At 34.3% G+C, this 230,686-nt stretch carries 236 protein-coding genes, 8 tRNA genes, 1 other RNA gene and 6 pseudogenes (2 of these 251 cut by a window edge); 143 read left to right on the forward strand and 108 right to left on the reverse strand.

Annotation, left to right across the window (positions count from 1 at the left end):
• The 3 genes in view from R2I74_RS06555 to R2I74_RS06565 are tightly spaced (at most 38 nt apart) and all read left to right on the forward strand, a layout consistent with a single transcriptional unit that may run on beyond the window.
• Positions 1 to 755 carry the 3' portion of a DUF7146 domain-containing protein gene (locus R2I74_RS06555; RefSeq protein ID WP_316354697.1) on the forward strand. The gene continues 151 nt to the left of window position 1, outside the view, so only the last 755 of its 906 coding nucleotides appear in the window; its start codon lies beyond the left edge, outside the window; its stop codon occupies positions 753 to 755.
• A gap of 38 nt (positions 756 to 793) precedes the next feature.
• Positions 794 to 1,147, forward strand: a complete 354-nt coding sequence (locus R2I74_RS06560) for an IS630 transposase-related protein (protein WP_316353116.1) — start codon at positions 794 to 796, stop codon at positions 1,145 to 1,147.
• Position 1,148: 1 nt separating this feature from the next.
• Positions 1,149 to 1,619, forward strand: coding sequence for an IS630 family transposase (locus tag R2I74_RS06565; RefSeq protein ID WP_316355238.1), 471 nt, complete (start codon positions 1,149 to 1,151; stop codon positions 1,617 to 1,619).
• Positions 1,620 to 1,624: 5 nt separating this feature from the next.
• Here the strand turns inward: R2I74_RS06565 and R2I74_RS06570 are convergent, their stop codons facing one another.
• The 4 genes from R2I74_RS06570 to R2I74_RS06585 all read right to left on the reverse strand — a co-directional run bounded on the left by R2I74_RS06570 (position 1,625) and on the right by R2I74_RS06585 (position 7,292).
• Positions 1,625 to 3,880, reverse strand: a complete 2,256-nt coding sequence (locus R2I74_RS06570) for a type I restriction endonuclease subunit R (protein WP_316354698.1) — start codon at positions 3,878 to 3,880, stop codon at positions 1,625 to 1,627.
• Positions 3,881 to 3,917: 37 nt separating this feature from the next.
• Positions 3,918 to 5,054 (reverse strand): restriction endonuclease subunit S, encoded by a 1,137-nt coding sequence (locus R2I74_RS06575; RefSeq protein ID WP_316354699.1) that lies wholly within the window; start codon positions 5,052 to 5,054, stop codon positions 3,918 to 3,920.
• 62 nt (positions 5,055 to 5,116) lie between these two features.
• The gene (gene fic, locus R2I74_RS06580; RefSeq protein ID WP_316354700.1) at positions 5,117 to 5,722 is read right to left on the reverse strand and encodes a protein adenylyltransferase Fic; all 606 of its coding nucleotides are present in this window, start codon (positions 5,720 to 5,722) and stop codon (positions 5,117 to 5,119) included.
• Position 5,723: 1 nt separating this feature from the next.
• Positions 5,724 to 7,292 carry a type I restriction-modification system subunit M gene (locus R2I74_RS06585; protein ID WP_316354703.1) on the reverse strand — a complete coding sequence of 523 codons (1,569 nt, stop codon included), beginning with the start codon at positions 7,290 to 7,292 and terminating at the stop codon, positions 5,724 to 5,726.
• A gap of 88 nt (positions 7,293 to 7,380) precedes the next feature.
• On the opposite strand from R2I74_RS06585, the gene R2I74_RS06590 reads away from it, so the two are divergent.
• Positions 7,381 to 10,161 carry a sodium:solute symporter family transporter gene (locus R2I74_RS06590; RefSeq protein WP_316354705.1) on the forward strand — a complete coding sequence of 927 codons (2,781 nt, stop codon included), beginning with the start codon at positions 7,381 to 7,383 and terminating at the stop codon, positions 10,159 to 10,161.
• A gap of 2 nt (positions 10,162 to 10,163) precedes the next feature.
• Here R2I74_RS06590 and R2I74_RS06595 read toward each other — a convergent pair whose 3' ends face one another.
• From R2I74_RS06595 to R2I74_RS06620, 6 genes are all read right to left on the reverse strand, one after another.
• Positions 10,164 to 10,994, reverse strand: coding sequence for a hypothetical protein (locus R2I74_RS06595; RefSeq protein WP_316354707.1), 831 nt, complete (start codon positions 10,992 to 10,994; stop codon positions 10,164 to 10,166).
• 135 nt (positions 10,995 to 11,129) lie between these two features.
• Positions 11,130 to 11,393 carry a hypothetical protein gene (locus R2I74_RS06600; protein WP_316354709.1) on the reverse strand — a complete coding sequence of 88 codons (264 nt, stop codon included), beginning with the start codon at positions 11,391 to 11,393 and terminating at the stop codon, positions 11,130 to 11,132.
• 7 nt (positions 11,394 to 11,400) lie between these two features.
• Positions 11,401 to 12,705, reverse strand: a complete 1,305-nt coding sequence (locus tag R2I74_RS06605; protein WP_316354710.1) for a YfjI family protein — start codon at positions 12,703 to 12,705, stop codon at positions 11,401 to 11,403.
• Positions 12,699 to 13,259: an IS630 family transposase gene (locus tag R2I74_RS06610; RefSeq protein WP_316353004.1), complete on the reverse strand. Its 561-nt coding sequence runs from the start codon at positions 13,257 to 13,259 to the stop codon at positions 12,699 to 12,701. The genes R2I74_RS06605 and R2I74_RS06610 overlap by 7 nt, the downstream gene beginning before the upstream one ends.
• Positions 13,253 to 13,738, reverse strand: a complete 486-nt coding sequence (locus tag R2I74_RS06615) for a helix-turn-helix domain-containing protein (RefSeq protein ID WP_316353080.1) — start codon at positions 13,736 to 13,738, stop codon at positions 13,253 to 13,255. The genes R2I74_RS06610 and R2I74_RS06615 overlap by 7 nt, the downstream gene beginning before the upstream one ends.
• A 46-nt stretch (positions 13,739 to 13,784) precedes the next feature.
• The gene (locus R2I74_RS06620; RefSeq protein ID WP_316354711.1) at positions 13,785 to 14,048 is read right to left on the reverse strand and encodes a hypothetical protein; all 264 of its coding nucleotides are present in this window, start codon (positions 14,046 to 14,048) and stop codon (positions 13,785 to 13,787) included.
• 63 nt (positions 14,049 to 14,111) lie between these two features.
• Between R2I74_RS06620 and R2I74_RS06625 the strand changes: the two genes are divergently transcribed.
• The 5 genes from R2I74_RS06625 to R2I74_RS06645 all read left to right on the forward strand — a co-directional run bounded on the left by R2I74_RS06625 (position 14,112) and on the right by R2I74_RS06645 (position 17,164).
• Positions 14,112 to 14,941, forward strand: a protein-coding gene (locus tag R2I74_RS06625) for an IS5 family transposase (RefSeq protein ID WP_316353078.1) whose coding sequence is annotated in 2 segments (ribosomal slippage) — positions 14,112 to 14,502 and positions 14,502 to 14,941 — 831 coding nt in all. Because the reading frame shifts where the segments join, the coding sequence is not laid out codon by codon here.
• Positions 14,942 to 15,071: 130 nt separating this feature from the next.
• Positions 15,072 to 15,425, forward strand: a complete 354-nt coding sequence (locus R2I74_RS06630) for an IS630 transposase-related protein (protein ID WP_316353116.1) — start codon at positions 15,072 to 15,074, stop codon at positions 15,423 to 15,425.
• Position 15,426: 1 nt separating this feature from the next.
• A complete protein-coding gene (locus tag R2I74_RS06635) occupies positions 15,427 to 15,897 on the forward strand; it encodes an IS630 family transposase (RefSeq protein WP_316355238.1) in 471 nt (156 codons plus the stop codon).
• 75 nt (positions 15,898 to 15,972) lie between these two features.
• Positions 15,973 to 16,920, forward strand: coding sequence for a COG2958 family protein (locus R2I74_RS06640; protein WP_316354712.1), 948 nt, complete (start codon positions 15,973 to 15,975; stop codon positions 16,918 to 16,920).
• Positions 16,913 to 17,164 carry a hypothetical protein gene (locus tag R2I74_RS06645; RefSeq protein ID WP_316354714.1) on the forward strand — a complete coding sequence of 84 codons (252 nt, stop codon included), beginning with the start codon at positions 16,913 to 16,915 and terminating at the stop codon, positions 17,162 to 17,164. The genes R2I74_RS06640 and R2I74_RS06645 overlap by 8 nt, the downstream gene beginning before the upstream one ends.
• Before the next feature lie 375 nt (positions 17,165 to 17,539).
• Here R2I74_RS06645 and R2I74_RS06650 read toward each other — a convergent pair.
• The 3 genes from R2I74_RS06650 to R2I74_RS06660 all read right to left on the reverse strand — a co-directional run bounded on the left by R2I74_RS06650 (position 17,540) and on the right by R2I74_RS06660 (position 20,108).
• Positions 17,540 to 17,616 (reverse strand) — tRNA-Asp (locus tag R2I74_RS06650).
• Between the two features lie 128 nt (positions 17,617 to 17,744).
• The gene (gene mdh, locus R2I74_RS06655; protein WP_316354716.1) at positions 17,745 to 18,692 is read right to left on the reverse strand and encodes a malate dehydrogenase; all 948 of its coding nucleotides are present in this window, start codon (positions 18,690 to 18,692) and stop codon (positions 17,745 to 17,747) included.
• Between the two features lie 141 nt (positions 18,693 to 18,833).
• Positions 18,834 to 20,108 (reverse strand): DNA recombination protein RmuC, encoded by a 1,275-nt coding sequence (locus R2I74_RS06660; protein WP_316354718.1) that lies wholly within the window; start codon positions 20,106 to 20,108, stop codon positions 18,834 to 18,836.
• Between the two features lie 86 nt (positions 20,109 to 20,194).
• On the opposite strand from R2I74_RS06660, the gene dut reads away from it, so the two are divergent.
• Positions 20,195 to 20,644 (forward strand): dUTP diphosphatase, encoded by a 450-nt coding sequence (gene dut, locus R2I74_RS06665; protein WP_316354720.1) that lies wholly within the window; start codon positions 20,195 to 20,197, stop codon positions 20,642 to 20,644.
• A 145-nt stretch (positions 20,645 to 20,789) separates the two neighbouring features.
• Positions 20,790 to 21,869, forward strand: coding sequence for a hypothetical protein (locus R2I74_RS06670; RefSeq protein ID WP_316354722.1), 1,080 nt, complete (start codon positions 20,790 to 20,792; stop codon positions 21,867 to 21,869).
• 386 nt (positions 21,870 to 22,255) lie between these two features.
• Here the strand turns inward: R2I74_RS06670 and R2I74_RS06675 are convergent, their stop codons facing one another.
• The gene (locus tag R2I74_RS06675) at positions 22,256 to 24,151 is read right to left on the reverse strand and encodes a heme lyase CcmF/NrfE family subunit (protein ID WP_316354724.1); all 1,896 of its coding nucleotides are present in this window, start codon (positions 24,149 to 24,151) and stop codon (positions 22,256 to 22,258) included.
• Complete coding sequence (locus R2I74_RS06680; protein ID WP_316354726.1) at positions 24,144 to 25,418, reverse strand: HlyC/CorC family transporter; 1,275 nt, start codon at positions 25,416 to 25,418, stop codon at positions 24,144 to 24,146. Before R2I74_RS06680 ends, R2I74_RS06675 begins: the two co-directional genes overlap by 8 nt.
• A gap of 208 nt (positions 25,419 to 25,626) precedes the next feature.
• Here R2I74_RS06680 and lnt point away from each other — a divergent pair, with 208 nt between their 5' ends.
• From lnt to R2I74_RS06700, 4 genes are all read left to right on the forward strand, one after another.
• Entirely contained in the window at positions 25,627 to 27,141 is a 1,515-nt protein-coding gene (gene lnt / locus R2I74_RS06685) for an apolipoprotein N-acyltransferase (RefSeq protein ID WP_316355341.1), read from the forward strand.
• A gap of 74 nt (positions 27,142 to 27,215) precedes the next feature.
• Positions 27,216 to 27,635, forward strand: a complete 420-nt coding sequence (locus R2I74_RS06690; protein WP_316354728.1) for a helix-turn-helix domain-containing protein — start codon at positions 27,216 to 27,218, stop codon at positions 27,633 to 27,635.
• Positions 27,636 to 28,259: 624 nt separating this feature from the next.
• A complete protein-coding gene (locus tag R2I74_RS06695) occupies positions 28,260 to 29,507 on the forward strand; it encodes an MFS transporter (protein WP_316354730.1) in 1,248 nt (415 codons plus the stop codon).
• A 227-nt stretch (positions 29,508 to 29,734) separates the two neighbouring features.
• On the forward strand, positions 29,735 to 30,622 hold the full coding sequence (locus R2I74_RS06700) for a DsbA family protein (protein WP_316354732.1): 888 nt from the start codon (positions 29,735 to 29,737) through the stop codon (positions 30,620 to 30,622).
• A gap of 146 nt (positions 30,623 to 30,768) precedes the next feature.
• On the opposite strand, the gene R2I74_RS06705 is transcribed toward R2I74_RS06700, so the two are convergent.
• On the reverse strand, positions 30,769 to 32,787 hold the full coding sequence (locus R2I74_RS06705) for a ComEC/Rec2 family competence protein (RefSeq protein WP_316354734.1): 2,019 nt from the start codon (positions 32,785 to 32,787) through the stop codon (positions 30,769 to 30,771).
• Between the two features lie 401 nt (positions 32,788 to 33,188).
• Between R2I74_RS06705 and R2I74_RS06710 the strand changes: the two genes are divergently transcribed.
• On the forward strand, positions 33,189 to 33,365 hold the full coding sequence (locus tag R2I74_RS06710; protein ID WP_316354735.1) for a hypothetical protein: 177 nt from the start codon (positions 33,189 to 33,191) through the stop codon (positions 33,363 to 33,365).
• 433 nt (positions 33,366 to 33,798) lie between these two features.
• Here the strand turns inward: R2I74_RS06710 and R2I74_RS06715 are convergent, their stop codons facing one another.
• Positions 33,799 to 34,533, reverse strand: coding sequence for a lysophospholipid acyltransferase family protein (locus tag R2I74_RS06715; RefSeq protein WP_316354737.1), 735 nt, complete (start codon positions 34,531 to 34,533; stop codon positions 33,799 to 33,801).
• 170 nt (positions 34,534 to 34,703) lie between these two features.
• Here R2I74_RS06715 and trpS point away from each other — a divergent pair, with 170 nt between their 5' ends.
• Positions 34,704 to 35,693 (forward strand): tryptophan--tRNA ligase, encoded by a 990-nt coding sequence (trpS, locus tag R2I74_RS06720; protein ID WP_316354739.1) that lies wholly within the window; start codon positions 34,704 to 34,706, stop codon positions 35,691 to 35,693.
• 272 nt (positions 35,694 to 35,965) lie between these two features.
• Here the strand turns inward: trpS and R2I74_RS06725 are convergent, their stop codons facing one another.
• Complete coding sequence (locus R2I74_RS06725) at positions 35,966 to 37,105, reverse strand: cation:dicarboxylate symporter family transporter (RefSeq protein WP_316354740.1); 1,140 nt, start codon at positions 37,103 to 37,105, stop codon at positions 35,966 to 35,968.
• 195 nt (positions 37,106 to 37,300) lie between these two features.
• Here R2I74_RS06725 and R2I74_RS06730 point away from each other — a divergent pair, with 195 nt between their 5' ends.
• Positions 37,301 to 38,227, forward strand: a complete 927-nt coding sequence (locus R2I74_RS06730) for a tyrosine recombinase XerC (RefSeq protein WP_316354742.1) — start codon at positions 37,301 to 37,303, stop codon at positions 38,225 to 38,227.
• Between the two features lie 290 nt (positions 38,228 to 38,517).
• Here the strand turns inward: R2I74_RS06730 and R2I74_RS06735 are convergent, their stop codons facing one another.
• The 3 genes from R2I74_RS06735 to secF form a co-directional block, all read right to left on the reverse strand.
• Positions 38,518 to 38,997, reverse strand: coding sequence for a Na+/H+ antiporter subunit E (locus R2I74_RS06735; protein WP_316354744.1), 480 nt, complete (start codon positions 38,995 to 38,997; stop codon positions 38,518 to 38,520).
• A gap of 129 nt (positions 38,998 to 39,126) precedes the next feature.
• The gene (locus tag R2I74_RS06740; protein WP_316354746.1) at positions 39,127 to 40,689 is read right to left on the reverse strand and encodes a DHA2 family efflux MFS transporter permease subunit; all 1,563 of its coding nucleotides are present in this window, start codon (positions 40,687 to 40,689) and stop codon (positions 39,127 to 39,129) included.
• A 107-nt stretch (positions 40,690 to 40,796) separates the two neighbouring features.
• Positions 40,797 to 41,723 (reverse strand): protein translocase subunit SecF, encoded by a 927-nt coding sequence (gene secF / locus R2I74_RS06745; RefSeq protein ID WP_316354748.1) that lies wholly within the window; start codon positions 41,721 to 41,723, stop codon positions 40,797 to 40,799.
• Positions 41,724 to 42,093: 370 nt separating this feature from the next.
• On the opposite strand from secF, the gene R2I74_RS06750 reads away from it, so the two are divergent.
• The 11 genes from R2I74_RS06750 to R2I74_RS06800 all read left to right on the forward strand — a co-directional run bounded on the left by R2I74_RS06750 (position 42,094) and on the right by R2I74_RS06800 (position 52,113).
• Positions 42,094 to 42,624 carry a c-type cytochrome gene (locus R2I74_RS06750; RefSeq protein WP_316354750.1) on the forward strand — a complete coding sequence of 177 codons (531 nt, stop codon included), beginning with the start codon at positions 42,094 to 42,096 and terminating at the stop codon, positions 42,622 to 42,624.
• Between the two features lie 2 nt (positions 42,625 to 42,626).
• Positions 42,627 to 43,112: an NfeD family protein gene (locus R2I74_RS06755; RefSeq protein ID WP_316354752.1), complete on the forward strand. Its 486-nt coding sequence runs from the start codon at positions 42,627 to 42,629 to the stop codon at positions 43,110 to 43,112.
• Positions 43,113 to 43,349: 237 nt separating this feature from the next.
• Positions 43,350 to 44,270 (forward strand): SPFH domain-containing protein, encoded by a 921-nt coding sequence (locus R2I74_RS06760; protein WP_316354754.1) that lies wholly within the window; start codon positions 43,350 to 43,352, stop codon positions 44,268 to 44,270.
• A gap of 293 nt (positions 44,271 to 44,563) precedes the next feature.
• Complete coding sequence (locus R2I74_RS06765; RefSeq protein ID WP_316354756.1) at positions 44,564 to 45,931, forward strand: cbb3-type cytochrome c oxidase subunit I; 1,368 nt, start codon at positions 44,564 to 44,566, stop codon at positions 45,929 to 45,931.
• Between the two features lies 1 nt (position 45,932).
• A complete protein-coding gene (folE, locus tag R2I74_RS06770) occupies positions 45,933 to 46,514 on the forward strand; it encodes a GTP cyclohydrolase I FolE (protein WP_316354758.1) in 582 nt (193 codons plus the stop codon).
• Positions 46,515 to 46,739: 225 nt separating this feature from the next.
• Positions 46,740 to 48,041 carry a proline--tRNA ligase gene (gene proS, locus R2I74_RS06775; protein WP_316354761.1) on the forward strand — a complete coding sequence of 434 codons (1,302 nt, stop codon included), beginning with the start codon at positions 46,740 to 46,742 and terminating at the stop codon, positions 48,039 to 48,041.
• Positions 48,031 to 49,275: a lipoprotein-releasing ABC transporter permease subunit gene (locus R2I74_RS06780; RefSeq protein ID WP_316354763.1), complete on the forward strand. Its 1,245-nt coding sequence runs from the start codon at positions 48,031 to 48,033 to the stop codon at positions 49,273 to 49,275. Before proS ends, R2I74_RS06780 begins: the two co-directional genes overlap by 11 nt.
• A complete protein-coding gene (locus R2I74_RS06785; RefSeq protein ID WP_316354766.1) occupies positions 49,268 to 49,966 on the forward strand; it encodes an ABC transporter ATP-binding protein in 699 nt (232 codons plus the stop codon). The genes R2I74_RS06780 and R2I74_RS06785 overlap by 8 nt, the downstream gene beginning before the upstream one ends.
• A 98-nt stretch (positions 49,967 to 50,064) precedes the next feature.
• Positions 50,065 to 50,766, forward strand: coding sequence for a metal ABC transporter ATP-binding protein (locus tag R2I74_RS06790; RefSeq protein WP_316355343.1), 702 nt, complete (start codon positions 50,065 to 50,067; stop codon positions 50,764 to 50,766).
• Between the two features lie 138 nt (positions 50,767 to 50,904).
• Positions 50,905 to 51,684 (forward strand): metal ABC transporter permease, encoded by a 780-nt coding sequence (locus R2I74_RS06795; RefSeq protein WP_316354768.1) that lies wholly within the window; start codon positions 50,905 to 50,907, stop codon positions 51,682 to 51,684.
• 69 nt (positions 51,685 to 51,753) lie between these two features.
• A complete protein-coding gene (locus R2I74_RS06800; protein WP_316354771.1) occupies positions 51,754 to 52,113 on the forward strand; it encodes a hypothetical protein in 360 nt (119 codons plus the stop codon).
• Positions 52,114 to 52,220: 107 nt separating this feature from the next.
• On the opposite strand, the gene R2I74_RS06805 is transcribed toward R2I74_RS06800, so the two are convergent.
• The 11 genes from R2I74_RS06805 to R2I74_RS06855 all read right to left on the reverse strand — a co-directional run bounded on the left by R2I74_RS06805 (position 52,221) and on the right by R2I74_RS06855 (position 62,211).
• On the reverse strand, positions 52,221 to 53,966 hold the full coding sequence (locus R2I74_RS06805) for a glycosyltransferase (protein WP_316354773.1): 1,746 nt from the start codon (positions 53,964 to 53,966) through the stop codon (positions 52,221 to 52,223).
• Between the two features lie 6 nt (positions 53,967 to 53,972).
• Positions 53,973 to 54,770: an enoyl-ACP reductase FabI gene (locus R2I74_RS06810; protein WP_316354775.1), complete on the reverse strand. Its 798-nt coding sequence runs from the start codon at positions 54,768 to 54,770 to the stop codon at positions 53,973 to 53,975.
• Positions 54,771 to 54,938: 168 nt separating this feature from the next.
• Entirely contained in the window at positions 54,939 to 55,640 is a 702-nt protein-coding gene (locus R2I74_RS06815; protein WP_316354777.1) for a hypothetical protein, read from the reverse strand.
• A gap of 24 nt (positions 55,641 to 55,664) precedes the next feature.
• A protein-coding gene (locus tag R2I74_RS06820) for an IS5 family transposase (protein ID WP_316353078.1) occupies positions 55,665 to 56,494 on the reverse strand; the annotation gives its coding sequence in 2 pieces (ribosomal slippage) (positions 55,665 to 56,104 and positions 56,104 to 56,494; 831 coding nt in all).
• Positions 56,495 to 56,554: 60 nt separating this feature from the next.
• Positions 56,555 to 57,364 carry a hypothetical protein gene (locus R2I74_RS06825; protein ID WP_316354780.1) on the reverse strand — a complete coding sequence of 270 codons (810 nt, stop codon included), beginning with the start codon at positions 57,362 to 57,364 and terminating at the stop codon, positions 56,555 to 56,557.
• A gap of 117 nt (positions 57,365 to 57,481) precedes the next feature.
• Positions 57,482 to 58,339, reverse strand: coding sequence for an LpxI family protein (locus R2I74_RS06830; protein WP_316354783.1), 858 nt, complete (start codon positions 58,337 to 58,339; stop codon positions 57,482 to 57,484).
• A gap of 365 nt (positions 58,340 to 58,704) precedes the next feature.
• Complete coding sequence (gene lpxA, locus R2I74_RS06835) at positions 58,705 to 59,493, reverse strand: acyl-ACP--UDP-N-acetylglucosamine O-acyltransferase (RefSeq protein WP_316354785.1); 789 nt, start codon at positions 59,491 to 59,493, stop codon at positions 58,705 to 58,707.
• 130 nt (positions 59,494 to 59,623) lie between these two features.
• Positions 59,624 to 60,067, reverse strand: a complete 444-nt coding sequence (gene fabZ, locus R2I74_RS06840; RefSeq protein ID WP_316354789.1) for a 3-hydroxyacyl-ACP dehydratase FabZ — start codon at positions 60,065 to 60,067, stop codon at positions 59,624 to 59,626.
• The gene (gene lpxD, locus R2I74_RS06845) at positions 60,057 to 61,103 is read right to left on the reverse strand and encodes a UDP-3-O-(3-hydroxymyristoyl)glucosamine N-acyltransferase (protein WP_316354792.1); all 1,047 of its coding nucleotides are present in this window, start codon (positions 61,101 to 61,103) and stop codon (positions 60,057 to 60,059) included. Before lpxD ends, fabZ begins: the two co-directional genes overlap by 11 nt.
• Positions 61,104 to 61,157: 54 nt before the next feature.
• Positions 61,158 to 61,730 carry an RDD family protein gene (locus R2I74_RS06850; RefSeq protein WP_316354794.1) on the reverse strand — a complete coding sequence of 191 codons (573 nt, stop codon included), beginning with the start codon at positions 61,728 to 61,730 and terminating at the stop codon, positions 61,158 to 61,160.
• Positions 61,731 to 61,740: 10 nt separating this feature from the next.
• Positions 61,741 to 62,211 carry an RT0821/Lpp0805 family surface protein gene (locus R2I74_RS06855; RefSeq protein ID WP_316354799.1) on the reverse strand — a complete coding sequence of 157 codons (471 nt, stop codon included), beginning with the start codon at positions 62,209 to 62,211 and terminating at the stop codon, positions 61,741 to 61,743.
• A gap of 121 nt (positions 62,212 to 62,332) precedes the next feature.
• On the opposite strand from R2I74_RS06855, the gene R2I74_RS06860 reads away from it, so the two are divergent.
• The 6 genes from R2I74_RS06860 to R2I74_RS06885 all read left to right on the forward strand — a co-directional run bounded on the left by R2I74_RS06860 (position 62,333) and on the right by R2I74_RS06885 (position 67,906).
• A complete protein-coding gene (locus R2I74_RS06860) occupies positions 62,333 to 63,238 on the forward strand; it encodes a cation diffusion facilitator family transporter (RefSeq protein ID WP_316354802.1) in 906 nt (301 codons plus the stop codon).
• Between the two features lie 10 nt (positions 63,239 to 63,248).
• A complete protein-coding gene (locus tag R2I74_RS06865) occupies positions 63,249 to 63,695 on the forward strand; it encodes a nucleoside deaminase (protein WP_316354804.1) in 447 nt (148 codons plus the stop codon).
• 47 nt (positions 63,696 to 63,742) lie between these two features.
• On the forward strand, positions 63,743 to 64,615 hold the full coding sequence (gene motA, locus R2I74_RS06870) for a flagellar motor stator protein MotA (protein ID WP_316354807.1): 873 nt from the start codon (positions 63,743 to 63,745) through the stop codon (positions 64,613 to 64,615).
• Positions 64,616 to 64,617: 2 nt separating this feature from the next.
• Positions 64,618 to 65,520, forward strand: a complete 903-nt coding sequence (locus tag R2I74_RS06875) for a flagellar motor protein MotB (protein ID WP_316354810.1) — start codon at positions 64,618 to 64,620, stop codon at positions 65,518 to 65,520.
• A 392-nt stretch (positions 65,521 to 65,912) separates the two neighbouring features.
• Entirely contained in the window at positions 65,913 to 66,671 is a 759-nt protein-coding gene (locus R2I74_RS06880) for a flagellar biosynthetic protein FliR (RefSeq protein WP_316354812.1), read from the forward strand.
• A 68-nt stretch (positions 66,672 to 66,739) separates the two neighbouring features.
• Positions 66,740 to 67,906, forward strand: coding sequence for a mannose-1-phosphate guanylyltransferase (locus tag R2I74_RS06885; protein WP_316354816.1), 1,167 nt, complete (start codon positions 66,740 to 66,742; stop codon positions 67,904 to 67,906).
• A 110-nt stretch (positions 67,907 to 68,016) separates the two neighbouring features.
• Here R2I74_RS06885 and glmS read toward each other — a convergent pair whose 3' ends face one another.
• Complete coding sequence (gene glmS, locus R2I74_RS06890; RefSeq protein WP_316354820.1) at positions 68,017 to 69,831, reverse strand: glutamine--fructose-6-phosphate transaminase (isomerizing); 1,815 nt, start codon at positions 69,829 to 69,831, stop codon at positions 68,017 to 68,019.
• A 2-nt stretch (positions 69,832 to 69,833) separates the two neighbouring features.
• Positions 69,834 to 70,820 (reverse strand): DapH/DapD/GlmU-related protein, encoded by a 987-nt coding sequence (locus R2I74_RS06895; protein ID WP_316354823.1) that lies wholly within the window; start codon positions 70,818 to 70,820, stop codon positions 69,834 to 69,836.
• Positions 70,821 to 70,881: 61 nt separating this feature from the next.
• Between R2I74_RS06895 and glmM the strand changes: the two genes are divergently transcribed.
• Positions 70,882 to 72,264 carry a phosphoglucosamine mutase gene (gene glmM / locus R2I74_RS06900; protein ID WP_316354826.1) on the forward strand — a complete coding sequence of 461 codons (1,383 nt, stop codon included), beginning with the start codon at positions 70,882 to 70,884 and terminating at the stop codon, positions 72,262 to 72,264.
• 27 nt (positions 72,265 to 72,291) lie between these two features.
• Here glmM and R2I74_RS06905 read toward each other — a convergent pair whose 3' ends face one another.
• The 3 genes from R2I74_RS06905 to R2I74_RS06915 all read right to left on the reverse strand — a co-directional run bounded on the left by R2I74_RS06905 (position 72,292) and on the right by R2I74_RS06915 (position 74,428).
• Entirely contained in the window at positions 72,292 to 73,089 is a 798-nt protein-coding gene (locus R2I74_RS06905; protein WP_316354830.1) for a mechanosensitive ion channel family protein, read from the reverse strand.
• Between the two features lie 180 nt (positions 73,090 to 73,269).
• A protein-coding gene (locus tag R2I74_RS06910) for an IS5 family transposase (RefSeq protein WP_316353078.1) occupies positions 73,270 to 74,099 on the reverse strand; the annotation gives its coding sequence in 2 pieces (ribosomal slippage) (positions 73,270 to 73,709 and positions 73,709 to 74,099; 831 coding nt in all).
• A 164-nt stretch (positions 74,100 to 74,263) separates the two neighbouring features.
• The gene (locus R2I74_RS06915) at positions 74,264 to 74,428 is read right to left on the reverse strand and encodes a hypothetical protein (protein WP_316354833.1); all 165 of its coding nucleotides are present in this window, start codon (positions 74,426 to 74,428) and stop codon (positions 74,264 to 74,266) included.
• A gap of 213 nt (positions 74,429 to 74,641) precedes the next feature.
• On the opposite strand from R2I74_RS06915, the gene R2I74_RS06920 reads away from it, so the two are divergent.
• The 6 genes from R2I74_RS06920 to R2I74_RS06945 all read left to right on the forward strand — a co-directional run bounded on the left by R2I74_RS06920 (position 74,642) and on the right by R2I74_RS06945 (position 80,810).
• Positions 74,642 to 74,715 (forward strand) — tRNA-Met (locus R2I74_RS06920).
• A 39-nt stretch (positions 74,716 to 74,754) separates the two neighbouring features.
• Positions 74,755 to 75,843 (forward strand): LptF/LptG family permease, encoded by a 1,089-nt coding sequence (locus tag R2I74_RS06925; RefSeq protein ID WP_316354836.1) that lies wholly within the window; start codon positions 74,755 to 74,757, stop codon positions 75,841 to 75,843.
• Positions 75,844 to 76,142: 299 nt separating this feature from the next.
• Positions 76,143 to 77,183, forward strand: a complete 1,041-nt coding sequence (locus R2I74_RS06930) for a rod shape-determining protein (protein WP_316354838.1) — start codon at positions 76,143 to 76,145, stop codon at positions 77,181 to 77,183.
• 3 nt (positions 77,184 to 77,186) lie between these two features.
• Entirely contained in the window at positions 77,187 to 78,086 is a 900-nt protein-coding gene (gene mreC, locus R2I74_RS06935; protein WP_316354840.1) for a rod shape-determining protein MreC, read from the forward strand.
• A gap of 191 nt (positions 78,087 to 78,277) precedes the next feature.
• Positions 78,278 to 80,320, forward strand: a complete 2,043-nt coding sequence (locus R2I74_RS06940) for a protein kinase domain-containing protein (RefSeq protein WP_316354843.1) — start codon at positions 78,278 to 78,280, stop codon at positions 80,318 to 80,320.
• Between the two features lie 10 nt (positions 80,321 to 80,330).
• On the forward strand, positions 80,331 to 80,810 hold the full coding sequence (locus R2I74_RS06945; protein ID WP_316354845.1) for a hypothetical protein: 480 nt from the start codon (positions 80,331 to 80,333) through the stop codon (positions 80,808 to 80,810).
• A 79-nt stretch (positions 80,811 to 80,889) separates the two neighbouring features.
• Here the strand turns inward: R2I74_RS06945 and R2I74_RS06950 are convergent, their stop codons facing one another.
• Complete coding sequence (locus tag R2I74_RS06950) at positions 80,890 to 81,663, reverse strand: alpha/beta hydrolase (protein ID WP_316354847.1); 774 nt, start codon at positions 81,661 to 81,663, stop codon at positions 80,890 to 80,892.
• A 19-nt stretch (positions 81,664 to 81,682) separates the two neighbouring features.
• On the opposite strand from R2I74_RS06950, the gene R2I74_RS06955 reads away from it, so the two are divergent.
• The 4 genes from R2I74_RS06955 to R2I74_RS06970 all read left to right on the forward strand — a co-directional run bounded on the left by R2I74_RS06955 (position 81,683) and on the right by R2I74_RS06970 (position 86,139).
• Entirely contained in the window at positions 81,683 to 82,861 is a 1,179-nt protein-coding gene (locus R2I74_RS06955; protein ID WP_316354850.1) for a glycosyltransferase family 4 protein, read from the forward strand.
• A 215-nt stretch (positions 82,862 to 83,076) separates the two neighbouring features.
• Positions 83,077 to 83,859: a glycosyltransferase family 2 protein gene (locus R2I74_RS06960; protein ID WP_316355345.1), complete on the forward strand. Its 783-nt coding sequence runs from the start codon at positions 83,077 to 83,079 to the stop codon at positions 83,857 to 83,859.
• Positions 83,860 to 83,972: 113 nt separating this feature from the next.
• Positions 83,973 to 84,860: an FAD-dependent thymidylate synthase gene (thyX, locus tag R2I74_RS06965; protein ID WP_316355347.1), complete on the forward strand. Its 888-nt coding sequence runs from the start codon at positions 83,973 to 83,975 to the stop codon at positions 84,858 to 84,860.
• Between the two features lie 13 nt (positions 84,861 to 84,873).
• Entirely contained in the window at positions 84,874 to 86,139 is a 1,266-nt protein-coding gene (locus tag R2I74_RS06970) for an MFS transporter (protein ID WP_316354853.1), read from the forward strand.
• Positions 86,140 to 86,306: 167 nt separating this feature from the next.
• Here the strand turns inward: R2I74_RS06970 and priA are convergent, their stop codons facing one another.
• Positions 86,307 to 88,259: a replication restart helicase PriA gene (priA, locus tag R2I74_RS06975; RefSeq protein ID WP_316354855.1), complete on the reverse strand. Its 1,953-nt coding sequence runs from the start codon at positions 88,257 to 88,259 to the stop codon at positions 86,307 to 86,309.
• Between the two features lie 249 nt (positions 88,260 to 88,508).
• On the opposite strand from priA, the gene R2I74_RS06980 reads away from it, so the two are divergent.
• The 5 genes from R2I74_RS06980 (at position 88,509) to R2I74_RS07000 (ending at position 94,161) form a co-directional block, all read left to right on the forward strand.
• The gene (locus R2I74_RS06980; RefSeq protein ID WP_316354856.1) at positions 88,509 to 89,861 is read left to right on the forward strand and encodes a sensor histidine kinase; all 1,353 of its coding nucleotides are present in this window, start codon (positions 88,509 to 88,511) and stop codon (positions 89,859 to 89,861) included.
• Between the two features lie 11 nt (positions 89,862 to 89,872).
• Positions 89,873 to 90,298 carry a response regulator gene (locus R2I74_RS06985; RefSeq protein WP_316354859.1) on the forward strand — a complete coding sequence of 142 codons (426 nt, stop codon included), beginning with the start codon at positions 89,873 to 89,875 and terminating at the stop codon, positions 90,296 to 90,298.
• Between the two features lie 101 nt (positions 90,299 to 90,399).
• Positions 90,400 to 90,488 (forward strand) — tRNA-Ser (locus tag R2I74_RS06990).
• A gap of 237 nt (positions 90,489 to 90,725) precedes the next feature.
• Positions 90,726 to 91,592 (forward strand): aminoglycoside phosphotransferase family protein, encoded by an 867-nt coding sequence (locus tag R2I74_RS06995; protein ID WP_316354861.1) that lies wholly within the window; start codon positions 90,726 to 90,728, stop codon positions 91,590 to 91,592.
• Between the two features lie 646 nt (positions 91,593 to 92,238).
• On the forward strand, positions 92,239 to 94,161 hold the full coding sequence (locus R2I74_RS07000; RefSeq protein WP_316354863.1) for a hypothetical protein: 1,923 nt from the start codon (positions 92,239 to 92,241) through the stop codon (positions 94,159 to 94,161).
• 313 nt (positions 94,162 to 94,474) lie between these two features.
• Here the strand turns inward: R2I74_RS07000 and ccmE are convergent, their stop codons facing one another.
• From ccmE to R2I74_RS07025, 5 genes are all read right to left on the reverse strand, one after another.
• On the reverse strand, positions 94,475 to 94,885 hold the full coding sequence (ccmE, locus tag R2I74_RS07005; RefSeq protein ID WP_316354866.1) for a cytochrome c maturation protein CcmE: 411 nt from the start codon (positions 94,883 to 94,885) through the stop codon (positions 94,475 to 94,477).
• Between the two features lie 561 nt (positions 94,886 to 95,446).
• Positions 95,447 to 96,238, reverse strand: a complete 792-nt coding sequence (locus R2I74_RS07010) for a MotE family protein (RefSeq protein ID WP_316354869.1) — start codon at positions 96,236 to 96,238, stop codon at positions 95,447 to 95,449.
• A complete protein-coding gene (locus tag R2I74_RS07015; protein ID WP_316354870.1) occupies positions 96,235 to 96,843 on the reverse strand; it encodes a DUF6468 domain-containing protein in 609 nt (202 codons plus the stop codon). The genes R2I74_RS07010 and R2I74_RS07015 overlap by 4 nt, the downstream gene beginning before the upstream one ends.
• Positions 96,844 to 96,848: 5 nt before the next feature.
• On the reverse strand, positions 96,849 to 97,811 hold the full coding sequence (locus tag R2I74_RS07020) for a FliM/FliN family flagellar motor switch protein (protein ID WP_316354873.1): 963 nt from the start codon (positions 97,809 to 97,811) through the stop codon (positions 96,849 to 96,851).
• Between the two features lie 231 nt (positions 97,812 to 98,042).
• Positions 98,043 to 98,600: a flagellar basal body-associated FliL family protein gene (locus R2I74_RS07025; protein ID WP_316354876.1), complete on the reverse strand. Its 558-nt coding sequence runs from the start codon at positions 98,598 to 98,600 to the stop codon at positions 98,043 to 98,045.
• A 138-nt stretch (positions 98,601 to 98,738) separates the two neighbouring features.
• On the opposite strand from R2I74_RS07025, the gene R2I74_RS07030 reads away from it, so the two are divergent.
• The 6 genes from R2I74_RS07030 to R2I74_RS07055 all read left to right on the forward strand — a co-directional run bounded on the left by R2I74_RS07030 (position 98,739) and on the right by R2I74_RS07055 (position 103,997).
• Positions 98,739 to 99,548 (forward strand): flagellar hook-basal body complex protein, encoded by an 810-nt coding sequence (locus tag R2I74_RS07030; RefSeq protein ID WP_316354879.1) that lies wholly within the window; start codon positions 98,739 to 98,741, stop codon positions 99,546 to 99,548.
• Between the two features lie 175 nt (positions 99,549 to 99,723).
• On the forward strand, positions 99,724 to 100,173 hold the full coding sequence (locus R2I74_RS07035) for a hypothetical protein (protein WP_316354881.1): 450 nt from the start codon (positions 99,724 to 99,726) through the stop codon (positions 100,171 to 100,173).
• A 373-nt stretch (positions 100,174 to 100,546) separates the two neighbouring features.
• Positions 100,547 to 101,347, forward strand: a complete 801-nt coding sequence (locus R2I74_RS07040; RefSeq protein ID WP_316354883.1) for a flagellar hook-basal body protein — start codon at positions 100,547 to 100,549, stop codon at positions 101,345 to 101,347.
• Positions 101,348 to 101,613: 266 nt separating this feature from the next.
• Positions 101,614 to 102,351: a flagellar basal body P-ring formation chaperone FlgA gene (gene flgA / locus R2I74_RS07045; protein WP_316354885.1), complete on the forward strand. Its 738-nt coding sequence runs from the start codon at positions 101,614 to 101,616 to the stop codon at positions 102,349 to 102,351.
• A gap of 327 nt (positions 102,352 to 102,678) precedes the next feature.
• Positions 102,679 to 103,506: a flagellar basal body L-ring protein FlgH gene (gene flgH, locus R2I74_RS07050; RefSeq protein WP_316354887.1), complete on the forward strand. Its 828-nt coding sequence runs from the start codon at positions 102,679 to 102,681 to the stop codon at positions 103,504 to 103,506.
• Between the two features lie 41 nt (positions 103,507 to 103,547).
• Positions 103,548 to 103,997: a PPC domain-containing DNA-binding protein gene (locus R2I74_RS07055; protein ID WP_316354889.1), complete on the forward strand. Its 450-nt coding sequence runs from the start codon at positions 103,548 to 103,550 to the stop codon at positions 103,995 to 103,997.
• Positions 103,998 to 104,243: 246 nt separating this feature from the next.
• Here R2I74_RS07055 and R2I74_RS07060 read toward each other — a convergent pair whose 3' ends face one another.
• The 5 genes from R2I74_RS07060 to R2I74_RS07080 all read right to left on the reverse strand — a co-directional run bounded on the left by R2I74_RS07060 (position 104,244) and on the right by R2I74_RS07080 (position 109,611).
• A complete protein-coding gene (locus R2I74_RS07060) occupies positions 104,244 to 104,891 on the reverse strand; it encodes a lysophospholipid acyltransferase family protein (RefSeq protein ID WP_316354892.1) in 648 nt (215 codons plus the stop codon).
• Positions 104,888 to 106,090: a pyridoxal phosphate-dependent aminotransferase gene (locus R2I74_RS07065; RefSeq protein ID WP_316354894.1), complete on the reverse strand. Its 1,203-nt coding sequence runs from the start codon at positions 106,088 to 106,090 to the stop codon at positions 104,888 to 104,890. Before R2I74_RS07065 ends, R2I74_RS07060 begins: the two co-directional genes overlap by 4 nt.
• Before the next feature lie 604 nt (positions 106,091 to 106,694).
• Positions 106,695 to 108,347, reverse strand: a complete 1,653-nt coding sequence (gene groL, locus R2I74_RS07070; RefSeq protein ID WP_316354897.1) for a chaperonin GroEL — start codon at positions 108,345 to 108,347, stop codon at positions 106,695 to 106,697.
• Between the two features lie 22 nt (positions 108,348 to 108,369).
• The gene (gene groES, locus R2I74_RS07075) at positions 108,370 to 108,657 is read right to left on the reverse strand and encodes a co-chaperone GroES (RefSeq protein WP_316354899.1); all 288 of its coding nucleotides are present in this window, start codon (positions 108,655 to 108,657) and stop codon (positions 108,370 to 108,372) included.
• A 78-nt stretch (positions 108,658 to 108,735) separates the two neighbouring features.
• A complete protein-coding gene (locus tag R2I74_RS07080) occupies positions 108,736 to 109,611 on the reverse strand; it encodes a glycosyltransferase family 2 protein (protein WP_316354901.1) in 876 nt (291 codons plus the stop codon).
• Positions 109,612 to 109,635: 24 nt separating this feature from the next.
• On the opposite strand from R2I74_RS07080, the gene R2I74_RS07085 reads away from it, so the two are divergent.
• Both R2I74_RS07085 and R2I74_RS07090 read left to right on the forward strand, forming a co-directional pair.
• The gene (locus tag R2I74_RS07085; protein ID WP_316354903.1) at positions 109,636 to 110,118 is read left to right on the forward strand and encodes a DNA polymerase III subunit chi; all 483 of its coding nucleotides are present in this window, start codon (positions 109,636 to 109,638) and stop codon (positions 110,116 to 110,118) included.
• A gap of 163 nt (positions 110,119 to 110,281) precedes the next feature.
• Positions 110,282 to 110,497, forward strand: coding sequence for a cold-shock protein (locus R2I74_RS07090; protein ID WP_316354905.1), 216 nt, complete (start codon positions 110,282 to 110,284; stop codon positions 110,495 to 110,497).
• A 628-nt stretch (positions 110,498 to 111,125) separates the two neighbouring features.
• On the opposite strand, the gene R2I74_RS07095 is transcribed toward R2I74_RS07090, so the two are convergent.
• Positions 111,126 to 112,328, reverse strand: a complete 1,203-nt coding sequence (locus tag R2I74_RS07095; RefSeq protein WP_316354909.1) for a BaiN/RdsA family NAD(P)/FAD-dependent oxidoreductase — start codon at positions 112,326 to 112,328, stop codon at positions 111,126 to 111,128.
• Positions 112,329 to 112,525: 197 nt separating this feature from the next.
• Between R2I74_RS07095 and R2I74_RS07100 the strand changes: the two genes are divergently transcribed.
• Positions 112,526 to 113,227, forward strand: a complete 702-nt coding sequence (locus R2I74_RS07100) for an NADPH-dependent FMN reductase (RefSeq protein ID WP_316354912.1) — start codon at positions 112,526 to 112,528, stop codon at positions 113,225 to 113,227.
• Positions 113,228 to 113,248: 21 nt separating this feature from the next.
• Here the strand turns inward: R2I74_RS07100 and R2I74_RS08235 are convergent, their stop codons facing one another.
• Positions 113,249 to 113,569 carry a SemiSWEET transporter gene (locus R2I74_RS08235; protein WP_394355833.1) on the reverse strand — a complete coding sequence of 107 codons (321 nt, stop codon included), beginning with the start codon at positions 113,567 to 113,569 and terminating at the stop codon, positions 113,249 to 113,251.
• Positions 113,535 to 114,364, reverse strand: a protein-coding gene (locus R2I74_RS07105) for an IS5 family transposase (RefSeq protein WP_316354915.1) whose coding sequence is annotated in 2 segments (ribosomal slippage) — positions 113,535 to 113,974 and positions 113,974 to 114,364 — 831 coding nt in all. Because the reading frame shifts where the segments join, the coding sequence is not laid out codon by codon here. The genes R2I74_RS08235 and R2I74_RS07105 overlap by 35 nt, the downstream gene beginning before the upstream one ends.
• 338 nt (positions 114,365 to 114,702) lie before the next feature.
• On the opposite strand from R2I74_RS07105, the gene ffs reads away from it, so the two are divergent.
• The 12 genes and pseudogenes from ffs to R2I74_RS07165 all read left to right on the forward strand — a co-directional run bounded on the left by ffs (position 114,703) and on the right by R2I74_RS07165 (position 123,752).
• An RNA gene (gene ffs, locus R2I74_RS07110) (signal recognition particle sRNA small type) lies at positions 114,703 to 114,795 on the forward strand.
• 8 nt (positions 114,796 to 114,803) lie between these two features.
• Entirely contained in the window at positions 114,804 to 115,973 is a 1,170-nt protein-coding gene (gene dnaX / locus R2I74_RS07115; RefSeq protein WP_316354918.1) for a DNA polymerase III subunit gamma/tau, read from the forward strand.
• Positions 115,974 to 116,007: 34 nt separating this feature from the next.
• The gene (locus R2I74_RS07120; protein WP_316354919.1) at positions 116,008 to 116,472 is read left to right on the forward strand and encodes a palindromic element RPE1 domain-containing protein; all 465 of its coding nucleotides are present in this window, start codon (positions 116,008 to 116,010) and stop codon (positions 116,470 to 116,472) included.
• Between the two features lie 17 nt (positions 116,473 to 116,489).
• Entirely contained in the window at positions 116,490 to 116,813 is a 324-nt protein-coding gene (locus tag R2I74_RS07125) for a YbaB/EbfC family nucleoid-associated protein (RefSeq protein WP_316354921.1), read from the forward strand.
• A 21-nt stretch (positions 116,814 to 116,834) separates the two neighbouring features.
• Positions 116,835 to 116,918: pseudogene (locus R2I74_RS07130) on the forward strand (recombination mediator RecR); the annotation flags it as partial.
• A 55-nt stretch (positions 116,919 to 116,973) separates the two neighbouring features.
• Positions 116,974 to 117,327: an IS630 transposase-related protein gene (locus R2I74_RS07135; RefSeq protein ID WP_316353116.1), complete on the forward strand. Its 354-nt coding sequence runs from the start codon at positions 116,974 to 116,976 to the stop codon at positions 117,325 to 117,327.
• A 1-nt stretch (position 117,328) separates the two neighbouring features.
• Positions 117,329 to 117,799, forward strand: coding sequence for an IS630 family transposase (locus R2I74_RS07140; RefSeq protein WP_316355238.1), 471 nt, complete (start codon positions 117,329 to 117,331; stop codon positions 117,797 to 117,799).
• A 21-nt stretch (positions 117,800 to 117,820) separates the two neighbouring features.
• A pseudogene (locus tag R2I74_RS07145) lies at positions 117,821 to 118,339 on the forward strand (recombination mediator RecR); the annotation flags it as partial.
• A gap of 100 nt (positions 118,340 to 118,439) precedes the next feature.
• Positions 118,440 to 119,087 carry a histidine phosphotransferase family protein gene (locus tag R2I74_RS07150; protein WP_316354924.1) on the forward strand — a complete coding sequence of 216 codons (648 nt, stop codon included), beginning with the start codon at positions 118,440 to 118,442 and terminating at the stop codon, positions 119,085 to 119,087.
• A gap of 1 nt (position 119,088) precedes the next feature.
• The gene (gene fumC / locus R2I74_RS07155; RefSeq protein WP_316354926.1) at positions 119,089 to 120,471 is read left to right on the forward strand and encodes a class II fumarate hydratase; all 1,383 of its coding nucleotides are present in this window, start codon (positions 119,089 to 119,091) and stop codon (positions 120,469 to 120,471) included.
• 193 nt (positions 120,472 to 120,664) lie between these two features.
• Entirely contained in the window at positions 120,665 to 123,403 is a 2,739-nt protein-coding gene (locus R2I74_RS07160) for an AsmA family protein (protein WP_316354930.1), read from the forward strand.
• Positions 123,404 to 123,437: 34 nt separating this feature from the next.
• Complete coding sequence (locus R2I74_RS07165; RefSeq protein WP_316354931.1) at positions 123,438 to 123,752, forward strand: (2Fe-2S) ferredoxin domain-containing protein; 315 nt, start codon at positions 123,438 to 123,440, stop codon at positions 123,750 to 123,752.
• 308 nt (positions 123,753 to 124,060) lie between these two features.
• Here R2I74_RS07165 and R2I74_RS07170 read toward each other — a convergent pair whose 3' ends face one another.
• The 6 genes from R2I74_RS07170 to R2I74_RS07195 all read right to left on the reverse strand — a co-directional run bounded on the left by R2I74_RS07170 (position 124,061) and on the right by R2I74_RS07195 (position 131,251).
• Entirely contained in the window at positions 124,061 to 125,581 is a 1,521-nt protein-coding gene (locus tag R2I74_RS07170; RefSeq protein ID WP_316354933.1) for an HlyD family type I secretion periplasmic adaptor subunit, read from the reverse strand.
• A gap of 30 nt (positions 125,582 to 125,611) precedes the next feature.
• On the reverse strand, positions 125,612 to 127,381 hold the full coding sequence (locus R2I74_RS07175; RefSeq protein WP_316354934.1) for a type I secretion system permease/ATPase: 1,770 nt from the start codon (positions 127,379 to 127,381) through the stop codon (positions 125,612 to 125,614).
• A gap of 313 nt (positions 127,382 to 127,694) precedes the next feature.
• Positions 127,695 to 128,861, reverse strand: a complete 1,167-nt coding sequence (locus R2I74_RS07180) for a hypothetical protein (RefSeq protein ID WP_316354936.1) — start codon at positions 128,859 to 128,861, stop codon at positions 127,695 to 127,697.
• Positions 128,858 to 129,874, reverse strand: a complete 1,017-nt coding sequence (gene asd, locus R2I74_RS07185; RefSeq protein WP_316354938.1) for an aspartate-semialdehyde dehydrogenase — start codon at positions 129,872 to 129,874, stop codon at positions 128,858 to 128,860. Before asd ends, R2I74_RS07180 begins: the two co-directional genes overlap by 4 nt.
• A 2-nt stretch (positions 129,875 to 129,876) precedes the next feature.
• Complete coding sequence (locus R2I74_RS07190; RefSeq protein ID WP_316354939.1) at positions 129,877 to 130,242, reverse strand: HIT domain-containing protein; 366 nt, start codon at positions 130,240 to 130,242, stop codon at positions 129,877 to 129,879.
• A gap of 247 nt (positions 130,243 to 130,489) precedes the next feature.
• Positions 130,490 to 131,251, reverse strand: coding sequence for a M15 family metallopeptidase (locus tag R2I74_RS07195; protein WP_316354941.1), 762 nt, complete (start codon positions 131,249 to 131,251; stop codon positions 130,490 to 130,492).
• A gap of 190 nt (positions 131,252 to 131,441) precedes the next feature.
• Between R2I74_RS07195 and R2I74_RS07200 the strand changes: the two genes are divergently transcribed.
• The 5 genes from R2I74_RS07200 (at position 131,442) to R2I74_RS07220 (ending at position 137,498) form a co-directional block, all read left to right on the forward strand.
• The gene (locus R2I74_RS07200) at positions 131,442 to 132,053 is read left to right on the forward strand and encodes a peroxiredoxin (RefSeq protein ID WP_316354943.1); all 612 of its coding nucleotides are present in this window, start codon (positions 131,442 to 131,444) and stop codon (positions 132,051 to 132,053) included.
• Between the two features lie 250 nt (positions 132,054 to 132,303).
• A complete protein-coding gene (dprA, locus tag R2I74_RS07205) occupies positions 132,304 to 133,461 on the forward strand; it encodes a DNA-processing protein DprA (RefSeq protein WP_316354944.1) in 1,158 nt (385 codons plus the stop codon).
• Between the two features lies 1 nt (position 133,462).
• Complete coding sequence (topA, locus tag R2I74_RS07210) at positions 133,463 to 135,820, forward strand: type I DNA topoisomerase (RefSeq protein WP_316354945.1); 2,358 nt, start codon at positions 133,463 to 133,465, stop codon at positions 135,818 to 135,820.
• Positions 135,817 to 136,575, forward strand: coding sequence for a LicD family protein (locus R2I74_RS07215; protein WP_316354947.1), 759 nt, complete (start codon positions 135,817 to 135,819; stop codon positions 136,573 to 136,575). The genes topA and R2I74_RS07215 overlap by 4 nt, the downstream gene beginning before the upstream one ends.
• A gap of 98 nt (positions 136,576 to 136,673) precedes the next feature.
• Positions 136,674 to 137,498 carry a M23 family metallopeptidase gene (locus R2I74_RS07220; protein WP_316354949.1) on the forward strand — a complete coding sequence of 275 codons (825 nt, stop codon included), beginning with the start codon at positions 136,674 to 136,676 and terminating at the stop codon, positions 137,496 to 137,498.
• A gap of 6 nt (positions 137,499 to 137,504) precedes the next feature.
• On the opposite strand, the gene R2I74_RS07225 is transcribed toward R2I74_RS07220, so the two are convergent.
• The 9 genes from R2I74_RS07225 to R2I74_RS07265 all read right to left on the reverse strand — a co-directional run bounded on the left by R2I74_RS07225 (position 137,505) and on the right by R2I74_RS07265 (position 141,641).
• Positions 137,505 to 138,074, reverse strand: a complete 570-nt coding sequence (locus R2I74_RS07225; RefSeq protein WP_316354951.1) for an OmpH/Skp family outer membrane protein — start codon at positions 138,072 to 138,074, stop codon at positions 137,505 to 137,507.
• A gap of 38 nt (positions 138,075 to 138,112) precedes the next feature.
• The gene (locus R2I74_RS07230; protein ID WP_316354953.1) at positions 138,113 to 138,535 is read right to left on the reverse strand and encodes a flagellar hook-basal body complex protein FliE; all 423 of its coding nucleotides are present in this window, start codon (positions 138,533 to 138,535) and stop codon (positions 138,113 to 138,115) included.
• Positions 138,536 to 139,000, reverse strand: a complete 465-nt coding sequence (gene flgC, locus R2I74_RS07235; RefSeq protein WP_316354954.1) for a flagellar basal body rod protein FlgC — start codon at positions 138,998 to 139,000, stop codon at positions 138,536 to 138,538.
• Entirely contained in the window at positions 139,000 to 139,518 is a 519-nt protein-coding gene (flgB, locus tag R2I74_RS07240; protein WP_316354955.1) for a flagellar basal body rod protein FlgB, read from the reverse strand. Before flgB ends, flgC begins: the two co-directional genes overlap by 1 nt.
• Before the next feature lie 248 nt (positions 139,519 to 139,766).
• Positions 139,767 to 139,841, reverse strand: a tRNA-Gln gene (locus R2I74_RS07245).
• Between the two features lie 129 nt (positions 139,842 to 139,970).
• Entirely contained in the window at positions 139,971 to 140,738 is a 768-nt protein-coding gene (fliP, locus tag R2I74_RS07250; protein ID WP_316354957.1) for a flagellar type III secretion system pore protein FliP, read from the reverse strand.
• The gene (locus tag R2I74_RS07255; RefSeq protein WP_316354959.1) at positions 140,722 to 140,985 is read right to left on the reverse strand and encodes a hypothetical protein; all 264 of its coding nucleotides are present in this window, start codon (positions 140,983 to 140,985) and stop codon (positions 140,722 to 140,724) included. Before R2I74_RS07255 ends, fliP begins: the two co-directional genes overlap by 17 nt.
• 2 nt (positions 140,986 to 140,987) lie before the next feature.
• A complete protein-coding gene (locus R2I74_RS07260) occupies positions 140,988 to 141,290 on the reverse strand; it encodes a hypothetical protein (RefSeq protein WP_316354962.1) in 303 nt (100 codons plus the stop codon).
• 54 nt (positions 141,291 to 141,344) lie between these two features.
• Entirely contained in the window at positions 141,345 to 141,641 is a 297-nt protein-coding gene (locus R2I74_RS07265; protein WP_316354964.1) for an EscU/YscU/HrcU family type III secretion system export apparatus switch protein, read from the reverse strand.
• A 51-nt stretch (positions 141,642 to 141,692) separates the two neighbouring features.
• On the opposite strand from R2I74_RS07265, the gene R2I74_RS07270 reads away from it, so the two are divergent.
• Together R2I74_RS07270 and R2I74_RS07275 are read left to right on the forward strand one after the other, a co-directional pair.
• Complete coding sequence (locus R2I74_RS07270) at positions 141,693 to 142,298, forward strand: phosphatidylglycerophosphatase A family protein (RefSeq protein WP_316355349.1); 606 nt, start codon at positions 141,693 to 141,695, stop codon at positions 142,296 to 142,298.
• A 64-nt stretch (positions 142,299 to 142,362) separates the two neighbouring features.
• Positions 142,363 to 143,706, forward strand: a complete 1,344-nt coding sequence (locus R2I74_RS07275; RefSeq protein WP_316354967.1) for a class I SAM-dependent methyltransferase — start codon at positions 142,363 to 142,365, stop codon at positions 143,704 to 143,706.
• A 52-nt stretch (positions 143,707 to 143,758) separates the two neighbouring features.
• Here the strand turns inward: R2I74_RS07275 and R2I74_RS07280 are convergent, their stop codons facing one another.
• Positions 143,759 to 146,299 (reverse strand): valine--tRNA ligase, encoded by a 2,541-nt coding sequence (locus R2I74_RS07280; protein WP_316355351.1) that lies wholly within the window; start codon positions 146,297 to 146,299, stop codon positions 143,759 to 143,761.
• Between the two features lie 58 nt (positions 146,300 to 146,357).
• Here R2I74_RS07280 and ubiA point away from each other — a divergent pair, with 58 nt between their 5' ends.
• The 3 genes from ubiA (at position 146,358) to R2I74_RS07295 (ending at position 149,201) form a co-directional block, all read left to right on the forward strand.
• Positions 146,358 to 147,212 carry a 4-hydroxybenzoate octaprenyltransferase gene (gene ubiA / locus R2I74_RS07285; protein ID WP_458693312.1) on the forward strand — a complete coding sequence of 285 codons (855 nt, stop codon included), beginning with the start codon at positions 146,358 to 146,360 and terminating at the stop codon, positions 147,210 to 147,212.
• 119 nt (positions 147,213 to 147,331) lie between these two features.
• On the forward strand, positions 147,332 to 148,069 hold the full coding sequence (locus tag R2I74_RS07290) for a Bax inhibitor-1/YccA family protein (RefSeq protein WP_316354970.1): 738 nt from the start codon (positions 147,332 to 147,334) through the stop codon (positions 148,067 to 148,069).
• A gap of 346 nt (positions 148,070 to 148,415) precedes the next feature.
• Positions 148,416 to 149,201, forward strand: coding sequence for a competence/damage-inducible protein A (locus R2I74_RS07295; RefSeq protein ID WP_316354972.1), 786 nt, complete (start codon positions 148,416 to 148,418; stop codon positions 149,199 to 149,201).
• Positions 149,202 to 149,327: 126 nt separating this feature from the next.
• Here R2I74_RS07295 and R2I74_RS07300 read toward each other — a convergent pair whose 3' ends face one another.
• From R2I74_RS07300 to rlmB, 5 genes are all read right to left on the reverse strand, one after another.
• Positions 149,328 to 151,235, reverse strand: a complete 1,908-nt coding sequence (locus R2I74_RS07300) for a M24 family metallopeptidase (RefSeq protein WP_316354974.1) — start codon at positions 151,233 to 151,235, stop codon at positions 149,328 to 149,330.
• Positions 151,214 to 153,415: an NAD-dependent DNA ligase LigA gene (ligA, locus tag R2I74_RS07305; protein ID WP_394355834.1), complete on the reverse strand. Its 2,202-nt coding sequence runs from the start codon at positions 153,413 to 153,415 to the stop codon at positions 151,214 to 151,216. Before ligA ends, R2I74_RS07300 begins: the two co-directional genes overlap by 22 nt.
• A gap of 10 nt (positions 153,416 to 153,425) precedes the next feature.
• Positions 153,426 to 153,722, reverse strand: a complete 297-nt coding sequence (locus R2I74_RS07315) for a type II toxin-antitoxin system RelE family toxin (protein ID WP_316354976.1) — start codon at positions 153,720 to 153,722, stop codon at positions 153,426 to 153,428.
• A complete protein-coding gene (locus R2I74_RS07320) occupies positions 153,712 to 153,960 on the reverse strand; it encodes a type II toxin-antitoxin system Phd/YefM family antitoxin (RefSeq protein ID WP_316354978.1) in 249 nt (82 codons plus the stop codon). The genes R2I74_RS07315 and R2I74_RS07320 overlap by 11 nt, the downstream gene beginning before the upstream one ends.
• A 67-nt stretch (positions 153,961 to 154,027) precedes the next feature.
• Positions 154,028 to 154,756, reverse strand: coding sequence for a 23S rRNA (guanosine(2251)-2'-O)-methyltransferase RlmB (rlmB, locus tag R2I74_RS07325; RefSeq protein ID WP_316354980.1), 729 nt, complete (start codon positions 154,754 to 154,756; stop codon positions 154,028 to 154,030).
• Between the two features lie 199 nt (positions 154,757 to 154,955).
• Here rlmB and R2I74_RS07330 point away from each other — a divergent pair.
• The 31 genes from R2I74_RS07330 to rpsT all read left to right on the forward strand — a co-directional run bounded on the left by R2I74_RS07330 (position 154,956) and on the right by rpsT (position 171,173).
• Positions 154,956 to 155,041 (forward strand) — tRNA-Tyr (locus tag R2I74_RS07330).
• Positions 155,042 to 155,376: 335 nt separating this feature from the next.
• Positions 155,377 to 155,450: transfer RNA gene (locus tag R2I74_RS07335), tRNA-Gly, on the forward strand.
• Between the two features lie 98 nt (positions 155,451 to 155,548).
• Positions 155,549 to 156,733, forward strand: a complete 1,185-nt coding sequence (tuf, locus tag R2I74_RS07340) for an elongation factor Tu (RefSeq protein WP_316354982.1) — start codon at positions 155,549 to 155,551, stop codon at positions 156,731 to 156,733.
• A gap of 102 nt (positions 156,734 to 156,835) precedes the next feature.
• Positions 156,836 to 157,159 carry a 30S ribosomal protein S10 gene (gene rpsJ, locus R2I74_RS07345; protein ID WP_316354984.1) on the forward strand — a complete coding sequence of 108 codons (324 nt, stop codon included), beginning with the start codon at positions 156,836 to 156,838 and terminating at the stop codon, positions 157,157 to 157,159.
• A complete protein-coding gene (gene rplC / locus R2I74_RS07350) occupies positions 157,156 to 157,803 on the forward strand; it encodes a 50S ribosomal protein L3 (RefSeq protein WP_316354986.1) in 648 nt (215 codons plus the stop codon). Before rpsJ ends, rplC begins: the two co-directional genes overlap by 4 nt.
• A 12-nt stretch (positions 157,804 to 157,815) precedes the next feature.
• A complete protein-coding gene (rplD, locus tag R2I74_RS07355; protein ID WP_316354988.1) occupies positions 157,816 to 158,436 on the forward strand; it encodes a 50S ribosomal protein L4 in 621 nt (206 codons plus the stop codon).
• Entirely contained in the window at positions 158,436 to 158,729 is a 294-nt protein-coding gene (locus R2I74_RS07360; protein WP_316354989.1) for a 50S ribosomal protein L23, read from the forward strand. The genes rplD and R2I74_RS07360 overlap by 1 nt, the downstream gene beginning before the upstream one ends.
• On the forward strand, positions 158,730 to 159,554 hold the full coding sequence (gene rplB / locus R2I74_RS07365; RefSeq protein ID WP_316354991.1) for a 50S ribosomal protein L2: 825 nt from the start codon (positions 158,730 to 158,732) through the stop codon (positions 159,552 to 159,554).
• A gap of 6 nt (positions 159,555 to 159,560) precedes the next feature.
• On the forward strand, positions 159,561 to 159,839 hold the full coding sequence (gene rpsS / locus R2I74_RS07370; protein WP_316354993.1) for a 30S ribosomal protein S19: 279 nt from the start codon (positions 159,561 to 159,563) through the stop codon (positions 159,837 to 159,839).
• Between the two features lie 4 nt (positions 159,840 to 159,843).
• A complete protein-coding gene (gene rplV, locus R2I74_RS07375; protein ID WP_316354995.1) occupies positions 159,844 to 160,203 on the forward strand; it encodes a 50S ribosomal protein L22 in 360 nt (119 codons plus the stop codon).
• A 2-nt stretch (positions 160,204 to 160,205) separates the two neighbouring features.
• Positions 160,206 to 160,859, forward strand: coding sequence for a 30S ribosomal protein S3 (rpsC, locus tag R2I74_RS07380; RefSeq protein WP_316354997.1), 654 nt, complete (start codon positions 160,206 to 160,208; stop codon positions 160,857 to 160,859).
• 14 nt (positions 160,860 to 160,873) lie between these two features.
• Positions 160,874 to 161,284, forward strand: a complete 411-nt coding sequence (rplP, locus tag R2I74_RS07385; protein WP_316354999.1) for a 50S ribosomal protein L16 — start codon at positions 160,874 to 160,876, stop codon at positions 161,282 to 161,284.
• Entirely contained in the window at positions 161,277 to 161,486 is a 210-nt protein-coding gene (gene rpmC, locus R2I74_RS07390; RefSeq protein WP_316355001.1) for a 50S ribosomal protein L29, read from the forward strand. The genes rplP and rpmC overlap by 8 nt, the downstream gene beginning before the upstream one ends.
• Positions 161,487 to 161,492: 6 nt before the next feature.
• Complete coding sequence (gene rpsQ / locus R2I74_RS07395; protein WP_316355003.1) at positions 161,493 to 161,717, forward strand: 30S ribosomal protein S17; 225 nt, start codon at positions 161,493 to 161,495, stop codon at positions 161,715 to 161,717.
• A gap of 162 nt (positions 161,718 to 161,879) precedes the next feature.
• Entirely contained in the window at positions 161,880 to 162,245 is a 366-nt protein-coding gene (gene rplN / locus R2I74_RS07400; RefSeq protein WP_316355004.1) for a 50S ribosomal protein L14, read from the forward strand.
• 2 nt (positions 162,246 to 162,247) lie between these two features.
• The gene (gene rplX / locus R2I74_RS07405; protein ID WP_316355005.1) at positions 162,248 to 162,577 is read left to right on the forward strand and encodes a 50S ribosomal protein L24; all 330 of its coding nucleotides are present in this window, start codon (positions 162,248 to 162,250) and stop codon (positions 162,575 to 162,577) included.
• A gap of 4 nt (positions 162,578 to 162,581) precedes the next feature.
• Entirely contained in the window at positions 162,582 to 163,121 is a 540-nt protein-coding gene (rplE, locus tag R2I74_RS07410) for a 50S ribosomal protein L5 (RefSeq protein WP_394355862.1), read from the forward strand.
• Between the two features lie 182 nt (positions 163,122 to 163,303).
• On the forward strand, positions 163,304 to 163,609 hold the full coding sequence (gene rpsN / locus R2I74_RS07415; protein WP_316355009.1) for a 30S ribosomal protein S14: 306 nt from the start codon (positions 163,304 to 163,306) through the stop codon (positions 163,607 to 163,609).
• Between the two features lie 16 nt (positions 163,610 to 163,625).
• Positions 163,626 to 164,024 carry a 30S ribosomal protein S8 gene (gene rpsH, locus R2I74_RS07420; RefSeq protein ID WP_316355012.1) on the forward strand — a complete coding sequence of 133 codons (399 nt, stop codon included), beginning with the start codon at positions 163,626 to 163,628 and terminating at the stop codon, positions 164,022 to 164,024.
• A gap of 11 nt (positions 164,025 to 164,035) precedes the next feature.
• Complete coding sequence (gene rplF / locus R2I74_RS07425) at positions 164,036 to 164,569, forward strand: 50S ribosomal protein L6 (protein WP_316355014.1); 534 nt, start codon at positions 164,036 to 164,038, stop codon at positions 164,567 to 164,569.
• A 16-nt stretch (positions 164,570 to 164,585) separates the two neighbouring features.
• Complete coding sequence (gene rplR / locus R2I74_RS07430; protein ID WP_316355016.1) at positions 164,586 to 164,942, forward strand: 50S ribosomal protein L18; 357 nt, start codon at positions 164,586 to 164,588, stop codon at positions 164,940 to 164,942.
• Between the two features lie 13 nt (positions 164,943 to 164,955).
• Positions 164,956 to 165,489, forward strand: coding sequence for a 30S ribosomal protein S5 (gene rpsE, locus R2I74_RS07435; protein ID WP_316355018.1), 534 nt, complete (start codon positions 164,956 to 164,958; stop codon positions 165,487 to 165,489).
• 17 nt (positions 165,490 to 165,506) lie between these two features.
• Positions 165,507 to 165,701: a 50S ribosomal protein L30 gene (gene rpmD / locus R2I74_RS07440; RefSeq protein ID WP_316355020.1), complete on the forward strand. Its 195-nt coding sequence runs from the start codon at positions 165,507 to 165,509 to the stop codon at positions 165,699 to 165,701.
• Between the two features lie 11 nt (positions 165,702 to 165,712).
• A complete protein-coding gene (gene rplO, locus R2I74_RS07445; protein ID WP_316355353.1) occupies positions 165,713 to 166,165 on the forward strand; it encodes a 50S ribosomal protein L15 in 453 nt (150 codons plus the stop codon).
• A gap of 139 nt (positions 166,166 to 166,304) precedes the next feature.
• Positions 166,305 to 167,603, forward strand: coding sequence for a preprotein translocase subunit SecY (gene secY / locus R2I74_RS07450; protein ID WP_316355022.1), 1,299 nt, complete (start codon positions 166,305 to 166,307; stop codon positions 167,601 to 167,603).
• Positions 167,603 to 168,229, forward strand: coding sequence for an adenylate kinase (locus tag R2I74_RS07455; protein ID WP_316355024.1), 627 nt, complete (start codon positions 167,603 to 167,605; stop codon positions 168,227 to 168,229). The genes secY and R2I74_RS07455 overlap by 1 nt, the downstream gene beginning before the upstream one ends.
• Positions 168,230 to 168,301: 72 nt before the next feature.
• Positions 168,302 to 168,679 carry a 30S ribosomal protein S13 gene (gene rpsM, locus R2I74_RS07460; RefSeq protein ID WP_316355026.1) on the forward strand — a complete coding sequence of 126 codons (378 nt, stop codon included), beginning with the start codon at positions 168,302 to 168,304 and terminating at the stop codon, positions 168,677 to 168,679.
• 96 nt (positions 168,680 to 168,775) lie between these two features.
• On the forward strand, positions 168,776 to 169,162 hold the full coding sequence (rpsK, locus tag R2I74_RS07465) for a 30S ribosomal protein S11 (RefSeq protein WP_316355027.1): 387 nt from the start codon (positions 168,776 to 168,778) through the stop codon (positions 169,160 to 169,162).
• Positions 169,163 to 169,180: 18 nt separating this feature from the next.
• Complete coding sequence (locus R2I74_RS07470; RefSeq protein ID WP_316355030.1) at positions 169,181 to 170,188, forward strand: DNA-directed RNA polymerase subunit alpha; 1,008 nt, start codon at positions 169,181 to 169,183, stop codon at positions 170,186 to 170,188.
• Positions 170,189 to 170,237: 49 nt separating this feature from the next.
• Complete coding sequence (rplQ, locus tag R2I74_RS07475; protein ID WP_316355032.1) at positions 170,238 to 170,657, forward strand: 50S ribosomal protein L17; 420 nt, start codon at positions 170,238 to 170,240, stop codon at positions 170,655 to 170,657.
• 252 nt (positions 170,658 to 170,909) lie between these two features.
• On the forward strand, positions 170,910 to 171,173 hold the full coding sequence (gene rpsT, locus R2I74_RS07480) for a 30S ribosomal protein S20 (RefSeq protein WP_316355035.1): 264 nt from the start codon (positions 170,910 to 170,912) through the stop codon (positions 171,171 to 171,173).
• Between the two features lie 268 nt (positions 171,174 to 171,441).
• Here rpsT and R2I74_RS07485 read toward each other — a convergent pair.
• The 9 genes and pseudogenes from R2I74_RS07485 to R2I74_RS07525 all read right to left on the reverse strand — a co-directional run.
• Positions 171,442 to 171,731: pseudogene (locus R2I74_RS07485) on the reverse strand (transposase); the annotation flags it as partial.
• Positions 171,732 to 172,635: 904 nt separating this feature from the next.
• A tRNA-His gene (locus R2I74_RS07490) sits at positions 172,636 to 172,712 on the reverse strand.
• A 340-nt stretch (positions 172,713 to 173,052) separates the two neighbouring features.
• The gene (locus R2I74_RS07495) at positions 173,053 to 173,865 is read right to left on the reverse strand and encodes a DsbA family protein (RefSeq protein WP_316355036.1); all 813 of its coding nucleotides are present in this window, start codon (positions 173,863 to 173,865) and stop codon (positions 173,053 to 173,055) included.
• A gap of 236 nt (positions 173,866 to 174,101) precedes the next feature.
• A tRNA-Pro gene (locus tag R2I74_RS07500) sits at positions 174,102 to 174,176 on the reverse strand.
• 389 nt (positions 174,177 to 174,565) lie between these two features.
• Positions 174,566 to 175,480, reverse strand: coding sequence for a hypothetical protein (locus R2I74_RS07505; RefSeq protein WP_316355037.1), 915 nt, complete (start codon positions 175,478 to 175,480; stop codon positions 174,566 to 174,568).
• A 276-nt stretch (positions 175,481 to 175,756) separates the two neighbouring features.
• Positions 175,757 to 176,482 carry a hypothetical protein gene (locus R2I74_RS07510; RefSeq protein WP_316355039.1) on the reverse strand — a complete coding sequence of 242 codons (726 nt, stop codon included), beginning with the start codon at positions 176,480 to 176,482 and terminating at the stop codon, positions 175,757 to 175,759.
• Between the two features lie 256 nt (positions 176,483 to 176,738).
• On the reverse strand, positions 176,739 to 178,112 hold the full coding sequence (locus R2I74_RS07515) for an O-antigen ligase family protein (protein ID WP_316355041.1): 1,374 nt from the start codon (positions 178,110 to 178,112) through the stop codon (positions 176,739 to 176,741).
• Entirely contained in the window at positions 178,103 to 178,675 is a 573-nt protein-coding gene (locus tag R2I74_RS07520) for a DUF2155 domain-containing protein (RefSeq protein WP_316355043.1), read from the reverse strand. The genes R2I74_RS07515 and R2I74_RS07520 overlap by 10 nt, the downstream gene beginning before the upstream one ends.
• Positions 178,676 to 179,040: 365 nt before the next feature.
• Positions 179,041 to 180,318: a porin gene (locus tag R2I74_RS07525; protein WP_316355044.1), complete on the reverse strand. Its 1,278-nt coding sequence runs from the start codon at positions 180,316 to 180,318 to the stop codon at positions 179,041 to 179,043.
• A gap of 312 nt (positions 180,319 to 180,630) precedes the next feature.
• Here R2I74_RS07525 and dcd point away from each other — a divergent pair, with 312 nt between their 5' ends.
• The 4 genes from dcd (at position 180,631) to ctrA (ending at position 183,882) form a co-directional block, all read left to right on the forward strand.
• Positions 180,631 to 181,197 (forward strand): dCTP deaminase, encoded by a 567-nt coding sequence (dcd, locus tag R2I74_RS07530; protein ID WP_316355046.1) that lies wholly within the window; start codon positions 180,631 to 180,633, stop codon positions 181,195 to 181,197.
• Between the two features lie 22 nt (positions 181,198 to 181,219).
• A complete protein-coding gene (gene secB, locus R2I74_RS07535; protein WP_316355047.1) occupies positions 181,220 to 181,663 on the forward strand; it encodes a protein-export chaperone SecB in 444 nt (147 codons plus the stop codon).
• A 125-nt stretch (positions 181,664 to 181,788) separates the two neighbouring features.
• Positions 181,789 to 182,994 carry a porin gene (locus tag R2I74_RS07540; RefSeq protein ID WP_316355049.1) on the forward strand — a complete coding sequence of 402 codons (1,206 nt, stop codon included), beginning with the start codon at positions 181,789 to 181,791 and terminating at the stop codon, positions 182,992 to 182,994.
• Between the two features lie 150 nt (positions 182,995 to 183,144).
• Positions 183,145 to 183,882 carry a response regulator transcription factor CtrA gene (gene ctrA, locus R2I74_RS07545; RefSeq protein ID WP_316355051.1) on the forward strand — a complete coding sequence of 246 codons (738 nt, stop codon included), beginning with the start codon at positions 183,145 to 183,147 and terminating at the stop codon, positions 183,880 to 183,882.
• A gap of 336 nt (positions 183,883 to 184,218) precedes the next feature.
• Here ctrA and R2I74_RS07550 read toward each other — a convergent pair whose 3' ends face one another.
• From R2I74_RS07550 to murD, 7 genes are all read right to left on the reverse strand, one after another.
• On the reverse strand, positions 184,219 to 184,707 hold the full coding sequence (locus R2I74_RS07550) for an SH3 domain-containing protein (protein WP_316355052.1): 489 nt from the start codon (positions 184,705 to 184,707) through the stop codon (positions 184,219 to 184,221).
• Positions 184,700 to 186,430 (reverse strand): monovalent cation:proton antiporter-2 (CPA2) family protein, encoded by a 1,731-nt coding sequence (locus tag R2I74_RS07555; RefSeq protein ID WP_316355054.1) that lies wholly within the window; start codon positions 186,428 to 186,430, stop codon positions 184,700 to 184,702. Before R2I74_RS07555 ends, R2I74_RS07550 begins: the two co-directional genes overlap by 8 nt.
• 115 nt (positions 186,431 to 186,545) lie before the next feature.
• Entirely contained in the window at positions 186,546 to 187,205 is a 660-nt protein-coding gene (locus R2I74_RS07560; RefSeq protein WP_316355056.1) for an HdaA/DnaA family protein, read from the reverse strand.
• Between the two features lie 859 nt (positions 187,206 to 188,064).
• Entirely contained in the window at positions 188,065 to 188,829 is a 765-nt protein-coding gene (locus tag R2I74_RS07565) for a hypothetical protein (RefSeq protein ID WP_316355057.1), read from the reverse strand.
• 106 nt (positions 188,830 to 188,935) lie between these two features.
• Entirely contained in the window at positions 188,936 to 190,015 is a 1,080-nt protein-coding gene (gene murG / locus R2I74_RS07570; protein WP_316355059.1) for an undecaprenyldiphospho-muramoylpentapeptide beta-N-acetylglucosaminyltransferase, read from the reverse strand.
• 162 nt (positions 190,016 to 190,177) lie between these two features.
• Positions 190,178 to 191,308, reverse strand: coding sequence for a putative lipid II flippase FtsW (gene ftsW, locus R2I74_RS07575; RefSeq protein ID WP_316355061.1), 1,131 nt, complete (start codon positions 191,306 to 191,308; stop codon positions 190,178 to 190,180).
• Positions 191,289 to 192,848, reverse strand: coding sequence for a UDP-N-acetylmuramoyl-L-alanine--D-glutamate ligase (murD, locus tag R2I74_RS07580; protein ID WP_316355063.1), 1,560 nt, complete (start codon positions 192,846 to 192,848; stop codon positions 191,289 to 191,291). Before murD ends, ftsW begins: the two co-directional genes overlap by 20 nt.
• Before the next feature lie 58 nt (positions 192,849 to 192,906).
• Between murD and lipB the strand changes: the two genes are divergently transcribed.
• Complete coding sequence (gene lipB / locus R2I74_RS07585) at positions 192,907 to 193,533, forward strand: lipoyl(octanoyl) transferase LipB (RefSeq protein ID WP_316355354.1); 627 nt, start codon at positions 192,907 to 192,909, stop codon at positions 193,531 to 193,533.
• 269 nt (positions 193,534 to 193,802) lie between these two features.
• Here the strand turns inward: lipB and R2I74_RS07590 are convergent, their stop codons facing one another.
• Entirely contained in the window at positions 193,803 to 194,321 is a 519-nt protein-coding gene (locus R2I74_RS07590) for a tetratricopeptide repeat protein (RefSeq protein WP_316355065.1), read from the reverse strand.
• 83 nt (positions 194,322 to 194,404) lie between these two features.
• Between R2I74_RS07590 and R2I74_RS07595 the strand changes: the two genes are divergently transcribed.
• Positions 194,405 to 194,671, forward strand: a complete 267-nt coding sequence (locus R2I74_RS07595) for a transposase family protein (RefSeq protein ID WP_394355836.1) — start codon at positions 194,405 to 194,407, stop codon at positions 194,669 to 194,671.
• Here the strand turns inward: R2I74_RS07595 and R2I74_RS07600 are convergent.
• Entirely contained in the window at positions 194,642 to 195,646 is a 1,005-nt protein-coding gene (locus R2I74_RS07600) for an IS701 family transposase (RefSeq protein WP_316353273.1), read from the reverse strand. The two genes, R2I74_RS07595 and R2I74_RS07600, sit on opposite strands and share 30 nt — an antisense overlap.
• An 84-nt stretch (positions 195,647 to 195,730) precedes the next feature.
• Between R2I74_RS07600 and R2I74_RS07605 the strand changes: the two are divergent.
• Positions 195,731 to 196,332, forward strand: a pseudogene (locus R2I74_RS07605) (IS5 family transposase); the annotation flags it as partial.
• Here the strand turns inward: R2I74_RS07605 and R2I74_RS07610 are convergent.
• The 4 genes and pseudogenes from R2I74_RS07610 to R2I74_RS07625 form a co-directional block, all read right to left on the reverse strand.
• Entirely contained in the window at positions 196,289 to 196,786 is a 498-nt protein-coding gene (locus tag R2I74_RS07610) for a tetratricopeptide repeat protein (RefSeq protein ID WP_316355067.1), read from the reverse strand. The pseudogene R2I74_RS07605 and the gene R2I74_RS07610 overlap by 44 nt on opposite strands.
• Positions 196,783 to 197,612, reverse strand: a pseudogene (locus R2I74_RS07615) (IS5 family transposase). Before R2I74_RS07615 ends, R2I74_RS07610 begins: the two are co-directional and overlap by 4 nt.
• Entirely contained in the window at positions 197,602 to 197,838 is a 237-nt protein-coding gene (locus tag R2I74_RS07620; RefSeq protein WP_316355071.1) for a hypothetical protein, read from the reverse strand. The pseudogene R2I74_RS07615 and the gene R2I74_RS07620 overlap by 11 nt, the downstream one beginning before the upstream one ends.
• Positions 197,839 to 198,091: 253 nt before the next feature.
• Positions 198,092 to 198,235, reverse strand: a complete 144-nt coding sequence (locus R2I74_RS07625; protein ID WP_316355074.1) for a hypothetical protein — start codon at positions 198,233 to 198,235, stop codon at positions 198,092 to 198,094.
• Positions 198,236 to 198,414: 179 nt separating this feature from the next.
• On the opposite strand from R2I74_RS07625, the gene R2I74_RS07630 reads away from it, so the two are divergent.
• A complete protein-coding gene (locus R2I74_RS07630) occupies positions 198,415 to 198,900 on the forward strand; it encodes a helix-turn-helix domain-containing protein (RefSeq protein ID WP_316353080.1) in 486 nt (161 codons plus the stop codon).
• On the forward strand, positions 198,894 to 199,454 hold the full coding sequence (locus R2I74_RS07635; RefSeq protein WP_316353004.1) for an IS630 family transposase: 561 nt from the start codon (positions 198,894 to 198,896) through the stop codon (positions 199,452 to 199,454). The genes R2I74_RS07630 and R2I74_RS07635 overlap by 7 nt, the downstream gene beginning before the upstream one ends.
• Here the strand turns inward: R2I74_RS07635 and R2I74_RS07640 are convergent.
• A complete protein-coding gene (locus R2I74_RS07640; RefSeq protein WP_316355076.1) occupies positions 199,420 to 200,352 on the reverse strand; it encodes an IS91 family transposase in 933 nt (310 codons plus the stop codon). The two genes, R2I74_RS07635 and R2I74_RS07640, sit on opposite strands and share 35 nt — an antisense overlap.
• A gap of 546 nt (positions 200,353 to 200,898) precedes the next feature.
• On the opposite strand from R2I74_RS07640, the gene rpsB reads away from it, so the two are divergent.
• From rpsB to R2I74_RS07670, 7 genes and pseudogenes are all read left to right on the forward strand, one after another.
• The gene (gene rpsB / locus R2I74_RS07645; RefSeq protein WP_316355078.1) at positions 200,899 to 201,777 is read left to right on the forward strand and encodes a 30S ribosomal protein S2; all 879 of its coding nucleotides are present in this window, start codon (positions 200,899 to 200,901) and stop codon (positions 201,775 to 201,777) included.
• A gap of 11 nt (positions 201,778 to 201,788) precedes the next feature.
• Positions 201,789 to 201,898, forward strand: a pseudogene (locus tag R2I74_RS08240) (DNA-3-methyladenine glycosylase); the annotation flags it as partial.
• Between the two features lie 33 nt (positions 201,899 to 201,931).
• On the forward strand, positions 201,932 to 202,846 hold the full coding sequence (gene tsf / locus R2I74_RS07650) for a translation elongation factor Ts (protein ID WP_316355080.1): 915 nt from the start codon (positions 201,932 to 201,934) through the stop codon (positions 202,844 to 202,846).
• A 367-nt stretch (positions 202,847 to 203,213) separates the two neighbouring features.
• Complete coding sequence (locus R2I74_RS07655) at positions 203,214 to 203,537, forward strand: hypothetical protein (protein WP_316355081.1); 324 nt, start codon at positions 203,214 to 203,216, stop codon at positions 203,535 to 203,537.
• Positions 203,538 to 203,694: 157 nt separating this feature from the next.
• Complete coding sequence (locus R2I74_RS07660; RefSeq protein ID WP_316355083.1) at positions 203,695 to 203,946, forward strand: BufA1 family periplasmic bufferin-type metallophore; 252 nt, start codon at positions 203,695 to 203,697, stop codon at positions 203,944 to 203,946.
• Between the two features lie 18 nt (positions 203,947 to 203,964).
• The gene (gene bufB / locus R2I74_RS07665; RefSeq protein ID WP_316355085.1) at positions 203,965 to 204,795 is read left to right on the forward strand and encodes an MNIO family bufferin maturase; all 831 of its coding nucleotides are present in this window, start codon (positions 203,965 to 203,967) and stop codon (positions 204,793 to 204,795) included.
• Complete coding sequence (locus R2I74_RS07670; protein ID WP_316355087.1) at positions 204,785 to 205,522, forward strand: HvfC/BufC family peptide modification chaperone; 738 nt, start codon at positions 204,785 to 204,787, stop codon at positions 205,520 to 205,522. The genes bufB and R2I74_RS07670 overlap by 11 nt, the downstream gene beginning before the upstream one ends.
• Here R2I74_RS07670 and tatA read toward each other — a convergent pair whose 3' ends face one another.
• Positions 205,523 to 205,690, reverse strand: a complete 168-nt coding sequence (gene tatA / locus R2I74_RS07675; RefSeq protein ID WP_316355088.1) for a twin-arginine translocase TatA/TatE family subunit — start codon at positions 205,688 to 205,690, stop codon at positions 205,523 to 205,525. It abuts the gene before it with no gap.
• A 378-nt stretch (positions 205,691 to 206,068) separates the two neighbouring features.
• Here tatA and R2I74_RS07680 point away from each other — a divergent pair, with 378 nt between their 5' ends.
• The 6 genes from R2I74_RS07680 (at position 206,069) to virB9 (ending at position 211,663) form a co-directional block, all read left to right on the forward strand.
• Positions 206,069 to 207,379 (forward strand): APC family permease, encoded by a 1,311-nt coding sequence (locus R2I74_RS07680; protein WP_316355089.1) that lies wholly within the window; start codon positions 206,069 to 206,071, stop codon positions 207,377 to 207,379.
• Between the two features lie 63 nt (positions 207,380 to 207,442).
• A complete protein-coding gene (gene trhO / locus R2I74_RS07685; protein WP_316355090.1) occupies positions 207,443 to 208,204 on the forward strand; it encodes an oxygen-dependent tRNA uridine(34) hydroxylase TrhO in 762 nt (253 codons plus the stop codon).
• Positions 208,194 to 208,838, forward strand: a complete 645-nt coding sequence (locus tag R2I74_RS07690) for a winged helix-turn-helix domain-containing protein (protein WP_316355092.1) — start codon at positions 208,194 to 208,196, stop codon at positions 208,836 to 208,838. The genes trhO and R2I74_RS07690 overlap by 11 nt, the downstream gene beginning before the upstream one ends.
• A 23-nt stretch (positions 208,839 to 208,861) precedes the next feature.
• Positions 208,862 to 209,581 carry a ComF family protein gene (locus R2I74_RS07695; protein ID WP_316355094.1) on the forward strand — a complete coding sequence of 240 codons (720 nt, stop codon included), beginning with the start codon at positions 208,862 to 208,864 and terminating at the stop codon, positions 209,579 to 209,581.
• A 549-nt stretch (positions 209,582 to 210,130) separates the two neighbouring features.
• Entirely contained in the window at positions 210,131 to 210,841 is a 711-nt protein-coding gene (locus R2I74_RS07700; protein WP_316355096.1) for a VirB8/TrbF family protein, read from the forward strand.
• 105 nt (positions 210,842 to 210,946) lie between these two features.
• Positions 210,947 to 211,663 (forward strand): P-type conjugative transfer protein VirB9, encoded by a 717-nt coding sequence (virB9, locus tag R2I74_RS07705; RefSeq protein WP_394355863.1) that lies wholly within the window; start codon positions 210,947 to 210,949, stop codon positions 211,661 to 211,663.
• 265 nt (positions 211,664 to 211,928) lie between these two features.
• On the opposite strand, the gene rpoN is transcribed toward virB9, so the two are convergent.
• Complete coding sequence (gene rpoN / locus R2I74_RS07710; RefSeq protein WP_316355098.1) at positions 211,929 to 213,275, reverse strand: RNA polymerase factor sigma-54; 1,347 nt, start codon at positions 213,273 to 213,275, stop codon at positions 211,929 to 211,931.
• Between the two features lie 75 nt (positions 213,276 to 213,350).
• On the opposite strand from rpoN, the gene R2I74_RS07715 reads away from it, so the two are divergent.
• The 5 genes from R2I74_RS07715 (at position 213,351) to R2I74_RS07735 (ending at position 217,887) form a co-directional block, all read left to right on the forward strand.
• On the forward strand, positions 213,351 to 215,150 hold the full coding sequence (locus R2I74_RS07715) for an ABC-F family ATP-binding cassette domain-containing protein (protein WP_316355099.1): 1,800 nt from the start codon (positions 213,351 to 213,353) through the stop codon (positions 215,148 to 215,150).
• A gap of 97 nt (positions 215,151 to 215,247) precedes the next feature.
• Entirely contained in the window at positions 215,248 to 216,273 is a 1,026-nt protein-coding gene (locus tag R2I74_RS07720) for a hypothetical protein (RefSeq protein ID WP_316355101.1), read from the forward strand.
• An 18-nt stretch (positions 216,274 to 216,291) separates the two neighbouring features.
• On the forward strand, positions 216,292 to 216,819 hold the full coding sequence (locus R2I74_RS07725) for a hypothetical protein (protein WP_316355102.1): 528 nt from the start codon (positions 216,292 to 216,294) through the stop codon (positions 216,817 to 216,819).
• 460 nt (positions 216,820 to 217,279) lie between these two features.
• A complete protein-coding gene (locus tag R2I74_RS07730; RefSeq protein WP_316355104.1) occupies positions 217,280 to 217,591 on the forward strand; it encodes a hypothetical protein in 312 nt (103 codons plus the stop codon).
• A gap of 32 nt (positions 217,592 to 217,623) precedes the next feature.
• Positions 217,624 to 217,887: a hypothetical protein gene (locus R2I74_RS07735; RefSeq protein ID WP_316355106.1), complete on the forward strand. Its 264-nt coding sequence runs from the start codon at positions 217,624 to 217,626 to the stop codon at positions 217,885 to 217,887.
• 535 nt (positions 217,888 to 218,422) lie between these two features.
• Here the strand turns inward: R2I74_RS07735 and R2I74_RS07740 are convergent.
• From R2I74_RS07740 to R2I74_RS07755, 4 genes are all read right to left on the reverse strand, one after another.
• On the reverse strand, positions 218,423 to 219,037 hold the full coding sequence (locus R2I74_RS07740; protein WP_316355108.1) for a hypothetical protein: 615 nt from the start codon (positions 219,035 to 219,037) through the stop codon (positions 218,423 to 218,425).
• Between the two features lie 77 nt (positions 219,038 to 219,114).
• A complete protein-coding gene (locus tag R2I74_RS07745) occupies positions 219,115 to 221,493 on the reverse strand; it encodes an ankyrin repeat domain-containing protein (protein WP_316355110.1) in 2,379 nt (792 codons plus the stop codon).
• An 88-nt stretch (positions 221,494 to 221,581) separates the two neighbouring features.
• The gene (locus tag R2I74_RS07750; protein WP_316355112.1) at positions 221,582 to 222,004 is read right to left on the reverse strand and encodes a DUF2497 domain-containing protein; all 423 of its coding nucleotides are present in this window, start codon (positions 222,002 to 222,004) and stop codon (positions 221,582 to 221,584) included.
• A 1-nt stretch (position 222,005) separates the two neighbouring features.
• Positions 222,006 to 223,376 (reverse strand): TolC family protein, encoded by a 1,371-nt coding sequence (locus R2I74_RS07755; RefSeq protein WP_316355114.1) that lies wholly within the window; start codon positions 223,374 to 223,376, stop codon positions 222,006 to 222,008.
• 296 nt (positions 223,377 to 223,672) lie between these two features.
• On the opposite strand from R2I74_RS07755, the gene R2I74_RS07760 reads away from it, so the two are divergent.
• Positions 223,673 to 224,608: a hypothetical protein gene (locus tag R2I74_RS07760; RefSeq protein ID WP_316355116.1), complete on the forward strand. Its 936-nt coding sequence runs from the start codon at positions 223,673 to 223,675 to the stop codon at positions 224,606 to 224,608.
• Positions 224,609 to 224,627: 19 nt separating this feature from the next.
• Here R2I74_RS07760 and R2I74_RS07765 read toward each other — a convergent pair whose 3' ends face one another.
• Both R2I74_RS07765 and R2I74_RS07770 read right to left on the reverse strand, forming a co-directional pair.
• Positions 224,628 to 225,161, reverse strand: coding sequence for an IS630 family transposase (locus tag R2I74_RS07765; RefSeq protein ID WP_316355231.1), 534 nt, complete (start codon positions 225,159 to 225,161; stop codon positions 224,628 to 224,630).
• Entirely contained in the window at positions 225,100 to 225,453 is a 354-nt protein-coding gene (locus R2I74_RS07770) for an IS630 transposase-related protein (protein WP_316353116.1), read from the reverse strand. The genes R2I74_RS07765 and R2I74_RS07770 overlap by 62 nt, the downstream gene beginning before the upstream one ends.
• 87 nt (positions 225,454 to 225,540) lie before the next feature.
• Here R2I74_RS07770 and R2I74_RS07775 point away from each other — a divergent pair, with 87 nt between their 5' ends.
• Complete coding sequence (locus R2I74_RS07775) at positions 225,541 to 225,882, forward strand: hypothetical protein (RefSeq protein WP_316355117.1); 342 nt, start codon at positions 225,541 to 225,543, stop codon at positions 225,880 to 225,882.
• 142 nt (positions 225,883 to 226,024) lie between these two features.
• Here the strand turns inward: R2I74_RS07775 and R2I74_RS07780 are convergent, their stop codons facing one another.
• Both R2I74_RS07780 and R2I74_RS07785 read right to left on the reverse strand, forming a co-directional pair.
• A complete protein-coding gene (locus R2I74_RS07780) occupies positions 226,025 to 226,807 on the reverse strand; it encodes an NAD kinase (protein ID WP_316355118.1) in 783 nt (260 codons plus the stop codon).
• A complete protein-coding gene (locus R2I74_RS07785; protein ID WP_316355119.1) occupies positions 226,783 to 227,466 on the reverse strand; it encodes a phosphatase PAP2 family protein in 684 nt (227 codons plus the stop codon). The genes R2I74_RS07780 and R2I74_RS07785 overlap by 25 nt, the downstream gene beginning before the upstream one ends.
• A gap of 79 nt (positions 227,467 to 227,545) precedes the next feature.
• Here R2I74_RS07785 and R2I74_RS07790 point away from each other — a divergent pair, with 79 nt between their 5' ends.
• Positions 227,546 to 229,219, forward strand: a complete 1,674-nt coding sequence (locus R2I74_RS07790; protein WP_316355120.1) for a ribonuclease J — start codon at positions 227,546 to 227,548, stop codon at positions 229,217 to 229,219.
• Between the two features lie 178 nt (positions 229,220 to 229,397).
• Here R2I74_RS07790 and R2I74_RS07795 read toward each other — a convergent pair whose 3' ends face one another.
• Positions 229,398 to 229,886 carry a methylated-DNA--[protein]-cysteine S-methyltransferase gene (locus R2I74_RS07795; protein WP_316355356.1) on the reverse strand — a complete coding sequence of 163 codons (489 nt, stop codon included), beginning with the start codon at positions 229,884 to 229,886 and terminating at the stop codon, positions 229,398 to 229,400.
• A gap of 646 nt (positions 229,887 to 230,532) precedes the next feature.
• Positions 230,533 to 230,686, reverse strand: the 3' portion of a protein-coding gene (locus R2I74_RS08245; RefSeq protein ID WP_394355837.1) for a transposase. It continues 35 nt past the right edge of the window; 154 of the gene's 189 nt are visible here — the last part of the coding sequence; its start codon lies beyond the right edge, outside the window — the gene reads right to left on this strand; its stop codon occupies positions 230,533 to 230,535.

Below are 230,686 nucleotides of genomic sequence, written 5' to 3' on the forward strand. Positions count from 1 at the left end.
ATCTTACTACAGGACAATTTTATGATTTTGTAACAGGTGATAAAGGAAGTGATATTATATCGCTATATGCTTATCTTAAGGGCTGTTCACAGTATCAAGCAGCTTATGAATTATTAGGAAAAAGTATAAATTTAAAAATCGATAATTTGAGCCACATCCCACCTAAAGCACCTAAATCACCTAAAGTTAATGTAGAAGAATATATTAAGAAGATTTGGTCTGAAACTTGGAGTAGCAGATGCTCTTTAGTTGAAAAATACTTGAAAACTCGAGGTGTAGAAATTGACAGTATACTGCCGTCAATTCGATATCACGGCAACTTATACCATAGTTCATTAAAAAAATGTTTTCCTGCTATGGTAGCGGCAATAACTAGATATGGAAGCGATAAAATCATGGGTCTTCATCGCACTTACCTAAAAGGTGACGGTACTGATAAAGCAGATATATATCCTAATAAAATGATGCTAGGACAAATGAAAGGCGGTGCAGTAATGCTTGCATCTGCTGATTATAAATTAGTAATTACTGAGGGAATAGAAACCGCTTTAAGCGTATATGTGGCAACAGGATTTGCTACATGGGCTAGTTTATCCGCATCAGGAATGATAAATATACAAGTGCCGCCTGTAGATATTACTCGAAAAATTATTATTGCAGCAGATGCCGATGCAGCTGGAATTGAATCGGCAAACAAACTTGCAATTAGACTTTTGGATGAAGGTTATAAAGTTAGTATAGCTAAACCTCTATAAAACGGTTATAATCAAAGGGTATAATTAAAATAATTGTTATGACATATTCGATAGATTTTAGAAAGAAAGTACTGGCTATCAAAGAAAAAGAGAAGATGAGTTTTGAATCAATATCAAAACGTTTTGGAGTAGGAAAAAACACGGTATTTGTATGGACTAAAAAAATATCTCCTCTAAAGAATAGGAATAGAGCTTCGAAAAAAATACCGATTGATAAATTGAGAGAAGACGTGGTGCAATATAGTGACGCGTATCAATATGAAAGAGCTGAGCGGTTAGGAGTGAGTAAATCTGGAATACAAAAAGCATTAAAGAAGTTGAACATTACGTATAAAAAAAGCTTTAAAACATCCGAAGGCAAAAGAAGAAGAGAGGTTAGAATTTCAGAATAAGATAAAAAAGTACGAGGCAGAGGAAAAAGTTATTGTCTTTACCGATGAGAGCGGGTTTGTCCATAGCGCGCCTAGAACTCACGGATATTCGGCAAAAGGCAAGAGGTGTTATGGTGTTCATGATTGGCATCCGTCAAAAAGAACTAATGTTATAGGGGCATTAGTAGGTAAATCGCTGCTAACCGTGTCAATTTTTGACGGCAATGTTAATACAGTTATTTTTAACAGCTGGGTAGAACAAGATTTAATACCGAAATTACCTAATAATTCCGTGGTTGTGACAGACAATGCAAGTTTCCATAAAAGTCCGTATTTAAAAACTATGATAGAAAAAGCTGGTCATATATTGGAGTACTTACCGCCTTATTCTCCTGATTTGAATCCTATTGAACCAAAATGGGCTCAAGCTAAATCTAGAAGAAGGAAATATCGCTGTGACGTAGACACTCTGTTTGAAAAGTACATGTTATAACCGTTTTATAGGGGTTTAGCTATATAGCCACGTTGGTGATTTCCGTCCTTATCCCAGCCGTTGTAATAGTCACTATAAGACTTTAAGAGGACGATACCACTGGCTTCCTTGTTACCAAAAATTGAAAGCGCATCGTTGGTGGCCTGTTCCAAATCGCGAAAGCAGACGATGTTACCGAATGTTTTGACAGAGTTCAGGATTCGGTTGGTACGCGAGAATGCCTGCAAAAGTCCGTGATGTCGTAAATTATTGTCTACCCATAGAGTATTAAGGGTCGTAGCATCAAATCCCGTCAGAAACATGTTTACAACAATCAGCAGATCGACTTGGCGGTTCTTTACCCGCTGTGATAAGTCTTTGTAGTAATTTTCGAACTTGTCAGAGCTTGTATCGTAGCTGGTTCCGAAATCCTTATTATAGTCTGAGATCGCCTGATCCAGAAAATCACGGGAAGATTTATCCAACCCGCTGGTGTCAAAATCCTCATCAGGCAGGATACCGTCATCACCTTCAGCTTCATTTGCACCGAAGCTATAGATAATTGCAATTTTTAATTCCGATTTACTTGATTTAAACTCTGCGTAGTATTTTTTTGCAACCTCAATAGAGCTAACGGCAAAGATAGAATTGAATCCGTAGAGGCGTTTACCTTTCAGCGTGTAACGCTCGTTTCTCTTTGTCTTCTGGTCGAAGTGTTCAAGGATATAATCAGTGACCTGCGTAATACGCTTATGCGAGTTAGCAGCAGCTTCAATATCTATGGCGTGGACTTTCTTATCCTTGACATCACTCTTCATCTTCAGGGTGTTGATATAATCAATCCTGAATGGTAGAACGTTTTCATCGTTGATTGCATCCACAATCGTGTAGGCGTGGAGTTTTTGTCCGAAAGCCTGCTGCGTTGTTTTAAGGTGAGGATTGCCACCAGAAGAAGAATTCGCTGCAAAGATAGGTGTACCTGTGAACCCAAAGATATGATAATTATTAAATGCTTTGGTGATTTTCGTATGCATCTCACCAAACTGAGAGCGGTGGCATTCATCGAAAATCAATACGATATGACCATCAAAGACACTATGCCTATTGTTGCCAGCAATAAACTTAGCCAGCTTCTGAATGGTCGTGATGATTATTTTAGCGTGTCTATCACTAAGCTGTCTTGCCAAAATCGCCGTGCTTGTATTGGAATTGGCTGATCCTTTCTCAAACTTGTCGTATTCCTTCATCGTTTGATAGTCGAGGTCTTTGCGATCCACGACGAAGATCACCTTGGTAATGAAGTCAAGGCGACTCGCAAGCTGCGCGGTTTTAAAGCTGGTCAACGTTTTACCGCTGCCCGTCGTATGCCAAATATATCCGCCCGCATCAATCGTTCCAAGTTGCCTATGGTTTGTTGCCATAGCGATTTTGTTCAGTATGCGCTCTGCTGCCGCAATTTGATAAGGGCGCATCACTAAAAGCAATTTATCGGTGGTGAAAACACAATAACGGGTCAAAACCGAGAGCAAGGAATGCTTTGAGAAGAAGGTTTTGGCAAAATCCACAAGATCGGAAATGCGCTTGTTTGTGGCATCCGTCCACCAGCTGGTGAATTCAAAGCTGTTGCTGGTTTTTTTACCTGAAGTTTTTCCTGCCCGTTCTTTCAAGTGTGCGTTGCGGGTTGTGTTTGAATAGTATTTTGTGTGCGTCCCGTTGGAGATAACAAACAATTGCACATACTCAAAAAGCCCACTTTCAGCCCAGAAACTATCACGCTGATAACGGTTGATCTGGTTGAAAGCTTCGCGGATGGCAGCGCCACGCCGTTTGAGTTCAACATGAATTAGCGGCAGTCCATTAACGAGGACGGTTACGTCATAACGATTTTTGCGTGCACCCTCGGTCTCGAACTGATTGATAACCTGCAATGAATTGTTGTGGATGTTATCCTTATCGAAAATGCGGATATTTTTGGTCGCACCATCATCGCGCTTGAGGCTATAAATGTAATCCTCATGCACCTTGGTAGTTTTCTCTTCAATGGTATCATTCTTGTTGGCAAGATAGTTGTTAAGGATTTGACTCCATTCAGAATCAGTAAACACTACATTATTCAGGTGTGAAATATGATTGCGTAGATTCACCACCAGATCGTTGTTGTTCCGAATGGTCAGATATTCATAACCATTCGTCTGTAAAATGCGGATGAATTCGACCTCAAGCTCGTTTTCCGACTGATACTTAGGATCGCCGTGGTCAATCGGAACATATTCTGCAACCACCGTGCTGTTGGATTTTCGGCAATGGTATTATAACTGGTCATCGAGCAGCCTCCTGGAATGTCAGCAGCCTGTTTCGATAATGCTCGTATTGTTTATGGCGAGCCGAAATCTCGGCTGGTAATCCTACTGATATGTCACTCACCAACGTATCGAACTTATCAAGGATGGATACAATACGCTCTTGCTCCTCCATCGGTGGAACAGGGATTAAAAATTTTTTCATGCTATCCCCACTGACCCGTTTTACCTTTGTGCCAGAAATATGACGTTTTTTCTGTTTCTGGAACTGCTCTGTTTGAAAGAAATATGCAGCGTATTTAGGATGAAGAGAATGCCGATAGATATAGGCATCGCCACTGATGGCAATTTCGTCCTTGCCCAGCCATGCTAATGCTTTGCAGACATCTTCATCATTTTCACTTGTCGTTGCAATGATAAGGTCTCCTGTATGCGCTTTACGCATTTTTTTGGCCAAAGATTCTGACACAAAAGATTTGGTCTTATCCGCAAAAGTTCCGTAGTAGGTATAGATTTGCCCATAGTGAATGCAGCCAACACCAATGTCGGTAAAATCTTTCTTCTGTAATCCATTTCCGCGCACGAATGTTCCTATTTCACTCATCGTCTTCCAGCTTGCCACCTCCGTATCATCGTTAAAGCTCAATAGCTTATTACGATAATAGCTATATTGCTTGCGACGGGCTTCCAGCTCTGTGAAAACATCTAGCACTTTCACAATCTCTTGCTGGATAGAAAGTGGGGGGATGGGGATTTTGATTTCTTTCAATACAGACCAATGTCTATTATATCCACGACTAGAAATCTTAAGGTTGGATATAGAGTAGTAAAGATATTTTGGTAACAATTCTTTAACGGCACAAAGAATTTTTATTCCATCAGCACCTTGTGCGAATGAGAAATTAATAAATTTAGTTATGCAGGTGTGTTCGCCAAATACTACATACTCTCCATCAGGAACTAATAGAACATCATCATTAGTATATCCTGCAATAAATTCCTGTGATTGGTCGATAATTGCATACAATCCATTCTGTGTATAATCCTCACGCTTAATTTTCTTTGGCGCATTTATAACGTTTGTTATTTCATATACTTTCTTAAACTCAACCCCTTCTGGACACAACTTTGCAATCATGTCATCAATTCTACTCATGCATGCATGCCTCCCTTTTTCATGGTCGCTTTCATTGCGTTGCTGAGTGGGGTGGTTATTCATTACAAATCCTCGGTATTAAATTCGCTATAACCCTCATAATAATAGCTAACATCAATGCCCTTCATGAAGGTTTTGCGGTCATGTATCTTATCGGTTAGGGCACCCCCCAGAAGTTGCTTGATTTCGATGTCCTTCACCACGCTGCGTTCCATGGCGGATAGGTACGCTTCCTTATCCACCAGATTCCAATCAATCACTTTTTGGATATTCGCTTTCAGTATGACATCGAGCCAGATGCGTGTTGCACGTCCGTTGCCTTCCCTGAAGGGGTGAGCGATGTTCATCTCAACATATTTTTCAATAATCTCATCAAAGTTGCCTTGCGCCATTACGTCGATATATTCCAATGATTGCTTCAAATACATCAGCGGCACAAAACGGAAATTGCCCTTAGCTATATTCACCTCACGGATTTTACCCGCAAAATCATAAATATCTTCAAACAAAATTCTATGAATATGTGCCAAACCTGCAAATGTTCCAACCTCAATTTTGTTGATTTCCTCCGTATCAAAAAGCTGCTTGGCTTTTTGCTTGCTGATTTTTTCCTCGGATCGAGAAAGCTCAATCTGGTTTGTTATGTTTAATTTATTTTCTAATACCATGTTATAACCCCTCTAAATCTGCTACAATCGCATCAATCTGCTTGCGTAATTCGGCTTGGTGTTTGACAATCTGTGCGATGTGGGCATTCAGCTCCGTTATATCCACAATCTCGCGCGTGTCCTTTAGCACCACATATGTGCCGGTACTGATATTGTAGTCGTTCTTTGCAACCTCGGCATGATCTACAAGGCGCGAGAAATATTCTTGGGTTTCCCTACCCACGTAGCAGTCCAGAATTCTTTTTGCATTTGCACTCGTCAGCTTGTTTTTGGCTGATCCACGCACAAATTCAGCACTTGCATCAACAAACAACGTCTTGTTATCAGTCTTATTCTTCTTCTTCAACACCAGAATGCAGGTGGCGATTGTCGTTCCAAAAAATAGGTCAGGTGGTAGCTGGATAACTGCATCAACGAAGTTGTTATCGATTAGATATTGCCTAATTTTTTGTTCCGCTCCGCCGCGATACATCACACCAGGGAAACAAACAATGGCTGCCGTGCCATTTGTGGCAAGCCATGAAAGTGCGTGCATGACAAAAGCCAAATCCGCCTTGGACTTTGGGGCAAGTATGCCAGCAGGTGTAAAACGCTCGTCATTAATCAGAATCGGATTTGCATCGCCATCCCATTTGATGGAATAAGGTGGATTGGAAACGATGGCTTCAAATGGCTCATCGTCCCAATGCTTGGCTTCAGTCAGTGTGTTACCATGCGCAATATCAAACTGCTCATAGTTGATATCGTGCAGGAACATATTAATGCGGCAAAGGTTATAAGTCGTGATGTTGATTTCTTGCCCGTAAAAACCGTTGCGAACATTTTCTTTGCCCAGAACCTTGGCAAATTTGAGAAGGAGTGAACCAGAGCCACATGCGGGATCATAGACCTTGTTGACTTCTGTTTTTCCTACGACCGTGATTCGTGCAAGCAACTCGGAAACCTCTTGGGGTGTAAAGAATTCACCGCCTGATTTACCTGCATTGGCGGCATACATGGTCATGAGGTATTCATAGGCATCCCCGAAGAGATCAATAGAGTTATCGCCATAGTTGCCGAGGTTCAAATTGCCGATGGCATTTATCAATTTGACCAGTATCTCATTACGTTTGCTAACCGTTGAACCTAGTTTATTGCTGTTAACATCGATGTCATCAAACAGCCCGCGCATATCGTTCTCACTGTCCGTACCTTTGGCCGATGCCTCAATGTTCTTAAAGACCTTTTCAAGCGTTTCGTTCAGGTTGGTGTCAAAGGCAGCTTGCTTGCGGATGTTATCAAACAACTCGCTTGGATGAATAAAGAAGCCCTTTTCTTCAAGAATGAGCTCACGGCCATGCTCGGCTTCGTCATCTTTAAGTTTGGCATAGCTGAAATTTTTTTCTCCAGCTTCGAGCTGCTTTTCATTAATATAGGAGGTAAGATTTTCGGAGATAAAGCGATAGAACAGCATTCCAAGAACATACTGCTTGAAGTCCCAACCATCCACACTACCACGCAAATCGTTTGCAATTCTCCAAATTGTAGAATGTAGTGCTGCACGTTCCTGTTCTTTCTTTATATCAGTCATTTTCTTCTTAAGATGATAAATTATCTATTGAATTACTATAATACTTTGTTTAACCTAAAGTAGAATAATATAAATAAACATAAGTAAAATGTTATACAACATAGATATAATAATTATCGTATCTTTTTTAGCAATTAATTTATTAGTCGGTTTATATTCAGGTAAAAGTATCAAGACAATAAAGCAATATGCTGTAGGTAATAGAAATTTTAGTACGGCAACTATTGCTGCAACTATTATTGCTACATGGATTGGTGGCGGTTTTTTCTACAGCGCAATATCAGAGACCTATAAAGAAGGATTATGGCATCTAATAGCACGATTTGGTGATGTACTAACCTTATTAATAGTTGGTTATGTCATAGCTCCTAGAGTAAGTGGATTCTTGGGTAAAATTTCTGTTGCAGAAATTATGGGAGACTTGTACGGCAAGAATATTAGGTTTATCACAGCCGTTGCTTCAATTTTATTATCAATAGGCTATGTTGCCGTACAAATTAAAGTTTTGGTAGATTTATTTTATCATTTTTTTGGCTTTTCCAGTATTTACGCAGTACTAGCTGCAAGTATAGTAATTACTACTTACTCTACAGTAGGAGGGATTAGAGCTATTACCTTTACCGATGTAATTCAATTTTTAACTTTTGGTGTATTTGTCCCACTCTTTGCCATATTTGTTTGGAGCTTATTTGATAATCCACCAGGGACAATCATGAACGCTACTAAAAGTAATCCTTTATTTTGTGCAACTACAGTATTCAATTTTTATAACCCAAAACTCTATTCTTTTTTTATCTTATTCCTATACTACACTATACCTGGTTTAGATCCAGCTACTGTCCAAAGAATCTTGATGGCAAAGAACATTGCTCAGGTTCGTAAATCTTTTTCATTAGCAGCATTATTTTGTCTATTTATCGGAGCAACAGGGTGCTTTATCGGTATAACCATACTTGCGCATAATCCAAATCTAAATTCCGATACTCTGGTAACATATGTGATAGATAACTATTCTTATCCAGGGTTAAAGGGGCTAACTTTAATTGGCATTATGGCAATGATCATGTCCAGTGCTGATTCTTACATCAATTCAGCAGCAGTGATCTTTGCTCATGATTTAATAAAACCATCAAAAAACACTCTACACTTATCTCGTATTTTCTCAATATTTGTTGGAATATCGGCAACTATTTTAGCATTATCTGCAAATAACCTATATGACTTATTGTTGCTGGCTGGAAATTTTTATACCCCTGTAATTACTATGCCATTGTTATTAGCTATCTTTGGCTTTCGTAGTACTCCAAAAGTAGCTTTAACTGCTATTATTGTAGGAATTTCAACAGTAATAATCTGGAGGATATTCATCCAACAAACAACAGGAATTGATAGTATTATTCCGGGAACTATTGCTAATTTAGCTACTATGTTGTTGATGCATTATTTATTAAATGAATCTGGTGGATGGGTAAATGCTAAAGATAATGATAATTTAAAAGAAATTGCACCAAAACGTCAGCAAGGAATTAAATATTTTTTTACTAATTTACCTACAAAAATTACTAATTTCAGTTTGATAAAATATAGTAAATTAAATCCTCTAAAAATAGAGATGGTTTATGTTTATGCTGTTTTTAGCGTAATCTCAGCAACAATAATTACTCTCTCCATTGATAGAACAGTATATTATCACTATTTCCGCTTAATCAATATTTTGTTAGGTGCTGTATTATTTATAGCTACTAGTCTTATTTGCTTAAAATTATGGTCAAGTAATTTTAAAAGAAAATATTTAGGAATTATATGGTTAATATCTATATTTATTGTTTCGTCATTTATAAGTAGTTTTCTAGTTTTAATAAGTAACTTTAATCATATATCATTGGTTGTTCTAATTTTGAACTTAACTATTATTGGTATGTTACTTAGATGGCAATCTACATTAATAATCATCGCTTCAGGCATAATTTTATCTATTATTCTTTACCAACAATATATAGGAATACTGCATCTTTCTACAGAACTAGAGGACTTAAGATTAAAGATGGTCTATATACTATTTATGATTAGCAGTATATTAATTGCTTTCTTTAAACCTAAACAAGCGCAACAAGAACTTACAGAAGAAAAAGTAGAGCATTTAGGTATTCATATACACGACAGAGAAAAAGAGCTGGAGAAATCACAGGGGCTAAAATATGAATTTCTCCGTAACTTAGAACATGAAGCACGTACACCTATTGTTGGTATTACAAGTATGGGGCAAGTTTTGTGGGATAATTATGATAAATTTACTGAAGAGCAAAGACGTGAAGCTACTCATGAAATAGCAAAAAGTTCTCAGAGGTTAGAAACTCTTATTAACAATATGATTGACGTATCTAAACTTTCGAGTCTCAACTATGTATTAAATAAAAAGCAGGTGGATTTAAGTGATTTAATATATAAACGCCTAGATTATTGCAAAAAACTATATTTGGAAGATAAGGACTTAGAATTTTTCTGTGATATAGAAGATGATGTATTGGTAAGTTGTGATGAACATTACATTACTTCAACTCTAGACAATTTAATTGTTAATGCGATTTCTTATAGTAAAAATGGTAGAATCACAATCAAATTTAATAAGAATAATGATTTTGTTACTTTTAAAATTACCGATGAAGGAATAGCTATACCGCAAAAAGAACTATATTCTATTTTCGAAGCTTTTAAAGTTAGTTCTAGGACTAAAACACCCGCTGGGGGTAGGGGCATAGGTCTCGCTCTTTGCAAGGGGGCTGTAGAGGCTCATAAAGGGCAAATATGGTGTAAAAGCAATGGTAAGAAAGGATCTACCTTTGCTTTTACTCTGCCGATAAACAGCTAATTTTACAAAACGGATTTTTCAAGATTTTTTACCTCTCTTACTTCTTGTAACTTAATAAGCATAGCAAGAGTCTTTTCAAATTTTCTGTCTAAATGACTCTCGTATCTAGAGTATTTATCAAGTTCTTTATCTGTTAAAAAAGACTTGCCTAAAATTTGCTGTTTAATTTTAGATCTATTTTCAAGCTCATAGATACGTTTTTCATAATACTTTTTAGCGTCTTTTGTCCAAGATAATAATCCTTCTGCCGTAGATGAAGAAATATCGTTCTCCTCATCATTAAGCCAATCATTTTTCCAGTTGGTCTGATCTTCTTCGTGTAGAGCGGATAATCCATTTTCATAAGAGTTTGTTTCTTTTAAAATCCGTATTGCTACTAGGCAATGTTCAAAACATTCCTTAGCTATTCTTAATTCATCTTCAGTTTCATTTTCACTAGATAATATCGCTTCTTTTATATTAAAGTTTTCTATTTCATACGATCTTGCCAGCAAAGCATCTTTTGCAGAATCATTACTACCAAAACTATCTCTTCCTACATTTCTACTTAACGATGATTGTAAACTACTCATCTCAGCATACTTAAGACGCATTTTACGCCATATAATTCCTGCCAATTCTTCAACTAAATGCTCTTCAGTTGTACTATTAGGATTATATTCTCTAACCAAAGAACTAAGAAGAGAATCATAATCCTCTCTATTTTCCCAGTGCATTACAGTGTATTTTGAAAGTATACCGTGTTTTAAGGCATTGTATTTTGAAGCATCATAACCAAACACTGTTAACACAGCATTGTTGTCTTCAACAAAATTTATATTTTTTGCTAACATATAACTAATTATTATTTTTTTAATTTAGCTAGGATTTTACAATAAAAGCCTTTAATTCGTCTATCCTTATTTGTTTATTACAAAATAATTTCAGTATTTCTTTTGAATACTTATTCTACCTTTAACCAATCAATCTTAGGTGCTTTTTGTTAATTCATTCTTTTTTAATAGGATATCTCGTAAAGTTAAAAATTCAGCTTCATTACGAGATAACTTCCCTTCAAATTCTATGATAGCAGCACGCTCTTCTACTAGAATTTTATCATCATAATTTAACTCATCGCAATATTTTTCAAAATTTAGCACTTCTCCACCTAAAGTGTCTAAAGTACCTAAAGTTTGTAATATCAAATATTTATTTTCAAATTGCTTAAAGTTAAATTTAGGAAATATATTCATAAAATTATTAATTCTTTATGATTTTAAACGCATTTTTTCTCATTTTTCCCTTTATTAATGTTGGTTCGTCTTGCTTTTTAAGCCAGCCATGATCTATTAATATAGTAACAATTTTTGATGCCGTTGCTTTTGTAGAAATTGCATTTAAGCCTCTTTGATATATATCCGGTAGCGATATATAATCCTCATCCCATTTATTATGCAGCCAATCAAGAAGCTTTTCAGCAAGTATTATATCTGGATCAATTACCCCATTGTTAAATAACCTTAGTGCTTCTTCTCCGTAGTATGACGCAATTTCAATTCCCATTTTTATGTATTGATAATCTAATTGTTTAACCTCTATATTGTCTATTGCAGCAAATGTAGCAGCTATTCTATACGCATGCTCTGGTAGCTTATTTGCAAAACCTTTAATAGACTCAAGAGACTTACTGGGAGCAAGCTCTTTTTCTATATGATCGGAAAACTCATTATAGGCATTTAATGCCTGACCTTCCATATTGATTATTCTTGGATTTAATTCGTTAGTACAACCATCTTTAATTGGCAAAGGTAATCTAAATATTTTATCAATTATTTGATTAAATGTAGTTAAGGCTTCAACGCTCTCAGATTTTACCTCGTGTTGAAATCTAGTACCTATTGTGGTTAGTGGATAACTAATTAGTAGCCTAGAACACAAACCTTGGTCTTTTAATGCTATATCGGATAAAAAATTTGTACCGATATTTGGTTGCACCATTAAGTGCATACTTAATCTTTTACCTGCTAATATAATAGTGCCGTCACCGCCTCTTACTCTTTTTATCGGTTCACCATCCCACATCTCGGATAACGCAGCGGCGGTACGAATTTTATTATCCGCACTCATACCGTAACCACCAACAAACTGTCCGCCTTCCGAGGAAAAAATACCGAGACTCGGTCTGCTTGTTATCATTAATTTACATAACCCTTCAAACGTAGGATCAGGACATACAATTAATGGAACAAGCGGTGATACTGGTTTTGCTCCAAGTGCATCTAATTTGCTTTTTATTATATCTCTAGAACCGTTTGTACTTTTTTGCTCCCTAAGAATTAGCTCATATTCTCTTTTCCATGTCGTACAATCGTTTTCCCAGGCTTGTAGATCTACGCTGTTTTCTTTCCTAAGTTCCTCTTCATAATCTCTAACTGTCTTCAACATGACATTATCGCAACTAGTTTTTCTTTCGCCGCTTTCCGCAATAGTTAGAAAAAAGCATGAAATAGGCTTTATCTCTCCAAAAGGCATCATTATATTCATACCGATTGCAATAATTAACACGGTGTATTTATCCAGTCTCTATACATAATTGATTTTACTAAATCTACATTCTGAGCAAGTTGATTCCAAGCGTAACAAGCCATAGTGACAATATCTTCATATGCACCGTAACATTGGTTAGACAAGAAATGATTTTTGATCCACTCCCAAACTTGTTCCATTGCATTAAGTTCTGGTGCATAAGGCGGAAGCGGTATCAAAGTGATATTGCTTGGAACAGTTAGTTTTTTGGCTGTGTGCCAACCTGCATTATCCATTAGTAAAGCTATATGTCGGTTGCTTTGAGTAGTGAGAGAAAGGTCTTCTAAGAATTTATTCATTGCCCGTGTGTTGGCATATGGTAAAATTAATGCAAAAGATTCTCCCGTATCATGGCAAGCAGCTCCGTAAATGTATGTTGAAATGAATTGCTGTTGCCGAACTTTACGGGGTCTAGTGCCGCGTTTAGCCCATATACGAGTTAAGCTACCTTGTTGCCCAACTCGAGTTTCATCCTGAGACCATATATCAACGTTACATCTATCGATATTTTTTGGTAATAATTCTGTTAACATGTCTGGGAAGTTTTTTTATATGTATTTTGAGTCTCTTGATTTGACTTTGGATGCATTGAACGAGAAGTAATCCAGCTAAAACCAAGGCGATGCATAGTATTGTAGACTGTTTTTAAAGCGCATTTAGCGCCATATTCCTCAAGCAACATGTTATGTAGCTCCTTTGCGGTTATATACCCGCCAGTTTCACTTTCACTGAGCATATTGATTTTATCAAAAAGAGCAGATTCTTGTAGAGTGTTAATCTTCCTAGGAGCGCCGCTTCTTTGTGATTCAAATAAACCTTCAAAACCATGATTTCTAAATCTTCTGAGCCATGATTGCACGGTTTTCCAGTGCAACTTCACTATTGCAGATATGGCTTTAAAAGATTTGCCTAATTGAAGGTGATACATCGCCAATAAACGTATGCGATTCCGACCATGCGGCTCATGTTTCATCATTTTTATAAAATCATGATCATGAAAACCTAGCGGCAATATTAACTTAGCTATTTGAGTACCTTTTATCCGTTAAAAATCCATTTTAGGCCACCGCGTTAATTATTGCAATTGGTATCACATGACCTTGCACGCTAAGATTTACTACAGCAAGAACCGATTGCGCACATAGTGCAATAGGCGCTTGTATTTTGTCATGTAGAGCAAGGACAGTGTTTTTTAACATCGGAGGCAATGAATCTATAGGAAATTCAGTCGGCGGCTGCAACGGTTTTCTAAGAGGTTCTGGTAATTCCTTGTCAATTACAGTTGCATTTGCTATACTGTCTTTTACCTGTTGTACAGTCATTAGACCTCTTTCGAAACTGGACTAAATATGCTATAAAGTCGAATTTACTTAATTTAGAACTATATGAGATATAAAAATTTAAGCATTTTATCGGAAGAGCATTTTAGAAGATTAACTGGGGTAAGAAATAGTACATTCGAAAAGATGGTAGGGATTTTAAAGACAGAGAAACAAATAAATAGGAGGTACCAAGGTGGCAGAAGAGCTAGTCTTAGTATGGAAGACAGCCTATTAATGACACTTGAATATTTAAGGGAATACCGTACCTATTTTCATATAGCTAAGAATTATGGGGTTAGCGAAAGCAGTGCATTTAAAACAATTCGTTTTGTTGAAGACACTCTAATAAAACATCCGGATTTTGCTCTTCCAGGTAAGAAGGCTCTAGTTAAAAGCGGTATGGAGTATGAATTAGTTTTAATAGATGCTACAGAAAGCCCTATAGAGCGACCCCAAAAAAACAGAAATACTATTACTCAGGTAAAAAGAAAAGACATACGTTAAAGACTCAAATAGTAGTAGATAAGAAAAGCAAACGAGTCATATGCACTTCTTTTTCCAATGGTAAGCGTCATGATTTTAAATTATTTAAAGAATCAAGAACCCATATACTGCCTGAGGTTAAAGTGATTACTGATACTGGTTATCAAGGCTTACAGAAGATTCATACAAATTCTGAGCTACCAAAGAAAAAGAGTAAAAAGAATGCTTTAACCAAAGAAGATAAGAAAAATAATAGAAGTTTAGCAAGTGACAGAGTATTAAATGAAAATGTTATAGGTATGTTAAAGCGTTTTAAAATAATTGCTGATAAATATCGAAATAGACGCAAAAGATTTGGTCTTAGGTTCAATTTAATTGCTGGTTTATATAATTGGGATCTTGGTAAATGAGTTTCGAAAGAGGTCTATTATTGCACCTCCTTCAATAAGTCGTTAAAATCAGTGTCTTGAGAAGGCATTGCAATATAGCTAAACCTCTATAAAACGGTTATAATCAAAGGGTATAATTAAAATAATTGTTATGACATATTCGATAGATTTTAGAAAGAAAGTACTGGCTATCAAAGAAAAAGAGAAGATGAGTTTTGAATCAATATCAAAACGTTTTGGAGTAGGAAAAAACACGGTATTTGTATGGACTAAAAAAATATCTCCTCTAAAGAATAGGAATAGAGCTTCGAAAAAAATACCGATTGATAAATTGAGAGAAGACGTGGTGCAATATAGTGACGCGTATCAATATGAAAGAGCTGAGCGGTTAGGAGTGAGTAAATCTGGAATACAAAAAGCATTAAAGAAGTTGAACATTACGTATAAAAAAAGCTTTAAAACATCCGAAGGCAAAAGAAGAAGAGAGGTTAGAATTTCAGAATAAGATAAAAAAGTACGAGGCAGAGGAAAAAGTTATTGTCTTTACCGATGAGAGCGGGTTTGTCCATAGCGCGCCTAGAACTCACGGATATTCGGCAAAAGGCAAGAGGTGTTATGGTGTTCATGATTGGCATCCGTCAAAAAGAACTAATGTTATAGGGGCATTAGTAGGTAAATCGCTGCTAACCGTGTCAATTTTTGACGGCAATGTTAATACAGTTATTTTTAACAGCTGGGTAGAACAAGATTTAATACCGAAATTACCTAATAATTCCGTGGTTGTGACAGACAATGCAAGTTTCCATAAAAGTCCGTATTTAAAAACTATGATAGAAAAAGCTGGTCATATATTGGAGTACTTACCGCCTTATTCTCCTGATTTGAATCCTATTGAACCAAAATGGGCTCAAGCTAAATCTAGAAGAAGGAAATATCGCTGTGACGTAGACACTCTGTTTGAAAAGTACATGTTATAACCGTTTTATAGGGGTTTAGCTATAGCCAAAACACTTCAAGATTTATAGCTGAATCATAGGCAAGTAGGATTAAATATGTCACTTAACTTAGTAAAAATTGTAGCAGATTATCTACAGGCGAATCCTGAACAAAAATTTACTTCCCGTGAAATTGCTGAATGGGTATTTACAACATATCCTGACAAATGTCGTGACAAAAAAGAGCGCAGCACATCAATAACTAGTGATGTAGAACTTGTGCACCAGCTAGTAAGAGAAATGAGCTCTATGCGTTATTTCTTTGTTCGTCTCAAAAAAAAGAACTCCAATATTAAGATAGTAGAGGGAAGACCGCGTAGGTACTACTATACTAGCAAAACAGATATTAATGAGGTTTTTCAAACAGAGAATATCGATTCAGTTATTGTAAGACCATCGATTACGAACGCATTCATCTCTGAACATGATTTGTATTCAAAATTATTTAAGTACTTATCATCAGAGTTTGGGCTTTACAGTAAACGTATAGATGAAAGACGTTCGTCAAATATGCGCGGTTTTAGAGGCAATCATTGGCTTTATCCTGACATTGTAGCGATGGAAGATTTGTCCTCTGAGTGGAATCTAGAAGTTAAAAACTGCGTACAGCATTATTCTGATAAATGGACACGCTTATGGTCTTTTGAAGTTAAATTGTTGATAAATCGCTCAAATGTTCGGGAATGCTTTTTCCAAACGGTATCGAATTCTTCATGGGCGAATTTTGGTTATTTGGTAGCATCTCAAATCGAAGGAAGCGATACTCTGAAAGAACTGAGAATTTTAAATGCCTTGCATGGTATTGGATTTATCAGCCTAGATTCAGATAACCCTCCAGAAAGTCAACTGCTTATACCAGCCAGAGAAAGAACAGAAGTTGATTGGGATACCATTAATAGACTCACAGAAGAAAGTAAGGATTTTATCGTTTTTATTAAATCTATCAGGCAGTTTTATCAAACTGGTGAAGTGAAATCAGTAGATTGGGATACGCCGAATGATTAATATAGAGATTTCTATGTCAATTAACACGGTGCTTTATTTTGCTAAGGATAACAATATAAATTGTATTGTTATAAAAGAAAATCCAAGCAGAGTAATGTTTGAAGGTGAAGAGTCTTCTTTAAGCGCTGCTGCCTTAAAGGCTCTTAAAAAGATAGGTTACAATTGGAGTTCTGCTAGAGGTGGCGATTTCTGGAAATATGAAGATGAGACTATAACATCTAGACGCCTTCGTATGGAAGTATAACAAAAATTTCATTTACTTTTGCATAACTCACAATACTACAATAACTAAAAGAGATAAGAAGAACTTTAGGTAACTTTAGCCGACTTTAGGTAAGATAAATATGGACTTCTATAATCTCATAACTTCTTTAATTCAAAGGACTTTCAGATAGTAAAATGCAAAACTTTAGGTGGTTTAGGTACTTTAGGTGGAGAGCTTTCAAAAATCAAAAATTCATAACAGTGATTCTTATTTAAGAATTTAAAAATAGTCAAATAAGCTTGATATCTAATACAATATTTTAATTTTATATCTAAAACTTTGTTCTAAAGTATACCCTAAGTATACCCCACCAAAATTCCTTAATTAAAAAAACTATGGAGCTTTAGTAGGTATTGGCGGGAGTGACGGGACTCGAACCCGCGACCTTCTGCGTGACAGGCAGACGCTCTAACCAACTGAGCTACACCCCCCGACTAAATCGTATGGCAGGTAATATATACTGCTAACGACATTACTGCAAGATATTTATTACCAAGCCTAGATGTTTGTCTGAGAAATAGTAACAACAAACTCCAGCGCTTGGTATATTAACGAGCATCTATAACTTTAATGACCCAATCATCTTGCTGACCCCAGCAACTGATATGTTAAACGCTGTTTTTTCTTCACTATTTAATTCTATCTCTACTATTTTTTCTACTCCCCCTGCGCCGATAATCACTGGCACTCCAACATAGAGGTCATTAACACCATATTCGCCCTGTAAATATGCAGCACATCCTAATATCTTGCGTTTATCTAATAAGTAACTTTCTAACATTTCAATCGCTGAAGCAGCCGGTGCATAATAAGCTGAACCGGTTTTAAGCAGACCAACAATTTCTCCACCACCATTTCTAGTACGCTCAACTATTTTCTCTATCCGTTCTTTGGTGCTCCAACCCATTTTAATAAGATCGGGCACAGGTATACCACTTACCGTTGAATATCTTACTAATGGCACCATTGAATCTCCATGCCCACCAAGAACAAAGCTGTTAACATTTTCAATTGATACTTTAAACTCTTCAGCCAGGAAACAACTAAATCTTGATGAATCCAAAACTCCGGCCATACCGATAATTTTTTTATGGTCAAGTCCACTGGCTTTCAAAACTACATAGACCATTACATCTAAAGGATTGGTAATTACGATTACGAAAGCATTTGGTGCATAGGTTTTAATACCTGCAGCCACAGTTTTCATTACTTCAGTATTTATGGCTACTAAATCATCACGGCTCATTCCAGGTTTGCGTGGAGATCCGGCAGTTACGATTACTGCATCAGCACCAGCTATATCTTTATAATCGTTAGTAGCAGTAAGTTTAACATTAGATCCTTCTACGGTACAAGCCTGCGATATATCCAAGGTTTTTCCTTGTGGTACACCTTCTAACATATCAAACATCACTACATCACCCAGTTGCCTGATACTGATTAAATGAGCTAGTGTTCCGCCAATATTTCCACCGCCAATCAAAGCAATTTTTGGCCTTTTATGCATATTAATTTCCTCCCATCAAAATTAACTTAATTAATATTTAAGATAATTATTATAATGCCATAAAAGCAATAATTAACTTAAAATACCTGATGAATTTAATTATATTTAGCTTCAAGTGGTAGTTTTGTTGCACTTGGATTATCACAATTTTTGTAATTGCTTAGGTTCCTCTTCCATTTCCGAATCCAATAATTCTGATTTTGTAGATACTAAATGATAACGTTCTAATAATAATGGTATGGTTTTATTGCCAGTATCTACCCCTAATTTCTGTAGTTGTTTAGCTCTAGATAATAAATGCCTGTTAAAAGACCCAGCGAATTTATCATAATTATTTACTACTCCCTGAATATTAGTACCCAACTTTTGTGAGTGTTCAGCAATTGAAACAATAGATAATAACAATTTTCTAACCTCATCAAGAATAAGTTGATGATTTTCAGCCCGCATTTGATCAGTGATTTGAAATTTTGCAAAAGACAGCATATTCATCAGTCCTGTTGGGCCTACCGGAAAAATATTGGCAGCCCAAGCTTTATCCATAAAATTCTGATCAGCATTAATAATTTTTTCAACAGAATGTTCTGTCGCTAAGAACATTAAAGTAATAATATTATTAAATTTGCTACCATCATGTTGAAAATTAGTTAAAATATGTTCGGCATAATCTTTGTTACTTAACGATTTTAAGTGACTATTCATGGTCTTTGCTAGTTGTTCAGGTTCATGATCATTCAATAAAAACTGAGAGGCCTTAGCGTCAATAATCATTAAATTACCTGAAGGTAGAAAAATAACCGCATCAGGCCGTAATTTAAAATGCTCCAAGCCATTAATATTATATTGAATGGCAAAATCCAGTTTGTTTCTAAGTCCAGAAGATTTTAGAATATTTTCTAATGTAATTTCAGCAAACCTTCCAGCGCTAGTTGGCGATAGTAATGCTTGTTTTATCACTTGAACTACTTCCTTAGATTGCTCAATATCTTTATTTAATACTCCAATCATGTTAAGTAAACGCTCAAATTCACCATGAAATTTTGTTGTAGTTGCAGCAATATTTTTTTCTGATAATTCACGCACCTCCTGACTTTCACGTTTGTGAATCTCAATTAACTGTTTAGACAATTCATTGCCTAAATCAAATAATGTCGCTTTTGCTGAAGCTAAAGATTCATCTCTAGTTTTATTGGTAGCAGCGACTACTTGTTGTAAGTAACTCACCTGAGCATTAAGTTGCTCGATTGTTTTAAGATAGTTGATATTTTCCTGCTGTAACAACTGGTTTTGTGCAATTAATTTTTGATTGCTATCAGTTGATAAGCTTAAGTGGGTTTTAAGTGCAGCAATTTTGTAACAAAGTATAAGTGTTACTATGAACACTCCACAAATTATAGTCAATACCTCCAGTGACATGGACAATCCTTATCTGATTGAGTTTGCCAATCATTATGGCAACATCTATAGTTAAATCAAATTAATAAACAAAGGTTTTTAAAAGTATGAGTATTAAGATCAAAATTAAAATATTGAACCAGTCTAGAACTATAATTTTGCCAAATTACGCTACTTTATGCAGTGCTGGCATGGATCTTTGTGCTGATATTACTGAACCAGTAATAATTAAACCAGCCGAGGTTCGACTTATTGCTACTGGTATGGCAATAGCGCTACCTATTGGTTTTGAAGCGCAAGTGAGGCCACGCTCCGGAATAGCCTTAAAATATGGAGTAACAGTATTAAATTCTCCCGGCACTATTGATGCAGATTACCGCGGTGAGGTTAAGGTAATGTTAATTAATCATGGTAAGCAGGATTTTGTAGTAGAAGTTGATATGCGTATTGCCCAATTAGTAGTAGCTAAACATGAACGGGTAATATGGGAAACAGTAGAAGAACTAGAAGAAACAAGTCGAGGTAGTGGTGGCTTTGGCTCCACTGGTTTAACATAATTTGAATTATATGTGGTTGCAAGTCTACAACAATATTTCTAAAGTATAATCATGTGTTTGCAAAATTTATATTTTTTATTATGCTTATATTTAGCAGTTGAATATTGCTTTATATTTATCAATCAATTTGATAGGAGAGATGGTTATGAAAAATAAACTAAATATCGATAAGGATAGTATAATAAATAATTATATATTACAGCAATTAGTTGCAGAAAATCCACAAGTCATAATAGCAGAAGATCCAATCTATGATGTAGCTGTAGACGGTAAAGATGTACCACCAAATCATGCTAAAATAATACTTGCAGTATACTTGAGCGATCCCTATTGCAATAGTGGGGTAATAACTGCTCTTGGCCTTGAAGGTAGCCAATCCCCATCTCTGGATTATATCCACAAAAATCCAGATTTACTAGCGCACTTTAAACAAGAATTAACTCTCAACCAAGATATTTGTTGTAAATATGGATCATATTTGGGGATGTTGATTATGGATCCTGAAAATCTAGGATTGACGCAAAAAATCATCCAAACTACAGATGATTTTAGTCAGTTAAGCCTTGAGCAAAAAGAGAAATCACAGCTTTCAGAAAATATTATAGAGCAAGAATCAAAAATACTGCAAGACTCATTTAGTAGCAAGCAAGAAACAGCAACATCATTAAAAGTTAGCAAATTAGCCAAGATGATTGATTTATTATCAAATCATGATGACCAGCTTAGTGGTACGCTAACAATAATCGCTAGAACGTTAGTAGAAAACCTAAATCAAGGCTCTATCAATGTTCAAGATCAAGACCTTTCTATGATAGCTTGTCTGATATATTACCGATCTAACGAGCAAACTTATTTAAAGTTTTGTGAACAAGCTCTACAAAAACTTTCAATAGGTTCAGCTAATGCACAAAAGTTAATAGAGTTTACAAAGCAGATTTCAACCAATCCTGACTTACTTCAACCAGTGAATGAAGCAACTAAATCAGAGCTATTGTCTCAGAGCTTAATTGAGAAGATAGAAAAAACTACTGCTGAGTATCGTCAAAAACTAGTTGAACAACAGAACATACTAGAAACCAAAGGAGTTTTATCTGATTTTCTATCGAAGTTGGCTTTTGACTCACCACAAGAGGAGAAAACATATGTAATAAACCATCTTACTAAAGAAACCCACGAGTTTCTTTTGGGTGAGGGAGGGCTATTTCACGAAGTGTTCAACCTTTAATAAGAGATAATACATACTGTCATTCGCAGCATAGGCAATATAATAAATAATAATAATATTAGTCAAACTCATGTGTTGATTCACGGTTTTTAGAAAAAGTCGTGAATCAACTTCAGCTTCAAATTGTGAGCGTTCACGTTTTTAAAATTGAACGTCAATATACGACTTACAAAGCTGGCGACCAACGTCATTGCGAAGAGCTTTAGCTCTGAAGCAATCCAGTCAAGGCGTTAGATTCTTTGGATTGTTTCAGAGCTAAAGCTCTTCGCAATGACGGAGGTGGCTGAAAAACCTCGCAATGACGACTTTTTTAAACCTGTGAACGCTCACAAACTTGTCATACGCCGCCTAATAGGTGGCATAGACAGTATCTCAAATGATTTTAACTACCTATCTACCCGTCTATCTGACTGATTGCCAAACAGTGTATTCAACAAGCTAATTAACAAGCCACTAACAATAATTATTGCAGATAACCAAATTAAGCTAATGAATGGTCGATAATATATTTTGGCATGGACAATATCCTCATCTACCCTACTTAAAACCGCATACAGGTCGTGAGTAATGTAAGAGAATATATCACTTTCCTGAGATAAGCTTTGTTCAATAATATAAAATCTATTCTCAGGTTTAAGGATAGTAATATTATGAGTGCTGTCATCGTCAATCCAAAATTCTGCAATTTGACGATAATAATTTGTACCTTTAGCAAATCTAACATCTTTTAATTGGATATTAAACTGCATCAAATCTACCGTGTCACCTACTTTACCGATGAATTCTGTTTCTCTTTGCAATAACCCATTAAAGGTGCAGCTAAGAACCAATAAACCTAAACCAGCATGACTCAAAATCATAGCCATAGTTTTTTCTGGTGGCATTTTTTTAAAATAATTACTACTTGTCACTAATAATATTAACATTTGTAGAATTAGAAAGATTGCAGTCACCACTGCACTAGCTGAAACTATAGTATAAGAGACTTTTACACTGCTAATCCAGGTTAATAAAATAGCTAGTGTTAAGATAATAATATATTTACGATAATTCTTGGGTACTGAAAAGATAGCAGCGAAGAAAGTGCTAATGATAGTCACCGGAATAAAACTATGCATAAAATATTGATACTCCACTGATATCAGCTCATTGCTCCATAAATAACGAATTACTGGATAAATTACTGAGGTTGCTAATATTAGCAATCCTATTAACCAAAAAATATTGCCGATGATTATTCCTTTCTCTTTAAACATCAACGGTCTACTGATGATAGTTAATTGACGAAATGCCAACAAGCCAATACTGCTTAAAGCAATGACTGAAAAAATCATTAACATATATATGCCACGTTCTGGGGATGATGCAAATGAGTGGATTGATACGATTATTCCAGAACGAACCAAAAATGTTCCCAAAATTGATAATAGGTAAGTGATGATCGATAAGTTAAGGCTCCAATAAATAAATTTTCTAGATGATATAGTTATTGATATTGTATGATGCAAAGCAATAGCTGATAACCATGGCATCAACGAAATATTTTCTACTGGATCAAAAAACCAGAATCCTCCCCAACCTAATTCTCGATATGCCCACCAGGAACCAAGACTGATCCCGCAGGTCATTGCTAATATTCCACAATGAGCAAATGTTTTAGCAAGCTTTAATAATTTGGATATGCGATTTACTTCATCGGTATTAATTAACAATATAATACAGCTGACAGTAAATGGTACCACATAACAAAGATAGCCGAAATATAATATTGGTGGATGAATAGCCAGCGCTATATCTTGGAGCATAGGATTTAATCCTAGTCCTTCAATGGGAGTAAATGATAATTTATGAAATGGATTCGAAGTAAAGTAGATAAAACTAGCAAACATTAGCTGTAACAGCGATAATATAATAATTTGGTAACGATTAATGAGGTGATCGAGGTGATTATTAAACGAAAATGGTGTGGGTGACAAATATATATATATACAATTTATAATACTAAGCAGACAAAGCCATAATAAAATTGAGCCCTCATGACTAGCCCAACTACCGGCGATTTTATATATTAGCGGTTTGATAGTACTTGAGTTGAGAAAAACATTTTGTAGCGAGAAGTCAGAAATGATAAATCCATAAACTAATAATATGAACGAGAATACCGAACATAAACAACTTAAGCATAATAATCTTCGACCATAAACAGTATGAGCCAATATTATTGCGGTGGCACTTGATAACATCGCTAATATTTGTATTAGATTTCCTAATATACTAATCACCGCTATTATCGTATGGAGCTAAGATTTTAATTTTAACAGTATGAATTCTGTTTGCTATTTTCTTGACTACCACAATTTTTAAATTAGCAATCTTGATACTCTCTCCTTGATTTGGTATTCTAGCAATTTTATGGATAATTAATCCAGCAATAGTATTAGCATCATCATCCGGTAGTTCCCAATTTAATTCTCTGTTAAGGTCACGAATAGTGGTAGCGCCATCTACTATATATTCAACATCTGACTTCTTGATAATTGCTTCTCCTGATCTATCATATTCATCATGGATCTGCCCTACTATTTCTTCCAAAATATCTTCAAGAGTAATAATACCTTGCAGATCTCCATATTCATCGACAACACACGCTAGGTGATTTTTACGTTCTTTAAATGCGTGCAACTGTTGAATTACCAAAGCATTATCCGGAATAAACCATGGTTGGCTTAATAGTTTAGAGATATTGATTTTAGCATGATCATTGCCATTATCATATAACGCCCGTAATAAGTCTCTGATATGCAAAACTCCAATGATATTATCAGTGCTTTCTTTCCAAATTGGAATTCTAGTATTAGGGCTAGATAGTGCTGTCTGAATTATTTCTGAATTTGGTAAATCAATATTAAGAGTTATCATTTTACTTCTATGCACCATAATTTCAGATACTGTCATATCGCGAATATCTAAAATTCCTTCCAACATATCACGATCAGTTTTATATACATTTCCTTCTTGGTGTTGATGCTCTATAATACCACGAACTTCATCAGCGCCAGAAATTTCTTGTGTCAGATTGATCCGGAATACAAAACAGAAAATTTTAAGTGCTAGATCCAGCATTTTATTAACTGGAGCTAGTAATTTTAAGAAAACTACTACTATCCGCGCATTAAGCAGTACTATTTCTTCTGCTTTGGTCACTGCAATAGCTTTTGGGATGACTTCAGCAAATATAATGATTAAAAATGCCATCACTGCTGAAGATAAGATGGTGGCCACACTATGATCTTCTATTAGATCAATAAATAGACTAGTGGCAATAGTTGTGCAGACTGTGTTAATCAAGCTGTTACCAATTAACATAGTGCTGATAACTTTTTCTTTCACTTTCAAAATTTGTAAAGCAATTACCGCCCTTTTATTGCCTCTGGATTTTAATTTATATATTTTCCCCGGAGAAGTAGCGGTAATAGCAGTTTCAGTTGCTGCCAATAATGCAGAAATTATTAGCATTATGGCAATTAGCAGTATTGTAAGTAACACCATTGATTTAATTCTATAGTTAGTATTTGGTGTATTTTAATTTTGACTGTGGTAAATTGCAACATATTCTCTCAATACTACAAAATTATAGCTATAAAATCTATAATATACCTCTCAATTTAATTTTAAACCATTATAGCAGATTGATATTAAAATATATCAATCTAATTTATTTATTATATAATTATTATCAATGCTTCATTCATTAACTATGTTGTCTAACCGATATGCTACTTTAATCGCTGGTCTGCTTAGCGGTCTTATTTTCGCACCAACTTTTCTGATCCCAGCTGTGTTTGCGCTTAGCTTATTGTGTTTCCAGGTTTATAAATCTATGAGCTGGCGTCATGCAGCAATTTACGGATTTATTTTTGGCTTTGGTCATTTTTTAACGGGGTTATATTGGATTAGTATAGGAGTTAGTGTTTATATAGAAGAATTCTGGTGGGCTCTACCTTTTGCTTTATTTGGATTACCATTAGTATTGAGCTGTTTTATTGCAGCTAGCTGTTACATTTGTTGGTTTATACGCAATAGTAAATATTACCATTTTGTATTTTGCGTAGTTTGGGTATTCTTTGAATGGCTGCGTTCATGGATTTTCACTGGCTTACCATGGAATTTATTGGGCTATGCCTTATCATTTTCTGAAATTTTAATTCAGGTAACTAGTATAGTAAGCATATATGGGCTTAGTTTTGTAGTAATATATATTGCTACCAGCTTACACCATTTATTAGTTAAACAAAGATGTGATTTTGTAATAGCGCTAACCACTGCAGGGCTAATTTTGGTGATAATCATAGTCCATGGTGTCTTTAGGCTACATAATAATCCAGTTAAATTTTTGAATATACAAGTAAGATTAGTACAACCTTCTATCCCTCAATTAGCAAAATGGGATTTAACACAATTCTGGCAGCATCTTGATCTGCATCTTTCTCTATCGCAAGCACCAGGAAATCCTGATTTGATTATTTGGTCGGAAGCGTCCTTAGTAGTACCTTATACCCATCCTTCTATAAAATATAAATTATTGGAAATGCTAAATAACACCGGCGCAATTCTATTAGCTGGTGGGATTACCGATAACGGCAAACAGGACGATGCTGTTCAGATTTACACAGCTTTATATGCACTAAAAGCTGATGGAGAGCAATTATTTGAGTACCACAAATCACATTTGGTGCCATTTGGTGAATATATGCCGTTAAAACATATTATCCCACTAAAAAAACTTACTCCTGGTTTTATAGATTATACAGAAGGTACAGCTAATATTGTAAAACTCGATAAATTTAATTTGGTAATTAGGCCATTAATTTGTTATGAATCAATTTTTCCGAATGAAGCACGTGTATCTAACAGCATAGCAGATGTTATTATCAACGTAACAAATGATGGCTGGTACGGAAATTCCTCGGGTCCTCATCAACATTTTTATATTAGTCGCATGCGTGCTATAGAAAATGGCATGCCGATGATTAGAGTCGCTAATAATGGGATATCAGTTATTATTGATCCGTTGGGTAGAATTATCAAAAAGCTTAATTTGAATCAAATTGGATTTGTCGATGGCTTTATTCCAGAAAAATTAGCAACTCCAACCTTATACTCATTATTTGGAGATAGTACTACCTTAATAATTGTGTTTTTAGTGTTAATAATGCAATTTATGATTAAATCATTATTTGGTTATCATGCCATTAGATACTGTAAAGCTTGATTACTTCTAATCTGATCGTTATAATTGCAGCCTACTAAAAATATAATATTGTGGGAATAGGAGTCTATAGACAAATGTCAGAAAACGCTGAAGTTACTAAAGGAAGAGCCGATCCCATTGATCATCTGGTTAGTCGACGTTTGAAAATTCGTAGAATGATGCTAGGTTATAGCCAACAGGAATTAAGTGAAGCTGCTGATGTCAGTATCCAACAAGTGCAAAAATATGAAAAGGCAACCAATCGCATTTCCAGTGGTAAGTTATATAGTTTCTCAAAATTTCTTAAAGTTCCAGTTAATTACTTTTTTGACCAGGAAGATACTACCTTAGAAAGCATCTTTGCTGAAGATCATGAAGAATATGGGGAGAGCCAACCTAATAATAATTGTAGTGTTACTGAAAAAGAAGTTATAGCACTAGTAAAAGCATTTGGTGAAATTAAAGATGTTAGAGTGAGAAAGAAAATAATAGAGTTAATCAAATCTATGTCTTAGGCTCTGATGCATCCATACGCGTCAAGTTAAGAAAAAAGAGACAATAGAACCGTATTGCTTAAGCCACCACCAACCGTCATTGCGAGACCACGATAGTGGTCGAAGCAATCCAGTAAAACATGTTGTCTCCTGGATTACTTCGACTTCGTCTCGCAATGACGTTCATATCGTCTCTTTTCCTTAGCTTGACGAGTATGAATGCAATTTACAAATTGATACAAGTTTATTAAACGCTTTATGATTTAACTATCAAAACCTATTGACATTAGTAGCTAATTTTGGTAATTTAATAAAAAATTAATCAATAAGTTAACGTGTCTTTTTCTATAGCAAGTATTTTTTGTATATATTTTTCTAGCAAAAGCTGCCGTCCCAGGTTGCTTGACCTAAGATCTATGTATTGTACTGACAAATCTGCTAACAATAAGCAATATATTTCTACTATTCTTTTCTCTATCATTCCACTCGCAGCCGAGCGCTGCTATATATCTCATTAATTTCTATTTTCTGTGTTTTAAATTTATAGACTTCTTCTAAACCAAAACTTTATCTTGATAAGACAATCATCAGAAAGAAGGTTTTAAGAATAAAGTCTAATCAATGTCTTATTAAAAAGGTATCGTTATGACATTACATCGCAACTATTTTATTATTGGCATAACCTGGTTATGCTTAACAGCATTTTATTGTTACCAATATATATTACGAGTAATTCCAAATTTAATTATGTCGGAATTATTTACTCAATTTAATGTAGGGGCAACGGAATTTGGAGCATTTGCTGGTATCTACTATATTGGATATATAACTCTTCACATTCCTATTGGTTTATTATTAAGTAGGCTAGAAGCTAAAATTATATTACCACTTTGTATAATTTTAGCTTCTAGTGGTTTGATCCCCATTGCGTATGCTAATAGCTGGGAATATGTATTAATAGGTAGGTTGCTTACTGGTATTGGTAGTTCGGCAGCAATTATCGGGGTTTTACAAATTTTTCGTATTATTTTCCCACAACATTTTACACGCATGCTAGGTATAACAGTGTGTTTTGCCTTAATTACCGCTGTTTACTCCAGCAAACCATTAACCCAAATTTTGCAAACATTTGGGATCAATGAAGTGATTAATATTTTACTGATAATTAGCGTCGTACTTGCGGTATTAACTTATTTTGTACTACCAAAATCTAAGGTAGCAGCATCTCAAGAAGGAGTGTTAACCGAGATAAGATCAGTGATAGTTAATTATAAATTATTGTTAGCCAGTATTCTTGCTGGCTTAATGATCGGGCCTTTAGAAGGCTTTGCTGATGCTTGGTGTACTGCTTTTATTTATACGGTGTATGATATCAGTAAAGAGATTGCCAGTGGAATTGGTGCCTCAATACTAACTGGCATGTGCGTAGGATGTATAGTGTTACCCTATTTTGCAGATAAATATAATCTGCACTATGGTGTTACCATAATATCTGGTGTTGGTATGATTTGTGGTTTTATTTATTTATTATCTGGTGTTGGTAATGCCTTTACCTTAAATATGACTTGCTTGATCATAGGATTATTTTGTGCTTATCAAGTAATTACGGTCTCAAAGATAGCTACCTATGTGCCACCCAATTTAAGTGGTATGGCCGCTGCAGTTGCAAATATGATAGCTATGGGATTTGGCGCTATATTTCATGCTATAATTGGCACTAATATGGATAGATTATGGGATGGTGCCATGGCTGATGGTATAAAAGTATACCATCGCAGCGCTTATATCGAATCTATTACCATAATACCTGTTGCTATTGTTATTGCGGTGATAGGTTTTACTTTGATTGCACTTAAGGAATCGATCAGCATTAGAAAACAAAAGACTGCTTGACCTGCAAAGTAATGATAATCTATTTGGTGATCTTATAGCTAGGTTCTGTGATTTTAAGGTCACCAAGTTAATAATAATGAACACAAAGAATTAGGCAGCAGATGTTTTTAATCACATCATTGAAGTTAAGGCATATTATACATTATGTAATTATAGTTCGATCAAGAACGAAGAACGAAGAATTAATTTTCATCTATTGTAAAATAATTTAAATACTAAAGAGATATATGCTTAATCTTTGTGCTGCTATAATTTTTTTATGTCTTAGCTCTTGCTCTGATAAACCAGAATATTCTACTCCAGCACAATCACAAATTAATGACTACACTGCTAAATTAAAACAATGCAAAGAAGAAAAATCACAAGCTGTGTCTTCTTCAGCGCCAGCAGTAGAAGCAGATAAAACTACTATTAATACCAATAATGCTCAAGCTAGCGTTCAGACCGATGTTCAAGAGAATGATAATAATCCTAAGTTAGATGGTCAGCAAGTACCAGAAACAACATCATTAGCAACCACAGCTCAAGAAGAATCACCAAAAGAATCAGTTATCGTCACCAGAAACAAATTTGAACCAACAGATGATGATATGATCATAGGTGATAATACTAAGGCGCCAGTTGTGTTTGTCGAATATTTTTCTCCTACTTGTCCACATTGCGCTTATTATAAGAAAGAGGTTTTGCCTAAAATTAAAGAACAATATATTGATACTAATAAAATTATTTATGTTGTTCGTGAATTTATCGGTAATAAACAGGATTTCGATGCAGCAATACTTGCCAGATGCGCTAATAATAAAGAGAGTTTCTTTAAATTTGTAAGTGTGCTACTGGAACAACAAGATAGTTGGTCTGTAAATAGAAATTATCGTGAAATTCTGACTAGTATAGGTCAATTAGGTGGTGTTTCTCCAGAGCGTTATAAAGAATGCTTAAATAATGAGAAACTTGCAGATATTCTCATTGCAAATACCAAGATTGCGGCCACTTCACCTAAATTTATAGGAACACCAGCATTCTTCATTAATGGGGTGCAATTTACAGAACCATACACGGCTGATGCTATTTCCAGAGCTATTGAACATGCCTTAAAAACCAGTAATACTCGGTAAAAATCAATAATTGCGTTGTTGTCATTAGAGATCTTCGGTGCTCAAGTACTTATAATGTACGTTGCACTCCGAAGACTCTATGACTTCTAGCACTTATTTGATTTTTACCTTCGTCTAACCCACAACTCAAATAATTATAATTACTACTAACCTGCACCGAAATGCCTGGGATGGTTGTGCTTAATTCGACATTTATCCCAGTCACAAAATATTGCAATAACTCCTACGCTTTTTAACAACTCATAACTAATATTTAGTTTGCCATTAACACATTGATTATAATCACGCATATTAAGCTGTACATCTTTAGCATTTTTCAAATCACATTCACTATTTTGGTAATTTATGCCAATTTTCTTGTCAGTAGCTGTAGTAAAATTATTGAAGTTTAGTGGTAATAGTGGAGCATATTGCTGTCCAAACCAGTTTGTCCAATATTGTCGTTGAAATTTTGGTATTTTATTATTGCTATAAATTTCTAACTGATTATTAATATTTTTAATGGCTATTGCATTTGATTCCAGATCAACTAATAGATCAGGCTTAGGCGAGCATAGCATTAACCCAAAAGATATCAGTATGATGATAATGCCAACGAGCCGCCACTTGGTTTGCCATAAACAAACCCAGGCAAAACCAAATAAAAATGTAATAAAACTAAATGGTGTAATGTAACCAAAATACCATACTGAACCTGGCGCATCATGTGCTATTTGCGCTGCATTAATAATAATATTAATAAAAAAACCCAGAAATTTCATTACCATCCAATCCATATTAAATGGTATCAGCACTACTAATAGAATCGCTAATGGCATTAAGAAGAACGACATAATCGGCACTGCGATTAAATTCATGGGAATAGAATAGTTGGAGAAAATGTAAAACTGATTGATTACTACTGGTCCGGTGATAACGCTTGCTAAAAAACTGGAATAAATATTGGAAGCCAAATAAAATCTAATCTTGGAGATAACACCAATACGTTCTCCTAGAATCCATTGGTGTCTCATGTAAAATTCATAGCCTGAAATTAATGATAATACCGCAATAAAAGACAGTTGAAAACTGGGATGAAAAATATATTCTGGGTTAACAGACAAGATAAAAGCAGCAGCAAGGGCAATGGAACGCAAAGGATATGGAGTTCTACCAGCTATAATCGCCATAATAAAAATTGCGGTCATAATAAATGCTCTGGTAGCAGCAATTTGCATACCACTTAAATGCAGATAGCCATAACTACCGATTAAAGAACAAATAGCAGCAATTAGTTTAATGTTGCAATTATAAGCAATGAAGTCGAATAAATTCAACAGGAAGCGGATTGATACGAATAAAATCATGGCAACTAAAGAGAGATGAAAACCGGATACGCATAATATATGCGAAATCCCGGACATTCGCATATTTTGCATAATTTTATTATCAAGCCCTTTGGTTTCACCAAGTAGGATTGCAGCAGCAAAATTACCCTCATTACTACCGAGTGTGGTAATTAATTTATCATAAATACTGATGCGAATCTTATAGATGAGAGCATCAATCTCAGTACCTAGTTTGTTAGATAATATTTCAACCGCAGATGTTGCATTGCCAGTAGCAGAGATCTCGGCAAAATATGCATAAAACCCAAAATCATATCCGCCTGGAACTATGGTAGTTGGAGGAGTATCTAGTTCTGCAATCATCTTTATTCGGTCATTAATAAAAATTTCTTTGCTATGTTTCATATATTTTTTATTAATATTAACTCTAACCCCTGATAATTGCATATCCAGCATATCCACTACTACATCATCAAGAACTACCTGCCAACCACGAGTTATAGGCTTGATTGCCTTAACATTGCCTTCCAATTCTGAGGTTATTGGCGATTTTAGATTAATCGTATTTATAGTTGCCACACGATACTTGCTAACCAAAATGCCGCAAACAAAGGCGATGATTAACCAGCTTAAGAATTGCCAGACTATTCCGTATTTTCTTAAATATAAAAAAGCCAGGCTACTAATAGCAATGATGATGATTTGGGGAGTAGATGGTTCAAAGGCTAGAGAAAAATATACGGCAATACCGCTGATAAAAGCAACAACATACCATAGGCTTAAATGATGGTACTCTTCGTGTAGTTTGTTAACCAGATAGTGCCAAACTATACTCATTTAAAATTAGACCCCTTGCATAACCTAATTCTGGTTAGTAATTTTGTCGTCAAAATTTGACTCCGGTTCTCATGTACTAGAGTACATTGCGATCCTCGTCTGCATTTTTCCTAAAAATTCCTCAACCATTTCTAGGTTATACAAGAGGTCTATTGACTATTCATATTTTTTTGTTATCTTAATTGTCTTAAGGTTCTACGAACCTGAGTGTATCAAACAACACTCGCAGTTATCGGTTTATTCCGAACCGTTACCACGGACTCCTTTAGGCTTTTAAAGCCGGGAGTCCTCTACTATATAATAGTGCCTTTGGCATAAAGGTAGAGGGACATGAGTAACTGCATGTTGTTTGAACTCCCGGCACCAGTTTGTTTTTGATTTTCAAAAGGAGTTCATAATATATGGAATATAATTTAATTGCCGATATTCTTGCCAAATTTGCCGCTTGCTCTGACTTAATTAAAAGTTTAATCGTTGTTGGCGTAGTTATAATATTTGTCAGCGCCTCATATTTTATCAAACAGACGATCACTGAATCAGTTAAATCAATTAAAGCCAATAATAACGAAACCGTTTAGTAAATCATATGTTCAAGTGAAGGGAAAAGAGACTATACGACCGTCTTATTCACCGATACCATCACAGTCTTACTTACACACCACCCCCGTCATTGCAAGGCGTTGTCGAAGCAATCCAGTAAACTATAACTGGATTGCTTCGACAACGCCTTGCAATGACGGGGGTGGTGTAGTGCCAAAGCACAATGTTGTTCATATCGTCTCTTTTTCTTAACTTGACGCATAACACAGCCGTCATCCTAAACAACACAGTCATCACGAACTTGTTTTGGGATGGCATCTGGTGTGCAGGGATTACCAACTGCTATAGCTAGAGTCAGTAAGCTTGTGACGATAAATTTTAGTGTGAGCATGCGCAAGCATATTACTTTGTTTCGCACATGCGAATCGCGCAAAATTTATCCGTCTCAAGCTTACTGACCGACACTATTACCTACTTACTTTGTTCAAACAAAGTCTGTTTTTCCGTATTGATTACCTGGCTAATATGCTCTGTCAGCTCTCTAACATCACATTCTTCCATTTGCTCTTTAGCAATAACATCTATAATTTTTACTTGAATAGTACCAGGTTTGTTAATCCAGAAGCCTTTAGGCCAATACACGCCGGCATTATGCGCCATTAAAACTATTGGCACCTTCTCTGTTACTGCGAGCCTAACTGCACTAGGCTTGAATTTTGTGCTTTGCTCAGGTCTAAGCCTGGTTGATTCAGGAAAAACTATAAGCCATAAGCCGTCTTGTAGCTTTTTTTGTCCTTCTCGTAAAATTTGTTTTACTGATATATTATCTCCACGATCAACGGCAATAGGGTCAACCATTTTTAGCCCCCAGCCAAAAAAAGGAATATTAAATAATTCTCTTTTGACTATCCATGAATGTTTTGGAATAATAATCTGCATAAACACGTTATCCCAAAATGATTGATGATTAGCCAAGACTACACATGGTTCCTGCGGTAATTTTTCTAAGCCAGAAACATGGTATTTTAACCCACATATTATTTTTGCACACCAGATAAACGAATAAGAATAAATGGTAGCTACCTTATATTTAATATGATAAGTAACATCAAAAATCTTAGTAAGGATAAAGAATAGCATAAAGAATACTATGGTGAGAATGCTGACAGTAGCGTAAAAAAATAGTACCCGAAAACGCCAGAACATAAATTATCGATTTAGTTATTTTAAGTTAGCTTCTGTGCTTAAAATTTAGTTCATGCACAAAGCTTGGGTCATATATACCATAAACTTTACGATTATCAAAAATTATATTGGAATTTTTTACATTCAATTACATAATACGCACTGCCAATCTGATATTTTGAGGAAAATATATGAAAAAAACAGTGGTTTCCGGCGCACAAACCTCTGGCAATTTACATTTGGGAAATTATCTTGGGGCAATTATCCATTGGCTTAAAATGCAAAATGATCCTAGCTATGAGTGTTTTTTCTTTCTAGCTGATTTACATGCAATTACTATAGATCGTTCCCCACTGGAATTGCGATCTTCTGTGCTATCTAGTGCGGCATTATATTTGGCTTCAGGTCTTGTTCCTTCCAACATCTTCATGCAGAGCTCAGTTAAAGAACATGCAGAACTGGCATGGATTCTTAATTGCATCACCCCAATTGGTTGGTTAAAAAGAATGACCCAATTTAAGGATAAAGCTGGTAAAGACCAGGATGGAGCAAATCTAGGTCTAGTCTCTTACCCAGTATTGATGGCTGCCGATATCTTACTTTATAATGCTGATTTTGTGCCAGTCGGTGATGATCAAAAACAACATCTGGAGTTAACTCGTGATATTGCAGGTATAGTGAACAGAAAATTTGATCAATTGGTGTTTAAGTTACCAGAACCGCTGATTCAAGGAACAAGCGCTAGAGTCATGAGTTTAAGGGATGGTCGGGCTAAAATGAGTAAATCAGATCCTTCAGATTTCTCTAGAATTAATTTATCTGATACAGTGGATCAAATTTACCAAAAAATAAAAAAAGCAAAAACCGATAGTATTAGTGAAATAAGCTATGATAGTAATAGCAGGCCAGAGATCGCTAATCTGATCAATATTTATTCCAGCCTCTCTGGTGACAAGATAGAACAGATTTTAATGCAGTATCAAGGTACCGGTTGTGCTAAGTTTAAAAATGATCTGGCAGAACTGATTATTACTAATCTAGCTCCTATTAATAAGAACTATAAGGATCTAATGAATAATCAGGATTACTTATTAAAGGTGCTGAAAGACGGAGCAGCTACTGCAAGTAATATTGCAGCAACTACGATGAGTAAGGTTAAAGAATTATTTGGCTTCATATAGTCTGCGATAGTCAGGTAGTGACAGCAAATTTTGCAAGATTCGGTTGTGCTCGCGTACCTCTTAGTACGCTGTGCAACCTCACTTTGAAATTTACTGTCACTACCTGACTATCGCAAGCTATATCATAAACTCTATACAAAATAAGGAATAAGAGTTAAGTAGACGAAGAGACGAAGTTAAACTTTGAGAAGTCTAGGAGTATCAAAGTCGAGCACGAGCTGCGTACTTTAGTACGTGAGTGCGCGCAGATCTTTAGATACGACAACAATTTCTCAAAGTTTAACGAGTATCTTATCTATTCCCTTAGCAAAAGCCCCATTACCTAAAACATTTGCACAAGTAATTACTGGATCAAATAAAATATATAATGCGGTAATTAGCGACATCATATCAGTATTAAATCCCAAATAATTCTCAAGAATTGGTAACATTACAATAATTCCTCCTCCAGGGATTGCTGCTACTGAAAATTTAGCCAGCACAAAATAACAACTGAAGGTTAAGTAAGCAATGAGATCTGGTTCAGCAAAACCATAATTTTTTAATACTGCATAAGCAAAGATAGGAATCGCAAAACAATCTCCCACTAAATGGATATTGACTGTTGCCGGAATTACCGAACGAGCCAAATCCTTATCAGTAGCATTATTTTCTGCACCAATAATGGTTAACGGCATGCTGGCAGCGCTAGACATGGTACTAAACCCGGTAATAGCAGCAGGTAAAATATTCTTGATACTACGGATAAATTCATTAAACTTTAAACTGCTAAATATATAATAAGTCATAGTAATATAGCTAAACTGTGCTAGAGCAACAATAATAAAAATTAAAGTATAATCTTTAATTATAGTATTAATTACTCCGTCATATTGTAGTTTTACAATAAATCCAGCAACAAATATCGGGATAAGATAGATAAACAATTTTAATATAATAGCAACCATATATTCTAGTTTGCTAGCAATCACTAAAGCTGCAGCTGGTTTACATCGGGCAGTAAGAATTCCCAGAATAACCCCTGAAAACATCGCCATAGAATTGGTTATTATCTGTGGTAATGATAAAAAAGAGATGGCAGTAAGCCCTTCTATATTATTCGGAGTAATAATTGATAGATTAAAATCATAGATCCAGGAACCAATATAATGGCTAATAAAGGTTGAGAAAAAATTAGAACAGCATACGGTAATTAGAATTATCGTAATAACACGAGTAGCGTTATTGGATAAATTTACTGCAGCCTTAAATAACAAGCCAAAAATTATGAATGGCAATAAAAATATTATCAGTGATTTTATCGACAAGCTAATCGCATATAATAGCTGCTGATAGTTGAATGGTATAAACTGGTTTAAAAATATAATGGATAAGATTATTAACACCAAAATAAATGGCATTTTACGCAACATGACTTTACTCTCTTTAAAAGATTACAACGAAAAATAATGTGAAATAGTTGAAAAGTGATATGGTTTACCGGTTCGCACCGGTGGTTGCGGTAGTTGGAGTAAAAATAATAGACAAGTAACGAAATTTAAACATAAAAGTAACTATATATTATTTCTTACCTAAAGTCCAATAAAATATGAAAAGCAGGTTGTTTTATGCATAATGTAGAAGTTCAGGAGTTAATTAGATCATGGTGTGAGTATCTTAAGTTACAGAAGAATTATTCTCACCATACTTTAGACTCATATCTCCATGATTTGGAAAATTATTTGAATTTCATTGCTAATTACCACGCTACAACTGTAAGTATAAATATTATTGCAAATATTGATATAAGATTTGTACGTAGCTGGCTCTCAGAGCGCTTGCGCAATGGTTACAATTCTTCATCAAGCGCTAGAGCAATGTCAGCTATCAAGAATTTTTATAAATTCTTAGAAAAAAATCATGATATTAATTGTCATGCTATTTTTTCAATTAAGAATCCACGCAAACAAAAAAGATTACCTAAAGCATTATTACTGGAAGAAGTAACTGAGTCGATAAAAAATTTAGGAGAAGAAGGTGGTGATAGATGGATCACGCTCCGGAACAAAGCATTATTAATATTAATTTATGCCGCAGGCTTACGTATATCTGAAAGCCTGTCTATTACCAAACAGCATCTTAAAAATCAGGAATTTATTCGAATCACTGGTAAGGGTGGAAAAGAACGCATTATTCCATGGATTCAAATTGCAAGAGAGTATATAGAGTTATATTTAGAAATATTACCATATCATATAGCAGAAGATGAGCCGATTTTTAGAGGAAAAGCTGGCAAGAAATTACAACCAGCAGTATTTAATCGCGAATTAATCACCTTACGGCGGTATTATGGTCTGCCAGAATACCTAAGCGCTCATGCTTTCCGCCATAGTTTCGCTACACATTTATTAGAAAATGGTGCAGATTTGCGCTCAATACAACAAATGTTAGGGCACCAAAGTCTATCTACCACGCAAATCTACACTAAGGTTAATCCCAAACTATTGGAGAGCACTTATGATAAGGCTCATCCGGCATCTACTAAATCCAAGTAAGCATTCATAAATTTTAAGAAAGGTGAGCGTTCACGGGTTTTAAGATTGAACGCAAGTCAGCGACTTACAAAGTACAACCACAGTCATTGCGAGGAGTGAAACGACGAAGCAATCCAGAAAATAGCTAAAAAACATTGGTTTTAACTGGATTGCTTCGTCGTTTCACTCCTCGCAATGACGATTTTTTAAATCTGTGAACGCTCACTAAGAAAGACAGGATTGCTGCGATTTTTAATAAAATCTCAGCTCAGACTTTTTCTAAAAACCGTAAACCCTAAAAAACTCAAATACTAGGAACTTACTATTTTGTTAATTCTATGAGCCATTTCTCCTTGATGTAGGTCGTCAATGGAAGATTGTTCCAGAGCATGAACTAACAGCATCCCATCCTTAGCATCAACCGTTACTGTACCCGGCGTTAAAGTAATGGAATTACCATATACAACCAACCCTATATCACTAAATGCACTATCCTCAAACTCAACCCATTCAAATGATGGAGTTATGTTAAGTTGTCGACTCCAAATAATTCTGATTACGGTAAGGCTGGATTTTAGTATCTCTTTCATTAACCAAAAACCATAAAATATAAAACCATAATTAAATTTACCACTTCTAGGTAATAGCCTCAGGTAATTAGCAAAATAATAAGTTATAACAGGACAAATAACTGCCATACAGCTCCACAGCAGGCTACTAGGAAAACCGCATAACCCATACCAGATTACTAAAAAACTAATAAAGCTCCAACATTTACTAGACCTCCTCACAAACTCGCTCCTGTGGCCGATTGCGTCGTCGCGCCTAGGCTCAAATCCTCACGTACTATATGTACGTTGCGGTTTTTCGCTCCGTGTGCTTCTAGCACTTGTTTCACAGGAGCGAGTTTGTGAAGAGGTCTAGTGGCCACTTATTTCCATGTCCTTATTTTGAATATTGGCGGTAAATGGTAGTAAGATTGCACTTACAAAAAATAACAAGCCAATGAGTGCAAACATATCATTTATTGCAATCACAAAAGCATTAATGGCAATTGTTTTTTTTAGCATAATATAAGCAGCTAGTTCTGGATCCGCAACTTTACCGGCTAAAAATTTTTGTAAAATGTTTAGTTTAGTAATAACATTACTAGAGGTGGTGCTAAGGTGCTCTTCCAGATATTGTTCATAAATTTTACTCTTGGTAGTTAGCAAACTATTTACCACTGCCAAACCAATCGCTCCCCCTAAATTACGAGTTAAATTATAGAGGCCACTAGCATTTTGGATCTGATCTCTGGCCATAGTCCCAAGAGCTATATCATTTACTGGGATAAAGCAAAACATTAGTGCCATTCCTCTAAATAATTGCGGAACCACAAATTCTTCAAATCTTGAATCTGGTGTTAAGAAAGAATCAAGGTAACAACCAGAACCAAACATAAATAAACCAATTGCCAATACTAATCTATGATCTACTCCCATTGCTACCATTCGTCCAGCGATGGGAGCTGAAACAAATTGTGCCATGCCAGTAATCATCATTGTCTGACCGATCTGAATAGTATTATATTCGGCAATAGAAAATAAAAATAGTGGCAATAAATATATGGCATTATACAATCCCATACCCAACATAAAGGAATATATACAACCAAGAGTAAAGTTTCGGTTGTGAAACGCAGTTAAATCAAGAATAGGATTGATAAATGTCAGCTCTCTAATGATTAAACCTATAAACCCACAAAACACCATTATACTTAAAAGTAATATTTTATAATCATCAAACCACCCGCATTTATTACCTTCTTCAAGAACATACTGCAACGCTCCCAGGCTTATTGCCATCAAGATAATACCAAAATAATCAAAGTTTTTTAATAAATTATAATTTGGTTGATCAAAATCAGCATAAAGGAAAACCATGGTACAAACAAAGATGCCTGGTAGTAAATTAAGCAAGAACATAAAATGCCAGGAGAATATTTCGGTGATATATCCACCAAGTGTAGGACCCAGTGTCGGAGCCATTGTTACTACCAACCCGATGATTATGGTGACAGTTGATCTTTGTTTGGGGGGAAATATAATAAATACCGTGCTAAATACAGTCGGGATCATAGCTCCACCAAAGAATCCCTGTAGACTACGAAAAATAATCATTGATTCAATATTCCAAGCTAGTGAGCATAAAACACTCATGATAGTAAAGCCTACGGCAGCAATAAAATAAGAAATTCTTGTAGACAATAATCTGGCGATAAATCCAGTGATTGGAATAATAATAACTTCTGCAATAAGATATGAGGTTTGTACCCAGGATAATTCGTCAGGTGAAGCTGAAAGCCCTGCTGCAATAACTGATAGTGAACTAGCTACAATTTGTATATCTAGCACCGCCATAAACATACCTACTATCATCGCAAAAAATGCCCATAATTGTTTCCTGGATAATGGTGGTGGAGTGGTGGCAAGTGCAGTCATTGATATAATTTTATATACTGAAGATGTTATACAAGTTCATGACGACTTAGTTATTAAGTGTAATCACAAGTCACGTTATTGGCAACGAGCCAACTGACTGACATTATCTAATTTTTTTTGGCGATACGATACTTGGTTTGTTTAGCAAATATAGTGAGAATTGGTGCAGATATGAAAATAGAAGAATAAGTTCCAGCGATTATTCCGAAGAAGATAAGGATGCTAAAACTATGAATTGCTTCTCCACCAAAAACCACCAAAGCAAGAGCAGCAAGCAGGGTAGTCAATACAGTTAAGATAGTACGTGATAAAGTTTCATTTATGCTGATATTAATAGTTTGATCGATTGGTTTTTGTGCAAATTTGCGTAAATTTTCTCTTATCCGATCATAAATCACCACAGAGTCATTTACTGAATAACCGATAATAGTGAGAATGGCGGCAATTGTACTCAGGTTGAAATCTAATCTGGTTATACTCATAAACCCTAAAGCAAGTATTGCATCATGAATTAAAGCTATTAGCACGCCCATACCAAAATACCATTCAAATCTAATCCATATATAGATCATTATAGCGATAAATGATAAAGTAAGCGCTATAAGACCGGATTGAATTAATTGTGCACCGATTTGTGGACCAACGAAATCCACTTTACGATAATCAAATTTATATGGTAATTTAGTATTAAGCGCAGTTTTAATCAGGTTAATATTATGCAATAAATTTTCCTCACTATTACTACCAACTCTAATGGATAGATCACGTTCACTACCAAAATGTTGGATCATTACTTCACCAATATTTAATTCACCAAGTATTTCTCGCATTTTGGTTAAATCAGGAGTTTGAGTACTTCTGACCTCTATGCTGATGCCTCCAGCAAAATCAATGCCAAAATTGAATTTATACAATGTGATGGATATTAGACATAGGACAGACAAAATAATAGAAACAGTGTAACTAATTTTCTTAAAATGCATGAAATTAAAATTAGTTTTAGTTGGAAGTAACTTTAACGGATATAGCTGCATATTAATTTCTTTGGTAAGTAGAGGGAATTTTTAATTGATCGACGTTATAGCGTCGCTCGGTTGATTATGGTACGTTAATTTTTTGCTTCGGTAGATTAACTTTGTTTCGTATGGCCGAGGCGCAGTATATTTGACGCATCATAATTCAACTAGGGAAGCTAATATATGTTTATACAATAAGGTTACTGTTAATGCCAGCAGAAAATAAATTGCATATTTTGTTAAATTTTATTCTTGAGAATGGTGAGCAGAATTTTATATTTATAATAATATTCTATTGCTAAATTGGCGTAAAAATATAGAAACTCTTGGATTATTTGATATTTATTTGTTATTGTAATAATGATATTTTATAGGAATTGAATGTATCATGTCGGGATTTGAATTAAATAAAATTATTGCCGCGGTGTTATTGGCTAGTTTAGTGGCTATGATTGTTGGAATAGTAGCGAATGTATTATATAAACCGAATCTAATGCCAGCACAGAGAGGGTATAGCATAGCAGTAGAAGAAGGAGCTGGTAGTGATAAAAATGCCTCAATTGTGGAAGTGGTTGTTGATATAGCTGAACTAATGAAAAGTGCTAATGCTGCTTCTGGACAAGAAGTTGCAAAAAAGTGTCTATCATGTCATTCTCTGGATAAAGGTGGACCTAATAGAGTGGGGCCAAATTTATGGGATGTTGCTGGTCGTGATAAGGCCACGGAAGCTGGTTACAAATATTCTGCTGCAATGCAGGCAAAAGGAGGCGCTTGGGACGATGAGAGTTTGTTTCATTTCCTCAATAAACCAAGTAAATTTATCCCTGGAACCAAAATGTCATTTGCTGGCTTAAGTAAACCAACTGATATAGTGAACATCATTGCATTCTTAAAGACTTTTGCTCAGGATAAGCCGTAATAATGTATAGTATTTTTCATGACATGGGAGTTGTAGAATTATGGTTAGTATTGGGCACTGTTTTTTTGATCATCGAACTACAAATATCGGGTATCGGATTTTTATTTTTAGGCTTAGGTAGTTTATCAAATGCAGCTCTAATTTATACTTACCCCATTTTATCTCAATATCATTATTCATCATTTGGATTATTGTCGTTTTTGTGGTTTATCATATTATGGTGGCCATTGAAGCGGTATATGCAAGCAAAGGGTAAAAATACGGAACATTATATGGATATGATTGGTAGTGAGGTTGAAGTATGTAATAGCTCATTAGCTCCTGGAGATTTAGGTCAGGTTAAATGGTCTGGAACAGTGATGAATGCACGTTTGGATAAAATTGAACAAAACTCTATAGCAATAGGAGACAAGCTGTTTATTACGACCATTCATGGCAACATATTAATTTGTAGTAAAACTAGGAAGCATAAATCTGATGGTGACTAAATCCGTGCTCCAACGTCATTTATGTACTGCACGTTATCCTGGACACCTAATGTCATCGCGAACTTGTTTCGGGATCTCAGCAGGACTTCATAAGATCCCGAAACAAGTTCGAGATGACTTGTGTGTCCAGGATGACAAACAACAAGTTTGAGACGACTACTAACGCAGATTTATGCTATAGTTCGTTGAACATTTTTGAATTTGCAACATTAGTTTATAAGATATAGGGAATTATTTATGGAAGTATTATTATTAGTATTTAGTGTTATTGCCATTATTTTGGTGATACAAATGATGAAAATTGTACCGCAACAAGAGGCTTGGGTAATAGAGAGATTAGGAAAGTTTGATAAAATATTACAACCTGGGCTCAATATTTTGATACCTATTGTGCAAAGGGTGGCCTATAAACATACTTTAAAGGAAGATGCAATAGATGTAACTGCTCAGACTGCCATCTCTAATGACAATGTTACTTTATCGATTGATGGTGTTCTATATGTAAAAATCATTGACCCAGTTGCAGCTTCGTACGGGGTAAGTAGTCCATATAATGCTATTATTCAATTGGCACAAACTACTATGCGTTCAGAAATCGGTAAATTACCGCTTGATCGAACTTTTGAAGAGCGTGATTCATTAAATATTGCAATTGTAGCAGCAATTAACCAGGCGGCAATAAATTGGGGTATACAATGTATGCGCTATGAGATTAAAGATATCCAACCACCACAAACAGTTCTAAAAGCTATGGAACTGCAGGTGGCAGCAGAGCGGCAAAAACGCGCCCAAATTCTTGACTCAGAAGGTAATAGACAATCAAAAATTAATCAGGCTGAAGGAGAGAAAGCTCAGGTAGTACTGAACTCTGAGGCTGCATATACCGATCAGGTAAATCGTGCTCGTGGTGAGGCTGAAGCTATTCTATGTGTAGCTGAGGCTACTGCAAGAAGTATAGAGATAGTTGCCAGTGCCTTGCAAAAAGATGGCGGTAGTGACGCGGTGTCATTTAGAATTGCTGAACAATATATTGAAGCTTTTAGTAAAGTTGCCAAAGAAACAAATACCGTGATATTACCCGCGGATTTATCTGCGCCTCATCATTTAGTCACGCAAGCTTTAGCCATTTTTAATCAGTTGAAAACAAGAGACAAATAGTGATGAGTATATTTTAGCGAACGTTTAATGAATCATATGAGTCAAATTTAAGAAAAAGAGACGATATGAATCGTCATTGCGAGACCGTTTATGGTCGAAGCAACCAGACGCTGTAAATTTTCCTGGATTGCTTCGACTTCGTCTCGCAATGACGGTGTGGTGTGCAAAGCTTGACTGTCCGTATCGTCTCTTTTTTCTTAACTTGACACAATTCATTGAACATTCTCTATTTTGTACATATTGAACAACTCATCTCTATTCTCATTTCTCATTTTTTAGGCAATCAGGTGTTTGTGGCCAAACTATTATCAAATAACATTGCTATTGGTTGGCTAAGGAATGGTGTCATTGCTTTAGGTTTTGCAGGTATATATTCTATCGTATTGGTTATTCTTCGTACTCCACAATTGGCATGGTTAATAGAAAATACTGCGATCTTTAAATCAACATTAATAGTACATGTGAATTTATCGGTATTGGTATGGTTATTATCAGTAGTTTGTGTTATTTGGAGTTATCAAATAAGACATATTTTTTTAGGCAAAATATGTCTTTATATAGCTTTTGCTGGTACTATAATGATTACCATCTCTCCTTTTTGTGGTTCTGGTACACCGATAATGAATAATTATATTCCAATGTTGGAAAATATAATATTTGTTATCGGTCTAAGTTTATTCGGCAGTGCAGTGCTGATTTTTGCAGCGAACAATTTATATGAGCATAGTAGTATTTTATTTCGTGATTTTTACCAAAGTACAAATTATGAAACATTGTTGCTGAAATTTGCTGCCTGGTCTGCGTCAATAATATTTATTGCGGTGTGGTACTGTTTTATTCAATCATATTTAGCATTACGAGAAGTTATCGATCTAGTAGCGATGGAGTTAGAATTTTATTATGAGCTACTTTATTGGAGTGGTGGACATTTGCTACAATTTTTATTTTGTCAGATATTAATCGTAGTTTGGGTAGTATTATCTTCTGAGTTATGCCATAGAGAGGCAATATTTACTAGGTTTTATCTATATTTATTAATATTAAATTGTGTACTAGCTATAGCTGGTTTAATAGGGCATCATTTATATGATATTATTGATGCGGAATTTAAAATCTATTATACCAATCATATGCGTTATCTAGGTGGTATTGCTCCGGCTAGCAGTTTAATATTGCTCACCTATGAAGCTTTTATGAAAAAAATGAAGGCACAAAGCCATTTTTATATAGCAGCTAGTGTTATTTGTTCCAGTTTGCTGTTTTTATTCGGCGGTTTGATTGGCGTTCTGATGAAAGGTGTAAATGTTAGCATACCAGCACACTATCATGGTTCTATCGTAGCCATTACTATTGCTTTTATGGGGTTTGCTTATTTTTTGTGCACAACAACTCAGGAAAGTGTTGACACTAGTCTATTGAAAAAGATGAGTTACCAAATATATACAATAACCTTAGGGCAGGCATTGCATGTCGGAGGGCTAGCGATAGCTGGTGGATATGGAGTGTTACGGAAGACTCCTGGAGTAGAGTTGGAGTTATCGGCTTATCTTGCTATGGGAATGGTTGGAATCGGAGGAATAATTGCTATAGTTGGTGGCTTGATGTTTGTAGTTATTTGTGGTAAAAACCTTTTTTACAGAGGGCTTAATTTTAAGGAATGAAATGACAACATCATCTAAACCATCACGAGAAGAAGCAAAGGAAGCAGTACGGGTGCTATTACGATTTATTGGCGATGATCCAAATCGCGAAGGACTGCTGCAAACGCCTGATCGAGTAGTAGATAGTTATGGAGAAATGTTTTGTGGCTATAGTCAAGATATTGCTACTATTTTAGATGCGAAATTTTATGATACTGGTAGTTTTAAGGATTTTGTTTTGTTACGATCAATTCGCTTTACCTCTTTCTGTGAACATCATTTATTACCAATCATTGGTTATGTCGATATAGCTTATATTCCCAATGATTGTGTTATAGGTATTAGTAAACTTGCTAGGTTGGTTAATGTATTTGCAAAGCGATTACAAATACAGGAAAAAATGACAGTGCAAATTGCAGAAAATTTACAGCGACATATTAACCCGCTTGGAGTAGCGGTAAAAATTTCAGCTTCGCATAGTTGCATGACTATTAGAGGAGTGTTACAAGAAGGTAGTATGATGGATACTATGCATTATACCGGAGTTTTTGCAGAATCGTCATATCGACAAGAGTTTCTAAATCTTATAGCAAGAGCTGCATAATAAGGAGAGTGTTATTAAATGAACTATGAGCGTCAAGTTAAGGAAAAGAGACTATACAAATCGTCATTGCGAGGAGCCTTAGAGCTCCGAAGCAATCCAGGAACTATTTAGCTGGATTGCTGAGATCACTAACGTGGTCTCAGCTCAGACGATTGAGTGTCAATTTTTCTTAACTTGACACAGTTCGTTGAACACTCTCGTATAAATAAAAAAGAGGATGTACCAATGTTACTATCGCAATATTTTTTGCCTACTCTCAAGGAACAGCCACTTGAAGCTCAAATCGTGTCTCATGGGTTAATGCTGAGAAGTGGAATGATTAAGCAGCAAGCAGCAGGGATTTATAGTTGGTTGCCATTAGGATTGAAGGTATTAAAAAATATTGAAAATATCATTCGTTTTAATATGAATGCAGTAGGTGCAGTTGAATTATTAATGCCATGCGTACAACCATCTAATCTTTGGCTAGAGTCTGGAAGATTCAATGATTATGGCAAGGAAATGCTAAAATTTCAGGATCGTCACGATAATAATTTGTTGTTTGGGCCAACTAATGAAGAGATGATTACCGATATTTTCAGGAGTAGTATTAAATCTTATAAGGATCTACCAAAAAATCTATATCAAATCCAATGGAAGTTTCGTGATGAAATCAGACCACGTTTTGGGGTAATGCGCGGTCGTGAATTTTTGATGAAAGATGCTTATAGCTTTGATATTGATTATGCTGGAGCGATCAGATCATATAACCTGATGTATACAGCTTATATGCATAGTTTTCGTGATCTAGGGGTAGCGGTAATTCCAGTTGCTGCTGATAATGGTGTAATTGGTGGAGATTTAAGTCACGAATTTCATATTGTGGCTGATATTGGCGAAAGTACCTTGTACTATGATAAAGTGTTTAACTTATTGGCAGAAGATTTAGCTGGGGATATTGAGGAATTGAAAACTTTATATGCAGCTGCCGATGACAAGCATGATCCAGCATTATGCCCTTTATCAGCAAATGAATTATGTGTCAGTAAAGGCATAGAAGTGGGGCATATTTTTCATTTTGGCACTAAATATTCTAAGTTAATGAACGCATTTGTTAATGATAAGCAAGGTAATTTAGTGCCAGTAGAGATGGGCTCTTATGGTATTGGCATTTCTAGATTAGTAGCAGCAATCATCGAAGCTAATCATGATGATCGGGGCATCGTTTGGCCTGAAGAGATTGCACCATTTAAAGTATCAATTCTAAATTTGAATATTGCTGATGCTAAATGTTCTGAGCTATCAAATCTTATTTATAATCAGCTGCAGTCAATGCATATTGATGTGCTATATGATGATACTGGAGAACGAGCAGGGATTAAATTTGCTATTCATGATTTGATCGGCTCTCCTTGGCAAATAATTGTTGGTCCTAAGAATGCAGCCAATGATTTGGTTGAGATCAAGCATCGAGCAACTGCAGAGACAGAAATTATCTCTGTTGAGGTAGCGATTAAAAAAGTGGTTGGCAATTTAAATGTCAGATAATTTTGTTTTAACGGTAGCTTGCAGATATTTTAGCGCTAAAAAAAATGAGAAATTTGTATCACTAATTTCTGGTTTTTCGCTACTTGGCGTTACTATTGGTGTTGCTGCTTTAATTGTAGTGACCTCTGTGATGAATGGTTTTCACCTGGAATTAACTAAAAATATTATTGGTTTGAATGGTGATATTACTATTACCAACGTTGATCGTTATATTACTAATTATGATGAGGTGCGTCAGTCATTAAACCATGATTATATCAAAGCAGTAGTGCCTAATATTGTTGGCCAAGCTCTAGCCATAGGGTCTCGTACTAATAGTGGAGTGTTAATTAAAGGGATTGATATTAATGATCTGCAATGGAAAAAAGCGATATTGCAAAATGTAGTGGCTGGGCAGTTCGGTGATTTTTCTAGCAACAATGTTATTGCCATGGGTAGTGAGTTGGCATATTTAATTGGTGCTAAAATTGGTAATAAAATCAAGCTGATTTCACCGAATACTATTTCAACTGCTTTTGGTAGTATGCCAAGAGCCAAAGAATTTACGGTAACGGCAATTTTTAACTCCGGCATGTATGATTACGATGTTGCAACGGTATTAATGCCGATTAGTGCTGCCAGGAATTTTTTATCATTTGAAGATAATAGCATTAACCTTATTGAAGTTTATACTAAGCAACCAGAGCAGGCAGAACTTTTTGCTAATGAGATTCAAGCAATTTTAGGCGAAAAATTCAAGGTTACTAGTTGGCAAAAATCTAATCGACAATTTCTAAATGCCCTAGCTGTTGAAAGAATCACTATGTTTACCATTTTATCATTAATTATTGTGGTAGCAGCTTTTAATATTATTTCAAGCTTGGTAATGTTAGTTAAGGATAAAACCAAAGATATCGCAATTTTGCGTACGATTGGCGCTAGCCAGCAGCAGATAATGTTAATTTTTATTTGTAACGGGATGTTTATTGGCTTAATTGGTACTGTCGTTGGTGGAATATTAGGTGCCAGTTTTGCTTATAATATTGACAATATTCGGCTTTGTTTAGAACGCGTGACCGATACTAAAATTTTTGATGCAGCAATTTATTTTTTATATTCTTTGCCATCAGATGTGAGGTTGGAAGATATAATTTTGGTTGGTGTTTTATCAATTTTTTTATGTTTTTGTGCAACTATTTATCCTGCTTATAAGGCTTCTAAATTAAATCCGGTGGAAGCCTTGCGTTATGAGTAATCATATTTTAACATTAACAGATATTAGCAAGAGCTATCGTCAGGGTAATATCACAGTTGAAGTGCTAAAGCAGGTTAATCTTACAATTGCCGAAGGGGAATTAGTGGCTATAATTGGTGCTTCCGGTAGTGGTAAATCAACATTATTGCATATTGCGGGATTACTCGATAAAGCTGATAGTGGTACGGTGCAAATAGCACAAGAATATTATCAGCAAACAATGAATGCCAAGACTAGAATTAGTACAGATTTAATCAGGCTACAATATCTTGGCTTTGTCTATCAATATCATCATTTATTGAATAATTTTACTGCCAGGGAAAATGTGGCAATGCCAGCATTAATTGCTGGTGCTAAATATGAGGAGGCGCTGCAAGCAGCCGATCAATTGCTTGAAACATTAAATTTATCCAATAGAAAAAATAACCTGCCTGGTGAACTGTCGGGTGGAGAACAGCAGCGAGTAGCTATTGCTAGAAGTCTGATTAATAAACCTAAACTAATATTAGCAGATGAACCAACTGGCAATCTGGATCCACATACTGCTAATGAAGTATTTAATCTATTCGTAAATCGAGCTAGTGAACAAGGTACGGCAATTATTATGGTAACGCATAATCATAATTTGGCAAGAAATATGCATAAAATATTTGAACTAAAAAATACTACACTAACTCCAGTTGCCAATTAAAATAGCCGTCTCAAGCAAGGTTTTAAATTGTTAACTGAGGAAATAAAAGTCTCTGCTATTGCGATAAGAATATTAATTTCACCTGAATGAATCTAGAAATAATGTCAGTATTGATTGAATTGGATAATGTATCAAAATTACTCGAAGCCAAATTAATTATTGATCAAGTAAGTTTTAAATTGCACAAAGGTGATTTAACTACTTTAATCGGTCCAAATGGAGCAGGGAAAACTACTATTGCTAAATTGATAACTGGATTAGAGTCTCCTTCGTCAGGAAACATCATCATATTGCCTAATTTAAGAATTGGCTATGTTCCACAAAAATTAGAAATTAACAAAAATTTGCCACTTACAGTTGAGCATTTTGTATATTTATTAGTTGCAAATTTTGAGTATGATAAATGGCAATGGCTATTAGATTTTGCTGATTTTAATCGCCTGAGGAATTTAGATGTATCTAAATTATCTGGAGGACAGTTACAAAAAATTTTACTGGTGGCAACTTTACTAAATAATCCGGATCTGGTAATACTTGATGAACCAACACAATCACTAGACATTAATAGTCAGCAGGAGTTTTATCGGTTACTGGATAAAATAAGAAAAGAGACGCAATTAACAATCTTTATGATTTCGCATGATTTATACACAGTGATGAAGAATTCTGATCAGGTAATATGTTTAAATGGTCATATTTGTTGTAGTGGACGTCCTAGTGATTCAACGCATGATCAGGATTTTATTAGCGCTTTATCTACAATAGGTTTTTATACACATCATCATGATCATCGACATTAGGCCTCTTGCATAGCCTAGAAATGGTAATTTTTCAGACAAAAATGCAGACTAGGATCACAGCGTACTTTAGTATGTGAGCGGAGTCAATTTTGATAACAAAATTATAAACCAGATATAGTTACAAGAGGTCTATTAAGCATGCTGATAATTGTCTGTACCTCAATCTTAATTAGCATTATCTTTGCTCCTCTTGGCTGTCTGAGCCTATGGAAAAGATACACCTATTTTACTGATGGTTTTGCTCATGCCAGCGTACTTGCTGGAAGCATTAGCCTTATATGTAATATCCCCTTAGTATATTCTGGAATATTATTTGCCATATTATTTGCGTCGGCTATCTTTAAGTATCGTAATATTTTTGATGGTAACGTAATAGTTGGCTTGATGGCAAATTTTATGTTATCGGTGGCGTTGATAATTAGCTATTTTGCACCAACCTCAGTAGATATTAACCTATTATTATTTGGTGATCTTATATCTGCTTCAATAAATGATATCATGATCTTATTTGGGATTATGGTAGTAGTAGCAACTTTTTTTGCAGCACTGTATAAGCAAATTATTTTAATGGTAATTAACCGTGATTTGGCTCAAATTATGGGAATAAAAGTGAAATTAATAGAATTATTTTTTTTAATATTATTATCAATTTCAGTATTTTCTACGCTTAAAATAGTTGGAGCCTTGCTTGTTAGCGGAATGTTATTAATACCGACGGTAATTGCACGATTATTTACAATAACTCCAAAACAGATGATTATAACTTCAACTATTATTTCTGTGATTTTAACTTTATTGGGGTTATTAATATCTTTCTACCTAGATACTCCGGTAGCGCCGGTAATTATTTGCGTAGGCGTAGTTACTTATTTCGTAACATACTCGATACGTTCTGTAAATTGGCATCGCTGCTCCTGAATCTTTATTTCTAGTTCTCTGTACGATTGTTTTCCAAAGTAAGTCGTTTAAAGCCAGAATTTCTTAGCTATGGTTTCGATTTATATTAATAAATATTTGACATTTATGCTAATGCAGGATGTGTATGGCAAACCCGTTGCATGCGCTGGGAACATCAGAATAAATCAAGGTAAAATTACGGAAATAAATAATAGTTGTGGTCATTATCAGACTACACCTGATCAGTTACTGTTAACGGTACAATATTTTCATGCGCATGGTCTATTGAGTGAAAATATAAAAATTACTAGTTATGGATCTGGAGATAATGGTAGTATAGTAGAGAGTAAGTTGGACTTAAGTACTATTATCAATACAGATATAGACGCAATATTGAAGAAATATGAGCGACTGCCAGATTTTAATAATTCTTTAAATATTAATGTATAAAAATATGAGCGTTGTAAGTTTAGTATAGCGCATTTTAAACTTACAACACTTGCTAAAAAATAGTGTGGCGCTGGTAGGATAGAAGATAGAGGATAGGGGCAAATATATTATTCGATGATGGCATAAGAGCAGTGCCGATCATCAATAAATGACTTATAATTGGTGTAAATATTGATCATCTTATTAAAGAAACCTTTTGTAATGTACGGATCTGCTGGGCCGATTGCAGCTGTAGGCAAGATGACTATCTTGCCATATAGCCACATATTTTGATAAATAGTTTTAATCAAACTTTGGCTTATGGAAGTGTTTTGTTGATAAAAATCTTCTAATACCTTAGAAATAATAGGGCTTGCAGCAACTGATCCAATTAATTTTTGCGAGGCAAGTAGTTGTAAATTTTGCTGATTTACTGGTTGTAACCCGGCATATAATTTATATTTATTGCCAAGCTCAAATAATGGTGCAATAGGTTTAGCTTTTGCATCAGCATAATGTCCACCAAATCTATTAATTAGTTCAAGGCCAGATAAAAATCGTAACTCTTCAGAAGAATGTTGCTGCTCAGTAAGATATTTTTTTATAGTTGGCAAGAGCTCAGATATTTTATTGAGATCCCAAATTTCAATAATAAAATTACGATTTAACATAATCCAATCATGCATGTTATTGGCTAAATCATTTTTCTCTTGTTCATTAAAAATCACAAAAATAATTTTCTTCGGTATTTCATCTTGCACCTTGAATGGTAATAATTTTGGCGCATTGCTGGCGTAATAATATTCTAGAGAATCTAAAATATGTTTGTCTGCTGGCGGTAGTTTCATCAACAACTTTTTGCGTGCTGGAATCTCCATATCCATACCTTGCGCAAATGTTAAAAATCCGGCTTCTGATTTAGCCACATTATGCAAAATAAAGCTTTCATGCTTAACTCCGGCAAATGGAAATTTATCTTGAATATTTTGGCCTGTAGCAATTTTAATAAAATTAAATAAGCTATTTTCTTCATTAACTTTATATAAGTCGTGTTTAATGCAAGAAAATTCATAAGTCGTTGGTAATATTATAGCTTTCTGATCATTTAATAATTCTTTATGGATAGCTTCGCGTAAAGGATACATTGTAGTTTTTAAGATAAACCAGCTAATATCTTCATAATTCCTATTGCTCTCATCACCATTATCATATAGCTGCAATTGTTGTGGTAAATTAGAGGCAATAATATCAAGGGTATTTTTAATTATTGGATGTTCTGAGCTAGCGCCAATAAAGCCATTGTTTATTTGTAGATTTCCACCAAGCTTATATAAAATAAATTCTGAGGCAGCATAAAAATCATATTTATGATTTAATTCATCTAAAGGTCTATAGCATTTGATATCTGTGTCTCTATATACTCCACCATATTTTAATAATATTTCATATCTTAATACATCAGATTTTTGTATCCATGTACGAGCCAAGTCATAAACATGCTTATACTGCAGATTAAGTTGTTCAATGTCAGCATTTTGCCATAATTTAAATTCCCAATCTGGATGTAATAATTTACATTCTTCCAGGTAGTTTTTATATAAGGGTGGTAGTGGACTAGAACCAATCCATATTTGGTGCATAATTTTAGGGATTAACGGCTCAGCATTATACACCATCTTAGAAGGAGATCTTTGCTGATAAATATCAGCTATTAATTTATTGAATGTTTGATCCTTATATTGATCCCAAGTGCTTTTGACTCTTGATGATCTATCGGTTACTGATTCTTCAAAGCTTGGATCTGCTATTTGAGCAAGAGATAAAGAGGACACAAAGACCAAGATAAGCAATTTAAACAGCCGAAACTTGCTCATATCTAATTATTCTGAGTGCTGACTCATGCCCATAATATTATATCCACAATCAACATGGTGTATTTCACCAGTGACACCGGCAGCATAATTGCTTAGCAAATACACAGCAGCACCGGCAACATCTTGTTGTTTGGTATTACGGCGCAGGGGAGAAGTAGCCGCGTGAATATTTAACATTGTCTTAAAATCGCCAATACCACTGGCAGCAAGGGTTTTAATGGGACCAGCTGAAATACCATTTACTCTAATGCCATTTTCTCCCATATCATAAGCTAAATAGCGGATACTTGATTCAAGCGCAGCTTTTGCTATCCCCATAACGTTGTAGCCAGGTATAACTTTTTCTGCACCGTAATAAGTCAAGCTTAAAATACTACTATCAGGCGCCATTAATGCTTCAGCTCTTTGGGCTAGAGCGGTCAATGAATAACAGGAGATCTGCATTGAGTTTTGAAAATTTCCCAGGCTGGTATCGATATATCTTCCTTTTAACTCATTCCTGTCTGCAAAAGCGATCGAATGAACAATAAAATCTAATTTACCCCATTGTTGTTTTATTGATACAAATAACTTATCCATAGATTCTTCACTGCTGACATCACATTGGTCAACAAAGTCGCACCCTACTTCTTCTGCCAGAGGAATTACTCTTTTTGCTAAAACTTCATTTGGGTAGGTAAAAGCAATATTTGCTCCTTGTTCCTTAACTGCATTTGCGATGGCCCAAGCTATAGACATATTATTTGCTATACCCGTAATCAATCCTTTTTTCCCTGCTAATAAACCTGTAACATCATTTTGCATATAATTTACCAATCTTTATATTTTTGCAGAGATTATCATGTGAAGTAGATTTTTGTAAATCTATTTTCTACTTGATAGCTAATTTATGACAAAAATATATCCTAATTAGCTATCAAAATTTAGCGAGCGTTGTAAGTTTAAAATTGTAAACAACTACAAACTACGGAGCTATATATGATCGCCGTAATTATCACTGCCCATCAGTTCTAGTATAGCTTCATTGCCTGGTAGAATAGCTTCAGTTACCTCTACGCTAGCATCATCAATGGCAGCAATTTCTTCCAATTTCTGCAAGCTATTATGAGCACTTTTAATAAATCCCTGGCTATTATCTAAATATTCAGCAAATTGTTGTAGTAACCTTCCTGTTTCTTGTTGTTCTTCTGCTGAGTATTGTTCCACCGATAGGAGTGCAGATAGGTATTGAGGTGCAAACTCTTGAAAACTTATTGCGCTACCTCCTTTGAATTTTACACAGTAATAAGTATACTGTCCGATGAAACGAGCAATAAATTCTACTTCGTGTTTTATTGAGTGATAAGTTGACGATAAGAGCACGGTGCTGATTGGCGTTTGTCGAACAAGCGTGTTATATAATTCTGCAAACTTTTGTTCTTCTGACCTGCTAATTTGCTTTGAATAAGGCTTGTCGCCATTAGCAAAAAATTCTCTACACGCCGTGTGCGTGGCTTCATGAATTAGTGTATCTAAAATATCAGCAAAATTTGGATCCTTAGTTGAGTATAAATCTAAAAATAAGTGACCATCTTTTAGCTGAATAGAGCAATCTATACTTATACCTTGTGTTTCATTTGTTTGACCAGGTATATTATGTTCGCCGGTTCCTATATATATTGGATGCTTACTCAACTCATATTAGACCTCTTTCGAAACTCATTTACCAAGATCCCAATTATATAAACCAGCAATTAAATTGAACCTAAGACCAAATCTTTTGCGTCTATTTCGATATTTATCAGCAATTATTTTAAAACGCTTTAACATACCTATAACATTTTCATTTAATACTCTGTCACTTGCTAAACTTCTATTATTTTTCTTATCTTCTTTGGTTAAAGCATTCTTTTTACTCTTTTTCTTTGGTAGCTCAGAATTTGTATGAATCTTCTGTAAGCCTTGATAACCAGTATCAGTAATCACTTTAACCTCAGGCAGTATATGGGTTCTTGATTCTTTAAATAATTTAAAATCATGACGCTTACCATTGGAAAAAGAAGTGCATATGACTCGTTTGCTTTTCTTATCTACTACTATTTGAGTCTTTAACGTATGTCTTTTCTTTTTACCTGAGTAATAGTATTTCTGTTTTTTTGGGGTCGCTCTATAGGGCTTTCTGTAGCATCTATTAAAACTAATTCATACTCCATACCGCTTTTAACTAGAGCCTTCTTACCTGGAAGAGCAAAATCCGGATGTTTTATTAGAGTGTCTTCAACAAAACGAATTGTTTTAAATGCACTGCTTTCGCTAACCCCATAATTCTTAGCTATATGAAAATAGGTACGGTATTCCCTTAAATATTCAAGTGTCATTAATAGGCTGTCTTCCATACTAAGACTAGCTCTTCTGCCACCTTGGTACCTCCTATTTATTTGTTTCTCTGTCTTTAAAATCCCTACCATCTTTTCGAATGTACTATTTCTTACCCCAGTTAATCTTCTAAAATGCTCTTCCGATAAAATGCTTAAATTTTTATATCTCATATAGTTCTAAATTAAGTAAATTCGACTTTATAGCATATTTAGTCCAGTTTCGAAAGAGGTCTATTTTATAATATCGGTAATGAGCAGATTTTTGCCATGGAACTTCATTAAGCCAATATTTATATTATCAGCTAGTTTTTGATGAGCTTGGGGGTTAAGCTTTGTATAAATATTGTCTATAACTTTTTGTATAATAGGCAAAAAACGCTCCTTATTACAAGAAATATGTGGAGCGTCAATATAGCTGAACTGCTCCTCTCCACTCTCCAAAACTATTCTTAATAATTCTGTTCTTGTTGTTTCAGGGATGCGAGAGCTAAGCATCATTGCTTCAAACGCTTCTTTATGTGCTGGATTATTAAAATTACAATAGTTCAGCACGATCTCAGAGTTATCGCTGCTTTTAAGCAATGCTATAAATGTGTTACTCAACAAATCTATATTTGCTGAACTCAAAATAGCTGCTATAGGTAATTTATTAATTATTGTGGGGTAATCACGTGTAATTACTCCTAAATATTGCATGATTGTTGTATCAGTTAAGTGGTTTATTATAGCTGATTTAAAAATCTCTATATCAAATATTTGATTGAGCAATGTTTGAGGGGGGGGAGTGTTAGAAAAATAAGCGCAATGTAATATAGTTTTAAAGTCATTAATATCACAAGAATTAACTGCTAGCGGAGTTAAGACTTGCGGCGTTAGTAGTTGCTGCAATAATTGATGTTCATCAGCGATCCATACTAATTCATATATTTTAATGTGATTTTGAGGATGTAATATAATTACCGCTTCTAAAAAGCCTGGTTTAATTATTGTTCTTAAAGCCACTAGTTCTTTTGACTGCTCTTGTTCAATTGTATTTTTCATTTGTTACCTTATAATTTATATTATGATAATTAAAATTAATATAAAAATATAAAAAATGCAACAAAATAATTTATTCATGGTAATTTGGTGTTATTTTAATTAGCAACTTACGTTAGCTTAATAAACCAAATCTATCGTTGAAATAAAAATACCGCCATTATTTGCTAACTCGATTGTAGCTTTGGGATTAATAATAATGGTCTTATGATCAATAGCAAGACCACTATATTTATAATTAGCCAGTAGCTTAATTGTATCTGGTCCGATAGTAGGAAGATCCAAACGCAGGTCTTGGTTTTGTTTCGGCATTTTTATAAGGACGGCTCCGGTCTTTTTTTTGCGCAAACCAGCGCATCTTATAATTAAGTTATCTGTTCCTTCTGCTGCTTCTATGCCGAGTACATAACCATCTTCTACAATTACTGATTGTCCAACATCTAAAGCGCCTAAAGCTATAGCTATTTTTTTGCCAAATTCAATATCTGTGAGATCCTGGGTGGATGGAGTATGCGTAGTTAAGGCATTATTAGTATTTATCATAATTATATTAGCATATACATCCTGGGCAGAGATTACGGTAAAGCCATAATGCTCAAAAAAATCTGCTACTACTCGTAGAATACTATCATCACCAAGAAATTTATTGGCTAATATTTTAGATAATAATTTTGCTCCAACGAGGTCAGCTTTAATAGCTAATAAATTTGGACGACGCACTCCGCCAGCAAAAATAATATTTTTTACCTCAAATTGTTTGAAATAATCAATTACAGCGCCGACGCTACCGATTGCAAATTCTTGATATGGGAGTTGTGGATCAAATTTTACATCAACTTCATTATTTATGGCAGCAATACAGCAATTACCATTTTGTTGTGCATAAAATTTGGCAATCTCTAATGGCAGCAAACCACGTCCGGCTATAATTCCTAAAGTTGGGAGAGTGATATCAGTATTTTGGCAGTGGTTGGTCATGTATGTTTTTAAAATCAATTTAATTTATTAATCGGTCATTTTCATCTACACCGTCATTGCGGGGCGTTGGCGAAGCAATCTAGCAACTAGGGCAAAAGAAGTATATATCACTGGATTGCCGCGCGAGCTAAATCTCGCTCGCAATGACGGGGCAGACGGCTCATCTCTTTTCCTTAACTTGACGCATATAGTTCTTTGAATTAACTTCTCAAATAAATAGATCTAAATAGTAGTACAAGTGGAGTTTGGATAGACGAAGGTAAAAATTGAAGAAGTGCTAGGAGTTCTAGAATCGAGAAGCGCAGCGTACACTTGAGTACGTGAGCATCGCAGAGTTCTAGGAACGACAACGCAATTCTCAATTTTTACCGAGTATATCGTGGTTGGCAGAAAGCGCGCATATTATCTTGTCGAATAAAATTTATTATTTGTTCAACAATAGTATTGCCTTTATAAGATTGTGAAATCTGATTAACTCGATCAGCAAAGATACCGTGATCAGCAAATAGTTCTTCTATTGCCTTAACACTATCTAATGTTTCCTGTTTATCGAAGCCACGTCTTTTCATACCCACCAGATTTAATCCTTCAAGTACTGCTCGCTCATTTTTTGCCAGGCCAAATGGAATGATATCTTTATCAATAGCAGACATCCCACCGATCATTGCATGTTGACCAATGCGTACATATTGTAATACTGCCGATAAACCACCAATTATGGCGTAATCATAAACCTGTACATGTCCGGCCAAACTAACATAATTAGCTAAAATAACGTTACTACCAATTTTACAATCATGAGCTATATGTACACCGACCATAAATAAATTATGATCTCCGATCATGGTGATCATTCCACCGCCTTTGGTTCCAGGCTGGATGGTAACATATTCTCTGATAATATTATTTTGGCCAATGATAATTTCAGAAGATTCTCCTTGATATTTTAAATCCTGAGGAGCATGACCAATCGAGGCAAATGGATAAATAACAGTGTTATTGCCAATCGTAGTTTTGCCTTCGATAATCACATGTGACTTAAGTTCTACATTATCACCCAACAACACATCTGATCCGATTAGACAGAATGCTCCTATTTTTACATTTTGTCCAATTGAAGCGGTTGGATGGATTATAGCCGATTGATGAATCATATATGTATATGCTCAGTGAAAATCAATAATTGCGTTGTCGTCTTTGAAGATTTCCACTCTGTAAATGGAAACACTCCTACACTTATTGATTTTGACCAACGCCAACCAATTATTTGTGTCATAGGAGTATCTATCTATTTTTAACCATTGCTGTAAAAAAACTTTCTGCTGCTATAGTGTTGTTAACTTCAGCTCTTGCAGCAAATTTCCATACTTGAGATCTATTCTGCTCTATAGTTGAATATAGATACATCGTGTCACCAGGTTCAACAATTTTACGAAATTTTGTTGATTCTATTGACATAAAATACACATCTTTATCTTCTTTGGAATCCATGGATTTAGAAACTAAAACAGCAGATAATTGCGCCATTGCTTCAATAATTAATACCCCGGGCATAATTGGTCGATGCGGAAAATGGCCAGCAAATTGCGGCTCATTAACAGTAATATTTTTGATACCAACTATTGAGTGATTTGGTTGAATTGCGATAACTTTATCTATCAGCAAAAAAGGATAACGATGTGGAATCATTTTCATGATTTCAACTATATCAATTAGATCAACATTCATTTTTCTTTCTCTTTTGAATCAGCTGTTTTATAACAATAGTTTGTTTATGCCAGTCTCTAATCGGTACTGTTGGTGTACCGCCAACTATACTATGGGGTGGTAAATCCTGAATTACTCCACCTTGGGCAGCAATTTGTGATTGATCGCCAACCGTAAGATGTCCAGATATACCAACTTGGCCACCAAGAGCGCAGTAATTACCGATTTTACTGCTGCCGGCAATACCTACTTGCGCAACAATTATCGAGCCTTTACCGATTCTGACATTATGAGCAATTTGCACTAAATTATCTATACGACATAGATCTTCAATTACTGTATCATTTAGTGAGCCTCGATCAATAGTGGCGTTGGCTCCGATCTCGACATTATTACCAATTATTACTTTTCCAGTATGAAAAATTTTATGATGTATTCCTCCCGCGGTGGCAAAGCCAAAACCATCTTGACCAATTCGAGCTCCAGGTAAAATAACAACATCATCTCCTATTTCACAATAGCTAAGAGCAACATGTGAGTATATTTTTGCCCGATTGCCAATTCGTACTCCGAAATCAATGAAACTACCAGCTTCGATAATGCAATCATCACCTATAGTTACATTATCTTCGATAACTACATTATGACCGATATAACAGTTCTTGCCTATAATTGCAAGTGCTGATATTTGTGCTGATGCAGCAATTTTTTGTGGATAGGTTTTTGCAGGGCAATAAAATAAATCAATTAGCCTAGCGTAGGCTAGATATGGATTCTTATTTTTTAATAGCACCAGTTGTAATTCTGTTTTAGTAGTAAGATCACTGGGTACTATGCATGCAGTCGCACGACTATTGTCAAAATCTTTTACATATTTTTTGTTACTTAAGAAACTAATATCACCATCACTTGCTAATGTTAAAGGTTTTACAGTAGCAATAGCGGTATCAAGATTATAACGAGTTCCTTGGGGAAATAAGATTTCACAATTAGTAGCGGAAGCAATCTCGGCAATAGTACGAGCTTTTGATATTTTATAAAAATGTGTATCTACCATGGGGTTATTAGTTATTTAATGTATGTTGGTGTACTTAACTTGACACATATGAGTTCATTGAACACTCTTACGTCGTCTGATTACTCTTGTATTACAAATCATATCGTGAAATCCTTTTTTTTCTTTGGTAATTATTATTGGTATAACCAGTATAATTGCTGTAACAGCTAGTAATATAAAAAGTAATGCTAAAATTGCTTCAATACCAATAAAAAAGCCTACAATAAGCGTCATAGACAACATTATTAATACAGCAGAGGCAACCACAGCAAGTTCTCTTGCTATTGCTCTAAGTAAGGTTAATTTATTACCTTCAATAGTAATTAATTTCAATTTTAGCAAGTATTTACCAGGAGTAGCTTGCATCGTGGAACTATGAAATAACGGATAATAGATCCAGGCCATTATCGAGTGAATTGTATTGGCAAAATTTTCTGCATTGGTGGTTTGTGCTTCACCAGCATTGTCTACAAAGTTACGCCACGTTTCTGAATATGACGAGATAAAATCTATACCAAAAAAAACACTTCCTATTACAACAAGAATAATTTGTAATATTAAGCCATCTATTATGTGAGCACAGCCACGTCGCCATACACCTGCATATTCAAACTGTGGCTGGTTCATTTGTAACTTCTCACTGTATAATTTGCCATTGACCATCAGGTTTGCGACAGGCACGACCATAGGCTTTTTCTTCTTTGCCGCCGACAATTATTACTTGGGTATATTCTCGACAATATTCCCCACCATCAGCCCTATAGGTTTTTGTCGGAGTGACATATCCATAATGTCCGTTATCAGGATTGCGCCATTCGACACTGCTTCCTGCTGGCGAAGTTTCTAATGCTTGTTGTGAACGCAGCTCTAATATACGACGATCAGTGTCATCCATGGTTTTACCGATTTGACCACCTATTAGCGCTCCGGCTAATGCTCCTACTCCAGTTGCAACCAGGGCGCCACTACCTTTACCAAACTGAGAACCAAGTAATCCTCCAGCTAGGCCACCAATTAAGGTACCGCCGCCTTGCTTGTTCATTCCTCCTGCACATCCTTGCAAGACAAACCCTATTAAAACTATTGAGATAATTTTGTTGCTATTCATACTTCCCCTTTAAAATAATGATGTTATTATAGCAGTTTGACAAGAAGTTATTATATGATTTCTCATAAAATATGCCACATTTTTATTCATAATATATAATCACAAAGGCAACTAGATAAGTATGTCTACCAAAATTGAACATCAGCTAATAAGATTAGCATCGAGTTTGTCAGTAATTACTGCGATTATAATACTAGCCATTAAAATCTATGGTTTGGAGAACACAGATTCACAATCAATACTAGCTTCATTAGTAGATTCAATGCTTGATATTTCTTCGTCATTGATAAATTTAATAGTGATTCGTATAGCACTGCAACCACCAGATCACAATCATCGATTTGGTCATGAGAAATTCCAAGATTTGGCTGTTTTTTCGCAATCGATGTTTTTTTGTGCTTCAGGTATATTTACTTTTATCTCATCAGCAAGAAGTTTGTTTGAACAGAATCCAGTCACAAATCCCGAGAGAGGCATCTACGCTATGTATTGGTGTTTATTGTTGACCTTTTTATTAGTATGTTATCAAAGCTATGTTATCAAAAAAACAAAATCTAGTATAATTGCTGCTGATAAAGTGCACTATTTTGCTGATTTTTTAACCAATATTGCAGTAATTATCTCTTTATATTTATGCAATAAAATTTGGTGGATTGATGCTTTATGCGGTATTAGTATTTCATTATATATATTGTACTCATGTTACTCTTTGTTTCGTCAGGCAATAGGAAATCTGGTTGATGAAGAGATGCCTGACAAGGATAAGCAAAAAATACTGGCTATTATTAGTAATCATCAGAAAATCAAAGGAATTCATGATTTTAAAACCAGATATGCTGCCAATAAACCGTTTATCCAATTTCATTTGGAAATGGATGGAACGATGTCGTTAAACGATGCTCACCAAATTAGTGATCAGATATGCGATGAATTATTAAAAATTTTTCCAAATGCAGAAATCATTATTCATCAAGATCCAGAAGAAATAGATGAACCAGTAGGTTATCGTGAAGTCATCAGGATTTAACAGTGTATTTATGCAAAAAGCATTAATGCTAGCAGTAGAGGCATATAATAACGATGAGATTCCTGTTGGAGCTGTTATTGTAAATCGCAAAGAGCAAACCATAATTGCTGAAGCTCATAATATTATGCAGAAACACAATAATTCTTTGTTGCATGCAGAAATAGTCGCAATTAATCGTGCGTGTCAGGGTTTAAACAGTAAATATCTAGAGAATTGTGATATTTATGTTAGTTTGGAACCATGTGTAATGTGTGCAGCTGCTATATCTTATGCAAAAATCAGTAGATTATTTTATGCTGCTGCCGATAGAAAGCAAGGGGCGGTTGAGCATGGAGTACGATTTTTTACAAAAAAATCATGTTTTCATCGTCCAGAAGTGTATGATAACTTATTTGCTGAAAAATCTCAGCAGTTGATCAAAAGTTTTTTTAGGCAGATAAGAAAAAGTGGTCTATAATCTGTTTCTAGTAATAGAGTTGATATTTTAGAGAATAGGAATAAAGTATGTTATTTGTTATAGGTTTTATAGTTGTTTTTGCCTCAGTAATTACGGGCTATAAAATGCACTCCGGAGATCTGTCTGTACTTTGGCAGCCTAATGAAATCATAATTATTGTCGGCGCTGGTTTTGGTTCCATCTTAATTGGCAATCCGTGGGGAGTGATAGTAAAAACAGTAAAATCATTGAAATGCTTGTTTGTAGGTGGCACTGTATATAATAAAAATGATTATTTAGAATTATTGTTGTTTAGTTTCAATACTTTTAAATTAATGAAAGTTAAAGGTATGTTGGAAATTGAGTCGCATATAGAAAATCCCGATGAAAGTGAATTGTTTGCTCAAGCGCCCTCATTAAAGAAAGAAGCTTTCATGTATAGATTTGTTACAGACAATTTAAGAATAGTAACTATGGGGGCTGATAATTCTTATCAATTTGAGGATCTTGTTAGTAAAGAGATAGAAGTTTATGAAGATGGAATTAATACTCCAAGTAAAGTAATATTAACTCTTGCTGATGCATTGCCGGCGCTTGGTATTGTTGCAGCTGTGCTTGGGGTGATTGTAACTATGAGAAGTATAGCTGAGCCTCCGGAAATCCTCGGTGCTTTAATTGCAGCGGCATTAGTAGGTACTTTTACTGGTGTGTTGCTAGCGTATGGGTTATTTGGTCCAATGGGGAATTTCCTGGCTAAGAATGCTGAGTATAGAGTGGAGTATCTTGAGTGTATAAAAGTTGGTTTTCTGTCATATTTAAATAATAATCCACCAATAATAATTGTGGAATATATGAGGAAATGTATTCCTGACGCTGTTAGACCAACATTCCAGGAGCTGGATAATTTCATTAGTGGTGATACCATGAAAATTATGAATTAATTATGGCAAAAAACAAAAGTAATATCACCATAATCTATAGGAGGAAACTAGTCGATAAAAGTCCTACTTATAAACGCACGGGTACTTGGAAAGTAGCTTACGCAGACTTTATTACCGCGATGATGGCTTTCTTTTTAATGTTGTGGTTGCTTAGTGTCACCCCAGAGAATACCTTGCAAGGAGTTGCGCAGTATTTTGCAGTAGTAAGATCTGAGAGTGAGAAAACCGGTGGTGAAGGAGGGGGAAATGATATCAATCTTGATGATGGTATGGTTGGGCCTACTGCTGCTTCAAGCTCGTTAGTGAATGGTTCGCCTTCCAGAGGTCGTAGGATGAATCAACAAGATGGTGGGATGATGAGTGATGTAGAAAAACAGCATTTTCTTGATATTATGAATACTATTCAGAAAAATGTTGAGATTCAGGATTATATTGATAACATCAGCGTAGATGTTACTGATGAGGGTTTAAGGATACAGATTATGGATAGCGATAATCGCCCGGTTTTCAAACCTAATACTTATGAATTGCAGCCATATATGAACAAAGTACTAAGTGTTATCGGTAAAATGATTAAAGATCAACCTAACTACCTAGCTCTTAGTGGTCATACAGCTAGTGTTAAAGATAAAGATGTAGTTCAAAGAACAGATGCTGATTATTGGTTCTTATCAGCTATGCGTGCAAATGAAATTCGTAAGTTTTTGACTAAAAATTTAATAAAAGATGACCAAGTGGCACGAATAGTCGGTAGATCTGACAAAGAACCATTCGATCCAAAGGATAAATATAGTCCTAAAAATATTAGAGTAAGTATCACCTTGCTTAATAGTTCGGCGGTTAGTCGTTTTCAACAATCGGCACCAACAGGCTCATCAGCACCAGCGGGAAAACAAAAAAAATAAATAATCGATTTTTTAAAGGTAAGCGTTCACGAGTTTTTAAGATTGAACGCAAGTCAGCGGCTTACAAAGCTACAACCACCGTCTGAGCTGAGAAGTGAAACGACGAAGCAATCCAGAAAATAGCTAAAAAACATTGATTTCAACTGGATTGCTTCGTCCTTTCACTCCTCAGCTCAGACGATTTTTTAATCCGTGAATGCTCACTTTTAAAGTTTTAGTGAAGCAATTCAGAAATAGTTCAAATGACTTATTACTGAGTTGCTTCGATTTCTTACATTCTCACAATAACGTTTAATATCAACTTTTTCCTAGGCATTGCGTACAACTTGATTTTGTGTATGACTAATATTTTTGGTTGCTAACGCTAATTCAACTCAAATAACTAAATATATATGTTAGAAGAAGTAACCACTGAATTTATTTTTAAATTTATGCTGATTTTTGCAAGGCTCGGCACAGCTTTTATGATGTTTCCAGCTCTTGGTGATCATAATGTTTTTATGAGAGGACGACTTGCTATTGCGATTATGGTAACTTTTGTTTTATATCCGTTGATCTTGTCATCATTACCAGCATATTCAGAGAATTTGCTATATAATGTCAGTTTGTTTTTCATTGAAGTAGTGATCGGTTTGATTATAACTATTGGTGCTAAATGTTATTTTTTATCCTTACATACCATAGGGCAGATTATTTCTATGCAGTCAGGACTTGGAGCGGCCACATTTTTTGATCCAGGACAACGTTCGCAAGTAGCAATATTTGGTAATGTATTAATAATATCAACCACTGTATATATATTTATTACTGATACTCACTATTTATTTATTCAAGCAATTTTAGATAGTTATACTAGATTTCCTCCAGGTGAATTATTAGAGATATCGGACATGAGTAAATTTGTAACACATGTTGTGAATGATAGTTTTATTTTAGCCTTTAAAATCTCTTCACCATTCTTATTATTAGGCATGGTTTTACTTGTAGGCGCTGGGATATTATCCAGGTTGATGCCAAATTTACAAGTATTTTTTATTCTTACTCCAGCTCAAGTTTTACTAATGTTTGCAATTCTATATTTGGTAATGGAGACGTTAGTTGAAAAAATAGTAACTTCAGTACAAATGACCTTGGGCTTAACAAGCTTTTAACTTGACAAATACTATGGGCAACTTATCATGCTGCCTATATTATTATATATTATTAGTTGTATAAGCCTATGAAAATTAAGCCAGTGATTATGGCTGGTGGTGTTGGTGCTAGGTTATGGCCTTTATCACGTCAACTTTATCCCAAACAGTTTATTAAGATTTTTGATAGAATCAGTTTGTTACAAAGAACATTACTGAGGAATCAAATATTTGGAAAGCCAACAATAATTGTTGGAGAGAATCATCGATTTATTGCAGCAGAACAAGTACAAGAAATAAATATAGAAGCTGACATTATTACTGAACCATCATCAAAAAATACTGCTCCATGTGCGATCATAGCAGCATTAAGTGCTAAGCAGGCAGGGTATGATATGGTAATGTTATTGCCATCAGATCATTGGATTTCTAGTGAAGAAGACTATATCTCAGTCATTAACAAATCACTAGAATGTGTCAGCACTTTGGGCATATGTATTATTGGTATTAAACCAGAATCATCCAATATAGGGTATGGATATATAAAAACCAAAAATCAAATAGATGCTAACACATTTATAGTAGAGAAATTTGTTGAGAAGCCTAATTTAGATACGGCCTTAGCTTATTTTGCGATGACTACTTTGGGGCATGGTAGTTATTTTTGGAATTTGGGGATTTTTATTTTTAAAGTTGATTTTTTGCTTAAAGAAGCCAGGAAGCATCAATTAATCCTTTTTGAACAAGTGTATAATTCTTTTGTCAGCTCGGTTGAAGATAAAGATTTTATTAGGCTAAATAAGGACTACTATAATCTCATTAAGCCAATATCGGTTGATTATGCTATTATAGAACATTTAGATCAGATGATTATGGTTCAAGCGGAGTTTTTATGGAAGGATATGGGTAGTTGGTACTCATTATGGCGTAGCAGTACTAAAGATGAATGTAATAATTATTTTGAAGGAGATGTATTCGCGCGTTCAGTTACAAATTCATATATTAGTACTGGCAAGAAATTAACAGCTGTTATAGGTCTTGATAATGTTATCGTTATTAATACTGAAGATGGGGTGCTAGTCGCTAATAAATCTAAAGTCGATGATATTAGTGAACTAGTAGCTCATCTAGACGATTTAGGAAGAGTAGAAGCCATAGGTTATACTGGCCAATTATTATCTAGACATCTTACTCAGAATATATGTGATCTAAAACCTAAGCTAAAAAAGAAAAAATCCAAAAAAGTTAGTTCATAACGTGAGTTGCCAATTAAAATTTGAAATTGCAAAAAACTCTCGTTTCCACGCCTGAGCTGATGGAGCGAAGCTCCCTCAAGCAAGACGGCTGGAACTGGCTCACATATAGGTTATTCTACAGTAACGCTTTTTGCCAGATTACGAGGTTGGTCTATATCATTTCCATTTAAGTCGGCGGTATAATACGCCAGTAGTTGCAATGGTATAGTATAAATCATGGGCGCAATAAATTGATCGCAGTCAGGAATTGGTAATATCCAAGTAGAATAGTCGCGTACTTTATCTGCATCACTTTTGCTTACGATAGATAATACTTTTGCTCCTCGGGCAATTACTTCCTGTAGATTAGAAAACATTTTATCAAACAAAGTCTGATGAGGCATTAAAGCGATTACCGGCATGTTATTGTCAATTAGCGCCATTGCACCATGTTTTAATTCGCCGCCAGCATAGCCTTCGGCGTAGATATATGATAATTCTTTCATTTTTAGCGAACCTTCAAGAGCAATAGGGTATAAATTACCTCTAGCAATAAATAAAGCACTTTTAAAATCTTTAATTTGCATGGCGATATTTTTAATATCGTCACATTGCAACAAAATTTCTTTGATCATTGTTGGAACTGATAATAATAGTGCTGTTAGAGTTTCAAATTTATGGCTAGTAAGATTACCAATCTTTACTCCTATATCCAGGCTTAAGCTAGCTAGCACCATTAATTGTCCTAAAAAGGCTTTAGTCGAAGCAACGCCGATTTCAGCGCCAACCATTATTGGTAATACATAATCTGATATTCGTGCAATCGAGCTTTTTTCTACATTGGTGATTGCGATGATAGTTTGTCCATCAGCTTTTGCTTTTCTAAGTGCTTCGAGTGTATCTAGCGTTTCTCCTGATTGTGAAATAACTATTGTGACACCATTTTTGTTACTAGCTACCGCACGATACCTATATTCAGACGCAATTTCCAGGTCAACATTAATATCAGTTAATTCTTCTAGCCAGTATTTAGCCACTAATCCTGAATAATACGCAGTACCACATGCTAGTATTTTAATACGATCAACATGCTGCCAATCGATGTCTAAAGCAAACAATCCTTTTTCTTTTAAATATCTATCTATGGTTCTGGTTAATACTATTGGTTGCTCGTGTATTTCTTTAAGCATAAAATGAGGGTAATCTTTTTTGGATATTTCATCAAGCAGCAATGATTTATTGGTAGTGCGCTTAACTATGTTTTGATCTTGATCAAAAATATAATAAGAGTCTAGTTTGACTATCACTTTATCGCCATCTTCCAGATAAATAACATCGCTAACCATATTACCAAATGCTATGACATCAGAGGCAATATAAGTACCATGATCAGCTAGGCCTAATATCAATGAATTTTTTTTGCTGGTTGCAAATAGAAATTGACTATCTCTAAACATAAAAACCACCGCAAACGAGCCTTCTAATCTACTGATAGTTTGATGAGCAGCAGCCTCAGCATCAACATCTAATGTCAGGTAATAATCAAGGAGGTTGGCAACAACTTCAGTGTCAGTATCGGACTTAAATTGGTAGCCTAGGTGCTGTAATTCCTGCTTTAGTTGGCTATAGTTCTCAATAATACCATTATGGACTATAGCCACTCGTTCTGTTCCATGTGGATGAGCATTCTCTACACTTGGTACTCCATGAGTTGCCCATCTGGTATGACCAATACCAATATGACTATTTAATTCTTTTTTGGAGGAGAGTAGCTTTTTTAAAACATTAACTTTACCGACAGTTTTGACTGTATGTATAAGAGGTTTATTATTGATTAGCACAGCTATACCCGCACTATCATAGCCTCTATATTCTAATTTTTCCAAACCACTGACTAAAATTGGTGAAATATTATTAATACTAATACCAGCAATAATCCCACACATATTTATTTTCTCCGATTTGGTTTCATCTGTTGCCTGCTACGGCCACTTGCAAAAGTGTTATTCGGAACATTCTGATTAATAAATGAACCTGCTCCTATAAACGAGTTAGTGCCGATAGTTATTGGGGCAATTAATGAACTGTTTGAGCCGACAAACGTATCGTCTGCGATTATAGTTTGGTGTTTCTTAAAACCGTCGTAATTACAGGTAACAACACCAGCACCAATATTAACATTCTTGCCAATGATGCTATCTCCAATATATGATAGGTGGCCTGCTTTGCTTGCGGTATCGAGTATAGAATTTTTTATTTCAACAAAATTACCTATTTTAACATTATTTCCAATCCTACTGTCACCACGTATTCGAACGAAAGGTCCTATTTTTGCACCACTTTCTATTTCTACTTTTTCTAGGTAAGAGAAAGCTCTAATATGCACATGATCATGTAGCTTAACGTTAGTACCGAAATAAACATTGGGTTCAACTAATACCTTGTTGCCAAATTCAGTATCAAATGCTAGATAAGTAGTAGCCGGATCTTGTAAGAACACTCCTTTATCAATCGCACTTTGTCGTAATTTATTTTGTATTTCCTGTTCAAACGCAACAATTTTGGTCATATTATTTAGTAATGTTAGAGGATAAGGGCTGAGATCATAGACTGATTCACTGTTAACGGCATCATCAAAAGATTGGCTATTAGGCAAGAACGTGCTTAGTAATTTGCCGCTAATTCCGATTATACACGCAACATTTGCTAATGTTCCTACTAGAATTTCCTGTGTGGCCTTTTGCTTTATGAACTGATCAATAATTTCATCGGTTAACCCAATTAAGTTAGATTTCACAAGGACTATACTATGAGGAGATATTGTGGTAGCAACTAAATAATTAGTAATATTATCCACAGCATATTGCTTTATTGGTCTTGACGCAATCATTTGATTGCTATATTCCGTATCTATGAAAAAAACTGTATTACTCATCAATAATAATATAAAATGCAATGCCTAATGAGTATATCATTTTAGATAAGGTGCAGTGATAATGCAAAAGAAATATTTTGGTACTGACGGAATCAGAGGTAGGAGTAATACTAACATCATTACTCCGGAAATCATGATTAAACTTGCGATGGCAACAGCTGTAGCTTGTGATTTTTCAGAAAAAAGACCAACTAAACCTACTATAGTCATTGGAAAAGACACCAGACTGTCAGGTTATATGCTAGAATTCGCCTTAACTTCCGGATTTATTTCAATGGGAGTTAACATAGTGTTGGTAGGACCGATCCCTACTCCAGCCATATCAATGTTGATCAGAAGTTTGCGAGCAGATTTAGGGATGATGATCTCAGCATCACATAACCCATATTATGATAATGGAGTTAAGTTCTTTGACTCATCTGGTTATAAAATAGATGCAGCATTAGAAAATAAGATCGAACAACTAATGTCTACTGATTTATCAGAGTATGTGGCGCATTATAATGATTTGGGCAAGGCGGTAAAACTAGAAGATGCACGTGGTCGTTATATCGAGCACGTGAAATATTCATTTCCACATATTCATAAGTTAGATGGTATTAAGATAGTAGTTGATTGCGCCAATGGAGCTGCTTATGATGTCGCTCCCAAAGTATTTCATGAACTTGGAGCGGAAGTAATTACTTGTGGCATTAACCCCAATGGCTTTAACATAAATCACCAATGTGGTGTTTTGGATTCAAAAGAGCTGGCTAGAAAGGTAGTAGAGCATAAGGCAGATTTAGGCATTGCGTTGGATGGAGATGCTGACCGGATTTTAATAATCGATGAGAATGGACAAGCTATAGATGGGGATCAGATCATTGCAGCGCTTGCCGGTTATTTATCGACTATGGATAATGGGTTAAAAAATAATACGGTGGTGACCACAATTATGTCAAATATGGGGCTTGAGCTGTATTTAAGCACCATTGGTATTAGTCTTGTGCGAACAAATGTTGGAGATAAGCATGTAGTTCAAAAAATGCGTGAACTTGGGTGCAATTTAGGTGGTGAACAATCTGGTCATATTATCATTGGTTCAAACGAAGCTACAGGTGATGGTATTAAGGTAGCTCTGCAAGTGCTAGCAATGTATAAAATTGCGCAAAATATTCCAATTAGTCAGGTTCTCAATAAATTCACTCCGGTACCTCAATTTACTCATAATATATATTATGATCATAAATATTATGGACAACAAAATCTTATTTGCAAAGACAAGATAGAGAATATCACCAGATTGTACCAAGAAATTTACGCCAAAGAAGCCAGGATTATAATACGTAAATCTGGCACTGAACCAATTATCCGCTTAATGGTTGAAAGCATCGATCCAGCGCTTGCAAAAAATCTATTATCAAATATCCGAATTGAAGTTGAGAAAGAATTAAAGCTTGATTAGTTTTCCTCACACTATCGGTTCTATAACTTAGTCTCCTGGAGTTTTATCGCTTTTGTCAGACAAAGGTTTTAATTCTACAATTTTTGGGTAGATAACGGTAAATTCGTAATCTTTGAGATGTTCTAATAAAGCTATATTTAGCGTTCCCTTTACATATTCTGGATTCTGAAATTGCGCTATATTGCAATAAAAATTAATTAAGAATGTAAATTGGTGACTATCTATTTTGGTAAGATATATTTCTGTCTCATCAGTGTGTTGATGAGCAAATTCTAAGCTATCTATTACTGTTTTAAGAGTTTTGATAAATTCTTGATAATTAAATTCACTTGTTTTTGGAGTAGAAATCTCTACTTGATGCTTTATTGAACTATCAGTTAATGTCCAATTTACTAGACTGTTTTGCATAAGCTTACTGTTTGGCACTAATACTTCAACGTTGGAAAATGTATTTAGTACAACACAGCGTGCTCCTACTGAAGTCACAGTACCAAGCACTCCTTCCATTTCAACTATATCTCCTATTTTCAAAGGCCGCTCGATCATGATGATCAAGCTGCTGATAAAGTTGCCGATTATTGATTGGGCACCGAGACCAATACCTATTGCAAGTGCACCGCCTATAAATGCAAAAGTCTTGAGTGGAACATGGGCAATTTCTAAAATTGTTACGGCATAAACGCATAATGCTATGTATAGTATAAGTTTCTCAATAGCATTGGCTGCATCTTTATCGGCATTAATTTTAGATTTTATACAATCTTTTACATATTTTGAAAAATATCTAGAATATTTAAGTCCGCCCAGAACAAGAGCTATTGCCATGATTATGTTAGATACTCTGACGCTATTGCCTGATATTGTTAGTAAAGTATAGTGCCAAATTTCATGTAAAATCTTGCCAACAAGATTCAGAATATTATACGCTTCTTCCATAATGTTTTGGATTACTTGTTTTTATTAATGATGTTCTCCGAATTCACTATATTAGACCTCTTTCGAAACTCATTTACCAAGATCCCAATTATATAAACCAGCAATTAAATTGAACCTAAGACCAAATCTTTTGCGTCTATTTCGATATTTATCAGCAATTATTTTAAAACGCTTTAACATACCTATAACATTTTCATTTAATACTCTGTCACTTGCTAAACTTCTATTATTTTTCTTATCTTCTTTGGTTAAAGCATTCTTTTTACTCTTTTTCTTTGGTAGCTCAGAATTTGTATGAATCTTCTGTAAGCCTTGATAACCAGTATCAGTAATCACTTTAACCTCAGGCAGTATATGGGTTCTTGATTCTTTAAATAATTTAAAATCATGACGCTTACCATTGGAAAAAGAAGTGCATATGACTCGTTTGCTTTTCTTATCTACTACTATTTGAGTCTTTAACGTATGTCTTTTCTTTTTACCTGAGTAATAGTATTTCTGTTTTTTTGGGGTCGCTCTATAGGGCTTTCTGTAGCATCTATTAAAACTAATTCATACTCCATACCGCTTTTAACTAGAGCCTTCTTACCTGGAAGAGCAAAATCCGGATGTTTTATTAGAGTGTCTTCAACAAAACGAATTGTTTTAAATGCACTGCTTTCGCTAACCCCATAATTCTTAGCTATATGAAAATAGGTACGGTATTCCCTTAAATATTCAAGTGTCATTAATAGGCTGTCTTCCATACTAAGACTAGCTCTTCTGCCACCTTGGTACCTCCTATTTATTTGTTTCTCTGTCTTTAAAATCCCTACCATCTTTTCGAATGTACTATTTCTTACCCCAGTTAATCTTCTAAAATGCTCTTCCGATAAAATGCTTAAATTTTTATATCTCATATAGTTCTAAATTAAGTAAATTCGACTTTATAGCATATTTAGTCCAGTTTCGAAAGAGGTCTATTCTGAAAAGCATTAAGGTAAACAATATAATCCTTCTATCAGATCAAATTTTGATATTTTGGTGTAAACCCCACAGCAATGATATGGAGATACATTATCTGCTAAGGCGTTTTAAGCAGCAATCTTGCTCCAGCATTAATAGCCTGGATACTGTTTGAGCTACCTAAAACCCGTGCATAATGGCTCTCCATTCTAATAATCTTTCCATTAGATGTTTGCGGCTGATAGACAGGATCGTGAGGATTATTAGGACGGTTATGAGCCATTCTGTTAGCTAAGGTAATAAGTTAGCAATAGGAACATTATGATATTTTATTACTTCTTTGTGTGTTCAGGATGACATCAGTTTAAGATGATTATGCTAATTCAACTTAAATAACTATAGTGAAAAACGAAAAACATAAATTGTAGTACAACAAATTTTTCTGGACTTACAAATATAATAATTATATAAGTTGAAAAGTCTTCAAAAAAACTAAGGGTCTGTAGTTCAGTTGGTTAGAACGCACCGCTCATAACGGTGTTGTCGCAGGTTCAAGTCCTGCCGGACCCACCGCTTAAGTTACTTACCACTTAAATTAATTTGCAGTACATGTTCAATTATAGAACGCTATCTTTCTATATTTTCCAATTATATTATAGGTCATTTGGTATAATCAGTAGTATTTTGGTAGGTATGTTACTGTTATCAAATGCTTTTGATATACTCCAAAGATTTAAATCAACTTACATACCATCTCCATTATTTTGGCGATTAATGCTATATAAAATACCTTACTTTATCAATGAGATCTCAGTATTAATAAGTTTTATTGCTATGCTTTTCTTTTTAAGAAGGATAACTAAACACAATGAATTAGTAATTATTTTGTGTAATGGTATACCGTTATGGCGGTTGCTGTTGATTCCAGTGATGGCAACGTTTTTATTAGGTATATTCATTATAACAGTAATAAATCCGTTGGGAATATATGGACTCATGAAATACGAGCAGGTAGAAACAAAATTGACTAAGAAAAAATATAATAATCTCACTATCTCACAATTTGGTATTTTCTTTTTTGAAGAATATGATAATTCCAATCGAATTATTCAAACTAAATCACTTAACCCAACAACTCATGAAATGCATGATGTAATAATGTTATTTGTCGATGATAAAAATCGTTTTATTAAAAGAATAGACACTCCTCGTGTTAAATTAGATAATAATGTATTCCAATTAACGGAACCAAAAGTAATTACCGATAATACCACTGAAACTTATGCAAATCTTGTAATTCCAACAAGCTTATCGATGAATAGCTTAATCAATAGTTTTATCGCTCCTGAAATGATCTCATTTTGGGAATTGCCAACAGTAATTAACACTTTGTTGAAGGCGGGATTGCCAGTTGTTAATTATCAATTACATTATTATAAACAATTATTTAAGCCATTAATGATGGCAGCTACTGCAATTTTATCATGTTGCTTCCTGAGTTTGAGAACACGAGATAATTCTCATAAAAGAATGGTGATAAATGGGGTTTTGCTGGGTTTTACAGCTTATGTTGCGATGGAAATTATATTACGAATATTGGCTTATAATGGGCTTAAGCCTCTTCTTGCTGTATTATTGCCTATTTGTTTAGTGATATTTATTGGGAGCTTTATTATTTTACATTTATACGAAGCTTGATATACTCGTTTAACTGAAGCCGTTGGCGTGTCATACGCTCAAATTGGATAAGTTGATGCTCTAATCGATCGTCAAAGCTAAAGCTCATAACTGTCCGAAGTTGGATTAAAAATACTAATGTCATCCCAGCCTTGAGCCAGGATGACATTGGACAGTTATGGAGGTCAGCTAGCAATGACGATATACGAATAACAATGCACCAAGTTCTAGAATTGACTATAACTCTCAACCTAGCATAATTCGTGAATTATAGAGCATGCAGCTTCTAACCTCTTTTAATGAATACGGAGATATATAAGATGTTTTTAAAATTACGAGGTCTTTTTTCGTCTGATATGGCAATAGATCTTGGTACTGCTAATACTTTAGTATATGTCAAAGGTAAAGGCATAGTGCTAAACGAGCCATCGGTAGTGGCGTTAATTAAAAAGGATGGTACTTTTAAACCATATGCCTTTGGTAATGAAGCAAAAATGATGTTAGGTCGTACTCCTGCTGATATTGAAGCTAAACGCCCACTCAAAGATGGGGTGATAGCTGATTTTAAGGGTGCAGAAGAGATGTTAAAGTATTTTATTAGAACTATACATAACAGAAGAGCTTTTACTGGCCCAATGATTATTATTTGTGTGCCGTCTGGATCTACTCCAGTCGAGCGTAGGGCGATCCAGGAAGCTGCTGAAGCTGCTGGGGCACGAGAGGTATTTTTGGTTGAAGAACCTATGGCGGCAGCTATTGGTGCTGGTTTGCCGGTAACTGATCCTACTGGTTCAATGGTGGTAGATATCGGTGGTGGTACCACAGAAGTGGCGGTGGTATCCTTAGGTGGTATAGTATATGCAAGATCAGTGCGTGTTGGTGGTGATAAAATGGATGAATCCATTATTTCATATATTAGAAGGCACTATAATCTATTAATTGGTGATGCCACGGCAGAAAGGATAAAAAAACATATTGGTACAGCATATGTTAATCCTGAATTAGAACAAAAAAGTATGGAAATTAAGGGGCGTGACTTAATTAATGGCATACCTAAAGAAATGACATTAAATTCTCAGCAAATAGCAGAAAGTTTAGTTGAGCCTATCAGTCAGATTATAGAAGCAGTAAAAATGGCGTTAGAATGCACACCACCTGAATTATCTTCTGATATTGCCGATAAAGGTATCATCCTAACTGGGGGAGGAGCATTATTGCACAATTTGGATCATGTGTTAACGGAGGCAACAAAACTACCTGTGTTTGTAGCAGACCAGCCTTTGTTTTGTGTGGCACTTGGTACTGGGAGAGTGCTTGAAGAATTTTCTAAATTTAAGCATGTATTATTTAAACAAGAATAAATTATGGCAATACTTGCAAACAGAACTAGGTCTACAAATAATTTATTTGAGTTTGTTCAATTTGGTATAATGATGATAAAACGTCTTAATATCATAATATTTATTGTTTTATCAATACATTTGTTATATTTTGCTGAAACCAAAAGTTTATCTAATATTGCGTTAGAAGCTACTGGGCGTTGTATATCGGTTAGTCTAATGTTATATGAGCAGGTGATAAATCAAATTAATACAATTACAAGTAAGATAAAATACTTAAATGATATTGAATCAGAAAACATAGAATTAAAATTGGAGATTGCTAGGCTAAAGACACAACAAAGTGACATGCAATCAATACGAATTGAAAATGTGATATTAAGAAAGTTGCTCTCAGTTGTAAAAGATATTGAATATCCCTACACTACAGCTAGGTTACTTACTGTATCACTTACTCCGTTTAGTCATACAGCAGTGGTAGGAGCGGGGCGGAGTCATGGTATAGAGCTTGATCAGATAGTCACAAATGGGGAGTGGTTGATTGGTAGAGTTGTGGATGTGAGTGATAATTATGCAAAAGTAATATTAATAAGTGATGCTGATTCAAGAATTCCAGTAGTTAGCTCAATCTCAAGAGAGAGAGGTATCTTAGCTGGAAGTAACGGTCGAATTAATATGGTATATCTACAAAATAATCATATTATTCAAAAAGATGAAAAGGTAGTGACATCTGGTGATGGAGCTGTCTACCCACCAGGAATTGTGGTGGCTAAAATAGCTGCGATAAAACAAGGAAGGGTTATGGTAGAATCAGCGGTGAATTTACAGAAAACTGATTTTGTTACAATATATTCTAGGCGCTCTAAAGGTGAGCTTCTATTACAATCTTCTGGTGGTGATGCCAATCCAATTTTAAAGGAGTAATAGACCTCATTACATTTGGTTTAGTTTATTAAATAGTTTTCGTTTTAGTTAGGCAGAAGGCAAGTGTTGCGAAATATTAAACAATCACTTTCACTTAAACAATTTCTAGCAATTTAGATATAATTTATTAAAAATTTAGTAATATTCATGTTTTTTAGAATTCAAATATTTCTTGACCCTGGGGTTGTTGTATGAAAGATCAGGAAGCAATAGCGATAAATTTTCGTAGTCAGATTATTATCCCAAAAAGTCTGCAAGAAGATTTAGTTGAAGGGTTATATCAGATTAATATAGGTGATCCGGTACATGAGCTAAATAATGAATTTTGTCGGTATTACAAAGCAACTAACATAGAAAATGAGCAAGAATATTTTGCCATCGTTTTTGAAAAGAATTTTATCCCAAATTTAGATATTTTTCAAATACTCAAGACTTCCAATTTTGAGGGCTTAAATAAACTAATTACATATTCCATAGTTAAAATATCTTATACCAAATCTTATAATTTAGTGGCAATAGTTGAACAATATAATTTTAAGAATAGTTTGGCTAACCATCTGGAGCAGTATGATCCATTATCAGTAGATCAGATTGAGAATCGCTTTATTAGTAGTTTTACTACATTAATTAGTCAATGTGAGAGGATGAATATACCATGCGGAAATATTCATCCATCTAATATAATTATGTTAGATGATGGACAATTTTTATTACGAGAGCCAATTATATCGTATCCCCATTTTTACCAAACTGGTTGTTATGTTGCTCCTGAGCTTGTTGAATGCACTGAAGCTGGTCGTTCAATATACGGCGTAGCGGCTGATATCTATTCATTGGGAGTTACGGTGTTTTATGCTCTAACAGGAAAACAGCCGTGGATTGATTATGAAAATGCTTATACATTTAATGAAGACCGTTTTGAACACACAACTTTTAGATTGTTGGTAGGTAAACGTAAAATCTCAGAGCATTTTAGAGTTTTTTTTAAATGGGTTTTAAATGATAATGCTGCAGCTAGATGGCAAACCAGAAATATATTTGAGTGGCTTTCGGGGTATATTCCTAAAGCCTCATTGTTTGAAAAAATTAGCGAAAATACTAACCTTATTTCCTTTAATGGTCGTAATTATAGTAATTTAAAGTCTATAGCATATGCGATGTTTAATAACTGGGATGAGGCCTTGCAGTTTGTAGATGATGATAGGTTATTAAAATGGGTACAACGGCATAATGTAAGTAGTGCTATAACAGAGGAATTACAGGAATTATTAGGTAGTGAAAAATCCAATAAAGTATTTGCTCATGGTAATGAACGTACCTGGAAATTGACCAAATTACTTTCAGTCATTGATCCACATGGTGGAATTAGGCAAGAGGGAATTGCGATATCAGCCGCTTCTATTCCGGTGGTCATACATTATCTGCATGCTAGAAATAGGAGATCAGCAATAGATCAGATAGTGAGGGTTATAAAAGAACGTTATTGGCAAGTAAGTGATAATAAATTATCAGCTATGAATGTTAATACAAATCTTGATGCTGAGTTAAAAAATATCAGTAAGTTCTTTGCACTTGTGTCTCCAATATTTGGTTTAGAACGTGTAGTTTATTCATTAAATTTTTATGCTATTTGCTTTAGTCCTATTGTAGTAAATGAGCATGTGATTAATTTATCAGAGTTATTAATAACTTTAAATGCCATTGCTGCTCAAATACCTGATAAGTTCCATATTGATAGGCATATCATTGCTTTTATAGCAGCTAAAATATCTCTTAGGCAGGAAGCTGATATTAAAATTCTTAGTAATTTTCCTAAATTTTCTGAGCATCATCTGATATATGGCTTATGTATTCTGAGTGTTGCACAGCAACACGAACCGGATATTAAAATTGCTGATTTGTGTAAGGTTATTACTGTTAAAGTGGTAGAATTATTTAATGAACATTTGCATAATATTCAATTTAAACAAAAACTTGCGGCTACACTTACAGAAGACGCCACAACTGGTGATTTGTCCAAGATAGTTAGTAGATTGAATAATCAAACTGAGTTTATTAATGATTATAATGGCTACTATAATGCTTGTAAAGAAGTTCAGCGCCTTAAAAATCAAATGCAGTTTTTGCAATTAGAAGATAGAATTTTTGATCGGGCTATATTCTTAGGACAAAAATTGACGGTGCTAGTTTCTTATGTACTATGTTTTATTGTAACAGTTATTTTAATAATATAATTTAAGTATTATGGCTCAACAACAGAATCCTGATGAAAGTAATTTCAAATTCGCAGCATCTTTTATCAAAGTCATAACTTTTGCTATTGCGCTTTTTTTAGTGGTGGTATCAAGATATGCTTTTGTATTTTTTTCTGCGGCGATGTTACCAACGATAATTGCGCTCTTTTTTGATCGCCATACTCATAAATGTGCTTCTGCTACGATTTGTACATTTAATTTGATAGGAGCGATGCCATATTTAATAAGATTATGGGAAAGCCCATCAATTAATACCATGGCAAAATTAGTGATTGCTGATGTAGATACATGGATGATTATATACGGAGCTGCATTTGTAGGTCAGCTCTTATATATGTCGATGCCTTTATTAATAGTAAGAGTGTATTCTGCAAAAGCTAGGGTACAAGCGGGTATTTTAGAGAAAAAACAAAAGCAACTTTGTGAAGAATGGGGAATTATAGTGGATGAGCAAACACCACCTAATTAAGCTTTGCCTATAGCGTGGGTCAGTTAGTAGTCACTGCTTGCGTTTCCTCACATTAAAATTTAACTGTCAATATCTGACTCTAGCTATACCCTCTTAGATTGATAATTTCATTTATTGAATTAGCGATGATTTCTAGATCAGTTGGGCGTGCAAGACGATGATCAGCATCTTTAACGAGTTTAAGTACTATAGTATCACCTGCAATTTTTTCCATAAGTTTTACTGAAATATGATAAGGTACGTCTAAATCTTTTAGTCCGTGAATTAGATGCGTTGGACAATCAATGGCAATAGTTTTTCCGTCTAGTAATAAATGATTTCTGGCTTCATGCACTAGTTTGTAACTAATTGGGTACTTCGTGTCGCAGCAGTTACCGCTAACCTCTAATACTCCATCTTTTTGCATCTTTGTTTGTTGTATTAAAGGTAATTTTTTCCAAATTAATTCTTCGGTAAAATCTGGAGCAGCGCTTATGCAAATAATACCAAGTAAGTTATGAGGATTTTTGATTGCATAAAGTAGGCTAAGCCAGCCACCCATGCTTGAACCTATTAAAACTATCTGGTTGTCTGTCACTAATTGATTTAAAATCATTTCAAGGCCACCAATCCAGGAGCTGATAGTTTGTTCGGTAAAATTTCCGGATGAGTTACCATGACCAAAATTATCAAATCTAATAAAATTATATCCAGCTTTTATGCAGTAGTTTTCAAGGTATAATGCTTTAGTGCCATGCATATCACTCATTAGACCATGCAGAAAAATTATGGTAATAGTGTTTTTTTGGTTGCTTTTAATCTGATTATAGACAATAAATTGAGTATCATCAGCATTATTATATATTTTTTTCATAATTTCATGTTGAATAGCAATGTCTTTGCCGGTTAATAATCATCCAGAATATCATAAAAAAACTATCTTACAAGTACTACCATCTTTAGTATCTGGTGGAGTTGAACGTGGTACAATAGAACTAGCAAGAAAATTAAAAGAATTGAATTATGGTTCACTAGTAGTATCTGCAGGTGGATCATTACTAGAACAATTAAAAGAACTTGATATTCCTCACATCAAGCTAGATGTAGACAGCAAAAATCCATTAAGAATTAAAGCGAATGCCAAAAATCTGGAACAGATAATCAAAGACTATAATGTTGATCTAGTGCATGCAAGATCACGAGCTCCAGCATGGAGTTGCTATATGGCAACACGTTCGACCAATGCTAAGTTTATCACCACTTTTCATGGAATTTATAATATTTCAGGAATGTTTAAAAAATACTATAATAGTATCATGACTAGGGGTGAGGTAGTTATTGCTGTGTCTAACTTTGTTAAACAGCATATTTTAGAAAATTATGATATTGATGAAGATAAAATCAGAGTAGTATATCGTGGTGTCGATCCGAATTATTTTACGCAAGCTAACATTAGCGATGAATTATTGTTAAAATTTAGAAATAAATATCGTGTCCGCAAATCAATGTCGGTAATCTTATTACCAGCAAGGATGACCGAGTGGAAAGGTCATATAAATCTAATTGAAGCATTAAATAAAATTAAACATCTGGATTTTTATTGTTTAATGGTAGGTGATTTATCGAAGCATCCAGCGTTTGCCAAAAGAGTGATGGATCGCATTACCGAACTTAAATTACAGACTAAAATTCAGATATTTGGTAATGAATTAGATATGTTGGGGTTGTACGGGATAGCAGATCTGGTACTATCTGCTTCAATTGAACCAGAAGCTTTTGGGCGAACAATTATTGAAGGTCAGTCCATGGAAAAGTTAGTAATAGCTACCAATATTGGCGGTGCGGCAGAAACTATTATTGATGGCATTAGTGGTTACCATGTCAAGCCTAGCGATGTTGATGATTTAGCAGACAAGATTCAACATTGTTTAACCATATTAGGGAGCAATCAGGCTAAAGAGCTAACTGCCTATGCTAGGCAATCAGTGTTAGATAATTTTTCTCTTAAATCAATGTTGAATAAGACCTTGAGTATATATGACGAATTGTATACTCGGGTGTATACTCGGTGAAAATCTGCGGATTGCGGTGTCGTATCTAAAGATCTGCGATGCTCACGTATTAAGTATACGCTGCGCTTCTCGACTTTGATACTCCTAGCACTCCTTGATTTTGACCTTCGTCTACAGACCTCTGGTATAGCCTAAAAATACTACCTTATCGATTTATAAGCTATATAATTATGCAAGGGCTCTGCTCAACTTCAGCTAAAGATCACGGAGTATATGTGGCAAAAATTTCTGGATTTATTATCGTAAAGAATGAAGCATCTAGAATTACTAATGCAATAAATAGTATTAAAAAGATAGTGGATGAAATCATAGTTATTGATAGTGGTAGTACTGATGATACTGCAAAAATTGCTGAATCATTAGGTGCTCAAGTGGTGTTTAATGAATGGCCTGGCTATGTAAAACAGAAGGCTTTTGGCGAAGGTTTGTGTAAACATCAGTGGATCTTGAATATTGATGCAGATGAAGAGCTATCACCAGAATTGCAAGATGAGGTCGAGTTTATTTTTAGCTCAAATGTGCAAGATCGTTACTATGCATATCAGATTAATTTTGTAATTCTTCATCGTAATGATCTGAAGCCTAGATTATTTGCTCCGGCCAATAAATTTATTAGAATATATAATCGTGCATTTTGTAGTTTTGCTAATACACTTAAGACCACTACTCATGATGCAGTATTGTTCAATGATGGTATTAGTTCTATCAATATGGTATATGATCTAAATGCTATAGCTTTTCATAGGTCAGGAACATCAATTACTCAGCTAGTTGATAAAGCCAATTTTTATTCTACAGAACAGGCAAAAGATATGCTATTAATTGGCAGAAATCCTGCAATAATCAGAATTATTTTTGAAATGTGCTTCTGGTTTTTAAAAGCATTTTTTATCAGAAGATATTTTGTATTTGGTTTTGATGGATTTGTAGATTCGGTAATTTTTGCTTTTGCACGTTTTATTAGATTAGCTAAGGCTAGGGAGTTTAATAAGAAGTAATATTTTGCTTTTGTTGTTTCCAGAATTATGCGATGAAGTTGTTTTAGAAGTATTTCGAGTAATCAATCATTAGTAATAGAATGCAACAAGATAAAGAAGAATCAGTAATTTCCATGGAATCACAATATACCAAGAGAGCAACAGTGGCTGCTCTGGAGAATTTGTTATACCAAGCCATACCAGTGTTAGATCACGGTTTTATTAGAGTCATTGATTATATGGGTGATGATAGCGCAGTGGTACAAGCAGCACGCGTATCATACGGTAAGGGTACTAAGCAAGTTAATCAGGATAAGGGTTTGATTAACTATTTAATGCGTCATCTTCATACTACTCCGTTTGAAATGTGTGAAATGAAATTCCACATAAAATTACCAATTTTTGTTGCAAGACAATGGATACGCCATCGCACTGCTAGTGTTAATGAATATTCTGCTAGATATTCTATCTTATCTAGAGAGTTTTATTTACCGGAGTCTAGTCATCTTTCAGTTCAATCGATTAGCAATAAACAAGGAAGAAGTGTCGATAAGATGCCACCGACGCTTGCCAATAAAATCCTTGATACTTTAAAAAATGATGCATTGAATTGTTATCAGCATTATATAGAAATGTTAAATGAAGATGAGCAAGGTAATATTATTGATGAAACTAGCGTCGGTTTAGCTAGAGAGCTTGCTAGGATGAATTTGACTGTAAACTATTATACAGAATGGTATTGGAAAATTAATTTACATAATTTATTACATTTTTTGGCTCTAAGAGCTGATGCTCACGCACAATATGAGATCAGAGTATATGCTGCAGTGATGTTGGATATTGTCAAATTATGGGTACCTTTTGTCTATGAAGCATTCGAAGAGTATGGATTATGTGGAGCAAAATTATCAAGAAAAGGGATTGCTGTCATCAAAAAATTGATTAAGGGTGAGGAAGTAAATCAGGAATCTAGCGGGATGAGTAAACGAGAATGGGAAGAATTGCTGCAGGTTATAAGCTAACATCATTTCTTGAATGAGACATATATTAAAGTTCAAGGCTATAGAATATAAAACAGAAGTTTTTCTTTTTTTATTTTTAGGGTTTATTAGCGGTGTACCGTTTCTTTTAGTATTGTCTACTTTGGCGTTTTGGTTAACAGAGTTAAAGATAGCCAATACTATCATTGGTATATTGATGCTTGCCACAACTCCATATAGCCTTAAACCCTTATGGGCACCGGTTATTGATAATTTTAACCTACCTATTTTAGCTAAATTTTTGAATATTAAGTATTCGTGGGGTATTTTATCTAATATATTGTTGGCTGTTAGTATTATCGGGTTAGGATTTAGTGACCCACAACATAATTTATGGGTGACCGTTCTTTTTGCTGCCTTAGTATCATTCTTTGCTGCTACTCAAGATATCGTAATTGATGCTTTGCGCATCGAGTTAACTCCAGCTCATCTTTCAGGTATAGTGGCAGCATCGGAATCTATAGGCTTTCGTGCCGGCATGTTAACTTCTGGAGCTGGTGCGCTTTATATAGCGGAATATTTTTCATGGTCGATAGCTTATAGCTTTATGGGAGCTATAGTTGTTTGTGGAAGTTTGGTTTTTTGGTTATTACAACGTTTTTCGAAGGTCAGAACTCAAAATCAACAACCTAAAATCAATACTGATAGACCTTTTCTGCGACTTTTCTACAATTCTTTTTACAACGTCGTATCTCAACCATACTTTTTTCCGATCATTGCGTTTATTTTTTTTTATAAAGTTGCTGACACTTCTCTTAATGCGATGTCAGCGCCCTTCATATATGCATTAGGGTTTAGTAAAATAGAATATGCTAACATCTCAAAATTTTTTGGTACCACGATGATGATTTGTGGTAGTTTAGCTGGAGGATTGCTGGTTAATCGCTGGAATGCGTATATAACTCTCAAGCTTTACGGCGGGCTACAAATAATCTCGGCATCTATGTTTATTGTCCAGACATATATGGGCTATAATACTTCATGCTTAATTTTGACTTTAGGCTTGGAAAGTTTGGTCTCTGGTTTAGGGGCAGTAGCATATCTGGCATATCTGGCTAAATTTTGTCGTTCATCTTGCACAGCCACTAGCTTTACCGTGCTTTATTCATTTGGATCGCTATTTCGAGTGCTAATTTCTTTGCTAGCTGGCTGGTGTGCTGATTATTTAGGGTGGTATATACTTTTTTCTTTAGCGGCTGGATTAACTATACCTATTTTTTATTGTCTTAATAGAGTTGAGCGTTATAGTTACTTGAGTTGAATTAGCGTTTCATTTTTATGAAGTCATGCTGAATTTATTTCACTTCGTGGCTATTCCAGAGCAGCATCTTATGTAATTATCAACAGATTCCGGGACACGCAATGTTCATCTTTAAACACATGATGTCATCCCGAAACAAGTTCGTGATGACATCTAAACAACTACGTCTACATGAAATTTTGTGGATCAATATCTACTCGTATTTGGCAACTAGATGGAAATTTCACTAAACCTAACCAGGTTTTGAGATATTGTTGTAAATTAAATTTCTTAGCTGTAACTATTAATATTCTATATCTATATTTACCCGATAATTTTGCGAGCATAGCTTTTGCTGGCCCTAGTATTTTGACATTACTTTTAGGAGCAATTGCTACTAGTTGCTTTGCATAATCAAAGATTTTATGTTCATTTTTGCCAGTCAAAATAATAGATGCCATTTTCGTAAATGGCGGTAAATTTGCATCTCGACGATTATTAAGCTCATATTCTATAAATTGTTCTTCAGCATTGTTTTTAAGTGTTGAAAACACAATATGATCTGGGTAATAAGTTTGTAACAAGACTTTTCCTGGTTTATGTTCTCGTCCGGCTCTCCCGCCAACCTGATGCAATAATTGAAAAGTACGTTCGGCAGCTCGTAAGTCTCCGCCCATCAAACCCAAATCTGCATCTATTATTCCAACTAAAGTAAGATTAGGAAAATGATATCCTTTAGTAATCATCTGGGTTCCAATTAATATATCAATCTCATTATTCTCCATTTTATGCAATAGAGCTTGCATTTTATTGGAGTTAGTAATCTCATCTTTGCTGACAATTGCTATTCTATAATTGCCAAAAAGATGTTGCACTTCTTCAGCGATTCTTTCAATACCTGGACCACAAGCAATCAAAGTGTCTCCGGCAGAGCATATCAAGCAGGTGAGATGAATTTTGCATATATATCCACAATGATGGCATTCCAGATGTTTGCTATTTTTATGCACAACCAACCAAGATGAACAGAATCCACAGGTAAAGCGATAGCCGCATGAACTGCACAACATTAAAGGAGCATAACCTCTGCGGTTTAGAAATAATAAGGTTTGTTCTTTTTTTAATAAATTTTCTTGGATAGCAGTAGATAGCGAAGGAGATAACCAATTATTGTATGGTAAGCGTTCTTTACGCAGATCAACAATTTCTACAGGTGGTATTGTGGCGCCTGAATAACGGTTTGCTAGCGGTATATTATGATATTTGTCAATTTGTACATTATAAATTGTTTCTATTGATGGGGTGGCTGATACTAGCACTACTTTAGCATTTTCTAAACTACCACGTAACACTGCCATATCACGAGCATTATATAATATTCCCTCCTCTTGCTTATAAGAACTATCATGTTCTTCATCTACAATAATTAAGCCAAGATTTGTATATGGTAAAAATAAACTACTGCGAGCACCAATTACCATTCTTACTCGACCATCTAAAATTCCTCTTAATGACATTTTTTTTTGCGCTTTGGTAATAGAAGAATTCCAGATCACTGGTTCAAAACCGAATCTATTGATAAAACGTTGAATAATATGGTTGCTAAGTGCAATTTCAGGGAGCATAATTAGTGTTTGCGCACCTGCTTGTAAATATTCTGCCACTAAATGAAAATATATCTCAGTTTTACCAGAACCGGTAACTCCATGAATAAGCGTTGGTTTGTTGACCATTCTTAACTTTGCTAGAATTTCATGTTGATTTGTCGATAAATTTGGTAAATTAAAATGTGATGGGATATGCTGGTGTCTGGTTTTTATCGGAGATACTGAGATATCTATTGGTAAAACCAGTTTGACCATAGACCCTAGTGGGCTTAAATAATAGCTGCTAGCTTTATTAATAAAATTCATGGTTCCTGAATTTAAAGTAAAATCACCAGGAGCTTTTTGCTGCACAGTTTTTAAGACAATAGTATTATTACTGGCTATATTAGAAGTTGACCAAACAATACCAGTACACATTTTGTTTCTAAATGGTACTATAACCAAATCGCCAATAATAAGCTGTAATGCTTCTGGTGCTAAATACTCTAAAGGAAATAATTGGGTAAGAGGTAATAATATTTTGACAATTATCATAATAGTGCTAAATTATTTTATTCAAATTAGATTTAAGATTTTTAATTAATTTTTAAACATACTAATGTCTATTTAATTAAGTTGTTGTGTCTTATCTACAAAAATATACCCTAGGTTGTTTTGTATGACAGGTAACGGACTTTGGGATGACAACGCGAGTGATGATGTAACCCAAGGTTTACTTTTTGCGGTTGCATTATGTGAATATTATGGTATACTCTATTATTAACATTTAATAACGATTTACATATGACAAAGAATACTACTTGTCATTTTAAGACATTTCATGAATTTTTAAAAATAGGTGTTGCTAAAACAGAAAAACACGCATTAATTTTTGGTATATTAAGCATTACAGGGCATTTATTTTTTTATATTAGAAATGAGTATTTTGATTTTTTCGAATATGAAAATATCACGCTGAGGGCTTGTGGATTATTTTTCTCTATCTTCTTAATTATATATAATAAATGTTCTGCTAAAGCTTTTAATATAGTACGACTTATTTGTTTATATGCAAGTTTAGTTTATCTAGGACCATTTTTCTTCACCTTTATGTTATTAAATAACGCAAATAGCTTGGAATGGCAGCTAAATTTTCTGCTCTGGTTAGCTATATATATATTAATAATGGATTGGTGGAATTTTGTTTGTATTGCTGTAATAGGCATTCTATTAGCTATAGCTATATATTTATTTAATAATAACCAAGTGCAATTTGAATATTCCTTGTTATATCATACTACTTTAACCAGCTTTTGTATTTTATTACCTAGTTATTTTTTTGCCAAAAATATTAAAGCTACTGAGATGGAGCGACAAACATTACTACAAAATACCATGGTAATAAATATAGAATTACAAAAAAGAGTTGTTGAGGTAAAACAGTTGTTAGAAGCAAAAACGAATTTATTAAATTATATTAGTCATGAAATACGTACACCGATTCATGCTATTTATAATATATCACAGTTGGTATATGAGAACTGGGAAGGAATGAATGATGCCGAATGTAAAAAACAAGTTAGAAATATAGCTAATAGTAGTTTATTCTTAACAAACTTAACCACAGACTTATTAGATCTATCTAAGCTTGAATCAGGAAAAATGACCTATAATTTTAATAAAACTGATCTAGTATCCTTAGTTCGCGATGTTGTTCGTCAGTGTAAAATATTGTATTTATATGGAAAAAGATTGAACATAACTTTCAAAACTAATGATAAGGCTGCTTTTGTCTATGGTGATCGTATGCAGATAATAAGATTATTAATGAATCTATTTAGTAATGCAATAAAGTATACCAATACTGGTACAATTACCGCAATTTTACAGTTTGTAGATAAGGCTGAAGCACATTACTGGCAGTTTAGCTTAATTGATCAAGGAATTGGTATTCCTGAACACGAATTGCAATCTATATTTGATGCATTTAATCGTGGAGGGCAGTCATCATCAAATATAGTGGGAACAGGTCTAGGGCTCGCCATTTGCAGTGAAATAATTGCTGCCCATCATGGGACTATCTGGGCGGAGAATAATCCTAAGCCGCAACTAGGAGCGAGGTTTAGTTTTATTATTCCAGCTCTAGATTATAGTTAGATTAGTATAATATGACGAAACCACTACGGTTAGTATCTTCAAAACAAAAAACATATAACATTCTTTTTGTAGATGATGATCAAGCATGTCATGATGTAATATCTTTAATATTACATGATCCATGCTATAAAGTAATCCATGCTTATAGTGCAGTTGAAGCTCTTGAGTTGGTGGAACAATTTTATCAGAAATTAGGACTAATTCTTTTGGATGTTACCCTACGTGATATTAGTGGATATGAAGTATACCGTGTTATACGAAGCAATCCAGCGTCACATAATATCCCAATAGTATTGCAAACTGGTCTTACAATTTCTGTGTCAGATTTAAAACAAATCATTGGCGTAAATGAAATCGATGTAATTTATAAACCGTATACAGCTAAAGCGCTTCTTGAAGTCATTCATAAATTGTGTATACTCACTGAAAGTAAATAATTGTGTGTTTGCCATACTTAACTCAAGTCACTGTTTACAGACCTAGCGCTTAGTTTGATTTTGACTTCATATTCAAAAATTTACTAGTTTATATTAATTATGGAGAGATGGCCGAGTGGTTTAAGGCGCTCGCCTGGAAAGCGTGTTCACGCTTTGCGTGTCAGGGGTTCGAATCCCCTTCTCTCCGCCAGTTATTTCTCATACATAGAATTCATTAGACCTCTTCAGAAACTAATTTTTAGCAGTAATTTTGTCGTCGAAATTTGTTTGCGCTCCTCAAATATATTAAATATTCTGCGGTGCTCAACTACAGATCGAATAAAACTTCCTCACTAAGAATCAGTTTCTGAAGAGGTCTATTGTTTATTCACAGAGCCTAAGAGCCTGCCTTGAAAGATGATCGAATTTTCACGCGGAAAAATATCTCATGAAAGTATTTGAGCAAAACATTATTAATTTATACTTTGATGTAGGCAAACAGTGGCTAGCTGATTTACCAAAGTTAATCGTGCAGGTGGAAGCGACCTATGAATTATTGGATTTAAAGCCAGTTGAAAATTTAAGCTACAATTATGTACTATCTGGTTTTCAAGGCTCTAAAGCAATTATTCTAAAATTAGGTCTGGATATTGATGGATTCAAACGGGAAGCTGCAGCACTAATGGCGCTTCAAGGGTTTGGTGTTGTCCAGGTGCTTGCAGAAAGTAACGGCTTGCTTCTGCAGATGCGTGCAAGCCCTGGTGTTTCTTTGAAGTCCTATTCTCCTGAAAATGATGATGAGGCTATTAATGTCATGGCAAATGTCATAAAGCGATTGCATAAAGCACCGATACCTCATGCACACACATTCCCTCACATTAAAGATTGGCTTGCAGCTTTAGATAAAGATTGGAGCATACCAGCACAATATCTTCAAAAAGCAAAACGGCTACGTGATAATTTGCTAAAGACCTCAGCTAAAGAAATATTGCTCCACGGGGATTTGCATCATGATAATATTTTGAAAAATGGTGATGATTGGGTGGTGATCGATCCAAAAGGTGTGATTGGTGAGAAAGCCTATGAAGTAGCTGCCTTTATCAGAAACCCTATGCCAGAGTTACTTGAGCAAGATAAGCATTTAAGTATTATTAAGCATCGTATCACTCGTTTCGTTGAATTTTTTGAATTATCAGAGCGCCGGATCATTGATTGGTGTTTCGTGCAAGCGGTACTTACATGGATGTGGGGCATAGAGGATAGATGTAATATCGACTATTGGGAACGGATGACGAAGATTTTAGATAAGTTATGAACATGAAGTTATAATTTGTTGAACACTCTCTCAAGTTAAGGAAAAAGAGGTGATATAACTCGTTATTGCGAGCTGATGGCGAAGCAATCCAGCAAGTGAAAAATTATTTTTGACCGATTTGCCACGACCACTATCGTGGTCTCGGCTTAGACGGTTCGTATTGTCTCTTTTTCCTTAACTTGACGCATATGGTTTGTTGAACGTTATGATTTCAATATAATTAAAACTATAAAATGACCTTATAGCTACAAACACTCCAAATTTCCGTCTACGCCAGCCGATCATATTACTATGATCGTGGCGCACCTGACGTTTAACCCCATGCTCATTTCATTTATTCAGATTTTAGCTAAAATATTAGGAGTACTATAATAAAATTTACTAAATATTAACACTTGAAATTTATAGTAATTTAAAGGCAGTGTTATTATGTTGCGCCTAATAAGAATGGTTTTCTTTCCAAGTGGTTTGCGGAACGACAAGAAAAAGCAAAAGAAAAAGCATGGAAAGAAGATTTTATTAAAAGAAGTCAAAAAGAGTCAGAACAAGCATTATTCTTTCAAACGAAAAATCAAGAAAGGAACACAGAGCCATTTAATAAGGATTTCATCAAACTTAGTTTTTATAAAATTAATGGAAAAATATTATGAAAGTCATAGAGTATTCGCTTAATCAACAAACTAAAGAGCTACCACTAAAGGATAGCACAAGTAAAATAGCAGCTCATTATAAACAATCTCCTCAAGATGTATATGTTCTTGGAACAGCTAAAATAAGTGATAATAAAGAATTACGACTTTATTCAACCATGGGTAGTGCAGTACGTGCTAATATAATTGATATTAACACCAGCCAGATAACCAAAGTGAAGGATCATGATTTACCGCCGGAGATGCAAAAAATCAAGACTCCAGAAGTATGTGCAATATACTTGAAGAATCATTTTATTACAAATACTACATTAGATAATGGTGATACAAGGCTGCAGAGCAATGTTCGTGGACTTGGTGGCGGAAATAGTATTGGAGATTTAAGAGATAAAACGAGAGAAAAAAATGTAGAACTGAAACCTAAATACATTAACAGATTAGAAGATATTCTATTTTCAAACGAAAAGAAAGATATAACTAGTCTTGCTCTAGCAGCAGAAGCTTTCGGCAACTTAATCAGTAATGGACATAAATGTTCAGAAAGAACGTTAGTTGGACTGGAGAAAGTTTTATCTAGTACTTACGATCTAGCATCGTATCAGGCTCTTGCAGCATTTGATAACATTGCTGGAAAGAAGCAACAATTACCAGACTCGGTCTTAACAACAATTTCTCAGGAATTAATCAAGAATGCAGCGGTAGATATACCCTCTGTCTTAAAATTTCCTACTGAGTCCACAATATTATCTATAACAGAAATGTCTGGTCTAAGAAAGATAACGATTGCAGAAATTTTATATAGAGCAGCAAAAAATGGTCAGCAATTACCAGAAATTGCAGTTTCTGGTCTAGAGATGCTATTGAATGACCACAATGGGGATATACTCAATAATGCAGTGCTTGGTCTAGCATATGTAGCTAAGTTGAGTAATTTATCTACAACAGCCATTGCTGGATTACAAAAACAATTATCCACAGTACATAAAGAGAATGTTAGCATCATCCTTGCAGGTCTTGCAAAACGTCAACCACTGGGATTATCCACTGATGCATTAGAGATGTTAGGTAAGTTTTTAAATAGTCATGAACAATCAGATTCGTTTAAAGTAATAAAACATAATGCTTCTGTAATTTTAGCTCATGCGGCAGTAGATGGTCAAAAATTACCTAAAACGGCAATTTTAGGTTTAGAGCAAGCATTACTAGATAATGATACAGTACCAAATGCAGCATATGGGTTTATATTTTTAGCAAAACAAGCACCATTATCCGAGATGGCAATTGTTGGATTAGAAAAAGCTTTATCTCATTCTGAAGCACAAGGTGCTGCTACTGCTGCATTAAGAAATTGCGTTAGAGAGCAAAAGCAGCAATTGCCTATCAGTACTTTAGAAATAGTAAGTAGTTTTATCAATAAGACAAATATTCCTGAATCAATAAGACAAAATGCAACTTGGGTTTTAGGACATGTGGCAGCAAATGGCCATGGATTGCCTGAATCGTTAATCACGAATTTAGAACAGGTGCTAGATAGCACTAACTCTGATATACAACAAGCAGCAGCATATGGATTTATTGGATTAGTATCACAAAAGCAAGAATTATCAGAAACATCAATTATTGGATTAGCAAGAATAGCTGGAAGTAATAGTGAAGCTGGCAGTAATGCTAATATTGCTTTAAATCAAATAGCGATAGTAGCATTACAAAAATTGCCGGATAGTGTGTTAAATACTTTAACTTCGAGATTAAATAATAATAGTATTACAATTGATGCAAGAAAAAATGCAGCCCTAACCATTAAACAAGCGGTAATAAATGGTCAACAATTATCAGAAGTTGCTGCTTTAAACTTAAAAACAGCTTTAAATAATGAAGATGGAGCAATAAAAGAACTCGCAAGACAAATATTGAACTAGTGTTTAAGGTGGAGGGCGCTGAACTGTGTAATTTTAAAGTAAGCGTTCACGGTTTTTAAAATTGAACGTCAATATACGACTTACAAAGCTGGCGACCAACGTCATTGCGAAGAGCTTTAGTTCTGAAGCAATCCCAGTTCTTTGTACTAGATCTTCTGGATTGCTTCGACTAAAAGCCTCAGCTCAGACGACTTTTTTTTAAAAACCGTGAACGCTTACATTTTAAAAATTATCTCCCAAATTCTAGTCTATCAGGAATAGTAAATCAGACAACCGAAAACCGTGAACAACGCTCACATTGAAATTATATCTATTATTTATTCTTAAACTCTTGTGCTACTTCAGGTGGCATATAATTTTCATCGTGTTTGGTTAACAATTCGTTCGCTATAAATAGATCACCAGATAATTTCCCTTGTGCAACTATACCTTGACTCTCTCTGAATAATGCCGGTAGCATACCTCTATAAAATATTTTTATTTCTTGAACATGATCGGTAATTGTAAAAATTATCTCATTAGCTTTTAACTTGCTAATCGAATTAGGTTTTACAATACCACCTATTCTAATTTCCTGATTCAGTGGAGCAGAAGTTATCTTTGAAGGTGGATAAAAGAAAGTGATATTTTGCTCAAGGTTATACAAAATAATATATACGCCCAATGCACAAGAAGTTATAGAGCATAATATTAACAATAGCCTGTTTTTGGTTTTCTTAAGCATTAATATACGAGTGAATTTAGAAATAATTAGAATAGACCTCTTTAGAAACTCTATTTCTGCGGATGATTTATACCTCGGTGCCGGCACTCAAATTCGGAACAGACCTAAAGTGCGTTGCTAGTTGAGGGTTCCATGTCTCCGAACACCCCTCTCTCATGCTTTAGTTTGTGAGAGAGGTAAATATAATTAAGGTGAATTAGGAATGAATCTCAAGTCTCGCCTGTGCAAACAGTTATAGCAAAGCCAGTTGGATTATGGTACGTTAATTTCAGAGCGAGGTAGATTATTTGTTGTGCACAGCTGAGACTTGAAAATTGACGTACCATAATCCAACTGGAGAAGCTATATATAGTGAACACAAAGACGGTAGTGCATTGGTGTAACGATCCATATAATTTATTATAACTTAAACTGCCTACTGACTGTTTTTGTCGAGCTCGGATTTTTTTGGTAGGTTAATGGACTTAATATATATAAACCAATTTTGAATAAATAATCCAACTAGAATTAATAAAGTAAATAAATAACCTAACTGTAAATAACTATCGATAGCCAAAAGCGTTAATTTCCTACAGTTATTGTTTTTTGTTTTGCAAGTTCAATAGATAAGTCGCGTGCTTTCATAGGATCCATGCTAGCAAGAACTGGAGAGACTTTAATTTCTTTCATATTACTAACAACCTGCAATAATACCGGCATTTCAAGTTCATTGAATATTTTTGCAGCATCTCTTGGTTTCATATTCTCATAAATCTTCACTAAACTCATAATCCGACCAAGTTCTTTTTGATCATATTGTTTCATCACTTCTTCAAGTTTGGCTTGGAGATCTTTGAGTTCAAGCATTTTTTGGTCGATTTTATTTTCAGTGGCTCTTAGGACTTGTTCACGAACTTTTAGCTCTTCTTGATTTTTATTTAGTTCCACACGTCTTTTTGATAGCTCTTTCAATAATTTCAGTTCGGCGTTACTAATATTAGGTGTTTCTAACAAAGAGGTTCCTACTGGTTGCGATGGTTGTGGCGTTGGAGGCGGTTTATTTCCTGATTTATTCCCAGTTTTGCTTCCCGGTTTATTGTTGGTTTCCTGATTAGCATTTTCTACTTTTGGGGGTTCGTTTTTTTGCGGAGTATTGTCTGGTTTCTGATCTAGATAATTATCATAAACTTGTTGAGTTTCAGTGTCATTGGTTTTTTTATCAGTAGCATATGCATTATCTACTAGAATAGAAGTTGCTGCAGTATCTGTGGTGTAACCAGCATGTGCTTCAATTTTATTGAATAATGTCCATAGCTTTGCTGATAAGACAGTCATCAATATTACTAAAATAGGAGAAAAGAATTTAATCTTCATTTTTTTGTACTAACCCTTCTTAAAGAATCATAATAATTTAATTGATTTAGAGTAATTCCATCATCAGTTTTTTTAGTTACTATATTGTTTAAAAACTTTTTAAACTGATTGGCGTAATCTGCTTGATTGGATGTTGTATTGGTATTAGCGTAGGCATTAGATGTATCTACTTCTTCCGCTAAATCATCATCAGTAAATTTTGATTTTAAAGGATCATCGCTATTATCAACATATTGTGAATAAGATTGTTGTACATCTGATGAAGCTTTGCTGTTAGTATAATTTCTACTGCTATTGTGTAAGCTTGTGATTTGTTGGCTTAAAGAATCAGCCAAATTATTACCAATTTCATTAAGCATTAGCAGTTCTTGATAGATGCTGTTGGCAGAATCTATAGAAGATTTCAACTCTTTATTAGTCATCGTAGCACATTCATTGAGTTCAGTAACGCTAGCAGCAGCTTTTACAATTGACACATTTAGTTCTTTAACCATTCTAGCAAATTCGATACGACTATTCTGCAAATCTTGGATACGACGATTTAATACCCAACAATAGGTGATACAAATTCCAATCAGGATGATCAATAAAAAATCTAACAACATTTTGTCTAATCTTCAATAATATTGGTTATGCTAACAGCTACTTTATTTTCAACTTTACCAATTTGACCTTTGAATAAAGCGATATGCCCAGAACGTACTAATATATCTTCATGTTGAACATGATCAATTACAATTGTATCACCAATTTTTAAATTAACAACTTCACACAAAGGAGTGGGTCTATTAATAATTACTGCTTCAATAGGTAAGTCAATCTGATAAACTGCGTTGAATATCATCTCTTCCCAGACTATATCATTTCCAAATTTATCGCCAAAAAATACTTGTTGCAACTGTTCTTTAATAGGTTCAATAGTTTTATATGGTATCACTAGATCCATATAGACTGCACGATTTTCGATTTCTATTTTAATTTTAAGTACAATAATGGCATCTCCTGGCCTGGTAATTGTAGCAAAATTAGGATTAGTTTCTAATCGTTCTAAGGAAAAAGTAGTGGAACTAACCGGTTCAAAGGCATGTCCTAATTCTGTCAGCACTATTTCAGAGATTTGTTTGACAATCCCTTGCTCAATGGAAGTCAATCCTATGGATGCTTCACGTTTTACTTGAGCAGTAGCATTTTTTTTCCCACCCAGTAAAATATCAATAAAAGTAAATACTAGACTATCATCTAAAATTAGCAATCCAAGATTTTCCCATTCAATAGCCTTAAATACGACTATTGGTAACGGTGCTTTCATCGTTTTAAAATATTCTCCAAATCGTAACGAATCAAAACTTACAATTTCTACATCCACAGCCTCTGAGGTTAAATGTCGAAAGGCAGTAGCAAGATGTTGTGAAAATTTTTCAAACACAATTTCAAGCATTGGTAATCTTTCGTATGATTGTAATGCTTGATCTAATACAGCTTTAACTCCTGTAGATAACAAAGAGTGGGTAGTTGGTTCGCGCTCGCGATTTAAATCAATATTAGGATTATTTTCTATGTTATCACTAGACATAATTGCTTTTTCTCGCTTTTTTAACTGTATTTAAATTCACTGCTTGTTAAATAGACTTCCTTTTGAAACTCTACTTTTGTGGATGATTTGTACCAGATCCGGTACTCGAATCCGAAACAAACCAAACAGTACGCTGTGGGTCGAGGTTCCGTATCTCCTTCAAATCCTCTCTCTTCAACTGAGTTTCGAAAGAAGTCTATATATTTTGACAGGAAGCCTATTTGTTAAAACTCAGTTAATCATCATTTCTTTAAATAATACATCTTTAATTATCATGGGAGCAACTATCTTATTAATTCGTTTTGTTAGTTCTTCCTTTAATAGCAGTATACCACCAGTGCCGCTAAGATCAGCTGGTCTTAATCCGGTTAAGAAAGCTTGAAAATTATCGATAATCATTGGCGTTTTTGCTTGCACTAGTTTAGTTTCAGTTTCAGAGGATACTCGTAATGTAAGAGTTAATCTTAGATACACTGGCTTACCTTTTTCGTTTGCTGCTAAATTAACTATCATTGGTTCTAGTGCAACATAGCTGTTAGTGATAGCTTCAGCAGTATCAGCAACAGCTGCAGCATCCCTGCTATTATCGCTATATGTTTTTGGTTTTCTTACTATTTTGAAGAAAAAATAAGCCCCGGCGACAGCACAAATTAATAATGGAATAATAATTAGCGCAATTTTTTTAATTTTTTTATCACTTTGAGTTTTATCGGTTGATGCAACACCTGGGTTAGTAGTAGCCGTTGGAGTCAGGGGCTCGTCTGGTGCATCAAAAAAACTTTTTGCCATATTGATCAAATTATTGATTAGTTATCTGTTTGAAATTTGTAGCAGTTTTAAACATTATCATATACAAATACATGTAGATTTATTTTTTCTCTACTGAAATCTTTTGAGAATGTAAAACTTTAATCTATTATTGAGTTTATGATACACAGTTTAACTCTGCTAACGCCGATGATTGTCTCATTTAGATACATTGTTGTGATTATTGTAATGTCGTTTTATGGCAATTCAACTTGTGCCAGTAATAGCACTTACATTACATTATCTAACCAGATGGCCAGAAAGACACAACTTGCAATAGTTGCTAATAATGTAGCCAATGCAAATACTACTGGGTATGAAGCAGATAATGTGTTATTTAAAAATATTGATACTAAACAATCAACAAAACGCTCTAATTCTTTTGTATACACTGAAGGCGTATACAAAAATGGTGATCGTGGTACCTTGCAAGTAACTAATCGTTCAATGGATTTAGCAATCGCAAGTGAAGGATATTTTAAAATTCTAACAGAACAAGGTGATCGATATACGTTAAATGGTGGGTTATTTATCAACAGCGAGTATATGATAGTGAATGCAACAGGGTTGCCTTTTGCTAGTAGAGACGGGCAGCCAGTATTAATTCCGGTTGATACTCAGGATGTTAGAGTTGCAGCAGATGGTAGTATTTATGCAGACGATGACATTATCGGTATTATTGGAGTCTTTAGTATAGCTGATATTAATCAATTGATAAAAGAAGGGAACAATTTGTACAGCACTAGGGTTCGTGATACCTTGCTTGATGACTTTACCATTATTAGTGGGGCACTTAGAAGTTCAAATGTAAGCTCAACGAAAGCTATGACAGAGATGGTAGAATTACAACGGTCGTTAGGCGCTACTAATAATTTGATGTCTAGCTTAGCTGATTTAGAGAGAAGTGTAATAACTAAAGTTGCTAAATAGATTAAAATTAAGAAATTCTGTTGTGATCAAATTTTTTGTTAAGAAGTGTTAGTAATTATATAATAATACAATTATGTGCTATAGACATATTTCTGTATAAAAAAACATATTTAGGTTAGTTCATTACTAAATAAAATCATCAGAAACATTTAATTATTTTATAGGAAATTATAATATGGCATCAGCAATAACATCTATTTCTATTCCTTACTTGGATCAAAATCAGCTGAAAAAAGGTGAAGTGAAAAACATGTGTTTAGGAGTAGATATTAATTCTATAGCTAATAACACATTAAAAATGATAGGAAACGATTTTTTACAAATACAGAAACAATATAATAATTTCATAAAAGGTGAAACAGACCTTTTACAGCGTAAGGATATACAAGATCTGATACAAGGACTGGATAATATTATATTAAGATTAGATAGTTGTTTAGCTAATGAGAAGCTGAGTATGGATGAGGTCAGATTCGTATCTGACATGAGGCGCAAATGTGAACAAATGCAGGAGACATTAAAAAAAATGCTAAAAATGATAGAAAAAATATTGAATAACGAAATGGATAGATTAACTAATAAAGATCCAATAAATAAAATTTCAAATATAGATATAAATGTCTAAATCAACTGAAAAAAGAAAAAAAAAGCAGTTGTTTTGTTGTCAATAGGTGCTTTTCTAGAATATTTTATTTGTACAGTTTTAGGTTTTACGAGGCTTATGCTGAAGTTTTGTATATAAGTTTAAGAGAGGAATAGCGGTTTAACACAGTTTGTTAAAACATTAACCTCCTGCAAACTCAATCGTGAGAGAGGTTTATTATCGAAATGAAATGTTCACAGAAGTCTAGATTTCGTGTGTGTATGAACTTTTTCGATAAGTAAAAATTTTAGTTTTTATTTAATGGTTTTGTTTTATCTTGAGAATTTGTCATGAATTCGATGATGAAGTAGCCTCTATTGTATTGTGAATTATAATTTGTAAAGGAGTCTGAATTATGACCATAGCTGCCTTGAATGCTGCTGCAGCAGCCGTAGAAGTTGAAAGAACTAGGATTGAGGTATTAGCAAACAATGTTGCAAATGCTAATACTACCGGATTCAAGGCTTCTGAAGTAGATACAGAAGATGGTTTTTATAACACTTTGAAAAGAGCTGGAATACAGGAAAATGCTGATGCCGGTAAACGTCCAGTTGGAGCACAAATAGGTTCTGGGGCTAGTATTGCCGGTATACATCGTATTTTAACTCAAGGAGCATTCAAAACAACTAACCAGCCGTTGGATATTGCTATTGCAGGAGCCGGGTATTTTGCAATTAACATTCCAACTTTTCCTAATGGCCGAGGGTTTACCAGAGATGGTTCATTTAAGATAGATCCAGATACTGGACAAATTGTTACTATTAGAGGAGAGCCATTATTAGACGGTATAACTATTCCTAATGGTATAGGGCCTGAATTGGTTACTATTGCTAAAGATGGTACCGTAAGTTATACTGATCCTGCAACAAATGCACAAAATGAAATTGGACGAATTCAGCTTTGGACTTTTCCAAATGAAAAGGGTTTGGAAGCAAAAGGAAGTAATACATTGGTTGAGACTGATGGATCCGGTGATGCACTTGAAGTTGCTGACCAAAATAATAGGTTCTTACAAAATAAATTAGAGATGTCGAATGTCTCGACTGTAGAAATGCTGACAAAATTAGTGGCTGCGCAACGGGCTTATGAGCTGGGGGTACGTTTTATTAAAGTGGCGGATGAGCTAGAGAAAGAAGTAAATAACATCAAAAGTTAATTTTAATGTGGTATAAATGTATTAAGATTACCCATAAGGTAAAATTTTTTATACGGAGCTCAAGAAAGGTTCGTTTAAACAATGTATAGCCAGTATATTAAAAGATAATGTAATAGACCTCTTGCATAAGCTGGAACTGGATCAAGTTTTGACGACAAAATTACTAACCAGGATAGTTTATCTAAGAGGTCTAGGGGTAATTCACAAAATATTTCAAGGTTATTAATGTTGGTATTTGAGAATCAGACTAGACTTAATGTTTGCATGTGAGTAGATATTCATTGGTTGGAGCTTTTTCAAATTTATTAAGCAGTATTGCTTTAAAGCAAGTTTTAATATTATTATTAATATTTTTATTTTCACCATGTTTTGCTGCGGATGATCCGTTTGATGCTAAGATAGAAGATTTAATCTATGAGAAACTTGGTAACAACCAGCTGTTGATTGAAGTGCAATATGAATCAAAAGATAGAGTAGAGAATTTTAGGCGTAGGCAATCAGAAATTGACAATATATCTTTAGTAAGATTTGATCCTAGCTATGCAACTTTTAAAGCTAAAATACAGTATCATAATGACTCTACTGATGAAGTATTTGGTAGATACGAAACTTTCATAGAAATGCCTTTTGCTTCAAGATTTATTAAAGCAGGAGAAATTATTGCAGCAGGTGATGTTACTTTAGTTAAAACCAAAGCATTGCGTATTAGAGAGCAATATTTGGTGGATGAGAATGATATAATAGGTAAGCAGACAAAAAAGAACTTTACTGCGGGAATGCTATTTAAAAATAATGAATTAATACGTCCACCAGTAATCAAGCAGAATGATCCTGTAAATATTATCTATAGTTCTGAACGGATAAAACTTAAGACTTCTGGGACAGCTCTTGGCACAGGTGCTATAGGTGATATGATCAAGGTAAAAAATGAAGATACAGGGATAGTATTGCTTGGTCAAATAATTAGTAAGAATACAGTGCAGGTGGGGTGGCATGATGAATAAGGCAATAGGCTTTTTCCAAAACTCTAACTTTTGCGGATAATTTGTACATGGGATCAGCTCTGCTATTCAAATATTCAAAAAAATCTATGTAAGCCTGCGTCACATAATGTAATAGACCTCGCTCACAAACCGCGTCAAAGAGAGGATTTGCAGAAGATATGGCAGCTTGGTTCTAGTGTATTTTGGTTTGTTTTTCTTGCGCCACACCAAGGTACAAATCATCCGTAAGAACGAAGAGTGTGTGTGAGGTCTAGTGTAAACTTACGCACCCGTCCTCTCCCTACCTCTCTCATAGTTGAGTTGTAAAAGAGATTTAATAGTTAAAAAATGTGTAAGACAAATACAAAATTACGCAAAATACTTGAGTATAAAAAAGGTTGTTTGGCAATGAAATCCTTAATTGAGTTAAGTTATATCAAAGGGCTAATCTCGATATTACTATTGTTTTTATTGAGTAGCTGTACTGAAACCATGGATAAATTAAAGCGAGTAGGGCGTAGCCCTGAGCTTGCTCAGGTAGCGCTACCAACAGCTGATGAAGAAGCGGACGATATAGACCAAGTTAAGCTGGAGCAACAAAGAAGTTACATGAGAAAAACTAATTCTTTATGGCAGCCAGGTTCTATAACTTTTTTTAGAGATAATCGTGCATGGCGTATTGGTGATATTGTAAAAGTAGTGGTATTAATTAAGGATAGCGCAAAACTTAATAATACTACTAACCAGAGTCGTGATGGCTCTGATACAATGGGTATTCCTAGCTTGTTTGGCAAAGAAAGAGCTTTGGCTCATACAATTTCCAGAAACGCAGACCCTGCGTCATTGCTAAGTACTAATACTACTCGTAGTCACAAGGGTAGTGGTAATATCGCTCGCCAAGAAAATATTAGTACTGAGATTGCTGCATTAGTTACTAGAGTATTACCGAACGGTAATTTAGTAATACAAGGTCACCAGGAAATACGAGTAAATTACGAACTTAGAGAAATAAAAGTTGCTGGTATTATTAGACCAAAGGATATTAGTTCTACTAACTCTATTAATTCTGATCAAGTTGCTGAGGCTCGTATCTCTTATGGTGGTCGTGGGGTAGTTAGTGATGTACAGCAACCAAGAGTAGGATCTCAAATCATAGATGCTATTTCACCTTTTTAAGTATTATTCTTGTAAAAATTTGTTCACAGAATCTAAATTCAATGAGAAATTTAGTGTCTTCAAAGGTAACTAATCTTGCTCATGCTTTAGAAGTACATGTGTTACGTTTGCTTCCAGGAAAAGATTTAAAAAAAGAAATAGTAAGCTTTGTAATAAATAATGATATAAAAGCTGGTTGCATTTTAACTGCTGTTGGCAGTCTTAAGTCAGTTAATATACGATTTGCCGGTAAAAAAGATGGTGATAAAAAGTCAGGAAAATATGAAATAATGTCTTTAGTCGGTACATTAGATAAGAGCGGTAAGATGCATTTACATATTGCCGTATCTGACGAAAATGGACAAATATCAGGAGGGCATTTGTTAGAAGAAAATATAATACGAACTACTGGTGAGATAATTATAGGTAGCATTGCTGGAGTGGTGTTTACAAGGCAGTTTGAACCATTATCTGGTTATGATGAGTTAATAATATTAGAAGATCATTCTTAACAAAAGAGACATGGGAGCAAAATCTTAGGTGAGCGTTGTTCACGGATTCTAGCAAAAGTGTCATTGCGAGCGAACGTCAAGTTCGCGTGGGCAATCTAGTCTTTATCAGCTATTTGGGCTGATTCCTGGATTGTTTTGTCGATTAAATCTCCTCGCAATGACAGTGGCGAAATATCTTTATAAGTCGTAGAGGTATACTGATCTGACGTGCCTTTATTTCCATACAAATAAAAAAAGTTGGTTAGCTTAATTACCAAGTTCCATTAAAATTTGTTGTAAATTACCATCATTTTGTTCTTGTATATCTAACAATTGTAATGGTTTGCCAATGATCACTTTGATATCACTGAATGGTAAAGGCATTATCAGTTGATCCCAACTTTTTAACAAAAAATATTTAGTTGCTTCGCAGGATACAGGTATTAATTTTGCATTATATTTTTTGGCAATGGTCGTAATATTACTATTAATTTTGTATATAGGGCCACGAGGTCCATCTGGAGTAATTACTATATTTGCTCCAGATGATAATTTTTGAATAATGTTCTTCAATGCACCAACAGGATTACGATTAGTAGATCCTTCGATAATTCCAAAACCAAATTTATTGATAACTCTACTAATAATTTTACCATCAGCATGAGATGATACTAGTGCTAAAGTATTTTTTTGCCCACAAAAAATTTGTGGACCAAAAGCAAGTCTGTTATGCCACATGGCAAAAATTACTTTACGTTCTGATAAAAATTGTTCTTTACCATAATTATCTGGCCAAATAAAGTGGCACTTTGCAGTAGCATATACTATTTTTAAATACCAATATATTATGGTTGATAATAGTCGAAAAATAACCTCATTTCTTTTTAGCAACGATTTTAGAAATTTTTTAGTCACAGTAGTTTATTGCAAGCAGTTTCTATTCGTTCTAATGCTGTCTCAATTGTATCTAGTGAGGTTGCATACGAAATTCTAAAATAGCCATCGAGCCCAAAAGCAATGCCAGGCACTACTGCAACATTTGCATCTTCCAGTAAATATTGTCCTAGATCGTTGCTGTTATTAATTACTTTGCCTCTTGGATCACGTAATCCAAACAAAGCTTTGCAATCTGGAAATAAATAAAAAGCGCCCTCAGGTTTATAACAAGTTAAACCTTTTGTTCGTTTGAAAATGGATAGTGCTAAGTCACGTTTTTGCTGAAATCCCAAAGCATTGACTTTGATAAAATCTTGCTTACCATTTAATGCTTCGATAGCAGCTATTTGACTGATAGAAGATGGATTTGAGGTGCTTTGTGATTGGAGAATAGTCATAGCTTTAATCAATCGCTTGTCGCCAGCACCATAACCTATTCGCCAACCGGTCATAGAATAGGATTTTGATACTCCATTTACAATAAATATTCTATCTTTTAAGTCAGGCGCTACCTGAGCAAAGGTAAAAAATTTAAAATCATCAAATACTACATGCTCGTATATATCATCAGACATCACATATATATGTGGATATTTGCGTACCACTTCTGCAAGTTGAGCTAGCTCATCATGCGAATATGTAGCACCAGTAGGATTACTAGGGGAATTAATTATTACCCATTTGGTTTTTGCAGTAATGGCGCGCTCAAATGCGGTTGGTGTTAACTTAAAGTCACTCTGCATTTCACATTTAACAAATACCGGCACTCCACCAGCTAATAATGTCATATCAGGATAAGATACCCAATAAGGGGCGGGAATAATTACTTCATCCCCATCATTTAGTGAAGCCATAAACAAGTTATATATAACTTGTTTACCTCCATTACCCACGATAATTTCATCTAATTGATAATCTATATTATTTTCTCGTTTAAATTTACCTTGTACGGCCTGTTTTAACAGTGGCATACCATCAACATTAGTATATTTGGTCACCCCGCGACGTATGCCGTCAATAGCAGCGTCTTTGATATTTTCAGGTGTATCAAAGTCTGGTTCTCCTGCTCCTAAAGAAATAATGTCTATTCCCTGTGTTTTTAATTCAGCGGCTCTTTGGGCAACTGCCAAAGTAGGCGATGGTTTAATTACTTTTAGACGTTCAGACAATAATTGCATAGATTTTATACTCCATTTTCAAAATAGTAACTAATGGCAAGGAAGGATTATATTAGTTATTAGTAATAAAATCAAATTATGTCTTGATAAAAAAGTATATAAGATAAAATTAGATCTTTGATTCTATAGATTTTTGAATGGGGAGAAGAGGAAGTCCAACCTATGGTAAATTCATTATTTGAGTACCTAATAGTAATAGTATAGCTTCGAGCGTTAAGGTAGTAACATCAAATTTTGCTGGTCTCAGTTGTGCGAAACAAACTAATGTACGCGGAGCTGCTCGCCTTTAAATTTAAAGTCACTACCTTAACGCTCTTTGCTATATGTGGTAAATAACGATCAAATTCTTGAGTTTGTGAGAGGTCTAGGTTTATCCCAAACACATACACAATGCATCCCGAATTTATTTCAGGAGCTTATGAAGTCCTGATAAGATACCGAAACAAGTTCGGGATGATTTTTTGTGTAGGATGACATCCTGTACTCGAGATTGTATAGGTTCAGCAACTTGGTTCCAGAATAGCTGAACCTATACAATGGCTATTAACTATTAAACTTGACTTAGATAGTTTGTTGAACAGTTTAGGCTAAAATACGACTTTTCTTAGAAGTCCATACCGCCGCCCATACCACCCATACCACCACGGCCTCCAGGCATAGATGATTCATCTTTATCAGATGGTTCATCGATAATTAGTGCTTCAGTAGTAATAATTAATGAAGCAACGGATGCTGCATCTTGTAAAGCTGTACGCACTACTTTAGTCGGATCAATGATTCCTGCCTTAAGCATATCAGTATAAGTCATGTCCTGAGCATTAAAACCGAAATGCTTGTCCTTACTTTCGCTTAATTTTCCAATGACGATAGCACCATCGACACCAGCATTTTCAGCAATTTGTCTTACAGGAGCCTGTAATGCTTTCTTTACTATATTAATACCAGCTTGTTGATCGTCATTTGCACCTTTTAGGGTATCCAGTACTTTAGCAGCATAAAATAAAGTGACACCACCACCAGCAACAACGCCTTCTTCGACTGCAGCTCTAGTAGCATTTAATGCATCTTCTACTCGATCTTTTCTTTCTTTAACTTCAACTTCAGTTGCACCACCGACTTTTAATACGGCAATGCCACCAGCAAGTTTTGCCAGACGTTCCTGTAATTTTTCTTTATCATAATCGGAAGTGGATTCTTCTGCTTGGTTACGTATTTGTGAACAACGAGCTTCAATGTCAGCCTTATTACCAGCTCCATCAATAATCACAGTATTTTCTTTGGAAATAGTAACTTTTTTAGCAGTACCAAGCATCTTGATATTGATATTCTCAAGTTTCATCCCCAGATCTTCACTAATTACCTGACCACCGGTGAGCACGGCAATATCGTCAAGCATTGCTTTTCTTCTATCACCAAAACCTGGTGCTTTTACCGCAGCAACTTTTAAACCACCACGTAATTTATTAACTACTAATGTTGCTAAAGCTTCTCCTTCAACATCTTCTGCGATTACTAGCAGCGGACGACCTGATTGTACTACTGATTCAAGTACCGGTAACATTGGTTGTAGACCTGATAATTTTTTCTCAAATAATAAAATGCAAGGATTTTCTAGCTCGGCAATCATTTTTTCTGCATTAGTGACAAAATATGGCGATAGATAGCCTCGGTCAAACATCATTCCTTCTACTACTTCAACTTCAAAGCCAAAGTTTTTTGCTTCTTCGACAGTAATAACTCCTTCTTTTCCTACTTTTTCCATGGCTTTGGCAATTTGTTCACCAATTTCCTTGTCACCATTAGAAGAAATAGTGCCAACTTGGGCTATTTCTTCCTGGCTACTGATTTTTTTACTGGCTTTCTTTATATCTTCAATGACAGCGTGAGTTGCTAGATCAATGCCACGCTTTAAATCCATAGGATTGAAGCCGGCGGCAACTGCTTTATGGCCTTCTCTAGCTATCGCCTGAGCTAATACTGTAGCAGTAGTAGTGCCGTCTCCAGCTACATCAGCAGTTTTACTGGCAACCGATCTCATCAATTGCGCTCCAAGATTTTGAGCTTTATCTTTGAGCTCAATTGCTTTAGCAACAGTAACGCCATCTTTAGTAATTTTTGGTGCGCCAAAGGACTGTTCTATAGCGACATTGCGACCTTTTGGTCCTAAAGTTACCTTTACAGTGTCTGCTAAAATATCTACACCACGTAACATTTCTTCGCGCGCTTTAGTATTGTATATAATTTTTTTTCCACTCATACTCAATTCTCCTTAATGAAATTTAACCAATAATGCCCATTATATCTGATTCTTTCATGATCATCAGTTTTTTACCGTCAATTTCTACTTCAGTACCAGCCCATTTGCCATATAGTACTTGATCTCCAACTTTCACTTCCAGTGGATCGACAGTACCGTTTTCTCTTCTTGTACCTTTACCAACAGCTATTACTTTACCGCGCATTGGTTTTTCCTTAGCAGTATCAGGGATAATGATACCGCCAGCGGTTTTTTCTTCTTGCAGGGTTGCTTCAATTGCAATTCTGTCATGTAGTGGCTTAAAATTCATTTTGAACCTCCATATTATTGATGTACTAACCTATATATGTTTAATTTAATTTAGTTCAAGAGAAGGTAATAAAGTTTTTTATAATAATTTTGCTAATTCCTGTTCGTAATAATTTATAATTTGTTCTAAATTAGCATTATTGAACCATTTTGATAATAAATACTTTAGGTAGTAACTACACTTAGCTTGTATAGTTTTAAGTTCATTGCTTAAGGCTAGAAGTAAACTAGATTTATAACTTTGGCAAAATTCTGGATTAGTTTGAACAAAATTTAAAATTGCTCGTAAATTATTGTAAGTTTCAAACATCAACTGGGCTTCGGACTTAGTAATATTTTCTGTAATTGAGATCACTTCATCAATAAAAGCAAATTTACTATATTGCGCACATCTAAGTGACAAAGACATATTGCAATTATATACTAGATCATCTGCTCCATTAATCTGTTCTAGTAGCTTAAGTCTAACTAAAGAAGCTGACAATCCTACATTACGTGAGGCTTGCGGACTATGCTCTAAAATTTCTTTGATTGGACAAGTTCTGACTTGTATGTAAGAAGGTCTATTAGAAGATTTCGTCTCTGAGAAACTAGTGCTGCTCCGCCCAATTGCGACGGATGCCGTCATTGTTTCACAACAATTGATTAATTTGATAGTCGATTCAGGTTGCAAAATCTCGAAACCTTGTACAAAATGTACATAATCACCATCGACTAAATTAATCGCTTTATTAAGACTGAGAGCTGGACCAATATTTTGCTGTGAAATAATTGTTGTTTTTGGTAATGTAGCTATACTTTGTTTTAATATTTTTAGTGAATTATCAGTTGAGCCGTCATCAATAAAAATAAATTCACGACGAAAATTACCGACAATACTTTGTAATGAATGTACTAATTTTTGAATATTATTTTCATTGTTGAAAATTAGTACGACATAACTACATTTTAACATATTTTTTAATTAAACCAGGTTACTATGGCACAATGTAGCGTGTATCACACTATGCATAATGCAATTGAAAAAACAGTGTGCATCTTAGTGGAAAAATGTTACCACAGCAATTTGAAAGTAGTGGTGCTGATGCCTAATCTTGAGCGGCAAGAACATTTAAACAAATTATTATGGACTTACTCACAAAAACAATTTATCCCGCACGGTAGTAAACTTGATCCATTGCCCCACTTGCAACCAGTTTATATCACGGATGAATTTGTAAATCCAAATCAGGCTACGGTATTGATCTTGGTTGAGCCAGTAGCTAGCCAATTTTCTGCAATCTTGGGTGCTCAAATTGAGGATCATAATATTTTAAAATTTATTAGAATTTGTATAATATATAGTGATGCAGAGCAACAAGCTACTGCTGATATTCAAGAAATCACCACAAGTTTAGCAAATATTGGCTACATTATTGAAATATATGCACAAAGTGCCAATGGAAATTGGGTTGCAACATAAGCTTGTCTTCAATTATAAATTGTTATTAGTTTAATATTAACTTATTTGGTAGTGACAGCGTAAAAAAAACTTGTTTAAATTGATTATTTGCTTTAGTTTCTGCTTATGATCTTAGATTACCAAACTAAGAACAATAATTCCCTCAATATTTAAAAGGTTTTTTATGAGTACAGCTAAAAAAGTAGGTAACGTTAAGTGGTTTAACGCAGCAAAAGGTTTTGGATTTATTCAGCCAGAAGACGGCAGCAAGGATGTGTTTGTACATATATCAGCTGTGGAAGCTGCTGGAATTCGTAGTCTTGATGAAGGTCAACGTATAGGTTTTGATACAGAAGATAATAGAGGTAAGCTTTCTGCTATTAATCTTCAACTTAAATAGATAATAAATGAGTTTCGGGTTAAGTAAGATTTAAGTCATTTGAAAATTGATGCTTTTATTATTAGTGACCCGTTTCAGGTAGAAATGTTTGCGAAATCTAGAGAATTCTATTTCACTCTTTCAAAATCCTTGTCCATAATCATGACTGTCCGAAGTTGAATTAAAAACACCGATGTCATCACGATTGTAAGCGTTCACAGGTTTTTATGATTGAACGCAAGTCAGCGCCTTACAAAGCTATAACCACCGTCTGAGCTGAGGAGTGGAACGACGAGGCAATCCAGAAAATAGCTAAAAAACATTGATTTCAACTGGATTGCTTCGTCGTTTCACTCCTCGCAATGACGATTTTTTAATCCGTAAACACTCACTCACGGCTCAAGTAGGGATCTAGTTTTTTTTCTCATCTTAGCTGGTAGAGTGTTTACTGTTTTTAGAAAAAGTCGTCATAGATTTTGTTAAAAATCGAAGCAATCCAGTCTTTATCAGCACTTTGGGCTGATTCCTAGATTGCATCAAGAGCTTGCCACTTCCCGCAATGACGGCATGAGAATGTCAACTAATGTTCGATTTTAAGAGCTGTGTAACCCCGTCCGCTGAGATATTTGATAGCCAAATAATGCAGTTATCAGTCAGTTAAGTTAATGTGGCTTCCAGCAGCAAAGCCTGATGACCATGCCCATTGAAAATTATAGCCACCAAGCCAGCCAGTTACGTCGACTACTTCTCCTATGAAAAATAAGTTGGGAACTTTAATGGATTCCATAGTTTTTGAGGATAATTCATTAGTATCAATCCCTCCAGAAGTAACTTCGGCTTTTTGGTAGCCTTCACTATCACTTATTGGCACTTGAAAATTATGTAATGATTTTGCAATAAATAATAATTGCTCCTTCTTAAGATCAGTAATAGCTTTATTAAAATTAGTATTTGATAAAGCTAAATTATCAACCAGACGGTTTGTGAGATGGTTTTTTAGATAATTAGTGAGAGTTTGTTTATTGTTTTTATCTTTGATCAATGCTTGTTCTAGATCAAAATCTGGTAGTAAATTAATAAAAATTTCTTCGTCTGTTAGTTGCTCTAAATATGATGAAATTTGTAAAATCGCTGGCCCACTTAGGCCTTTATGGGTAAACAAAATATTTTCAGTAAAACTAGTGTTTTTATAAGTTACTACTGAATGATTTGAAATCCCGCTCAATTTTATAAATAATTCTCTTTGTTTTTCTGCAACTATTAGCGGCACTAGAGCTGGTTTGCTTGGAATAAGTTTTAGTCCAAATTTCTCAGCTATGCGATAACCAAAATCACTAGCCCCTATTTTGGGAATTGATAATCCACCAGTAGCGATGATCAGAGCGTTACTTACAAAAACACCATGATCGCTATCTATTGTAAAATAATCGCTTTTAAAAACATCTATGATATTGCAGGCTAATTTTATATCAACTTGATATTTTTTGCATAGATCTAACAACATCTCAATGATTTGTTTTGAGGAGCCATCACAAAATAATTGTCCTAAAGTTTTTTCATGATAGGCGATATTATAAGATTTAACCAAATTGATAAAGTCGTATTGAGTATAGCTTGCTAGGGCAGATTTAATAAAATGAGGATTTTGACAAATAAAATTGTTACTACTGGTGTGCAAGTTAGTAAAATTGCATCTACCGCCACCGGATATCCTTATTTTTTCACCAATTTTGTTGGTATGTTCGATAATTAATGTTCGCTTACCTCTTTGGCCGGCATAAATTGCTGCCATTAAACCGGCGGCACCAGCTCCTACGACAATTACGTCATATTTATTATCGGATTTCTTCACAGAACCTAGCTCTGATTTAAAAAAGGTTGAGGATAATGGAGCAAATAAATTTTATAAAATTATAGTAGTTGTGAATTATGAATATTAATCGATATCTATATCTCAGTTACAATCAGATTATAAGTTCAAAATCTTCTTTTTCTGGAGTAAGACTAAAAATAGAATATTATAATTGTAAGTATCAAAGGTTTATCATTATGAAAATTATCAACTTAATGTTTTTACTACTAATTCTAACTTTTCCTAATATTACCTTGGCTACAGAAAAATTAAAGACAAATAATGCTAAAAATACGATAGCTCATATGCAAAATAAACCTAAACTACTATTCCTAGCAGGAAGTGCTCGCAAAGATTCTGTAAATAAAATGCTTGCATACAGCGCCTTTGAAATTGCTAAGGCCGCAGGAGCTGATGTAACCTTTATTAATTTAAAAGATTATCCTTTACCAATTTATGACGGCGATCTGGAATCGCAGCAAGGCTTACCTAAAAAAGCTATTGCACTCAAGAAAATATTTGCTGATCATGATGGAATTTTTATTGCTTCACCAGAATATAATAGTTCGATCCCACCATTGTTAAAAAATACTTTGGATTGGGTATCTAGGAGTAACGAAGAAAATGAACCTGCTAATAGAGTTTACAACAATAAAATAGTGGCTCTAGCTTCTGCTTCTCCTGGCGGTTTAGGTGGTGGGCGAGGTCTTGTCCCTTTGCAAATGATGTTGAGTAATATTGGTGTGATTGTGTTGCCTAAAAAAATTAGCATTTCAAAAGCATATGATAAATTTAACAAAGAAGGTTTGTTGACTAATACTGAAAATTATCAAGAACTTACGGAGGTGGTGATGGATTTTATTCGTATAACTACGGCTATAAAGAATAGTTGGCAGTGAAAGGGTATTATTTTCCGTAATTTACTTCCATAAGTACTTCATTATCAGAATGGTAGAAACCAAAATGAGAGTTGATAACTCAGCTGCAATGAGAGGTATTGATTTTATGATTATTCCGTAGCTCAACCATAATATTAGACTAATCCAATAAATTATATACATTGTGAATGAGATATCTTGTACAGAATGAGATTTCCATATTTTGATAACTTGCGGTAAAAAAGAAATTGTGCCTAATGCAGCGGCAGCAAATCCTAAAAATTCTTGATAAACTAATATATATTCTAAAATAGACCTCTTTCGAAACTCATTTACCAAGCTCCCAATTATATAAACCAGCAATTAAATTGAACCTAAGACCAAATCTTTTGCGTCTATTTCGATATTTATCAGCAATTATTTTAAAACGCTTTAACATACCGATAACATTTTCATTTAATACTCTGTCACTTGCTAAACTTCTATTATTTTTCTTATCTTCTTTAGTTAAAGCATTCTTTTTACTCTTTTTCTTTGGTAGCTCAGAATTTGTATGAATCTTCTGTAAGCCTTGATAACCAGTATCAGTAATCACTTTAACCTCAGGCAGTATAAGGGTTCTTGATTCTTTAAATAATTTAAAATCATGACGCTTACCATTGGAAAAAGAAGTGCATATGACTCGTTTGCTTTTCTTATCTACTACTATTTGAGTCTTTAACGTATGTCTTTTCTTTTTACCTGAGTAATAGTATTTCTGTTTTTTTGGGGTCGCTCTATAGGGCTTTCTGTAGCATCTATTAAAACTAATTCATACTCCATACCGCTTTTAACTAGAGCCTTCTTACCTGGAAGAGCAAAATCCGGATGTTTTATTAGAGTGTCTTCAACAAAACGAATTGTTTTAAATGCACTGCTTTCGCTAACTCCATAATTCTTAGCTATATGAAAATAGGTACGGTATTCCCTTAAATATTCAAGTGTCATTAATAGGCTGTCTTCCATACTAAGACTAGCTCTTCTGCCACCTTGGTACCTCCTATTTATTTGTTTCTCTGTCTTTAAAATCCCTACCATCTTTTCAAATGTACTATTTCTTACCCCTGTTAATCTTCTAAAATGCTCTTCCGATAAAATGCTTAAATTTTTATATCTCATATAGTTCTAAATTAAGTAAATTCGACTTTATAACATATTTAGTCCAGTTTCGAAAGAGGTCTAATAAAGTTCATTATAAATAAATCTCAGCTTAATTAAAATTATAAGTTTATCGTAGCACATAAATTATTGCAAAAGTAACAATTTTTAAAATATAAAGGTAGTGACTTTTTTTGATGCTGCGACTTGAGTCAAATTTTGACAACAAAATTATAAACCAGATATAGTTTGCAAGAGGTCTAATTTAGTAGACAGCCCCTTGTTTAGCTTTATACTTAATAACATTCAATTATTTATCAGTTTGCGCTTGCTTGTTAAACATAAAATGACTATTTTTGATTTGCTAGTGGCGGGCATGAACTTTATTCAGGTGGTCAGGTTCGAAAGAAAGCAGCCAAAATAAAATTAGTGGGTCGCTGCTAGCGTTACTATAAATCTTATGATTACATCTACATCATACATTTCTCTTGCCAAAAAATATCGACCAACAAAATTTACCGAACTTCTTGCTCAAGATGCATTAACTAAAATTTTAAGTTATGCCATCCAACATAATCGCCTTGCTCAAAGCTATTTACTGACGGGGATTAGAGGAGTAGGTAAAACCAGCTCAGCACGCATTATTGCTAAAACAATTAACTGTACTGCTCAAATGGTGGAACAAGAGCAGGTAGTACCTTGTGGTTGTTGCCAGAATTGTCAAGGATTTTTAAATAATACGCACCCAGATATTATCGAGATTGATGCTGCAAGCAGAACAAGTGTTGATGATATACGAGAAATAATAAGTAGTAGTGAATACAAACCTCTACTTGCCAAGTATAAAGTATTTATTATTGATGAAGTGCATATGCTGTCTAAGAGTGCATTCAGTGCTTTGCTTAAGACATTAGAAGAACCTCCAGCACATGTTATTTTTATTTTTGCTACTACTGAAGTGCAAAAAATTCCACTTACGATTATCTCAAGATGTCAGAGATATGATTTACGTCGATTTACTTTTAATGAAATACAACAGCTGCTACAACAAATTGTAAAACAGGAAAATTTATATTTATCGCAGGATGCAGTAAATACAATAGCGCATTTGGCAGAAGGCTCTGCTAGGGATGCTATTACTATATTAGATCAGGCAGCAAATTTATCTGATGGCAAACAGCACCAGCCAATTGATGCTGCAATGATCAATCAGATGTTGGGGTTAGTAACTACGCATAGTATAATTGAGATTTTGCAAAAAATTTTGCTGCATGATTTAGGTGGGGCATTACAATTAGTAGAGTATTTGTATAATAAATCCATGGATTTAGAAAAATTAATTGCATCAATCAGTGATTTAATTGCTTATTGTTGTAAGCAAAAAATGCTCAAGCATTATTCCAGCCCTTTGTATGAGTCCTACCAGCAAGACATCAGCAATATATTAGCCGATGTTAGTTTATCTCAACTTACCATTCTGTGGCAGATATTTAACAATGGGTTGCAAGATATAAGATCAGCACATAATTTACTCATTACTACTGAGATGTTAATAATTAAGGCAATTTACGCTCAAACTTTACCTAAGGCTGAAGATTTGGTCAGTCAGGAAGGTTTACCCAGGCGCTGAACAAAAAACCACTAATTATAGAATAACAGATTTTTTGGTATTTCTATATGGACAGAATGAAATAGAAATTTATTATTTTTTATTAAATCAAGCGGAAATTAAGTGTTTTGATGATCTAAAGTTTGAGATAGCAATAAAAAGTAGACCTCCTCACAAATTCGCTTCTGAGAGAGGATTTGAAGGAGACACGGAACGGAGAACCGGAACGCACTTTAGGGTGCGTGAGGATTCGAGTACTGGATCGACGTACAAATCATCCGCAGAAGTAGAGTTTGTGAGGAGGTCTAGTGTGAAACATGGTTTACTAAGTCATATTAGTCAATTACTATTTGCATGGACAGGGAAACAGTGGGATGTTGGTATTACTATACAACCCGAAATATTGACACTAAGAGATCAATTAATCAATGAAATAAAATTAGGTCGTGAGTGGAAGTTAATTACTAGCCATTTTAGATCAGTTGAGATTACAGACATATTACTAAATTCGTTCAAATAAAGCAGGGTAGATAATTTATGGTTAATTTAAATCAATTTGTAAAACAAGCGCAAACTATGCAAAAGAAAATGCAGGAAATGCAAGAGCAGATGGCTGGTAAAGAGTATGAAGGAAAATCCGGTGGAGGGCTGGTAGCGATCAAGATCAACGGGCGTGGAGAATGCTTAATGGTACGTATTGATGAATCTCTTACTAAAGTAGAAGAAAAAGAGATGTTAGAAGATCTGGTAGTCGCTGCTTTTAATGATGCTAAACAAAAGTTTGACAGTGAGTCGCAAGATTCGTTGTCAAATACCTTCGGTGGCTTAAGTTTGCCGCCGGGATTCAAGATGCCTTTCTAATTATGGTTGATTAAAAAGTATATGCGTAAAACAAATGAGGTAGAGCAGTTAATATACCTTTTTTCAAAATTACCAGGACTTGGGCAGCGTTCAAGTAGAAGGATATAGCTAAACCTCTATAAAACGGTTATAATCAAAGGGTATAATTAAAATAATTGTTATGACATATTCGATAGATTTTAGAAAGAAAGTACTGGCTATCAAAGAAAAAGAGAAGATGAGTTTTGAATCAATATCAAAACGTTTTGGAGTAGGAAAAAACACGGTATTTGTATGGACTAAAAAAATATCTCCTCTAAAGAATAGGAATAGAGCTTCGAAAAAAATACCGATTGATAAATTGAGAGAAGACGTGGTGCAATATAGTGACGCGTATCAATATGAAAGAGCTGAGCGGTTAGGAGTGAGTAAATCTGGAATACAAAAAGCATTAAAGAAGTTGAACATTACGTATAAAAAAAGCTTTAAAACATCCGAAGGCAAAAGAAGAAGAGAGGTTAGAATTTCAGAATAAGATAAAAAAGTACGAGGCAGAGGAAAAAGTTATTGTCTTTACCGATGAGAGCGGGTTTGTCCATAGCGCGCCTAGAACTCACGGATATTCGGCAAAAGGCAAGAGGTGTTATGGTGTTCATGATTGGCATCCGTCAAAAAGAACTAATGTTATAGGGGCATTAGTAGGTAAATCGCTGCTAACCGTGTCAATTTTTGACGGCAATGTTAATACAGTTATTTTTAACAGCTGGGTAGAACAAGATTTAATACCGAAATTACCTAATAATTCCGTGGTTGTGACAGACAATGCAAGTTTCCATAAAAGTCCGTATTTAAAAACTATGATAGAAAAAGCTGGTCATATATTGGAGTACTTACCGCCTTATTCTCCTGATTTGAATCCTATTGAACCAAAATGGGCTCAAGCTAAATCTAGAAGAAGGAAATATCGCTGTGACGTAGACACTCTGTTTGAAAAGTACATGTTATAACCGTTTTATAGGGGTTTAGCTATAGTATTACATTTATTACAGGAAAAAGAAGTAAGATTAAAGAATTTAATGGAAGGTCTAGCTCTTGCAGCTAGTAAAATTCAAATATGTGAGATTTGTCAAAATATTGATTCTCATAATATTTGTCAAATTTGTGCTACTTCAGATAGAGATAAAAGCATCATTGCTATAGTAGAAACTGTAGCTGAATTATGGGCTATTGAGCGAAGTGGAAATTTTAATGGAAAATACCATGTGTTGGGTGGAGCATTGTCTGCCAGCATGGGAAAAACTCCAGATTCTCTAAGGTTACCACAATTATTAGACAGATGCATGAATCATGGGGTTACTGAACTTATTATTGCGACAAACGCAACTCTAGAAGGACAAACCACCGCATATTTTATCACTGAATATTTCAGGAATTGTAACCTTAAAATTTCTCGACTTGCAAATGGTATTCCTATAGGCGGAGAATTGGATTATTTGGATGATGGTACGGTATCTTTAGCTATTGCTTTAAGACAACCATTTGATTAATATTGCTCAAGCTATTGACGAAGTTTATTGAATGCTCTCAATATTATAAAAAAAATCCCAAAACAACCTTAACTATTACATATTAAAGTGGTTTCCATCTATGAAAAATCAGTTGTTATTTTCCGAGTTGTTGGCATCAAAATTATGTCATGATTTTGCTGGGATTATAGGAGCTGTTGATAGCTGTACGGAATTATTAAGTAGTGCAGATGTTAGTATTAAAAATTCTGCTTTGCAGCTTTTATCGATAAATTCTAGAAAACTAGTTAGTCGCCTAAAATTTTATCGATATGCATATGGTAATATAGATTCTTTAGAAAATATCAATATCAACGAAATTCAAATGTTAAGTAATCAATGTTTGGATCTAGTGTCTCAACAGATAATTTTACAATTGCGTAGTAATTTACATCACACTATGCTGGATAAGCTGGTAGGAAAAATAATAATATGTTTGATTATTATAGCATTTGAACACATCATTAAAAACGGTCAGATTAATTGTCAGCTATCGATGATAAATAATAAGCTAAGCATTATAGTGCAAGCAATTGGTGGCTACCAGAAAATTGATCAACAGAAAGCCAATATTTTACTGGGTAATGAAAATTGGAATAATCTTAATATTCACAATTGTCATGAATATTATACATATTATTTACACCAACAAACACAGTGTGAATTGTTAATTACACAATCAACGGAGATGATACAATATTCTGTGCAAACAACTTTGGAGCAAAAATAAAATGACACAATATCGTATTGAAACAGATTCTTTTGGCAAAATCAAAATAGATAATAAATTTTATTGGGGTGCTCAGACACAAAGATCTTTAGAGAATTTTAAGATCGGTGGCCAAAAAATGCCAACGCTTCTGATTAAAGCCTTGGCTATACTTAAAAAATGTGCAGCTTTAGTTAATGCTGAATTAGGCGGATTGCAGCCAGAAATAGCCCAGGCAATCGTTGATTCTGCCTCTAAGATATTAACAGGAGAGTTTAGTGAACATTTTCCTTTGGTAGTATGGCAAACAGGATCAGGTACTCAAACTAATATGAATATGAATGAGGTAATAGCAAGTATTGCTAATGAGAGCTTGACTGGGATTTGCGGTGGTAAGTCTCCGGTGCATCCCAACGATCATGTGAATCTAGGACAATCTTCTAATGATTCTTTTCCTACAGCCATGCACATTGCAACTGTGTTGGGAGCTAAAGAGCAGTTAATTCCTGCTTTGCAAAAGTTGTATGCTGCTTTGGATGATAAAGCCGTTGTATGGCATCAATATGTGAAGATTGGACGCACGCATTTGCAGGATGCAACTCCAATTACTTTAGGTCAAGAATTTTCAGGGTATGCGACTCAAATAAAATTTGCAATTGATCGGATTGAAGGAGTTTTAACCAGAGTATATTTGCTAGCTCAGGGTGGTACGGCAGTAGGAACGGGCATTAATTGCAAGCCAGGTTTTGCAGAAAAATTTGCAATGGCAGTGGCACAATATACTAGTTATCCGTTCAAGACTGCGCCCAATAAATTTGAAGCATTAGCTAGCCATGATACTTTAGTGGAATTTTCGGGAGTGTTAAATACTATTGCAGTAGCTTTGATGAAAATTGCTAATGATATTAGACTATTAGGTTCAGGACCACGTTGTGGTTTTGGTGAATTATCTTTACCCGAAAATGAGCCGGGATCGTCAATAATGCCTGGTAAAGTTAATCCTACTCAATGTGAAGCCATGACTATGGTGTGTGCACAAGTAATCGGTAACCATACAGCAGTTACTGTCGGTGGCATGAGTGGTCATCTTGAATTAAATGTATTCAAGCCGATGATTATATATAATATTTTACAATCGATAGATTTACTAGCTACTGCTATGAATAGTTTTGTTGATCATTGTATTATAGGTCTTGAGCCAAATTTAGAACGTATCAATTATCTGCGAGATCAATCTTTGATGTTGGTAACAGCGTTAAATCCTCATATTGGTTATGATAATGCCGCCAAGATCGCAAAAAAAGCCCATAAGGAAGGAACTACTTTAAAAGCTGCAGCAATTGCACTAAATTTGTTAACGGCGGAGGAGTTTGATAGGTTAGTTAAACCCGAAACTATGATATGATATACTCGGTGGAAATTGAGAATTGCGTTGTCGTATCTAAAGATCTGCGTTCCTCACGTACTAAAGTACGCAGCTCGTACTCGACTTTGATACTCCTAGCACTTCTTCAATTTTGACCTTCGTCTATCACTCGCACATTTTCCTGGAATATTATTTTCTATTATTTAATTTAAAAAACACCAATACAATAGCTATGAAAAAATTAAAGTACTTTGGTTTTACCATTTTGGTTTTAGTAATTATATTATTATTAGCTCCTAAATTATTTTCCTTAAACAATTATAAGGAATTCATCGCCAAAAAAGTAAAAGACGCTATCGGTAGGGATTTACTGATTCAAGGAGATATTTCTTTAGATATACTACCAATACCAACACTTAAGGTAGAAAATGTAACTCTTTCATCTTTTACTGGTGCGCAAGAACCATCTTTTATAGCAATTAAGACTGTAAAAGTAGCGCTATCCCCAACTTCACTTTTTGCAAAACAAATCATAATTTCTTCAATAGATTTAATCAACCCAATTATTTCATTGGAAAAATCAGCAGACGGTAAGAATAATAGCTGGGAATTTTCCTCTAATAAACCATCATCGGTAAAAGAAGATAGTGCCACAAGCCAGGATACTGCTACTCCATTTATGGTAAAGTCGATTAGAATTAGCCAAGGACAAGTGCAATATTTAGATAAAAAGGCGAAAACCACTTTAAGTAATATCGATATAGATGCAAATATCAGTAGTTTTAAAGGACCAATAGATTTTACTTCTACTTTTGAAATTTTTGAAAAAAAGTTGGATTTAAAAGGGAAAATAGATTCGCTCACAGATATAATAGCTTTAATGGTAGAGCTTAAATTACTAGATAAAAAAATTATACTTAAGGGAGAAATCGATGCTAAAGATTTTTCATTTAAAGGTGATATTAGCAGTGATGGCGACCTCAAAAATCTAAATTCAATAGTACCTAATCTTACTTTGCCGGCAGGGTTAGCACAGGAATACAGATTTTCGGCTACGATTCAAACAAACCGTGATGCAATAACAATTAAGCCTATTAACCTGACTCTTGGTGCAATTCAGCTAAGTGGAGAAGGGAATTATTCTTTGAAACAAGTAGGGGCTAATTTATTGCTTGATGTTCAACCAGGCCAGATCGGCTTTAAAATTGAACCAGTAGATCAGAAAGCTGGCGGAATTTTTACCAGTAAAATTTACGCTGAAGCTAAAACTCCGCAACTATTTATGGCAGCTTTAAAAATTCAGTCTGTTCAGATAAGTCAGTTCCTAAGTCAAGCCATATCTTTGTCGGCAATGTTAAACTATAAAGATCAGGATTTACTGATACAAGATATTGTTGTTGATATTGCAAAAACTAAGGTCAAAGGCAAAATTGGCGCCCAAAATTGGAGCAGCAAACCTGTACTCTCTTATGATTTAAAAACTGATGATGTGTTAGCTTTAGCTCGGCTCTTTGGTATTAATTTACCGATTTTTCCAGGTCTAGTGCAAATAAGTGGAGAAACTACCAAAGATAAAGAGTTGATCAATACTAATACATCTATCACATTTGCACAAATGACTAGCAATATTAAAGGTGATATAGCTTATGGTCAGGACACTAAATCAAATTTAGAAATCAAATTGGCTGGTAACAATCTTCATAAAACACTGCAATTATTATTGCAAAATAATTTTAACTCATATTTAAAGGCATTTTCTTTTTCCGGGCTAGTACAAGGAGATTTATCTAAAGATATTAAAATTAAATTTAATTCTTCAATAGTGGCTAATAATGAAACCGTGACGATGATTGGTGATTCCTCGATAAATCTCATCAAGAATCTGCCTAATATTGCTTTGAATTTAGAAGCTTCTACTATTAATTTAGATTATTTTTTACCACCAGGATCACCATCTAATATAGGCTCTAACGCTACAGATCAAAGAAAAGTAGAACCTGACAAACGTTGGACAGAAGACAAAATAGATTTATCTTTTCTTGGTAAAATTAATGCTGATTGTAATTTAGCTATCAAGAAAATTGTTAAAAGTTCCTTTGTATTCGATAATATAAAAGTAAAAGTGAAACTAGCCGATCATACAGCAAATTTAGTATCTTTAACTGGTGATTTATATGGTGGTCAACTGAGTAGCAATGGCTCTATTGCTGCAGTAGCGAATCAGCCTTTCTCGCTAAATGCTTCAATAAAAGGAGCCAGGCTGAAAGATATCACCCCTGATTCTCAGCGTTTTAAAGTAGTACAGGGAACCTTTAATTTGGATACAGCTTTAAAATCTACTGGTATTAATCAAGCTCAATATATTAATAATTTATCAGGCAATATCAATTTTGACGGTATAAATGGACGATTAAACGGAATTAATCTGCAGCAGGTGGTTGACTCCTTAAATAATATTAAAAATATCGAAACTGTATTTAGTTCTTTAAATAATGCTTTTACTAGTGGAGAAACTGTTTTTAAAAAACTGGAAGGTAGCACAATTATTAAAGATGGCATTGCTCAGATAACAAAATTAAATGTAGAAATTCCAGGAGCTGCTGCTACTGCAGTTGGTCAAATTAATTTGCCACAATATTTATTGGATGTTAATAGTACTATTACTGTTGATATTAAGAATATGCCAGCTTTTCAGGTTCACCTATATGGTGCTCTAGACTCTATCCAGCACAAAATAGATCTAGATTCTTTGAAAAAATATATTATACAAAATGTTTTAGGCGATGTTATGAAAAATGTTAAACCTAAAAATTTACTTAAAAACCTTATCGGTGGAGAAAAACAAAGAAATGATCAAGAACCACCAGTACAAGGTACTGATCAAGTAGAGGAGAATCCTGACTCGAATCTTTCACCTAAGAAACCGCTAGAAAATTTAATTAAAAAAGGTTTAAATAAGATTTTACAATAGATCTCTCTCACAAACTTTAAAAGGTATAAAATATATGGCAGTTCCTCATTATGATTTTCATGTTTTCATATGTAATAATCAACGTGATCCCAATGCTGATAGAGGTTGTTGCCAACAAAAGGGGGCGGAGCAGTTAATTGAATATATGAAAACTGTAGTGAAAAAATCAGCCATAAATAATATTCGTATTAATAAGGCCGGATGCTTGAATGAATGTGAACGAGGAGTGAGCATGGTAGTTTATCCGGAAGGCAGATGGTATAGCATAAGATCAATCGAAGATGTGGATAGAATAGTACAATCTCGCTTTTCTAATGATGCTATTGTTAGTGACTTATTGATGAAATGATAATTTTAGACTTCTCTTACAAACTTACACGAGTTTTTTAGGTTAGTATACTACTCAGACGACTTTTTCTAAAAACCGTAAACGCTTACCAAATTTGTGAGAGAGCGTTCACGGATTAGAAAATCGTCTGAGCTGAGGAGTAAAACGACGAAGCAATCGAGTTAAAATCAATGTTTTTTAGCTATTTTCTGGATTGCTTCGTCGTTTTACTTCTCAGCTCAGACGGTGGTTGTAGCTTTGTAAGTCCTGTACTAACGTTCACAAAAAACTCGCGAACGCTTACACTTGTGAAAGGGGTCTATTACTATTTATTTCTCACGAAATGCTCTAAACATAACATCTGTAAGTGGATCGAATAAATAGCGAAGCAATGTTCTGGTACCAGTTACAATCTGTACTTCAGCCTGCATACCAGGATGTAATTCTAGATTTCTAGATTTTGCCACTTTTTCAAATTCATCCATATCTATTTCGATTCTAGCAATATAAAAACTCTCCGCACCAGGGTTCTTATCTTGTACGATATCTGGTGATATTGACATTACTTTTCCAGTAAATAATGGAGTGGTTCTAGATTTAAAAGCACTAAATCTTATTTTTGCAATCAATCCTGGGTAAACAGAATCTATGTTTTTGTGCGGAACTTTGGCTTCGATAAGTAGTGAATCGTTAGTCGGAGAAATTTCCATAATTGGATTACTTGGACTTATTACTCCTCCGATTGTATGGAAATATAATACGTTAATCACTCCGTCAACCGGAGATTTTATCACTATACGATCTAATGAATCACGTAAAGCGTAAAACTGTTCACGCAAGCTTCCAGCTTGAATCTGAGAATCTTTTAATTCCGCCAGAGTCTTATTGGTAAATTTATTTTGTAAATTGATAATTTCAATATCACTTTTAGTAATCTCTTGATAAGTTTTAGCAATTTCAGTATCGGTCATAGCGATTTCACTTTTAGCGCCAGCTTCCTTTGCTTCTAATTCCAGCAATGTAGCTTTCTGAACAAAATTCTTTGCATGCAGTGTTCGTGTTGCTTTTAGGCGATCAGTAATTACTTCCAAATTTTTAGCAAGAGAAACTTTCTTGGCTTCATATCCTTCAATTTGTTTATTCAACTGAGCAATTTTTTGGTGTAAAGATTCTTTCTCGGCTCGATACATTTCTTTTTGTGCTCTAAATAAGTTTTCTTGGGTATATACTGCTTTTTCAACCTCAGGAACGGCAATATCCTTGGTAAGAAATTCAGGAAATACTATTGTTTCTTGATTATCACGTTCTGCAATCAAACGACTTTCTGTAGCTAATGCAGTTCTATATTGGTGTAATACATTTTCATATTGCGACTTGACTCTAGTTTCATCAAGCTCTATCAATTTTGCTCCAGCAGTCACAACATCCCCCTGATGAACAAAGATATTCTTGATAATCCCGCCTTCTTGATGTTGGATAGTTTTTTTATTGGTATTTGAGATTAGAGTGCCAGTGGCTACTGCCGCACTATCAAGTGGTGCAACACTACTCCATATTCCACCAATTCCTACAAAAATGAGGATGACATATACACCAAATACAATCGGTGATCTAGCTGCTTGCGATACATCATTACGATTATTACCTTCTTTTTTGGTAATAAAATTAATGAAACGATCGAGAGAAACTGTCAATTTTTGCATTTTTTGCATAATTGTGGTCAAGGTCTTTTGTATAACTTGCTGACTTTTGGTCAGTTTCGGTTTAGTAGCCATACCTTGTTGTAACGCCATTAACTGCTGTAATTGTTCCATGGTAATTTTTGGCTTTGGTTCTTTAGGATCAGACATAATCAAAACATTATTTATTGTTAAAAAACATTATTTATCATTAATATGGATAGTACCACTTTTTAGCATTTTTACTCGATTCTGGATCTCATCCTGAGAACCATATGCGGCTACTGCTCCGTCTTGTACTACCAAAATTTTATCGACAACCGATAATACGGAAGGTCGATGAGAAATCACAATCACCGCAGTGTTCATTGCTTTTGCCTGTTTTAGCGCATTAGATAAAGCAATTTCGCCGGCTTCGTCAAGGTTAGCATTGGGTTCATCAAGTATTACCAGCTTTGGGGTATCATAAAATGCTCTGGCAAGTCCTATACGTTGCCTCTGTCCTCCAGACAAATTTGAACCGGCTTGGCCAATGTCAGAGTCGTAACCATCAGGAAAACGTAAAATCATTTCATGAGCTCCAGCAAGCTTTGCCGCCGCAATAACCTTTTCCGGTTCTGCATCTTCAAGCATTCTGGCGATATTTTGTTTGATACTACCGCTAAATAGCTCTATTCCTTGAGGAAGGTAGCCAACATGTTTACCAAAATCTTCTCTGTTCCAACGAAAAATTTCTCCATTGTCTAATCTTACCGCACCTGAAGCAGCCTTCCAAACGCCGACAATTACTTTAGCTAACGTTGATTTACCAGCAGCCGAAGGACCAATAATCGCTAGTATTTCTCCAGGTTGTACACTAAAAGATACTCCCTTCAGAATATATTGTGGAGTTGGCGGTTGCATTGCACCTGGAGGTGTAGGTAATGCATAATACACATTCTCAACTGTTAAATGTCCTTCCACATGTGGTATAGGCATGGACTCATCTCTTGAAGTATAGCTATTAAGCGCATGATTGATGTTCTTATAGGATTTCATAGCACCACTGATGCTTTTCCATAATTCAATAGCATTATCAAATGGTGCCAAGGCTCTACCAACTATAATAGAACTCATAATCATGCCTCCGGTAGTCATATCTCTACCAGCGGTATCTACTACTACGTAAGCACCTATGCCGGTAACTAACATCTGCATTATATTACGAATGAATCTTGAAAAGTTTGAAATAACGCCGTTACGATAGCTGGCCATAGATTGTTTGGATAGTGATGCCTGATTGAATTTTTGCCAATTCTTGGTAACATTCTTCATCATACCCATAGCTTCTACAGCTTCAGCATTCCTGCTTGCAACCTCTGCTTGAGTTAAGCTTTTTATTGAAAATTCAGTTGCTTCACCTAAAGTTTTATTAGTAGCTATCGCATTAAAAAATGCAGTAGATACAATTAAAAGTGCTCCAACTATTGTCAATATACCTAAATATGGATGAATTAAAAAAATTACAATAATATAAATAATACTCCACGGTGCATCAAATAATGTATTAATTCCAGTGCTGGTAAGAAAAGTCTTAACGGTTTGAAAATCTCTCAGTAATTGACTAGCATTAATTGGCACTCTGGTTGCAGATGCCGATATTGCGTGACCAAATAAGGCGGGTGAGAGGTTGTTATCTAACCATTCTCCTACTTTGATCAAGGTAAATGATCTAGCTATTTGCAACAACCCATATACAAAATAGACAATACCAATAATAACTGATAACATTAGCAAAGTGTGAAGGCTGCCGCTACCAATCACTCGATCTAATACCTGTAGTGAGTATAGAGGCGTGATTAGCATTAGGAGATTAATTACAAAAGCGAACCAGAAGGTTATCCAGAAGACATCTTTACATTTTTTAATGGCTCTGGTGAAGAGGTTAAGGTTTTTATCAAGAACGTCTACATCAATGGGATTATTTTGCATAGCTTTTACTTTTTATTATAACATTAAATTAGTTAACAACACACTAATTAATTAAGACAACTAACTGAAACTATCTAATTAATATTACTAATTATTAACTATTAATCGCAAAAAGTCAAGAAAAATTTATATTATTATGTGTGATAGTTTAGTATAGCATAAATTCATTTCATAACGTAGTTATTCCTTAAACTTGGCGCCTATGGTTTTCAGTGAACACTCTCGTCAACTTACTGTTTTGAATATAAATGGTTTAAGAAGGTAAATGTTTTAGCATGGATTTTCTAAATTAAGTATGTAGTTTCTTTAGAACCTAGCTAATCAATAGATCTGAGTAATATGTGGATAGTGCTCTTAATGTTTCTTGCGATAAGATTGATAAAAGATTACCATTATAACCAACTCCATATAAAATAATCGAACTAAAAGCTAAATAAGGATTTATCGGTATAGTTGAAAAATCTATGCTAATGCCGGTGTTTTGCTTAAACCAATCCAAATTAATGTTTTGGCCAATTCGCTCAAAAGATAAGATGTTTTTTGCATTTTGTTGTACATTTAACATAAATGATTTTGCTATTTGTTTTTCATAATTAGAAAAGTATAAAAATAATTTTATGGTATTACGAGGATCAGTTTCATTGTTCAAATTATGACTTAGTTCGCTTAAAAATTTATATGGTGTAAGATTGACAGCTTTGCCGTAGCTGTTAGCAACATTCTCAATGATATATTGGGTAATTATCAGATTATCGGCCATATTTAAAATGTCATCGGTAACAATACCAATTCTACAACCTGATTCTTGGTTATTATGGCAATGAAAGCTGGTTTTAATCCCAATATTTTCAAGAATATTTACTATTTCACTTCTTAAATTTGATGATTTATCTATAGGTTCTATTTGTTTTTCGTAATATATTCTTTTTTTCTCTAAAGTTATTTCTTTAAAATGTTCAAAATTAGCTCTTTCATTTACTTCTATAAGAATTTTTGAGCTTTCCTCTGTAGTTAATTCAGTGCTTAAAATATTAGGAGAAGTTATTGATGGGGTATAATTATATATATCAACATTTGATGAGGTGATAGATTTAGCTGTTTTTTTAACAGGTTCTTCAAAGTGCTTTTCTGTAATTTCTAATACACTAAAGTCGATATGGCACTCACATGGTATGTTGGATGAGGCTGTACTTTGTTCTATACGGGTTTTAACTTGTGCTCGTACATCTAATTTATCTGTTAAATTCTCACACAAACAAAATATTGTTGGTAAACTTCTGAAAGGATCTAAAAAATATTTAGCTTTGATAGGTTGTAATTGCATGTTGTTGTTAGTAATGAATAGATCATTGGTTTGAAGATTTTTTACTGCAATATCAAGTTGCCTCAGCACCCCAATCTCATCGACAAATTTTAAAGATAAAAACTTGGCATTATGTTTCTGGATATATTGCATGATTTCATTTAAAACTGTAGTCATTTTATGTACCTAGTTAGTTCTTCAGCGATTTGTACAGCATTTAATGCTGCTCCTTTACGTAAATTATCTACTGTTATCCATAAATTAATGCTGTTCATTCTACTATTATCAGAACGAATTCGAGAAACATATACAGCATCAAGACCGGCTACTTCTACTGGAGTAATATATTGTTCACTGGTAGTGGATGATAGTACCTTGATACCATCGGCTTGGCTTAGAATTTCTGTTATCTCATTAATGTTAATGTTATCCGAGAATTCAATATTTACTGAGATAGAATGTCCAAGAAATATTGGTACCCTAACACAGGTAACACTGATTTGTAACTGAGTCCCCATAATTTTTTTAACCTCTGATTCAATTTTTGATTCTTCTGAAGTAGAACCATCGGTATTAAAATCTCCTATATGAGGGAATAAATTAAAGGCTATTTGTTTTTTAAAAACACTAGGTTGACGATCTTGAAAAACATATTTTGCTTTAGTTTGACTATATAATTCGTCCATAGCAGCTCTACCTGCTCCAGAAGTAGATTGATAGGTTGAAGCTACCACTCGGTTGATCTTGTATTCATTATCAAGAGGCTTTAGAATTACAGCTAAGGGAATAGTACAGCAATTTGGATTGGCTATTATATTCTTTTTGCTATAATTTTTGAGATCAATAGAATTTGCTTCTGGAACAATTAAAGGAACGTCTGGATTAAGTCTAAAATATGATGATTTATCAATTACTATGCAGCCATTATTTGCGATTTTAGGTATATATTGCTTAGCTATAGTGGAACCAGCAGCAAAAAACGCGATATCAATTTTATTAAAGTCAATGCTATCTAAAGTTGATATTTTTAATAATTTCTCACCAAAACTGACTGATTTACCAACAGAACTCCTTGAAGCAACGGCATTTATTTCGGCTATGGGAAAATTTCTTTCAGCCAGTATTTCCAGGACGTTAGAGCCTACATTACCAGTGGCGCCAACTACGGCGATATTATATTTTTTTGTCATAACTACCCAACACGACCAACAAGCTGTCTGCCACCAATAATATGGGTATGAAAATGAAAAATTGTTTGCCCAGATTCGCTACCTTTATTTGTAACTAGACGGTACCCTGCAGCTGATAGACCAAGCAATTGTATCATTTCATCAATTTTAGTAAAATAATGTTTTATCAGTTCTAGCGAAGCTTTATGGATGAAATCACTGTAATCAATATAATGTCCTTTGGGAAGTACTAGTACATGTATCGGAGCTACAGGGTTGATATCATGAATTGCTAGAATTTGTTCATCTTCATATAGTTTTTTAGCTGGGATTTTCCCCGCAATAATCTGTGCAAATATGTTATCTTCGTCATAAAGTGAGGAGGTCATTGTCGTCCCTAGTATTTTTATCATGGATCGAGGTGATCGTGTTCGAGGAGACGTTCAATAAATCGTCAAGTTTAAGAAAAAGAGACGATACGAACCCGTTATTGCGAGAAGCTTTAAGCTTTGATGCAATCCAAAAATGGACTATTTAGCTGGATTGCCACGGCAACATAGTGGTCTCGCTAATGACTATTGAGTGTCAATTTTCCTTAACTTGACTATTTATTGAACGTTCTTTGTTCGAATACATTTATTTTACGTCAAAGTCAAAATAACGATCAGGAAATGGTTCGTTGGCTAAAGTATAATGCCACCATTCTTTTGCGTACGGTATAAAACCGTGTTTGATCATCATTTCTTTTAAAAAATTACGTTTATTATTTAAGTCAGGGATATTTTTTCTAGAATCATGGTGAGAAACTTCATCAAATAAATCAAAAGACGAACCCATATCTATGGTGCCATCATCGTGGTATGGGATTATAGAGCCATCAGTTAAAGTACGTTGTTTAATAACACTAGCTAGTTGAAGTGTGTGGTGTACATTAATAATAGTAAGATCAACAGTGCTGCCACGACTATGAGCTGATTTTGCTGCTATATAACCAAGAGGTATTATTTGTGCTTTGTTTACATATGGATAAAAAGCTATTTTGTTTTTAGTATCATTTGTTTCTGACCAGCGTACAAAATGTTGCACAGCTTTATTAGGTCTATATGCGTCATAAACTACCAAAGAATAATCATATGTGAGTAAGTCTTTCTGCACTGCTTTTAAAGCTTCAGCTGCTTGTTTCGTTAATATTGCAACTGGCATAATATAGCCATCAATTTTACTGCCGATAAAATTATCGTTACCAGCATATTTCATTTCCAGAATAATGGAAGGATCAACTTCATGAAGATATACAAACCCCTCTGGTAAATTTGTATTAGATGATTCAAGTGACATAGCATTCATCGCAGTTACATTAAAAAGTAAAATAAAAATAATTGAATAGAATTTCATCATTAATAACTGATGGTATATGAACTAATAACCTGCAGTTTATTAGTTTAATTTAAAATCTTTGCCGTGTAAAGCTATTCTTATGTTGATTTACTAATGCGTTATAAGTATTCTCTATTTTTTATACCAGATTTATTGTAAACTGTATCTTAGTGGTATAATTGAATTAACTTATAAGGAGCAAGGTTTATATATGCAAGATACACACGCGTTTGTTGGAAAAGTAGCCCCAGATTTTACGGCAAAAGCAATTATGCCAGACAATACTATTGAACTTGGTTTTAATTTAAAAAATTATACCAAAGGTCATAAGGCTGTTATATTTTTTTATCCCCTCGATTTTACTTTTGTTTGTCCTTCGGAAATTATAGCTTTTAACAATCGATTAGGAGAGTTTTCTTCAAGAAACACCAAGTTAATTGCTATTAGTGTTGATTCACATTTTTCGCATTTGGCCTGGAAAAACACTCCTAACAACAAAGGTGGGGTGGGTAATATTCAGATTCCTATGGTTTCAGATATTAACAAGGAAATTGCACGTGCTTACAATGTTCTGAATGATGATGGAATTAGTTTACGCGGTACATTCTTATTGGATGAACTTTCTATTGTACGTCATTTATTAGTTAATGATCTGCCACTAGGTAGAAGTGTTGAAGAAACATTGCGTATAATTGATGCGCTTGAATTTCATAGTACAAATGGAGAAGTATGTCCGGCTGGATGGCATAAAGGTGATGAGGGGATGACTCCATCACAAAAAGGAGTGGCTGATTATTTGACTTCTAATGCTGATAAACTATAAATACACCATATACTCGGTGAAAATCTTCGGATTGCGGTGTCGTATCTAAAGATCTGCGATGCTCACGTACTTTAGTACGTTGTGCTTCTCGACTTTGATACTCCTAGCACTCCTTGATTTTTACCTTCGTCTATCCTCATGCCAAAGTCACTTTCTAAACGATTAATTATAAAAATTTCAGGTGAGAGTGTGAAATCTAGTTATCTGCGATCCAGAAGCTTCACTTCATTTGTACAGAACATTATGAATAATGCTTAAAGAATTGTTGCTAGGTAAGAAATCACATACTTATACTAGTGAAATTATAGATATTTTAAGGTTAATTAGAAGCGAGAATGTTGGTTCAAGAACATTTTTGGCTTTATTGAATTTATTCGGTAATGCGACTTCAGCTTTAGAGAATATAGCAGAGTTTTCTGTACGTGGTGGTAGATTTAAGCCAATTAAGGTGTGTTCATATGATGATGCCATCAAGGAATTAGATTTACTGGATAAATTTGGCGCAAAAATTATTTCTTATAAATGTGCACAATATTCCAAGCTCTTGCGTGAAATTCCTGATTTACCACCGATACTTTGTTATAAAGGTAATATTGAACTATTTGCTGCGCCACTAACGATTGCAATTGTTGGCGCCAGAAACGCTTCAGCGAATGGTCAGTTTTTTGCTGGTAAATTAGCGTCAGAACTAATACAACAAGGTTATGTAATAGTTTCAGGGTTTGCTAGAGGTATAGATACTGCGGCTCATAAAGCGTCTCCAGCCAAGACAATAGCAGTAATGGCTGGAGGAATAGATTATGTTTATCCACCAGAAAATCAAAAATTATACGATACTATTGCAGATGTTGGTTTAATTATCGCTGAATTACCGATAGGGGCTAAACCGCTAAGTCAGCATTTTCCACAACGTAATCGATTGATTTCCGGGTTATCTTTAGGCACGGTGGTAGTCGAAGCTACTATTAAATCAGGTTCTTTAATTACCACAAGGTTTGCTTTAGAGCAGAATCGTGAAGTTTTTGCGGTGCCAGGATTTCCTTTGGATCCTAGAAGCAGTGGTACTAATAAATTAATTAAAGATGGAGCGCATTTGACTGAGTCAGCACAAGATATAATTGCTAATATTAATGTTCCGGATTATGAAAAATTAATGACACCACTTGAAGATTTACAACGTTATGATAATAATTATAAGCCTGTAGATCATAAATATCTGAATCAGATTGATGATAGCATGCGAAAAACTATTATGAATCTGCTGTCAAGTACTCCGATTGAGTTTGAAACTATAGTCGAAGCAGCAAAGATGCCGCTGCCAGTAATTTATACCATAATATTGGAGCTTGAATTAGCTGGTAGCATTATTAGAAGCCCAGGAAATAAATTTTGTTTAGCTTATAAATGATATGAAATTAGTAATAGTAGAATCACCAGCGAAAGCTAAAACCATCAAAAAATATTTGGGCAATGAATTTGAAGTTATTGCGTCAGTAGGACATGTAAGAGATTTACCATCAAAAACTGGATCAGTGTTGCCAGAGCAAGATTTTATGATGAAATATGCGATCACTGATAAAGCCAGTAAACATATTACCAATATTACCAATGAAGCTGCCAAAGCGAGCGCTATTTATCTTGCTACCGATCCTGATCGAGAAGGTGAGGCAATTTCTTGGCATATCATGGAAATCATCAAAGAAAAAAATATAGTATCGTCAGATACGATGTTTAACAGGGTGGCGTTTAATGAGATTACTAAAACGGCAGTAATTGCTGCCATGGCGAATCCAAGAAAAATTGATATTAATTTAGTTAATGCTCAGCAAGCTAGGCGTGCTTTAGATTATTTGGTGGGATTCACATTATCACCATTATTATGGCGTAAATTACCTGGTTGTAAATCGGCTGGAAGAGTACAGTCTGTGGCATTACGTTTGATTTGCGAACAAGAGGATAAAATCGAACAATTTAAGACCGAAGAATATTGGGATATTTGGTTTGATTTTTTTAATCAGAAAGCAGAAGCTTTTAAAGCCAGGTTAACTCATATTGATGGCCATAAATTAGATAAATTTCATATCACTAATGAAAGTCAAGCAGCTGAATTAGTAAATAGTCTAAATGGTTCAGCATTTTCGATAAGCGATATTGAGAACAAACAACAAAAACGACAACCACCGCCGCCTTTTATTACTTCCTCATTACAGCAAGAAGCAGCGCGTAAACTAGGATTTGGCGCAAAAAAAACTATGCAAATCGCCCAAAAACTTTATGAAGGGATAGATATTGAGGGTAATACTATCGGTTTAATTACTTATATGCGTACCGATGGTGTTACCATGGCTGATGATGCAATTCACTCCATTCGTAAATTAATACAAAATCTTTTTGGCGATGCATATGTGCCAACTAATCTCAAGAAGTATAAATCCAAAGTCAAAAATGCTCAAGAAGCACATGAAGCGATTAGGCCAACTGACATTAACTTAACTCCGGATCAATTACGTAGCCAATTGGATAAAGATCATCATAAATTATATGATTTGATCTGGAAACGTTCGATGGCTTGTCAAATGGAAAATGTAGTTATTGATGCGGTAGTCGCCACCATTAATTCGCATGATCATAGGTTTGTAGCTAGAGCTAACGGTTCAACAATAAAATTTGACGGTTTTTATCGAATTTATCGTGAGGGTATTGATGACGAGCAGGAAGAAGAAGCTAAAATCCTGCCTAATCTAGCGATAGGGGAACAGCTTAAAACCATAGGTGTAAATCCGTTGCAACATTTTACTGAACCGCCACCAAGATATTCTGAGGCAAGTTTGGTTAAGAAGATGGAAGAGCTGGGTATTGGCAGACCATCAACTTATGCTAGTATCTTATCAGTGCTACAGGAAAGGAAATATGTGAATTTAATGAAGAAACGCTTTATTCCTGAACCATTAGGGCGTTTAGTGACAACATTTTTGGTGGGGTATTTTAAAAAGTATGTTGAATATGATTTTACAGCTGCTTTGGAGACCGAACTTGATGAGGTAGCTGGTGGACAGCTTGACTGGAAACAGTTGTTAGGTAATTTTTGGCAGGGATTTAACGGCAATATCAGCTCAGTTAGTGAGCAAAAAATTACTGATATTATTAGTTATATTGAGCAATCATTAACTGGTTATTTATTTGGCTCAGATCACACTTCTACTACAGCCAGGCAATGTCCGCTATGTAAGGACGGTCAATTACATTTAAGATTGGGAAAATTTGGTGCTTTTCTTGCTTGCGATCATTATCCAGAATGTAACTTTAAAAAATCGCTGACCGCCACCAATATTGATTCGGACGCTACTCAGCCTGAACAAGATAATAATAATAGATTAATTGGCCAAGATAGCATTACTGGATTAGATATTTACCTGAAAAAAGGACCATATGGTTGGTATGTACAATTGGGAGAAAATTTATCTAAACTTGAGAAACCGAAGCGCACGCCGCTACCTTCGATACTTGATCCAAACAATTTAAAGCTTGAAATTGCTCGGAAATTACTTAACTTACCCTTGAAAATAGGGGAGTATCCTGGGTCATGTGCAGAAATAATGCTAGGTATAGGTAAATATGGCCCCTATCTTAAACACGATAATGCTTTTTGTTCGATTCCTAAATCATTAGACCCATTTAATATTACTATTGATACTGCTGTAGACATTATTAATGCTAATAAAATCAAAAATAGTAACAAGCAAAAAACTGCTACTAAGAAAACATGAAAAAACCGTACTTTAGCTTCAGACAACGATTAGTAGGTATATTATTTATAATAACGGCATCGTATTTTTTTTATTTGTATATAGATGAACCAACAAAGCCAAAATGGCGTTATGCTGAATTTACTATTGAAGAGTTCCAAAAATACTACATGAAACCGGAACACGCTTTAACGCTATACCAGATGATGAAAGATACTCATGAAATTTTAGTAAAGCATAATATTAACTATTGGATAGATAGTGGTACCTTACTTGGTGCAGTGCGGCATCATGGATTAATACATTATGATGACGACTTAGATATTTGCATAATGCATGAGGATGAATTAAGGCTTCAGGATATTCTCCATGAATTTGCAGATATTGGTTATAAAGTTAATCATCATTTTATATATCACATTATGCCTAAAGATACAGAATACCCGATTCTGGATATATTTATTTGTCGTAGAATAGATGATAAAATTACATATGCTCATATAGCTGCTCGGCATAAATTTCCTAACTATTTCTTTTATGAAGAAGAGTTATTCCCATTAAAGATGTACGATTTTGGTCAAATAAAAGTAACTGGTCCTAATAATCCTTTGCCTTTATTAGATAGGTATTACCGTGACTGGGATCAATATGCAGTTATTTGGAATCAACATGCAGTTGGACGTCCGGCTGGGGTTGAGATGACAAAAGTAAAATTAATTAAAGAATTTCTAGTACCGGCTGAACCGCAGGAACCATTGAAAAACCGAGTTAAATAATTAGATTAGAGAGTATAGGTTTGATAATTATTCCGTTCAGAATAAGTGTATTATTCTTGTTGGCACTCATAATCTCTGCTTGCAGCACCACTAGCAATGTGAGCCAAAAATTACTTAATAAAATTGATGTTAATCTTGAAAAGAATTATCAAATAAAGAGCGGTTATTTAATAGCAGTTTATAATTTGACCGATACTAAAGCTCAGTGTTTATACGCAAAAGATGTTGGTCGTATTATTAATGATGATGCTTACGCCCAGAATTTTTTAACTAAATTTAATAGTCATTATGCCAACAGGTTGAATATAATAAATCAGCAAGCAATGATAAAAATACAAAAATCGCAAAAGTTGTTATTTGAATTAAATAATAAGTACAATTTTTTATCTCGAACAGAATTAAGAACAGCAAGTCATATTCTATATAATAATCAACCTGGTAATATTTTTTCAGCAATAGATGGCCACCAGCAAATCATATATTTACACGAATTATCAAGATTAGATCAAATTTTGCAACATCTTCCACTGCTCATCCCAATACTAAATCCTAAAATTACCAGTAATTATGGTATGCGTAAACATCCGATAACCAAGCGACGAAGTTTTCATTATGGAATTGATTTAGTTGGACATAAATCCGCCCCAATTTATGCTACTGCTACTGGCGTTGTGAGTAAAATTAGTAGAGTAGGTGGTTATGGTAATATGGTTGAAATTACTCATCGTCATAAATTTAGCACTAGATTCGCCCACTTAAATAAAATTTATGTTAAGGAAGGAGAGCTAGTGATACGAGGACAGAAAATTGGGTTACAAGGTAATAGTGGTAATACTAAAGGAGAACATCTGCATTTTGAGGTTTTATTAAATGATAAACAGCTAAATCCATTGGACTTTGTTGCACATTCTTTGAAAAATTGAATATTTTTAAAAATTTACTTTTATAGTTTTTATTTTGTTATTTAATAATTCTACTACTTCGTGAGTGATGTTAAGCTCATTTGTAACAAATAGTATCTGAGAACTTGGTAACACCAGGTTAAAATTATATTTTTTAGCTAAATCACTAATGACAGTAATTGTGGCATCATGAACCTTGCGAATTGCTTCGGCATGAGCTTGCTCAAGGCGAGCTTTTTTATTCTGCATATCCTTTTGAGCAGTGCTAACCTTTTGATTAAAATCGCTTACTGCTTTTTCAAAAGCTTCTTCATTAAGAACACTACGCTTTTTTATTAATTCTTCTTCAATTCTTTTTAATTCTATTTCTTTTTGTGAGACATCTTGCTGCATTTTGCTGCTTATTGCATCTATAGATTTTCTAATATTTTGCATAGCAACAGAATGTTCTAAAATAGATTGAACATCAACCACGGCAATTTTGGTATTAAATTTATGCTCAACACCAATCGATAAGTTAGGCTGATTTATGAAAAATATACTCAGCAAAGTAAATAATTGCCAACATGTTATTGTTATTTTTTTTTTATTATTCACATAATTAATTATTAATTTAACAAAATTTTCTAAAATTATTAGATCTGCATATTCATTACTTTTTCAAAAGATTCCAAAAACTTATCGCGTAAAGCCACCATAGTTTGTACAGTATTTTTTGCTTCGTTAGCAGCATACATTAAATCAGCCAATGATGCCTCGCTAATCATAGATTTACGGATAGTTTGCTCATGCGTGCCAACTTTTTTGCGTAGTTCCCCAACTATGCTTTCAGCAATACCATTACTGCCGGCAGCAGCATTCACATTTACTGAGCTAGATGCTTTAGCATGAATGATGTGTTGTAAGATTTGGTCTGGAGACATGTGCGCATAATTATTAAAGGCGACATTAACCATTTTATGAAAATTAGTGGCCTCTTGTAAATTTTCAACATGAGGTTGTTCACTTACTTTATTATATGCATTCTGGGCAAGTAGTAAAATACTATTAACACTCATTTATTTAATCGCTTCTATAGTTCGTTGCATCATACTTTTTGACTGTTCAATAATACTGAGATTAGCTTCGTAGCTTCTTTGGGCTTCGCTAGCATCAGCTCTTTCTATTTCTTTATGAATATTGGGATATTTAACATAGCCATTTAAATCTGCCGCTGGGTGGTGAGGGTCATATTTTAAAATAAAAGGCGCTTTATCCACATCTATTTTTTTAACTCTAAGTATATTAGTTTTTAAAGTTTTATCAAAAACATTTTTAGTAAATAAAATTTTACGCTGATAAGGATTGCCCCCAGGTTGAAAACTAGTTGAATCCTCATTAGCAATATTCTCAGCAGCAATTTTAAGACGTTCGGCTTGCACTTTAATACCATGCGATGCAATAGATGAAGCTTTCTGCAAATCATCCTCTAATGCAAATACTGTGTGATTAATAAACAATAATAAAAAAACGAATATATACATCACTTCCCTAACACCGATGTAATTAAACCACTGCTACTTTTATAAGCTTGTAGCGTCGTATCATAGTTTATTTGATTTTGCGATATCTTAGTTAATTGTTGGCTAAGAGAAACATTATTACCGTTTGGTTTGAGTTCATCTGGATCTTTTAACTTATTTACCGCAAAATCATTATCTTGCTGATTATAACCTGCTAGATGCTTATTTGATGTTGTTGTCAGACGTAATTTTCTAGATTTAGCAACATTCTGCAAATCTTCTGTTTTTTGTGGAGTAGCTACTTCGTTCGCTTTATATCCAGGGGTATTAATGTTAGCTACGTTGTTTGCCAACACCTTATGCTTAAATGAGGCAAGTTTTAGATATGAACGCAGTAATTCATTAGTTGGGGTATTTGGATTCTTATTGGGCTGAGCAAAAGCATGTTTTGGAATTGCAGTAAATAACATAAGTAATACAGCTGCTACCACAAATTTGAGAGCGTAACGTTTATTTGATAATATATCTAATACTAACATATCTAGATTATGTTTTGGTTACGTTTAAAGCTAGTATAATGTAATTAAACTTATGATGTTTTGCAAATTAAATTTATAGTAACTGCTGTATAATATGTAGCAAATATGTGATAAAGATGATTAGACCCCTCCTACAAACTTTACGTTGCAGTCAATAGTGTGTCGATGCTGTGCTCAAATTTTCTTCTTAAATCTTGAGCTTTGTCAAAGAGATATATTTTTTATTTTAAATATGAATGACTAAGAAATGGCTGGGGCGGATGGATTCGAACCACCGGGTGACGATACCAAAAACCGTTGCCTTACCACTTGGCTACGCCCCAAAAACTTATGGCTACTGCGTTTAAAGACTAAACGCCATATATCCCGCTTTATAACAGTAAATCAATAATCAGTCAACAAACTTAATTATTATAGCTTGTGTAATTATTAGCGGTTTTAGCATAGGTTATTTAAGTTACAAAACTTTGTATTAAACTACCTGCCAATAAATACCAACCATCAATAAGTACAAAGAATATTATTTTAAAAGGTAAGGCTACCATTACTGGTGGCATCATCATCATTCCCATGGCCATCAGAATGCTTGCTACTACTATATCGATGATTAAAAACGGTAAGAAGATCAAAAATCCTATCTCAAAACCGCGTTTTAGTTCACTTATCATGAAAGATGGAGCAATTACTTTTAATGGTAGATCATTAATATCCTTAGGAACGTCTACTTTGGCAATTGAGATAAATAAATCTAAATCTTTGGTTCTGGTATTATTAACCATAAATTTTTTAAATGGTTGAATAATCAGTGGCAAAGCTTCTTCCTCAGTAATTTGCTCAATTAGCAGTGGCTTTAGCCCTTGTTCATAAGCAATTTCTAGTGAAGGAGACATAATAAAAAAAGTTAAGAATAAAGATAGACTAATGATCACCTGATTAGGAGGAGTTTGCTGTAGTCCGAGCGCTGTTCTAACAATTGATAATACGATAGATATCCTAACAAAGGAAGTGCTCATAATCAGAATTGACGGCGCAAGTCCAAGAACTGCAATTAGCAAAAATATTTGTATTAATCTGCCTGTCGTGGAACCATTATTTAGTATATTTTCAAGATCACTACTAGTTGCAGCAAAAGTTGTAGGGGCAATAGCTATAAAAGATAAGGTTACAGTTAACAAGAGTAGGGGATATAAAAAAGTTTTATGATTACTCGATATCTGCATACTTATCTATTAGTACTATATTATTTTTACCCACAGCTAAAATATAATTATTTTTAGCTTGACGAATATTTACAACTTTAACGTTTTCATCAATGTATAATATTGCAGCAATTTGCATGCTATTTGATGGATGCCCTAATTTGTGTGCGAATTTACCATATTTTTGTATTGCTTTCAGCACACAATACATTAAGACCACGATAAATATTAAAGAAAGCAAAACTTTAGAAACGACCGCTATTTCCATAATCAATTTTTTTTATTGATATGCGATACCTTGATGTAACTATCAAACTGCGACCTTTGCTCTATTAAATTGTTACTTTGTTGTTGTAAATCTTGTTTTCGTTCAGCGATTTTTTGTATTATATTTGTCACTCTGTTTTTTGCTTCAACAATGTGCTGCTGTTGAAAAGTTCCGTTTGAAAAACCTTCTCTGATGTTAACAAAAAAATCATTTAACTTACTATCATGAATATTAGTATCTAATAGCTGTTCAAATTGATCAAATTTCTGTAGCATTTCTTCCCACGTTACTTTATTCTTTTCCATTAGATTTTTCTTCCCAAAGCTTTTTATCAACAATAGCTTATAAAAAAGTTTATTTTATTTTGTATATTTATTTTTGACTTGGTGATTCTTTTCATAAATATAAGATATAATCTTTGCAACTACTCCGTAAACTTCCAACGGAATATATGAATTAATTTCTAGTATAGATAAAGTTTTGACTAAGTCTGCGTCATGATGAATTGGTATATTGTTTTTTCTAGCTATATCAAGTATTTGATCAGCAATTAAATTATTACCGCTAGCCAATATTTTTGGTGCGATATCTGTTTTTTCATTGTATCCCAGGGCAACTGCTTTTGTTCCCTTAGAAAAATTATTATAATTATACATAATAACTATACTAGAATAAATTTTTATAAAATTAACATAATAATAATAATGATGTTAAAAAAAGAAAAGATTATAGAATTTGTCGTTACTTTTTGTTTTATTGGTAAAGCAAAATATTGTCCCGGAACCTTGGGGTCATTAGCAGCATTTCCTCTTGCTTATATAATAGCCCATTTTACCATAATTAACCAAATTGTTTTTTCGTTTTCTAAATTAAATCTTGTGTTGGTTGAAAGGGAATTATTGAGCTTATTTATTATATTGCTATTAGCTTGCATATTACTGTTTATTATTGGTTTATATTTTACCACTAAATATCTATATTTTGTTGATAAAAAAGATCCTCAAGAGGTTGTGATCGATGAGGTAGCAGGACAGATGTTAGTGATTACATGTTGTTCATTTTCGGTAGCGTTTGTTCAGTATTCTGGTCTTATAGGGTATTTGAATGCCGGGGCTATAGATTTTATATTTTTATTTGTATTACCTTTTTCTTTATTTAGATTTTTTGATATAGTCAAACCATGGCCAATTGATTGGTTGGATAAAAATATTAATGGTGCAATAGGAGTCATGATAGATGATGTAGCAGCAGCTATTTTAGCTATTGTTATGCATTATGCTTTAACTTTTACAATTATTGATTGGTTCAGCTAAGTTCTTTTATTACAGCTTTGAAAGTGGATAATAATTGATTTGTATGTTAATGAGGTAATAATTGATGACTAAGAAAAACAAAAAAGAAACCAAGAAATTTGCTGAAGATATAAAAGCTGTTCAAGATCAATACCTAGATTATCCTTATCCGCTAAGGAATCCAGAAGATGAGGAAAAAAGATTAATATGGGTATCTGATAGTTATGTTGGTGAGTTAAATCATTGGCTTTATGCTGGCAAAGAGAGTTTTAAAGATAGTTTTAGAGTTTTAGTTGCAGGTGCAGGTACTGGAGATGCTGTTATTTATTTTGCTGAACAGTTAAAAGATACAAATGCACAAATTGTATATTTAGACTTTAGCAAAACAAGTATGGATATAGCTAAAGAAAGAGCGAAAATTAGAGGTTTAAAAAATATTAAATGGGTTAATGATAGTATTTTAAATATCCCAAATTTAAAACTTGGATTATTTGATCATATTAACTGTATTGGAGTTTTGCACCATCTAGAAGATCCAGACTTGGGGTTAAAAATTTTAAAAGACTCTCTGACAGAAAAGGGTGGTATGAGTCTTATGGTGTATGCTACTTATGGCAGCACTGGTGTTTATCATATGCAAACACTTATGCAAATGGTAAATAAAAATGCTACTTCCAGGACAGAAGAGGTAAAAAATGGTTGGGCTATAGTTAATTGTTTACCTAGTTCAAATTGGTATGTTAGGGGTAAAGATTTAATGAATGACCTTACTATGGGTGATGTAGGAATGTATGATTTGTTTTTACACAAACAAGATAGATCTTATACAATTCCTGAGCTTTATGATTTTGTAGCTAAAGCTGGTCTTTATTTTATTGACTTTAGTCATTACCAAAGCAGAGTACTTTTAAGGCTAGAGAATTACATTACTGATCAAGCGCTGCTAACTGAGCTGAAAAAAAGAGATTTAGTAGAACAACAAGCAATGTGCGAAATAATATCCGGCAAAATAATTAACCATAGTTTTTTTGTTTCTAAACAAAAAGACACGATAGCTTCCTTTGATGATTTAGATAATGTGCCATATTTTTATACTATAAATGGTTTAGCAAAACAGGTTTATGATTATTTAGAAGCAAACCCTAATCTTGTCGGTGGTTCTATTAATTATTCTTGGAAATCTCCTGTAATTTGCGATAATTTGAATGTTAGTTTGCCAGTTGCAAATTTTACAAAATATCTGTTTAAATATATGATTAGTGAAACTTTGAGTTTTAGAGAAATTTTTAATGCTATAATAGCTGAAATAGGTGAAAAAATTGATGATAAGTTGCTAATTCAGAATGTAAAGAATACATTAATGCCCTTTCAAAAGGCGGGAGTTCTTCTTCTTAGACATAAAAATGTTGATTTATTTAAAAAACCGTAAACGCTCACAAAATTTTGTGCGCAATGCCAAACACCTCAAGAATAGTAAACGATTATATCTTATAAATTATACTGACTGCAAGATGTCGATCATCTAATTGCTGCCCATTTTTTGTAGAAAAATCATCCACATAATTTATAATTTCAGCAGTCACCACATTTGCTAAATCCTGAGTTAAACTTGATAATAAGGAACAACCGGTAACTTCCAATAGTTTAATTGGTGCTTTAACTGATAAATTCTTAGCAGCTTTTGCTGATCTAATCAGCGCCAAAATAATTAATAAATTCTCGACATTATTATCATTCTCGGTAATAAATCGCCATTCTTTAACGTCTGGCCAACTTCCTCTGGCGTGAATACTCTTCTGATAATGAGTAAGACTGGCGTTACGGTATAATACGCTATAAATTTCCTCAGTAATATGCGGGATAAAGGGTGCAAACAGTTTTAATATGATTTGCAAACTATGGTACAAAGTTAGAATAGCGCTTTGTTGCCCACCTACATCCATGTCTTCTTCATTATAGGCTCTTACTTTCGTTATTTCTAAATAATTATCACAAAATCTTGACCAAAAAAATTGTTCAACCGCATGCATTGCTGAGGCATATTCATAATTTTGCATCGCCTGTTGTGCTGATGCAGTTAAATCAACGACATTATTAATCAGCCATTGATCCAGTGGATGAGTGATTTTATGTTTGATCTCGCTATATGACATCAGCAAATCAGTTGGAGATAATTTATCAAAATGGGTGCTAACAAATTTTGCGGCATTCCATAGTTTATTGACTAAACGTTTGCCGTTTTTCATAATGTCTTCTGAGTAAGCAGTATCAGCTCCAAGTCTTGAAGTTGCAGCCCAGTAACGAATAACATCGGCACCATATTCCTGCAGTAATTTTTCTGGTGAGATCACATTATCTTTTGACTTAGACATTTTGCTGCGGTCGGAAGCCAAACACCAACCGCTAATCATGATATTATTCCACGGCAAACTATCTTGGTGCAAATGTGATTTTAAGATAGTATAAAAAGCCCAAGTTCTTAGAATTTCATGAGCTTGTGGTCTTAAATCCGTAGGAAATAATTTCAAGTGACGTTCCCAGTCTACGGCATATTGTTTAGAAATGGCATGAGTAGCTAATTGCGGAGAAACACTGCTGGTAGCCCAAGTATCCATTACGTCACGATCAGGCTCTACCTCATCTTTGTTGTAACCTTTTGGCAAATCAGTTAAAGGATCAACTGGCAGCTGTTCAATATTGGCAAATAATATTTTGCCTTCTTCACCAACACGCTTGGAATACCATACTGGAAATGGTACTCCGAAATAGCGTTGACGACTAATGCACCAGTCCCAGGCGATGCTATTAATCCAATTATCAAGACGGATTTTCATTGATTTAGGATACCAATTAAGCTGATTACTACGCGCTAACATAGTTTCTTTATGTTGTAGTGTTTTTATAAACCATTGATCAGTAGTGAGGATCTCAAGTGGAGCCCCAGAACGTTCGGCACATTTTATCGTATGGGTAATTTCTTTTTGAGCGGTCAACAAATTTGCAGTTTTTAGAATTTCAATGATTTTAGTCCGTGCAGCAACAATTTTTAAACCCTGTAGTTCATTAGCAAACTCAGTGGCTTTTTGAATATTTTGACAATTGGAATCAAAGGTAATATCAGCAATTTGTCCAGATTTATTAATAATAATTTTTAATGGTAATTGATGTTTTTGCCACCATTTAATGTCAGTACTATCGCCAAAAGTACAGCACATCACCAATCCACTACCTTTGTCCGGTTGCACTAACTCATCAGCGATAATCGGTACCTTAACCTCAAATAATGGGGTAATAGCATATTGATTTTGCAAATGTTGATATCTCGGATCATCGGGATGAAAAAGCACGGCAACGCAAGCCGCTAACATTTCCGGTCTAGTAGTAGCGATAATTAATTGTTCACCTTTATCGGTATAAAATACCACATCATTCATGAAGGAAGGTTTTTCCTTATCCTCAATATCAGCTTGTGCTAATGCAGTTTGATCTACAGGATCCCATAACATTGGTTGCTGGTCTCTAAAAACCTCATCTTTGGCTACCAGATCCAAAAATGACATTTGTGAAATTTTTTGTGATAATGGGTTAATAGTCTGATATTCCAACGTCCAATCTACTGATAAAGCTATTTGCTTGAACAATGAGCGAAATTTCTCTTCTTCTACGGTGACTACTTGCTTACAAAGTTCAATAAACTCCTTGCGTTCCATCAATGAAGCTTTTACTTGTTTCTGTTTCTCAACCAGACGTTCTGTCGGCAAACCATTGTCATCAAAGCCAATTGGATAAAAAATATTTTTGCCGATCATTCGCTGAAATCTGACGATAAAATCAGTTTGAGTATAGCTATAAACATGACCTATATGTAACTGTCCTGACACAGTAGGTGGTGGCGTATCTACTATAAAACTGTCTTCACGTGATGCATTTTGATCCCACATATAAGTATTGTGCTGCAGCCAGTATAATTGCCATTTTTGTTCATTGTCATGAAAATTATAGTTCTTTAATAACTCTTGCATAGTATCAGTCAATTAAGTTAAAATTAGCGAAAATCATCAAATATATACTACATTAGTCATAAAAATGCGAAATAAAATTATACTATTGTTCCAGCTCGCCAGATTTCATAGCCCTACTGGATATCTGCTAGTATTTTTCCCAGCATATTACGGACTAATACTAGCTAGCAATTCATTAAATGATCTAAAATTATTACCGATACTCTTTATCGGTAGCGTACTTACCAGAGGTGCTGGTTGTATTATTAACGATTTATTCGATCAAAAAATTGATAGAGAGGTCAAGCGAACCAAAAACCGCCCGCTTGCCAATAAATCTTTGGATCAAACAACAGCTATTCTTTTTTTGTTAGCTCTATCAATAATTTGTTTATCTATTTTATTCACTCTGAGCAATACCGCAATTTATTTAGGGTATCTCGCCATAGTGTTAATTATCTTCTATCCATTAATGAAGCGAATAACCAATTTACCGCAAATATTTCTAGGAATTACTTTTAATTTTGGTGCTTTAATTGCTTATGCCAGTGTTGCAGATACGATTGAATTGCCGGCGCTACTGATGTATATAGCATGTTGCATGTGGGCGATCGGCTATGATATTGTCTATGCTTTTATGGATTTGCCTGATGATAAAAGAATAGGAGTCAAATCAATGGCAATATTATTAGAACATAAAAATTATAAATTATGGTTATATTGTTGTTATCTGACCTTCATCATTCTGTTTGTTATGGCAAATACCTTAGCACAAAAACAGATAAATTTATTGACCATAGCTCTTGCTTTAGGATTATTAATGTGGCAAGTTTATACTTTAGAAATTAATAATTATAAAAATTGTTTAAGTAGATTCAAGATTAATAATTACGTTGGTCTAGTTCTAGCGTTGTCAACGATAATTAATATTTGATAAACATTAGTTTTATGTTTATTATTTAAGTTATAGAGAAAATGTTCTTGAAAAATGGTGATTTACTCACTATATTTACTATATCAGTAACAATTTATTAAAAACTCATGGGGTAACTTATGATAGACTATACCAAAACTTTCGCTGGGGCTCAAAAAACTTATGATGCCGGTCTCAGAGAATATATGCTTAAAGTATATAATTATATGACTATAGCGTTAGTCATAACAGGGATGATGGCTTTTGCCATTGCTACTATTGAGCCATTAACTATGTTAATGTTTAAAATTTCTCCATCCGGCCAATTTATGGGGAACACTGGTTTTGGTTGGATAATCACGCTAGCACCAATAGGTATTGCTTTTTACTTTTTTATGGGTATAGGCAAGTTAAGTCTTAGCTCTACTAGAATATTGTTCTGGGTATATGCTGCTTTAACTGGTATGTCGTTAGCTTCTTTAGCCTTGATCTACACCGGAGAATCTATTGCTCGTACTTTGTTTATTTGTGCATCGTTGTTTGGAGCTATGAGCTTATACGGTTATACTACTCAAAAAGATTTGACCTCGTTTGGCTCTTTCTTAATGATGGGATTAATTGGCTTGATATTAGCTTCTTTAGTTAACATATTTTTTAATAGCCCAGCCATATCTTTTGTTACTTCTTTAATCGGAGTTGCAATTTTTATGGGATTAATTGCCTGGGATACTCAGAAACTTAAGTCTATGTATTACACTTCTGGTGGTGGCGAGTTGGGGCAAAAGATGGCAATAATGGGAGCCTTTACCTTATATTTAGATTTTATCAATCTGTTCTTATACTTAATCAGATTCTTTGGAAATGTTAGACGTGATTAATTGATATATACTCGTAAGCTTACGCATGAGAGTTATCTGAAAGATCTATGAGTATCACGTATTTTTAAAGCGATACTCATTTTTAACGTCTTAGTTCTTTTTATAAAACAAAGCTTTGTTTATCAATATTATCGCTTGCGCATATTAAATTTACTCTTCTCACAAACTCTAGTTCTGCGGATGGTTTGAACTTTGCGCGGTACACTCGCGCGAGAAACAAGTCAAAAGACGTGCGGTTCGCGGTTCCACGTCTTACCTGACGCCACCTCTCTCATGTTTTAGCTTGTGAAAAGAGGTTTAGGCGGCTTGTGAACATTCTCTCATACACAAATAGACACTGTTTATTATGTTAAATCCAACAGCAGCAATTATCATTATAGGCAATGAAATTTTATCTGGTAGAATCCAAGATATAAATGTGTTTTATATTGCTAAAAAATTAGCTGAGGTAGGAATTAAGCTGTCTGAAGTTAGAATTATACCTGACACACAAAAAATGATTGTTGATACCGTATTAGCTCTTAAAAGCCAATATGACTATATATTTACCACAGGTGGCATCGGGCCTACTCATGATGATATCACAACTGTTGCGGTTGCTACTGCGTTAAATTTACCGATCGAGTTAAATCCTCTGGCAGAAAATGCAATTAAGAAATTTTGTTCTATCCATAACCAACTATTTAATCAAGCGGGAGAAAAAATGGCTTTTCTTCCTCGTGGTAGTAAATTAATTAACAATAATATCTCAGGAGCACCTGGATTTATTGTCGAAAATATTTATGTAATGGCTGGAGTACCTTATATAATGCACTCTATGTTTGAACAAGTATTACCTACTTTAAAACATGGCCAGCCAATTATTAGCAAGCACATTGATATTATGATTGGAGAAAATATTATTGCAGCCGACTTTGCTGACTTACAAAATAAATACCCGGCCATTGAAATGGGAAGCTATCCTTTCAAGAAAGATGATCAACATGGTACATCGTTAGTATTAAGTTCTGCAAATACACCTCTTCTTGAACAAGCCTATACAGATTTATTGAAACTGGTACATAGAACTTCATCCGAGCGTAATTCAATAAGCTGTGTTAAATCTGTTGATCATCACCACGAATTAACTTAGTCATCACTTAACTCAATGGCAGATAAGCCACTAGTTTGACTGACCTTATAGAGTCAGTCAGTTAAGTGAAGATAGTCAATATTTGTCAGGATTGGTTTTTTATCAAAAAATCAAAGCTATATTTATTTATGAGATATGTTGTGCAAGCAACCATTTTTGTGTTGCAGCTGAAAGTAACGGATAAACTAAATTATTAATTTTTTCATAATAACTACTTATCTGCATTATTTCTCCCTTAGTTAACAGCTTTAAATCAATTAATGCTTTTGCATAAGGTACTAAGGTTAAAGTTTCAAACTCAAGATAACGAACATCTGTAGTTTTCTTGACATACATCAGATTTTCAATTCTAATGCCAAATGCATCTGCTATATAATATCCAGGTTCATTTGAAATAATCATTCCTGGTTGTAGCGCAGCATTATTGCGTAAATTAATACTTTGTGGTCCTTCATGGACATTTAGAAAATTGCCGACACCGTGTCCGGTACCATGAGCATAATCCTGATAATCGGCCCATAAAAATTGTCGAGCAAGTACATCCAAATTTGCGCCGGTAATATTATTCGGGAATTTTATGTTTGCTAGTGCTAAATGTCCTTTAAGTACTTGAGTATATCGTTTTTTTTGCTCTTGAGTTGGGTTGCCGATGGTGATAGTTCTGGTAATATCAGTAGTAGCTCCAAGATATTGACCGCCTGAGTCAATTAATAATATGCCACTGCCGCTAATGTATTTGGTATATTCTGTTGTAGCATGATAATGAATTATAGCGCTATTTTCTTGAAACCCACAGATAGTAGGAAAACTATCCATTACATATCCTGGTTGTAATTTTCTGAGATTGGTTAAATGTAATGCCAGCTGATATTCGGTGGATTGAGGTAAATTTGTGGCAATGCTGATATAAGCCAGGAATTCACATACTGCTACTGCATCTTTTATATGCGCCTCCTTGGCGTGATTAATTTCACAATCATTTTTACAGGCTTTCCATAGTTGACAAGGATCGCTAATAGCTTGTGTTTTTTGACCTTGTAATAGGTTTATTATAAAGCTTGAAGCAGAGTTTTCGTCAATCAGAATTTTTCCTGTGAGTTCTGAGATAATTTGAGGTAAACTGTTTTCTGGCAGTAGTTCTAGCTCTGGTCTTTGTTTTATGACCTCACGTTCAATGCGCTCAGCATCAACAAATAAATAGGCTTTATCTTGGCAGACTATAGCTATACTTAACATTAATGGTGAGAATTCGACATCCCAAGCTCTAAGATTTAATAACCAGCAAATAGAATCTGTTGCAGTAAGTATTATACTATTAGCAGAATATTTGCTTAAAAATTGCCGACAACGATTTAGCTTTGATTGGTGACTTTCTCCGGCAAATTCTACCTCGTAAGTGTAAATTGGAGAAGAGGGCTTTGGTGGTTGGTCGATCCATATTTGATCGATCAAGTTAATTGATGACTTTGAATCTGGTTCTAATAGTAACCCAGAAAAATTCTTAAGAGTTTTAGTGGAAAATAATTTGGGGTCATAGCCAATAGACTTCTTTTGAAACTCTACTTCTGTGGATGATTTGTGCGTCGAGCCGGTGCTCGAATCCGAAACAAACCTAGAGTGCGCTGCGGATCGAGGTGCAGTGTCTCCTTCAAATCCTCTCTCTTCGCTGAGTTTCGAAAGAGGTCTAATTTTATACTCAGTATTAACAGCTACAAAATTTGACCAGATAAAGTTGCTTAAATCTTTTAGATCAAAAATTTGAAAGAGCTCTAAATCCAATTCACGTTTGCTTTGTTCTAGATAACGGCCGTCGGTAAAAAATAATGCTTTATCTTCCATGATTATGGCTAAACCATTCGAGCCGGTAAATCCTGAAATATATTCTAATCGTCTGGCATAAATTGGTACATATTCGTTCAGATATTCATCACTTGTAGGGATGATATAGCCATATAATCCAAATTCTTTTAATAATTGTCTGAGAGTGCTAATACGTTGTCCAATTCTGCTTTTTAGGTGATCAAGTGATTCCATTCATCCTCGTTAATGATTTTTAGTCCAAGTTCATTGGCTTTTTTTAATTTACTGCCGGCATCATTCCCGGCTACTACTATGTCAGTTAAAGTTGATATGGAATTAGTTACCTTAGCTCCCATACGTTCGGCAGTAGCTTTTGCTTCTGCTCTAGAGATAGTTAATGAACCGGTAAATACTATAGTTTTTCCGGTTAAATTAGTCTGAGTGGTCGTATCAATATAATCATGGATAGTTAATATTTTGAGTAATTGTTGGATAATATCAATATTTTCCTTGATACTAAAAAACTTGATAATATCAATAAGAATTTTATCACCTATACCTTCGAGGTTATTTAACTGGTCATAAATCTTTTGATTGCCGGCAACCAATTGTTCCATTGCTTGTAAAAATTTTCCAGCAGTAATGAATTCTTTAGCTAATAGCTTAGCATTAACGCTACCGACGTGATTAATGCCCAGAGCATAGATAAATCGGTTTAGTGTAACAGTGGCTGCGGCATTTTTAATATTATCAAGAAGGTTTTGTACTGATTTTGTCCCCCAGCCAGGTAGATTCTCTAATCTATTGTAAGTCGTTAAATGAAATATATCTACCGGATTGTTAATGAATTTATGCTCTATTAGAAATAACACTTGTTTTTTGCCAAGGCCATCAATATCTAGCGCTTCCTTTGAAACGAAATGACAAATACGTTCATGATTCTGAGCAGGACAATTTAGATGATTGTCACACTTAATAATAGCATCTTGCGGGTTATAAAATAAATGACTATGGCACGATGGGCAAGAGAGAGGAAAAGAGAATTTAATCGTATCTAATGGGCGGCTGTTTAAGTCAACGCTGGTAATATATGGAATTACATCGCCAGCTCTTTCTAAATATACATAATCATTAATACGAATATCCTTTTTGATAATTTCTTGATAATTATGTAAGCTTGCTCGCGAAACTACGACGCCGCTAATAGCGATAGGCTCTAGCTCTGCAACTGGAGTTAGTGCTCCAGTGCGACCAACCTGAATAGTAATTGATAATAGTTTTGTTTTACCAATTATCGCTGGGAACTTATGAGCAATGGCAAATCTTGGGGCTCGATTAATAAATCCCATCCTTTTTTGCAAGGCAAAGGAATTAAGTTTATAAACTACACCATCGATTTCATATGGCAGGTCAGCTCGACGCTGTTTTAATTGTTGATAAAATTCAAGCAACTCTACTTCAGAATTGGCTAATTTTTGGAGATCATTAACAATAAAGCCAAATTGTAACAGTTTTTGTAGCAGTTCTTGTTGTGACTCTGCAATCTCAGTGCTGCTAGTCCCGATAGCATAAATAAAATATCGTAATGGTCTGGTTGCGGTAATTGCTGAGTCAAGTTGTCTTAATGAGCCGGCAGCTGCATTTCTTGGGTTGGCAAATTTTGTTGTATACTCGTTAAACTTCGAGAATTGGCGTCGTCGTATCCGATGACCTGCGCTGCTCACGTACTTTATGTACGCTCCGCTGCTCGGCTTCGATACTCCTTGCTCTTCTCGAGGTTTAACTTCGTCTACTGACTCTTGCTGTTGATTTAAGTTGGCAAAATCATCTTTGCTTAGATAAACTTCGCCTCGTACTTCTAAAATTTCTGGAGCAGATATTAATTGATGAGGTAAGTGTTGAATGGTCTTTAGATTATTAGTAATATCTTCGCCGACCATCCCATTACCTCTAGTGGCACCAGTTACCAGTTTACCATTTTTATAAATAGCTGTGAACGATAACCCATCAATTTTTGGTTCACAGAAAATAGCTGGAAAATAGTCGATATTCAAAAATTTTTGAATACGTAAGGTGAAATCTGTAATATCTTCGGTGGTGAAAGCATTACTTAATGATAACATTGGTACTACATGTTCAACTTTGGTAAATTTTTCTTGTGGAGCAAAGCCAACTTGTTTTGTTGGACTGTTAGATGGAGCTAAATTGGGGAATCTCTGCTCAAGAGCAACATATAAATTAAATAATAAATCATATTCAGCGTCAGAAATAATTGGAGCATTTTCTTGATGGTAAGCTTGGTTATGCTGCAGAATTTCATTACTGAGCTCAAGCAAAATTATTTCAGCTTCAGAGTTTGAAAGATTATGAATGTCTAGATTGTGATAAGTTCGGTGTCGTTCGCGTTTATACATAAAAAATTAGTCAATCTCTTTCTGTTAAACGTGTGTTAGCAATATCGTATACTTCTTCGTTAGCTCTAGTCCCTATGGCAATTACTTCTACAATCAACATATTTTTAATGATTCTATATACTAACCTATAACCGCTAGCTCTTAATTTTATTTTGTAGCATTCTGGCATTCCGGCTAATTTATCTTTAGGAATATCAGGCTTTTTTAGTCGTTCAACTAATTTTTTCTTAAATTGATTACGAATATCATGAGCTAATTTGTTCCATTCTTTTTGTGCAGAAGGTAAAAATATTAATTTATAAGTCATTGATATCTACTTCTATGCCTTCTTCTCCTTCACGCTCTCTTACTATTTTAGCTAGTACAATGTCATCAATTATATCTAACATAGCTTCGTATATTTCAGGTGAAATACAGTAACATACAGGTTTGTTGTGATTCAGAATGGCTAATGCTTCACCATTGGCACTTTTAATAGTAGCCATTGGATTTTTTTTGAGCTCTGATATACTAGCTACTATATCGGCTAAAATTTCATAAGTCATAAAATCAACTCCTTTTTTAGTGCTAATTATAGCATATTTTTGATTTAGGATCTACAGTTTGTCAAATCTAAGAACAAGATAAATAAAATGCTATTGTAGCAGCGTTGGCAACGTTTAAGCTTTCTATATTTTTTGATATCGGGATTTTAACCAGATAATCGCATGTTTCTGCTGTAAGTCGTCGCATTCCAGTATCTTCAGCACCAAAAACCATAATTATTTTTCCTGTAAATAAATTATTTCGAGGATATTCTGTGGTGTTACCGTCAAAACCAATAATCCAAAAACCAAGATTTTTAAGGGTTTGCATAATTTGCTGTAAATTAGTAACTTTCACTATTTTAACAAATTCTAGCGCTCCAGAAGCAGCTTTGGCGATTGTAGCATTTTCGTCTGGAGTATGATGAGTAGGCATGATTATTGCTTGAATGTCAAAGGCGGCAGCGCTACGTATTATTGATCCTATATTTTGCGGGTCGGTAATTTGATCAAGTATTACTAGTTTGCTATTGTCTGTAAAAACTAAGTCATCGATATTATTACAAAAAACACTCTGAACTTTTGCGATGATACCTTGGTGATTACATGGTTGTTTTAGGAGTTGATTTAAATTATGATTTGTTACTATTTCGTATTTATAGGAGCTAATTGTTTTTTTGTGGGCATTAAAAAATTCCTGATCACAGAATAGTCGTTCAACATTTCGATGTTGATTGTTCAAAGCTGCCAGTACCGGATGTTTACCGTACATGTAGTAGGATTTTGCGAGTGTTTTTGAATGCCTGTTATTAGTCATATGGATTTATCAGTTACTTGTATTTATTTCTTGACAGGGGTAAGTATTTACTATAAAAACTTACAGCTTATTAGGTGGTTTATATTTTACTTAAAAGAAAAATAAAAGTAAGAATTTATAAACTATAAAAAATCTTTATACTAGACATATTTTAAGGCCTAACGGCCTTGTGCAGTTGGTTTGTTTGTAATGCAGTTTTGGAGGGGTGGCCGAGTGGTCAATGGCAGCAGACTGTAAATCTGCCCGCGTGAGCGTACGAAGGTTCAAATCCTTCTCCCTCCACCAGTGTGTATTTCGTGCTATATATACTACTTAGGTTTGTGTATAAATTTATGAGTCAATTTTTAATTAAATTCTTTTTTTTTTTTTTTGAGTTGTTAAAATGGTCATATAATTTTTGAAAGAAATAAAATTTTAAGTTCATGAAATACTGATGGTTTAAAGAAATATAAGCTGCTCGTCACAAAATTATTTGTCAACATAGTAAGATTGAGATATAAGATCTAAATATCGAGCTGGTACAGCTTGTTTTTTTTCTAAAGCTGTTGCGGATAAGTTTTTTTTGGCCGGCTTCCGGTTCAAATCTGCTGTGGTAGAGCCTACTCGTAAGTTGTATATATGCGGGTGTAGCTCAATGGTAGAGCTCCAGCCTTCCAAGCTGGCCACGTGGGTTCGATTCCCACCACCCGCTCCAAGTAGATTTTTAATCGTTTTTGATGTTGTTTTAAACTTGTAGATTAATTAGTTAATATTGATTTGATTAAATTATTTTTGAAATGCTAGGGAGATAATATGGCAAAAGAAAAATTTGAGCGTGTCAAGCCGCATTGTAATGTAGGAACTATAGGTCACGTTGATCATGGAAAAACCTCTTTAACTGCTGCTATCACTATGGTTTTAGCAAAAGATGGAGGGGCAAAAGCTACTAAATATGATGAGATAGATGCTGCTCCAGAGGAAAGAGAGAGAGGAATAACGATTTCCACGGCGCACGTTGAATATCAAACTCCTTATAGGCACTATGCTCATGTGGATTGTCCTGGTCATGCTGACTATGTTAAGAATATGATTACTGGTGCGGCACAAATGGATGGAGGTATATTAGTGGTTTCTGCTGCTGATGGTCCAATGCCACAAACAAGAGAGCATATTGTTTTAGCGCGACAAGTAGGTGTACCTTCCTTGGTGGTGTTTTTGAATAAAGTTGATATGGTTGATGATCCTGAGTTGTTGGATTTGGTTGAGATGGAAGTAAGGGAGTTGTTATCACTGTATAAATTTCCTGGCGATGAAATTCCGGTGGTTAGGGGTTCTGCTCTTCAGGCTTTAGAAGGTAAAGCTGAGGGAGAAGCGGCGATTAGAGCATTAATGAAAGCGGTTGATGAGTATATACCGCAACCAGAGCGTGATATAGAACGTCCATTCTTAATGCCAATAGAAGATGTTTTTTCAATTTCTGGAAGAGGTACTGTTGTTACTGGTAGAATTGAAAAAGGTGTAATTAAAGTTGGTGAGGAAGTTGAGATTGTTGGAATAAGAGATACGCAAAAAACCACTTGTACCGGCATTGAGATGTTTAAAAAACTGTTGGATCGAGGAGAGGCTGGGGATAATGCTGGTATATTATTGCGTGGTACTAAAAGAGAAGATGTGTTTAGAGGGCAAGTATTAGCTAAACCTGGTAGTATAACTCCGCATACTGAATTTGAAGCTGAGATTTATGTTTTGACCAAAGAAGAGGGTGGTCGTCATACGCCGTTTTTCAATAATTATCGTCCACAATTTTATTTTAGAACCACTGATGTTACTGGAGAAGTAATGATGCCAGCTGGTAAAGAGATGGTGATGCCTGGAGATAATACTAATTTGGTTATTAAATTGATTGCTCCGGTCGCTATGGATGAAGGGCTACGGTTTGCGATTCGCGAAGGTGGTAGAACGGTTGGTGCTGGTGTGGTGTCAAAGATTATTAAATAATAGCTGTTGTAAAAATTTGATTATAGAGAGTGTTTAGTATTATAGTAATGCTCTCATATCATGTAATTAAGTTTTTTCGGCGGGTTATAATAAGGTTGAAAAATGAATAATCAGAAAATTAGAATTAGACTCAAATCTTTTGACCATCGTGTGCTTGAACAAGCTACCAAAGAGATAGTAGGGGCGGTAAAAAGAACTGGTGCTGATGTTAGTGGTCCTATTCCTTTACCAAGGGCTATACAAAGATTTACTGTAAATCGATCTCCGCATGTTAATAAAAAGTCAAGAGAGCAGTTTGAGATTAGAACTCAAATGAGATTAATTGTGATTAGTTATCCAACTCCTCAAACAGTAGATGCTTTAAAAAAAGTTGATTTGCCGGCAGGAATTGATGTGGAAATAAAATTGGTGAGTGTTGAGAAATGAGAGCTGGTTTGATTGCAAAAAAAATTGGTATGACTTCAATGTTTAATGAAAAAGGGCAAAGATATCCTTTGACTTTTCTAAAAATTGAAGATTGCCAGGTTGTGGGGCATAAAACTCTTGAAAAAGATGGGTATGCTGCTTTAATAGTTGGTTCTAGGAATGTAAAAATCTCTAAAATATCAAAGCCAGTTAGACAGTTGTTTACCAAGGCTAAGGTTGAGCCTAAAGCTCACTTAAAAGAGTTTAGAATCGTTGAAAATAATTTTATAGATATTGGTGCTAGTCTAACGGTAAATCACTTTGCTATCGGGCAATTTGTTGATGTGACTGGTGTGACTATAGGAAAAGGATTTGCTGGATGTATGAAGCGTCATAATTTTAGGGGGCTAGAAGCTTCTCATGGTGTTTCTATATCGCATCGCTCACATGGATCAACTGGCGGTAGGCAGGATCCAGGTAGGGTTTTTAAGAATAAGAAAATGGCTGGTCATATGGGTAGTAAGAAGTCTACTATTCAAAACTTAACGATTATTGCCATTGATGAAGAGCAGCAGATAGTGATGGTAAAGGGTAGTGTCCCTGGGCACAAAGGTTCTTTAGTTTATATCAAAGATGCAATTAAAAAATCTGTGATGACTATTTAAATGAGTGAAAATATGAAGGCCAAGGTAGTAAATCTTGATAATCAAGTTGTTGGTGAGAGAGTATTGGATACCAATATTTTTAATCTAGAACCAAGGGTTGATATAATTAAGTTGGTGGTTGATTGGCAAAGAGCTAAAAAAATGGCTGGAACTCATTCAACAAAAACAGTGTCGGAAGTTTCTGGTACTACTAGAAAACCTTTTAAGCAAAAGGGAACTGGTAATGCTAGACAAGGGTCTTTAAGGTCAGTCCATATGCGCGGCGGTGGGGTAATACATGGCCCGGTGGTGCGTAGTCATGCTACTAAATTACCTAAAAAAGTAAGAAAGCTAGGGCTAAAACATGCTTTGTCATCAAAATTAGCTGAGGGAAAATTAATAATTCTTGAATCGTTGATTCTAGAAAATTCTAAGACCTCGTCGTTGGTAGCGATATTAAAAAATTTTCAAGGTAAGAGTTTTTTTGTCATTGATGGTAATTTAGTGAATGATAATTTTGCTTTTGCTGTGCGTAACATTCCTAATATTTCGGTAGTTCCACAGATTGGCGCTAATGTATATGATATAATCAGTCATGATTGTATATTAGTGTCGCAAGCTGCTGTGGATGCTCTAGAAGAGAGGTTGAAATAATGACATTGTCTACACATTATGATCTCATAAGAAAACCAATTATTACTGAAAAGACCACGCTTTTATCTGAGCAAAATAAGTATACTTTTAAAGTATTGCCTGGTGCTACTAAGGAAACAATAAAGGCAGCCATTGAGCATATATTTTCTGTAAAGGTAAAAAAAATAAATGTTTTAAATGTTGAGGGTAAAAGAAAGCGTTTTAAAGGTAGAGAGGGCTGTAGATCTGATTTTAAAAAAGCTATTGTTACTTTAGAACAAAATTACACCATTGATTTTACTGGAGGTAGATAGATGAAATTAAAAAAGTTTAATCCTATAACTCCATCTCTTAGGGAGTTAGTACAGGTTGATAAATCTGATTTGTGGAAGGGGAGACCTCTCAAAGCACTTACTTTCGGTTTAAAAAAAACTGGTGGTAGAAATAATTTAGGTCGTACTACAGCTTGGCATAGAGGTGGTGGTCATAAACAATTATACCGAGTTATAGATTTTAAGCGTGGTAATGTTGGTGTCTATGGTGTTGTTGAAAGAATAGAATATGATCCTAATAGGACGGCTTTTATTGCTTTGCTTAAGTTTGATAATGAAGTGTATTCGTATATTTTGGCGCCGCAAAAGCTAGTGGTAGGAGATAAGGTAATTTCTGCTGATAGTGCGGATATTAAAGTCGGAAATTGTTTGCCATTAAAGAATATTCCGATAGGTACTACGGTGCATAATGTAGAGATGAAGCCTGGTAAGGGTGGGCAAATCGCAAGAGCAGCCGGTACTTCAGTGGATTTAGTTGGTAAAGATGGTGGTTATGCGCAAATTAGGTTGAAATCTGGAGAATTACGTTTAGTATTGCTAGAATGTCGAGCCACTATTGGAGTGTTATCTAATCCTAATCAAAAGAATGTGAATTTTGGTAAGGCTGGTAGACGTAGATGGATGGGGTGGAGGCCGCATGTTCGTGGCGTTGCCATGAATCCTGTTGATCATCCTCATGGTGGTGGTGAGGGTAAAACTTCTGGCGGTCGTCATCCGGTGACACCATGGGGAAAACCTACTAAGGGTAAAAAGACTAGAAAAAATAAACGTACTGCTAAATTTATTGTTAAACGAAGAAATAAATAGGGATATATGGCGCGCTCAGTGTGGAAAGGGCCATTTGTAGATGGTTATCTGATTAAAAAAGTACAAAATATGATGGGCTCTGGAAAAACAGAGATGATTAAAACTTGGTCAAGAAGGTCTACTATTATACCGTTTTTTGTTGGGTTTACTTTTTCAGTACATAATGGCAATAAGTTCATACCTGTGGCTATTACTGAAGAAATGGTTGGTAGGAAGTTAGGAGAATTTTCTCCAACTAGAACTTATCATGGTCATGGTGCGGATAAAAAAGTGAAGAGAAAATAAGATTATGGCGCAAGTTAATAAAAATTCTGCAACTGCAGTTGTGAAGTTACTTAGAGTAGGTCCTAGAAAATTAAATCTTGTGGCTGCTTCAATTAGGAATATGAAAGTATCTGAGGCGTTGATTCAGTTATCTTTTTCACATAAAAGAATTGCTCATGCTGTTAAAGCTGGTTTGCAGTCTGCGATTGCTAATGCTGAAAATAACTTTGGTTTAGATATAGATGATTTATTTGTTACTTCTGCCACGGTAGGTAAAGGTTTGGTTATGAAAAGAATGATGGTAAGAGCCAGAGGTCGTGCGGGTAGAATTGATAAATTTTTTAGCAATCTGTATATAACAGTAACTGAAGGAGGCAGGAAATAAATATGGGGCAGAAGGTTAATCCACACGGTTTTAGAGTTGGTCCTACTTTGATTAAAGGATGGGATTCTGTCTTGTATGCTGAGAAAGATTATAGCGCGTTGTTAATTCAGGATTTGAGAATTAGGAAATTAATTACAAGTAAGTATGTTCAGGCTCAGGTTAGTAGAATTTTAATTGAAAGAACATCAAACAAGAATGTGGTGGTCAATATTTATGCTAGAAAACCAGGGGTTATTATTGGTAAAAGTGGTAATGATATTGAGCGTTTAAAGAAAGAGATATTAAAAATTTCGCCATATGAAGTATACATAAATATACATGAGATAAAAAAACCTAACATAGATGCGGCTATTGTTGCGCAGACGATAGCTGCTCAACTTGAAAAAAGAGGTTCGTTTCGTAAAGCCATGAAGATGGCGATGCAGGCTTGTTTTAAGCAAGGGGGCTTAGGAATCAAAGTTAGTTGTTCTGGGCGTCTTGGTGGGGCAGAGATAGCTAGAACAGAGTGGTATCGAGAAGGTAGAGTGCCATTACATACTTTAAGAGCAGATATTAGCTATGGGTTAGCTGAGGCTATAACGACTTATGGAGTTATAGGTATAAAAGTGTGGGTTTATAATGGTGATTGTACAGAAAATCGAAGAAAATATAATTAAGATTTGGGAACAAGATGTTAGCACCAAAAAAACAAAAATTTAGAAAAGCTCATAAAGGTAGAGTGCAAGCGAAAGCTAAAGCAGGTACGATGTTAGCTTTTGGCTCATTTGGTTTGAAATCTTTGGATGGTTTGAGAGTAACAGCAAGGCAAATTGAAGCTGCTCGTCGTGCTGCGGTACGACAAATGAAACGTCAAGGTAAGTTATGGATTAAAATTTTTCCTGATTTACCGGTGTCAAAAAAACCAGCTGAAGTTAGGATGGGTAAAGGTAAGGGGGCGCCAGAATTTTTTGCAGTTAGGGTATCGCCTGGACGTATTATGTTTGAGATTGAAGGAGTAAGTGATGAAGTCGCTGTTAGAGCATTGGAGCTTGCTAGCGCTAAGTTGCCGGTAAGAACAAAAATAGTGAGACGTTATGGGTAATTCGAAATTTTCTACACAGGATTTATTAGGACAGACTACAGAAATTTTATATACACAGTTGAATGGCTTAAAAAAAGAATCTTTTAATTTAAGATTCCAGCAGGCGTTGGGAGATTTAAAAAACACTAGTAAGTTTAAAATTATTAAAAAAGATATAGCTAGAATAAAAACTGAGTTGTCTAAACGATTAGCTGGAGAGTAAAAAGAAATGCCAAAAAGAGTATTGCAGGGTGTTGTAATTAGTTCAAAAGCTGATAAAACTGTTACAATAAAAGTAGAGCGTAGGTTTAGGCATCCTATATACAAGAAAACAATAAAGGTATCAAAGAAATATGCTGCGCATGATCCTCATAATCAGTATAAGGAAGGTGATATAGTTAAAATTATAGAAAGTCGTCCTATTTCTAAAACAAAGACCTGGGTAGTTCTGTAGTACCATTCAATTTCTGAGAGTGGAAAATGGTTGGGTAAGTTGAGGTGTTAAGTAAAGGTTATTTGAGCACTTTGATCCTAAAATTTTTTTTAATAATGTTTAGAAGTGATTTGGTATAAGTTATTCCTTAGGTTCTAATTTCTTTAGTGGAAGTTTATTTATATGATTCAAATGCAAAGCGTCCTTAATGTCGCAGACAATTCTGGAGCTAAAAAGGTAATGTGTATTAAAGTTTTAGGTGGGTCTCATCATATGATCGCCGTGCTTGGAGATATAATAGTTGTATCTATAAAAGAAGCTTTACCTAATGGAAAAGTGAAAAAAGGAGAGGTGCACAGAGCTGTAATAGTGCGTACAAAATGTGGAGTCAGGAGACATGATGGTAGAGTGAAGTTTGATTCTAATGCTGTAGTATTATTAAATAAGCAGGGTGAGCCTTTGGGTACTAGAGTGTTTGGTCCAGTGCCTCGTGAATTAAGAGCTAGGAAATTTGTAAAAATAGTATCCTTAGCAGAGGAGGTATTATAAATATGTTGAAGTTAAAGATTCGTAAAGGCGATTCTGTGGTGGTGATAGCCGGAAAAGATAAGGGAAAACAAGGTAAGGTACTTAAAATCTTTCCTAAAGATAATAAAGCGATAGTTGCTGGTATTAATATTGTAAAGAAACATACTAAACCTACTCAACTTAGTGAAGGTGGTATTATTGCAAAAGAGTTGCCTATTAATATCTCTAATGTTTCTCATATTGATCCTAAAACTAATTTACCTACAAAAATTGCCATTAAGGTTTTGCAAGATGGTTCTAAAGTAAGGATAGCTAAAAGATCTGGAGAGACTATTGTTGAGGAAGGTAAATAAAATGTTGTTAAGATTTAAGGAATTGTACCACAAGGTTATTATTAATGCTTTACAGCAAGAATATGGCTATAAGAATAAGCATGAAATGCCTAAGGTGCAAAAAATTGTTATAAATATGGGAATAGGAGAAGCAGTAGCTGATTCTAAAGTTATAAATTATGCGGTGAATGACTTAACTTTAATTTCTGGTCAAAAACCATTGGTAATTAATGCTAAAAAATCAATAGCTACATTTAAATTACGAGATGGAATGAAAATCGGATGCAAAGTCACTTTGCGTCGAGATAGAATGTATGATTTTCTAGAAAGGCTGGTTTTAGTTGCATTACCTCGTATTAAAGAATTTAGAGGTTTATCGGCGAAGAGTTTTGATGGTAGAGGGAATTTTACCTTTGGGATTAAAGAACAAATTGTATTTCCAGAAATTAACTATGATAAAATAGATACGATTCGTGGTATGGATATTACAATCGTTACTACTGCTAAAACCGATAAAGAAGCAAAAACGTTGTTATCGGGTTTTGATCTGCCTTTTTATAGCTGAGTTTAAGTTATAAATAGCTAGAGTTAGTTAGGCTACAGTTAAGTTTCAAGGTAAGGTTATATGCTTGAGTAGGGTTATATTACTATACTATGTGAGCACAAGCCAAACTATATAAATTTAACAGTCGCTATGGCAATGTTTACAGCGCCATACAATTTGTACATGTTCGTGGAGTATAATGCATGGCTAAAGTAAGTTCTATAAACAAAAATAATAAACGAAAAAAATTAGCACAAAAATTTTTTTTAAAGAGAGCTAAATTAAAAGATAAAATTTATGATAAAAATATATCTTTGGAAGATAGATTTGCTCTGGTAATGAATTTAGCTCAATTGCCAAGAAATTCAGCTATTTCTAGGGTAAGGAACCGATGTGAGTTGACTGGAAGGCCTAGAGGAGTTAGTAGAAAATTCTCTTTATCTAGGAATATGATAAGGGATCTTGGTGGCAAAGGTTTGTTGCCTGGTGTAGTAAAAGCAAGTTGGTAGATGATAGGTTTTTTATATGTCAATGACAGATACAATAGCGGATATGTTGACTAGAATTAGAAATGGTCAAAAAGCTAGATTAATTAACATTTCGTTACCATGTTCTAAGATAAAATGTGCAATTTTAGATGTGTTGGTAGCAGAAGGTTATGTTAAAGGGTACGAAGTAAGTACTAATGATAATATTGGGTGTATAGAGGTTGAGTTAAAATATTCTAGTAGTGGAAAGCCAGTGATTTCTGAAATACATAGAGTATCTAAACCAGGTAAAAGGGTATATTCTTCAATTGATAAATTGAAGGGGTATTATAATAATATGGGGATCTATATTTTATCTACTTCTAAGGGTGTGATTTCTGATCGAGAAGCTCATCATTTGAAAATTGGTGGAGAGATTGTTTGTAAAGTATTTTAAAGGTAAATATAATGTCACGTGTTGGGAAATTGCCGATTGTTGTCCCTGATAATGTAAAAATTGAGATCGATAAACTAAGAGTATGTATTTCTGGTCCAAAAGGTTCTCTATCAAAGAATTTTTCTGGGGATATTTCTTTTAGTTTAGATGAAGGCCAATTTTTGGTTGAGCCATTGAATGCCAATAAAAATACCCGCGCTATGTGGGGTACAGCCCGTAGTATAATTTATGGGATGGTAAAAGGGGTAAAAGATGGTTTTACAGAAGAATTAGAGGTTAACGGTGTAGGTTATAGGGCTTTTGTAAAGGGTAGTTATCTAAATTTGACTTTGGGGAAAAGCCATAATACCAAGATTGAAATCCCAGAAAATATTAAAGTAGATGCTCCAAAACAAAATATTATTATTCTGGAAAGTACGGATAAGGAAAAGTTAGGTCAGTTTATAGCGCTGCTTATTAAACAAAGGCCACCAGAACCTTATAAAGGAAAAGGAATTAAACGTAAAGGGCAGTACGTGCAAAGAAAAGAAGGGAAAAAGAAATAGTAATTGAGATTTTTTTATGCGTAATTCTAAAGTAAGATTTGAAATAAGAAAGAACAGAGTCAGAACAAAAATATCAAAAGTATCAGATAGAATAAGGTTATCAATCTTTAAGTCTGGAAAACATATATATGCTCAAGTGATAGATGATGTGAATTCAGTTACTTTGGCATCTGCTTCTACTCTAGATAAGGAAATTAGAAGAGCTGGTAAGTCAAATTGTAATGTTAATTCTGCTAGTTTAGTTGGTGAGTTAATAGCAGTAAAAGCCAAGAAAATAGGTGTTAATAAAGTCGTGTTTGATAAAGGTGGATGCAAATATCACGGTGTTGTTAAAGCTTTAGCTGATGCAGCAAGAAAGAATTTAGAATTTTAATTTAGGTGTTAGGATGACTAAGGCTAAAAAAAATACATTAGAGGGATTAACAGAAACTTTAGTCGATGTTAATAGAGTTACTAAAGTTGTAAAGGGTGGAAGGAAGTTTTCTTTTTCTGCTTGCGTAGTAGCTGGTGATAAAGCTGGTAAGGTTGGTTATGGCCATGGTAAGGCTAAAGAGGTGACTGAGGCAAGAATAAAAGCAACGCAAGAAGCAAAGAAGCAATTAGTTAAAATTCCACTATACCAAGGTAGAACAATTCATCATGATGTTATAGGCCATAGTGGTGCGGCAAAAGTAATTCTAAGACGTGCAAAAGCTGGTACAGGAGTTATTGCAGGAGGGCCAATGCGTGCTGTATTTGGTTTGTTAGGTATCCATGATATTGTAGCAAAGTCTATAGGTTCTAGTAATGTTTATGCAATGATAGCGGCGACATTCGATGCTTTGTCAAAACTATCCGCTCCTAAAGTGATCGCAGAAAAAAGAAATAAAAAAATTAGTGAAATTTCAACTAAATCAGCTAAGATTAAACCTAGCGAGTAAGTTGAAAGGAAAGAAATATGAAAAAAATAGATAAAAAAATTTTAGTAACTCAGATAGGCAGTGCTATAGGTAAAAAATACGATCAAGAACAAACATTGATTGGTCTTGGTCTTAATAAATTGCATAGGAAGCGAATTCTGTTGGACACTCCTTCAATTCGCGGTATGGTCAATAAAGTGAAGCATTTAGTAATAGTAGAAGAAGTAAAGTAGAGCTTATTGTGATGAAACTTAATACATTATTTAATAATCCAGGTGCAAAGAAAAAAAGTAAGCGATTGGGGCGTGGAATCGGAAGTGGTAAAGGAAAAACTTGTGGTCGTGGTGTAAAAGGGCAAAAATCTAGGTCGGGTGTTGCGATTAAAGGTTTTGAAGGTGGGCAAATGCCAATGATTAAGCGTTTACCAAAGCGTGGTTTTCGTAGTTTAAACTCTCTCAAATACCAAGTTCTTAATATAAAAGATATTATCGCTTTAGTCGAAATAGGTAGGCTTGATGCAACTCAATTAATTAATAAAGATGCTTTAGTGCATGCTAGGTTTATTAAGAGTACTAAATCTTTAGTAAAGTTATTATCAGATGGTGGTAATTTAAGTTGTAAAATTACTGTTCAATTAGATGCTTATTCTGTATCAGCTAAAAAAGCTATTCAAGAAGCTGGGGGACAGATTTTATAATATATTAAGTTAACCTCAAAGAATTTGCGTTATCGTCACTAGGTTTTTTTGCATTATGCTACGAAAATTCTATACATGCTCTGTTTTTTTTGAAGTAGACTTGCTTTGCGCCAATTTTTCATTTCATAGAAGTATATAAGTGAGTTATGCACGTAAATCTAATAATGATCTGAGTCGTAGGGTTATTTTTACCTTATTAGTACTTGTGGTTTGTCGCTTGGGTTCATTTATTCCTATAGCAGGTATTGATTCTGTGGCTTTAAGTAATATAGCTGAGCAAAATCAAGCTGGAATACTAGGAATGTTTAATATGTTATCAGGTGGTTCACTTGGTAGAATGTCTATTTTTGCTTTGGCAATAATGCCATACATTACTGCTTCTATTATTATTCAATTATCATCTATTGCGTATAAACCATTAGAAAATTTAAAAAAAGAAGGAGAAGTTGGGAAGAGAAAGATCAATCAACTATCTCGTTATTTAACAGTTATACTAGCGGCTTTTCAGGCTTATGGAGTAGCAATAAGTTTAGAATCAGCAGTAACAGATGTTGGTTCTGTAGTACTAATGCCGGGAATGTTTTTTAGAATCACAACAGTAGTTACTTTAGTAGTGGGTACTATATTTTTAATGTGGTTAGGAGAGCAAATTACAGCGCGAGGAATAGGCAATGGTACTTCTTTAATTATTTTTATTGGTATAGTGTCTGGTGTGCCTAGTGCAATTATCAGTATGTTTGAATTATCACGTAAAGGTAGCTTATCTCCTTTGGTAGTAGTTGCTATCTGTGGTATGGTTATTTTAATGGTAGCAATCATTGTTTTTTTTGAAAAAGCACAAAGAAAAATATTGGTACAATATCCAAAGCGACAGGTCGGTAATAAGATATATGGTGGTGATTCCACTCATATGCCTCTTAAATTAAATACATCTGGAGTAATACCGCCAATTTTTGCGAGTTCCATTTTATTGTTCCCTGTAACTATTGCTAGTTTTTCGAGTAACAACTCTGATATTATGTCTTGGTTTACTTACCATTTGGGACATGGAAAACCTTTGTATATTTTGTTGTATGTAGCGTTAATATTGTTTTTTAGTTTTTTCTATACTGCTGTAGTATTTAATTCTGAAGAAACAGCAAATAATTTAAGAAAATATAGTGCTTATATTCCAGGAAGGCGGCCAGGAAAAAATACAGCTGAATATTTTGACTATTTGCTTACTAGATTAACGGTTTTAGGTGGAATATATCTGAGCATTATATGTGTAGTGCCAGAAATGTTGATGAATAAATATGCTGTTTCTTTTTCATTAGGAGGAACCAGCTTTTTAATAGTAGTCAATGTTGTTTTGGATACTTTTACCCAAGTGCAAACGCATTTATTTAGTAATAGATATGAAGGTTTGGTAAAAAAAATGAAATTAAGAGATCGATAGTGTTCATCGTATTGATAGGAGCTCCTGGAGCTGGTAAAGGTACTCAAGGACAGTTTTTGGCAAAAGAACTTCATTTATCTTATTTGTCAACTGGTGATATGTTTAGAAGTATTATTGAAAAACAAGAGCCAGAAGGGAAGTTGATGAATGATTATAGTTCTCAAGGGAAGCTGATACCCACTGACTTAGTGAATAAGATGGTTTATAAATTTTTACTAATGGACGAGTATCAAGATAATTGTATTTTAGATGGTTATCCTCGTAATTTGGCTCAGGCAAAATTTTTAGACAAGATAGTCAATGAGCTAAAAGCAATCTATTTTGAGATTAGTGAGACTGTAGCAAAACAAAGAATTTTGGGTCGATTTAGTTGTGAAGTTTGTCTTAAAACTTACAATAAATATTATGCTAAGCCAAAAATTGAAGGTATTTGTGATATTTGTGGTTCTAATAAATTTATATATAGAGCTGATGATGACGAAGTTACAATTAATAAAAGAATGCAAGAGTATAAAATAGAAACACAACCTATGATTCAATATTATCGTGATTGCAACAAATTATTAACAGTTGACGCGAATCTTAGTCAAGATCAAATATCGTCTACTTTACTAGCTTTGTTATAAAAACAGTTTGACTTTACTGGACTTTTTTATATTATTCTTTTTTAATTTAATTATTAATTCTTAGGAGCTGATGTGGCAAGAATTGCAAATGTTAATATTCCTGTAAACAAACGTTTGGTAATAAGTTTAACTTATATATATGGGATAGGTAACACTTCTGCAAAAATGATTTGTGCAGAGGCAGGAATATCAGAAAGTAAAAGAGTAAAAGAGCTCGATGATCAGGAATTGATCACTTTGCGTAATATTATTGAAAAGAAATGTAAAGTAGAAGGTGATTTACGCCGGGAAATTAATTTAAACATTAAGAAGAAAAAGGATATTAGATGTTATCAAGGAATGCGACATATTAGAAAATTGCCAGTTAGAGGGCAAAACACCCATTCTAATGCGCGTACGAGAAAGGGGAAAGCCATAGCAATTGCTGGTAAGAAGAAGGTAACTAAATAAAAACTATCTAAGTTTGAGTAAAGGTGGTATAAACCTGTTGATTACAGGAAAATTTTTGTATAGCTAAAAATAAGAGATTAAGTTTAGAGATAAAACATGAGTGTAAGTACTAGTAAGATAAAAAAGAAAAAAAAGAATATTACGCTTGGAGTAGTATATATTAAAGCTACTTTTAATAATACTATAGTTACTTTTACAGACGTTCAGGGCAACGCTATTGCTGCTTCGACAGCTGGTGGTCATGGATTCAAAGGTGCTAAGAAGGCAACGCCTTATGCCGCCCAAGTTACAGTGAATAAAGCATCTGAAGATGCGAAAGAGCATGGGGTTAAAACTGTGTCTATAAGAGTACAGGGAGCGGGTGCGCAGAGAGAATCGGCAATGCGTGCAGTGTTTGGACAAAATTTTATCGTGACATCAATTATAGATGTTTCGCCTGTAGCCCATAATGGTTGTAGGCCGCCTAAAAGAAGAAGAGTATAAGGTTTAGAGGGAATATAAATGTTATCAATTAATAAGAATTGGGTATCGTTAATAAAGCCAGCTAAGCTAATTTATGATAGTTCAAGTAATAATATAGCGAAAATTATAGTTGAACCATTGGAGCGAGGATTTGGGTTAACTATTGGTAATGCTTTACGTAGAATATTATTATCATCTTTACAAGGAGCGGCAATAACTTCAATAAAGATTCCTGGGGTGGTACATGAGTTTTCTGCAATACCAGGAGTAAAAGAAGATTTAGTAGACATAGCATTGAATCTAAAATCTATTGCTATCAGAATGCATACTTCTGAGCGAAAAATATTAAGACTTAATGTTACGGGACCATGTGTGGTTACTGCTGGTATGATTGATACGGGGCATGATGTTGAAGTGCTAGCTGCTAATCATGTTATTTGTACTCTGGCAAAAGGAGCGCTATTGGAAGCGGAATTTACATGTGAAACTGGTAAAGGGTATATCCCAGCTAATAGAGATAAAGATTTAGCGATAGGGGTGATACCTATAGATGCACTATTTAGTCCTGTAAGAAAAGTAGCATATAAAGTTGAAGATACACGTATAGGTCAAGTTACTGATTATGATAGATTAGTGATGACAGTTGAGACTAATGGCGTTGTAACACCTGAAATGGCAGTTGCTTTAGCAGCGAGAATATTGCAAGATCAGCTGCAGTTATTTATTATGTTTGAGGAAGAGGAAGAAGAGAAACATGATAAATTAGAGGAATTACCATTTAATCCAGTATTATTGAAAAAAGTTGATGAATTAGAGCTATCTGTAAGGTCTCAAAATTGTCTTAAGAATGATAATATAGTATATATTGGCGATCTTGTAATTAAAACTGAAGCTGAGATGCTAAAAACACAAAATTTTGGCCGTAAATCTTTAAATGAAATAAAAGAAATATTATCTAATTTTGGTTTGAAGTTTGGCATGTCAGTATTAGGGTGGCCGCCAGAAAACCTTGAAGATTTATCAAAGCGTTATGAGGAGCCATATTAATTTAAGCTCTATACAGCTAATTTTTTATTTACACGGAGTATATTAAGAGATGTATCATAAAATCAAAGGTAGAAAATTAAACAGGACAAGTAGTCATAGGCAGGCTATGCTGGCAAATATGGCTGTTGCACTTGTAATGAATGAGCAAATAAAAACAACTTTGCCAAAAGCAAAAGAATTGCGCCCTTATGTTGAAAAATTAGTTACAAATGCAAAAAAATCTGATTTAGCGGCTAGGAGAAAAATTATTGCAAAAATAAAGGACAAAGTCGCAGCAGAAAAATTAATTGGGGTATTAGGTAAAAGATATAATGCTCGTCCCGGGGGATATATAAGAATAATTAAGGCAGGCTTTAGGTATGGAGATATGGCTCCTGTGGCTTATATAGAATTTGTTGACCGAGACATCAGCGCTAAGGGGAACGTGCCTAACGCTGTTAATCAAGAATCATCGGGATTAGAAATATAATAGACTTCTTTTTACAAACTCAAGCATGAAAGAAGGCTTAGATAAGGAGACAGCCAGGCTTAATCTTAGAGTTCTAACGCTGCTTTAATATGTTCCTGATCAAGTGCAAATCATCTGTATGAAGTAGGAGTTTGTAAGAGAGGTTTAATGAGATTTTATACAAGAAGTCAGGGTGGGTTTAGGCTCTATAAAATTTCTTACACAGTGCCTATATCAATTTACTAATTTAGTTTTATGAGATAATTATTCAATATGGCAAATCATTCTTCGGCAAAAAAAGCATTGAGACAAACAATTAAAAAAACTTTAATTAATAAAAGTAGAATTAGTCGTATCAGGACTTATATTAAAAAAGTATCTCAAGCAATTGCTGCTGGATCTCAGCAAGAAGCAAGGGATGCTTTAATAATTGCGCAGTCTGAAGTTATGAGGGGGGTTACAAAAAGAGTGCTTAAACTAAATACAGCTTCTAGGAAAATTAGCAGACTTGCTCAAAAACTAAAGAACATGTCTTAATAGCGACAGAATATTTTTTGTCACATCTGTTGCGGAGTAGATAAAAAGGTATTATAAGAGTCAAAAAATAGAAAGATGTTTTATCTTACGCCAAAGTTATTTCCCTATTTTAAAGGCTTTTGTTCTTCGCTGGAAAGTCATAACGCCCTCACAAAGCAGGGGCTTGACGGTTATAAGCAGCCCAAAGGGCTGCCAGTTAAAACTCTCCTGTTTCACCAGAGCTTTGACCATCAAGTTGTTCCTGGTTTCTAATGTAGTCCCTCATCTAATTTTCTTCAAAGCCTACTGTAGATACTGCATAACCTCTAGCCCAGAGTCGTTCTTCATTAAAATTACGCTTTCGATCACCAAATTGTCTGGCAATGCTATCGCACTCTTTTCCCTTAATATATCCTATCACTCCATGTTGTGATGCCAATTCATGGAATACTGGCCAAGATATTCTCTTACCTTCCCATACAATGTCTTCTTACGACATTTGGGAATAAAGACCACATGATATAGCTTAAATCGATAAGGTGGTAACTTTTTTGATGCTGTTTGTGAGGTGTTGTTCACGATTTTTTAAGTGTACCAGATGTCATCCCCAGCTAAGCAGGAATCCAGTTTTTTCTACTTAAATCTTAAGCTGGGCAAAAATCTACTAGATTTTTTGGATCCCTGCTTAGCTGGGGATGACATCTAGGGTATTATTTTACTCACAAACAGCATCAAAAGAGTCACTACTTTATCGATTTAAGCTATATTTGCAATCCCATTTTGAATGATTTAAACTCTCGTATGTTGTCATATATTTTCTCCTTTGACCCGTCACAAGCCATAGGAATTATATACTGACAACGTTTTTCTTTTCTACTAAATCTAAAGGCCAAGCTTTGACAGTCTACCTAACCAAGCTAGGGGCTTACCTACCATCAAGACTAACGCGAGTTGCCAATTAAAACTGCTAGTAACTCCCGTTTCTACGTCTAAGCTGAGGGAGCACAGTCAGACGACTGGAACTGGCCTCTGTGGTGTTTAAAAAGTATTTTAATTAGGCAACTCGCGTTATACTATTATTTGTTTATATGAAATGTCGGTTCTCTTTAAGCTATCGAGATTTAGAAGAACAGCACTCCTACCATATATGGCACAGCAGTATCATTGGGATTTAGCCTAATTACTATCAAAGCAGTTACGTGCCTCCCTAAACCTCCCTTAAACTAAGAGCAACACCTTTGTTTTGTTGTAAGCACCAGCATAGCAGGATATTAAGCCTGATTTGCCTCATTATAGCAGCCGATTGCCTCCTCAAACCTCTTTAAATCAAGAAAGCAGTACCTGTTAATTGTTTAGGAAAGCTGAAATTGCTGACAGTAATATCTTGGAGATGGGGAGTTGGAATCACTTCCTTTTAACAGTAATGCATAAGCATTTGGGCTTTTTGAATATGCTTAAAAGAGCCTGAACCTTAGTAGAGATATGGGGCGAATAACGGGGCTCGAACCCGCGACCCTCAGATCCACAATCTGATGCTCTAACCAACTGAGCTATACCCGCCATTAAGCCTTTTATCAAACTAGGCATTGCGCACAAATTTTATGGAGATTATTAACTACTATAAATAATCTCTATAAAATTTGTGCGCAATGCCTAGACTGGCCTAAACTAAAACATTACCTACGTCAAGTCAAGAACTATAACTTATTTGAAACTAGGCATTGCGTACAAAATTTTATGGAGATTATTTATAGTGATTTTTAATCAAGAAATAACAGAGATTTTGTAGGAATAGTATACCTATTTCAAAAAATCTAGGTTATTTTGCAGACAAAAAACATATAAATAATCTCCATAAAATTGGTACTCAACGCCTAGTTTAGTTCTAAAAACTTACGCTTTATTTTTGCGGTAAATTACTTCTGATTTCAGCAATTGAACTCTGCAATTGAGTAAAATCTACTAAACCTGGAAACAACTTACCATTAATTATATAAGCAGGCACTCCTTGAATTCTAAGATTACTGGCCATTTCAAAATTTTTGTCAATTAAACTTTGTATTTCAGATTTATGTATTTCTGTCTGCAGCGATACCCAATCTATCTCATTACTGCTAATCAACCCTTCTACAGCTTCTGCAGTAATGGGTTTCATTTGCATCAACCCTTGATGAATAATTTTAAACTTATCTGGAGCTAGTTTATGTACCGCTAATGCAATTTTTGCAGCATACATAGAATTTTCACCCAAGATTGGGAAAGGCCTCAAGATAACCTTAACATCATTATTAGCCTCAAGCGCCTGATTGATATAATTATCACCTTTTTTACAATAAGAACAATTATAGTCGTAGAAAGATACTATAATAATATCTCCATCTGCATTACCAAGCACAGGAAAGGTAGTAGAATTTTCTATTTCCGGTTTCTTTTGTTCAATGTAATTTTTTACAGTTGTTTCCATTTCCTGCATTTTACGCTTTTGCAGTTGTTCAATTGACTCAATAATCACTTCAGGATTATTCATCAAATACTCTTTTACAATATTTTGAACTTTTTCTTTTTCATCTTCTAGAGCTGTAGCTTCTCCCATGGTTGTTATTACCGGTGAAGAAATATTATTAGATGCAGGAGTAATAATTTTATAAGCTAGTAAAGCTATCAAAATAACTAAAACGCCAAACAGAATTTTGTTAACCAATTTTTGTGCCATTTTTATTATACTCAAATATTAAATATTGCTAATCATATTTAATGATAAATATAAAGTAAAGCTCTCCTATCCATCAATCTCTATATTCTTAGGTAATTCGTGAGAATTATATCATTCTCCTGTAGTCAATGCATTAAATCAGTTTTACTACATTCTTAATTATTTTATAAAAAGTAGGAAAAACAATACAGAGTTTTTAGTGAAATTACAGAACTGCTGAAGAGTTGATCTATACTTGGTCGGGGCAGAGAGATTTGAACTCCCGACCCTCTGGTCCCAAACCAGATGCGCTACCACTGCGCTATGCCCCGATGTTATTTAGACCTATTGCATGAATAAGCTTATTAAGGTAACCGCTACCACGTATAATAGATGTGGTATGTATAAACTATAAATCAACTTAAATCAATAAATAATGTATTGCTCTAGGCTCTTGTACGCAAATTTTATAGAGATTATTTTTAGTGAGCTTTAGAGGGTGATGTAAACAAAACGTTAATTGAATTTTTGCTTATTTTCTTATCTTTCTACGTCAAATTTTATTCTAATAGGCCACTATTATCATCAAATTTGTCTTGAAATATAAAAAATATCCTAAAAATCATCTTAACGTTTTGTTTACACCTACCCTCTTAGGCATTACGTACAAAATTTCAATGGATTTATTTATATGTTTTTTGCCTGCAAAATAACATAGAGTTTATGAGAGAGCTTCTTCTTTAACTTGAATATCTTCTAAATTATTGGTAGTAAGAATCCAATCAGCTATCTGTACAATATTGTGTTCTAATGCATAATCCAATAAAGGTGTTTCTTTTATAGTTTGATTATTAATGTTATTTAGTATAACAGATAAAGCCGATTGATTTACGTCAAGATCTTGTCTTTCCAATAATACCGTCGCCAGTTTTGAATTGTGTTTTGCTATATAAGCTACTAAAGGTATATATTCTTCTACTTTATTACTAGCAGCATCAACATTAATAGAGATAATATGTCTATTAATATCAAGATCTTGCCTTTCCAGTAATACCATCGCCAGTTCTAAATTGTATTTTGCTATATAAGCTACTAGAGGTATGTATTCTTCTACTTTATTATTAGTAGCATCAACATTAATAGAGATGATATATCGATTTACATCAAGATCTTGCCTTTCCAGTAATACCATCGCCAGTTCTGGATTATGTTTTACTATATAGGCAAATAATGGGAAGCTTTGCTCAGTGATGACATTATTTAAAGAATCTGCGGTTATTGATATAATTACTTGATTCAATTCCAACTCTTCACTAATAAGCAATGCATCTACTACTCCGACTAAATTATGTTCTAATGCATATGCAAGCAACGGTAAATATGTTTCAATTGCTAAAGTTTGTTTGGTATTAACATTAACCGACTTAATTATTTGATTAACGTCAGCGCCATTTTTGATAAGCGTTATTGTTATTTCTTGAGATTTTTGTATGGTCTGCGCTAAATTAATATTATTTTTTATCCATTCTTTATTAGGAGCTATTTTTTGTAAAAATTCCTCAAGTAAGTTATTATTATTCATGTCTATCACTGCTGCCAGTTGTATAGGAAGTAACAATGTCTTGTGAGATTTCATAAATTTTTTACCTTAATCAATTATTTTATTTTACTATATTTTGAAATTTTGAGCTAACTCTACAAGTTCTTCAGTCACTAAATTCTGTCCTTCGTTACCAAAAGCTTCAATTATTATAGTGGCAGCATCCTGCTTTGCTAGTGGTGCAGCTGGATCTTGTAGAGCATCTGTTAATAATTTTATAGTATTTGGAGTTAATTTAACATTTATGTTATTTTCAAATTTACGAGCTAGAGACTTCAGATTCTTATATTTATTGACAGCATTCTCTTGATTCTATATAGATTTACTGGCTCCTGCTAGTTCAACAAGGTCTTTAGGAACTGTAAGATTTTCTGATCCTACTTGTCCAACATGTTTTATCGCTTCAGTAATAATAAATATAGCATCTTGCTTGGCCTTAGGTTCTGCGCTAGGGTTATTTAATATTACTCTTAACTGATTAAGTATGGGCTCGCTAAATTCTTTGACAGCCACTTGGTTATCTTTAAAACCTTCGGCTATAATTGAAATTAATTTATGATTAACGTTATTTTGAGGCAGTAGTTGAGGCGATAGTAGCACAACGTTCTGAGTTTGGCTTTTAAGGGCTTCTGGTATGTTTTGTCCATTTTTTACCGCTGAATTAATGATAAATACCGCTGTTTCTTTTGCTAAAGTCTCTGAATTTGGATCACTTAGAACTTGTTCTAGTAAATTCAAAGTAGTCGGTACTAACTTAATATCCTCTCCTCTCTCAAAGCTAGCCTGCAATATCGTAAGCAAGGGCAAGCTGGCATTAGTTGGCTTACTATATGTTAGGTTATCCGGAATAAAATTGTCTTTTTCTACTTTTTGAAAACTGAAGTCAAGTATATCTTGTGGTAACATACCTGAGTTGTTGGCTTTATCACCAGATTGTAAGTAAAGTACTTTCTGCTGATTTATCTTATTTAGCTCTGTTTGCACTAAATTTTTATTACTTGCAAGAATTCTATCTATATTATTTGTAGCTTTCACCATAAAAAATTATTCCATAAATAAACATACTTATTATTAAGTGTCGTTTATTAATAAATTAATTAATAGTATAATACTTAGGTTTATTACATAAAGTAACTTCGCTGTAGTTATTTTACCATAATGATGTTGCATAGCCTGGAGGATTATTGAATTAGATTAAGTAGCTAATCATAGATAACAAACGTAACATTAAGGACATTAACAGCTTCATTCTCAATATCAAAAAAGCAAAAAATCAACCTGGTAAATACTGTAACTATTGATTTCTAAGTGTATATTGCATCATAAAAGCTACCCACGCTCCAATATATACCCACCATAATTGCCATACACTATAAGAAATCATTCCTATAATAAGATAATTCACAAAACACGCATATCCAACAATACAAAAATATTTATTATCACCCATGTTGTTGCTAATTTTCTTCAACCATTTATTAATTGTTATCAATAATAATAAAAAACCTACTATACCTAAATCCAATAAAATTTGTAAAATGTTGTTATGTGGATGTAATGGCAAAGGTGACCAATGATATTGATGGTAATCAATCATGTCATCTTCATCAATAGATATAAATTTAGCAGCACCAATACCAAACCCTATTATCGGCTTTTCCAATATTTTATTGGCAACAAAATTCCAAATAAACAAACGATGCTTAGCAGAATCAGCTATAAAATTTGTATATTTATCGGATAAATCTCTGGGCGAGATATTGTAAACTATAAAAGGCAAGGATACTGCGCCAATTAATATAATAATACGTAATAATTTATAAAATCTTTCAGTAAAGAGTGAGCCTAGAATAAATACAAAGCCCCCACAAATAAAACCAAGAAAACTAGCTAGACCATCTGATATGCTTAATAAATAAAAAACTACTATATACAATGCTAGTGCGTACCAATACTGCTTATTCTTAACTAAGATACCTATGACCACCCATGATGTTACCGACAATAAAGCGCAACCTCTATCCAGCATGTATAAAAAATATTCTTTAGTGTTGCTTTGAAATAACTGTCGAAATGACCGTGATAAAATACCGTGAGAATTTTTTTCAATAAAAAACAATATTATTGCAGCAACTATTCCTATGATCAAAAAAACTTTTATCTTTTTTTGTAGCCCTATATTATCACTCACCGCACTTATATTATCTTGTAAAATAATACTAATTAATATTATCGAAAAAGTAGAGATAGACAACCAAAGACTTGCAAAAATATTTATTGACCACACACTACTAAATATACTCCAACTAATAAACAGACACTCCATTATATAGTTTTTTGTTGCAAATTTAGTTAGATACTCATTAAACTTACTACTAATTGCATATTTATGATGTTGAGCTTGCGGTAATATTTTTGGAACACTCAGAGCTTCATCAGCATTTACACTACGTCTATCTAACTTGTGCGCTTCATGAGATATATTTAGAAAATTAGTGTATTGATCTGTTTCACTGTTTATGTTCTTGGAGCGTATTATTTTTTTACAAAAATTTGCTAGAAATAGCAAAAAGAAAACTGTGACAGTTACAGAAGCAGATAAACCAGCAAGCATACCCATTGCCGGAATTATAAAAGTTATAAATGGTAAAATATTATTTACAGACATTCTTTGATAAATACTTCATATACTGGATGCTCTAATGTAGAAATTCCTATATTAGATATCATCCAACCTTGAAAAACCATTATAGGATCTTCTTCAGTTTTATTTTCTATTATAGTTAGTAAGACTTTATCATCAGGAGCATATGGGTCTAAATTTTTTATACATCTATGAATCTTAACTTCAATATTGCCAAAATATTGAACTTCTCCAATAGCAAGCGTCATTTCTTTAGATTTTGCAGTAATTTTATTTAAAGCGATAATTTTAGCTTTGTCATAATTTTTTAAGGTCACCTCACTATTACTACTAATAGCATCTGGCTTTAATTTTTTATCCACAGGAATATCAATTGATGAAGGTGCAGTTAATGGTAACTGCGTTTTATCTTCAATATTTACTTCTTCATCTGTAGTAAGTAACTCTTCCATATTACTAGCTTCGTCGATAGTAGCATAAGTATCAACTATAAATGAGCTGCAGGTAATTACTAATAAACATATAATAATCAATAACTTACTATATTGTTTTTTCAACTTGTTGCTGCTAGCTATATATAAATCCATTAATTGTATAATCTCAGAAGCATTAATAAACCATATGCATCAGTGATGCATATGGTTTATTAAGATCTCAAATTTAGTTGAATATTCTAGCTTAAATTATAAGAGTGTTCAACGAACATACGCACCAAGTTAAGGAAAAGAGGCGACACAAAACGTCTTGCTTGAAACCACGTTAGTGGTCTTGCGGCAATCCAGTAAACGTTTTATTTTCTGGATTGCTTCAGGCTTTACGCCTCGCAATGACGGGCTTTTGGAGTGTTTTTTAGCCACTTCAAATTTGTGTGGATAATCAGCTCGCAATGACGAGGAGCGGCTCGCTTCTTTTTCTTAACTGATCCTAGATTGAACGCCCTCCAAATTATCGACTATAATTTTAATTTCGCGCCAATAATTGCCACTGTACCTTTGGTTTTTTTATTGGGAGCTTCTGGGGAATAAAAACTTGGTTTACCTTTAGCCTGAAAATATGCTATCTCTGCATAAGGCAATAATCCTGCTCCTAATTTATATTCTGTACCTAATGTAACAGCATCAAGTGTATTCTTGAATTGCTGTGACTTAAAGTAAGAAAGACTGGTTTTAATTGGCCCTTGGCCGTAAGCTATAGCACCATTATAATAATTAGTACTACGTCCACCTTTATGGTATTCCTTAGATGTTAAACTTTTACCTAAACTACCATATGATACCGCATATGAAAAATTACCATGAGTTAAAATAGCTCCAAGATTATAAGTACGTAAATCACTTAATTTACAATTCTTATATAGTGTGCCGTCTTTTGTATTGTCTGAATAATCAGTATAGATCGCACTTTTACCAGCAGAATTGCCATATTCACCAGTAGCTGCCAGCTTTAAATCAACACCATCAGCAATATGATGCTCGTATGATATACCAGCAGAGAAAGCGTTTCTTACATTTCTATCTAAGCTTGCTGCCATTTTATTAGCTTCACTAGGCAATTTAACTACAGCACGACCTCCTCCCAAACGATCATGACCGGTGACTGCCACATTACTAGAATCTGGGATATAAGAGACGCCAACCTGGAATCCTTGCATTTTAGGAGTAAAATATGAAATCTTTCTTGATGGCTCAGTTTTATCATTTAGCTGATTAAGTTCTATTTTATGAGTTGAATCAAAAAAGAAACTATAAAAAGCAAATTCTGGAGCCAGTTCTTTATAAGTCACATTTGCTCCAGCAAGATTAGCGTATGTTCCGAAATCATCACCAGTAGCAGCCGCTATATCATAAGCAGTTATTCTCATTTTAGACCCAGCATCATAAGGAGACCCTGCTTCTACTTTACCATATCCTGACTCTACAAAAAGATGTGAACCATTATAACTAGGAGATCTCTTGGCGAGAGTGGTAGGCATCAACACTACCTTACCACCATAAGTTACATCTTTAAAAGTTTGCGATACAGTAGCTGCTAAAGCTGCCTCAGTATAAAATGCTACAGCTTTATTATGCTTAGAAAGATTTTTTTCTGTACTCTGCAATTTATTTTGGCTTTTAAAACCAGACTGAAAATGAAATAACCCTTCTAGCTTTACTTCGGTATCAGATGATACCGTAGTCGCAAGAGCGGAACTTGTTATACAAAGGATACTTAAAAACAATATTTTTTTCATAAAACAACCTAAACACAATAAACTTAAAATAACGCCAATTTAATTATATAATACACTTAAATATATCAAATCACAAATATCACCTTAAAATGCATACTTATAGTTTAATACTCTATAAACAACAACAAATTACCTCAAGTAATTTCATCAACTAATATTGCTAAATTAACTGCAATTAATATTAAGCGCTATTATTATCACATTCTGATAATCCTAAACTTAAGATTACTTGACAAAACTCAAAATTCTAAATAATTTGTCAAGATACAATATATATACTTATTATTAATTAACAATTTAAGGTTCTACATAGTGGCAATCAAATCAGATAAATGGATAAATGAAATGTCCACTAAATATAACATGATTTCGCCTTTTATTCCAGAACAAATCAAAATACAAGACCATCAACCAATTATTTCTTATGGTTTATCATCTTATGGTTATGATGCACGTGTGTCTAAAGAATTTAAAATATTTACCAATCTTAATTCCACAATCGTCGATCCCAAAAATTTTGACCATCATAATCTAGTAAGCAAAGAAACTGAGGTTTGTATTATTCCACCTAACAGCTTTGCATTAGCTCGCACTGTTGAATATTTTAAAATACCACGAGATGTATTAGTAATTTGCGTCGGTAAGTCTACATATGCTAGATGTGGAATAATAGTTAATGTAACTCCCTTAGAACCAGAATGGGAAGGTTACGTAACCCTAGAATTTTCAAACACTACCCCTTTACCGGCAAAAATTTACGCTAATGAAGGTGCTTGCCAGTTTTTGTTTTTATCTGGAGATCAGGAATGTACTGTTTCTTATGCTGATCGCAATGGCAAATACATGAATCAAACCGATATAACTTTACCTAAATTATGAATAATCAAGAGAGAATTTTGTCATGACAGAAAATCAAGCCATGCCCCATATTGCAATTAATGCACAATATATTAAAGATTTATCGTTTGAAAACCCGGCAGCACCAGGCTCATTGGCTAGCTTACCACGAAATCCAAACATTGATTTATCATTAGATTTGCATATCACACGCTTGCCTGAAGATAATTTTTTTGAAGTGGAATTAAGTATTGAAGCTAAAGCTCATAACGACGATCATACTCTATTTATTGTAGATCTTAAATATGCCGGAATATTTAATATTATTAATATACCAGACGAACAGCTCCAAGCTGTTCTTGCTATACATTGCCCGGCGATGATTTTTCCTTTTGCTCGAAAAATTGTAGCAGATGTAACCCAAGATGGCGGTTTTCAGCCACTAATGATCGATCCCATAGACTTTGGGGCTCTATATCATAAAAAATTATCAGAAACTGAAAACTAGGCGTTCTATGGTTTTTGCATACAAAATTTATGGAGATTATTTATAGCTTTTGTTAGCAGGTTCGCAGTTTACATTATTAGAGAGCGTTCAATTTCAAATTCCATAAGCAAAAACTTAAAGGATTTATGATAAAAATATCGACCTGTCTGCTTATTATTTTATCTATTTTGTGTTCAATAAATAGTCTTGCAACAACCAACTCCAATGGTACTAAAGTAAAGCTTCAGGGTGGCTTTGATTTTCAAAGTGCATTTCATGATCATAATGTCAAGCAAGCTTTATATTTATCGAGACTTAATAAGCAAGTCGCCTTTAATTCTTCTGGTCATATGAATCTCGATATAAAAAATACTGATAATGATGCAGTTAATTTTGGTGCTAAAATTGGTCTTGAAATCACTTCCAAGAATGATAGAAAAGCAGCGTCATCTTTATATTTAATTACAAATTATGGGAAATTGGAACTTGGTTCCGATAAAAGTGCTACCAATAAAATGAAAATCACCGGATATTCCGTTGGTGCAGGCACAGTAGGATCATGGGATAGCTGGACTAGATTAGTTCGTTATCCCGACAAAATTGCTTATATAGTTAATTTTGGTAATTTTTTGGATTCTAAAACACGAGAAGGAGAAAAAGTAGAATATTCAAGAAAAATCACCTATTTCTCTCCCAACATCTCTGGATTTCAATTAGGAATAAGTTATATACCAGACTCTACTAATACCGGATATGCTAAGCACAATAATCCTGTACATCATAACCTTGCAAAACCTCTAAAACTTTCATTTGCTATCAAAGATGGAATTGGATACGGTTTATCTTTTGAGCATAAAGCCAGCAGCGACCTTAAAATTAAAACTGCCTTGGTAGGAGAAAGAGGAATTACAAGAGTAAAGCCATGTTGTAAGAGTATTGAGAATAAGAGTATTGAGAAATATACTAATCTTAACACCTATCTTATTGGCTCGGAAATACATTATAAAGAATATGCGCTAGCAGCTTCTTATGGCAATTATTTACGCAGCCTTACATCACCAGATATAGATGAATCTTCACGTAGCACCTACTTATATGGTATCGGTGGTCGTTATGAATATTCTGCCAAGATCGCTACAAGCTTACACTATTTTTTTAGTAACCATAAATCTAATAAGTTTAATGCAATAACTTTGGCTGCTGATTATAAAATTGCTTCTGGTTTATTAACCTATGCTGAAACAACGCATTATACTACTAATGGCCAATTCTTTAATACAAAAACTAAAAAAATATCTTACGATAAGACTAAAGGAACTTTATTACTAGTTGGCCTTAAACTGGAATTTTAATTTATCGAATTATATTTTACTATTCGCACTTTTTTACTAAAATATTAATAATTTCGCAAAATCATAGCAAAAATCTCTTGATTTTTTATTAAGAAGATGACATTATACTACCTTAGAGCTAATGAAATTTGATTAAGAGAGATAAAAATAATGAGAGTATTACTTATTGAAGATGATCCATCAACTGCAAAATCTATAGAGCTAACGCTAGCTGCTGAAGGGATAATCTGTGATACCGCAGAACTTGGTGAAGATGGAGTAGAAATCGGTAAGCTTTATGATTATGACATCATAGTTCTCGATTTAATGTTACCGGACATTGATGGTTACGAAGTATTATTGCGTCTAAGATCTGCAAAAATCAAAATTCCAATTTTAATCTTATCTGGATTATCATCAGTAGATCAAAAAATCAAAGGTCTTGGTTTTGGTGCCGACGATTATCTAACTAAGCCTTTTAATCGTGGAGAATTAGTAGCTCGAATTCAGGCAATTGTGCGCCGTTCTAAGGGTTATTCTGAATCTGTAGTTAGATTTGATAAAGTATCAATTAATTTTGATACTAGAGTCGTTGAAGTTGATGGTTCAGCAGTACACTTAACCAATAAGGAATATGCAACCCTTGAATTACTAGCAATGCGTAAGGGTACCGTACTCAGCAAAGAGATGTTTCTCAATCATCTATACGGTAGTATGGACGAGCCAGAAATAAAAATTATAGACGTATTTGTTTGTAAGCTACGTAAAAAATTAGCTGATGCTTCTGGGGGCACAAATTATATAGAAACTGTCTGGGGACGTGGATATATGCTCAAAGATTATGAAAGTGCTGAATCACAAAATAATCCACAAAATAATTCACAGCATACCTTAGAATTTGAAAGATAATAAGCTGCATAATGGTTTGTTAAAAACACTTATAGCCGAAAGCAAAGTGTAGCAATCTAGAAATAGCAGAACGACTTAGTTTTTCACTGGATTGCTTCAACTTCGTCTCAAAGTTTGAGGTTGTAAGCGTTCACGGTTTTTAAAAAAAGTCGTCTGAGCTGAGGCTTTTAGCCGAAGCAATCCAGAAGATCTAGTGCAAAAAACTGGATTGCTTCAGAGCTAAAGCTCTTCGCAATGACGTTGGTCGCTAGCTTTGTAAGTCGTATATTGACGTTCAATTTTAAAAACCGTGAACGGTCACTTGACTTTGGATGGTTCAGCTACGGAGGTAAGCACTCACTTTTCTTCAGTATAAACCCCCCATAAGAATTCTTTTTGTAACCATCCTTTATATTCTCCACATTGAATTTTACACCAATTCTCGGTAGCTTTATGAAGTTGGCAACGAACATTGGGTGCTAGTTTTGCAATAATTTTATTTTCATTGTTTGGTGCAGCTAGCATTGGTACAATATTCTTAGCAATAACCACTATAAATCGTTTGGCAGATAATACACTTGCATGAATCCAACCTCCTTCACCTTTAAGATCGCGAACTAGTCGCCATTGTCCATATTCTTCAATAATTTCTACTGGCTCTCCTTTTTTAATAAATATCCATTCAATAGATGATTTAAAGTGTGGTCCAGCTCTAGCATTAACTTCATTAGACTTAATAGAAACAAATCTAGGTAGTGATAATTTTTTATTATCTGCTTGAACAATTCCAGAATATAATAAATAAATAATTATCAAGAAGCCTGCTAGGGCATTATTTTTAATCATTTTCTTCTGAGGTATCATAATCACGTTTAGCAATTAAGTAGTTACCAGATCTGAATTGTTCTTTTATACGATTAATCTCATGTTCACTTACACCGACAGATTTAAGAGTTGCTCCGCCGAGTTGTAAGCCAGTCTCATAATCCTCAGGCACAATCATAGTTGCTCCAGCTTCATAAAATTCATGAGCTTTCTTGAGGCTTTTTAGTCTGACAATAATATTGCGATCTGAAAAATTATTACAAATTGACTTGAGAGATTTTTTAATAGTTACTTCATTATTCATTGTTAATACTATAGCACTGGCTCGTTCAATACCGATAGCTTTTAAGGTTTCTACTTGTGATATATCGCCTGCAAAAATTGGAATACCATTACTGAGCTCTTCGGTTACGACATTATGATTAACATCAAGTACGATATAATTAAGTCCTTCTGCTTCCAGGACACGTGCAATCATTTTACCTACTTTACCAAAACCAGCAATAATTATGTGGTTTACCAAATCACGGGCGCCAAGTTCAATAATTTGCACAGAAGTTTTGCCAAGGCTACGTTCCATTATTTCAGTAATTTTCTGACCAAGCATTGCTAGCAATGGAGTAAGTGCCATCGTACAGGTAACAACTAATAATAGTATATTAGCATCGCTTTCCTTAAGAAGGCCATTATCTTTGCCAAGACTAAATAAAATAAAAGCAAATTCTCCTCCTTGAGCAAGTAATAAACCTGAATGTAGGGCAGTGCCTTTATTAAAGCCAAATAACACACATAAAGCAGAAATTATTAAAGCCTTAATAATAATTAAAGCTATAGATAAGGTAATAATATGAGATATTTGTTGATAAATTTCATTTACATCAATTTTCATGCCTACTGTCATAAAAAATAGACCTAATAAAAGACTTTTAAAAGGATAAATACTTTCTTCTGCCTGTAATCTGAAATCAGTTTCTGCTACCAATACTCCTGCAACAAAAGCGCCAAGTGCTAAAGATAGTCCAAAATATTCAGTGCCGAGAGCGGCAGAAAGCACAATCAGTAAGGTCATTGATATCGGTAATTCACTACTATCACCACTTTCTGATGAAATTAAGCTAAATAACGGTCTTAGTAGTAATCGGCCGGCAATAAAAATGCCAAGTAAAGCTATTATAGCTTTACCGAGAGCAATGCCTAATGCCATAAATAAAGAAGTTTCACCACCACTTCCAGATAATATAGGCACTATTACTAAAAGAGGTACTACGATAAAGTCCTGTAAGATCAGGATGGCTAACGAAATTCTACCAACCTGAGTGGATTGACTTCTGTTTTCCTCTACCACTTGCATCACAATAGCAGTAGAAGATAAGGCCAGTCCTCCGCCAATTACAATTGCAGCACTGCTATCATCACTAATTAATACTACTGCTCCGGCTATTACTGTTGCGGTTATTAGTACTTGCAGCAAGCCAAGACCAAAAACATATTTCCGCATAGCTTTTAATCTTTCAAAAGATAATTCCAAACCTATTGCAAATAATAGAAATACCACCCCAAATTCGGCTAATAATGTTGTCTGTGAATAGGTAACTATTTTAAGACCATTGTCACCAATTACTGCTCCAGCTACTAAATATCCTAATACTGGACTTAGCCTTAATCGCTTAAACACAGCGACAACAAAAACTGCAGCTGCAATTAAAGTTATTACGCTAACCAGAACATGTCCTTCTGCTGCCATATAAATTATTAGTCCCAGTTTATTATTTACTTAGTTACGTTCTACGAGTTGAAGTTAACAAGCTATCATTAGAATTTTACTTATGCAAGAAATCATCTAAATTTCTACTATTATTTTATGCTTTTTTCATTACTTCTTTGATTAAAGGTATTGTAATATTACGTCGATGTTCTAAAGCAAAGCTATTGACTTTCGTTAGTAAATAGATCATTTGATCAAATTCTCTAGGCAAATGCGCTAACAAAAAATTAAGCACTTGCTCTGATAAGTTAATAGAATAATTAGAAAAATATTTAAAAATTAGTATTTGCATCAACTGATCATCTGGTTGTGCAATTGTAAGCTTGAGAATAGAATTTATCCTTGAAGTAAGATCATGTAATGTAAAATTATTCAATGCATTGCCGGTGGTTATTAGTAAGTATTTTTTGTTCTCATTAAAAAAGTTAATATAATGCAGTATATCTTGTGATAACCAGTTAAGCTCCATATCTTCTATAATGAAGGCATCGTATAGTTCTAGCAACAACGGTGATAAAGTATCATCTCGAGATAAGGTAAAAGCATTAGCAGTTTGCTGCCATATCTTAGTGATATGAGTCTTGCCAGAAGATTTAGGTCCATAAAGCAGTATACAGAAGGGGTATGGTAATACCCCCCAGTGATTGGGCCATTGTCGAATTATAGTATAAGCATAATGGTTTGATGAAGATACAATGAATTCGTCTAAATGGTAAGAAGTAGTCGCGCTGAAAGGCAAGGTAAATTGTTGCATAATTAGGCTCTGTGAATAAAGATTTTAATGGGCTTATTTATGTGTTTTTTGTTTGCAAAATAACAAAGATTTTTTGAAATAAATAAGTTATTCTCGCAAAATTTTATTATTTTTATGAGCGCGGATTTTGAGAAATCGTCAAGCTTTGAGCGAAGCTTTAGTTCGCGTGGCAATTCAGTCTTATCAGCCCTTGTATCTTTGGATATTGTCTTTATAGTTAATAACTATAAGATACTTGAGGCACCAAGTAGAAGGCTAGTATATATTGCAGCCTAGGACTATGATCTTGTCTCAAAGATAAGTAACTAGCCTTCGCATACTCATTAAAGATCGGACGGTATCTGAGGTATTGAAGTTAATCGACGAACCTGTATTTACAAGATTGATCTTTGGGTAATTCTACTTATTATTAGCATAAAAGGTTAGTTGTGAGCAACATTATTTTAGGTGTAGATATTTCAAAAGCAACATTTGATGTAGCGTTATTAAATGATAATAAGGTAAAAACCAAAAAGTTTAATAATACTGCAAAGGATTTGCCGAACTAAACCAATGGTTAGAAAAGTGTGTGATCCATGTACCTATATTACAATCCAATTGTCTAAAAAAGTTAAAACTAGCCGTTATGAATCATTAGCAAAGCTTTATGAGAACGCTCCAAAATTGATTTTAAAAAATGGGATATAATAATCTTGAAGTCAATATACGACTTACAAAGCTGGCGACCAACGTCATTGCGAAGAGCTTTAGCTCTGAAGCAATCCAGTTCTTTGCACTAGATCTTCTGGATTGCTTCGGCTAAAAGCCTCAGCTCAGAGACTTTTTTTAAAAACTGTGAACGCTAACCAAGTGCTTTTTGCTATATAGCACTTGGTTGAGGCAGTGTTTTTGATTCATCACTAGATTCGATCGCTTTATTAAACGATTCTGCTTCATGTGTAATAGGTTCTTGATTAGGTTGGGAATTATTTTTTATGTCTATAGAAGCTGGTTTATCTATGATTTTTGTATGTTTTGCTTCTACAACATTATTGTGTGAATTAGTCTGTTGCTGTTGTTGTCCTTTCAGCTCTTGTAGGTTAGTTGTTTCCATAGGGCATTTATAACGAACTAGATCTTTCTTTGCTTCGCTTAACATTGATTTTATTTGTGAAAGTTCGCGTTGAAGTTTTTGTTCGCCATTATCTTCGCTAGCAACTTTTTTACTTACCTCAGCAAGTGACGGATATCCTTCACTATCATCAAATTCTGTAGCAAAAGAAGATTGATAATTTTGCAACCGTTGCTTTTGTTTATTTTTTTTCATAGCATCACGCTTAATCATCTTCATGTACATTTGACGATTACGTTTGCTGCTATCTGATCCTTCTTGCAGGTCATCATCTTCATCAAAATCATCATCTTCATCAAAATCATCATCCTCATCAATATTCTCATCAATTACATTTTTTTTGGCCATAGAGATATATTTTTTATTATATAAAGGCTTGCGCTTGCCCCCTTCAAAGCCTTTAGCATCTACCCATTTGTTGTTGGCTGATTTTTTAAAATAACCACGAAAACTATCGCTACATCCGGTTAACAGTAAGCCACTGAAAATTAATAGGATAACTTTTTGATACATACTTAAATACCTAAATTATAATGTTTTGTACTTCTATTTGTACTTCAAAGCTAATTATACATAAAGCTTATAATTGTCTCAATCTCAATTCCAATAATTTGTTGAATTAGCAGGTAATAATTTTTTCTACTGTGTCTGCAAGAATCTTATGCCCCTTACTTTTTCTTTGTAATAAATTACGTGAGGTAGATGTTAATATACTGCGATCACTAATTAACTCAAAAATTTTATTAGCAATTTGAGTAGGTGTAACTGAATGTTGTTCAAAACACCATCCAGCTTTTTGGTTTTGCACTGCTTGAGCATTATAAAATTGATGATTCTCCGCTGCATGAGGAAAGGGAATAAAGATAGCAGGCAAGCCAATTGTAGTTAGTTCAGCGATGGTTGAGGCGCCGGCTCTGGCGATAATTAGTTCAGAGTTACCATAAAGTTCAGCGATATTATGAAAAAAATCAGATAATTGATAAGAAATTCCAAGTGATGCATAAAGTGAGTTTACTGCATCATAGTCTTCTTTAAGTACTTGTTGAGTTACTTGTAACTTTATATTAGGATGTTGTGTCATTAAGATAGTTATACTTTCTGGAATTAACGTAGAAAAAATTCTGGCTCCTTGGCTGCCACCAATAACCAAAATTCTAAAAAGAACGTTATTAAAATTATTTTTAGTCGGAATATTTCTGATATGGTTACGAATTATGTCGCCGGTAATCACAATTTTATCTTGGTAATGACTAACATTTTTAGTTTCCTGGTATGATAGCGCTATAACTTTAGCAAATCTTGCCAAAGTTATATTGGTTTTTCCCATAAAACAATTTTGCTCATGAATGACTAGCGGAATGCGAGCTAATATTCCGGCTAACATTGGTGGAAAACTTGGATATCCACCAAAACCAATGATAATGCTGGCATTATTCTTAACAATTACTAACAATGCTTTTAGAGTGCTCAGCATCATTCTCATCACTGATTTAATTTTTGTGAGCAAAGATTTAGTATCTAGCTTAAAATCTATTACATGAGTAATTAACTTTAGATCAGAAGTTAGATATTTTTGACAGCGTAAATCAGTAATCAGATGTACCGTATATCCACGTTTTATCAGTTCTTCTCCTAAAGCGATGGCTGGAAATAGATGACCGCCAGTACCACCAGCAGCTAAGATGATCGATTTTTTCATCAGTATGCACCATTATTATAGAGTTTGATTACACTGATACCAATTATTAGAATTAAACTAGCACTAGGAAAGCGAAGGTCGAGTACCGCAGCGTACTTTAAGTACGTGAGGAGCGCAGATCCTGAAGTTTGACAACGTGATAGTTAATTATAACAATTGGTATTATAGGTGGATGTCCTGTATCTTGTACTGAGTAACAGAAGGTGCTTGCTTGGTTAGACCAAGCATAATGCCCATGCCAATAGCAATGGCAATTGTTGAAGAGCCACCATAACTAATGAAAGGCAATGTCATGCCCTTAGTGGGCAATAAATTTAACGTTACCCCGATATTAATAATCGATTGTAGACCAAATTGAGCAATAATACCAGTTGTTGCTAGTTGAATAAATTTATCTTCTATATTGATAAGTTTATATAAACATCTGATTACTATAAATGCAAAAGTAGCTATTATAGTCAAACAGATAATAGCCCCAAATTCTTCACCAGCAACTGCGAAAATAAAGTCTGTATGTGAATCTGGAAGGCTCTGTTTTACTGCTCCTTCGCCAGGACCACGACCGTATAATCCACCATGCTCAAAGGCCATAATCGATTTTCTTACTTGATAATTTTCACTGCTTTCTGGATCAAGGAAGCTATTTATTCTTACCGCGACATGTGGTAGAAAAAAATAGGCCAATAATATCCCAAATATACTGGTCATGAACGCAAAAATAATCCAGAATATAGGTAAGCCGGCAACAAATAACTGTACACCAAAAACAGCGGTTACCATCACCAGCATGCCAAAATCTGGTTGAGTAACCAGTAATCCTGCAACAATAAGGTATAATATTGCACAGATGATAAAACCAGGAAACTCTTCTTCAGATTTTAAAGATAATAACCATCCAGTAACAACTGCAAACAGGGGTTTAATAAATTCTGATGGTTGTAACGAAAAACCACCTACATTAATCCACCGTACCGCCCCTTTAACTTCATAACCATAAAATTTTACTAAAACCAATAAGATGGCATTTATTAAGAATCCTAGAATCGCTAGTTTTTTTAATTGATTTTTATCTAATGATGAGGCTGCAATAATTACGAAAATAGCAATTAATAAATAAAAAGGTTGTCTAGAAGAAAAATAATGTTCATCTAAACCGATACGAGCCGCTACCATTGAACTAGAAGTAGTGACTAATATTAAGCTGAAACAAAATAAGATTATTAAAGAAATAATAATCTGTTGATCGATGCTTCGCCACCATTGTCTAAAAAAACTAGTTTGATAATAACGCATGGAAACTCAGTTTTTTAGTACAAAATTTGATAAACATTTCTCCACGTTGTTCAAAGTTTAAAAATTGATCGTAGGAGCTGGCTGCTGGTGCAAGCAAGATATTCATTTGTTTTTTATTGTCAAGAGTGGAGCAAGCATCTATTGCATCACGAAAAGCTGCGTCAACTGCTTCTTCTAGATCTTCACATATACGCACATTTACTGTGGTACCAGCTAAAGTTTTAGCAAATAATTCCTTATCTTGTCCGAATAAGTATGCTTTACTTATTCGATTAAACCATGGTTTTATGACTTCAATACCTCCACTTTTAGCAATACCACCAGCTAGCCAATAGATATTATCAAGAGTTGAAATCGATTTTATAGCGGCTTCAGCATTTGTTGCCTTGCTGTCGTTATAAACTTCAATAGACCTCTTTCGAAACTCTACTTTTGTGACCAATTTGTACGTCGATGCGGTGCTCAAATCCTCACGTACATCAGAGTACGCTCCGGTTTTGCGCTCCCCGTCTCCTTCAAATTTGCTCACAGAAGCGAGTTTCGAAAGAGGTCTAATATTATTTATGGAGCCTATATATTGCATACGATGCGGTAAACCAGAGAAAGATGAGAGTGCTTGTACTATTTGTTCAGGTTTTACCTTTGCAAGGCGGCAGGCTGCATAGCTTGCTGCAATATTTTCTCGGTTATGGGCACCTTGTAAAGATTTGAGATAAGGTAATTCAATAATTACTGACTCATCTCCAATATTATCATATATGATATTTTCTAGTACGCTAATACCACCTGGTTGTTGCTCTGTTGCAGAAATAGGAATAATTTTCATTAAAGATTTAGGTCGTTGTTTGAATTGAGCATAAATATTTTTAGTAATAATATTATCAACACCAATTATCCGATAACACAAACTATCTGTAGCTATGGGCAGTAAAATTTTTTGTTTGGCGTTAATATAATTATCCATGGTCAGGTGTCGATCGAGATGATCGGGAGTAATATTTAATAATATAGCAATCTTTGCGCTAAAACTATTGATTAATTCTAATTGAAAAGAAGATAGTTCTAAGACATACCCAGCTTTATTCGAGGGCAGGCTAAGTGCAGCATTGCCAAGATTACCGCCAGCAGGATAGTCTATGCCGGCAAATTGTAAAATATGGGCAATTAGTGCGGTAGTAGTGCTTTTACCGTTAGTACCGGTAACTGCTATAAAATCTGCATTATGATATTCCTCAAATAACAGATCAATATCTGAAGTGATGGTAATTTTGTTGGTTTTAGCTATTTTTACCAAAGGATGAGATAATGGAATGCCAGGGCTCAATAATATTTTGTCTAGCTGTGTCCACTCATGGTGAGCCAAGTCAACAATCTTAGAGTCAGGATAAATTTTTTGAAATTTTTGACAATTATCATAATTATCATCATAACAAATAAGTTGCCTGGCTGTCGATGTTAATGCGGCATAAGCAGCAATACCGGTTCTGTTAAGCCCAAATATGCCAATTTTTTTACCAGCTTGCGAAAGTAAGTGTATCATAATTTAGAAATTATATTTAATGTATGATATAATAGCTGATTTTATTATTATTCTCAATATGGTTCAGTGGATTACTTTACCTGGTACATCAGATTATCAGCAAACCATAAAATTAATGGAAGATACGGTAGCTTCAGTGATTTCTGGCGCTGGCTTTGAAACTATTTATTTATTAGAACATAATGAAGTATATACGGCAGGAAGTGGCTTTAAGGCTAATGAGTTGTTGAATAGTAATGGAATACCAGTAGTTTATACTGGTAGAGGCGGTAAATTTACCTATCACGGCAAAGGGCAAAGGATAATTTATCCGGTGTTAAATTTATCTATTGCTAGAAGATCTAAAGATCTAAAATTATATATTCGCATGTTAGAAAGTTGGATCATAAATGTTTTAAAGCAAATAGATATTGAAGCTTTTACGATCTACGATAAAGTTGGTATCTGGGTTAGATATTTAGGGCAGGAAGCAAAAATTGCTGCTATTGGTATACGAGTGAGAAAGTGGGTAACTTATCATGGAATAGCAGTAAATATTAGCACTGATCTAAGAAAATTCTCCGGCATCATTCCATGCGGTATTGCAGGTGGACATGTATTATCTCTATCGGCTTTAGGAGTTTCAGTAACACTTGATCAGTTTGATTATATTTTACAGCAAGAGTTCAATAAAATAGGTTTCTAGTTTCAAGCTAGTATCGCTATAATATTGAACAGTTTGCTATATAATTCATGTGAGTGTTGTTTGTGGTTTTTAGAAAAAGTCGTCATTGCGAGGCGTTGCCGAAGCAATCCAGTCTTTGATAAGGCTTCTTACTCGAGCTGCAACTGGATCACCACGGAGCCTTACGGCTCCTCGTGATGACATCTTGTATGTTGGTATACTAACGTTTAAACTTAAAAACTTGTGAACAACTCTGACTAATTCAGCTTAATTTACTATAATATATTACCTTAGATTTCAGGGTCAATTCCAATCAAAGCTATACTGAGTGCTTCATTGGCTATCTCTAGACCATAGTGAGCCATTTGAAGATCATTATTTATCTCAATTGCTTTTTTATAGCTGTCAATCGCCTGCTCATATTTGTTTAATTTGTACGAGGTATAACCTAAAACATAGAGAGCTTTAACCTCCTCATTATCAATCTTAACTTTATCACTATTACTAACTAGGTTGGTCATCTTATTGAGACAGACTAAGGTTTCTTTTAACTGATTTTCCTTGTTTCTTTGATTTTTCTCTATTGGAATTAAAGTATAGAGGCTATGAATTTTTTCTTTGTAAGCATCTAAAAAGTTAGGTTTGCTGTTAATTGCTTGATCGAAACAGACCAGTGACTCTTCGTATTTATCCAAAGACTGAAGAACTAAACCTGTTTGATAGTAGATTTCAGCTTTATGAGCATCGCATAATAGCGAAATTGCTACATTAAGGCAAGCCAACGCCTCTTCACTTCTATCTAAATTCACGAGAATCTTACTTTTTTCAATAGACCTCTTTCGAAACTGGACTAAATATGCTATAAAGTCGAATTTACTTAATTTAGAACTATATGAGATATAAAAATTTAAGCATTTTATCGGAAGAGCATTTTAGAAGATTAACTGGGGTAAGAAATAGTACATTCGAAAAGATGGTAGGGATTTTAAAGACAGAGAAACAAATAAATAGGAGGTACCAAGGTGGCAGAAGAGCTAGTCTTAGTATGGAAGACAGCCTATTAATGACACTTGAATATTTAAGGGAATACCGTACCTATTTTCATATAGCTAAGAATTATGGGCAGGACTTACGCAAATCGCACGACAGGGCTCTTTAATTCCTGGATTAAATAGTTCCTTAATAACCCGCTCTTTAGCTGATATACGGTGCTAGAAGCAGCATTTGCAGCTTTTTTCAAACAATTCCAGACCATGATAGCGCAAGCTATATGATTTCTCTGTATTCTTCCTATTCTACATTGGCACTTTTCAATACCGGTGACTTGCTTGACTTCACGATGAAATTCCTCAATCTTCCACCTGAAGCCATACTCTTGTTGTACAGCATCAAGCGAATTTTGAGCCATGTCGTTTGTGACGACATAGTCAGTTCTGTTGGTAGAAACAGTTACTCTGAATAATTTCACTTTATGATCTTTAGGAAATTTATGAATCTTGATAATCTTACCGTTGCTAATATCATCAGTACTCCAATCCAAAGAATCAACTCTACAGTAAGCCTTATTACCGTTGCTATCGTCTACTAAACGATTACTTTTGATAGGACAATAGTAATATTTACCGATAGTTTCTATTTGAAGTAGAATCGAGGTTGTCGCATACCAACTATCCATAAGTACTGTGTTAAATGCAACCTTTTTGCTATAATGAGCATTACGCAGCATTTCTTTAACGTGATCTATTTTAGTTAAACCGTCTTTATCGGGATTGAATATCCTATAATCTATTATCCAAAACTTATTCTCTTCAGGATTAACATAAACACAGGTCACAATACCTATGCCTTTTATTACTTCCTTGGCATTGCCGCTATATTGATACCTGACTTCATCTATATTATTCGAGTAACTTTTATCTAATACGCTATCGTCAAATAGCAACTTGCCGTTAGCGCTGAAGATAATCTCTTCTTTACCGTGTTCCCATATTAATCTTGGTGATAATTTAGCATTCGCTAGATATCTTCTGACCCTGTCGTCGCTTAAACCTTCTACATGATCAGCAAAATTTGTAATAGTATAATTTGTCTGGCTCGATAATAAATACTGACAATAATCTATTCTTGTAGTCATCTTATACTCACAATCTAAATTACATTATACTCCCATAATATCTCGATTCTTATCTAATTTCATTAGTCTTGCGGAAGTCCTGATGGGGTTAGCGAAAGCAGTGCATTTAAAACAATTCGTTTTGTTGAAGACACTCTAATAAAACATCCGGATTTTGCTCTTCCAGGTAAGAAGGCTCTAGTTAAAAGCGGTATGGAGTATGAATTAGTTTTAATAGATGCTACAGAAAGCCCTATAGAGCGACCCCAAAAAAACAGAAATACTATTACTCAGGTAAAAAGAAAAGACATACGTTAAAGACTCAAATAGTAGTAGATAAGAAAAGCAAACGAGTCATATGCACTTCTTTTTCCAATGGTAAGCGTCATGATTTTAAATTATTTAAAGAATCAAGAACCCATATACTGCCTGAGGTTAAAGTGATTACTGATACTGGTTATCAAGGCTTACAGAAGATTCATACAAATTCTGAGCTACCAAAGAAAAAGAGTAAAAAGAATGCTTTAACCAAAGAAGATAAGAAAAATAATAGAAGTTTAGCAAGTGACAGAGTATTAAATGAAAATGTTATAGGTATGTTAAAGCGTTTTAAAATAATTGCTGATAAATATCGAAATAGACGCAAAAGATTTGGTCTTAGGTTCAATTTAATTGCTGGTTTATATAATTGGGATCTTGGTAAATGAGTTTCGAAAGAGGTCTAATATAATTTATATGAGCCCAGGGATATATATTGATTGCCTGAGTGAAACAGACTAATGCCTCTTCTGTATTACCTAAGCGCTTTAAGATGTCACCTTTATTATGGTAAAGCATGGTAGCGACTTGTTCATCTTTTAAAATTTGAGAATAAGACGCGATTGCATTATTGTAGCAGTCAAGTGCTTCTATGAGCATATTTAAGTGATGATGGTAGACACAAGATTGAATGTGCCAGGCTTCAAAACAATTAGGATCTAGTATAATTGCCTTGTTGCAGCAGTTAAGTACCTCGTTGTACTTAGCTGAATTATAAAAGATTTTGCCTTGCTTACACCAAAATTCTGGATCTTGTGATTCGAATGCACCTTTGTTGATAAGGTTGGTAACACCGGCATGGAGAAATGGTTCAAGATATAATAGACCTCTTTCGAAACTCATTTACCAAGCTCCCAATTATATAAACCAGCAATTAAATTGAACCTAAGACCAAATCTTTTGCGTCTATTTCGATGCAATTATTTTAAAACGCTTTAACATAATTTATCACCGATAACATTTTCATTTAATACTCTGTCACTTGCTAAACTTCTATTATTTTTCTTATCTTCTTTAGTTAAAGCATTCTTTTTACTCTTTTTCTTTGGTAGCTCAGAATTTGTATGAATCTTCTGTAAGCCTTGATAACCAGTATCAGTAATCACTTTAACCTCAGGCAGTATATGGGTTCTTGATTCTTTAAATAATTTAAAATCATGACGCTTACCATTGGAAAAAGAAGTGCATATGACTCGTTTGCTTTTCTTATCTACTACTATTTGAGTCTTTAACGTATGTCTTTTCTTTTTACCTGAGTAATAGTATTTCTGTTTTTTTGGGGTCGCTCTATAGGGCTTTCTGTAGCATCTATTAAAACTAATTCATACTCCATACCGCTTTTAACTAGAGCCTTCTTACCTGGAAGAGCAAAATCCGGATGTTTTATTAGAGTGTCTTCAACAAAACGAATTGTTTTAAATGCACTGCTTTCGCTAACTCCATAATTCTTAGCTATATGAAAATAGGTACGGTATTCCCTTAAATATTCAAGTGTCATTAATAGGCTGTCTTCCATACTAAGACTAGCTCTTCTGCCACCTTGGTACCTCCTATTTATTTGTTTCTCTGTCTTTAAAATCCCTACCATCTTTTCAAATGTACTATTTCTTACCCCTGTTAATCTTCTAAAATGCTCTTCCGATAAAATGCTTAAATTTTTATATCTCATATAGTTCTAAATTAAGTAAATTCGACTTTATAACATATTTAGTCCAGTTTCGAAAGAGGTCTAATATACTACAGCCATCATTGAAAATATTGGTTTTGCCATAATATTTTGCAGCAGTGATATAAGATATAAACATTTCTACACTATTTATATCTCTTAACATTTTTGGACAATTTTCTGGTTTGATACCATCAACTTTATTACCGTCATATAGATATACAAACACACCAGCTTGCTGATACGGTGCGTAGGTTAGTACTATTTTTTAGTATAGGAATTTCAAAAATTTTACCAAAAATATTTTTTTGAAAATTTTAAAATTTTCTTTAAAAATTTGGTTGTTAAATTGTGATATTAGAAATTATTGACACTTGTATAAAAATCTTCTCTTAAAATCTATCTCAAAATAGGCCAATTTTTTAAAATTATATTAACGTGGCGTGAAGCAACGGTTCACCATATGAATATCACCGAGGCGTTCACAATAATTCATTGATCTTCACTAATAACAAGGGTGGAGATAAACCGTAATAAACCTGTCTCAGGCTCATAAATTGATTACAGTTTGGACAAGATAACGGATCTTTTTTAAAGTTTAACCAAATCATTAATCTCCAGTTCAATGACTTGATTTTCTTAGGTATAATTTGGTTTATCGCCTTATATACAATAGGTAGTTGTATTCCTCTAGTTCTGTTAGATAAAAAGCCGTAGTACCTTATTATACCAATTGCAATAATTAACGCGGTGGCCTAAAATGGATTTTTAACGGATAAAAGGTACTCAAATAGCTAAGTTAATATTGCCGCTAGGTTTTCATGATCATGATTTTATAAAAATGATGAAACATGAGCCGCATGGTCGGAATCGCATACGTTTATTGGCGATGTATCACCTTCAATTAGGCAAATCTTTTAAAGCCATATCTGCAATAGTGAAGTTGCACTGGAAAACCGTGCAATCATGGCTCAGAAGATTTAGAAATCATGGTTTTGAAGGTTTATTTGAATCACAAAGAAGCGGCGCTCCTAGGAAGATTAACACTCTACAAGAATCTGCTCTTTTTGATAAAATCAATATGCTCAGTGAAAGTGAAACTGGCGGGTATATAACCGCAAAGGAGCTACATAACATGTTGCTTGAGGAATATGGCGCTAAATGCGCTTTAAAAACAGTCTACAATACTATGCATCGCCTTGGTTTTAGCTGGATTACTTCTCGTTCAATGCATCCAAAGTCAAATCAAGAGACTCAAAATACATATAAAAAAACTTCCCAGACATGTTAACAGAATTATTACCAAAAAATATCGATAGATGTAACGTTGATATATGGTCTCAGGATGAAACTCGAGTTGGGCAACAAGGTAGCTTAACTCGTATATGGGCTAAACGCGGCACTAGACCCCGTAAAGTTCGGCAACAGCAATTCATTTCAACATACATTTACGGAGCTGCTTGCCATGATACGGGAGAATCTTTTGCATTAATTTTACCATATGCCAACACACGGGCAATGAATAAATTCTTAGAAGACCTTTCTCTCACTACTCAAAGCAACCGACATATAGCTTTACTAATGGATAATGCAGGTTGGCACACAGCCAAAAAACTAACTGTTCCAAGCAATATCACTTTGATACCGCTTCCGCCTTATGCACCAGAACTTAATGCAATGGAACAAGTTTGGGAGTGGATCAAAAATCATTTCTTGTCTAACCAATGTTACGGTGCATATGAAGATATTGTCACTATGGCTTGTTACGCTTGGAATCAACTTGCTCAGAATGTAGATTTAGTAAAATCAATTATGTATAGAGACTGGATAAATACACCGTGTTAATTATTGCAATCGGTATTATTCGAAAATAACGATCGGGTATGTGCATAATCAGGCTAGATATAAACTGCAGTACAGGCATTGTGACGTGATCAATCGTGTTATTGTAGTGGTCAAGAAATCTAAACGTTACTTGCAGTCCATCATATTCCTCTATTCTTGCCTCAGAAATAGGAGGTCGTTTTATATATCGCCCTAAATAGTTTATGTTGCGTTTATGATCGTCTGATGGTTTTTGCAAATAAACATACCAACTGATTTCATATAGGCCGATCATCCAGTTGTTAAAATCGCCATCATTTTGATATTTCGACGGTAATTTCAAATTACTTGAGGCGTATTCTGAGCGAAATAACTCAAGAATTCTATGTCTCCACATTTTTTTAATAGGCTCGGCAGGGAAAAATAATTTACGCCAATTACCCTTGCTATCTATACCGCCGCAAGTAACCGATAAATGGATATGAACATTACGTTTTAAATCTCTACCGAAGGTGTGCAGGGCAGTAAATATAGCGACTACAATCTTTTTCTTTGTTGCTATTTCCTTAATAATTCCGGCGGCAACAGCAGAAATTAATCCAAACAGATTGCGATTAAGCCAAAATATTGGCCATAATGAGTCGGGCATTGTAAATGTAATGTGCTGCCAACGTGTCTTTGGTAGAACATTGGTAGCTTTACTTATCCATTGATCTGTTTGCTTCTTACCGCAACGAGAACAAAATCTACCTTTACAACTAAATACTACTGATTTACCGTGATCACATGTAGGGCAGCTATAACTCTTAAATCCTAAATATTTCGTTCCGCACAATATAACTTTAGTAACGTTAAAGATAATACCATACCTCAGCTCGCTATATTTTTCAGTGAAATCGACGCCAATTACCCCGATCAAGAAAAATATGTTTTATAGAGATTCCTTTACCGATTATTTCCATCTTTTACTCTGATTATTTGTAATGACTTGCATATTACCTTTGATAACAGAAGTTGGCAAGAGATGTAAAAAGCTAAGCTGCCACCGATAGGTGGCTTATCTTGTGTCTATCAGCAGTAAGTAATGTTTGAGTAATGGAAAAATCATTTTCTTTCGTAATAATACCTATAATATCTAAAAAATTGTCAATATAATATAAATTAAATGTTGTTGCAATTATAAAATGCAACTATAAGGAGGTGATTTTAAGTTTTGATTTAACTTTAGCGCTTAGGTTAAGTAAAACCAAGGTTCTGACATTTTAACTTGAAAATATTTAGATCTCAGTTATAATTTTCAAACTTTTACTTAGAGCATGTCTTGAAAGTAAATAAATTCACACGCAGTATATATGTTAGTCCAGAGAGGTGCTCTGGGAGCTTAAGATTCTGCGGCGGGAGATAGTTTGAAATCCAATGTTTTAAACTACTCAATAACTAACATTTAAATTTTTAAGGAGATATAATGTCAAAGCTACCAGTTGTTAGCATTGCGGAATTACTTGATGCCGGAGTTCATTTTGGCCATAAAACAGCTCGTTGGAATCCAAAAATGGCGCCGTATATTTACGGTATAAAGGACGATATTCATATTATTAATTTACAACAGACAGCGGCTCTTATTCCGATAGCACTTAATGTAATTTATGAAACAGTGAAAAATGGTGGCAAAGTTTTATTCGTAAGTACTAAAGTTCAAGCAAGCGATATTGTTGCTGAATATGCAGAAAAATGTGGGCAATATTATGTTAATCATAGGTGGCTTGGTGGAATGTTAACTAATTGGGGCACTATTTCTCGTTCTATAAAGAAGCTAGATAATCTTGAGAAAATTTTGAACAACGAAGAGGAAGCTGCTGGGTATACCAAAAAAGAAACTTTGGAGATTACTCGCAAAAAAGACAAATTAATTAAGTCCTTGGGTGGAATTCGTAATTTGCATGATAGACCTGATTTGTTAGTAGTAATTGATACCAACAAAGAACATTTGGCGGTAAAAGAGGCGGTTAAGCTTGAAATTCCAATGGTAGCGGTGGTTGATACTAATTCTGATCCAGACGCTATTCAATTTCCTATTCCAGGAAATGATGATGCTATGAGATCTATTAGGTTATATTGTCAGCTATTTGCAAAAGCGGTGCTTGCAGGAGTTGAGGATGCTCTTGTGGCTAGTGGTGTCGATATTGGAGCAATGGATTCTTCAGAAATGACAACTAAAAATATTAGTGGTATTACTAAATTCAAGCAACCAAAAAGAATCTCCAAAGCTACTGCTGTAGATGTAGAAACTAAAACTGCAGAAGAGTTTGAAATAGGGTTGCAGGCTGATAATAAGCAAGACTAAGGATTTACCAAGATACTTCAAAAGTTGCTAGGAAAACAAGCGGTGAGCATCCGTAGCTCTTATACGTGAGGACATGCGAATCCCGAAGTTTGATGCACCAAATCTTGAAGTATCGCAGGTATACACAGATTATAAATTAAGTTGAGAGAGTAAAATGATTAGTGCATCACTTGTAAAAGATTTAAGAGAAAAGACCGGTGCTGGGATGATGGATTGCAAAAAAGCTCTGTTGGAAACAAATGGAGATTTTGAAGCAGCAATAGATTGGTTAAGAACAAAAGGACTAGCTGCTGCTGCTAAAAAAGCTGAAAGGATAGCGGCTGAGGGGCTGGCTGCTGCTGTAGTTGTAGGCAACACAGGAGCAGTAGTGGAAGTTAATTCGGAAACTGATTTTGTTGGTCGTAACGAAAAATTTCAACATTTAGTGAAAGCAATTGGCGAGTTAGCTGTGCAGTGCGATAATTTGGAATCATTGAAAGTGGCTTCTATGCCAAGCGGCAAGTCAGTAGCTGATGAAATTATAGAGAACATTTCTACTATTGGTGAAAATATCAATTTACGACGAATGAATGTGGTAAAAGTCCAAGATGGAGTTGTTGCTTCTTATGTTCATAATAGTGTGGTTGAAGGGCTCGGCAAAATAGCGGTAATAGTGGGTTTGGAGTCAAAAGCAGCTGATAAAACTAAACTTAAAGCATTGGGTAAACAGATAGCAATGCATATTGCGGCATTAAAACCACAAGCATTAAACCAATCTGATTTAGATCCTGCGTTAATACAACGTGAACGTGATATTTTCTTTGAACAATCTCGAGCTTCTGGTAAACCAGATAATATTATTGAAAAAATGATTGAAGGTAGAATTCGCAAGTTTTTTGAAGAAGTAGTTCTAGTGGATCAAGTGTTTGTTATTGATGGCAAATTAAAAATTTCTGAGGTACTGGCGAATGCTGCAAAAGATTTAGGTGCTGAATTAACTATTACCAATTTTGTTCGTTATGAAGTTGGGGAAGGTATAGAGCAGGAAGATAAAAATTTTGCAGATGAAGTTGCAGCAGTGATGAAGTAAGCATTGCGTACACAAGTGTTCATATACAAGAGACGTCATCACCACGGAGCTATTAACTCCGTAGTGATCCAGTTGTATCGAGAGAGTTCGCTGAACTGTGTCAAGTCGTCATTGCGAGGCGTAGCCGAAGCAATCCAGAAAAAACTCATATAGCATATTAACTGGATTGCTTCGACCATAAATGGTCTCGCAATGACGAACCTTATTTTCAATTGACACAGTTCATTTAACACTCTCGTTGTATCTCGAGTAAGGAGCGTATCTTATAAAGACTGGATTGTTTCGATTTTTAACAAAATCTATGACGACTTTTTCTAAAAACTGTGAACGCTTACAACAAAATAAATTTAATTAGAGGGTAATTATTATGAATAAAAATATATTTATTACTTTATTGTGTTGTTTAACACTTGTAGCTTGTAGTGGAAGATCGCATCCTAAAATGATTAGTTTTACTCCGGCTAGTGTCGTAGTGGATTATTCAGATAATGATTTATATGAAGCAACCGGATTAGCTCAGCAATTTTGTTCGTCTATAAATAAAGATGCTCAGTATGTCAGGACTAATGAAACAGGTTGGGTATCAAAAGAGCGTCATGCTTTTTTTAATTGCATAGAATCTGCCAATAAGAATGCTCACCATAATAGTAATAGTAATACTACCACTCCGATTATTAATAATTTTAAATAAATTATAATAGACCTCTTGCATAACCTAGAAGGTTACGGAATTTTTTAGACAAAAATGCAGGGGAGGATCACAAGTGTTCTATGTGTGTGTTGCGTCTTGAGTCAAATTATGACGACAAAATTATAAACCAGATTAGTTATGCAAGAGGTCTAATAAAATGCGTGATAAATTAAGTATAATACTTGTTGCTGGTGTTTTAAGTCTTAATATTGCTGATATTGCAGCGCAAGATAATGACGATATACCACAGGAAAAATGTTACTGCATAGCAAAAGCTGGTCGTAATGATTGCGCTAATAAGTCACATAGTTGTGCTGGACTGGCTACTAAAGATTTTGATTGCTCCGAGTGGATGTATGTTGCCAGTGGATCCTGTAAAGAAGTTGGTGGCTCAGTAGAAAGCAAATAATTCTCTAGATATACCTAAATGAGAAATGCTATTGTTCCAAATGCTTGTGGTGTAGGGTTACGGGATGTTCACTATGATATAGTCACTGCTTTGATGCCACCTATTCCATGGCTTGAGGTGCATAGTGAAAATTTTTTTACCTCAAGCAATTATGTTCATCATGTTCTAGAAATAATAACCACTCATTATCCTGTTAGCTTTCATTCTGTTGGATTATCTCTTGGTTCTACTGATCGTTTAGATAGCAATCATTTAAAAAAATTAAAAAATTTAATAAGTCTGTATAAGCCGGTACTAATTTCAGAGCATTTAGCGTGGAGTTCAGTTGAAGGCGTATTTTTACATGATTTGTTGCCACTGCCATATTGTTCAGATTCTTTGCAGCTTTTGTGTGACAAGGTGCAGCAAGTACAAGATTATTTAGGGCAACGAATTCTAATTGAAAATCCTGCTTTATATGTTAAATTTCCAGAATCTACAATCCCAGAATATGATTTTCTTAATCAACTGGTAGAAAAAACTGATTGTGGTATTTTACTGGATATAAGTAACTTATATATTAGTAGTCATAATCTTTCATTCGTAGCAGAAGAATATCTTGCTCAGATTAATACCGATGCAATATATGAAATACATTTAGCTGGTTTTAGTCAATCTGCTAAAGGATTATTAATTGATAGCCATAATGGTGCAATCGCTGAGGTTGTGTTGGTATTATTTGAGTATTTCATTAAGAATTATGGTGTACGTCCGGTTATATTTGAACAGGATCAAGATATTCCAGTTTTACAGGAGTTAATTGATCAAGCAGAGAAAGTAAATGCTATCATCAAAGAATATGTTGCTTAGAGATTGGCAGATTAATTTTAAAAATTTTATTTGTGATCAAGAAGCGGTTAATTTTGTGGCGGTGCCGTTGACGGGGCTTGATATTTACAAAGCAAATTATTTTGCTAAATTAACAATAGCACTTAAAAACAAATTTACTAATACAGCTAAATATTTACAAGATAAGTTTACTAAATTAGCTTTTAAATATATTTTCCTACATCAATCAGCTATTGGTAACCTGGATGAATATGGTGACTTATTTCCTACTTTTTTGAAAGAAAATGATTTAGCTTTAGCTAGTGATTTAGCTAGTATTGATTTGATGATATTTAATACAGTGACTAATTATGCAACTGATATGCTTGATTCTTCTCAAGCAATCAATGTCATAGTAGAAGATTTAGATAGACTATGTTTTATCTTAAATAAAGCCGTCAATCTAGTGCAAGTATCCAGAGCAGCATATCAATTATGGGAAGCAATGGCAGAAGATAAAACTGTAGCAAACGAAATAGATCTTGAGACTCAAGGTCTAATAAGCTATCCTAAACAATTTAAAGCTGTACTGAGATCTATAAATATAGGCCAGTATCATTGGCTCAAAGCTGTACAGCAAAACAAAAATATATTAGCAGCAACAGAGATAGCATTGATGTACGATTTGCAGTTTGAGTTAAAGCAAATATTAAATTTTTGCTTTAAACACAAATTAGTAAGTGAAATATTTTATCAAAAAGAAACTTAATTATATATTATCGTCATTTTGTTTTTTATCATTATCACTTTGCATACCATCTTTAAAAGCTTTAAGGCCTCTTCCTAAATCAGACATTACTTGTGGTAATTTTCCGGCTCCAAACAATACGAGTATTATTAGTAAAATTATTAATAAATGGCTTAAGCTCATCCCCATATACGAATACCTAGCATAAAAATTAAAGCACTTATAACCATAACGTGGTTTAGTAAATTAATCCACCAAACAATTTGAAATGATAATAATTTTGTACGCAATGCCTAAATATCTTGCTTATTATAATGAAATATGGTACAAATCTTTTAAGTCATTAAGAAATAATATGATATCGCATTTTCTCATTAAATCAATATCTCTTCGAAAGCCTCAAGGTAGGGGCGTTGTATCTTTGTTATATCCATTTTAGTCAATTCTTTGTTTTATATATTTAGTTGTTGTTATATAGGCGCTATATAAGGCTGTATAATAACAAGTAATATGTGCTTATCATGAAATTAAAGAAGTAAATAATAATTTTTATGTAATTGGTTTTATATGTCGAATAATAAACTTGGTTTTTGGGCAGTATTTGCCTTGGTTACTGGTAGCCAGATTGGTACCGGTATTTTAATCTTACCTACTAATTTGGCTCCTTTTGGGTTTCTGAGCATAGTTAGTTGGGCTTTTTCGATTGTCGGTGTATTATCTTTAGCGATGGTATTTGCCAATCTTTGTCGATATTTTCCTGAGACTGGTGGGCCTCATGTATATGTAGAGCGTATATTTGGCAGAAATGCTGCTTTTTTTATTGGCTGGACCTACTGGTTAGTTTCATGGATTAGCTCAACTGCTGTAGTAGTAGAGGCTATGGGATATTTATTGCCGTTGATTGAGATAAACAATCAATTTATATGTCTTGGATTAGAAATATTATTATTGCTGATTATTACTGGTCTCAACTTTAGGGGAGTGCAAGCAGCTGGAGCAGTCGAACTAATATTAGTGGCATTCAAAATCTTACCACTAATAATTATTCCAATTGGAGCATTATTTTACTTTAATCTAGATAACTTTGTTATTGATAGTTCAGTGAAGGATGATAGCAATTCTACAAATTGTGCAAAGATTGTTTTATTAACTATATGGGGGTTTGTCGGACTTGAATCTGCGACTACGGCAGCGGGCTCTGTTTCTAACCCTGGAAAAATTATACCAAGAGCAGTAATTGCTGGAACATTAGCTGTAGCTTTTCTCTATTTTACTAATGTGTTGAGTATTATGGGATTGATAAAAGGCAGTGATTTAATGCATTCAAGATCACCATATGTTGATGCTGCGCGTCATGTTTTTGGGGGGCAATGGCATTTGTTAATATCAATAATTTCTTCCATGGTATGCATAGGAACTTTGAATGCTTGGACTTTAGTAAGTGGTCAAATTGCTTTAGGGTTAGCCGAAAGTGGTTTTCTACCTAAAATCTTTGCAAAAAAGAATGTTAATGGCGCGCCAGTATTTGCTATTACTATCAGCACAATAGGGATTATAATATTGTTAATATTGACCGCTAATAAATCGATGGTACAACAAGTAACGGCGATGATTAATTTCTCTACCACTTCTTTCTTATTTGTCTATCTTGTTTGTGCTGTAGGGCTAGTTAAATTTTTATTGACCAATAGCGAACATAGAAGTTTATTTAAGTTACTTACGGCTTTAGTTGCGGTTATATTTTCGCTTTGGGTAATTTATGAGACCCCAATTACTACATTGATGATCGCAAGTCTATTTACTGTTAGTGGTATACCACTATATTTATCATGGTATAGTAATGGTAAGGCTACTGAGTTTTCGGGTGACAAAATTTGATAAATAATTTATAAAATACATAAGAGGGTGGATGTAAATAAAACATTAAGCTGAAGAATAGATATGAATAGTGCTAGAATCGCAATTTTAAGTTTTTATAGTTTTGTTAATATTAGTAATCCTGAAATTTTATTGCCAAAGATTTTGCTGGTAGGTAAGAAGAAATTATTAAAGGGGACTATTTTAATAGCAACAGAGGGAGTTAATGGTTCAGTTTCTGGTAGTTATGAAAATGTTAAATTATTAGTGGATGAAATTATCAAATTAACCGCAGCCAATGAAATAAATGTTAAAATAAACTATAGCGATAAACATCCGTTTCAGAAATTAAAAGTTAAAATTAAAGCTGAAATTATTGCAATGAATGTAGAAGAGCTTGATGTGCATAGCTTAAAAGGTAAGTATGTCGAACCTAGGGATTGGGATAAGTTTATCTGCCTGGAAGATGTAATTACTATTGATACCAGAAATGATTATGAAGTTGCTGTTGGCAGTTTTAATGGAGCAATAGATCCGAAAACAGCAACATTTAAGGAATTTCCTGAATGGGTAGATAAAAACATTTCTTTGTTGGCTGATAAAAAAATTGCGATGTATTGTACTGGTGGTATCAGATGTGAAAAATCTACTGCTTATTTACAGCGATTGGGGTTTAATGAAGTGTATCATCTCAAAGGTGGTATATTGCAATATCTTGAAGATACACAAAATAAAAATAATTTATGGCAAGGCGAGTGTTTTGTTTTTGATGATCGAAGGATGGTAGCGAGTGACCTGACCCCAGCAGAAGGAACCAGGGAATTGTGGTTAGAGCGTGATAAATAGCACTTGTATTAAGAGAGTAGAAATTGTCGTCAGTCCAATTCCATTAATTTGGGATACAATTCAGGATCAATTATCATCATATCAAAATTTAAACATAGAATCTGTGTTTTTAAATAATATTGATGAAATTGAGCAATATAAAAAAATAGACCTATTAATTGTTGATGGAGATTATAGTAATTCGTTTAATAGGTTCCGTATAAAAACTACGGTAATTTTTAATCACAATGCGGAAGTAGAGTTTTGGAAGGGGTCTAATGAACAAGTCAAATTTAGTTTACCATGTCGTCTATCTCACCTACTAGAATTAGTAATTAATAATAGAGCAAGGCAACAAATTTTTTGCTGTATTAATAATCAATGGATATATGATCAGCAATGTGCCACTATTGTTGATAATCAAATTAAATGTAAATTAACTGAGAAAGAGAATGAGGTAATTGCGGCGATGATCAAGGCCGATAATTATCAAATCAATAAAGAGGATTTGCTGAAAAATATCTGGCAGTATCATCCAGAATCTGATTCAAGTACTATAGAAGCGCATTTACATCGTTTAAAACAAAAACTCCCTGCCAATTTATTGCAATATAAAGAAAATTATTACAGGTTAGCTATTACAAATATTGAATAGAGTCAATAACAATTCAAATTACCATGATCCTAAAGTCTATTTGGTTATGCTGCCGTTTTATTATTGATTATATCTTACCTCCTCGTTGTCTATCTTGTGCTGAATTAACCATTACCGCACAGGGGTTCTGTCCTGATTGCTGGAAAAAATTAAATTTTATTGCCAAACCATATTGTTGTATTTGTGGTTGCCAACTTAATGTCTCTATTTTTGATAATATGTTGTGTGGTCGATGTATTAATACAAAATCTCCATATGATTGGGTACGTAGTTTATTTATATTTGATGCACATAGCAGTAAAATAATCCATGCTTTTAAATATTATGATAAAACTGATATGGCAAAAGTTTTAGCCAAAATGTTATATTACCGATATAAATCAGAATTAGTAAATATTGATTTAATAGTTCCGGTACCAATGCATAAATTTAAACGATTATTTCGTATGTATAATCAATCTCATATACTAGCCCAGGAGTTAAAAATAATTATCAATAAACCATTGGATTATCGTTTGTTGATTAAGGATAAGTGGACTAAGTCACAAACCGCTTTATCAAAAAAAGCTAGAATGCACAATATTCATGGTAGTATTAAATTTAATCAAAAACATTTTAAAGGTAAAAATATTTTGTTGGTAGATGATGTGCTGACTACTGGCAGCACTATTAAAGAGTGTAGTAGGTTGTTGAAGAGTAATGGAGCACAGTGTGTTTACGTAATTACTATAGCAAGAACTTAGGTCTGTCTGACACGCGCATCTAAGAGGTAATTTTGTTGTCAAAACTCGTCTTCGTTCTGAAACAAACAAAAGACTGCTTGTGGTACTCGACTTCGTTTTTCTTAAAAATTCTTCTCTTATGTCTACTAATCTGACAGGCTCTTAGATCATATGCGTTAAGTTTAAGGAAAAGAGACGATATAACTCGTCATTGCGAGCCGAAGGCGAAGCAATCCAGAAAGTGAAACGAACTATTTAACTGGATTGCCACGACCACTATCGTGGTCTCGCAATGATAATGACAGCTCTGTGTCTCTTTTTCTTTAACTTGACACCGTATGGGCTCTTAGATTGTGTATGTAAACTTAAATACAAGGTTTTTTCTGAAAAATCCTTTATTTATTTATGGATTATATAGAGTTCTGATGATTTCTATGTATCTATGGCAACAAAGTGTGAATTTTTAGTTGGATTTATCTGCTAACAACTAAATAACTGCCAATATAATATTTTAGTTATGATATGATTTTGAAATGTTTTGTGGATTTATAGAATAAAGATTCAAATTATATGAAAACAGATCCAGTATTAGGTTCTATACAGGAGTATATCAAATCTGGTGAGTACTTTATATCAGCTAGAAAATGGTATAAGGAAAAATATTTAAAGCCATTTCCGCAAAGATCAATGATGTTTGTGTGTACTTCTACTTTTTGTTTATTGTTTATTGGAATCGCTGTAAATGTATCATCATTATTTCCTCTAGCAGAACAGGTGCGGTATTCTTTAAATGTTCGTGATGCTTCTCAGAGCTCAGCGAAAATCACTCGTGCTGATTATATTGCAGATGATCCTTTAGCTTCGATTGCAGATATTATGGTGCAAGGTTATGTGCTGCAACGTGAAAAATATGATTACAATATGTTGCAACAACAATTTACGTTTGTTAAAAATACTTCCAATAGATTAACTTATAGAAAATTTTATAATGCGATGAATATTGATAATTTAGAATCACCGATTTTGCGTTATCAAAGAGAAGTAAGACGTTCAGTGGTAAAGATATTGTCATCAAAATATACAGATAACAATGAAATAACGATTACTTTTGAGAGCTTAGCTAAAAGTGCCGGTGGTGATGTGGTAGAGAATAAGACTTGGGAAGCAATAGTGGGTTTTGATATTGACGATATTGATATATCAGTTCCTTCAGAAACTAAATTTAACTTTATTGTAACTAATTATAGACTTAAACAGTTAGTTGATAAACAGCAGAAATGAATCATGCATAAAATAAAAAATTTAATTATACTAATTTTAAACTGCCATATTTTGTTTCATCTACGAGTTAGTGCGACGAAATCAGTATACATATCAATCTTGTCGATGCTGATTTGTCATGAAACGAGCTTTGCGATTAGAGAATCTAGACCTACACCGGTAGATAGTCGCATCAGGGTAATGGTATATAATCCTGATGATGTTTTTAAGTTTACAGGGTATTATAACTATCAGGCCAGTATAGAATTAGCCAAGGAAGAAGAAGTAGTGAGTATCTCAATGGGCGATACTACGGGATGGCAAGTAGTGCCAGCTGGTAATAGGATTTTTATCAAACCAATAGAAACAGATGCTACTACAAATATGACTTTGATTACTAATAAAAGAACTTATTTATTTGAGTTATATGCTGAGGAGGCCAATGATATTAGAGATCCAGAAATGGTATTCAATTTAAGATTTATATATCCCGATGAAGAAGAAGAAGAACATATACGAAATTATTCTACTGCATCTGTGGGACCTGATTTGACGCATCCTGAAAAGTATAATTTTAATTATTCAATAAGTGGCCAAGAAGAGATCGCTCCAATTAGAATCTTTGATGATGGAGAATTTACCTATTTGCAATTTAGAGATAAAAATGCTGATTTACCGGCTATTTTTGCTGTAGATGAAGAATTAAGAGAATCAATGGTAAATTATCGCCTATCAACTGATAATAAAAGTTTGATAATTATTGAGCATGTATTTCAAAAATTATCAGTGCGTCATGGTAAGAAAGTGGTATGTATATTCAATGAAGCATTTAAACCAACATAAGATATACTCGGTGAAAATTGAGAATTGCGTCGTCATTCTTGAAGATCTGCGCTCCTCGCGTATTAAGGCTACGGTGCTCGACTTCAGAATTCCTAGCACTTCTCTAATTTTGCCCTTCGTCTATCTGCGATGCGCAAGTTTGTAAGCGTTCACAGTTTTTAGAAAAAGTCGTCTGAGCTAAACTCCGTCATTGCGAGGAACCCGTCAGGTGACGAAGCAATCCAGCCGTAAGACTCCTTGCAATGATGTTGGTTGTTCGCACAATTTAGTTATTAAATTGCTTTTTACGAATAGCTGAAGTTGGTAATTCCATGGACTCACGGTATTTTGCTACTGTACGCCGTGCAATTTTTATATTAAATTTTTGTAATTCTGCAGCAATTTCATCATCTGATAAAATACATTCCTGATTTTCGCTATTAATAATTTGTTTGATCAACTCTTTAACCTTAGTACTTGATACTGTAGTGCCGGTAGTTTTTGTTCCAGATAAAGCTGACGAAAAGAAGTATTTTAATTCATAAATACCTTCTGGAGTAGAGATATATTTATTTGCTATTGAACGACTAATAGTGCTTTCGTTTAAACTAGTAATTTCAGCAATCATAGCTAGAGTTAGTGGTTTAAAATACATTACTCCTTTATTAAAGAAGTTAATTTGTTCTGCTACTACGGCAGCGGCAACTTTTAAGATAGTTTTGGCTCGCATTTCAATTGCTCTAAGGATAGAAGTTGCCGAGTTTAGTTCTTGTTTGGTAAATAGTTTATCAGATTCATTATTTATATCTAATTTAATTTTTAATGATAATTCGTGATTTAAACGCAATTTTGGCATAGACTCAAGATTAATTTCTATTTGAGGCAGACCATTCTCGTCAAAAGTTAGAATAACATCTGGAGTTCTATATATTATTTGTTCAGTGTTAAAACCATTGCCGGGTTTTGGATTTAGCTTTTTAATTTTTGCAATTAGTTTATGTAAAGTGTAATTATCAACATCACAAATTTTTTCTAATTGCTTAATCTCACCCTTGGCTAGTAATTCTAAATTATCAATTAAAATGAGAGCTTTATTATTATCGTCATCTTGCTCATCTAATTGAAGTTTTAAACACTCTTTCAAGTTACGAGCAAAAATGCCAGGTGGATCAAATTTTTGTAATTTGTATAATACTTCATCGATAAGCGAGATCTTGCATTTTAAGGTTTGAGCAAGAGCAGCAATATCAAATACAATATAGCCACTGGGTTGTAATGAATCTAATAAATGATAGGCAATAATACGTTCTTTAGGGTTGTTAACTTCAATGTTGATTTGTTCAAGAATATATTCTCGCAAAGTTTTCTCGGCTGCAATATTTGACAAGAAGTCAAATTCTGAATCCCGTTGTTGTTTATTGTCATTATAATCAGTATTTTTTGCTATAGAATCTTGCTGAGTTGGTTCTTCATATACAGTATTATCTTCAAGGAAAGGATTTTTAGCTAATTCCTGGATTGCATAATTATTTAGCTCTAAACCAGACATTTGCAGCATAGCAATACTTTGCTGCATACTGGTGGTGATTTTAAGAGTTTGTCTAAGTTCAGTATGTTGGAACAGTTTGCTCATAGAATTGCATAGTTAAAAGTTTATTAAATTCTTATTATATCACAATTTTAGAAAAGTTATAAAAAATTAATCAATATGACGATTGCTTATTACATAAAACAGGGAAATTTAAATTTTGCAGACAAAATTATATTTTCAGATCTCGAAATATACTTATATCCAGGAGATAAAATTTGTTTAATTGGTCGTAATGGCTGTGGTAAATCAAGTTTAATGAAAGTGATATTCGGTGATTATGAACTGGATTCTGGAGAGATTTTCAAAGATTCTACTATAAAAATTGGTTACTTAACGCAGGATATTAAAACAAATTTGGATTATAGCATTTATGATTTTGTTCTAAGTGAGCTTGATGACCCAGATGGTCAAAGATATCAGGCAGATATTATACTTGATAAATTATTAATTGATGGCAATTTAAATTTATCAAATTGTTCTGGTGGGCAACTTAGAAGAGCGTATTTAGCTAAGGTGTTAGTATTAAAGCCGGATATATTATTGCTTGATGAACCAACTAATCATCTGGATATAACTACTATAGAGTGGTTAGAAGATTTTGTAAGAGCATATCAGGGTATCGTAATCTGTATCAGCCATGATCGTGCATATCTGTCTAATGTCACTAATAAAATTTGGTGGATTGATCGCGGTGTTTTGCGTAAATCGGATCAAGGTTTTAAGTATTTTGAAGAATGGCAAGAAGTAGTGATGCGACAAGAAGAGGCGGTGCTTAGAAAGTTAAATCGTAAGCTTGAAGTTGAAAATGATTGGTTAAACGCTGGGGTTACTGCTAGGCGAAAAAGAAATCAAAAAAGATTAGCCGATCTTAAAAATTTACGAGAAAATTTAAAACAACAAACCTTGAAATTAAGTATAGCCAAACAAAGATTAACCGCGATCATGGCAGAGGAGGTTAAAAAAAATAGATTTATTGTCGAGGCAGCTGCAGTATCATTTGCCTTTGAGCATAAGAAAATAATTAATAATTTTAGTTTTCAAGTAAAGAAGGGCGAGAAAATAGGGATTATCGGTGCAAATGGCTCCGGTAAATCCACCTTTATTAAGTTATTGACTAAACAATTATTGCCGCAAACTGGTAAAATAATCCATGGTACTAATTTAGAAATTTCATATCTTGATCAGCATAAAACTCCACTTAATCCATCGCTCAGTTTATGGCAAACTTTGTGCCCTACTGGTGGTGATCAAATTTTTCTAACCAATGGCAGTACGATGCATGTTGCTGGATATTTAAAAAGATTTATGTTTGACTCTGCTTTATTAAATGCAAAAGTTGCGACTTTATCCGGAGGTGAGGCTAGTAGATTGCTACTGGCTAAAATTCTAGCTAGGCCAGGGAACTTATTAATTATGGATGAGCCAACAAATGATTTGGATATGGATAGTTTGGAGATGTTACTTGAAATTCTTAGTGATTACGAGGGTACCTTGATTATGGTAAGTCATGATCGTGATTTTTTAGATAAATTGGTGACTCGTAGCCTAATTTTTTCTAGAGAACAAATAATTGATATTGTTGGTGGCTATGAAGATTATCAGCGGTTAGCCTTGCCAAAAATTAGTTCTAAACCTACAAAATCATCGCTGGCCAAAGTTGAAACAACGACTAACAAACCTTCTGTTAAATTATCATATAAGCATCAACGATTGCTTGAAACTATACCTTTAGAAGTAGAAACTGTAGAGCAAGCCATCAAATCATTGGAAGCTCAATTAAGTGATCATAATTTATATCTAGTCAATCCAGATAGATTTTATGTTTTAACTAAAAAACTAGAATATTCACAGTTGAAATTAGATGATTTGATTAATGAATGGATAAATATTGAAGAAATACAAAAAAGTCTTAAGTAAATGCGTAAAGATCTTAAGGTTTTATACCAAATATATTGACATTTCTTCTTGTAACTGCTAATAGATAACGTGTATTTATTTAACAACAGTAAACAAAATGAAGCTGAGAAAAGCTAAATATGGACAAATAGTTCATGAACTTGAAGATTTATCTAGTAATTTTAAATATGCAGAAAGATTTCCAGACTCATTTTGTCGGGTTATTGTAAGATTCTTTGATTTTAATTCCCATGATTCTGCTTTCAAACATCCGTATGCTACTGGTATTACGGCTGTAGCATCGGTGTTCAAGGATGATAGCTTATATTTAGCATATAAGTTACCAGAAATTAGTAGTGAAGCTAAAGCTAATAGAGATCAAGCGGTTGTAAAGAATAAAATAAATTTTGTGGATTCCACGATTAACGGTATCATAAATGGTATTAATTTGTTAATAGCAGCCATAAGCAGTAAAAAATCGGAAGATTTTAAATCTGGTATTATATTCGAGCTATTTCAAGAATTTTCTCCTAAAAGAAAACTTATTGAACAAATGGTGTATAACGATATTTTAAAGCTTGCTCACCATTTTGCTGCGATAAATAAGGTAATAAATTCTAAAATACTAAAGGATCATACTAGCCATCCAGAAGTAACAATAATTAATGCGCTTGGAGATGGTGGAGAAGAAGAACCGTTTATAGGTAAGTCCATTGCTTCATGTTATTCTTGTGAGCAACAAATCAAAGGTAATCATTACTCTTCTAGCTCATATTCAGGAATATTATATAGAAATCAGAAAGGAAAGCAGGTGGTAACGGCACAAAATCAAGATGGATATAAACCAGCAAAAGGCTTGATTTTAGAGCGTCAGCTATCTAGTGATATGCAAGAGTATAATAATAGAGAAATGTTTGCCCCGGGTTTAGTTAAGTTGCAGGAAAAACATGATCTATTAAATCAGTTATTTATTCCTTCGAACCGCATTAGAAAAAATGCTTTGAAAGCAAAGGAAAAACTCTTGCAACAACAACTTGAGAAATTAAAAGGAATAAATATAGAAGATGATATAGTAAACGATTCAACAGAAGTAAATTGTGGCCAATATAATCATAATAACCATGGCGACATTTTAATACTCTAAAATAATCATAAAGAATTAATGCGTCAACAAGAAGAATCTACCTTATCAGGAAAGAAAGTCACAACACGCAAAATATTCTCAGTTGATTACCAAGAGATTAAAGAGGGGATAAAGTGTTTTAGAGATGAAGTAGTAAAAGTGGTAAACGATAAATCGGGTGGTAGTGTAGAACGATCTTCATTTTTAGAATCAGAAGATGAGTGCTACTACAAACCAAACCAGAAATTTATTAAATTAAATAATGATAAGAAACAAGAGGTTCAAAGCCAGCCAGCAGAAAATGTGCACTCTACAACGAAAGCAAATAAAAAATATCAGATGAAATTAAGCAAAAAAGTAGCATTTAATAATATTAAGCAAGACGAAGAAATAAGCCAAAATGAATTTAAATATGTTTATGATCATTATAGTCAGTATTTTAAAAAGATGACAGCAGGTGATATAGAACACGTATTTAATGTGTATAATTTATTTCACTTATTTGTTGATGAAACTCCAAGCGGAGTCGAGATTGCTGGTGAGGATAGTAGTATGCACGATCAGTAAACAAGCTAAGAGTGTTGGAACATGATTACTTTATTGCGGATAGTGTTTAAAAATTGTATCAATTAAATGTAAACGTTCGCGATTTTTTAAACTTCGTGAACGTTTACTTAAATCTTAAGCTGAGTAAAAATCTTGTAGATTTTCTGGATTCCTGCTGCTGCTGGGAATGACATTGGTGTATATAGTAATCAGATAGAGTAGTTGAAAAAATATACAATTACTTTTTAACCATTCATAACGCGAGTTGCCAATTAAAATACTTTTTAAACACCACAGAGGCCAGCTCCCTCGCGATGACGTAGAAACGGGAGTTACAGCTGTTTTAATTGGCAACTCGCGTATTCATAGCAAAGCTAGGTTAAAGTTCTAATATAAGCTATTAATTTTTTTCAAAATACTTGACTTAATAATATTTTTTAATTAGATAATGGGTTTACATAAATAAGAATGAGGCTTTCTAATGTCTAAAAACAATAATAATAATACTTTTTCAGACTCTAAAAAATATCAACAACAGAAACAGATTAAGATTAACAACTTTTCTGGAAATGATACAACAGAGGAACAGCCGAAATCGGCGCCAAAGCTTCAAGATTTTACTAAGGTAGTACAAGATGCTTTTTATTTTGCTGCAAAAGATCCTTATGAGACGCAGTTGAGTAAAACAATATATAAAGAAATTAATAAATTTAACAATGATTTAGTTACTGGGAAAGCTAGAGTTGAAGTGCTGGGGAGCTTTTTAGTAAATTTATACAAGCAAGCAATGTAATTAAAGGAATCAAAAAAGAACATGAAAATTTAGTGTTTGTTGAAGAAGATCAAGCTAAAGTTCTTGAATCTAAATTATGGTTATATAATGCTGAAGCTAGATACTCAGAATGCACAAAAAAGATTAAAGATATCTATACAAACGTTTGTGTTCCCAAAACTGCTCCACTTAAAGATAATGGTAATAATATGAATATTGTGGCAGATACTAGCAAATTAGAGACAAATAAGGACAACGAGGAAGCTAAAGAAGATGTTAAAGGTTTAGGCTATTCTGATTTCCATTCTGACAACTGATTACAAGTTTTAAAATTCACAAGAATTCTTAATCAAACCTTCAATATTATAAAGGGCATAAGAGTATAGTGTATAATTTATTAATTATGAACGGCATACAAAGTAAATGAAAGGAAAAAGGCAGTACAATAAGATTCTTACGGCTTTGAGTGAGAACTAGTTCAAGCAATTTGTCTTACCGTATCTAAAAAAGGTAGACGTGACCTGAGAAAAAAATATCATTTTTTAAATTAAAAGCTCCTGGTGGAGCAAATTTAGCATAATTTAAAGTCAAGTTTTTGGATATTTGTATCTTGCTATAGCCATACCTAAGAACAATTGCACTATATCTTTTGGAGTTATACAAAAGGTTTTTTAGTCGTTTGTTGTATTATTGCTAAAGCAGCTTCAGCTATTTTATGCGGTTTTCTGAAGACCTTATTTCTTTCATAATGTTATCTAAATATTAATTATATTAAATAAATGTTATAAAATTTCCAAGAATTTTAGTTAGTTCTGTCGGGCTTTGATTTATCCAACAAAAAAAGCCCATAATCTACTTTTGTAATTTATTATCCATCTCGTCGACAATATTCAAATTTTCCTGAAAACAATTTTGTAATTCTTTAATACTTGATTTTGTGTATTCAATGCTAAATTGAGCGATATTATATTCAGGCATATCTCCTCCAGCAAGTGAATTTAATTTCGAGCATAATGTTTCAAGAGTTTCTAATTTTTCTGCAGTTGTGTTCAGCAACTCGATTCCTGCAACGCTATCTGGTAATATTCCATATATGATGCCTTGAGCTTGTTCGTCTGATATTTGTCCCAACTGACGTTGAAATGTACAGTTTATTAACTGATTTTTCATATTTTGCATGCTAATAGTTGAGGTATGTATATCCTGACCAATCTCAACATATAATTTTTTTGCTTCTAAATAATTAACTTTAGCTTCTTGAGGATTCGTTTGGATATTACTTACTAGCTTCTGATCATAAATTTTTTCTCCAAGTTGTTTTTTTGGGGGTTGATTGCTTATTACTACAACTTCTTGTGGAAGTAGTTTTTTTTCTAATGAAATTTGCTTATCTTCTTTATTTTTTGGAGAATTTAATGGTGAAGCTTTAGGTGGAGTTTTAGATTCTTCTGTATAAATTTTTTTCATAACCTACCTTTAGTTAATGACGTCATTAACTAAATAATATACATAATTTCATAAAATTCCAATTAAAATTAATTTATTTATCTTGCTCCACTTTTTCTTATTAACCTTAATATATCATCATTTTGTTGTTCTTCGGCTATAGTTAAGGCGGTTTGACCATAAGTATTTAGTGCTTGAATATTAATACCACGCATTAATAAAAATTTAGTCAAAGAATAGCTATCTAATTCTGTAGTTCTATGCAATAGGGTATTACCATTTTCATCAGTATTTTGTAAAACATGATAATTATCTAATAAAGCTCTTAAAACAAATAAATTATTATTCTTAAGATTATTAAATGCGTCATTACGAGCGTCATCAATAGTTAGTACGGGAGTAGCATTAAAGTAACTATCATAATTGAGTATGAAATTATCTATCGATTCTCTCTGAATAGTACGATTATTTTTATCTTGAATTTGCTTCAATAACATCGAATAGCTATAAAGATCCATAAATAGTATTTTTGCTTCTTCAGAAAGTTCACCCAGGACTATATCATCATTTGGCAATAATAATACCATCGCTTCATCATTAACAAATTTACTTTGCTCGAGGGTCAGCTCTTGGTCATCTATCACAATTTTTTCAATAATTATTGGTTTCTTATCCAATAGTTGAGTTTGTTGAGGCGCTGGTGTTTGATAGATTTCCTTATCTTTGCTCTTAAACCAACCTAGAATTGTATTGCGTGCTGATTTAGACTTATCAGTGGTAAGCGGAGGAGGAGATTGTAATTCGTCATTCTCATTAGCTATGTTATTTGTTGCAGGTAGAGCTGTAGTTGTTGTATTCACAGAAGAAGATGGTGGTTGTACATTTGATGGTTCTGCAGTTGTTGCAGTAGGATTATCTTTAGCTTGTTCTGTTGTTGGTGGTTGAGCTGTCAACGCTGCCGCGTTGTCACTTAATGGCGGCAAAGATGGAATTTTCAATTCTCCTGCATCAGGCTTGGTGATTGCTGGTTGCTGATCAGTTTGAACATCCTTAGGCATAGTGGGTATAGGTAGAGACTGAACATCGGTGGATTTAGTAATTTCAGTTTTGGGCAAAGACTGATTGTTTTGATTATCGGTTGTCGGTAACTGCGGTTGTGGTTGAGCATTGGTGTCATTTGATTGTGGCAATGAAGGTAAGTCGTCTATAGGTGGTAAGGACGGAACTTTCAATTCTCCTGCATTAGGTTTAGCGGTTGCTGGTTGCTGATCAGTTTGAACATCCTTAGGCATAGTAGGTATAGGTAGAGACTGAACATTGGTGGATTTAGTAATTTCAGTTTTGGGCAAAGACTGATTGTTTTGATTATCGGTTGTCGGTAACTGCGGTTGTGGTTGAGCATTGGTGTCATTTGATTGTGGCAATGCTGGTAAGTCTAAAGAAGGTACAGACGGAATTTTTAATTCTCCTGCATCAGGTTTAGCGGTTGCTGGTTGCTGATCAGTTTGAACATCCTTAGGCATAGTAGGTATAGGTAGAGACTGAACATTGGTGGATTTAGTAATTTCAGTTTTGGGCAAAGACTGATTGTTTTGATTATCGATTGTCGGTAACTGCGGTTGAGCATTGGTGTCATTTGATGGTGGCAATGCTGGTAAGTCGTCTATAGGTGGCAAGGACGGAACTTTCAATTCTCCTGCATCAGGCTTGGTGATTGCTGGTTGCTGATCAGTTTGAACATCCTTAGGCATAGTAGGTATAGGTAGAGACTGAACATTGGTGGGTTTAGTAATTTCAGTTTTGGGCAAAGACTGATTGTTTTGATTATCGATTGTCGGTAACTGCGGTTGAGCATTGGTGTCATTTGATGGTGGCAATGCTGGTAAGTCGTCTATAGGTGGCAAGGACGGAACTTTCAATTCTCCTGCATCAGGCTTGGTGATTGCTGGTTGCTGATCAGTTTGAACATCCTTAGGCATAGTGGGTATAGGTAGAGACTGAACATTGGTGGATTTAGTAATTTCAGTTTTGGGCAAAGACTGATTGTTTTGATTATCGGTTGTCGGTAACTGCGGTTGTGGTTGAGCATTGGTGTCATTTGATGGTGGCAATGCTGGTAAGTCTAAAGAAGGTACAGACGGAATTTTTAATTCTTCTTTAGCTGTAGTTAAAGGTTTGTTATTAACTGCGGAATTAGAAGGTGTAGGTGGCTGTTCTAACTCAACTAGTTCTTCTTGATCGTCGGTATTCTTTTTACTGGACTTAGCTCTAATAGTACTTGTTTTTTTACTGGTAATTCCTAAAAAATTTGTAATCTTTCTGAAAAAGCCAGGAGCATCATCTTGTTGGGCGTTAGCAGTGATTTTATTAGTTTCCTGCTTTTGTTTATCTTTGTTTTGTTCTTCTAAGGTAGGTAGGGCAGGTAATTCTGGTAATTTTAAGCTTTCTCCAGCTATGGCATTAGTACTGATTATCATAACCAAGATGATTAGTTGTATAAGCACAATAGCTTTTATATCTAGTATGACAGTAAGTGGCTTAATAAACTTTGAAGTGGAACAGAATTTATTCTTTATCATCAGGAATTAATCTCCTAATTTCTTTTTCTACCAATTCTTGTACAAGCTTTGGCAAATTTTCATCTAACCATTTTTTTAACTGTGGCCTCATCATTTCTACAACTAATTCTTCAATAGTAGTGACTTTAGATCTTTTATTTTCTTGTACTGCCACTTTGGCAGTTTTAGCAAATTGTTTGAAACTATTAGTCGTATCACGAGCTGAATTTTCTGAAATTAATTTATCATTATTTAACTCTAGAATAGTAGTGTCTGTTTCTTCTCGTTTGGTGTCTATTACCTCAGTTAACTCCAATACATCGTCTGTCGATAATTTATTGGTATTATTATGATCATCAATTATTCCTCTAATTGATTTAATAATTTCTTCAACCGACATTCCATGGTTCTTCTGTTCCTTGTTATTCACATTAGAATCCTATAATTTTCATTTTAACTTTTTTAAACTCTTGTTCAGGAATAAAATAAGTTACATTTAATTTTAGACTCTTTGCAGTTAACTGCCCGATTAAACTTTTCATTTGGTATGCAGCAAGGATATGTTCTTTATAGGCTCCAACTTTTTGTATTTTAGCTTTATTAAGTCTGTCTTCTGCGTTTAATACGTCCAATATTGATTTGGAACCTACTTTCTCTTCTTCAACAGTGCCATCATATGCGATTTGTGCTGCATCAACTCCTTGTGTTGCTGCGATAATTTTGGATTTTGCGGCATTAAAACCTTCCCAGCTAGTAATACAATTAGAATTATTTTGTTTCAATTGATCATCTAATTGATGGACAATTTTACGAGTGCTATTTTTTGCTTTACGTATTTTAGAATATTCTACTCCTCCTCTGCTATAAATTGGAATTTGTAGCGATAGGCTAGAAGTTACGCTTCTGGAATTAGTAGTACCACTACCCAAAAAATTTTGGGTCTCTGGATCATAATAGGTTTTTCCGGTTTGTACCTTAAAACTCACTTGTGGTAATAGCGCAGATTTAGCAGCGATCTCATTAGTTTTAGAAGCATTTGCACTATGTCTAATATAGTCGATCTCAGGGTTTGCAGCTAATGATCTTTTTGATAACTCATCAAATGTACCTGGTAAGCCTATGGGCACAGGCGGCATAGTAATATCATCTGCCGGTGTAAGACCAGATTTTTTGGCAAAATTTGCTTTGGCTGATTGTAGATTAGCATATTCTGTCAGCTTGTTAGTTTCAGCTAATGCTAGTCCTGCTCTGGCGCTTGCTAATTCAGTTTCAGTGGATTCTCCTACTTTTAACCTTTCTTCTACCGCTTCCAATTGTTTTTGATTAGAACGGACGCTGGATTCAGATATTTCGTATTTTTCTCGTGCTTCTACATAGTCTAAATATGACTGAATTGTACTAAGCAAAATTTTCTGTTCTGAAGCATAATATTTACCGCGCGAGGCTTTGAATGTAGATTGTGCTACTTTTAATAGTGCAACATCTCCACCACCATTAAATATTGGTTGTTCTATGATAATATTATTTTGTAAAGTTTTTCGCTCTGTAGGACTATTGCCAAATTGTCCGATATTTTTGCTTTTGGCATCGCTTGCATCTATTGAAGCAATAATGTTCGGCAAGAATCTTGCTAGAGCTTGAGGAAATTGTTCGATTTCATCTAAAAAATCACGTCTGATTACTTTTAATTCATCATTATTATTATAAGCACTAGTTATTGCTTCTTGTAAATCAATGGCTAAGGCTGATAAATTAATAAATATTATTATAATTGTAGCAATAAACTTAGATATAATAGGCATAATAAACTATATTTGGGTTACGTTTAGTAAAATCTTAGCAAGATTCAATCCTTTATTATCAATAGAAAATCTTCAAAAAATCTTTAAGGATCTTTAAGAATATATATACCTCTCAATCTTAAGAAAAAAAAGCTTTATTCGCAATCTATATAATAATTTATTACTATAAACACATTATTATATGTGATAAAGCAGGCACGTATCATTATAAGATTTACTGTTTGTTTTAATGAAAATTATATCAAAAGCGGATATAAGTTTCTAAGATTGTTGAGAAACTTTGAGGAACTCCAAACATGTCAAAAGAAAAAGATCAATTTTTAACATTAACTCCACTAGAACAAATAGACAATTTAACTAAGTCAACTCCGGAGCTGATCAAGCTAATTTCGAAAGACACCAAAGATTTAACAGTAGCTGAGGTTGGATCATTATATGATTTAAAGATACTAGATGGCCAGGCAACTGATATGGCCATAAAATTAGTTACTAATTTAGATAATATAAAAAAAGATGGGTTTGAGGATTTTGCTGAAAAATTATCAACAGAATCTCAAGAAGTACAAGAAGGTGCTAAGAAGATTTATCATAGTACAATTACCGCAAGTATCAATAGTGCTTCAGATGATCTAAATAAAGGAATCAAAGAAAAGAAGGGATTGTTATTTAACGGTACTCTCGTATCATCCGCTGCAAAAGTTTTAGGTGCTACTTTAGAATTTGAGAAACAAATAGATGAAATTTTTCCGGGAGTTTCGCAAAAAATTATTAAAGCAGCTGGAAATGCTCTTGTAGGTTTGGTAAGTACGTATTTTCCAGTAGTAGGGTTAGTGTTAAAGGCAGTGGGAATTGTTGATAAAATTAGTAACTTTTTGGCTTGTGATAATCTGGAAAAAACAGTTGCTTCTTTGCAGCAAAGAGTAAATGAGATCGAACAAAATAAGAAACTAGAGCCGATTTATAATGCAGCCAAGGAAGTTAATGAATTATCAAACACCGCATCTATTCCAATAAAATCTGTACTTAATTTAGGATTAAGTGCAGAAGCCTGTAGCACTGTATCTGTAGCAGTTAAACAAAATGAGAATGACAAAAAGTTTGTTCAAGATATAGCTCAAATTGCTGAAAAAATGCCAAGCAATAAAAAAGAAACGCAAGAGATGTTAGGTTCATTAAAAACAGGTTTATATACTACATTAGATAAGTATAACTTACCTAATGATTTAGTATAGCTAAACCCCTATAAAACGGTTATAACATGTACTTTTCAAACAGAGTGTCTACGTCACAGCGATATTTCCTTCTTCTAGATTTAGCTTGAGCCCATTTTGGTTCAATAGGATTCAAATCAGGAGAATAAGGCGGTAAGTACTCCAATATATGACCAGCTTTTTCTATCATAGTTTTTAAATACGGACTTTTATGGAAACTTGCATTGTCTGTCACAACCACGGAATTATTAGGTAATTTCGGTATTAAATCTTGTTCTACCCAGCTGTTAAAAATAACTGTATTAACATTGCCGTCAAAAATTGACACGGTTAGCAGCGATTTACCTACTAATGCCCCTATAACATTAGTTCTTTTTGACGGATGCCAATCATGAACACCATAACACCTCTTGCCTTTTGCCGAATATCCGTGAGTTCTAGGCGCGCTATGGACAAACCCGCTCTCATCGGTAAAGACAATAACTTTTTCCTCTGCCTCGTACTTTTTTATCTTATTCTGAAATTCTAACCTCTCTTCTTCTTTTGCCTTCGGATGTTTTAAAGCTTTTTTTATACGTAATGTTCAACTTCTTTAATGCTTTTTGTATTCCAGATTTACTCACTCCTAACCGCTCAGCTCTTTCATATTGATACGCGTCACTATATTGCACCACGTCTTCTCTCAATTTATCAATCGGTATTTTTTTCGAAGCTCTATTCCTATTCTTTAGAGGAGATATTTTTTTAGTCCATACAAATACCGTGTTTTTTCCTACTCCAAAACGTTTTGATATTGATTCAAAACTCATCTTCTCTTTTTCTTTGATAGCCAGTACTTTCTTTCTAAAATCTATCGAATATGTCATAACAATTATTTTAATTATACCCTTTGATTATAACCGTTTTATAGAGGTTTAGCTATAAAATCTACACAGCTGAAAATAGATAATAAAATGCTTGAAATTGAAAAATCGTTAGATAAAACTACCGTTCCAGCAACTGGTGTTTTTGCAAAAATAGTACAGCAACAGGAATCATTAGTAATGACTCTAGCTTTACACAAAGAATTACAAGCTGATTTTAATAAAATACCACAAGGTAAAACAGTGGCAGATGCTATTGCTAAAGATATGATGGGGCTACTGAAAGGTATATTGTTATTTTCACCAGATAAACTATTGAAGCAAGCTAAAGAATCGTCAGTTGCAAAGATTTTAGGATTAGACTTTAAGACTGAGGTAAGTCTTGATAAACAGGAAAAACAGTTGTCTCCACAAAATTTGAGCAAGAGCTAGAGTTTGATGTTTCCGAGTTGATTAAATTAATTATAGTCATTTTGATATTAGTACATAATTCCACGCACATAAAGTCATCCCGAACTTGTTTCGGGTTGACTTTATATTAGTACGTTTTAATACAGTTCATTAATGCTCGTCACTAGCCATAAAATTGTTCTTTAATGATTCGATCTTCAAGACTATGATGTTGATCGAATAATAATTTAATGACTTTGTTTTGTAACGAACGTACGGTAACTGATTTGATATTTTCAAATTCTTGAAAATCAGCCACAGCATTTACTGGTCTTTTATAATTTTCAAATATATCAAATTTTATTAAAGAGGAGGATGGTAACAATGCCCCTTGCCAACGTCTGGGACGAAACGGGCAGATGGGAGTAAGACATAAAAGATTTGATGATAGCGGTAATATGGTTCCGCCCGCAGATAAATTATATGCGCTGCTGCCAGCTGGGGTAGATACTATCGCGCCATCAGCTATTAATTCTGGCATTCTTTCAATACCATCAACTTCTATCCGAAATTTGGCTGCTTGATTGGTTTTTCTAAATATTGAAGCTTCATTGATCGCTAGTGCTGAATAAGTAATCCCATTAAAAGCTACTGCTTCCATTGTTAATGGGTGTAAATGTGTGATGGTGGCTTCATGAATATTAAGTGGTAGGTCTGAATCAGTTAATGAATTCATTAAGAAGCCTATACTACCGGCATTGATCCCATAAAATGGAATATTTAAGTGCATATATTTGTGTAAAGCATGTAGTAATTCACCATCTCCTCCAATAACTACAATCAGCCCAGCTTTCTCTGGTGTAGTATAATCATAAAATATTTTTAGCCGCTCTATAATTTCTAGAGCTTTGAGTGATTGATTGTGGATAATAAAAATATTATTTAAATTTGTTGCTTTTGCCACCATAGAAATAATAAATGATTGATTGTCAGTATTATAAAACAAGATGCGATGACATCACTTAAGAAATGCCCGCCCATTAATATTCGACTAAGGCCAGTTAATGTACCAAATAAAAGTGCAGAAATATAGATTATAGTAAAATATTTTTTGTTTTTGTTAGAAAATAGTGAGGTAACGTAGGCTAATATAGTACAATAATACGCCATTGCTGCATGACCAGATGGAAAAGAGCAATTATGATGACATTGATTAGCGATTATTGCCGCTGCCGTAAAATTCTTGCTACCGCCAAACTCGGTGATTTGTGCTGGTCTTGCACGACCGATTTCATTTTTTAATATTTGATTAACCATTAACCCAGGGCCAATTGCTACGGTGATGATCAAATAAGCAGCCGATGATGATAAAGTTTTTTTGAAGTTTTTATGCTTATAACGTTGAAAACATAAGAAAATAATACAAGCGGCAACAAAGATTTTAGTAAGTGGTGGAATCAGTAAAAATAAGAGTCTGACCATAAAATGATTACGGTAGATGAAACCGTGATCATGATCATAAAAAAGTTGAGAAAATTTGAGATCAAGGGTAGGGTAGCTTACTAATAATCCAAACAATATCCCGGATAATATTATATTAATATAGATTAGGCGATTATTAATCATTGGACTGATGGCTGAGAATAGGTTATAAGGATTTCAACAAGTTTATTAATAAACACAATAATTATAGTATATAATTCATATGTCATTCAATCATAAAAATCATCACGAAAATTTATTATTTATTCCTTTAGGTGGCTCCAATGAGATCGGTATTAATGTTAATTTGTACCATTATAAAGGAAAATGGTTGATGATTGACTGTGGCAGCGGGTTTGCTGATGAGTATCTGCCTGGTGTAGAAATGTTGGTAGCTAATCTTGATTTTATTGCTGCACGCAAGAAAGATTTAGTGGGGTTGGTACTAACACATGCGCATGAAGATCATCTTGGCGCAGTGCAATATTTATGGAATAGTATCCAGTGTCCGATATATGCCACAACTTTTACAGCTAATTTCTTAAAACTAAGATTAGCAGAGTATAGTTTTGCTAAAAATATAAAAATTAATACAGTAAGCCCGGGTAGTAAAATTGATTTATCACCTTTCTTATTAGAAATGGCTTCTTTGACTCATTCGGCTCCTGAGATGCAGGCGATTATGATCCGCACCAAAGCTGGAAATATTTTACATACTGGCGATTGGAAGTTTGATAATGATCCATTAATTGGTAAATGTGCCGATGAAGATTTATTAAGAAAATTTGGAGATGAAGGTGTTCTAGCTTTAGTATGTGATTCAACCAATGTATTTAATACTGGTACTTCTGGTTCTGAAGGAGATGTTCGTAAAAGTATTGTTGATATTATTGCTGGTTGTCCCAAGCTAGTAGTGGTAACCACTTTTGCTTCTAATTTAGCACGTCTTGATACCTTAATTCATGCTGGTCAGCAAACTGGAAGAAAAGTAGCGCTTACCGGTCGTAGTTTGCATCGAATGTTGCTTGCAGCTCAGGATAGTGGATATTTAACGGATATTGCGCCTCTGGTTGATGAGCGTGATATTGCCAGGTTCAGAAGGGAAGAATTATTGATAATTGCCACTGGTTGTCAAGGAGAGCCGTTGGCTGCAATGGCGAAGATGGCCAGTAATAATCATCATTCGATCAAACTTGCGCCAAAAGATACAGTAATTTTTTCATCAAAAATTATTCCTGGTAATGAAAAAAAGATTTTTCGTTTATTCAATGTTTGTGTTAAAGCTGGAATTGAAGTGATTACTGAAAGAGATCATTTTGTTCATGTATCAGGTCATCCGGCAATTGATGAGTTAAAGAAAATGTATTCTCTGATCCGGCCACAATTATGTATTCCTGTGCATGGAGAACCGGTGCATATTCATGAACATGCTAAGCTTGCAAAAAGATGTGGTATCCCTCAAACAGTAGAAGTGGAAAATGGTAGCGTAGTATTATTAGATGCTGTGCATTCCAAAATAATTGATAAGGTTGATACAGGATATTTGGCAGTAGATGGAAATTATTTATTACCAGCTGAATCATCGATATTTAAGATGCGCAGAAAGATGAGAGATACTGGTATAGTAATTGCTTCAGTGGTAGTCGACAAACATGGTAAAATATCTAAGCCTATTATATCTACTCCCGGGGTACTTGATCCTCAAGACGATATAGAGCTAATTAATGATATAAGAAATGAAGTTGTGGAGAAGTTGAATATTTTAAAGAATAATAGCAGTGGTAGGTTAACTAATGATCAAATTGAAGAGGCGACTCGTTCAATTCTTCGTAGAATCATAAAACAAGAGATTAATAAATCACCATCTATTATAGTAAACGTACAAACTCTCGACTAGATACTTCGGTGAAAATTGAGAATTGCGTTGTCGTATCCAAAGATCTGCGTTCCTCACGCACCCAAAAGTGCGCTGCGGTACTCGACTTCGGAACTCCTAGCACTTCTTCAATTTTGACCTTCGTCTCTACGACTCTTACTATAGTAAAAGTAGTTGAAAACTATAATGAACTGATTTTTCAAGACAAATTTTTTACTAATTTTATAAATCCTTGTTTCTCATGATTGATAAGCCATTGTTTGCGCGTGATGCCACCACCATATCCCCCAAGATTGCCATTGCTATTAATGATACGGTGACAGGGAATGACAATTGCTAGTTGATTGGCACCATTGGCATTCGCAACAGCACGGTAAGCTGTGTGTTTTCCAATAGCTTTGCTTTGCTCTGCATAAGTTCGCGTTTGTCCATATGGAATGCGCATTAGCTCTTCCCAAACAAGCCTTTGAAATGGGCTACCTAAAAGGTGAATGGGCGTTTTAAATTCCGTAAGTAGACCATCGAAGTAAGATTTAAGCTCGATGGTGATCGATTGAATTGGATCAGTACTACCTGGAATAATAGTAGCGAATGTCTTTTTTCTAAGCCTTTCAACCTCACGCTCTAAACCGCGCCGGTCGACAAATTCTAAAAGGTAAAGACCATCATCATCACTAATTGCAATCATTGAGCCAAGCTTTGTGTCAAGCCAAGAGCATGTAAGCACTTTGTGATGCCCATTATCGTTTTTTTTGGCAAATTTATCAATTAGTGCTTGGTAAAACTCTTGTTTTTGTGCTTCTGTCATCATTATATCCTACATTAATAATCGCTTAGCCTTAAGCAAAATCACTTAATAGTGTCGGTCATTTAGGCATATCGCTATAGGGTTATTATAATGACTCCAAAAAAATGTGCGACCGAAATTCAGGTATTGATTTTTTATTTGTGGTTCTTTACAACAGAGCTTTAAATAAGTAAGTTATTTGTTAAAAAATTAATTAATAGTATAGGAATTTCAAAAATTTTACCAAAAATATTTTTTTGAAAATTTTAAAATTTTCTTTAAAAATTTGGTTGTTAAATTGTGATATTAGAAATTATTGACACTTGTATAAAAATCTTCTCTTAAAATCTATCTCAAAATAGGCCAATTTTTTAAAATTATATTAACGTGGCGTGAAGCAACGGTTCACCATATGAATATCACCGAGGCGTTCACAATAATTCATTGATCTTCACTAATAACAAGGGTGGAGATAAACCGTAATAAACCTGTCTCAGGCTCATAAATTGATTACAGTTTGGACAAGATAACGGATCTTTTTTAAAGTTTAACCAATCATTAATCTCCAGTTCAATGACTTGATTTTCTTAGGTATAATTTGGTTTATCGCCTTATATACAATAGGTAGTTGTATTCCTCTAGTTCTGTTAGATAAAAAGCCGTAGTACCTTATTATTCGAAAATAACGATCGGGTATGTGC

It is taken from the genome of Candidatus Trichorickettsia mobilis (assembly GCF_963422225.1).
Lineage (GTDB): Bacteria > Pseudomonadota > Alphaproteobacteria > Rickettsiales > Rickettsiaceae > Trichorickettsia > Trichorickettsia mobilis_B.

What these genes read in the sequence shown, in the direction of transcription:
- R2I74_RS07195 (WP_316354941.1), bottom strand. Translation starts at nt 131,251, where the DNA reads ATGATGAAATTCTATTCAATTATTTTTATTTTACTTTTTAATGTAACT.
- rplV (WP_316354995.1), top strand. Translation starts at nt 159,844, where the DNA reads ATGGCGCAAGTTAATAAAAATTCTGCAACTGCAGTTGTGAAGTTACTT.
- R2I74_RS06700 (WP_316354732.1), top strand. Translation starts at nt 29,735, where the DNA reads ATGCTTAATCTTTGTGCTGCTATAATTTTTTTATGTCTTAGCTCTTGC.
- ccmE (WP_316354866.1), bottom strand. Translation starts at nt 94,885, where the DNA reads ATGCTTAAGAAAACCAAAAACAGGCTATTGTTAATATTATGCTCTATA.
- rplB (WP_316354991.1), top strand. Translation starts at nt 158,730, where the DNA reads ATGAAATTAAAAAAGTTTAATCCTATAACTCCATCTCTTAGGGAGTTA.
- R2I74_RS07495 (WP_316355036.1), bottom strand. Translation starts at nt 173,865, where the DNA reads ATGGCACAAAAATTGGTTAACAAAATTCTGTTTGGCGTTTTAGTTATT.
- R2I74_RS06795 (WP_316354768.1), top strand. Translation starts at nt 50,905, where the DNA reads ATGCTGATAATTGTCTGTACCTCAATCTTAATTAGCATTATCTTTGCT.
- R2I74_RS06985 (WP_316354859.1), top strand. Translation starts at nt 89,873, where the DNA reads ATGACGAAACCACTACGGTTAGTATCTTCAAAACAAAAAACATATAAC.
- R2I74_RS07775 (WP_316355117.1), top strand. Translation starts at nt 225,541, where the DNA reads ATGCTTGAAATTGAAAAATCGTTAGATAAAACTACCGTTCCAGCAACT.
- lpxD (WP_316354792.1), bottom strand. Translation starts at nt 61,103, where the DNA reads ATGGTAGATACACATTTTTATAAAATATCAAAAGCTCGTACTATTGCC.
- R2I74_RS07265 (WP_316354964.1), bottom strand. Translation starts at nt 141,641, where the DNA reads ATGTATAATTATAATAATTTTTCTAAGGGAACAAAAGCAGTTGCCCTG.
- R2I74_RS06730 (WP_316354742.1), top strand. Translation starts at nt 37,301, where the DNA reads ATGCATAATGTAGAAGTTCAGGAGTTAATTAGATCATGGTGTGAGTAT.
- R2I74_RS06620 (WP_316354711.1), bottom strand. Translation starts at nt 14,048, where the DNA reads ATGACTGTACAACAGGTAAAAGACAGTATAGCAAATGCAACTGTAATT.
- R2I74_RS07020 (WP_316354873.1), bottom strand. Translation starts at nt 97,811, where the DNA reads ATGTCTAGTGATAACATAGAAAATAATCCTAATATTGATTTAAATCGC.
- R2I74_RS06575 (WP_316354699.1), bottom strand. Translation starts at nt 5,054, where the DNA reads ATGAGTAGAATTGATGACATGATTGCAAAGTTGTGTCCAGAAGGGGTT.
- R2I74_RS06950 (WP_316354847.1), bottom strand. Translation starts at nt 81,663, where the DNA reads ATGAAAAAAATATATAATAATGCTGATGATACTCAATTTATTGTCTAT.
- rplN (WP_316355004.1), top strand. Translation starts at nt 161,880, where the DNA reads ATGATTCAAATGCAAAGCGTCCTTAATGTCGCAGACAATTCTGGAGCT.
- R2I74_RS06585 (WP_316354703.1), bottom strand. Translation starts at nt 7,292, where the DNA reads ATGACTGATATAAAGAAAGAACAGGAACGTGCAGCACTACATTCTACA.
- R2I74_RS07525 (WP_316355044.1), bottom strand. Translation starts at nt 180,318, where the DNA reads ATGAAAAAAATATTGTTTTTAAGTATCCTTTGTATAACAAGTTCCGCT.
- R2I74_RS07170 (WP_316354933.1), bottom strand. Translation starts at nt 125,581, where the DNA reads ATGTCTGATCCTAAAGAACCAAAGCCAAAAATTACCATGGAACAATTA.
- R2I74_RS06995 (WP_316354861.1), top strand. Translation starts at nt 90,726, where the DNA reads ATGAAAGTATTTGAGCAAAACATTATTAATTTATACTTTGATGTAGGC.
- rplP (WP_316354999.1), top strand. Translation starts at nt 160,874, where the DNA reads ATGTTAGCACCAAAAAAACAAAAATTTAGAAAAGCTCATAAAGGTAGA.
- tatA (WP_316355088.1), bottom strand. Translation starts at nt 205,690, where the DNA reads ATGGGGATGAGCTTAAGCCATTTATTAATAATTTTACTAATAATACTC.
- R2I74_RS07230 (WP_316354953.1), bottom strand. Translation starts at nt 138,535, where the DNA reads ATGAGTGTTAATAGTATTTTACTACTTGCCCAGAATGCATATAATAAA.
- R2I74_RS07150 (WP_316354924.1), top strand. Translation starts at nt 118,440, where the DNA reads ATGAAAAATCAGTTGTTATTTTCCGAGTTGTTGGCATCAAAATTATGT.
- mdh (WP_316354716.1), bottom strand. Translation starts at nt 18,692, where the DNA reads ATGCATAAAAGGCCAAAAATTGCTTTGATTGGCGGTGGAAATATTGGC.
- R2I74_RS07715 (WP_316355099.1), top strand. Translation starts at nt 213,351, where the DNA reads ATGACGATTGCTTATTACATAAAACAGGGAAATTTAAATTTTGCAGAC.
- rpsS (WP_316354993.1), top strand. Translation starts at nt 159,561, where the DNA reads ATGGCGCGCTCAGTGTGGAAAGGGCCATTTGTAGATGGTTATCTGATT.
- rplR (WP_316355016.1), top strand. Translation starts at nt 164,586, where the DNA reads ATGCGTAATTCTAAAGTAAGATTTGAAATAAGAAAGAACAGAGTCAGA.
- R2I74_RS07135 (WP_316353116.1), top strand. Translation starts at nt 116,974, where the DNA reads ATGACATATTCGATAGATTTTAGAAAGAAAGTACTGGCTATCAAAGAA.
- trpS (WP_316354739.1), top strand. Translation starts at nt 34,704, where the DNA reads ATGAAAAAAACAGTGGTTTCCGGCGCACAAACCTCTGGCAATTTACAT.
- lipB (WP_316355354.1), top strand. Translation starts at nt 192,907, where the DNA reads ATGGTTCAGTGGATTACTTTACCTGGTACATCAGATTATCAGCAAACC.
- rpsQ (WP_316355003.1), top strand. Translation starts at nt 161,493, where the DNA reads ATGCCAAAAAGAGTATTGCAGGGTGTTGTAATTAGTTCAAAAGCTGAT.
- rpsJ (WP_316354984.1), top strand. Translation starts at nt 156,836, where the DNA reads ATGAATAATCAGAAAATTAGAATTAGACTCAAATCTTTTGACCATCGT.
- R2I74_RS06855 (WP_316354799.1), bottom strand. Translation starts at nt 62,211, where the DNA reads ATGAATAGCAACAAAATTATCTCAATAGTTTTAATAGGGTTTGTCTTG.
- ftsW (WP_316355061.1), bottom strand. Translation starts at nt 191,308, where the DNA reads ATGCGTTATTATCAAACTAGTTTTTTTAGACAATGGTGGCGAAGCATC.
- R2I74_RS07795 (WP_316355356.1), bottom strand. Translation starts at nt 229,886, where the DNA reads ATGATTGCAATTAGTGATGATGATGGTCTTTACCTTTTAGAATTTGTC.
- dut (WP_316354720.1), top strand. Translation starts at nt 20,195, where the DNA reads ATGAGTATTAAGATCAAAATTAAAATATTGAACCAGTCTAGAACTATA.
- R2I74_RS06560 (WP_316353116.1), top strand. Translation starts at nt 794, where the DNA reads ATGACATATTCGATAGATTTTAGAAAGAAAGTACTGGCTATCAAAGAA.
- ligA (WP_394355834.1), bottom strand. Translation starts at nt 153,415, where the DNA reads ATGTATAAACGCGAACGACACCGAACTTATCACAATCTAGACATTCAT.
- rpsE (WP_316355018.1), top strand. Translation starts at nt 164,956, where the DNA reads ATGACTAAGGCTAAAAAAAATACATTAGAGGGATTAACAGAAACTTTA.
- murD (WP_316355063.1), bottom strand. Translation starts at nt 192,848, where the DNA reads ATGATACACTTACTTTCGCAAGCTGGTAAAAAAATTGGCATATTTGGG.
- R2I74_RS07030 (WP_316354879.1), top strand. Translation starts at nt 98,739, where the DNA reads ATGATACACAGTTTAACTCTGCTAACGCCGATGATTGTCTCATTTAGA.
- R2I74_RS07760 (WP_316355116.1), top strand. Translation starts at nt 223,673, where the DNA reads ATGTCAAAAGAAAAAGATCAATTTTTAACATTAACTCCACTAGAACAA.
- R2I74_RS07740 (WP_316355108.1), bottom strand. Translation starts at nt 219,037, where the DNA reads ATGAAAAAAATTTATACAGAAGAATCTAAAACTCCACCTAAAGCTTCA.
- R2I74_RS07290 (WP_316354970.1), top strand. Translation starts at nt 147,332, where the DNA reads ATGATAGACTATACCAAAACTTTCGCTGGGGCTCAAAAAACTTATGAT.
- R2I74_RS07035 (WP_316354881.1), top strand. Translation starts at nt 99,724, where the DNA reads ATGGCATCAGCAATAACATCTATTTCTATTCCTTACTTGGATCAAAAT.
- R2I74_RS07730 (WP_316355104.1), top strand. Translation starts at nt 217,280, where the DNA reads ATGTCTAAAAACAATAATAATAATACTTTTTCAGACTCTAAAAAATAT.
- proS (WP_316354761.1), top strand. Translation starts at nt 46,740, where the DNA reads ATGTTACTATCGCAATATTTTTTGCCTACTCTCAAGGAACAGCCACTT.
- mreC (WP_316354840.1), top strand. Translation starts at nt 77,187, where the DNA reads ATGGCAATACTTGCAAACAGAACTAGGTCTACAAATAATTTATTTGAG.
- R2I74_RS07100 (WP_316354912.1), top strand. Translation starts at nt 112,526, where the DNA reads ATGAAAATTATCAACTTAATGTTTTTACTACTAATTCTAACTTTTCCT.
- R2I74_RS07520 (WP_316355043.1), bottom strand. Translation starts at nt 178,675, where the DNA reads ATGGATTTATATATAGCTAGCAGCAACAAGTTGAAAAAACAATATAGT.
- R2I74_RS06630 (WP_316353116.1), top strand. Translation starts at nt 15,072, where the DNA reads ATGACATATTCGATAGATTTTAGAAAGAAAGTACTGGCTATCAAAGAA.
- R2I74_RS07785 (WP_316355119.1), bottom strand. Translation starts at nt 227,466, where the DNA reads ATGATTAATAATCGCCTAATCTATATTAATATAATATTATCCGGGATA.
- R2I74_RS06690 (WP_316354728.1), top strand. Translation starts at nt 27,216, where the DNA reads ATGTCAGAAAACGCTGAAGTTACTAAAGGAAGAGCCGATCCCATTGAT.
- R2I74_RS06715 (WP_316354737.1), bottom strand. Translation starts at nt 34,533, where the DNA reads ATGTTCTGGCGTTTTCGGGTACTATTTTTTTACGCTACTGTCAGCATT.
- R2I74_RS07165 (WP_316354931.1), top strand. Translation starts at nt 123,438, where the DNA reads ATGGCAGTTCCTCATTATGATTTTCATGTTTTCATATGTAATAATCAA.
- glmM (WP_316354826.1), top strand. Translation starts at nt 70,882, where the DNA reads ATGCAAAAGAAATATTTTGGTACTGACGGAATCAGAGGTAGGAGTAAT.
- R2I74_RS07255 (WP_316354959.1), bottom strand. Translation starts at nt 140,985, where the DNA reads ATGGAAATAGCGGTCGTTTCTAAAGTTTTGCTTTCTTTAATATTTATC.
- R2I74_RS06880 (WP_316354812.1), top strand. Translation starts at nt 65,913, where the DNA reads ATGTTAGAAGAAGTAACCACTGAATTTATTTTTAAATTTATGCTGATT.
- R2I74_RS07470 (WP_316355030.1), top strand. Translation starts at nt 169,181, where the DNA reads ATGTTATCAATTAATAAGAATTGGGTATCGTTAATAAAGCCAGCTAAG.
- R2I74_RS07190 (WP_316354939.1), bottom strand. Translation starts at nt 130,242, where the DNA reads ATGACCTCCTCACTTTATGACGAAGATAACATATTTGCACAGATTATT.
- R2I74_RS07320 (WP_316354978.1), bottom strand. Translation starts at nt 153,960, where the DNA reads ATGACTTATGAAATTTTAGCCGATATAGTAGCTAGTATATCAGAGCTC.
- bufB (WP_316355085.1), top strand. Translation starts at nt 203,965, where the DNA reads ATGAGAAATGCTATTGTTCCAAATGCTTGTGGTGTAGGGTTACGGGAT.
- murG (WP_316355059.1), bottom strand. Translation starts at nt 190,015, where the DNA reads ATGAAAAAATCGATCATCTTAGCTGCTGGTGGTACTGGCGGTCATCTA.
- R2I74_RS06705 (WP_316354734.1), bottom strand. Translation starts at nt 32,787, where the DNA reads ATGAGTATAGTTTGGCACTATCTGGTTAACAAACTACACGAAGAGTAC.
- R2I74_RS06680 (WP_316354726.1), bottom strand. Translation starts at nt 25,418, where the DNA reads ATGGTGTTACTTACAATACTGCTAATTGCCATAATGCTAATAATTTCT.
- rplF (WP_316355014.1), top strand. Translation starts at nt 164,036, where the DNA reads ATGTCACGTGTTGGGAAATTGCCGATTGTTGTCCCTGATAATGTAAAA.
- priA (WP_316354855.1), bottom strand. Translation starts at nt 88,259, where the DNA reads ATGATAATTGTCAAAATATTATTACCTCTTACCCAATTATTTCCTTTA.
- rpsT (WP_316355035.1), top strand. Translation starts at nt 170,910, where the DNA reads ATGGCAAATCATTCTTCGGCAAAAAAAGCATTGAGACAAACAATTAAA.
- R2I74_RS07275 (WP_316354967.1), top strand. Translation starts at nt 142,363, where the DNA reads ATGACTAAGAAAAACAAAAAAGAAACCAAGAAATTTGCTGAAGATATA.
- ctrA (WP_316355051.1), top strand. Translation starts at nt 183,145, where the DNA reads ATGAGAGTATTACTTATTGAAGATGATCCATCAACTGCAAAATCTATA.
- R2I74_RS07720 (WP_316355101.1), top strand. Translation starts at nt 215,248, where the DNA reads ATGAAGCTGAGAAAAGCTAAATATGGACAAATAGTTCATGAACTTGAA.
- R2I74_RS06645 (WP_316354714.1), top strand. Translation starts at nt 16,913, where the DNA reads ATGATTAATATAGAGATTTCTATGTCAATTAACACGGTGCTTTATTTT.
- R2I74_RS07090 (WP_316354905.1), top strand. Translation starts at nt 110,282, where the DNA reads ATGAGTACAGCTAAAAAAGTAGGTAACGTTAAGTGGTTTAACGCAGCA.
- rpsC (WP_316354997.1), top strand. Translation starts at nt 160,206, where the DNA reads ATGGGGCAGAAGGTTAATCCACACGGTTTTAGAGTTGGTCCTACTTTG.
- rplD (WP_316354988.1), top strand. Translation starts at nt 157,816, where the DNA reads ATGAAGGCCAAGGTAGTAAATCTTGATAATCAAGTTGTTGGTGAGAGA.
- R2I74_RS07540 (WP_316355049.1), top strand. Translation starts at nt 181,789, where the DNA reads ATGATAAAAATATCGACCTGTCTGCTTATTATTTTATCTATTTTGTGT.
- R2I74_RS06865 (WP_316354804.1), top strand. Translation starts at nt 63,249, where the DNA reads ATGCAAAAAGCATTAATGCTAGCAGTAGAGGCATATAATAACGATGAG.
- asd (WP_316354938.1), bottom strand. Translation starts at nt 129,874, where the DNA reads ATGACAAAAAAATATAATATCGCCGTAGTTGGCGCCACTGGTAATGTA.
- fic (WP_316354700.1), bottom strand. Translation starts at nt 5,722, where the DNA reads ATGGTATTAGAAAATAAATTAAACATAACAAACCAGATTGAGCTTTCT.
- fliP (WP_316354957.1), bottom strand. Translation starts at nt 140,738, where the DNA reads ATGCAGATATCGAGTAATCATAAAACTTTTTTATATCCCCTACTCTTG.
- R2I74_RS07680 (WP_316355089.1), top strand. Translation starts at nt 206,069, where the DNA reads ATGTCGAATAATAAACTTGGTTTTTGGGCAGTATTTGCCTTGGTTACT.
- flgH (WP_316354887.1), top strand. Translation starts at nt 102,679, where the DNA reads ATGTGTAAGACAAATACAAAATTACGCAAAATACTTGAGTATAAAAAA.
- R2I74_RS06830 (WP_316354783.1), bottom strand. Translation starts at nt 58,339, where the DNA reads ATGACCAACCACTGCCAAAATACTGATATCACTCTCCCAACTTTAGGA.
- R2I74_RS06695 (WP_316354730.1), top strand. Translation starts at nt 28,260, where the DNA reads ATGACATTACATCGCAACTATTTTATTATTGGCATAACCTGGTTATGC.
- groES (WP_316354899.1), bottom strand. Translation starts at nt 108,657, where the DNA reads ATGAATTTTAAGCCACTACATGACAGAATTGCAATTGAAGCAACCCTG.
- R2I74_RS07025 (WP_316354876.1), bottom strand. Translation starts at nt 98,600, where the DNA reads ATGGCAAAAAGTTTTTTTGATGCACCAGACGAGCCCCTGACTCCAACG.
- lpxA (WP_316354785.1), bottom strand. Translation starts at nt 59,493, where the DNA reads ATGATTCATCAATCGGCTATAATCCATCCAACCGCTTCAATTGGACAA.
- R2I74_RS06640 (WP_316354712.1), top strand. Translation starts at nt 15,973, where the DNA reads ATGTCACTTAACTTAGTAAAAATTGTAGCAGATTATCTACAGGCGAAT.
- rplQ (WP_316355032.1), top strand. Translation starts at nt 170,238, where the DNA reads ATGTATCATAAAATCAAAGGTAGAAAATTAAACAGGACAAGTAGTCAT.
- R2I74_RS07085 (WP_316354903.1), top strand. Translation starts at nt 109,636, where the DNA reads ATGGCACAATGTAGCGTGTATCACACTATGCATAATGCAATTGAAAAA.
- R2I74_RS07660 (WP_316355083.1), top strand. Translation starts at nt 203,695, where the DNA reads ATGCGTGATAAATTAAGTATAATACTTGTTGCTGGTGTTTTAAGTCTT.
- motA (WP_316354807.1), top strand. Translation starts at nt 63,743, where the DNA reads ATGTTATTTGTTATAGGTTTTATAGTTGTTTTTGCCTCAGTAATTACG.
- rpsH (WP_316355012.1), top strand. Translation starts at nt 163,626, where the DNA reads ATGTCAATGACAGATACAATAGCGGATATGTTGACTAGAATTAGAAAT.
- rplC (WP_316354986.1), top strand. Translation starts at nt 157,156, where the DNA reads ATGAGAGCTGGTTTGATTGCAAAAAAAATTGGTATGACTTCAATGTTT.
- R2I74_RS06785 (WP_316354766.1), top strand. Translation starts at nt 49,268, where the DNA reads ATGAGTAATCATATTTTAACATTAACAGATATTAGCAAGAGCTATCGT.
- R2I74_RS06780 (WP_316354763.1), top strand. Translation starts at nt 48,031, where the DNA reads ATGTCAGATAATTTTGTTTTAACGGTAGCTTGCAGATATTTTAGCGCT.
- R2I74_RS06805 (WP_316354773.1), bottom strand. Translation starts at nt 53,966, where the DNA reads ATGAGCAAGTTTCGGCTGTTTAAATTGCTTATCTTGGTCTTTGTGTCC.
- R2I74_RS06825 (WP_316354780.1), bottom strand. Translation starts at nt 57,364, where the DNA reads ATGAAAAATACAATTGAACAAGAGCAGTCAAAAGAACTAGTGGCTTTA.
- fabZ (WP_316354789.1), bottom strand. Translation starts at nt 60,067, where the DNA reads ATGAATGTTGATCTAATTGATATAGTTGAAATCATGAAAATGATTCCA.
- R2I74_RS07550 (WP_316355052.1), bottom strand. Translation starts at nt 184,707, where the DNA reads ATGATTAAAAATAATGCCCTAGCAGGCTTCTTGATAATTATTTATTTA.
- groL (WP_316354897.1), bottom strand. Translation starts at nt 108,347, where the DNA reads ATGAGTGGAAAAAAAATTATATACAATACTAAAGCGCGCGAAGAAATG.
- rpoN (WP_316355098.1), bottom strand. Translation starts at nt 213,275, where the DNA reads ATGAGCAAACTGTTCCAACATACTGAACTTAGACAAACTCTTAAAATC.
- R2I74_RS07600 (WP_316353273.1), bottom strand. Translation starts at nt 195,646, where the DNA reads ATGACTACAAGAATAGATTATTGTCAGTATTTATTATCGAGCCAGACA.
- R2I74_RS07010 (WP_316354869.1), bottom strand. Translation starts at nt 96,238, where the DNA reads ATGAAGATTAAATTCTTTTCTCCTATTTTAGTAATATTGATGACTGTC.
- R2I74_RS07635 (WP_316353004.1), top strand. Translation starts at nt 198,894, where the DNA reads ATGTTAACAGAATTATTACCAAAAAATATCGATAGATGTAACGTTGAT.
- R2I74_RS07080 (WP_316354901.1), bottom strand. Translation starts at nt 109,611, where the DNA reads ATGTTAAAATGTAGTTATGTCGTACTAATTTTCAACAATGAAAATAAT.
- R2I74_RS07000 (WP_316354863.1), top strand. Translation starts at nt 92,239, where the DNA reads ATGAAAGTCATAGAGTATTCGCTTAATCAACAAACTAAAGAGCTACCA.
- R2I74_RS06710 (WP_316354735.1), top strand. Translation starts at nt 33,189, where the DNA reads ATGGAATATAATTTAATTGCCGATATTCTTGCCAAATTTGCCGCTTGC.
- R2I74_RS07655 (WP_316355081.1), top strand. Translation starts at nt 203,214, where the DNA reads ATGAATAAAAATATATTTATTACTTTATTGTGTTGTTTAACACTTGTA.
- R2I74_RS07175 (WP_316354934.1), bottom strand. Translation starts at nt 127,381, where the DNA reads ATGCAAAATAATCCCATTGATGTAGACGTTCTTGATAAAAACCTTAAC.
- flgC (WP_316354954.1), bottom strand. Translation starts at nt 139,000, where the DNA reads ATGTATATATTCGTTTTTTTATTATTGTTTATTAATCACACAGTATTT.
- R2I74_RS06755 (WP_316354752.1), top strand. Translation starts at nt 42,627, where the DNA reads ATGTATAGTATTTTTCATGACATGGGAGTTGTAGAATTATGGTTAGTA.
- R2I74_RS07515 (WP_316355041.1), bottom strand. Translation starts at nt 178,112, where the DNA reads ATGTCTGTAAATAATATTTTACCATTTATAACTTTTATAATTCCGGCA.
- lnt (WP_316355341.1), top strand. Translation starts at nt 25,627, where the DNA reads ATGTTGTCTAACCGATATGCTACTTTAATCGCTGGTCTGCTTAGCGGT.
- R2I74_RS07125 (WP_316354921.1), top strand. Translation starts at nt 116,490, where the DNA reads ATGGTTAATTTAAATCAATTTGTAAAACAAGCGCAAACTATGCAAAAG.
- folE (WP_316354758.1), top strand. Translation starts at nt 45,933, where the DNA reads ATGACAACATCATCTAAACCATCACGAGAAGAAGCAAAGGAAGCAGTA.
- R2I74_RS06905 (WP_316354830.1), bottom strand. Translation starts at nt 73,089, where the DNA reads ATGGCAATAGCTCTTGTTCTGGGCGGACTTAAATATTCTAGATATTTT.
- R2I74_RS07260 (WP_316354962.1), bottom strand. Translation starts at nt 141,290, where the DNA reads ATGGAAAAGAATAAAGTAACGTGGGAAGAAATGCTACAGAAATTTGAT.
- R2I74_RS07755 (WP_316355114.1), bottom strand. Translation starts at nt 223,376, where the DNA reads ATGCCTATTATATCTAAGTTTATTGCTACAATTATAATAATATTTATT.
- secB (WP_316355047.1), top strand. Translation starts at nt 181,220, where the DNA reads ATGACAGAAAATCAAGCCATGCCCCATATTGCAATTAATGCACAATAT.
- R2I74_RS07745 (WP_316355110.1), bottom strand. Translation starts at nt 221,493, where the DNA reads ATGATAATCAGTACTAATGCCATAGCTGGAGAAAGCTTAAAATTACCA.
- tsf (WP_316355080.1), top strand. Translation starts at nt 201,932, where the DNA reads ATGATTAGTGCATCACTTGTAAAAGATTTAAGAGAAAAGACCGGTGCT.
- R2I74_RS07270 (WP_316355349.1), top strand. Translation starts at nt 141,693, where the DNA reads ATGTTAAAAAAAGAAAAGATTATAGAATTTGTCGTTACTTTTTGTTTT.
- R2I74_RS07315 (WP_316354976.1), bottom strand. Translation starts at nt 153,722, where the DNA reads ATGACTTATAAATTAATATTTTTACCTTCTGCACAAAAAGAATGGAAC.
- R2I74_RS07015 (WP_316354870.1), bottom strand. Translation starts at nt 96,843, where the DNA reads ATGTTGTTAGATTTTTTATTGATCATCCTGATTGGAATTTGTATCACC.
- rlmB (WP_316354980.1), bottom strand. Translation starts at nt 154,756, where the DNA reads ATGACTAATAACAGGCATTCAAAAACACTCGCAAAATCCTACTACATG.
- R2I74_RS06915 (WP_316354833.1), bottom strand. Translation starts at nt 74,428, where the DNA reads ATGGCTCATAACCGTCCTAATAATCCTCACGATCCTGTCTATCAGCCG.
- R2I74_RS07555 (WP_316355054.1), bottom strand. Translation starts at nt 186,430, where the DNA reads ATGGCAGCAGAAGGACATGTTCTGGTTAGCGTAATAACTTTAATTGCA.
- R2I74_RS07200 (WP_316354943.1), top strand. Translation starts at nt 131,442, where the DNA reads ATGCAAGATACACACGCGTTTGTTGGAAAAGTAGCCCCAGATTTTACG.
- R2I74_RS07610 (WP_316355067.1), bottom strand. Translation starts at nt 196,786, where the DNA reads ATGAGTTTCGAAAGAGGTCTATTATATCTTGAACCATTTCTCCATGCC.
- R2I74_RS07040 (WP_316354883.1), top strand. Translation starts at nt 100,547, where the DNA reads ATGACCATAGCTGCCTTGAATGCTGCTGCAGCAGCCGTAGAAGTTGAA.
- R2I74_RS06980 (WP_316354856.1), top strand. Translation starts at nt 88,509, where the DNA reads ATGACAAAGAATACTACTTGTCATTTTAAGACATTTCATGAATTTTTA.
- thyX (WP_316355347.1), top strand. Translation starts at nt 83,973, where the DNA reads ATGGAATCACAATATACCAAGAGAGCAACAGTGGCTGCTCTGGAGAAT.
- R2I74_RS07725 (WP_316355102.1), top strand. Translation starts at nt 216,292, where the DNA reads ATGCGTCAACAAGAAGAATCTACCTTATCAGGAAAGAAAGTCACAACA.
- R2I74_RS06895 (WP_316354823.1), bottom strand. Translation starts at nt 70,820, where the DNA reads ATGAGTAATACAGTTTTTTTCATAGATACGGAATATAGCAATCAAATG.
- R2I74_RS07295 (WP_316354972.1), top strand. Translation starts at nt 148,416, where the DNA reads ATGTTAAATCCAACAGCAGCAATTATCATTATAGGCAATGAAATTTTA.
- R2I74_RS06930 (WP_316354838.1), top strand. Translation starts at nt 76,143, where the DNA reads ATGTTTTTAAAATTACGAGGTCTTTTTTCGTCTGATATGGCAATAGAT.
- R2I74_RS07180 (WP_316354936.1), bottom strand. Translation starts at nt 128,861, where the DNA reads ATGACTACAGTTTTAAATGAAATCATGCAATATATCCAGAAACATAAT.
- R2I74_RS07055 (WP_316354889.1), top strand. Translation starts at nt 103,548, where the DNA reads ATGAGAAATTTAGTGTCTTCAAAGGTAACTAATCTTGCTCATGCTTTA.
- R2I74_RS06945 (WP_316354845.1), top strand. Translation starts at nt 80,331, where the DNA reads ATGGCTCAACAACAGAATCCTGATGAAAGTAATTTCAAATTCGCAGCA.
- R2I74_RS06940 (WP_316354843.1), top strand. Translation starts at nt 78,278, where the DNA reads ATGAAAGATCAGGAAGCAATAGCGATAAATTTTCGTAGTCAGATTATT.
- R2I74_RS06885 (WP_316354816.1), top strand. Translation starts at nt 66,740, where the DNA reads ATGAAAATTAAGCCAGTGATTATGGCTGGTGGTGTTGGTGCTAGGTTA.
- R2I74_RS07505 (WP_316355037.1), bottom strand. Translation starts at nt 175,480, where the DNA reads ATGAAATCTCACAAGACATTGTTACTTCCTATACAACTGGCAGCAGTG.
- R2I74_RS07215 (WP_316354947.1), top strand. Translation starts at nt 135,817, where the DNA reads ATGAAAAAACCGTACTTTAGCTTCAGACAACGATTAGTAGGTATATTA.
- R2I74_RS06970 (WP_316354853.1), top strand. Translation starts at nt 84,874, where the DNA reads ATGAGACATATATTAAAGTTCAAGGCTATAGAATATAAAACAGAAGTT.
- topA (WP_316354945.1), top strand. Translation starts at nt 133,463, where the DNA reads ATGAAATTAGTAATAGTAGAATCACCAGCGAAAGCTAAAACCATCAAA.
- virB9 (WP_394355863.1), top strand. Translation starts at nt 210,947, where the DNA reads ATGCTGATTTGTCATGAAACGAGCTTTGCGATTAGAGAATCTAGACCT.
- R2I74_RS06860 (WP_316354802.1), top strand. Translation starts at nt 62,333, where the DNA reads ATGTCTACCAAAATTGAACATCAGCTAATAAGATTAGCATCGAGTTTG.
- rpsK (WP_316355027.1), top strand. Translation starts at nt 168,776, where the DNA reads ATGAGTGTAAGTACTAGTAAGATAAAAAAGAAAAAAAAGAATATTACG.
- R2I74_RS06800 (WP_316354771.1), top strand. Translation starts at nt 51,754, where the DNA reads ATGGTTTCGATTTATATTAATAAATATTTGACATTTATGCTAATGCAG.
- R2I74_RS07565 (WP_316355057.1), bottom strand. Translation starts at nt 188,829, where the DNA reads ATGTATCAAAAAGTTATCCTATTAATTTTCAGTGGCTTACTGTTAACC.
- trhO (WP_316355090.1), top strand. Translation starts at nt 207,443, where the DNA reads ATGAATAGTGCTAGAATCGCAATTTTAAGTTTTTATAGTTTTGTTAAT.
- R2I74_RS06600 (WP_316354709.1), bottom strand. Translation starts at nt 11,393, where the DNA reads ATGAATATATTTCCTAAATTTAACTTTAAGCAATTTGAAAATAAATAT.
- R2I74_RS07560 (WP_316355056.1), bottom strand. Translation starts at nt 187,205, where the DNA reads ATGCAACAATTTACCTTGCCTTTCAGCGCGACTACTTCTTACCATTTA.
- R2I74_RS07065 (WP_316354894.1), bottom strand. Translation starts at nt 106,090, where the DNA reads ATGCAATTATTGTCTGAACGTCTAAAAGTAATTAAACCATCGCCTACT.
- fumC (WP_316354926.1), top strand. Translation starts at nt 119,089, where the DNA reads ATGACACAATATCGTATTGAAACAGATTCTTTTGGCAAAATCAAAATA.
- rplO (WP_316355353.1), top strand. Translation starts at nt 165,713, where the DNA reads ATGAAACTTAATACATTATTTAATAATCCAGGTGCAAAGAAAAAAAGT.
- R2I74_RS06595 (WP_316354707.1), bottom strand. Translation starts at nt 10,994, where the DNA reads ATGTTAGCAAAAAATATAAATTTTGTTGAAGACAACAATGCTGTGTTA.
- dnaX (WP_316354918.1), top strand. Translation starts at nt 114,804, where the DNA reads ATGATTACATCTACATCATACATTTCTCTTGCCAAAAAATATCGACCA.
- rpmD (WP_316355020.1), top strand. Translation starts at nt 165,507, where the DNA reads ATGAAAAAAATAGATAAAAAAATTTTAGTAACTCAGATAGGCAGTGCT.
- R2I74_RS06875 (WP_316354810.1), top strand. Translation starts at nt 64,618, where the DNA reads ATGGCAAAAAACAAAAGTAATATCACCATAATCTATAGGAGGAAACTA.
- R2I74_RS07360 (WP_316354989.1), top strand. Translation starts at nt 158,436, where the DNA reads ATGACATTGTCTACACATTATGATCTCATAAGAAAACCAATTATTACT.
- dprA (WP_316354944.1), top strand. Translation starts at nt 132,304, where the DNA reads ATGCTTAAAGAATTGTTGCTAGGTAAGAAATCACATACTTATACTAGT.
- rpmC (WP_316355001.1), top strand. Translation starts at nt 161,277, where the DNA reads ATGGGTAATTCGAAATTTTCTACACAGGATTTATTAGGACAGACTACA.
- R2I74_RS06590 (WP_316354705.1), top strand. Translation starts at nt 7,381, where the DNA reads ATGTTATACAACATAGATATAATAATTATCGTATCTTTTTTAGCAATT.
- R2I74_RS07790 (WP_316355120.1), top strand. Translation starts at nt 227,546, where the DNA reads ATGTCATTCAATCATAAAAATCATCACGAAAATTTATTATTTATTCCT.
- tuf (WP_316354982.1), top strand. Translation starts at nt 155,549, where the DNA reads ATGGCAAAAGAAAAATTTGAGCGTGTCAAGCCGCATTGTAATGTAGGA.
- R2I74_RS06725 (WP_316354740.1), bottom strand. Translation starts at nt 37,105, where the DNA reads ATGTTGCGTAAAATGCCATTTATTTTGGTGTTAATAATCTTATCCATT.
- R2I74_RS07595 (WP_394355836.1), top strand. Translation starts at nt 194,405, where the DNA reads ATGAGATATAAAAATTTAAGCATTTTATCGGAAGAGCATTTTAGAAGA.
- glmS (WP_316354820.1), bottom strand. Translation starts at nt 69,831, where the DNA reads ATGTGTGGGATTATTGCTGGTATTAGTATTAATAATATTTCACCAATT.
- rpsB (WP_316355078.1), top strand. Translation starts at nt 200,899, where the DNA reads ATGTCAAAGCTACCAGTTGTTAGCATTGCGGAATTACTTGATGCCGGA.
- R2I74_RS06925 (WP_316354836.1), top strand. Translation starts at nt 74,755, where the DNA reads ATGTTCAATTATAGAACGCTATCTTTCTATATTTTCCAATTATATTAT.
- R2I74_RS06760 (WP_316354754.1), top strand. Translation starts at nt 43,350, where the DNA reads ATGGAAGTATTATTATTAGTATTTAGTGTTATTGCCATTATTTTGGTG.
- R2I74_RS07700 (WP_316355096.1), top strand. Translation starts at nt 210,131, where the DNA reads ATGAAAACAGATCCAGTATTAGGTTCTATACAGGAGTATATCAAATCT.
- R2I74_RS07160 (WP_316354930.1), top strand. Translation starts at nt 120,665, where the DNA reads ATGAAAAAATTAAAGTACTTTGGTTTTACCATTTTGGTTTTAGTAATT.
- rpsN (WP_316355009.1), top strand. Translation starts at nt 163,304, where the DNA reads ATGGCTAAAGTAAGTTCTATAAACAAAAATAATAAACGAAAAAAATTA.
- R2I74_RS06750 (WP_316354750.1), top strand. Translation starts at nt 42,094, where the DNA reads ATGTCGGGATTTGAATTAAATAAAATTATTGCCGCGGTGTTATTGGCT.
- rplX (WP_316355005.1), top strand. Translation starts at nt 162,248, where the DNA reads ATGTTGAAGTTAAAGATTCGTAAAGGCGATTCTGTGGTGGTGATAGCC.
- R2I74_RS06955 (WP_316354850.1), top strand. Translation starts at nt 81,683, where the DNA reads ATGTCTTTGCCGGTTAATAATCATCCAGAATATCATAAAAAAACTATC.
- R2I74_RS07670 (WP_316355087.1), top strand. Translation starts at nt 204,785, where the DNA reads ATGTTGCTTAGAGATTGGCAGATTAATTTTAAAAATTTTATTTGTGAT.
- R2I74_RS06850 (WP_316354794.1), bottom strand. Translation starts at nt 61,730, where the DNA reads ATGAACCAGCCACAGTTTGAATATGCAGGTGTATGGCGACGTGGCTGT.
- R2I74_RS06610 (WP_316353004.1), bottom strand. Translation starts at nt 13,259, where the DNA reads ATGTTAACAGAATTATTACCAAAAAATATCGATAGATGTAACGTTGAT.
- R2I74_RS07770 (WP_316353116.1), bottom strand. Translation starts at nt 225,453, where the DNA reads ATGACATATTCGATAGATTTTAGAAAGAAAGTACTGGCTATCAAAGAA.
- R2I74_RS07695 (WP_316355094.1), top strand. Translation starts at nt 208,862, where the DNA reads ATGATCCTAAAGTCTATTTGGTTATGCTGCCGTTTTATTATTGATTAT.
- secF (WP_316354748.1), bottom strand. Translation starts at nt 41,723, where the DNA reads ATGCAGCTATATCCGTTAAAGTTACTTCCAACTAAAACTAATTTTAAT.
- R2I74_RS06810 (WP_316354775.1), bottom strand. Translation starts at nt 54,770, where the DNA reads ATGCAAAATGATGTTACAGGTTTATTAGCAGGGAAAAAAGGATTGATT.
- R2I74_RS06670 (WP_316354722.1), top strand. Translation starts at nt 20,790, where the DNA reads ATGAAAAATAAACTAAATATCGATAAGGATAGTATAATAAATAATTAT.
- R2I74_RS06660 (WP_316354718.1), bottom strand. Translation starts at nt 20,108, where the DNA reads ATGTCACTGGAGGTATTGACTATAATTTGTGGAGTGTTCATAGTAACA.
- R2I74_RS07510 (WP_316355039.1), bottom strand. Translation starts at nt 176,482, where the DNA reads ATGGTGAAAGCTACAAATAATATAGATAGAATTCTTGCAAGTAATAAA.
- R2I74_RS07280 (WP_316355351.1), bottom strand. Translation starts at nt 146,299, where the DNA reads ATGCAAGAGTTATTAAAGAACTATAATTTTCATGACAATGAACAAAAA.
- R2I74_RS07780 (WP_316355118.1), bottom strand. Translation starts at nt 226,807, where the DNA reads ATGGTGGCAAAAGCAACAAATTTAAATAATATTTTTATTATCCACAAT.
- flgB (WP_316354955.1), bottom strand. Translation starts at nt 139,518, where the DNA reads ATGTTAGTATTAGATATATTATCAAATAAACGTTACGCTCTCAAATTT.
- R2I74_RS07300 (WP_316354974.1), bottom strand. Translation starts at nt 151,235, where the DNA reads ATGGAATCACTTGATCACCTAAAAAGCAGAATTGGACAACGTATTAGC.
- R2I74_RS06740 (WP_316354746.1), bottom strand. Translation starts at nt 40,689, where the DNA reads ATGACTGCACTTGCCACCACTCCACCACCATTATCCAGGAAACAATTA.